Source organism: Cupriavidus sp. 09_S30 (assembly GCF_056930435.1).
This window is the reverse complement of the sequence record NZ_JBXOWI010000002.1, coordinates 2,553,529-2,778,709: the sequence shown is the minus strand read 5'-3', so window position 1 is coordinate 2,778,709 and position 225,181 is coordinate 2,553,529. Positions and strand designations below refer to the sequence as shown.

At 66.9% G+C, this 225,181-nt stretch carries 207 protein-coding genes and 3 pseudogenes (1 of these 210 cut by a window edge); 142 read left to right on the top strand and 68 right to left on the bottom strand.

Going from position 1 to position 225,181, the window contains the following annotated elements; translation table 11 throughout:
- Positions 1-163: 163 nt before the first annotated feature.
- Positions 164-916, top strand: a complete 753-nt coding sequence (locus tag AC1Z3O_RS32625) for an SDR family NAD(P)-dependent oxidoreductase (protein ID WP_483521114.1) — start codon at positions 164-166, stop codon at positions 914-916.
- Positions 917-940: 24 nt separating this feature from the next.
- On the top strand, positions 941-2,131 hold the full coding sequence (locus tag AC1Z3O_RS32620; protein ID WP_483521112.1) for an acyl-CoA dehydrogenase family protein: 1,191 nt from the start codon (positions 941-943) through the stop codon (positions 2,129-2,131).
- Positions 2,132-2,320: 189 nt separating this feature from the next.
- Here the strand turns inward: AC1Z3O_RS32620 and AC1Z3O_RS32615 are convergent, their stop codons facing one another.
- Positions 2,321-2,869, bottom strand: coding sequence for a hypothetical protein (locus AC1Z3O_RS32615; RefSeq protein ID WP_483521110.1), 549 nt, complete (start codon positions 2,867-2,869; stop codon positions 2,321-2,323).
- Between the two features lie 147 nt (positions 2,870-3,016).
- Complete coding sequence (locus tag AC1Z3O_RS32610) at positions 3,017-3,532, bottom strand: MarR family winged helix-turn-helix transcriptional regulator (RefSeq protein ID WP_483521108.1); 516 nt, start codon at positions 3,530-3,532, stop codon at positions 3,017-3,019.
- A 128-nt stretch (positions 3,533-3,660) separates the two neighbouring features.
- On the opposite strand from AC1Z3O_RS32610, the gene badH reads away from it, so the two are divergent.
- From badH to AC1Z3O_RS32570, 8 genes are all read left to right on the top strand, one after another.
- Entirely contained in the window at positions 3,661-4,428 is a 768-nt protein-coding gene (gene badH, locus AC1Z3O_RS32605) for a 2-hydroxycyclohexanecarboxyl-CoA dehydrogenase (protein WP_483522115.1), read from the top strand.
- 24 nt (positions 4,429-4,452) lie between these two features.
- Positions 4,453-5,235, top strand: coding sequence for a 2-ketocyclohexanecarboxyl-CoA hydrolase (gene badI / locus AC1Z3O_RS32600; protein ID WP_483521106.1), 783 nt, complete (start codon positions 4,453-4,455; stop codon positions 5,233-5,235).
- Between the two features lie 95 nt (positions 5,236-5,330).
- Positions 5,331-6,971, top strand: a complete 1,641-nt coding sequence (aliA, locus tag AC1Z3O_RS32595; protein WP_483521104.1) for a cyclohexanecarboxylate-CoA ligase — start codon at positions 5,331-5,333, stop codon at positions 6,969-6,971.
- A gap of 43 nt (positions 6,972-7,014) precedes the next feature.
- Positions 7,015-7,791, top strand: coding sequence for an enoyl-CoA hydratase (locus tag AC1Z3O_RS32590; protein WP_483521102.1), 777 nt, complete (start codon positions 7,015-7,017; stop codon positions 7,789-7,791).
- 34 nt (positions 7,792-7,825) lie between these two features.
- Positions 7,826-8,875, top strand: a complete 1,050-nt coding sequence (locus AC1Z3O_RS32585; protein ID WP_483521100.1) for a zinc-binding dehydrogenase — start codon at positions 7,826-7,828, stop codon at positions 8,873-8,875.
- A gap of 134 nt (positions 8,876-9,009) precedes the next feature.
- Positions 9,010-11,028, top strand: a complete 2,019-nt coding sequence (locus AC1Z3O_RS32580; protein ID WP_483521099.1) for an FAD-dependent oxidoreductase — start codon at positions 9,010-9,012, stop codon at positions 11,026-11,028.
- A gap of 315 nt (positions 11,029-11,343) precedes the next feature.
- Positions 11,344-12,507: a porin gene (locus AC1Z3O_RS32575; protein WP_483521097.1), complete on the top strand. Its 1,164-nt coding sequence runs from the start codon at positions 11,344-11,346 to the stop codon at positions 12,505-12,507.
- 183 nt (positions 12,508-12,690) lie between these two features.
- Entirely contained in the window at positions 12,691-13,185 is a 495-nt protein-coding gene (locus tag AC1Z3O_RS32570; RefSeq protein WP_483521095.1) for a flagellar basal body-associated FliL family protein, read from the top strand.
- A 50-nt stretch (positions 13,186-13,235) separates the two neighbouring features.
- Here the strand turns inward: AC1Z3O_RS32570 and AC1Z3O_RS32565 are convergent, their stop codons facing one another.
- Positions 13,236-15,047: a peptidoglycan D,D-transpeptidase FtsI family protein gene (locus AC1Z3O_RS32565; RefSeq protein WP_483521093.1), complete on the bottom strand. Its 1,812-nt coding sequence runs from the start codon at positions 15,045-15,047 to the stop codon at positions 13,236-13,238.
- Between the two features lie 339 nt (positions 15,048-15,386).
- Between AC1Z3O_RS32565 and pstS the strand changes: the two genes are divergently transcribed.
- Positions 15,387-16,415: a phosphate ABC transporter substrate-binding protein PstS gene (pstS, locus tag AC1Z3O_RS32560; RefSeq protein WP_483521091.1), complete on the top strand. Its 1,029-nt coding sequence runs from the start codon at positions 15,387-15,389 to the stop codon at positions 16,413-16,415.
- A gap of 156 nt (positions 16,416-16,571) precedes the next feature.
- On the opposite strand, the gene AC1Z3O_RS32555 is transcribed toward pstS, so the two are convergent.
- The 3 genes from AC1Z3O_RS32555 to AC1Z3O_RS32545 all read right to left on the bottom strand — a co-directional run bounded on the left by AC1Z3O_RS32555 (position 16,572) and on the right by AC1Z3O_RS32545 (position 17,750).
- Positions 16,572-17,009, bottom strand: coding sequence for a universal stress protein (locus AC1Z3O_RS32555; protein ID WP_483521089.1), 438 nt, complete (start codon positions 17,007-17,009; stop codon positions 16,572-16,574).
- Positions 17,010-17,339: 330 nt separating this feature from the next.
- Complete coding sequence (locus AC1Z3O_RS32550; protein ID WP_483521088.1) at positions 17,340-17,594, bottom strand: hypothetical protein; 255 nt, start codon at positions 17,592-17,594, stop codon at positions 17,340-17,342.
- Positions 17,595-17,597: 3 nt separating this feature from the next.
- Positions 17,598-17,750, bottom strand: coding sequence for a hypothetical protein (locus tag AC1Z3O_RS32545; RefSeq protein WP_483521086.1), 153 nt, complete (start codon positions 17,748-17,750; stop codon positions 17,598-17,600).
- Positions 17,751-17,785: 35 nt separating this feature from the next.
- Between AC1Z3O_RS32545 and AC1Z3O_RS32540 the strand changes: the two genes are divergently transcribed.
- Entirely contained in the window at positions 17,786-18,721 is a 936-nt protein-coding gene (locus tag AC1Z3O_RS32540) for a LysR family transcriptional regulator (RefSeq protein WP_483521084.1), read from the top strand.
- A gap of 84 nt (positions 18,722-18,805) precedes the next feature.
- Here AC1Z3O_RS32540 and AC1Z3O_RS32535 read toward each other — a convergent pair whose 3' ends face one another.
- The gene (locus AC1Z3O_RS32535) at positions 18,806-19,840 is read right to left on the bottom strand and encodes an AraC family transcriptional regulator (RefSeq protein WP_483521082.1); all 1,035 of its coding nucleotides are present in this window, start codon (positions 19,838-19,840) and stop codon (positions 18,806-18,808) included.
- A gap of 140 nt (positions 19,841-19,980) precedes the next feature.
- On the opposite strand from AC1Z3O_RS32535, the gene AC1Z3O_RS32530 reads away from it, so the two are divergent.
- The 15 genes from AC1Z3O_RS32530 to AC1Z3O_RS32460 all read left to right on the top strand — a co-directional run bounded on the left by AC1Z3O_RS32530 (position 19,981) and on the right by AC1Z3O_RS32460 (position 33,561).
- A complete protein-coding gene (locus AC1Z3O_RS32530) occupies positions 19,981-21,540 on the top strand; it encodes a long-chain-fatty-acid--CoA ligase (RefSeq protein WP_483521080.1) in 1,560 nt (519 codons plus the stop codon).
- Between the two features lie 27 nt (positions 21,541-21,567).
- Positions 21,568-22,752, top strand: a complete 1,185-nt coding sequence (locus AC1Z3O_RS32525) for a lipid-transfer protein (protein ID WP_483521078.1) — start codon at positions 21,568-21,570, stop codon at positions 22,750-22,752.
- 2 nt (positions 22,753-22,754) lie between these two features.
- Positions 22,755-23,195, top strand: coding sequence for a MaoC family dehydratase N-terminal domain-containing protein (locus AC1Z3O_RS32520; protein ID WP_483521076.1), 441 nt, complete (start codon positions 22,755-22,757; stop codon positions 23,193-23,195).
- An 18-nt stretch (positions 23,196-23,213) separates the two neighbouring features.
- Positions 23,214-23,633: a MaoC family dehydratase gene (locus AC1Z3O_RS32515; RefSeq protein WP_483521074.1), complete on the top strand. Its 420-nt coding sequence runs from the start codon at positions 23,214-23,216 to the stop codon at positions 23,631-23,633.
- A gap of 57 nt (positions 23,634-23,690) precedes the next feature.
- Positions 23,691-24,521 carry an SDR family NAD(P)-dependent oxidoreductase gene (locus AC1Z3O_RS32510; RefSeq protein ID WP_483521072.1) on the top strand — a complete coding sequence of 277 codons (831 nt, stop codon included), beginning with the start codon at positions 23,691-23,693 and terminating at the stop codon, positions 24,519-24,521.
- Between the two features lie 12 nt (positions 24,522-24,533).
- Positions 24,534-25,685, top strand: coding sequence for an acyl-CoA dehydrogenase family protein (locus tag AC1Z3O_RS32505; protein ID WP_483521070.1), 1,152 nt, complete (start codon positions 24,534-24,536; stop codon positions 25,683-25,685).
- Between the two features lie 119 nt (positions 25,686-25,804).
- Positions 25,805-26,602: an enoyl-CoA hydratase/isomerase family protein gene (locus AC1Z3O_RS32500; protein WP_483521069.1), complete on the top strand. Its 798-nt coding sequence runs from the start codon at positions 25,805-25,807 to the stop codon at positions 26,600-26,602.
- A gap of 275 nt (positions 26,603-26,877) precedes the next feature.
- The gene (locus AC1Z3O_RS32495) at positions 26,878-27,411 is read left to right on the top strand and encodes a transporter suffix domain-containing protein (protein ID WP_483521067.1); all 534 of its coding nucleotides are present in this window, start codon (positions 26,878-26,880) and stop codon (positions 27,409-27,411) included.
- Positions 27,412-27,550: 139 nt separating this feature from the next.
- Positions 27,551-28,360 carry a class I SAM-dependent methyltransferase gene (locus AC1Z3O_RS32490; protein ID WP_483521065.1) on the top strand — a complete coding sequence of 270 codons (810 nt, stop codon included), beginning with the start codon at positions 27,551-27,553 and terminating at the stop codon, positions 28,358-28,360.
- Between the two features lie 458 nt (positions 28,361-28,818).
- Positions 28,819-29,760, top strand: a complete 942-nt coding sequence (locus AC1Z3O_RS32485) for a phosphate acetyltransferase (RefSeq protein WP_483521063.1) — start codon at positions 28,819-28,821, stop codon at positions 29,758-29,760.
- A 4-nt stretch (positions 29,761-29,764) separates the two neighbouring features.
- Complete coding sequence (locus AC1Z3O_RS32480; protein WP_483521061.1) at positions 29,765-30,955, top strand: acetate/propionate family kinase; 1,191 nt, start codon at positions 29,765-29,767, stop codon at positions 30,953-30,955.
- A complete protein-coding gene (locus AC1Z3O_RS32475) occupies positions 30,952-31,599 on the top strand; it encodes a 3-oxoacid CoA-transferase subunit A (RefSeq protein WP_483521059.1) in 648 nt (215 codons plus the stop codon). Before AC1Z3O_RS32480 ends, AC1Z3O_RS32475 begins: the two co-directional genes overlap by 4 nt.
- Positions 31,600-31,635: 36 nt before the next feature.
- Entirely contained in the window at positions 31,636-32,304 is a 669-nt protein-coding gene (locus AC1Z3O_RS32470; protein WP_483521057.1) for a 3-oxoacid CoA-transferase subunit B, read from the top strand.
- Positions 32,301-33,083, top strand: coding sequence for an enoyl-ACP reductase FabI (gene fabI / locus AC1Z3O_RS32465; protein WP_483521055.1), 783 nt, complete (start codon positions 32,301-32,303; stop codon positions 33,081-33,083). Before AC1Z3O_RS32470 ends, fabI begins: the two co-directional genes overlap by 4 nt.
- Positions 33,084-33,303: 220 nt before the next feature.
- Complete coding sequence (locus AC1Z3O_RS32460; RefSeq protein ID WP_483521053.1) at positions 33,304-33,561, top strand: hypothetical protein; 258 nt, start codon at positions 33,304-33,306, stop codon at positions 33,559-33,561.
- 82 nt (positions 33,562-33,643) lie between these two features.
- On the opposite strand, the gene AC1Z3O_RS32455 is transcribed toward AC1Z3O_RS32460, so the two are convergent.
- Positions 33,644-33,934: a hypothetical protein gene (locus tag AC1Z3O_RS32455; RefSeq protein ID WP_483521052.1), complete on the bottom strand. Its 291-nt coding sequence runs from the start codon at positions 33,932-33,934 to the stop codon at positions 33,644-33,646.
- A gap of 180 nt (positions 33,935-34,114) precedes the next feature.
- The gene (locus AC1Z3O_RS32450; protein WP_483521051.1) at positions 34,115-34,885 is read right to left on the bottom strand and encodes a DUF899 domain-containing protein; all 771 of its coding nucleotides are present in this window, start codon (positions 34,883-34,885) and stop codon (positions 34,115-34,117) included.
- A gap of 127 nt (positions 34,886-35,012) precedes the next feature.
- Here AC1Z3O_RS32450 and AC1Z3O_RS32445 point away from each other — a divergent pair, with 127 nt between their 5' ends.
- From AC1Z3O_RS32445 to AC1Z3O_RS32435, 3 genes are all read left to right on the top strand, one after another.
- On the top strand, positions 35,013-36,233 hold the full coding sequence (locus AC1Z3O_RS32445; protein ID WP_483521049.1) for a helix-turn-helix domain-containing protein: 1,221 nt from the start codon (positions 35,013-35,015) through the stop codon (positions 36,231-36,233).
- Positions 36,234-36,267: 34 nt separating this feature from the next.
- Positions 36,268-36,936: a Vgb family protein gene (locus AC1Z3O_RS32440; RefSeq protein WP_483521047.1), complete on the top strand. Its 669-nt coding sequence runs from the start codon at positions 36,268-36,270 to the stop codon at positions 36,934-36,936.
- Between the two features lie 315 nt (positions 36,937-37,251).
- Positions 37,252-38,109, top strand: a complete 858-nt coding sequence (locus AC1Z3O_RS32435) for a methionyl-tRNA formyltransferase (RefSeq protein WP_483521046.1) — start codon at positions 37,252-37,254, stop codon at positions 38,107-38,109.
- Positions 38,110-38,191: 82 nt separating this feature from the next.
- Here the strand turns inward: AC1Z3O_RS32435 and AC1Z3O_RS32430 are convergent, their stop codons facing one another.
- Positions 38,192-38,935, bottom strand: coding sequence for an SDR family oxidoreductase (locus AC1Z3O_RS32430; RefSeq protein ID WP_483521044.1), 744 nt, complete (start codon positions 38,933-38,935; stop codon positions 38,192-38,194).
- A gap of 120 nt (positions 38,936-39,055) precedes the next feature.
- On the opposite strand from AC1Z3O_RS32430, the gene AC1Z3O_RS32425 reads away from it, so the two are divergent.
- The gene (locus AC1Z3O_RS32425; protein WP_483521042.1) at positions 39,056-39,979 is read left to right on the top strand and encodes a LysR family transcriptional regulator; all 924 of its coding nucleotides are present in this window, start codon (positions 39,056-39,058) and stop codon (positions 39,977-39,979) included.
- A 62-nt stretch (positions 39,980-40,041) separates the two neighbouring features.
- Here the strand turns inward: AC1Z3O_RS32425 and AC1Z3O_RS32420 are convergent, their stop codons facing one another.
- From AC1Z3O_RS32420 to AC1Z3O_RS32405, 4 genes are all read right to left on the bottom strand, one after another.
- Complete coding sequence (locus AC1Z3O_RS32420; RefSeq protein ID WP_483521040.1) at positions 40,042-41,094, bottom strand: glucokinase; 1,053 nt, start codon at positions 41,092-41,094, stop codon at positions 40,042-40,044.
- Between the two features lie 5 nt (positions 41,095-41,099).
- Positions 41,100-42,572: a glucose-6-phosphate dehydrogenase gene (gene zwf / locus AC1Z3O_RS32415; protein ID WP_483522114.1), complete on the bottom strand. Its 1,473-nt coding sequence runs from the start codon at positions 42,570-42,572 to the stop codon at positions 41,100-41,102.
- Positions 42,573-42,653: 81 nt separating this feature from the next.
- Positions 42,654-43,811, bottom strand: coding sequence for a porin (locus tag AC1Z3O_RS32410; RefSeq protein WP_483521038.1), 1,158 nt, complete (start codon positions 43,809-43,811; stop codon positions 42,654-42,656).
- A gap of 108 nt (positions 43,812-43,919) precedes the next feature.
- Entirely contained in the window at positions 43,920-45,878 is a 1,959-nt protein-coding gene (locus AC1Z3O_RS32405) for a glycoside hydrolase family 5 protein (protein ID WP_483521036.1), read from the bottom strand.
- 149 nt (positions 45,879-46,027) lie between these two features.
- On the opposite strand from AC1Z3O_RS32405, the gene AC1Z3O_RS32400 reads away from it, so the two are divergent.
- From AC1Z3O_RS32400 to AC1Z3O_RS32365, 8 genes are all read left to right on the top strand, one after another.
- Positions 46,028-46,639 carry a TetR/AcrR family transcriptional regulator gene (locus AC1Z3O_RS32400; RefSeq protein WP_483521034.1) on the top strand — a complete coding sequence of 204 codons (612 nt, stop codon included), beginning with the start codon at positions 46,028-46,030 and terminating at the stop codon, positions 46,637-46,639.
- A gap of 131 nt (positions 46,640-46,770) precedes the next feature.
- Positions 46,771-48,240 carry an MFS transporter gene (locus tag AC1Z3O_RS32395; protein ID WP_483521033.1) on the top strand — a complete coding sequence of 490 codons (1,470 nt, stop codon included), beginning with the start codon at positions 46,771-46,773 and terminating at the stop codon, positions 48,238-48,240.
- 30 nt (positions 48,241-48,270) lie between these two features.
- Positions 48,271-49,806: a sulfatase family protein gene (locus AC1Z3O_RS32390; protein WP_483521032.1), complete on the top strand. Its 1,536-nt coding sequence runs from the start codon at positions 48,271-48,273 to the stop codon at positions 49,804-49,806.
- Between the two features lie 97 nt (positions 49,807-49,903).
- The gene (locus AC1Z3O_RS32385) at positions 49,904-51,094 is read left to right on the top strand and encodes a formylglycine-generating enzyme family protein (RefSeq protein WP_483522112.1); all 1,191 of its coding nucleotides are present in this window, start codon (positions 49,904-49,906) and stop codon (positions 51,092-51,094) included.
- An 86-nt stretch (positions 51,095-51,180) separates the two neighbouring features.
- Positions 51,181-53,007 carry a sulfatase family protein gene (locus tag AC1Z3O_RS32380; RefSeq protein ID WP_483521030.1) on the top strand — a complete coding sequence of 609 codons (1,827 nt, stop codon included), beginning with the start codon at positions 51,181-51,183 and terminating at the stop codon, positions 53,005-53,007.
- A 48-nt stretch (positions 53,008-53,055) separates the two neighbouring features.
- Positions 53,056-54,570, top strand: a complete 1,515-nt coding sequence (locus tag AC1Z3O_RS32375) for a sulfatase family protein (RefSeq protein ID WP_483521028.1) — start codon at positions 53,056-53,058, stop codon at positions 54,568-54,570.
- A gap of 314 nt (positions 54,571-54,884) precedes the next feature.
- Entirely contained in the window at positions 54,885-56,462 is a 1,578-nt protein-coding gene (locus tag AC1Z3O_RS32370) for a sulfatase-like hydrolase/transferase (RefSeq protein ID WP_483521026.1), read from the top strand.
- A gap of 11 nt (positions 56,463-56,473) precedes the next feature.
- Complete coding sequence (locus AC1Z3O_RS32365; RefSeq protein WP_483521024.1) at positions 56,474-57,475, top strand: alpha/beta hydrolase; 1,002 nt, start codon at positions 56,474-56,476, stop codon at positions 57,473-57,475.
- Between the two features lie 110 nt (positions 57,476-57,585).
- On the opposite strand, the gene AC1Z3O_RS32360 is transcribed toward AC1Z3O_RS32365, so the two are convergent.
- Both AC1Z3O_RS32360 and AC1Z3O_RS32355 read right to left on the bottom strand, forming a co-directional pair.
- The gene (locus tag AC1Z3O_RS32360) at positions 57,586-58,416 is read right to left on the bottom strand and encodes an HpcH/HpaI aldolase/citrate lyase family protein (protein WP_483521023.1); all 831 of its coding nucleotides are present in this window, start codon (positions 58,414-58,416) and stop codon (positions 57,586-57,588) included.
- A 10-nt stretch (positions 58,417-58,426) separates the two neighbouring features.
- On the bottom strand, positions 58,427-59,599 hold the full coding sequence (locus tag AC1Z3O_RS32355) for a CaiB/BaiF CoA transferase family protein (protein ID WP_483521022.1): 1,173 nt from the start codon (positions 59,597-59,599) through the stop codon (positions 58,427-58,429).
- A gap of 194 nt (positions 59,600-59,793) precedes the next feature.
- Here AC1Z3O_RS32355 and AC1Z3O_RS32350 point away from each other — a divergent pair, with 194 nt between their 5' ends.
- Together AC1Z3O_RS32350 and AC1Z3O_RS32345 are read left to right on the top strand one after the other, a co-directional pair.
- Complete coding sequence (locus AC1Z3O_RS32350) at positions 59,794-60,795, top strand: LysR substrate-binding domain-containing protein (RefSeq protein WP_483521020.1); 1,002 nt, start codon at positions 59,794-59,796, stop codon at positions 60,793-60,795.
- A gap of 116 nt (positions 60,796-60,911) precedes the next feature.
- A pseudogene (locus tag AC1Z3O_RS32345) lies at positions 60,912-61,885 on the top strand (Bug family tripartite tricarboxylate transporter substrate binding protein).
- On the opposite strand, the gene AC1Z3O_RS32340 reads toward AC1Z3O_RS32345, so the two are convergent.
- A complete protein-coding gene (locus AC1Z3O_RS32340; RefSeq protein WP_483521019.1) occupies positions 61,857-63,206 on the bottom strand; it encodes an MFS transporter in 1,350 nt (449 codons plus the stop codon). The pseudogene AC1Z3O_RS32345 and the gene AC1Z3O_RS32340 overlap by 29 nt on opposite strands.
- A gap of 106 nt (positions 63,207-63,312) precedes the next feature.
- On the opposite strand from AC1Z3O_RS32340, the gene AC1Z3O_RS32335 reads away from it, so the two are divergent.
- From AC1Z3O_RS32335 to AC1Z3O_RS32305, 7 genes are all read left to right on the top strand, one after another.
- Positions 63,313-64,242, top strand: a complete 930-nt coding sequence (locus tag AC1Z3O_RS32335) for a LysR substrate-binding domain-containing protein (RefSeq protein ID WP_483521017.1) — start codon at positions 63,313-63,315, stop codon at positions 64,240-64,242.
- A gap of 83 nt (positions 64,243-64,325) precedes the next feature.
- The gene (locus tag AC1Z3O_RS32330; protein ID WP_483521016.1) at positions 64,326-64,907 is read left to right on the top strand and encodes a TetR/AcrR family transcriptional regulator; all 582 of its coding nucleotides are present in this window, start codon (positions 64,326-64,328) and stop codon (positions 64,905-64,907) included.
- Between the two features lie 68 nt (positions 64,908-64,975).
- Positions 64,976-66,157: an MFS transporter gene (locus AC1Z3O_RS32325; RefSeq protein ID WP_483521014.1), complete on the top strand. Its 1,182-nt coding sequence runs from the start codon at positions 64,976-64,978 to the stop codon at positions 66,155-66,157.
- Between the two features lie 251 nt (positions 66,158-66,408).
- Positions 66,409-67,131: an aspartate/glutamate racemase family protein gene (locus AC1Z3O_RS32320; protein ID WP_483521012.1), complete on the top strand. Its 723-nt coding sequence runs from the start codon at positions 66,409-66,411 to the stop codon at positions 67,129-67,131.
- A 260-nt stretch (positions 67,132-67,391) separates the two neighbouring features.
- Positions 67,392-68,096, top strand: coding sequence for a dienelactone hydrolase family protein (locus AC1Z3O_RS32315; protein WP_483521010.1), 705 nt, complete (start codon positions 67,392-67,394; stop codon positions 68,094-68,096).
- A gap of 136 nt (positions 68,097-68,232) precedes the next feature.
- Positions 68,233-69,084, top strand: a complete 852-nt coding sequence (locus AC1Z3O_RS32310; protein ID WP_483521008.1) for a TauD/TfdA dioxygenase family protein — start codon at positions 68,233-68,235, stop codon at positions 69,082-69,084.
- 161 nt (positions 69,085-69,245) lie between these two features.
- On the top strand, positions 69,246-69,779 hold the full coding sequence (locus AC1Z3O_RS32305) for a cysteine hydrolase family protein (protein WP_483521006.1): 534 nt from the start codon (positions 69,246-69,248) through the stop codon (positions 69,777-69,779).
- 41 nt (positions 69,780-69,820) lie between these two features.
- Here the strand turns inward: AC1Z3O_RS32305 and AC1Z3O_RS32300 are convergent, their stop codons facing one another.
- A complete protein-coding gene (locus AC1Z3O_RS32300; protein WP_483521004.1) occupies positions 69,821-70,834 on the bottom strand; it encodes a tripartite tricarboxylate transporter substrate binding protein in 1,014 nt (337 codons plus the stop codon).
- A 90-nt stretch (positions 70,835-70,924) separates the two neighbouring features.
- Positions 70,925-72,619, bottom strand: coding sequence for a thiamine pyrophosphate-binding protein (locus tag AC1Z3O_RS32295; protein ID WP_483521003.1), 1,695 nt, complete (start codon positions 72,617-72,619; stop codon positions 70,925-70,927).
- Between the two features lie 235 nt (positions 72,620-72,854).
- Between AC1Z3O_RS32295 and AC1Z3O_RS32290 the strand changes: the two genes are divergently transcribed.
- A complete protein-coding gene (locus AC1Z3O_RS32290; RefSeq protein ID WP_483521002.1) occupies positions 72,855-73,544 on the top strand; it encodes a GntR family transcriptional regulator in 690 nt (229 codons plus the stop codon).
- A gap of 19 nt (positions 73,545-73,563) precedes the next feature.
- Here AC1Z3O_RS32290 and AC1Z3O_RS32285 read toward each other — a convergent pair whose 3' ends face one another.
- The 3 genes from AC1Z3O_RS32285 to AC1Z3O_RS32275 all read right to left on the bottom strand — a co-directional run bounded on the left by AC1Z3O_RS32285 (position 73,564) and on the right by AC1Z3O_RS32275 (position 77,989).
- Positions 73,564-74,484, bottom strand: a complete 921-nt coding sequence (locus AC1Z3O_RS32285; RefSeq protein WP_483521000.1) for an ATP adenylyltransferase family protein — start codon at positions 74,482-74,484, stop codon at positions 73,564-73,566.
- 142 nt (positions 74,485-74,626) lie between these two features.
- The gene (locus AC1Z3O_RS32280; protein ID WP_483522110.1) at positions 74,627-76,279 is read right to left on the bottom strand and encodes an amidohydrolase; all 1,653 of its coding nucleotides are present in this window, start codon (positions 76,277-76,279) and stop codon (positions 74,627-74,629) included.
- 180 nt (positions 76,280-76,459) lie between these two features.
- Positions 76,460-77,989, bottom strand: a complete 1,530-nt coding sequence (locus AC1Z3O_RS32275) for an amino acid permease (protein WP_483520998.1) — start codon at positions 77,987-77,989, stop codon at positions 76,460-76,462.
- A gap of 253 nt (positions 77,990-78,242) precedes the next feature.
- On the opposite strand from AC1Z3O_RS32275, the gene AC1Z3O_RS32270 reads away from it, so the two are divergent.
- The 3 genes from AC1Z3O_RS32270 (at position 78,243) to AC1Z3O_RS32260 (ending at position 82,027) form a co-directional block, all read left to right on the top strand.
- Positions 78,243-79,181, top strand: coding sequence for a mechanosensitive ion channel domain-containing protein (locus AC1Z3O_RS32270; protein WP_483520996.1), 939 nt, complete (start codon positions 78,243-78,245; stop codon positions 79,179-79,181).
- Positions 79,182-79,213: 32 nt separating this feature from the next.
- Positions 79,214-80,803 carry a phospholipase D family protein gene (locus tag AC1Z3O_RS32265; protein WP_483520994.1) on the top strand — a complete coding sequence of 530 codons (1,590 nt, stop codon included), beginning with the start codon at positions 79,214-79,216 and terminating at the stop codon, positions 80,801-80,803.
- Between the two features lie 138 nt (positions 80,804-80,941).
- Entirely contained in the window at positions 80,942-82,027 is a 1,086-nt protein-coding gene (locus AC1Z3O_RS32260; protein WP_483520993.1) for a Zn-dependent alcohol dehydrogenase, read from the top strand.
- 455 nt (positions 82,028-82,482) lie between these two features.
- On the opposite strand, the gene AC1Z3O_RS32255 is transcribed toward AC1Z3O_RS32260, so the two are convergent.
- From AC1Z3O_RS32255 to AC1Z3O_RS32245, 3 genes are read right to left on the bottom strand one after another with little or no spacing between them, the layout of a single operon-like run.
- Positions 82,483-83,061, bottom strand: a complete 579-nt coding sequence (locus tag AC1Z3O_RS32255; protein ID WP_483520991.1) for a hypothetical protein — start codon at positions 83,059-83,061, stop codon at positions 82,483-82,485.
- 24 nt (positions 83,062-83,085) lie between these two features.
- On the bottom strand, positions 83,086-84,501 hold the full coding sequence (locus AC1Z3O_RS32250) for a carotenoid oxygenase family protein (RefSeq protein WP_483520989.1): 1,416 nt from the start codon (positions 84,499-84,501) through the stop codon (positions 83,086-83,088).
- A 40-nt stretch (positions 84,502-84,541) separates the two neighbouring features.
- Positions 84,542-85,165: a TetR/AcrR family transcriptional regulator gene (locus tag AC1Z3O_RS32245; protein ID WP_483520987.1), complete on the bottom strand. Its 624-nt coding sequence runs from the start codon at positions 85,163-85,165 to the stop codon at positions 84,542-84,544.
- 211 nt (positions 85,166-85,376) lie between these two features.
- Here AC1Z3O_RS32245 and AC1Z3O_RS32240 point away from each other — a divergent pair, with 211 nt between their 5' ends.
- Positions 85,377-86,360, top strand: coding sequence for a LysR family transcriptional regulator (locus tag AC1Z3O_RS32240; RefSeq protein ID WP_483520985.1), 984 nt, complete (start codon positions 85,377-85,379; stop codon positions 86,358-86,360).
- Between the two features lie 20 nt (positions 86,361-86,380).
- Here the strand turns inward: AC1Z3O_RS32240 and AC1Z3O_RS32235 are convergent, their stop codons facing one another.
- Positions 86,381-86,878, bottom strand: a complete 498-nt coding sequence (locus AC1Z3O_RS32235) for a DUF6630 family protein (protein ID WP_483520983.1) — start codon at positions 86,876-86,878, stop codon at positions 86,381-86,383.
- A gap of 94 nt (positions 86,879-86,972) precedes the next feature.
- Positions 86,973-87,173, bottom strand: a complete 201-nt coding sequence (locus AC1Z3O_RS32230) for a hypothetical protein (RefSeq protein ID WP_483520981.1) — start codon at positions 87,171-87,173, stop codon at positions 86,973-86,975.
- A gap of 509 nt (positions 87,174-87,682) precedes the next feature.
- On the opposite strand from AC1Z3O_RS32230, the gene AC1Z3O_RS32225 reads away from it, so the two are divergent.
- Complete coding sequence (locus tag AC1Z3O_RS32225; RefSeq protein ID WP_483520979.1) at positions 87,683-88,423, top strand: hypothetical protein; 741 nt, start codon at positions 87,683-87,685, stop codon at positions 88,421-88,423.
- 253 nt (positions 88,424-88,676) lie between these two features.
- Here the strand turns inward: AC1Z3O_RS32225 and AC1Z3O_RS32220 are convergent, their stop codons facing one another.
- Positions 88,677-89,321 (bottom strand): HugZ family pyridoxamine 5'-phosphate oxidase, encoded by a 645-nt coding sequence (locus tag AC1Z3O_RS32220; protein ID WP_483520977.1) that lies wholly within the window; start codon positions 89,319-89,321, stop codon positions 88,677-88,679.
- 106 nt (positions 89,322-89,427) lie between these two features.
- Positions 89,428-89,736 carry an acylphosphatase gene (locus AC1Z3O_RS32215; RefSeq protein WP_483520975.1) on the bottom strand — a complete coding sequence of 103 codons (309 nt, stop codon included), beginning with the start codon at positions 89,734-89,736 and terminating at the stop codon, positions 89,428-89,430.
- A gap of 477 nt (positions 89,737-90,213) precedes the next feature.
- Between AC1Z3O_RS32215 and AC1Z3O_RS32210 the strand changes: the two are divergent.
- A pseudogene (locus tag AC1Z3O_RS32210) lies at positions 90,214-91,039 on the top strand (isocitrate lyase/PEP mutase family protein).
- Between the two features lie 104 nt (positions 91,040-91,143).
- Here AC1Z3O_RS32210 and AC1Z3O_RS32205 read toward each other — a convergent pair.
- Positions 91,144-92,052, bottom strand: a complete 909-nt coding sequence (locus AC1Z3O_RS32205) for a S24 family peptidase (RefSeq protein WP_483520973.1) — start codon at positions 92,050-92,052, stop codon at positions 91,144-91,146.
- 179 nt (positions 92,053-92,231) lie between these two features.
- On the opposite strand from AC1Z3O_RS32205, the gene AC1Z3O_RS32200 reads away from it, so the two are divergent.
- Positions 92,232-92,570: a hypothetical protein gene (locus tag AC1Z3O_RS32200; RefSeq protein WP_483520971.1), complete on the top strand. Its 339-nt coding sequence runs from the start codon at positions 92,232-92,234 to the stop codon at positions 92,568-92,570.
- Positions 92,571-92,628: 58 nt separating this feature from the next.
- Here the strand turns inward: AC1Z3O_RS32200 and AC1Z3O_RS32195 are convergent, their stop codons facing one another.
- Positions 92,629-92,949 (bottom strand): 2Fe-2S iron-sulfur cluster-binding protein, encoded by a 321-nt coding sequence (locus AC1Z3O_RS32195; RefSeq protein WP_483520969.1) that lies wholly within the window; start codon positions 92,947-92,949, stop codon positions 92,629-92,631.
- A 3-nt stretch (positions 92,950-92,952) separates the two neighbouring features.
- Positions 92,953-93,561, bottom strand: coding sequence for an IMPACT family protein (locus AC1Z3O_RS32190; RefSeq protein ID WP_483520967.1), 609 nt, complete (start codon positions 93,559-93,561; stop codon positions 92,953-92,955).
- A gap of 315 nt (positions 93,562-93,876) precedes the next feature.
- Between AC1Z3O_RS32190 and AC1Z3O_RS32185 the strand changes: the two genes are divergently transcribed.
- On the top strand, positions 93,877-95,853 hold the full coding sequence (locus AC1Z3O_RS32185) for a PhoX family protein (protein ID WP_483522109.1): 1,977 nt from the start codon (positions 93,877-93,879) through the stop codon (positions 95,851-95,853).
- Positions 95,854-95,928: 75 nt separating this feature from the next.
- Here the strand turns inward: AC1Z3O_RS32185 and AC1Z3O_RS32180 are convergent, their stop codons facing one another.
- The 4 genes from AC1Z3O_RS32180 to AC1Z3O_RS32165 all read right to left on the bottom strand — a co-directional run bounded on the left by AC1Z3O_RS32180 (position 95,929) and on the right by AC1Z3O_RS32165 (position 98,867).
- On the bottom strand, positions 95,929-96,375 hold the full coding sequence (locus AC1Z3O_RS32180; protein WP_483520965.1) for a hypothetical protein: 447 nt from the start codon (positions 96,373-96,375) through the stop codon (positions 95,929-95,931).
- Between the two features lie 250 nt (positions 96,376-96,625).
- Positions 96,626-97,405 (bottom strand): anti-sigma factor family protein, encoded by a 780-nt coding sequence (locus tag AC1Z3O_RS32175; protein ID WP_483520964.1) that lies wholly within the window; start codon positions 97,403-97,405, stop codon positions 96,626-96,628.
- The gene (locus AC1Z3O_RS32170) at positions 97,402-97,962 is read right to left on the bottom strand and encodes an RNA polymerase sigma factor (RefSeq protein ID WP_483520963.1); all 561 of its coding nucleotides are present in this window, start codon (positions 97,960-97,962) and stop codon (positions 97,402-97,404) included. Before AC1Z3O_RS32170 ends, AC1Z3O_RS32175 begins: the two co-directional genes overlap by 4 nt.
- A 311-nt stretch (positions 97,963-98,273) precedes the next feature.
- On the bottom strand, positions 98,274-98,867 hold the full coding sequence (locus AC1Z3O_RS32165; RefSeq protein WP_483520962.1) for a TetR/AcrR family transcriptional regulator: 594 nt from the start codon (positions 98,865-98,867) through the stop codon (positions 98,274-98,276).
- Positions 98,868-99,050: 183 nt separating this feature from the next.
- Here AC1Z3O_RS32165 and AC1Z3O_RS32160 point away from each other — a divergent pair, with 183 nt between their 5' ends.
- The 13 genes from AC1Z3O_RS32160 (at position 99,051) to AC1Z3O_RS32100 (ending at position 111,027) form a co-directional block, all read left to right on the top strand.
- Complete coding sequence (locus AC1Z3O_RS32160; protein WP_483520960.1) at positions 99,051-99,872, top strand: alpha/beta fold hydrolase; 822 nt, start codon at positions 99,051-99,053, stop codon at positions 99,870-99,872.
- Between the two features lie 11 nt (positions 99,873-99,883).
- Entirely contained in the window at positions 99,884-100,180 is a 297-nt protein-coding gene (locus AC1Z3O_RS32155; protein ID WP_483520958.1) for a hypothetical protein, read from the top strand.
- A gap of 48 nt (positions 100,181-100,228) precedes the next feature.
- Positions 100,229-101,068: a DODA-type extradiol aromatic ring-opening family dioxygenase gene (locus tag AC1Z3O_RS32150; protein WP_483520957.1), complete on the top strand. Its 840-nt coding sequence runs from the start codon at positions 100,229-100,231 to the stop codon at positions 101,066-101,068.
- Positions 101,069-101,134: 66 nt separating this feature from the next.
- Positions 101,135-101,479: a non-heme iron oxygenase ferredoxin subunit gene (locus AC1Z3O_RS32145; RefSeq protein ID WP_483520955.1), complete on the top strand. Its 345-nt coding sequence runs from the start codon at positions 101,135-101,137 to the stop codon at positions 101,477-101,479.
- Positions 101,480-101,500: 21 nt separating this feature from the next.
- Complete coding sequence (locus AC1Z3O_RS32140; RefSeq protein ID WP_483520953.1) at positions 101,501-102,925, top strand: aromatic ring-hydroxylating dioxygenase subunit alpha; 1,425 nt, start codon at positions 101,501-101,503, stop codon at positions 102,923-102,925.
- A complete protein-coding gene (locus tag AC1Z3O_RS32135; RefSeq protein WP_483520951.1) occupies positions 102,922-103,482 on the top strand; it encodes a 3-phenylpropionate/cinnamic acid dioxygenase subunit beta in 561 nt (186 codons plus the stop codon). Before AC1Z3O_RS32140 ends, AC1Z3O_RS32135 begins: the two co-directional genes overlap by 4 nt.
- 7 nt (positions 103,483-103,489) lie before the next feature.
- Entirely contained in the window at positions 103,490-104,305 is an 816-nt protein-coding gene (gene hcaB / locus AC1Z3O_RS32130) for a 3-(cis-5,6-dihydroxycyclohexa-1,3-dien-1-yl)propanoate dehydrogenase (protein ID WP_483520949.1), read from the top strand.
- Positions 104,306-104,365: 60 nt separating this feature from the next.
- Positions 104,366-105,400: an NAD(P)H-dependent flavin oxidoreductase gene (locus tag AC1Z3O_RS32125; RefSeq protein WP_483520947.1), complete on the top strand. Its 1,035-nt coding sequence runs from the start codon at positions 104,366-104,368 to the stop codon at positions 105,398-105,400.
- Between the two features lie 78 nt (positions 105,401-105,478).
- Positions 105,479-106,258 (top strand): 2-keto-4-pentenoate hydratase, encoded by a 780-nt coding sequence (locus AC1Z3O_RS32120; protein ID WP_483520945.1) that lies wholly within the window; start codon positions 105,479-105,481, stop codon positions 106,256-106,258.
- A 47-nt stretch (positions 106,259-106,305) separates the two neighbouring features.
- The gene (locus tag AC1Z3O_RS32115; RefSeq protein WP_483520943.1) at positions 106,306-107,481 is read left to right on the top strand and encodes an ABC transporter substrate-binding protein; all 1,176 of its coding nucleotides are present in this window, start codon (positions 106,306-106,308) and stop codon (positions 107,479-107,481) included.
- Positions 107,478-109,346 (top strand): feruloyl-CoA synthase, encoded by a 1,869-nt coding sequence (locus AC1Z3O_RS32110; RefSeq protein ID WP_483520941.1) that lies wholly within the window; start codon positions 107,478-107,480, stop codon positions 109,344-109,346. The genes AC1Z3O_RS32115 and AC1Z3O_RS32110 overlap by 4 nt, the downstream gene beginning before the upstream one ends.
- A 117-nt stretch (positions 109,347-109,463) precedes the next feature.
- Complete coding sequence (locus AC1Z3O_RS32105) at positions 109,464-110,483, top strand: FAD-binding oxidoreductase (protein ID WP_483520939.1); 1,020 nt, start codon at positions 109,464-109,466, stop codon at positions 110,481-110,483.
- Positions 110,484-110,607: 124 nt separating this feature from the next.
- Positions 110,608-111,027, top strand: coding sequence for an FKBP-type peptidyl-prolyl cis-trans isomerase (locus tag AC1Z3O_RS32100; RefSeq protein WP_483520938.1), 420 nt, complete (start codon positions 110,608-110,610; stop codon positions 111,025-111,027).
- Here the strand turns inward: AC1Z3O_RS32100 and AC1Z3O_RS32095 are convergent.
- A complete protein-coding gene (locus tag AC1Z3O_RS32095) occupies positions 111,010-111,969 on the bottom strand; it encodes an AraC family transcriptional regulator (protein WP_483520936.1) in 960 nt (319 codons plus the stop codon). The two genes, AC1Z3O_RS32100 and AC1Z3O_RS32095, sit on opposite strands and share 18 nt — an antisense overlap.
- A 148-nt stretch (positions 111,970-112,117) precedes the next feature.
- Here AC1Z3O_RS32095 and AC1Z3O_RS32090 point away from each other — a divergent pair, with 148 nt between their 5' ends.
- Positions 112,118-113,599 (top strand): SLC13 family permease, encoded by a 1,482-nt coding sequence (locus tag AC1Z3O_RS32090; RefSeq protein WP_483520934.1) that lies wholly within the window; start codon positions 112,118-112,120, stop codon positions 113,597-113,599.
- Between the two features lie 6 nt (positions 113,600-113,605).
- Here AC1Z3O_RS32090 and AC1Z3O_RS32085 read toward each other — a convergent pair whose 3' ends face one another.
- Complete coding sequence (locus tag AC1Z3O_RS32085) at positions 113,606-114,049, bottom strand: MarR family winged helix-turn-helix transcriptional regulator (protein ID WP_483520932.1); 444 nt, start codon at positions 114,047-114,049, stop codon at positions 113,606-113,608.
- Positions 114,050-114,155: 106 nt separating this feature from the next.
- Here AC1Z3O_RS32085 and AC1Z3O_RS32080 point away from each other — a divergent pair, with 106 nt between their 5' ends.
- The 3 genes from AC1Z3O_RS32080 (at position 114,156) to AC1Z3O_RS32070 (ending at position 117,157) form a co-directional block, all read left to right on the top strand.
- On the top strand, positions 114,156-115,697 hold the full coding sequence (locus AC1Z3O_RS32080; RefSeq protein ID WP_483520930.1) for a DHA2 family efflux MFS transporter permease subunit: 1,542 nt from the start codon (positions 114,156-114,158) through the stop codon (positions 115,695-115,697).
- Positions 115,698-116,094: 397 nt separating this feature from the next.
- Entirely contained in the window at positions 116,095-116,364 is a 270-nt protein-coding gene (locus AC1Z3O_RS32075; RefSeq protein WP_483520929.1) for a transcriptional regulator, read from the top strand.
- A 55-nt stretch (positions 116,365-116,419) separates the two neighbouring features.
- Positions 116,420-117,157 (top strand): DUF6683 family protein, encoded by a 738-nt coding sequence (locus AC1Z3O_RS32070; protein WP_483520927.1) that lies wholly within the window; start codon positions 116,420-116,422, stop codon positions 117,155-117,157.
- A gap of 59 nt (positions 117,158-117,216) precedes the next feature.
- On the opposite strand, the gene AC1Z3O_RS32065 is transcribed toward AC1Z3O_RS32070, so the two are convergent.
- From AC1Z3O_RS32065 to AC1Z3O_RS32055, 3 genes are all read right to left on the bottom strand, one after another.
- Entirely contained in the window at positions 117,217-118,299 is a 1,083-nt protein-coding gene (locus tag AC1Z3O_RS32065; protein ID WP_483520925.1) for an SRPBCC domain-containing protein, read from the bottom strand.
- The gene (locus tag AC1Z3O_RS32060) at positions 118,296-118,682 is read right to left on the bottom strand and encodes an ArsR/SmtB family transcription factor (RefSeq protein ID WP_483520923.1); all 387 of its coding nucleotides are present in this window, start codon (positions 118,680-118,682) and stop codon (positions 118,296-118,298) included. The genes AC1Z3O_RS32065 and AC1Z3O_RS32060 overlap by 4 nt, the downstream gene beginning before the upstream one ends.
- Positions 118,683-118,755: 73 nt before the next feature.
- The gene (locus AC1Z3O_RS32055) at positions 118,756-119,079 is read right to left on the bottom strand and encodes a low molecular weight protein tyrosine phosphatase family protein (RefSeq protein WP_483522107.1); all 324 of its coding nucleotides are present in this window, start codon (positions 119,077-119,079) and stop codon (positions 118,756-118,758) included.
- A 286-nt stretch (positions 119,080-119,365) separates the two neighbouring features.
- Between AC1Z3O_RS32055 and AC1Z3O_RS32050 the strand changes: the two genes are divergently transcribed.
- Entirely contained in the window at positions 119,366-119,812 is a 447-nt protein-coding gene (locus AC1Z3O_RS32050) for a GFA family protein (RefSeq protein WP_483520921.1), read from the top strand.
- Between the two features lie 70 nt (positions 119,813-119,882).
- Here the strand turns inward: AC1Z3O_RS32050 and AC1Z3O_RS32045 are convergent, their stop codons facing one another.
- Both AC1Z3O_RS32045 and AC1Z3O_RS32040 read right to left on the bottom strand, forming a co-directional pair.
- On the bottom strand, positions 119,883-120,707 hold the full coding sequence (locus tag AC1Z3O_RS32045; RefSeq protein ID WP_483520919.1) for an IclR family transcriptional regulator: 825 nt from the start codon (positions 120,705-120,707) through the stop codon (positions 119,883-119,885).
- Positions 120,704-121,492, bottom strand: coding sequence for an IclR family transcriptional regulator (locus AC1Z3O_RS32040; protein WP_483520917.1), 789 nt, complete (start codon positions 121,490-121,492; stop codon positions 120,704-120,706). The genes AC1Z3O_RS32045 and AC1Z3O_RS32040 overlap by 4 nt, the downstream gene beginning before the upstream one ends.
- A 318-nt stretch (positions 121,493-121,810) precedes the next feature.
- Here AC1Z3O_RS32040 and AC1Z3O_RS32035 point away from each other — a divergent pair, with 318 nt between their 5' ends.
- The 4 genes from AC1Z3O_RS32035 (at position 121,811) to AC1Z3O_RS32020 (ending at position 126,338) form a co-directional block, all read left to right on the top strand.
- Positions 121,811-122,770, top strand: coding sequence for an MBL fold metallo-hydrolase (locus AC1Z3O_RS32035; protein ID WP_483520915.1), 960 nt, complete (start codon positions 121,811-121,813; stop codon positions 122,768-122,770).
- Positions 122,771-122,823: 53 nt separating this feature from the next.
- Entirely contained in the window at positions 122,824-124,563 is a 1,740-nt protein-coding gene (locus tag AC1Z3O_RS32030) for an FAD-dependent oxidoreductase (protein ID WP_483520913.1), read from the top strand.
- 77 nt (positions 124,564-124,640) lie between these two features.
- Positions 124,641-124,850: a DUF2783 domain-containing protein gene (locus AC1Z3O_RS32025; RefSeq protein WP_483520911.1), complete on the top strand. Its 210-nt coding sequence runs from the start codon at positions 124,641-124,643 to the stop codon at positions 124,848-124,850.
- Between the two features lie 159 nt (positions 124,851-125,009).
- The gene (locus tag AC1Z3O_RS32020) at positions 125,010-126,338 is read left to right on the top strand and encodes an MFS transporter (RefSeq protein WP_483520909.1); all 1,329 of its coding nucleotides are present in this window, start codon (positions 125,010-125,012) and stop codon (positions 126,336-126,338) included.
- 125 nt (positions 126,339-126,463) lie between these two features.
- Here the strand turns inward: AC1Z3O_RS32020 and AC1Z3O_RS32015 are convergent, their stop codons facing one another.
- Positions 126,464-127,324 carry an IclR family transcriptional regulator gene (locus AC1Z3O_RS32015; RefSeq protein WP_483520907.1) on the bottom strand — a complete coding sequence of 287 codons (861 nt, stop codon included), beginning with the start codon at positions 127,322-127,324 and terminating at the stop codon, positions 126,464-126,466.
- A 165-nt stretch (positions 127,325-127,489) separates the two neighbouring features.
- On the opposite strand from AC1Z3O_RS32015, the gene AC1Z3O_RS32010 reads away from it, so the two are divergent.
- The 9 genes from AC1Z3O_RS32010 (at position 127,490) to AC1Z3O_RS31970 (ending at position 140,517) form a co-directional block, all read left to right on the top strand.
- Complete coding sequence (locus tag AC1Z3O_RS32010; RefSeq protein ID WP_483520905.1) at positions 127,490-128,476, top strand: Bug family tripartite tricarboxylate transporter substrate binding protein; 987 nt, start codon at positions 127,490-127,492, stop codon at positions 128,474-128,476.
- Positions 128,477-128,563: 87 nt separating this feature from the next.
- Positions 128,564-130,912 (top strand): cytochrome P450, encoded by a 2,349-nt coding sequence (locus tag AC1Z3O_RS32005; RefSeq protein WP_483520903.1) that lies wholly within the window; start codon positions 128,564-128,566, stop codon positions 130,910-130,912.
- 276 nt (positions 130,913-131,188) lie between these two features.
- The gene (locus AC1Z3O_RS32000; protein ID WP_483520901.1) at positions 131,189-131,401 is read left to right on the top strand and encodes an HP1242/YdcH family protein; all 213 of its coding nucleotides are present in this window, start codon (positions 131,189-131,191) and stop codon (positions 131,399-131,401) included.
- A 292-nt stretch (positions 131,402-131,693) separates the two neighbouring features.
- On the top strand, positions 131,694-132,380 hold the full coding sequence (locus tag AC1Z3O_RS31995) for a DUF2076 domain-containing protein (protein ID WP_483520899.1): 687 nt from the start codon (positions 131,694-131,696) through the stop codon (positions 132,378-132,380).
- A 552-nt stretch (positions 132,381-132,932) separates the two neighbouring features.
- Positions 132,933-133,886 carry a hypothetical protein gene (locus AC1Z3O_RS31990; RefSeq protein ID WP_483520897.1) on the top strand — a complete coding sequence of 318 codons (954 nt, stop codon included), beginning with the start codon at positions 132,933-132,935 and terminating at the stop codon, positions 133,884-133,886.
- 98 nt (positions 133,887-133,984) lie between these two features.
- Complete coding sequence (gene gltS, locus AC1Z3O_RS31985) at positions 133,985-135,172, top strand: sodium/glutamate symporter (protein WP_483520895.1); 1,188 nt, start codon at positions 133,985-133,987, stop codon at positions 135,170-135,172.
- Between the two features lie 2 nt (positions 135,173-135,174).
- Positions 135,175-136,674 carry a TAXI family TRAP transporter solute-binding subunit gene (locus AC1Z3O_RS31980; RefSeq protein ID WP_483520893.1) on the top strand — a complete coding sequence of 500 codons (1,500 nt, stop codon included), beginning with the start codon at positions 135,175-135,177 and terminating at the stop codon, positions 136,672-136,674.
- A 406-nt stretch (positions 136,675-137,080) separates the two neighbouring features.
- Positions 137,081-139,447: an acyl-CoA dehydrogenase family protein gene (locus AC1Z3O_RS31975; protein WP_483520891.1), complete on the top strand. Its 2,367-nt coding sequence runs from the start codon at positions 137,081-137,083 to the stop codon at positions 139,445-139,447.
- Between the two features lie 74 nt (positions 139,448-139,521).
- Positions 139,522-140,517, top strand: coding sequence for a Bug family tripartite tricarboxylate transporter substrate binding protein (locus AC1Z3O_RS31970; protein ID WP_483520889.1), 996 nt, complete (start codon positions 139,522-139,524; stop codon positions 140,515-140,517).
- Between the two features lie 45 nt (positions 140,518-140,562).
- On the opposite strand, the gene AC1Z3O_RS31965 is transcribed toward AC1Z3O_RS31970, so the two are convergent.
- The 6 genes from AC1Z3O_RS31965 to AC1Z3O_RS31940 all read right to left on the bottom strand — a co-directional run bounded on the left by AC1Z3O_RS31965 (position 140,563) and on the right by AC1Z3O_RS31940 (position 148,353).
- On the bottom strand, positions 140,563-140,754 hold the full coding sequence (locus tag AC1Z3O_RS31965) for a DUF2783 domain-containing protein (protein WP_483520887.1): 192 nt from the start codon (positions 140,752-140,754) through the stop codon (positions 140,563-140,565).
- A gap of 22 nt (positions 140,755-140,776) precedes the next feature.
- Positions 140,777-142,468, bottom strand: coding sequence for an FAD-dependent monooxygenase (locus tag AC1Z3O_RS31960; protein WP_483520885.1), 1,692 nt, complete (start codon positions 142,466-142,468; stop codon positions 140,777-140,779).
- A 91-nt stretch (positions 142,469-142,559) separates the two neighbouring features.
- On the bottom strand, positions 142,560-143,933 hold the full coding sequence (locus AC1Z3O_RS31955) for an MFS transporter (RefSeq protein WP_483520883.1): 1,374 nt from the start codon (positions 143,931-143,933) through the stop codon (positions 142,560-142,562).
- Positions 143,934-144,269: 336 nt separating this feature from the next.
- A complete protein-coding gene (gene bcsZ / locus AC1Z3O_RS31950) occupies positions 144,270-145,388 on the bottom strand; it encodes a cellulose synthase complex periplasmic endoglucanase BcsZ (protein WP_483520881.1) in 1,119 nt (372 codons plus the stop codon).
- Between the two features lie 14 nt (positions 145,389-145,402).
- Positions 145,403-146,128: a cellulose biosynthesis protein BcsS gene (gene bcsS / locus AC1Z3O_RS31945; RefSeq protein WP_483520879.1), complete on the bottom strand. Its 726-nt coding sequence runs from the start codon at positions 146,126-146,128 to the stop codon at positions 145,403-145,405.
- Between the two features lie 8 nt (positions 146,129-146,136).
- Positions 146,137-148,353 carry a glycosyltransferase gene (locus AC1Z3O_RS31940; RefSeq protein ID WP_483520877.1) on the bottom strand — a complete coding sequence of 739 codons (2,217 nt, stop codon included), beginning with the start codon at positions 148,351-148,353 and terminating at the stop codon, positions 146,137-146,139.
- A gap of 674 nt (positions 148,354-149,027) precedes the next feature.
- On the opposite strand from AC1Z3O_RS31940, the gene AC1Z3O_RS31935 reads away from it, so the two are divergent.
- The 4 genes from AC1Z3O_RS31935 to AC1Z3O_RS31920 all read left to right on the top strand — a co-directional run bounded on the left by AC1Z3O_RS31935 (position 149,028) and on the right by AC1Z3O_RS31920 (position 152,187).
- Entirely contained in the window at positions 149,028-149,627 is a 600-nt protein-coding gene (locus tag AC1Z3O_RS31935) for a TetR/AcrR family transcriptional regulator (RefSeq protein WP_483520875.1), read from the top strand.
- Positions 149,628-149,700: 73 nt separating this feature from the next.
- Positions 149,701-150,891, top strand: coding sequence for an NAD(P)/FAD-dependent oxidoreductase (locus AC1Z3O_RS31930; protein WP_483520873.1), 1,191 nt, complete (start codon positions 149,701-149,703; stop codon positions 150,889-150,891).
- 43 nt (positions 150,892-150,934) lie between these two features.
- Positions 150,935-151,375 carry a helical membrane plugin domain-containing protein gene (locus tag AC1Z3O_RS31925; RefSeq protein WP_483520872.1) on the top strand — a complete coding sequence of 147 codons (441 nt, stop codon included), beginning with the start codon at positions 150,935-150,937 and terminating at the stop codon, positions 151,373-151,375.
- Positions 151,376-151,797: 422 nt separating this feature from the next.
- Entirely contained in the window at positions 151,798-152,187 is a 390-nt protein-coding gene (locus AC1Z3O_RS31920; RefSeq protein WP_483520870.1) for a copper resistance protein CopQ, read from the top strand.
- Positions 152,188-152,497: 310 nt separating this feature from the next.
- Here AC1Z3O_RS31920 and AC1Z3O_RS31915 read toward each other — a convergent pair whose 3' ends face one another.
- Both AC1Z3O_RS31915 and hcaR read right to left on the bottom strand, forming a co-directional pair.
- Positions 152,498-153,607, bottom strand: coding sequence for a porin (locus tag AC1Z3O_RS31915; RefSeq protein WP_483520868.1), 1,110 nt, complete (start codon positions 153,605-153,607; stop codon positions 152,498-152,500).
- Between the two features lie 552 nt (positions 153,608-154,159).
- On the bottom strand, positions 154,160-155,065 hold the full coding sequence (gene hcaR / locus AC1Z3O_RS31910; protein ID WP_483520866.1) for a DNA-binding transcriptional regulator HcaR: 906 nt from the start codon (positions 155,063-155,065) through the stop codon (positions 154,160-154,162).
- 109 nt (positions 155,066-155,174) lie between these two features.
- Between hcaR and hcaE the strand changes: the two genes are divergently transcribed.
- The 9 genes and pseudogenes from hcaE to AC1Z3O_RS31865 all read left to right on the top strand — a co-directional run bounded on the left by hcaE (position 155,175) and on the right by AC1Z3O_RS31865 (position 162,321).
- Positions 155,175-156,533: a 3-phenylpropionate/cinnamic acid dioxygenase subunit alpha gene (hcaE, locus tag AC1Z3O_RS31905; RefSeq protein WP_483520864.1), complete on the top strand. Its 1,359-nt coding sequence runs from the start codon at positions 155,175-155,177 to the stop codon at positions 156,531-156,533.
- Positions 156,534-156,538: 5 nt separating this feature from the next.
- Positions 156,539-156,754 (top strand): annotated as a pseudogene (locus AC1Z3O_RS31900) (aromatic-ring-hydroxylating dioxygenase subunit beta); the annotation flags it as partial.
- 97 nt (positions 156,755-156,851) lie between these two features.
- Positions 156,852-157,121, top strand: coding sequence for an aromatic-ring-hydroxylating dioxygenase subunit beta (locus AC1Z3O_RS31895; protein WP_483520862.1), 270 nt, complete (start codon positions 156,852-156,854; stop codon positions 157,119-157,121).
- A 2-nt stretch (positions 157,122-157,123) separates the two neighbouring features.
- Positions 157,124-157,444 (top strand): 3-phenylpropionate/cinnamic acid dioxygenase ferredoxin subunit, encoded by a 321-nt coding sequence (gene hcaC, locus AC1Z3O_RS31890; protein ID WP_483520860.1) that lies wholly within the window; start codon positions 157,124-157,126, stop codon positions 157,442-157,444.
- Positions 157,441-158,283: a 3-phenylpropionate-dihydrodiol/cinnamic acid-dihydrodiol dehydrogenase gene (gene hcaB / locus AC1Z3O_RS31885; protein WP_483520858.1), complete on the top strand. Its 843-nt coding sequence runs from the start codon at positions 157,441-157,443 to the stop codon at positions 158,281-158,283. The genes hcaC and hcaB (AC1Z3O_RS31885) overlap by 4 nt, the downstream gene beginning before the upstream one ends.
- 3 nt (positions 158,284-158,286) lie before the next feature.
- Positions 158,287-159,513, top strand: a complete 1,227-nt coding sequence (hcaD, locus tag AC1Z3O_RS31880) for a 3-phenylpropionate/cinnamic acid dioxygenase ferredoxin--NAD(+) reductase subunit (RefSeq protein WP_483520856.1) — start codon at positions 158,287-158,289, stop codon at positions 159,511-159,513.
- Positions 159,514-159,669: 156 nt separating this feature from the next.
- A complete protein-coding gene (locus tag AC1Z3O_RS31875) occupies positions 159,670-160,626 on the top strand; it encodes a 3-carboxyethylcatechol 2,3-dioxygenase (RefSeq protein ID WP_483520854.1) in 957 nt (318 codons plus the stop codon).
- 17 nt (positions 160,627-160,643) lie between these two features.
- On the top strand, positions 160,644-161,432 hold the full coding sequence (mhpD, locus tag AC1Z3O_RS31870) for a 2-keto-4-pentenoate hydratase (RefSeq protein ID WP_483520852.1): 789 nt from the start codon (positions 160,644-160,646) through the stop codon (positions 161,430-161,432).
- 19 nt (positions 161,433-161,451) lie between these two features.
- Entirely contained in the window at positions 161,452-162,321 is an 870-nt protein-coding gene (locus tag AC1Z3O_RS31865; RefSeq protein WP_483520850.1) for an alpha/beta fold hydrolase, read from the top strand.
- Between the two features lie 32 nt (positions 162,322-162,353).
- On the opposite strand, the gene AC1Z3O_RS31860 is transcribed toward AC1Z3O_RS31865, so the two are convergent.
- The gene (locus tag AC1Z3O_RS31860) at positions 162,354-163,814 is read right to left on the bottom strand and encodes a Do family serine endopeptidase (RefSeq protein WP_483520848.1); all 1,461 of its coding nucleotides are present in this window, start codon (positions 163,812-163,814) and stop codon (positions 162,354-162,356) included.
- Between the two features lie 861 nt (positions 163,815-164,675).
- On the opposite strand from AC1Z3O_RS31860, the gene AC1Z3O_RS31855 reads away from it, so the two are divergent.
- From AC1Z3O_RS31855 to AC1Z3O_RS31815, 9 genes are all read left to right on the top strand, one after another.
- Positions 164,676-165,935, top strand: a complete 1,260-nt coding sequence (locus AC1Z3O_RS31855) for an ABC transporter substrate-binding protein (RefSeq protein ID WP_483520846.1) — start codon at positions 164,676-164,678, stop codon at positions 165,933-165,935.
- Positions 165,936-166,058: 123 nt separating this feature from the next.
- A complete protein-coding gene (locus AC1Z3O_RS31850) occupies positions 166,059-166,817 on the top strand; it encodes an ABC transporter ATP-binding protein (protein WP_483520844.1) in 759 nt (252 codons plus the stop codon).
- Positions 166,814-167,545 (top strand): ABC transporter ATP-binding protein, encoded by a 732-nt coding sequence (locus AC1Z3O_RS31845; protein WP_483520842.1) that lies wholly within the window; start codon positions 166,814-166,816, stop codon positions 167,543-167,545. The genes AC1Z3O_RS31850 and AC1Z3O_RS31845 overlap by 4 nt, the downstream gene beginning before the upstream one ends.
- The gene (locus tag AC1Z3O_RS31840) at positions 167,545-168,435 is read left to right on the top strand and encodes a branched-chain amino acid ABC transporter permease (RefSeq protein ID WP_483520840.1); all 891 of its coding nucleotides are present in this window, start codon (positions 167,545-167,547) and stop codon (positions 168,433-168,435) included. The genes AC1Z3O_RS31845 and AC1Z3O_RS31840 overlap by 1 nt, the downstream gene beginning before the upstream one ends.
- On the top strand, positions 168,432-169,403 hold the full coding sequence (locus AC1Z3O_RS31835; protein ID WP_483520838.1) for a branched-chain amino acid ABC transporter permease: 972 nt from the start codon (positions 168,432-168,434) through the stop codon (positions 169,401-169,403). The genes AC1Z3O_RS31840 and AC1Z3O_RS31835 overlap by 4 nt, the downstream gene beginning before the upstream one ends.
- 290 nt (positions 169,404-169,693) lie before the next feature.
- On the top strand, positions 169,694-172,453 hold the full coding sequence (locus AC1Z3O_RS31830) for a UPF0182 family membrane protein (protein WP_483520836.1): 2,760 nt from the start codon (positions 169,694-169,696) through the stop codon (positions 172,451-172,453).
- Between the two features lie 285 nt (positions 172,454-172,738).
- On the top strand, positions 172,739-173,635 hold the full coding sequence (locus tag AC1Z3O_RS31825) for a DUF2242 domain-containing protein (RefSeq protein ID WP_483520834.1): 897 nt from the start codon (positions 172,739-172,741) through the stop codon (positions 173,633-173,635).
- A 180-nt stretch (positions 173,636-173,815) separates the two neighbouring features.
- Positions 173,816-174,181: a hypothetical protein gene (locus AC1Z3O_RS31820; protein WP_483520832.1), complete on the top strand. Its 366-nt coding sequence runs from the start codon at positions 173,816-173,818 to the stop codon at positions 174,179-174,181.
- A 770-nt stretch (positions 174,182-174,951) separates the two neighbouring features.
- Positions 174,952-175,755, top strand: a complete 804-nt coding sequence (locus AC1Z3O_RS31815) for an IclR family transcriptional regulator (RefSeq protein ID WP_483520830.1) — start codon at positions 174,952-174,954, stop codon at positions 175,753-175,755.
- An 89-nt stretch (positions 175,756-175,844) separates the two neighbouring features.
- On the opposite strand, the gene AC1Z3O_RS31810 is transcribed toward AC1Z3O_RS31815, so the two are convergent.
- The 7 genes from AC1Z3O_RS31810 to AC1Z3O_RS31780 all read right to left on the bottom strand — a co-directional run bounded on the left by AC1Z3O_RS31810 (position 175,845) and on the right by AC1Z3O_RS31780 (position 181,608).
- Entirely contained in the window at positions 175,845-176,249 is a 405-nt protein-coding gene (locus AC1Z3O_RS31810; RefSeq protein WP_483520828.1) for a Zn-ribbon domain-containing OB-fold protein, read from the bottom strand.
- Positions 176,246-177,328, bottom strand: coding sequence for a thiolase family protein (locus tag AC1Z3O_RS31805; RefSeq protein ID WP_483520826.1), 1,083 nt, complete (start codon positions 177,326-177,328; stop codon positions 176,246-176,248). Before AC1Z3O_RS31805 ends, AC1Z3O_RS31810 begins: the two co-directional genes overlap by 4 nt.
- Positions 177,329-177,390: 62 nt before the next feature.
- Positions 177,391-177,864 (bottom strand): hotdog family protein, encoded by a 474-nt coding sequence (locus AC1Z3O_RS31800; protein ID WP_483520824.1) that lies wholly within the window; start codon positions 177,862-177,864, stop codon positions 177,391-177,393.
- On the bottom strand, positions 177,857-178,480 hold the full coding sequence (locus AC1Z3O_RS31795; RefSeq protein WP_483520822.1) for an FAS1-like dehydratase domain-containing protein: 624 nt from the start codon (positions 178,478-178,480) through the stop codon (positions 177,857-177,859). Before AC1Z3O_RS31795 ends, AC1Z3O_RS31800 begins: the two co-directional genes overlap by 8 nt.
- Before the next feature lie 45 nt (positions 178,481-178,525).
- Entirely contained in the window at positions 178,526-179,491 is a 966-nt protein-coding gene (locus AC1Z3O_RS31790; RefSeq protein WP_483520820.1) for a Bug family tripartite tricarboxylate transporter substrate binding protein, read from the bottom strand.
- 111 nt (positions 179,492-179,602) lie between these two features.
- Positions 179,603-180,787 (bottom strand): CaiB/BaiF CoA transferase family protein, encoded by a 1,185-nt coding sequence (locus AC1Z3O_RS31785; protein WP_483520818.1) that lies wholly within the window; start codon positions 180,785-180,787, stop codon positions 179,603-179,605.
- Positions 180,788-180,825: 38 nt separating this feature from the next.
- Complete coding sequence (locus AC1Z3O_RS31780; RefSeq protein ID WP_483520816.1) at positions 180,826-181,608, bottom strand: enoyl-CoA hydratase-related protein; 783 nt, start codon at positions 181,606-181,608, stop codon at positions 180,826-180,828.
- A gap of 465 nt (positions 181,609-182,073) precedes the next feature.
- Between AC1Z3O_RS31780 and AC1Z3O_RS31775 the strand changes: the two genes are divergently transcribed.
- From AC1Z3O_RS31775 to AC1Z3O_RS31740, 8 genes are all read left to right on the top strand, one after another.
- Positions 182,074-183,159, top strand: a complete 1,086-nt coding sequence (locus AC1Z3O_RS31775; protein ID WP_483520814.1) for a thiolase family protein — start codon at positions 182,074-182,076, stop codon at positions 183,157-183,159.
- A gap of 12 nt (positions 183,160-183,171) precedes the next feature.
- Positions 183,172-183,585 (top strand): Zn-ribbon domain-containing OB-fold protein, encoded by a 414-nt coding sequence (locus tag AC1Z3O_RS31770; protein ID WP_483520812.1) that lies wholly within the window; start codon positions 183,172-183,174, stop codon positions 183,583-183,585.
- Positions 183,586-183,697: 112 nt separating this feature from the next.
- Complete coding sequence (locus AC1Z3O_RS31765) at positions 183,698-184,486, top strand: crotonase/enoyl-CoA hydratase family protein (protein ID WP_483520810.1); 789 nt, start codon at positions 183,698-183,700, stop codon at positions 184,484-184,486.
- A 50-nt stretch (positions 184,487-184,536) separates the two neighbouring features.
- Entirely contained in the window at positions 184,537-185,220 is a 684-nt protein-coding gene (locus AC1Z3O_RS31760; protein ID WP_483520808.1) for a CoA transferase, read from the top strand.
- A gap of 26 nt (positions 185,221-185,246) precedes the next feature.
- On the top strand, positions 185,247-186,425 hold the full coding sequence (locus AC1Z3O_RS31755; protein ID WP_483520806.1) for a CaiB/BaiF CoA transferase family protein: 1,179 nt from the start codon (positions 185,247-185,249) through the stop codon (positions 186,423-186,425).
- Entirely contained in the window at positions 186,382-186,885 is a 504-nt protein-coding gene (locus AC1Z3O_RS31750) for a Bug family tripartite tricarboxylate transporter substrate binding protein (RefSeq protein WP_483520804.1), read from the top strand. Before AC1Z3O_RS31755 ends, AC1Z3O_RS31750 begins: the two co-directional genes overlap by 44 nt.
- Positions 186,886-186,967: 82 nt before the next feature.
- Positions 186,968-188,149, top strand: a complete 1,182-nt coding sequence (locus AC1Z3O_RS31745) for a thiolase family protein (RefSeq protein ID WP_483520802.1) — start codon at positions 186,968-186,970, stop codon at positions 188,147-188,149.
- Positions 188,150-188,215: 66 nt separating this feature from the next.
- Positions 188,216-188,392 carry a hypothetical protein gene (locus tag AC1Z3O_RS31740; protein WP_483520800.1) on the top strand — a complete coding sequence of 59 codons (177 nt, stop codon included), beginning with the start codon at positions 188,216-188,218 and terminating at the stop codon, positions 188,390-188,392.
- Between the two features lie 137 nt (positions 188,393-188,529).
- On the opposite strand, the gene AC1Z3O_RS31735 is transcribed toward AC1Z3O_RS31740, so the two are convergent.
- Complete coding sequence (locus AC1Z3O_RS31735; RefSeq protein ID WP_483520798.1) at positions 188,530-191,223, bottom strand: winged helix-turn-helix domain-containing protein; 2,694 nt, start codon at positions 191,221-191,223, stop codon at positions 188,530-188,532.
- A gap of 150 nt (positions 191,224-191,373) precedes the next feature.
- Between AC1Z3O_RS31735 and AC1Z3O_RS31730 the strand changes: the two genes are divergently transcribed.
- The 7 genes from AC1Z3O_RS31730 to AC1Z3O_RS31700 all read left to right on the top strand — a co-directional run bounded on the left by AC1Z3O_RS31730 (position 191,374) and on the right by AC1Z3O_RS31700 (position 198,909).
- Positions 191,374-191,499 (top strand): hypothetical protein, encoded by a 126-nt coding sequence (locus AC1Z3O_RS31730; RefSeq protein ID WP_483520796.1) that lies wholly within the window; start codon positions 191,374-191,376, stop codon positions 191,497-191,499.
- Between the two features lie 229 nt (positions 191,500-191,728).
- The gene (locus tag AC1Z3O_RS31725; protein WP_483520794.1) at positions 191,729-192,784 is read left to right on the top strand and encodes a phosphotransferase; all 1,056 of its coding nucleotides are present in this window, start codon (positions 191,729-191,731) and stop codon (positions 192,782-192,784) included.
- A gap of 195 nt (positions 192,785-192,979) precedes the next feature.
- Positions 192,980-194,425 (top strand): AMP-binding protein, encoded by a 1,446-nt coding sequence (locus tag AC1Z3O_RS31720; RefSeq protein ID WP_483520792.1) that lies wholly within the window; start codon positions 192,980-192,982, stop codon positions 194,423-194,425.
- A 212-nt stretch (positions 194,426-194,637) separates the two neighbouring features.
- Positions 194,638-195,444, top strand: a complete 807-nt coding sequence (locus AC1Z3O_RS31715) for an enoyl-CoA hydratase/isomerase family protein (RefSeq protein WP_483522106.1) — start codon at positions 194,638-194,640, stop codon at positions 195,442-195,444.
- Positions 195,445-195,533: 89 nt separating this feature from the next.
- Entirely contained in the window at positions 195,534-196,511 is a 978-nt protein-coding gene (locus AC1Z3O_RS31710; RefSeq protein ID WP_483520790.1) for a Bug family tripartite tricarboxylate transporter substrate binding protein, read from the top strand.
- A gap of 323 nt (positions 196,512-196,834) precedes the next feature.
- Positions 196,835-198,433, top strand: coding sequence for an MFS transporter (locus tag AC1Z3O_RS31705; protein ID WP_483520788.1), 1,599 nt, complete (start codon positions 196,835-196,837; stop codon positions 198,431-198,433).
- A 14-nt stretch (positions 198,434-198,447) separates the two neighbouring features.
- Positions 198,448-198,909 carry a MarR family winged helix-turn-helix transcriptional regulator gene (locus tag AC1Z3O_RS31700; RefSeq protein WP_483520786.1) on the top strand — a complete coding sequence of 154 codons (462 nt, stop codon included), beginning with the start codon at positions 198,448-198,450 and terminating at the stop codon, positions 198,907-198,909.
- 84 nt (positions 198,910-198,993) lie between these two features.
- On the opposite strand, the gene AC1Z3O_RS31695 is transcribed toward AC1Z3O_RS31700, so the two are convergent.
- The 3 genes from AC1Z3O_RS31695 to AC1Z3O_RS31685 all read right to left on the bottom strand — a co-directional run bounded on the left by AC1Z3O_RS31695 (position 198,994) and on the right by AC1Z3O_RS31685 (position 202,357).
- Entirely contained in the window at positions 198,994-200,328 is a 1,335-nt protein-coding gene (locus tag AC1Z3O_RS31695) for a cobyrinic acid a,c-diamide synthase CobB (protein ID WP_483520784.1), read from the bottom strand.
- 250 nt (positions 200,329-200,578) lie between these two features.
- Positions 200,579-201,247 carry a response regulator gene (locus AC1Z3O_RS31690; RefSeq protein ID WP_483520782.1) on the bottom strand — a complete coding sequence of 223 codons (669 nt, stop codon included), beginning with the start codon at positions 201,245-201,247 and terminating at the stop codon, positions 200,579-200,581.
- Between the two features lie 153 nt (positions 201,248-201,400).
- Positions 201,401-202,357: a LysR substrate-binding domain-containing protein gene (locus AC1Z3O_RS31685; RefSeq protein WP_483520780.1), complete on the bottom strand. Its 957-nt coding sequence runs from the start codon at positions 202,355-202,357 to the stop codon at positions 201,401-201,403.
- 712 nt (positions 202,358-203,069) lie between these two features.
- Between AC1Z3O_RS31685 and AC1Z3O_RS31680 the strand changes: the two genes are divergently transcribed.
- The gene (locus tag AC1Z3O_RS31680) at positions 203,070-203,357 is read left to right on the top strand and encodes a transposase (RefSeq protein ID WP_483520778.1); all 288 of its coding nucleotides are present in this window, start codon (positions 203,070-203,072) and stop codon (positions 203,355-203,357) included.
- An 84-nt stretch (positions 203,358-203,441) separates the two neighbouring features.
- Positions 203,442-203,825 (top strand): hypothetical protein, encoded by a 384-nt coding sequence (locus AC1Z3O_RS31675; RefSeq protein ID WP_483520776.1) that lies wholly within the window; start codon positions 203,442-203,444, stop codon positions 203,823-203,825.
- Positions 203,826-203,861: 36 nt separating this feature from the next.
- Here the strand turns inward: AC1Z3O_RS31675 and AC1Z3O_RS31670 are convergent, their stop codons facing one another.
- A complete protein-coding gene (locus AC1Z3O_RS31670) occupies positions 203,862-204,641 on the bottom strand; it encodes a Crp/Fnr family transcriptional regulator (RefSeq protein ID WP_483520774.1) in 780 nt (259 codons plus the stop codon).
- A 248-nt stretch (positions 204,642-204,889) separates the two neighbouring features.
- Between AC1Z3O_RS31670 and AC1Z3O_RS31665 the strand changes: the two genes are divergently transcribed.
- Positions 204,890-205,990 carry an extracellular catalytic domain type 1 short-chain-length polyhydroxyalkanoate depolymerase gene (locus AC1Z3O_RS31665; RefSeq protein ID WP_483520772.1) on the top strand — a complete coding sequence of 367 codons (1,101 nt, stop codon included), beginning with the start codon at positions 204,890-204,892 and terminating at the stop codon, positions 205,988-205,990.
- 29 nt (positions 205,991-206,019) lie between these two features.
- Here AC1Z3O_RS31665 and AC1Z3O_RS31660 read toward each other — a convergent pair whose 3' ends face one another.
- Positions 206,020-207,330 carry an MFS transporter gene (locus AC1Z3O_RS31660; protein ID WP_483520770.1) on the bottom strand — a complete coding sequence of 437 codons (1,311 nt, stop codon included), beginning with the start codon at positions 207,328-207,330 and terminating at the stop codon, positions 206,020-206,022.
- A 302-nt stretch (positions 207,331-207,632) separates the two neighbouring features.
- Here AC1Z3O_RS31660 and AC1Z3O_RS31655 point away from each other — a divergent pair, with 302 nt between their 5' ends.
- Positions 207,633-211,604 (top strand): DUF748 domain-containing protein, encoded by a 3,972-nt coding sequence (locus tag AC1Z3O_RS31655; protein WP_483520768.1) that lies wholly within the window; start codon positions 207,633-207,635, stop codon positions 211,602-211,604.
- Between the two features lie 131 nt (positions 211,605-211,735).
- Positions 211,736-211,921: a rubredoxin gene (locus tag AC1Z3O_RS31650; RefSeq protein ID WP_483520766.1), complete on the top strand. Its 186-nt coding sequence runs from the start codon at positions 211,736-211,738 to the stop codon at positions 211,919-211,921.
- 112 nt (positions 211,922-212,033) lie between these two features.
- On the opposite strand, the gene AC1Z3O_RS31645 is transcribed toward AC1Z3O_RS31650, so the two are convergent.
- Together AC1Z3O_RS31645 and AC1Z3O_RS31640 are read right to left on the bottom strand one after the other, a co-directional pair.
- Entirely contained in the window at positions 212,034-212,195 is a 162-nt protein-coding gene (locus AC1Z3O_RS31645; protein WP_483520764.1) for a hypothetical protein, read from the bottom strand.
- Between the two features lie 65 nt (positions 212,196-212,260).
- Complete coding sequence (locus tag AC1Z3O_RS31640) at positions 212,261-212,443, bottom strand: hypothetical protein (RefSeq protein ID WP_483520762.1); 183 nt, start codon at positions 212,441-212,443, stop codon at positions 212,261-212,263.
- Positions 212,444-212,756: 313 nt separating this feature from the next.
- Between AC1Z3O_RS31640 and AC1Z3O_RS31635 the strand changes: the two genes are divergently transcribed.
- From AC1Z3O_RS31635 to AC1Z3O_RS31580, 12 genes are all read left to right on the top strand, one after another.
- On the top strand, positions 212,757-213,260 hold the full coding sequence (locus tag AC1Z3O_RS31635) for a hypothetical protein (RefSeq protein WP_483520760.1): 504 nt from the start codon (positions 212,757-212,759) through the stop codon (positions 213,258-213,260).
- 257 nt (positions 213,261-213,517) lie between these two features.
- Positions 213,518-214,672: a c-type cytochrome gene (locus tag AC1Z3O_RS31630; protein ID WP_483520759.1), complete on the top strand. Its 1,155-nt coding sequence runs from the start codon at positions 213,518-213,520 to the stop codon at positions 214,670-214,672.
- A 25-nt stretch (positions 214,673-214,697) separates the two neighbouring features.
- The gene (gene ctaD, locus AC1Z3O_RS31625; protein ID WP_483520758.1) at positions 214,698-216,449 is read left to right on the top strand and encodes a cytochrome c oxidase subunit I; all 1,752 of its coding nucleotides are present in this window, start codon (positions 214,698-214,700) and stop codon (positions 216,447-216,449) included.
- Positions 216,446-217,069: a cytochrome c oxidase subunit 3 family protein gene (locus AC1Z3O_RS31620; protein ID WP_483520756.1), complete on the top strand. Its 624-nt coding sequence runs from the start codon at positions 216,446-216,448 to the stop codon at positions 217,067-217,069. The genes ctaD and AC1Z3O_RS31620 overlap by 4 nt, the downstream gene beginning before the upstream one ends.
- A 49-nt stretch (positions 217,070-217,118) precedes the next feature.
- On the top strand, positions 217,119-217,811 hold the full coding sequence (locus AC1Z3O_RS31615) for a heme-copper oxidase subunit III family protein (protein ID WP_483520754.1): 693 nt from the start codon (positions 217,119-217,121) through the stop codon (positions 217,809-217,811).
- A gap of 8 nt (positions 217,812-217,819) precedes the next feature.
- Positions 217,820-218,182, top strand: a complete 363-nt coding sequence (locus AC1Z3O_RS31610) for a cytochrome C oxidase subunit IV family protein (protein ID WP_483520753.1) — start codon at positions 217,820-217,822, stop codon at positions 218,180-218,182.
- Between the two features lie 108 nt (positions 218,183-218,290).
- Complete coding sequence (locus tag AC1Z3O_RS31605) at positions 218,291-219,505, top strand: DUF2252 family protein (protein ID WP_483520751.1); 1,215 nt, start codon at positions 218,291-218,293, stop codon at positions 219,503-219,505.
- Positions 219,506-219,892: 387 nt separating this feature from the next.
- A complete protein-coding gene (locus AC1Z3O_RS31600) occupies positions 219,893-220,954 on the top strand; it encodes a histone deacetylase family protein (RefSeq protein WP_483520749.1) in 1,062 nt (353 codons plus the stop codon).
- A 96-nt stretch (positions 220,955-221,050) separates the two neighbouring features.
- On the top strand, positions 221,051-222,430 hold the full coding sequence (locus tag AC1Z3O_RS31595; RefSeq protein ID WP_483520747.1) for an aspartate aminotransferase family protein: 1,380 nt from the start codon (positions 221,051-221,053) through the stop codon (positions 222,428-222,430).
- A 34-nt stretch (positions 222,431-222,464) separates the two neighbouring features.
- Positions 222,465-224,093 (top strand): ABC transporter substrate-binding protein, encoded by a 1,629-nt coding sequence (locus AC1Z3O_RS31590; RefSeq protein WP_483520745.1) that lies wholly within the window; start codon positions 222,465-222,467, stop codon positions 224,091-224,093.
- A 25-nt stretch (positions 224,094-224,118) separates the two neighbouring features.
- Positions 224,119-225,096 (top strand): ABC transporter permease, encoded by a 978-nt coding sequence (locus AC1Z3O_RS31585; protein ID WP_483520743.1) that lies wholly within the window; start codon positions 224,119-224,121, stop codon positions 225,094-225,096.
- On the top strand, positions 225,093-225,181 hold the start of the coding sequence (locus AC1Z3O_RS31580; protein ID WP_483520741.1) for an ABC transporter permease. 754 nt of this gene lie beyond the right edge of the window; the window shows 89 of its 843 coding nt (coding positions 1-89); the start codon lies at positions 225,093-225,095; the stop codon falls past the right edge of the window. The genes AC1Z3O_RS31585 and AC1Z3O_RS31580 overlap by 4 nt, the downstream gene beginning before the upstream one ends.

Here is a 225,181-nt window from a genome sequence, read left to right as displayed (position 1 = left end):
GGCGTGGCGGCGTCCTCGTGTGCCGGGCGGAGTTCGGCGGGGGTCTCGGGAGTGGGGGAGGGGCGCTTGGGCATCGGGGAATTGTAACTGAGCGTCGATTGGGATGGTTTTATCCTTCAAAATTGTCCTACAATCTAGCGGAACAATTCGTGAGGAGGCATGCATGTCGTCGGTATCGGAGCAACTGAAGGGCAAGCGCGCCCTGGTGACCGGGGCGTCCAGCGGGCTGGGGGCGCATTTCGCGCAATTGCTGGCCGCGCATGGCGCGGAGGTGGTGATTGCGGCACGGCGGGTGGGGGCGCTGGAGGCGCTGGCGGAGAAGATCGGCGCTGTCGGCTCAGTCCAATGTGTGGCGCTGGATGTGACGGATGCGGCTTCGCGCGCCGGCCTGGCCGAGGCCGTGGGGCCGGTCGATATCCTCATCAATAACGCCGGGGTGGCGCGCGAGGGCGCGGCGCTGCGGCATCCGGAGGAGGATTGGGATGCGGTGATGGACACCAACCTCAAGGGCCTGTTCTATGTGGCGCAGGCGCTGGCGCCTGGCATGCGCGAGCGCGGCGGCGGCAGCATCATCAATGTGGCGTCGATCCTGGGGCTGCGGCAGGCGGGTGGGGTGGTTTCCTATGCTGTGTCCAAGGCGGGAGTGATCCAGCTCACCAAGACGCTGGCGCTGGAATGGGCGCGGTACGGGATCCGCGTCAACGCGCTGGCGCCCGGTTATTTCGAAACTGAGATCAACAGCGGTTTCTGGGAGACCGAGGGCGGCAAGGCGCTGATCCAACGCATTCCGCAGCGGCGGCTCGGGCAGCTGGAGGACCTGGATGGTCCGCTGCTGCTGCTCGCTTCCGATGCATCCCGCTATATGACCGGCTCGGTGCTGACCGTGGACGGCGGGCACCTGGTCAATACGCTTTAAACCTCAGCCTGAGAAAGGACAGTCATGTTCACCCCTTGCCCCACTGAACGCAGCCGCGTGATCGCGGACCGTGTCGAGGCCTTCGTGCGCGACGTCGTCACCCCCTACGAGCGCGACCCGCGCCTCGGCGCGCACGGCCCCTCCGAGGAACTGGTGCACGAGTTGCGCGCCAAGGCGCGCGAGGCCGGCGTGATGACGCCGCATATCCTGCCGGACGGCGGCCACCTGAACCAGGTCGAGACCGCCGCCGTGCTCAAGCGCTCGGGCCTGTCGCCGCTGGGCCCGGTGGCCGTCAATACGATGGCGCCGGACGAGGGCAATATGTTCCTGCTGGGCAAGGTGGCCACGCCCGCGCAGAAGCAGCGCTTTCTCGACAAGCTGGTGCGCGGCGAGGCGCGCTCGGCCTTCTTCATGACCGAGCCGGCCGAGGACGGCGGCGCGGGGTCCGATCCGTCGATGCTGCAGACCACGGCCGTGCTCGACGGCGACGAATGGGTGGTCAACGGCCGCAAGATGTTCATCACAGGCGCCGAGGGTGCCTCGGTGGGCATCGTGATGGCGCGCACCGGCAGCCCCGACAAGGTGCAGGCGACCATGTTCCTGGTCGACCTGCCGCATCCCGCCATCCGCATCGAGCGCGTGCTCGACACCATCGACAGCTCGATGCCGGGCGGTCATGCGCTGATCGCCATCGAGAACCTGCGCGTGCCGCAGGACCAGGTGCTCGGCGAGGTCAACGAAGGGCTGCGCTATGCGCAGGTGCGCCTGTCGCCGGCGCGGCTGTCGCACTGCATGCGCTGGTTCGGCTCGACCGCGCGCGCGCATGAGATCGCCACCCAGTACGCCACCACGCGCAAGGCCTTCGGCAAGCTGCTGATCGACCACGAGGGCGTGGGCTTCATGCTGGCCGACAACCTGATCGACCTGCAGCAGGCCGCGCTGATGATCGATTGGTGCGCGGGCGTGCTCGACGGCGGCTCGCTGGGCACCGCCGAAAGCTCGATGGCCAAGGTGGCCGTGTCCGACGCGCTGTTCCGCGTGGCCGACCGCTGCGTGCAGATCATGGGCGGCATGGGCGTCTCGCGCGATTCCATCGTCGAGCAAGTGTTCCGCGAGGTGCGCGCCTTCCGCATCTACGATGGCCCGACCGAGGTGCACAAGTGGTCGCTGGCGAAGAAGATCAAGCGGGAAACGCTGGGCGCGGGGCGTCACTGAGGCGCCTGTTCGCTGACGCGGTGAGGCGAGGCGCAGGGCTTCCGTCGATGCGGGGCCTTGCGCCTTGCCACGCGGCTGCCGACTCGTCGCTCCCCAGCGGATGCGATGGTTAATGCCCCTAACGACGCCTTTATTGGTCGAGCGGCTTGGCATGACCGCACGCGATCATTCCTGCGCAGCACCTGCCTGTCACAGCGGCGCCGGCTCTTTCGGCGCAGGCGGGTTTGCCGCAGCCGGCTTCTTGTCGCCGGTACCACTGTAGGCGAAGTACTTCGCCTTGGCGCCCTTCGCCCAGTAAGCCACCGTGAACTGCTTGCCGTCGCGTGCAGACAGCAACTCGAGACTGCCGTTTGCCGCAGCCCACTCGGCGTAGCCGCTCTGGGCATTGGGTTCCGTCTTGCGCTTGGACTCGTAGCGAGAGTCGAGCTTCTTGGTGACATCGTCCAGCGCCGACCGGTCGAACGTCAGGGTAATGAGCGCAATGGTGTCCTGGGCGTCGCAGTTCACGGTCGCCCGGGTCAGGCCCGGCAGGTTGAAGCGGCCCAGGTTCTTGAGCTCGATCGCATCTCCGCCGGCCCACTGCGTCTTGCCGCTCTTCACCCGGTTCGGGCCAGGGGTCATCTGCCCGCACTTGGTCTTGCCGAGTTCGAGGCCGAGGGGCGCTGCCGCATTGCCTGAGGGCTCGGCGTTTGCGATGGACGCGACAAGCGCGGCGGCGAAGAGGAAAGCCTTCTTCATAGGGGGAGATTCTCCAGACGGTGTCCGGAGGATTTTACGGCGTCTCGGCCCGGCGACTTGAATTGGCGCCGATGGACAAGTGGTTCGCCGGTGAAGGCTGGCCGATCGTCGAGGCAGCCGTCATCGCTCAGTCTCGTTCCATCTCTTTCAGTCCTCGATGACCTCATCGACGCCATCGCTTCCGTCCAGCCGCTTCATGTTCTCCAGCAACTTGAGCAGATAGTGCAGCATGTGCGCGATATCGCCGGTCGAGAAGTCGGCCATCGCGTGCTCGTAGTAGTCGTGGATTTTTGGCCGTGTGCGCTCGAACCACAGGCGGCGGCCGTCTTCTGTCATCCGGATGACGCGCGAGCGGCGGTCGCGGCCATCGGTGGCGATGGAGACATGTCCGTCGCGTTCCATCCGGCTGATGACGCCTGCCAGATTCTGCCGACTGACCATCAGATAGCGTGCCAGGTCCCCCACGCTCATGCCGCTGGCGGCCTGTTCGCGTGACAGTGCGCCCAGCACAGCCCACTGCTGCGTCGTCAATCCTTCCTCCTCCACCGCCTTCGTTCCTGTTTTGTGCAACATATTTGCACATTGATAGAGGCGGAAGAGCGTCCGGTTGGCCAGCTCAGCCCTAACAAATCTGGAATCATGCTCCGGGTTTACGATGGACATTCAGCGAAACTCCCTTCTTGCATTTGCTCAAGTTCGATCTTAGTATACAGCAACCAGTTGTCATATTTTTGCGGGGGGCGAGGAACTCCCCGACTAACGTAACCACTTCAATCTCAAAGGAGAAGCCTGTGCAAAGACTTGCGGGTAAGACAGTCATCGTGACCGGTGGCGGCGGCGGCATTGGCGGGGCTGCCTGCCGGCGTTTTGCGCGCGAAGGCGCGGCTGTCGCGGTGCTGGACCTCAATGCCGAGGCCGCCGGCGCTGTGGCGGAGGCTATCCGTGCAGGTGGTGGCCGCGCGGAGGCGATCCGCTGCGATATCACCGACCGCGCCAGCGTCGATGCGGCGATCGCGCGGACGCAATCCGCCTTCGGGCCGATCGACGTGCTGGTCAACAATGCCGGCTGGGACGTGTTCAAGCCCTTCACCAAGACCGAACCGGCTCACTGGGAACGCCTGATCGCGATCAACCTGGTGGGCGCATTGCATATGCACCACGCGGTCCTGCCCGGGATGGTCGAGCGCAAGTATGGCCGCATCGTCAACATCGCGTCGGATGCGGCCCGGGTCGGCTCCTCCGGTGAAGCCGTCTACGCGGCATGCAAGGGTGGCCTGGTGTCGTTCTCAAAGACGATCGCACGGGAACATGCGCGCCACGGCATCACGGTCAACGTGGTCTGCCCAGGCCCGACCGACACCGCCTTGCTCGATGACTACAAGATCGGCGCCGGCAATCCCGAGAAGCTGCTGGAGGCATTCACCCGGGCGATTCCGCTCGGCCGCATCGGCCAGCCCGATGATCTGCCGGGCGCGATCGCGTTCTTCGCCAGCGACGATGCCGCCTTCATCACCGGGCAGGTGCTCAGCGTGTCCGGCGGTCTCACCATGAACGGCTGAACTTCCCTACAAGAGAGAACAAGTATGCAATACGAAGACCTTCTCTATGAGGTGCGCAACGGCGCGGCCTGGATCACGATCAACCGGCCGGAGAAGCTGAATGCCTTCCGCGGACGGACCTGCGAAGAGCTCATCCATGCCCTGAACCGCGCCGGCTACAACCGCGAGATCAGCGCCATCGTGCTGGCGGGAGCAGGCGACCGGGCTTTCTGCACCGGAGGCGACCAGTCGGCCCACGACGGCCAGTACGACGGCCACGGCACGGTCGGACTGCCGATGGAGCAACTGCATAACACCATCCGCGACGTCCCCAAGCCGGTGATCGCGCGTGTGCAGGGCTACGCCATCGGCGGCGGCAACGTGCTGTGCACGATCTGCGACTTCACCATTGCCTCCGACAAGGCCGTCTTCGGCCAGGTCGGCCCGAAGATGGGGTCGATCGACCCGGGCTATGGCACCGCCTTCCTGGCGCGCGTGGTGGGCGAAAAGAAGGCGCGCGAGATGTGGTACCTGTGCCGGCGCTATCCCGCCGCGGAGGCGCTCGCAATGGGCCTGGTCAACACCGTGGTGCCGCACGAGCAGCTCGATGCCGAAGTCCAGAAGTGGTGCGACGAGATCGGCGAGAAGAGCCCGACCGCGCTGGCGATCGCCAAGCGCTCGTTCAATATGGACACCGCGCACCAGAGCGGCATCGCGGGCATGGGCATGTACGCCCTCAAGCTCTACTACGACACGGAAGAGTCCAAGGAAGGCGTGAAGTCCTTCCTGGAAAAGCGCAAGCCGGATTTCCGCCGCTACGCGAAGTAGCGCTGCGGCGCCGTCGCTCGGCCTGGCCGGCGCGCGACGGCGTGCGGATTTGATGACGCGCCTATAACAGCACCATCACAGGGAGGAGATACATCGTGGAATTCGATACCGTTTTGATTCCGCCGCGGCGTGAAGCCAGCATTGCGCAAGGGGTTTGGCACGACCGCACGATCAACGCAGACCTGGACGCCTGCCGCGCGCAGTGTCCGGACAAGCTCGCCCTCACGGCCGTGCAGGTCGAAAGCGGGGCGGTCAAGCGCTTCACCTATCGGGAGCTGGCCGCGCTCGCCGACCGCGTCGCGGTCGGCCTTGTCCGCCTTGGCATCGGGCGCAACGATGTGGTGTCCTGCCAGTTGCCGAACTGGTGGCAGCTGACGGTGACCTATCTGGCCTGCTCGCGGATCGGCGCGGTGATCAATCCGATGATGCCGATCTTCCGCGAGCGCGAGCTGTCGTTCATGCTCAAGCACGCCGGCAGCAAGGTCGTCATCGTGCCCAAGGTGTTCCGCGGCTTCGATCACGAAGCCATGTTCGCGTCGCTGCGAGCGCAGTTGCCCGACCTGCAGCACGTGGTGGTGGCCGGTGGCGATGGTCCGAACAGCTTCGAAGCGCTGCTGAGCGGACCGGCCTGGGAGCGTGAAGCGGATGCCGCTCAACTCCTGCTGCGCCATCGCCCCGGCCCGGACGACGTGACACAACTGCTCTACACCTCGGGCACCACCGGCGAGCCCAAGGGCGTGATGCACACGGCCAACACGCTGATGGCCAACATCGTCCCCTTCGCCGAGCGCCTGCGCCTGGGCGCCGGCGACGCGGTCCTGATGGCGTCCCCGATGGCTCACCAGACCGGCTTCATGTTCGGGCTGATGATGCCGATCATGCTGCGAGCCAGCGTCGTGCTCCAGGATGTCTGGGACCCGGTCATGGCCGCGAAGCTGATCCGGGAGGAGGGCGTGACCTTCAATATGGCGTCGACGCCGTTCCTCACCGACCTCACCCGGGTGGTGGCGGAAAGCCAGCGCCCGGTGCCGAGCCTGCGCGTCTTCCTGTGTGCGGGGGCGCCCATTCCTGGCGCGCTGGTGGAGCAGGCGCGCAGCACGCTGGGTGCCAAGATCGTCTCCGGCTGGGGGATGACGGAGAACGGCGCCCTGACGATCACCCGGCTGGAGGATGATGACGAGCGTTCCTTCACGACCGACGGATGCCCGCTGCCCGGCGTGGAACTGAAGGTAGTGGACGCCGACGATACCCCGCTGCCGGCCGGCACCACCGGGCGCTTGCTGGCGCGCGCATGCTCGAACTTCGGCGGCTACCTCCATCGGCCGCATCTGAATGCTACCGATGCGCAAGGGTGGTTCGATACCGGCGATCTGGCGCGGATCGATGCGCAAGGCTATGTGCGCATCGATGGCCGCAGCAAGGATGTGATCATCCGCGGTGGGGAGAACATCCCCGTGGTGGAGATCGAGGCGCTGCTGTACCGCCATCCGGCTGTCTCGCAGGTGGCCATCGTTTCCTACCCCGATGAACGCCTGGGGGAGCGGGCGTGCGCCTTTGTCGTGCCCAAACCGGGGCAGGAGTTCGACATGGCGGCGATGGTCGCCTTTCTCAAAGAGCAGAAAGTGGCGATCCAATATATGCCGGAGCGCCTGGAGATCCAGCCGGCCTTGCCGACCACGCCGTCGGGAAAGGTCCAGAAGTTCAAGCTGCGTGACCAGCTTCACGGCCGCGCCTGAAGAGACAACGTCAAGGTAAGCAAGGTAAGCGAGGTATGACCGCATGAACGAGAACCCCATCATCGTTGAAACCATCGGCCGGGTCGGCGTGATCACGCTCAACCGCCCCAAGCAGCTGAATGCGCTGAACGATGCGCTGATGGACGCCCTGGGCCAGGCGTTGCTCGCCTACGACGCAGATGATGGGATCGGCGCGATCGTGCTCGCCGGCGGCGAGAAGGCCTTCGCCGCCGGCGCCGACATCGCAGCGATGGCCGGCTGGGGCTATATGGATGTGTTCAAGACGAACTACATCACGCGCAACTGGGAAACGCTGCGCCAGGTGCGCAAGCCTGTCATTGCAGCGGTGGCCGGCTTCGCACTGGGTGGCGGCTGCGAACTCGCGATGGCGTGCGACATGATCATCGCCGCCGACAACGCCAGGTTCGGCCTGCCAGAACTCAAGCTCGCGGTCATTCCCGGCGCAGGCGGCACGCAGCGGCTGCCCAGGGCGATCTCGAAAGCCAAGGCGATGGACATGTGCATGACATCGCGCACCATGGACGCGCAGGAAGCCGAGCGCAGCGGCCTGGTGTCGCGCGTGGTGAGCGCGGATCGGTTGATGGAGGAAGCCATTGCCGCCGCCGAGACGATCGCCGCACGCTCGCTGCCGTCGATGATGATGGTCAAGGAGGCGATCAACCGGGCCTACGAGTCCTCGCTGTCGGAGGGCATGCTGTTCGAGCGCCGGCAGCTGCACGCCCTCTTCGCCACGGACGACCTGAAGGAGGGCATGGCTGCCTTCCTCGAGCGGCGTGACCCCCAGTTCCGGCATCGATGATGCCGCGGCGGCACGAAACGCTCTGGAGAGGCATATGCAAGCAACGATGAGGGCCGCCTTCATTACCGGCCACGGCGGCAATGAAGTCGTGGCGATCGGCAATCGGCCGAAGCCGATCCGCGCAGATGGCGAGGTCCTGGTGCGCATCCGTGCGGCCACGCTCAATCGCGTCGATCTCTATATGCGCGACACCGGCGCGGGTATCACGCACCGGCTGCCGCAGATCATGGGGCTCGATGCTGCGGGCATCGTCGAGGAGGTGGACGCTTCCGAACGCCTGCTGACGCCGGGCCGGCGGGTCGTGCTGCACCCCGGCATGACCTGCGGCCGCTGCGAATTCTGCCAGCGGGGCGAGGGCGTGCTCTGCACCTCGATCCAGTACCTCGGCGAGCATCGTGACGGCACCTTGGCGGAGTATGTCAGCCTGCCGGCCAGCAATGTCTTTGCGATGCCGGAGGGACTGGACTTTGCCGAAGCGGCGGCCCTGGGCGTGAATCACCTGACGGCCTGGCGCATGCTGTTCACCAAGGCCCGGCTCAAGCCGTGGGAGAGCGTGCTCATCTTCGGTATCGGCGGCGGCGTATCGCTCGCGGCACTGCAGCTTGCCAAGCTGGCGGGCAGCCGCGCCATCGTCACCTCGCGTGACGACGGCAAGCTCGAGCGTGCCCTAGCCATGGGCGCCGACCATGCCATCAACGGCGCGACGCAGGATGTGTCGAAGGCGGTGATGGAGCTGACTGGCGGGCGCGGCGTCGACGTCGTCATCGAGAACGTCGGACAGGCTGTATGGTCGAGCGCGCTCAAGTCGGCGGTGCGGGGCGGCCGCATCGTGACATGCGGGGCGACCACCGGAGACCAGCCACCGGCCGACCTGCGGCGCATCTTCATCCGGCAGCTCCAGATCATGGGTTCGACCTTGGGCGATCTCGACGAATTCGGGCATCTGCTGTCATTTGTGCAGCGGACCGCATTGCGGCCGGTGGTCGATTCCCGCTATCCACTGAGCGAGGTCCATGCCGCGCTCGACCGGCTGGAATCCGGCCGGCAGTTCGGCAAGATCGCGATCGCCATCGACGAGGGCTGAGGGCTCGCCACCCCCGAATTCTCTCGGCAATGCGCCGCTGCCATCAGTGGCGCCTCACGCAATTCGTCTCATCCCGTGGAATCAGGTGCGCGGTGCCGTCATCGGCGCGCTGCGGCCGCATTCTGGAAGTTGCCATGAAGCCGTATTCAAAGCTGCTCGCGCCCCTCGATCTGGGCTTTCTGACGCTGCGCAACCGCATGGTCATGGGTGCCATGCATACCCGGCTCGAGACATGCGACAGGCCGACCGAGCGGATGGTGGCCTTCTACCGCGAGCGGGCGCGGGGTGAGGTGGGACTCATCCTGAGCGGTGGCGTGGCACCGAGTCCCGCGGGTCGCCTGGAGCCCGGTGCACCGCTGCTGGCATCGCGCGAGGATCTCGACGTCCATCGGGCCATCACGACGGCCGTGCACGAAGAGGGCGGGCACGTCGCCCTGCAGATTCTCCATGCCGGCCGGTACGCCAAGCACGCGGATTGCGTCGCGCCTTCTGCACTCAGGGCGCCGATCAATCACTTCGAGCCGCGAGCGCTGACCACGCAGCAAGTGTGGTCCACCATTCAGGAGTTCGCCCGCACTGCGGCGCTGGCAAGGGAGGTAGGCTACGACGGCGTCGAAGTGATGGGGTCGGAGGGCTATCTGATCAACCAGTTCATCTGCACGCGGACCAACCGTCGCGAGGACGAGTTCGGCGGTACATTCGAAAACCGCATGCGCCTGCCGCTTGAGGTGGTCAAGGCGATTCGCAGGGAGGTGGGCGAGCGTTTCCTGCTGATCTACCGCATTTCGGCCGTGGACCTGGTCGAAGGTGGCCTGACCGGGGCCGAGGTCGCCGTGCTGGCCCGTGAGCTGGAACAGGCGGGAGTGCATGTCCTGAACACGGGAATCGGTTGGCATGAGGCGGACGTGCCCACGATTGCGGCGGTCGTGCCTCGCGCCGCATGGAGCTATGCGGTGCAGAACGTCAAGCGCAGCGTGACCATTCCGGTCATCGCCTCCAACCGCATCAATACCGCCGACGTTGCCGAAGAGTTGCTTGCGGATGGCGTTGCCGACCTGGTTTCGATGGCCAGGCCACTGCTTGCCGATCCTGAGTTCGCAAGGAAGGTCCGCGATGGCAGGCCGGAGCGGATCACTCCTTGCATCGCCTGCAATCAGGCCTGCCTCGACCATATATTCACGCTGCGGCCTGTCAGTTGCCTGGTCAATCCGCGGGCGGGACGTGAGATCGACTTTCCGCAGAGTCTGGCCCCGATGCGGAAGGCTGTGGCAGTCGTGGGCGCCGGGCCGGCCGGCTTGAGTTGCGCCATCAACGCTGCGCAACGGGGGCACGCCGTGACCCTGTACGAGGCACAGGCAAAGCCGGGTGGCCAGCTCCAGATGGCGAGCACGGTCCCGGGCAAGGGCGAGTTCGCCGAATTGCTCAGGTACTTCCAAGGCTGCCTGGAGACCGAGGGGATCGAACTGCGATTCGGGCATGAAGCGAAAGCTGCGGAGCTGGCGAGCGGCTACGACGACGTCGTCATCGCGACCGGCGTGCAGCCACGCGTGCCCGCCATTCCGGGCATCGACCATCCCAGCGTGCTGAGCTACGTTGACGTACTGGCGCGCCGCGTCGCCGTCGGCCGCCGGGTTGCCATCATCGGGGCTGGCGGCATCGGCTTCGACATTGCCGCCTTCCTGTCGCATGAGGCGGGAAGCCAGAGCACGACGGCACGCTTCTTCGCTGCCTGGGGGATCGATCCCGCGCTTGCCGCGCCAGGAGGCCTGGAAGGCGCGTCGGCGAGCATCGAGCCGCGGCGCGACATCCATCTGTTCCAGCGCAGCCCCGAGCGGCCCGGCAAGCGCCTCGGGAAGTCCACCGGCTGGATCCTGAAGGCCGAACTGCGCCGCGCCGGCGTCGCCATGGTTTCCGGCGTGGAATATACGCGGATCGACGACGCGGGTGTCCACTATGTCCGCAATGGAGAGGCGCGCGTTCTGCCGGTAGACAACGTCATCGTCTGCGCGGGCCAGGTGGCTGAGCGCTCCCTCTATGACCAGCTCATCGCCTTGGGCAAGCGGCCGCACCTGCTTGGTGGTGCGCAATCCGCGGCGGAACTGGATGCGTTCCGCGCCATTCGGAGCGGGATGGAGCTGGCCATGTCGATTTGACGCGGCGGCAGATCGGCATTCTCGCCGGGCGAGTACGCAAGTGCGCTCGTCCTGTGTGCATGCGGCGATCCGCATGCCGCAATCACCAGCCTCACCCACTCGCCGCAGCAGTGTTGAAGAACTGCACGCGTTAGCGTGCAACGCGCGCACGGACTGGACCGAAGCAATGCCGCCGAACTGCTGGAAGCAAGCTCCAGCGGCCGCGTTTTCTCTCGCCTATGCCCTATTGAAGGCACTCCGGAACGGTAAGTATTGGCCGGGGGAGGCGCACGTTTTCACCATGGTAATAGCAACAAAAAGAGGAGGAGTTGAAGCATGAGGTTCAAGGAGATCGCAGCGGCTGCACTGATGGCTTGCACGAGCGGAGCATGGGCGCAGTCGACTGTGACGCTGTATGGAGTGGCAGATGTGAACATCGAGTTCGCGAACCACGTCGGGGCGGTCCCCTCGGCGGCGAACGCCTTCAATCCGGGTACCGGGAACAATGCCTATCGGATGAATTCCGGAGGGCTTTCCGGCTCTCGCTGGGGTATCCGGGGTGTGGAAGAGCTCGGCAGCGGCCTGAAGTCGCTATTCGTCCTGGAGAGCGGCTTCAATCTCGACACGGGAACGCAGCAGCAAGGGGGCAGACTGTTCGGCCGTCAAGCGTTCGTCGGTTTGCAGAGTTCGCGGTATGGTCAGCTTACATTCGGCCGCCAATACACATCGATGTTCGACAGCCTCGGCAACTTTGTGCCGACGTATTTCGCAATCCAGTATGAACCGACAGTGACGCTCGCTGGCGCGAACTATCGTGAGGACAATACCGCCAAGTACTCTGGGACGTTCGGCCCCGTGACCGCCGTTGCGCACTGGTCGTTCGGCACAGGCCTCGCCTTGCCCCAGGTTGTCCCGAACGGGACCGCAGTAGGCGGCAACGGGGAGGTTCCGGGCCAGTTTCGTCGAGACACTGCCTATGGCGCCGGCCTGAACTACTCGGCCGGAGCACTGGCGGTAGCCGTGGGCTATGACCAGTTGAATCCGACCATCGGGTCGGGCAACGGAACGTTCAAGAAGGCCATGGCAGCAGCAAGCTACAGTGTTGGCAATGCCAAGATCATGGGTGGATACCGTTGGGGCCAGAACAGGGACCAGCATGACACCCTGGTGCTTCGAGACGACTACTACTGGATTGGCGGCATCTATCAGATGACGCCGGCACTCAGTCTGACGCTGGAGTACGCCTATGACAACCTCAAGAGCTTCAATGGCGACAAGAGCCTTGCGAATCCATGGCAGATCAGCGCGATTGTCGGTTATGGCCTGTCCAAGCGGACCGACCTCTACCTGACCGCGGCGTATGCGAAGAACGCTGGACTGGCGCTGGACTCCGCATCGATTGCCTACGCGAACAGCCTGGCCCTAGGCAATAGCTATGCCTTGGGCAGTGGCCAAACGTCGATGCTCGGCGTCGCTGTTGGCATCCGCCACAAGTACTAGGCATCCATTGGAGGGCCGGCCAGTCCGATTGTGTTCGCGCAGGCAGGCCCTGACTTCGTGGATGACGGCGAGGAGGAGGCGCGGGTCGCGCCGACGCGCGCCTCAAGCTCTGCCGCTTTTTGCCGTTACGCAATGACGACGCCCCCGGTAACACTCTTTCCTGTTCATTGCGTAGTCTCAACGATGTCAAAAGCGACCAGAACCTATTCGAAGCCGGAATCGCCGGGTGCCTCGCGTCTCGCAACACGCCTTTCCTTGGTCGTCCTCGCCGTACTCCTGCTGGCCGGTGCAATCGGTGCCGGATACTGGCGGGTGTTCCCGCACAGGACGGCGGCCGCAAGCGGAGAGCCACCGGGCATGGCGCCGGCCTATCTCGCGCTCGACCCGATGGTCGTCAATCTGCGGGACGACGGCCAGGAGTCGCATGTGATGCGCATCGCCATCACGTTGAGGCTGCTTGGCCCGGATGCGAAGAATGAGCTGAGCGCTCGCATGCCGGAGATCCGCAATCACCTGCTGGATACGCTCTCGGACCAGCACGCCAGCAGCATCACCTCGCTCGAGGGCAAGGCGGCGCTCAAGAAGGAACTCGGGGAGAAGATCGAGCTGGCGACCAGGGGGAGCCGCGCGTCCGGGCAGGTCGCGGAGGTGCTCTTCACCGAGTTGGTGGTGCAATAAGCCCTGGACCGTATGGAACCAGGGCCTGCGATGAGGCGTGACGATCCGCCTTAGGTGTGGTTGGCCGTGGGGTTGGCGGGCCTGCTGCCCGGCGGGCTGTCCGGTGGCGTGTCCGAGGTCGGCGCCGCAAGGATCGCCCCGGGCTTGACCGGCAGGTCAGGGCGGACGCCAAGCAGCGGCAGCGCTTGCGACGCGATCTCCGCGAAGGCCGGGCCGGCGGCCTGGCCGCCGAAGTGCTGCGAGGCCTTGGGTTCGTCGATCGATACGGCGATCACCAGCCGCGGCGCGGACAAGGGCGCGATCCCGACGAACGAGGCGCGATACTTCGAGTGGTCGTAGCCGTGCGCACCGGCCTTGTAGGCCGTGCCGGTCTTGCCGCCGATGCTGTAGCCGTCCACCTGGGCGGTGGTGGCGGTGCCGCCCACGCTGACCACGCCGGCTAGCATCTGGCGCATGTCGGCGGCGGTCTTGCTGGCGATGACCCGCACACCCTGGGGCGGCGTGGCCGGGTCCGACTCGATGATGCTCATCGGCACCAGCACGCCGTCGTTGGCGAAGATCGTGTACGCGCGCGCCAGCTGGAACAGCGACGCGGAGATGCCGTAGCCGTAGGCCATCGTCGCCTGCTCGATGGGCCGCCACTTCTTGAACGGCCGCACGCGGCCGGAGACCGCTCCCGGGAACCCCAGCTTGGGCGGCTGGCCCAGGCCGATCTCGGTGAACATGTCCCACATCTCCTCGGCGCGCAGCATCGTCGACACCTTGGTCATGCCGATGTTGCTCGACTTCTGGATCACGCCCGCGGCCGTCAGCACGCCGTTGGCGCTGTCGTCCGTAATGGTGGCACCCTCGAAGTAGAGGCGGCCCGGGCCGGTATCGATCAGCGTGCTGGGCGTGAGGCGATGCAGGTCGAGCGCAAGCGCCATCGTGAACGGCTTGAGAATCGAGCCCGGTTCGAACACGTCGGTGAAGACGCGATTGCGCAGTTGTTCGCCGGTCAGGTGTTCGCGGTCGTTGGGGTTGTAGGTCGGCAGGTTGGCGAGCGCCAGCACCTGGCCGGCCCGGACGTCGATCACCACGGCCATGCCGGCCTTGGCGCCGGTGCGCTCGAGCGCGTTCTTGAGCGCCTGGTAGGCGACGTACTGCACGCGCGTATCGAGCGTCAGCCTGACGTCCGCGCCGAGGCGCGAGGGCGTCGAGTCGTCCAGGTCCTCGATGGTGTGGCCGATGCGGTCCTTGATGACGTGGCGCACACCGGTCTTGCCTTCGAGCAAGGTCTCCTCGCCGAGCTCCATGCCTTCCTGGCCCTTGTCCTCCACGTTGGTGAAGCCGACCACATGGGCGGTGACTTCGCCTTCCGGGTAGAAGCGCTTGTACTCGCTGCTCTCATACACACCGGGGATGCCGAGTGCTTCGATCTGCTTGCCGACTTCCGGCGAGACCTGGCGCTTGATATAGACGAAGCGGCGGGCGCCGATGAGCTTGCCGCGCAGTTCCTTCTCGGGCATGTTCAGCAGCTTGCTGGCCTGCCGCAGATCCGTGTCGGGCAGGTCGGCCGGCACTTCGGCCGGCACGGCCCAGATGGTGCGCATGGGCAGGCTGGTGGCGAGCACTCTTCCCTCGCGGTCCTCGATCTTGCCGCGCACGGCAGGCATGACGATGGCGTGTTCGTAGCGCTTCTCGCCCTGCGCAAGGAAGAAGCTGTTGCCGGGGCCGGCGATCCAGAAGGCGCGGGCGACCAGCCCGAAGAAGGCCAAGGTGATGAAGCCCACGACCAGCTTGGAGCGCCACAATGATGTGCGGGTCTGCAGGACCGGGCTGGCGGAGAACCTGATGTTGTTGTTTTGGCGTTTCCTGTGCATGGCGATCGCAGGGTGGTGAAGCGGCTTCCGCTCGGATTTTCGATGAGATCGTAGGCGCAGGCAAGCTGAACGCCCGGCAATCCTGACGTCCTGTCGCACCGTGAAGACACCATGAAAGCCAGTCGAAAGCAGGCCCCCGTCTCGGTTGGAAGACGCTCGCCATGAGCCTTTGCCTTCATGTGAAGCTTAATCCTCATCATCCCAATGCAAGCACCAATGACGCGAGACGCGAACAGGCGACCTAGAATGGCTCTGTGGCAGCCTCTGAGCCCCTGGCCTGCCTGGCGCCCTCCGGAAACTGCCGGCTCTGCAATACCAATAACAAGCGGAGGTACCACAATGGACCGCACCGATCTGACCAAGGCGGTACGCCACTGTCTGTTGGCTTTCGCCATGCTGTGCCTGTTGCCGGCCGCGCATGGGGACGAGGTCTCGGGCGCCGGCTCGACCTTTGTCTACCCGGTGCTGGCCAAGTGGGCCGCCTCGTACTACACCAAGACGGGCAAGGCGATTGACTATCAGCCGATCGGCTCTGGGAGAGGAATCCAGCAGGTCAAGGCCGGTCAGGTGACATTCGGGGCGACGGATATGCCGCTCAAGCCGGACGAACTACGCAGCGCGGGGTTGGCGCAGTTCCCGCTGGTGGTGGGCGGCGTAGTGCCGGTGCTGAATCTCGACGGCATTCACGCGGGCCAGGTGCACCTGACCGGTGACCTGCTGGCCCGCATCTACCAGGGCACGATCAGCAACTGGAGCGACCCGGCGATCGCCGCGGCGAATCCCGGCCTCGTGCTGCCCGACCGGAAGATCATGGTGGTCCATCGCAGCGACCTGTCCGGCACCACCTTTAACTGGACCAACTATCTCTCTAAGGTAAACGACGACTGGCAGCGCAACGTGGGCGCTGGCGTCTCGGTCAGGTGGCCGGCCGGGGTCGGCGCGAGCGGAAGCGATGGCGTGTCGCTCTATGTTCGCAACGTCAAGGGCGCGATCGGCTATGTCGAGCTGTCGTATGCCTTGCAGCGCAAGTTGTCCTACGCCGCGCTGCAGAACCAGGCGGGCGTCTACGTCGAACCCACGTGGGAAAGCTTCAGCGCGGCGGTGGAGTCGGCGCAGTGGGTGCCGAAGCAGGATTTCTACCAGGTCATCACCAATGCACCCGGGGAGAAGGCGTGGCCGATCACCGGTGTCGTCTTCGTGCTGATGCGCCGGGACGGCAATCCCGCCGCGGGCGCGAAGGATGCACTGGCGTTCTTCCGCTGGGCTCTGCAGGAAGGGCAGGGCGACGCAGACCTGGAGCACTATGTGGCGCTTCCCGCGCCACTGGTCAAGCAGGTGGAGGGGTATTGGGGCGACACGTTCAAGTGAATCGAATCGCGTCGTGTCGAGCCTACTGTGGCATTCGAAACGGGACGTTCGTCGGCATCGGCAAGAGGCTTACGCCGCGCTTGACGCCCAGCCTACGCATAGCCGAGGCCGGCCACCGGCGAGGTCGGCCCGCAGTTCCCCATCCGCCGCTTCCATCTAACGGAACACCAGGACCGGAATCTTGCAGTGCGTGAGGACCTTGTGGGTTTCGCTGCCGATCAGCAGGCCTCGCACGCCAGCCTGCCCGTGCGACGCCATCACGATCAGGTCGCAGTTCCGCTCCTCGACGACCCGGATGATCGTCTCGTAGGGGTGATCGGCTGCGACGCAGATCGTTTCGCATGGCACCGAGGCGCCCTTGGCGGCTTGCTCGATCACGCCCAGGTAATGTGCGGCGTGCTGCTCAGCAAGCTGCGCGTAGCGCTCTCGGGTGTCCTCCAGCATCTCGATCCGGTGGGTGAAGACGCGGTACTCCGGGATGACGTGCAATCCCGTGAGCCTGGCCTCAAACTGCCTGGCAAGTCGCACCGCCATCTGGATCGCACCTTCGGAGAGGGCCGAGCCATCGGTTGGCACCAAGAGATGCTGGAACATTGTCGTCTCCCAAGGCCGGGCGGGCGCCGCAGCGGCGCCCCGTTCGCGTTCAGTACAGTGTCCTATTGACGAATGTAGGCGCACAGCCGGGCCGCGGCTAGCGCTGCGTTGCCGGCATGTCCGCCGGCCGGTCGATTGCCAGCTCCGCGCGCGGCCAGGCCAGGCCGGAGCCAGTGGGAGAGATTTGCGGGTAAGCCTCAGGGGGCGGAGGGGCAGGGCTGCCCTGAAGCAGCAGGCCCTGTCAAGCTTGCGGAAGCGGAAGTTCCAAAGGGCGTGGATTCTTGGGCATGAATGCCGGGTCGATGTCAGGCCGACGGCCTGACCAGACCCTTACAGCGGAGCGCGATCCGCCGAGAATTCATACCTGGCACCGTCGACAAAGGCGTCGTACTTGCCCGCGCGGGCACCGTCGACGAAGCTGTCGAACTTGCCGCTTTTCGCGCCGTCGGTGTAGACGTCGTACTTCGCGGAGCGGGCGCCGTCTGCGTAGGTGTCGAACTTGCCACTTTTTGCCAGGGCCGGCGCGGCCGACAGGGCGGCGGCAATCGCGGTGGCAACGATGAGGGCATACTGGTAGGTCTTCATGGCTCACTCCTTTTCTTCAACGGGATGCCATTTCTTGTGCTTGATCTGCTGCGCTGCGACATCCGATGGCTGGATATTAGGCCTTTCCCTTATTTCAATAAACGCCATCGGCAGAAATGATTGGTTTTGCTTTTGACAATAAAAAGGCCTTGCCATGGAAGAATTCGTGAGCAGGGCCGGGGGACTATGTCATGGACCGCCTGCAATCGATGCGCGTCTTCTCCAAGGTCGTGGAGCTGGGCAGCTTCGCGCGTGCAGCGCAGCAGCTGGAAATGTCCAACGCGGTGGTGACCCGCTACGTAGCGGATCTTGAGAGCCACCTTGGCACCCGCCTGCTCAACCGCACCACGCGCAGCCTGTCGTTGACCGACGCAGGCGAAAGCTATCTGCAGCGCTGCCAGCAGATCCTGGAAGACCTGGACGAAGCGGAAAGCGTGGTCACCGCGCGCAGCCAGTCGTTGTCGGGAACGTTGCGGCTGGTCACCCCGGTGATGTTCGGCCTGCATCTGCTGCCGGACCTGATGGCCCGATTCCAGCGGCTGTACCCCGATGTGGTTTTCGACGTGCTGCTATCCGACCGCAACGTCGATATCGTGGAAGAGGGCCGCGACATGGCCGTGATGCTGTCGGACCTGGGCCTGGGTTCGCACCTGGTGGCGCGGCCGCTGGTCTCGGCCGAGATCGTCCTGTGTGCGTCGCCCGGCTACGTACGCACGCACCCGCCGGTGCGCCACCCGCGCGAACTGAGCCATCACAGCTGCATCGCGATGCGGCCGTCCCCCCAGGAGACCGAGTGGACCCTGTCCGGCCCGGAAGGCGAGATCACCGTTCCGATTCGGGCCAGCCTGCTTTGCAGCAACGCGGAGCTGGCGCACCAGGCGGTCCTGGCCGATATGGGCGTGGCAATGCTGGGCTGGTATGTGGCCCGGCCCCAGATCGAGGCCGGGCGGCTCGTGCATGTCCTGCCGCAGTACCAGCTGCCGCGGCGCGACGTCAGCCTGGTCTATCCGAGCCGGAAATTCCTGCCGACCAAGGTGCGCGCCTTCATCGACTTCCTGCTGGAGGAAGGGCGGATCGGGCAGGCACTCGGCAGCAGGCCAGCGCCGATCGCGACGACGTCGCACTGATATCGCATGGGCGTGGCGCGGCGGGCTGAAAGCAGCGCCGCCTGCGCCACCGGGGAGTTCCACCCCACATGCGCATCCGGCTTGCTACGGCTCAGCCCGCTCCTCGGGGCCCATCCGGCCTCTGCGATAGGCCCCCGGCGCACTGCCGGTCCAGCCCTTGAAGGCGCGCTGGAACGCCGCGCTGTCGGTGAATCCCAGCTCGTGCGCGAGCGCTGCCAGCGAGACCGCGCTGGTGTTGAGGCGGATGATCGCCACGTCCCGCCGCAAGGCGTCCTTGAGCGTCTGGAAGGACGTCCCTTCCATGGCCAGCCGCCGCTGCAGGGTTGGCGTCGACATATGCAAGGCCTTGGCGGTCACGGCAAGGTCCGGCCACGTCGGCTGCGTGCGCTGCAGGTAGCCGCGCACGCGTGAACTCACGACGTCGTTGGCGCTGCGCGGCACAATGATATTGGCCTGCGCATCGGCCAGGAACGCGCGCAGCTCGGTCTCGTCCCGCCGCACCGGGCTTCGCAGCCACGCTGCATCGAACCAGAAGGCGGTCTGCCCCCGTCCGAATTCCAGATGCGCCGGGAAGACCTTGCCGTAGCAGTCGGCATGCGGCGGATTGTCGAAAGCAAAATCGAAGCGCGCGATCGGCAAGCGGCCGCCTGCCAGCCACGCCAGCAGGCGCCAGATCACGCGCACCATCAGCTCATGCAGGAAGACCGGCTGGTCGTTCGATGCGAGATGGAAGCGCAGGCCGACGCCAGCGAGGTCGCCCTCCCGTCGAAATTCCATTTCCACATCGTCCTGCAGCAGCCAGAACGTCTGCGACACGCGCCGGATGGCGGTGTCGAGATCGCGCGCGCCCAGCGCGGAGCGTGCCATCAAGGCGAAGCTGCCCGGCTTGAGCGGCCGCGACAGGAAACCCAGGCATTCATCTTCGCGCCGCTCGATCAACACGCGGAAGAGCGCCACGTACTGGGCGGCGCTCACCCGGGCGCCGGCATGTTCGAGCAGTTCCGCCGGGATCTCCGCCGCGGCCAGGAAACCGTCGACAGGCTCGCCCCGCGCCTGCACGCCAGCGAGCATGCCGCGCACGAGGGCAACTGTCACGGTAACGGGAGCTTTGAGCGTCACTGGCGAGGTCGTCGTGGATTGAGGTCTTCTGCCATCCGATCGATGCAATGTGCAATTGCTGGCTCGGGCCTGCGTTTCTAACATGAGCCACACAAACAAAGCAATCGATCCGCATCGGCGCGGACAGCACGGAGACCAGCATGTACCTTACCCAAGCGTTGCATCGTGCGGTGCAGCAGAAGCCTAATCATATTGCGGCGCGGTTCGGCGAGCGGCAGCAGACCTTCCGTCAGCTTGCCGACCGCGTGGCGCGCCTTGCGGGGGCGCTGCAGAGCCTGGGCATGCAAGTGGGCGATCGCGTTGCGATGCTGGCCCTGAACTCCGACCACTATCTCGAATACCAGATGGCGGTGCCATGGGGTGGCGGCGTCCTGAACCCATGCAATACGCGCTGGTCTGCGGCGGAAATCCTTTACGCGCTGAACGATTCGGGCTCGACCATCCTGCTGGTGGACGAGACCTTCCGCGCGCTTGCCGAGACGATCCGCGGCGATGCGGCCACGCTGCGCGAGGTGATCTACTGCGGGAACGCAGAGGTGCCGGCCGGCATGCACGGCTATGAGGCCTTGCTGGCCAAGGCCGAACCGGTGGCCGATGTGGTGCGCCGTGACGAGGATCTGGCAGGCATCTTCTATACAGGCGGGACGACCGGATTCCCCAAAGGGGTCATGTTGAGCCACGGCAATCTCTGCAGCTCCGGCCTGTCGCTGCGGGCCGAGGGCATTGCGGGCCCCGGCAGTACCTATCTGCATGCCGCGCCGATGTTCCACCTTGCCGACATGGGCCTGGCCATGCCGCACTGGATAGAAGGCAGCACGCATTCCGTGATCCCGGCGTTCTCACCGGAACTGGTGCTCGACACGCTGGAGCGCGATCGGGTGACCCACGTACTGCTGGTGCCGACCATGATCCAGATGCTGGTCGACCACCCCGCCATGCGGCAGCCGCGCGACCTGAGCGCGCTGCAGGCCATCTACTACGGCGCTTCTCCCATCTCCGAGGCGGTGCTGGGACGCGCGATGGCGGCCCTGCCCGGCGTGAGCTTCTTCCAGGCCTACGGGATGACGGAGCTGTCGCCGCTGGCCACCATTCTTCCCCCGCTTTATCACACGCCGGAAGCCCGCCACTTGGGCAAGCTGCGTTCCGCCGGCCGCGCCAGCTTCTGCACAGAGGTGCGGATCGCCGACCCGGAGGGCCATGAAGTGCCGCGCGGCACCGTGGGCGAGGTCATCGTGCGCGGGCCCAACGTGATGCAGGGCTACTGGAACAAGCCAGAACAGACCGCGGAGGCGCTGCGCGACGGCTGGATGCACACCGGCGACGGCGGCTACATGGACGAGGACGGTTTCATCTTCGTGGTCGATCGGATGAAGGACATGATCATCAGCGGCGGCGAGAACGTCTATTCCGCCGAGGTAGAGAACGCCCTCGCCCAGCACAGCGCGGTGGCGGCCTGCGCCGTCATCGGCATTCCAAGCGCCGAGTGGGGCGAGACCGTGCACGCCGTCGTGGTGCGCAAGCCGGATGCGTCCGCGACCGCCGAAGAACTGATCGCCCACTGCAAGACGCTGATCGCAGGCTACAAATGTCCGCGCAGCCTGCATTTCCGCGAGGCCCTGCCATTGTCAGGTGCCGGCAAGATCCTCAAGACGGAGCTGCGCAAGCCCTACTGGGACGGCCAGGCGCGCAAAGTCAGCTAACCCCCCATCCAACCGCAAGGAAGAACCATGACCTCATCCGTGATCGTCGCCGGCGTCGGCATGATCCCCTTCACCAAGCCGGGGGCGAGCGAGCCCTACCCGGTGATGGCCGCCAAGGCCATCCGCGCCGCGCTGGCCAACGCCGGCGTCGCCTACGAAAAGGTCCAGCAGGCCTACGCCGGCTATGTCTACGGCGATTCCACTGCCGGCCAGCGCGGGCTCTACGAGGTGGGCATGACCGGCATCCCGGTGGTCAACGTCAACAACAACTGCTCGACGGGATCGACAGCGCTGTACCTGGCACGCCAGGCGGTCGCCAGCGGTGCGGTCGATTGCGCGCTGGCCTTCGGCTTCGAGCAGATGTCGCCCGGCGCCCTTGGCTCCGTGTTCAATGATCGGCCGAGCCCCTTCGAGCGCTTCGACGCTGTGACCGCCGAATTGATCGACGTCCCTGGCGTGCCCTTCGCGCTGCGCTACTTCGGCGGCGCCGGCCTGGCGCACATGGAGGAGTTCGGCACCAAGCTTGAGACCTTCGCCAAGATCCGTGCCAAGGCCAGCCGGCACGCCGCCAACAATCCGCTGGCGCTGTTCCGCACCGTGGTGACGGAAGAGGAAGTCATGGCCTCGCCGATGATCTGGCCCGGCGTGATGACCCGGCTGATGGCCTGCCCGCCGACCTGCGGCGCGGCGGCGGCGCTGCTGGTCTCGGAAGCGTTCGCGAAGAAGCATGGCCTGGACGCAAGCGTGCGCATCCGTGCCCAGGCCATGACCACCGACACGCCGGCCGCCTTTGAGGCGCGCGATATGCGCGAGGTGGTGGGCTTCAGCATGACGCGCAACGCAGCGCGCCAGGTGTACGAAGCGGCCGGCGTCGGCCCCGAGGACGTCGGCGTGGTGGAGCTGCATGACTGCTTTGCCCACAACGAGCTGATCACCTATGAAGCGCTCGGCCTCTGCCCGGTGGGCGGCGCCGAGAAGTTCGTGGTCGATGGCGACAACACCTACGGCGGCCAGGTCGTGACCAACCCCTCGGGCGGACTGCTTTCCAAGGGCCACCCGCTGGGCGCCACCGGGCTGGCGCAATGCACGGAACTGGTCGAGCAGCTGCGCGGCAATGCCGGCGCGCGCCAGGTCGAAGGCGCACGGCTGGCGCTGCAGCACAACCTGGGCCTGGGCGGCGCCTGCGTCGTCACCCTGTACGAGAGGATCTGACCATGATCGACAAGAAGTGGATCGGCCATGAAGTCGGCAGCTCGGTGCTGCCGATCGAGCGCGGCCGGCTGCGGTTCTTCGCCCAGGCGATCGGCGAGACCGACCCCATCTACACCGAGCTGGCCGCCGCGCATGACGCGGGCTATGCCGACCTGCCGGCGGCGCCTACCTTCCTGTTCGCCGCCGAACTGGACTCGGGGGCCATGTTCGGCCTGCTCGACCTGCTCGGCGTGCCGCATGCCAAGGTGCTGCACGGCGAGCAGAGCTTCGAGTATCTCGGCCCGGTGATCGCAGGCGATACCGTGACGGTCAGTTCCCGCGTCAAGGACGTCTACGACAAGAAGGGCGGCGCACTGGAATTCATCGAGGTCGAGTCCAACGTGATCAACCAGCGTGGCGAGCCTGTGGCCCGGATGCGCTCGCTGACCGTGGTACGCAACTGAAGGAGGCAAGGATTTCCCATGACGACGCCCAGCTTTGACTCGGTACAGGTCGGCGATACCTTGCCGCCCCTGAGCCTGCCGCCGGTAGACCGCCGCATGCTCGCGCTGTTCGCCGGCGCCTCCGGCGACCATCACCCTATCCATATCGACCTCGACTACGCGCGCCGGGCCGGCATGCCGGACGTGTTCGCGCACGGCATGCTGGGCATGGCCTGGCTGGGCCGCCTGCTGACCGGCTGGGCGCCGCAGTCGCAGCTGCGGCGCTTCGATGCGCGCTTCCAGGGCATCACCCACCTCGGCAACGCCATGCAGTGCAGCGGCCGGGTGGTCGAGAAGCTGGAAGTGAACGGCGAGCGCTGCGTGAGAGTCGAGGTGCAGAGCGCCAACCAGTTCGGACAAAGCAAGATCGCAGGCGAAGCGCTGGTCGCGCTGCCCTGATGCGTGGAACGCGTGAAACACGTGAAGCACACCAAGCATAAGCAAGGAGACTATCCCATGACCCGCAAACTCGAAGGCAAGGTCGCCCTCGTCACCGGCTCCGGCCGCGGCATCGGCCGCTCGATCGCACTCAAGCTGGCCAGCGAAGGCGCCCGCCTCGTCATTAATGACCTGGACGAGGCGCCGGCCCAGGAGGTGGTGGAGGCTATCCGCGCCGCAGGCGGCGAGGCCGTAGCCTGCGTCGGCAGCGTCACCGCGCCGGATTTCGCCGAGCGCTTCGTCGGCACGGCGGTGAGCGAATACAAGGGCCTGGACATCATCGTCAACAATGCCGGCTATACCTGGGACAACGTCATCCAGAAAATGACGGACGAGCAGTGGTACGCCATGCTCGACTGCCACCTGACGGCGCCGTTCCGCATCCTGCGTGCCGCACAGCCGGTGATCCGCAGCCTGTCCAAGGCCGAGGCGGAAACCGGCCAGCGCGTGATGCGCAAGGTAGTCAATATCTCGTCGGTGGCGGGTTTGTTCGGCAATGCAGGCCAGGCCAACTATTCCACCGCGAAGGCGGGCATCGAGGGGCTGACCAAGACGCTGGCCAAGGAGTGGGGCCGCATGAACGTCACGGTCAATTGCGTGGCCTACGGCCTCATCAAGACACGCCTGACCGGCAGCGCAGCCGGCGAATCCACCGCCAATATCGAGGGCCGCGAGATCAAGGTCGGCGTGAACCCCGACCTGCTGGCGGCGATGGAGCGCGGCATTCCGCTGGGACGCGGCGGCACGCCCGACGAGGCTGCCGGGGCGGTGTACCTGCTCTGCATTCCGGAGTCCGACTATGTGAGCGGCCAGACGCTGATGTGCAGCGGCGGCCTGACCGGTATCTGAGGAGGCTGAGCGATGCTGCCGCAACTGTACCGCCATCGCTGGATGGATGAGGACATCGAAGCCTTCCGCGAGCAGGTGCGCCGCTACGTGGCCGGCGAACTGGCGCCGCATATGGATGGCTGGCGCCGCCAGGGCTACATCCCGCGTGAGACCTGGCACGCCTTCGGGCAGATGGGCTTCCTGCTGCCCGAGATCGACGAGGCCTATGGCGGCGCCGGCGCGAGCCTGGCCTACCAGCTGGTGGTACAGGACGAGCTGGCCAAGGCCGAGGTGCCCGCCATCACGGCCGTCCACAGCATCGCCACGCACTACATCCTGGACTACGGCACCGCGGAGCAGAAGCAGCGCTGGCTGCCGAAGCTGGTCAGCGGGGAGATGCTGGCCGGCATCGCCATGACCGAGCCCGGCTGCGGTTCGGACCTCCAGGCCATGCGCACCCGCGCGCGGCCGGAAGGCGGCGAGTACGTCGTCGACGGTGCCAAGACCTTCATCACCAATGGCTTCACCGCCAACCTGCTGGTGGTGGCGGTGCGCACGGGCGAAGCGGGCAGCCGTGGGGTGTCGCTGATCGTGCTGGAGACCGAGGGGCTGCCGGGCTTCCGCGTGGGCCGTCGGCTTGAGAAGCTGGGCCAGCATGCCTCCGATACCGCCGAGCTGTCCTTCGACGGGGTGCGCGTTCCCGCCGGCCATCTGCTGGGCGAGGTCGAAGGCCATGGCTTTGCGCAGCTGATGAGCCAGCTTCCCTATGAGCGCATGATGCTGGCCGTGCCGGCAGCGGCCGTGATTGAGCGCGCGGTTGAGTTGACGCTGGAATACACGCAGCAGCGCCAGGTGTTCGGCCAGTCACTGTACGACCTGCAGAACACGCGCTTCAAGCTGGCCGAGTGCGCCACGATCGCCCACGTGGTACGTTCCTTCGTCAATGACTGCGTGCAGCGCCTGCTGGATGGCCAGCTCGACGATAGCGCGGCCTACATGGCCAAGTGGTGGTGCACCGAGCAGCAATGCAAGGTCACAGACGAATGCCTGCAGCTCTTCGGTGGCTACGGCTATATGACCGAATACCCGATCGCGCGCCTGTATGCCGATGCCCGCGTGCAGCGCATCTACGGCGGCGCCAACGAGATCATGAAGGAGCTGATCGCACGGAAGCTGCCATCATGACGTTGCCGTCGGCAGGTCCGAAGGGATCGAAGAAGGCATCGAGGAATGCAAGCCTCCCGTGGAGATGAAGCGGAGCAGGTCTCCATCTACAGTGGATATCAGGAATCATGGAGGATGGGATGCAACAAGCAGATGGCATTGCCTGGAGCGTAGCCGACCAGATCGGCCGCATTGTGCTGAGGCGCCAGGAGGAGGCGAACTCCATATCACGCACGGCAAGCCGGGCGCTGGTGCGCGCCATCGACGAGGTGCTGGAACAGCGGCCGCGCGTGGTGCTGCTTGCAGCGGAAGGCCGCATCTTCTGCGCGGGCGGCGATATCGTCGAGTTCGTGGCCGCCGGCAAGGCGCTGGATGTGCTAGTCGACGATATCCTCGAACCGCTGCATCCGGCCTTGTACCGCCTGGCGACGGCACCGATGCCGGTCGTCGCCGCGGTCAACGGGCCCATGGGCGGCGCCGGCATCGGGCTGGCACTGTGCGCGGACTTCGTGCTGGCGGCGGAATCGGTGAAGCTGCGCACCGGCTACGCGGCCATCGGCCTGTCGCCGGACCTGGGCGCTTCCTATTTCCTGGCCCGGCGAGTCGGGCCGGTGCGGGCCCAGCAGTGGCTGATGCTCAGCGAGACGATCGATGCGCAACGCTGTCTGGCACACGGCGTGGTCGATGCACTGTATCCGGATGCCGAGCTGCCTCAAGCCGCGGAAGCCCTGGTGGCGCGTCTGGCGCAGGCCGCGGTCGGGTCATTGGCCGGCATCAAGACGCTGTGCGGCGGATTGCCAGAGCGCAGCCTGCAGGCGCACCTGGAGCTGGAGCACCGGCTTCTCGCGGAGCGGGCCCGAAGTGCCGATGCAAGGGAAGGCGTGCGCGCATTCGTGGAGCGACGGCCACCGCGTTTCAACGGGACGGATGCGCCGTGATAACGATGGGCGAAGTATGAAGAGCGCTTGCGCTGGCGGCGCTCGGGAGATTATCCGTCGTCCCCGTGCCCCGGCGCTGGCAAACCGCCGCGCGCGGGTGACCACCGCCTGCGGTCTGGCATCCTGAGCACAACGATCGCGCTTCCTCAGCGCAAACCGGCACGAGACCTCACCGATCGCCGCCGATGATGTATGTTGGACAAGGTGTTGAACACGGCCCCCGGGGAAGCTCCCCGGTTGTCTGCGGGCCCGACTCCTTGCCCAGGATGGTGAGCATGGCGATTCCCGATACGCATGCCGAAGTCCTCGCTTCCGGCACTTGGCGCTTCCGCGTCGGCATCGGCGTCTTCGTGCTGGCCTACGGGGCGTGGATTCTGGTTCCGCTCGCGGCGTTTGCGGGCGCATCCACCACCAGCATTGCGACGCTGACGGGCAGCATCGTGGTCGCGAATAAGATCATGCTGCTGGCCTGTATCGCAGTGATGGGCAAGCCGGGATTCCAGCGGCTGAAGGCGCTGCTGTTCCGCCACCTCAGGCAGCTTCCCCTGAGCGACACCGTGGGGCCAACACGTCACGCCATCGGCCTCGTGATGTTCTGCCTGCCCCTGGCCTCGGCCATGCTGGAGCCCTACGTGGATGCGATCTGGCCGGGACTCCGGCCGAAGATGTGGGAAGCACAGTTGCTCGGCGACATGATGCTGGTTGCCAGTTTCTTCGTGCTCGGTGGAGAGTTCTGGAGCAAGGTCCGCGCGCTGTTCATCCGCACGGCGAGAGTGGTGGATGAGGGCGGGTCCGAGTCCCGCGCCTGAGCAGGTCAACACATTTTCCGTTGCGGTCGACTCCACGTAGCCACCTTGGCGCAGCAGATTTGCACTCTCCGCCACCACGAACTACTCTGACGGGGAAATTGCTGACGATCTTCTCTCCGATCGTGTCCACCGCTTTCCCGTGGAGGCCAACATGCCAGACGATCCCTTTGCCGAACTGAAGGCGGCACAGCGCGAAGGCTGGGCGGTGTTCGCGCCGTTGGAGGCGGTGACGACGATGCCGGCGGCTGAATTGATCCGCCATGCGCGTGTGCTTCCGCATCAATCGGTACTCGACGTCGGTTGCGGCACCGGTGTGGTGGCGCTGACCGCGGCGCGCCTCGGCGCCCGGGTATGTGGCTTGGATCTGGCACCTGCGCTGATTGCGCTCGCCAAGAAGCATGCCGAGCTGGCCGGCGTCGAGATCGAATTCCGGGAGGGCGATGTCGAGGCGTTGCCCTATGACAGCGCCAGCTTCGACGTAGTGCTGAGCCAATTCGGCCATATGTTCGCGCCGCGGCCAGACGTGGCAATTTCGGAAATGCTGCGCGTACTGAAGCCAGGCGGCACCATCGCGTTTTCCACTTGGCCACCGGAGCACTTTGTCGGCCAGATGTTTGCGCTGGTTGGCAAATACCAGCCGCCGCCCCCGGGCGCAGCGCCCCCGCCGCAATGGGGCGATCCGAATATCGTCCGCCAGCGCCTGGGCGAGACGGTCACTGACATTGTGTTCGACCGGGGCGTGATGTGCTTCCCGACACTAAGCCCGCAGCACTACCGGAAAGTTTTGGAAGAGACGCTTGGGCCGGTGGTAAAGCTGGTGCAGACCTTGCAGGGCGATGCGTCCCAACTGGCGACTTTCCGCGCCGAGCTGGAGGGTTACATCGGCCGCCACCTGGAAGGCAACACGCTGCGGCAGCACTATCTGATGACACGCGCGGTCAAGCTCTGATTCCGCCCCTGCGGAGGGAAGCGCACCTCGCGCGAAAGCCGGCATCCTGCCCTCAAAAAAATTTCATATCTGGTGTTGAGGCCAGACCGGCTAGAGTTGCCAACGGAGATCGACGCGGATTCCCGTTGGCGGACAGCGGATGTCCCGCGGCGCGTCGCTTGACCTTGGGGGCGGCAGAAGCCGGTTCATGTGCTGAGCACGGCTTTCCACATCGTGCTGCCAGGTCGTTGTCATCGAAGTGACATCGTCGTCCTCTAGACAAAAATAATGAGCGTTCGTGGTACGCCGGTAAACGCGGGTTTGCCGGTTTGCCGAGTGGTCCGCGTCGGCCGTGTCGATGTGGCCGCTACGCATTCATCGCGCGGCAAAACCGCATGCGCGAGCAGCGTGACGGACGCAAGCGGTCCCCGTCGTTGCCAGGACCGGAAACAGAGGGCGTGAGAATCAGGAGGTAGTCCGTGAGTACAAAGCACGAGAAGTATCAGCGCCTGATCGACTACTGCCAGTCGATGCCACCTACACCCACCGCCGTCGTCCATCCTTGCGATCAGAGTTCGCTGGAAGGCGCGGTGGAGGCCGCGCAGATGGGGCTGATCGCCCCCGTGCTGGTCGGACCGCGCGGCCGCATCGAGGAAGCCGCTCGCGCCGGCGGCATCGACATCGGCCCATACCCCATCGTCGACGCGCCATACAGCCATGCCGCCGCTGAGGCCGCTGTGCAATTGGTGCGCGAAGGCAAGGCCGAGGCCCTGATGAAGGGAAGCCTTCACACCGATGAGCTGATGGGGGCGGTGGTCAAGCGGGACAGCGGGATGCGCACAGCGAGACGGGTCAGCCACTGCTTTGTGATGGACGTGCCCGGCCATGAGGATGCGCTGATCATCACCGATGCCGCTGTCAATATCGCCCCCACGCTGGAGGAGAAGGCGGATATCCTGCAGAACGCCATCGATCTCGCGCATGCGCTGCAACTGCAGGAGGTCCGGGTGGCGGTATTGTCGGCGATGGAAACGGTCAATCCGAAGGTGCCGTCCACCGTGGAGGCGGCCGCCCTGTGCAAGATGGTCGATCGCCACCAGATCACCGGCGCGCTGGTCGACGGTCCGCTCGCGCTGGACAATGCCATCGATCCGGAAGCTGCGCGCATCAAGAAGATCGAGTCGCCGGTAGCAGGCCGTGCCAACGTATTGCTGGTGCCGGACCTGGAAGCCGGCAATATGCTCGCCAAGAGCCTGTCCTTCCTGGCCGGCGCTGATGCAGCCGGCATCGTGCTTGGCGCGCGGGTTCCCATCATTCTCACCAGCCGCGCCGACTCGGTGATGACCCGCCTGGCGTCCTGCGCGGTTGCCGCGCTGGTGGCAAAGTTCCGGCGCGAGGCGTCCGCCCGGGCACTGGGGTGATGCGATGGCCGACCTCATCCTTGTGCTGAATGCGGGCTCGTCGAGCCTGAAGTACTGCGCCTATGACGCCAATGGCGACGCGCTGGACCTGCTCCTGCGCGGTAGCATCGAGGGGCTTTACACCGAACCGGCCTTTCACGCGATCGACCCCAAGGGAACGGAAGTCGCTACCAAACAGTGGGACGAAGGCACCGAACTCGGGCACAGCGGGGCAGTCGACTTCCTGGCGGATTTCCTGCGAAGCCATGGCGAAGGGCATCGGCTGGTAGCGGTCGGGCATCGCGTGGTGCACGGCGGCATGCGTTTCGCAGCGCCGGTCGAGGTGAACGATAGCGTGCTCACAGAGCTGGAAGCGCTTTGCCCGCTGGCGCCCCTTCACCAGCCGCACAATCTCAAGCCGATCCGCATCTTGGCCGAACGGCGGCCGGAATTGCCGCAGGTTGCCTGCTTTGACACGGCGTTCCATCGCGCACAGCCGGAGACTGCGCAGGCCTTCGCGCTGCCGGCATCGGTGACCGGGCGCGGCGTGCGGCGCTATGGCTTTCATGGCCTCTCCTACGAGTACATCGCCGGCGTCCTGCCAGGCATCGACGCCAAGGCCGCCGCGGGCCGCACCGTGGTGGCGCACCTTGGCAACGGCAGCAGCATGTGCGCCCTGGTGGGCGGCCGCAGCGTGGCCAGCACCATGGGCTTTACCGCGGTGGACGGCTTGCCGATGGGCACGCGCTGCGGCAGCCTCGATCCGGGCGTGATCCTGTACTTGATGCGCGAACTCGGCATGGATGTCCAGGCCGTCGAGGACCTGGTCTACCGCAAGTCCGGTCTGCTTGGCGTCTCCGGCATCTCGAGCGATATGCGCGTGCTGCTCGCCAGCGACGAGGCGCGCGCGCGCTTTGCCGTGGAACTCTATACCTACCGCATCGCTCGGGAGCTCGGTTCGCTGGCGGCGGCCGCGCAGGGCCTGGACGCGCTGGTCTTCACGGCCGGCATCGGCGAACATGCCTTGCCGATCCGGGAGCAGGTCTGCCGTAACGCCAGATGGCTTGGCGTGGCCCTCGACCCCGCGGCCAACGCGGGCGGCGGACCGCGGATCAGCGACGGCTTGTCGCGGGTCGCGGTATGGGTCATTCCGACCAATGAAGAGCTGATGATCGCCAGGCATACCAAGGCGGTACTCGACGGAGGCGAGAGATGAAGACTGTCGCGATCGAGGATGCGGTCGGCATGATTGCCGATGGTGCCACCGTGATGGTGGGTGGCTTCATGGGGGTTGGCACGCCGGAGCGGATCATGGACGAACTCATCCGCCAGGGCAGGCGCAATCTGACGGTGATCGCCAACGATACGGCGATGCCCGGCAGGGGCATCGGCAAGCTGGTCACGGCCGGGGCGCTGCGCAAGGCGGTCGTCAGCCATATCGGCCTGAACCCGGAAACCCAGAAGAAGATGATCGCCGGGGAGATGGAGGTCGAACTGGTGCCGCAGGGAACGCTGATCGAACGCATCCGTGCTGCCGGCTGCGGCCTGGGCGGCATTCTCACGCCCACCGGGGTCGGCACACTGGTGGAGGCCGGCAAGCGCAAGCTGGAAGTCGACGGCACCGAGTACCTGCTGGAAACGCCGCTGCGTGCCGATTTTGCGCTGGTGGAAGCGTTTCTCTCGGACTACCAGGGCAATCTCGTGTATGCCCTCACGGCACGCAACTTCAACCCGGTCATTGCCATGGCAGCGGCGACGGTGATCGTCGATGCCGTACATATCGTGCCCATCGGCATGATCCCACCGGACCACGTGATCACCCCGTCCGTACTGGTGGACTACGTGATCGCGCACGAATGACGGCACGAATGACGACGACAGGGGGATGTCACGATCATGGACGCACAAACCATTATCGCAAGGCGTGTAGCCCAGGAGTTGCGGGCCGGCATGCTGGTCAACCTGGGCGTTGGCATTCCCACGCTGGTTGCCAACTATGTGCCGCAAGGCATGCCGGTTTTCTTCCAGTCCGAGAACGGCCTGATCGGGACCGGACCCATTCCCGAGCAAGGCATGGCCGAGCCTCATCTGACCGACGCCGCCGGCAAGCCGGTCAGCGCGCTGCCCGGTGCGAGCACCTTCGACAGTGCCATGTCATTCGGGCTGATCCGCGGGCATCACCTCGACATGACCGTGCTGGGCGCGCTGGAGGTGGACGAAGCCGGCCATCTGGCCAATTGGACCATTCCGGGCAAGCTGGTGCCGGGCATGGGCGGGGCAATGGATCTGGTCGCGGGCGCCAAGCGGGTGGTCGTGGCCATGCAGCACAGCGCAAAGGGAAAGTCCAAGCTGGTGCGGCAATGCAGTCTGCCTCTGACTGCCTTGCGGTCGGTTGATCTTGTGGTCACCGAGCTGGCTGTGATCTCGTTCGGCGGTGGCGTTGCCACGCTGCAGGAGAGGGCGCCCGGTGTATCTATCGAAGCCGTGCTGGCGGCGACCGAGGCGCGGCTCTCGGTGCCCGAGCACGTGCCCGAAATGAACCTTGATCAGGGGGAAACGACATGACAGTCCAGATACCACGACCGATCCTGGCAAACATGAAGGCAGTCGTCTGCGGGATCGCGAACGAGCATTCGATCGCCTTTGGCTGCGCCAAGGCCTTTCACGAGCTGGGTGCGGAAGTTGCGATCACCTATGCCAACGAAAAGACCAGGCAGTATGTGGAACCGTTGGCGAAGGACCTCGCAGCGCCGATCTTCCTGCCGCTCGATGTCACCAGCCAGTCCGATCTGGACACGCTGTTCGCGCAGGTCCGGGAAACCTGGGGAAAGCTGGATATCCTCGTGCATTCGGTAGCCTGGGCACCCAAGGAGGATCTGCAGGGCGGGCTGCTGAATTGCTCGGCCGAAGGATTCGCCAAGGCCATGGATATCTCCTGCCATTCCTTCGTGCGCATGGCCCGCCTGGCCGCGCCGCTGATGCGCGACGGCGGCACGATGTTCACCATGAGCTATTACGGCGCCAACAAGGTGGTGCCGAACTATAACGTGATGGGGCCGGTGAAGGCCGCACTCGAAGCGGTGTCACGCTACCTGGCCTATGAACTCGGTCCGCAGGGCATCCGTGTCCATGCCATCTCCCCTGGCCCGCTCAAGACCAGGGCCGCGTCCGGGCTGAAGGATTTCGACCTGATGCTAGCGGACGCGGCGCAGCGCGCCCCGCTTGGCGAACTGGTGGACATCATGGACGTCGGGTTCACCTGCGCATTCCTTGCCACGCCCTATGCCAGGCGGTTGTCGGGCGAGACGTTGTACGTGGACGGCGGCGTGAACATCATGGGGTAGCGCGGCGCTGTTGCCGGATGCGTTGTCCGTTGACGGCACCCTGGATGGAGGCCATGTGCAGCGGCTCGAAATGCGGGTTGACTTCTGGGAAACCCGCTACCAATACTTCGTATTCGTGATGACCATGCGAGCGCGCGGGCCGATTTGGCGGCTTGCGGTTCCACCAGTTTCAGCCGTAAAAGGTTTCAGCCATCGCAACGCTTGAAAATGGGAGAAGATCATGAGGAAGCTGGCATTCTTGATCACGCTGACCGCTGCCGTCATTGCCGCGCCCGGTTGGGCTCAGACTGCTTCCGCGCCGGCGGCGCAGAGCCACAATGATGCGATTGTCAAGATGCGGCAGGAGATCGCCGCCGCGAGGAAGGAATACAAGCAGAAGGTGGCGGAGGCCCAGAAGGTTTTCGACGAGGCGAAGGCCGCAGCCGCCAAGGACCGTGATGCCGCGATCAAGGCCGCGCATGCCGCGGCGGGGGCGTGACGGGCGCGACCCCTGTCGCGTGGGTTTCCCTGCGGGGTGACGGTGGCGGCCGGCTTCACATTGCCGCGCCGTCCGCGGCCAACTACGGCAGTTGCCTGCCGGGTGGTAGCGTGGGCATTGCCCCCCGCGTAGTCGTGGCGCGGACCTTGTGCTGGCCCATGGGCCGGGCGTGTCCCCTGTTCGGTCCTGCTGCATGGTTCCGATTGCCGGGCAGGGCGCGGCCGCCCACGTCGCTGTTCAGTTGGCCGCCGCTGAAGGCGCCGATGTGAACTTCCTCGCCCATCCCACCGACGACGTGCTGAGCCTGGCTGACTCCGGGAGTGGCCACCAGCAGGGCAACTGCCATCAGGGGCAACAAGCGGATCGTGTTCATATTGCTTTCCTGCAGAGGTGTGGCATGCCGATGCATTGGCTGACGTGGTCGTTCTTGGCGCAGCGAGCATAGTCCGGCCCGGCCACCGCAGGTGTAAGCAATTGTTAGGTGGCGCTGATCACGAGGCCGGCGGCCAGAGCAATCAGCGCCAGCCTGGCCTCCATCGCGTCGGGCGCTGGTTCAGCGCTCGCCGTATTCGTCGTGGCGGCTCCACCAGGGGCCCGTCTCGTTGCGCCCTTTAGGGGCGCGGTCGAGCCACTGGTACATGCCCCAGAGAACGTCCAGGCCGCGCGCGAAGGTGGAATAGGTGTGGTAGACCACGCCGTCTTCCTGCACGAAGGCGCTCATGCCTGGCCGTTCGCGCACGTACGTGGCCGCGTCGGTGCCGCAGGTAGCCGCGAATTCGGCGACCGCTGGCGGGGGCGGTGCCTGTGCCGCGTCCATCGGAAAGTTGCCGCGCCGATAGTTGTATTCGGCGCCGCCTGCACGCTGCTCCGTCTCGGTGATGGAGACGTTGAAGTCGAGGTTGAAGTCGCTGTCCGCCGAGGACGCCCAGGGAAACGTCCACCCCATGCGCTGCTTGTATGCCTGCAGCTTGGCCAGCGGTGCGCGCGATACCGCCATCAGCATGGTGTCGTGGTGGGCCAGGTGGATGGCGAAGCCATTGAAGCCGTCGGCGATCGCGGAGCAGGACGGGCACCCCGCGGTGTAGTCGGGCCCGAACATGAAGTGGTAGACAAGAAGCTGCGAGCGCCCCTGGAACAGGTCTGCCAGCGAGGCGCTGCCGGCATCGGTGTCGAACCGGTATGCCTTGTCAACGCGGACCCAGGGCAGCGCCTGGCGGCGCAGCGCCAGTTCGTCGCTGCGCCGCGTCAGTTCCTTCTCGGCCTGCAGCAGTTCCAGCCGCGCTGCCAGCCACGCATCACGTGTGGCGGTGCTATGTGTGGTCATCGTTCGTTCCTCCTTGAGTGCCCTGCGTCGTGAGCGCCGCTCTGGCGACGACGCGATCCCGGCTTCTCCTGAGATAGACTAGCCCCGGGCAGCCAAAGACGGGAGTGACAAGTTTGGCGGGATTCGGATGGACTCTCTGATCACGGCCGCGGCGCGGGCACTCGCCGCGGGTGACCCTCTCGGTGCGCTGAACCGCGTGGCCTTGCGCGACGACGCCCCCGCGCTGGCGCTGCGCGGCATCGCGATGGCGCAGCTCGGCGATTTCGTGCGCGCCAAGGGACTCTTGCGCGGCGCGGCGCGTGCCTTCGGCCCGAAGGAGGCCGTGGCGCGCGCGCGCTGCGTGGTGGCGGAGGCCGAGATCGCGCTGGCCTCACGCGAGCTGGGCTGGTCCGCGAAGGCGCTGGATGCGGCGCGGGCCACGCTAGACGCGCACGGCGACCGGGTGAATGCCGCGCATGCGCGCTATCTCGAAGTCCGGCGCTTGCTGCTGATCGGGCGCCTGGACGAGGCCGAACGCAGGCTCGCCGGGCTCGAGCCCGGGCTCTTTCCACCGGCCTTGCGTGCCGCCCATGAACTGGTCGTGGCGGGCATCGCCATGCGGCGCCTGCAGGCTAGGGTGGCCCGCGCCGCGCTCGCCCAGGCCGGGCTCGCCGCGCGCGATGCCGGCATTCCGGCGCTGACGGCGGAGGTCGAAAGCGTATCCCGCGCCCTCAGCACACCTGCGGCGCGCCTGATCGCGTGCGGAGAGGAGCGGCATCTGCTGCTCGAAGAGGTGGAGTCGGTGCTGGCATCGAAGGCGCTCGTCGTGGACGCCTGCCGTCTTGCCGTGCACGAGGCAGGCGCGATGGTGTCGCTCGCCAGGCGTCCGGTGCTGTTCACGCTCGCGCGTGCGCTGGGCGAAGCGTGGCCCGAAGACGTGCCCAGGGACAAGCTGATTGCGCAGGCTTTCCGGACGCGGCATGCGGACGAATCGCATCGCGCGCGCCTGCGCGTGGAGGTCGGGCGGCTGCGCACGGCGCTTGGGGCGCTGGCCGGCGTGAGCGCGACCAAGCGCGGGTTTGCACTGGCGCCGCGCCACGCCGGCGAGGTTGTGGTGCTGGCGCGGCCTGTCGATGAGGCGCATGGCGCCGTGCTTGCCTGCCTCGCCGACGGCGAGTCGTGGTCGAGCTCGGCACTGGCGCTTGCGCTCGGTGCCAGCCAGCGGACTATGCAGCGGGCGCTGGATGCGCTGGCGGCCGCGGGCAAGGTGCAGCCGCTCGGGCGCGGGCGGGCGCGCCGCTGGATGATGCCGCCCGTGCCGGGATTCGCGACGGCCTTGTTACTCCCCGCGCCGTTGCCAGGTGACTAAGATCGAATCCTCCATCACGTCACCAGGAGCCACCATGAAACGACTCGCAGCCGAAATCCTCCAGGAATATGGCCCGTTCCCGGGCATCGACCACGTGCACGGCCTGACCTATGACGGCAAGCAAGTCTGGTTCGCCGCCGGCGACAGCCTGCAGGCCCTCGATCCGGAAAGCGGACAGCTGCTGCGCGCGATCGATGTCGCCGCGCATGCGGGAACGGCATTCGATGGCCGTCACCTGTTCCAGATCGCCGAGGATCGTATCCAGAAGATCGACCCGCAGAGCGGCCGGGTGCTCGCCACCATCCCGGCGCCCGGCGGTGGCGCTGACTCCGGCCTCGCCTGGGCCGAGGGGACGCTCTGGGTGGGGCAGTACCGGGAGCGGAAGATCCACCAGATCGACCCCGAGACCGGCGCCATTCTTCGCACCATCGAGTCCAGCCGTTTCGTCACCGGGGTCACCTGGATCGATGGGGACCTCTGGCATGGCACCTGGGAAGGCGAGGAGAGCGAGCTGCGGCGCATCGATCCACGCACGGGAGAGGTGCTGGAGCGGCTTGAGCTGCCGCCTGGCGTCGGTGTGTCGGGGCTGGAGTCCGACGGTGGCGACCGGTTCTTCTGCGGAGGCGGAAATAGCGGCAAGGTGAGAGCCGTGCGCCGGCCCCGCCGAGAATCCGCGACCGGCGGCGAGGCCGGGGGCAAGTAGTCGAGTCGTCCGGGGCGCTCGCCGTTTTCCGTCGATGGCCTTGGATCGCCGGCGGAACCGAATCCGCCGGTCCCGCCGATGCCGATGCGGAGGTGCGCAGGCAATGCTTCGCGCCCCGGCCTGGCGTCGGGGCGCCGCGCTTTGTATCGACTATGTACGCCTCTCCCGGGGATCCGCCTGCCACTGTCTGCAGTCCTTATGCGTACCATTACGGCTGCTTAAAAGCGGGGAGAGTTCCCCTCAGTTCCGCGGCATCCGCATGCGGCGCCATGGCTAGGATGCGACGCTGGTTCATGACAGAAAGAGGAGGGCCGGATGCGCTTCGCTTTTGCCGGCTTCGATCTGTGGTGCGGTGTCTTCGACGCCTTCGTCGCCGAAGGGTGGGAGCCGGTCGCGTTGTTTACGATGCCGGTGGACAACCGCCACGACTTTCATCAGGACGTGGTGGCGCGGGCGCAGCGGCATGGGGTTCCCGTGCAGATGTCGCCCATCCGCATGGAAGACCTGCGCGCGCTGGGCGAGCGGCGGTGCGACGTGCTGGTGGTGGCGGGGCATGCCTGGCGCATTCCGGACTGGACGCCGCACCTGCCGCATGCCATCAACTTCCATCCGTCGCCATTGCCGGAAGGGCGCGGCCCCTACCCGCTGTTCCGCGCCATCCTGGAAGACCGGCGCGAGTGGGCGGTGAGCTGCCACCGTCTCGCGCCCGCCTTCGACACCGGCGACATCCTGGCGTCGGAACCCGTCGCATTGGCTCCCGATGAGTGCCACGAAACGCTTCAGCTGAAACTGCAGCTCGCCACATCCCGGCTCGCCGGCCGCGTGGCGCGCGGCTTCCATGCCTTGTGGGGCGCCTGCCGGCCGCAGGCGGGCGGCAGCTATTGGCCCAAGATCACCGACGCCGAACGCACGCTCGATTTCTCCCGCCCGGTGGCGGACATCCTGCGCGTGGCGCGGGCGTGCGGCCAGCATGAATGCATCGCCCCCCTCGGCGGCGCGACGCCGCTGTACGTGCGCCGCGCCGCCGGCTGGGAGGAGCCCCATGGGCATCTGCCCGGCAGCATCGTCCATCACTATCGTCGGCAGCTCGTGGTAGCGGCGCACGATGGCTTTATCGCCTTGCTGGAATGGAGCGCGCTGGCGCCGCCGGCGCGAGCGGGATTGGGCATGTGAAGGTGTGTGCAGAAGCGTCGCAACGCGGCTCTCGCCGCGCTGCCGCTTTCAAGTTCCGGTCGCCTCCCGGCGGGCGCATGGCTCAGGCGTTGAAGCCCCCATCGATCGTCAGGCTGGCCCCAGTGACGAAGCCCGCTTCCGGGCTGGCCACATACGCCACCATGCCCGCGATCTCGTCCGGTTGCGCGTGCCGCTGCAGCGCCATCAGGCCGTGCATCATCGCGGCGAAATCGCCGGTCTCGGGGTTCATGTCGGTGTTGGTCGGGCCGGGCTGCACATTGTTCACGGTGATGCCCCGCGGGCCCAGGTCGCGCGCCATGCCTTGCACCAGGCCCTGCAGCGCGGACTTGCTCATGGCGTAGGCGGCGGCGCCGGGGAAGGGCATGCGCTCGGCGTTGCAACTGCCGATGTTGATGATGCGCCCCCCTTGTCCCATATGGGGCAACACGGCCTTGGCGGCGACAAAGACCGCGCGTACGTTCACTTCCAGCGTCTTGTCGAAGTCTTCCAGCGAGAAGCTCTCGATGGGGCCCATCAGCAGCACGCCGGCGTTGTTGACCAGGATGTCGATCCTGCCGAAGCGCTGCGCCGTGTCGTTGATGGCCTGGGTGAGGGCGGCGGCGTCGCCGGCGTCCGCCTGGATGGCGACGGCGCGGCCGCCCTGGGCTTCGATGCTCTGGGCAAGCTCGCGGGCAACGGCGGCAGAGCCCTTGTAGGTGAAGGCCACGGTGGCACCGTCGCGCGCCAGGCGGCGGACGATGGCCGCGCCGATGCCGCGGGCGCCGCCGGTAACGAAGGCCACTTTGCCGGTGAAGTCGGTTTGCATGATCTGCTCCATTCGTAAGGGGTGTGCAAGCAGTATTGCTGGTCGATTCCCAGTCCGGTAGCTGATAATGCGGACAAGCACTTTCAACCGTTGGTATCAGATCGGCGACGGAGGCTGGCAATGGAGGCGTTGAATCTCCTGGAATCCTTTATTCAGGCGGCCAATGCGGGGAGTTTTTCGGAGGCAGCGCGCCGGCTCGGGCTGACGCCGGCAGCGGTCAGCAAGAACGTGGCGCGCCTGGAGACGCAGCTTGGCCTGCGCCTGTTCCACCGCAGCACGCGCAGCCTGACGCTGACGGACCGCGGCAAGCAGTTCCTGCAAGGCGTGAGCGAGCCCTTCTCGGATCTGCAGGAAGCCTTCGCGCGCGCCGCGCAGCAGGATGGCCAGCCTGCGGGCACCTTGCGCGTCAGCATGGCCCTGGCCTTTGGCCGCGAGTACCTGCTGCCGATGCTGGGCGAGTTCCTGCGGCGCTATCCGGCCATCGTGCCGGACTGGCAGTTCGACAACCGGCCAGCCGATCTCATCGGCGGCGGCTTCGATGCGGCCATCGGCGGTGGAATCGAACTCACGCAGGGCGTGATCGCGCGCGAGCTGGCACGCGTGCATGGCGTGGTGGCGGCATCGCCCGCCTACATGGCGGCGCGCCGCGCGCCCACGCAACCGGCTGACCTGGCGCAGTTCGACGGCATCGCACGGCGCTCCGGCTCCACGGGGCGGCTGCGCGCCTGGGTACTGCACAACCAGGCCGGCCAGCAGGTACAGGCTGAATGCAGGACGCGCCTCATCTTCGACGACCCGGAGGCGATGACGCACGCGGCGGTGCTGGGGTATGGCGTGGCCTTGCTGCCGCTGCCCCATGCCGCGCGCTGGCTGCTGAGCGGCGAGCTGATGCGCTTGCTGCCGGGCTGGTACACGGACTTCGGGCCGCTGTCGATCTACTATCCCAGCCGGAAGCAGTTGCCGCCCAGCACGCAGGTGTTCATTGACTTCATCGTGCAGACCTTCCGGGAGCAGCGGCTGGCGGCGCGCTTTGATGCGCGTTGAGGCGTGCTGAGGCGCGCGGCCTCGGCTGTCTGGCGGGGCCGTGGCGGGCTTAGTTTCGCTGCTCAGTGCTGGTTCATGGCCGCCTTGATTTTCTGGTCAGTGTTGTACTGGCTGCGGACCGTGGTGATCGACGCGGCGCCTGGCTGCAAGTATCGCGCTAGCTCCGCCGACAAGCCCGCCAGCGCCGGCATCGCGGCATGGACCACGTAGACCGGGATATCGGCCAGATAAGCACGCATGCGCCCCTTGTCCTCGAAGCGGCGGCGGAAGGGGGACTGCGCGAACCGCGCGCCAAGGCGGGGCACGATGCCGCCGCCGATATAGATGCCGCCGCGCGCACCGATGGCCAGCGCCAGGTCGGCGGCCGCATTGCCCAGCATCGCGCAGAACATGTTCACTGCCTTGCAGCAGGCTGGGTCCGTGCCTGCGAGCGCCAGCCTCGTGATGGCTGCAGGAAACAGAGGCGCGCCACCCGCGGGCGCGCGGATGGCCTCTTGGATGAGCGCGAGCCCGGGACCGGAGAGCAGGCGTTCCACGGATACGTGCCCGAAGCGGGCGCGGGCGAATTGCCACACCTGCGCTTCGTCGTCATCCTGGGGCGAGAAGCTCATATGGCCGCCTTCGCCGGCGAGCGCCACATGGCCGCCGTCGTACGGAATCAACCCGGCCATGCCCAGCCCAGTGCCAGGACCGATCAGGCCGAGCGGAGCCGTACAGGTGACGGCCCGACCCCCAACCTGCATCAGGTCCGCAGCCGATAGCCGGGGCAGCGCATGCGCGAGGGCGGTGAAGTCGTTCATGACCAGCAGGGTCTCGAAGGAGAAGGTCTGGCGCAATGCCTCGATGGAGAAGGACCACGCGCGGTTGGTCAGCTTTACCTGGTCGCCCAGCACTGGCGTAGCGATGCCGATCGCAGCGTGGCGCACTTGCCGCCCGGCTTCTCCGGCCGCATCCAGATAGGTGCGCAGGGCAGCCTCGATGCTGCCGTGTTCATCGCATTGCAGGACCTCGATGAGGGAGAACTCCCCAGGTGCCAGTTCCAGGGCAAAGCGCGCATTGGTGCCACCGATGTCGGCCAGCAGCCGGGGCGACGGGAAACGCTCGGTCTGTCGCATGAGGGTCAGATCTCTTCGTGCCAGGCCACGCCATCGCGCGAGAGCAGGGCGCTGGACGCAGCCGGCCCCCACGTGCCGGCGGTATAGGGTTTGAGTGCCTGGCCGCCAGCACGCCACGTCTGGAGGATGGGTTCGACCCAGCGCCATGCCTGGGCCTGTTCGTCGCGTCGCACGAACAGGCCCAGGCGGCCGTGGATGACATCGAGCAGCAGGCGCTCGTAGGCACTGGCGCGGCACCCTGGAGCTGTGCCGGCGAGGTCGAGGTCGAGGTAGGTCTCCCGCAGCGAGACGGTGTCGCCAGGCGCCTTGGTGAAGAGATAGAGGCGGATGCTCTCATCAGGCTGCAGGGTGATGACCAGCCGGTTCTGCGCGGACAAGCCGAGCGGGCGTGGGAACAGCTCATGGGGAATGCTGCGGAAGCGGATGACGATCTCGGCCAGGCGCGAGGCCATGCGCTTGCCGGTGCGCAGGTAGAAGGGCACGCCCGCCCAGCGCCAGTTCGCGATCTCGGCCTTGATGGCGACGAAGGTCTCGGTCTGGCTGTCGGGCGCCACGTCTGCTTCCTCGCGATAGCCGGGTACCGGGCGGCCGTCGATGGCGCCTGCCCGGTACTGCCCGCGCACCGTGTTCATGGTCACGCAGTGCGGGCTCATCGGCTTGAGCGCCTTGAGCACTTTCAGCTTTTCATCGCGGATGGCGTCGGCGTCCAGGGTGGCGGGCGGCTCCATGGCGACCATGCACAAGAGCTGCAGCAGATGGCTCTGCAGCATGTCGCGCAGCGCGCCCGTGCGCTCATAGAAGGGGCCGCGCCGCTCAACGCCCAGCTCCTCGGCGAGGGTGATCTGGACGTCGCGGATCCATTCCTTGCGCCAGAGCGGCTCGAACAGGGTGTTGCCGAAGCGGATCGCCATCAGGTTCTGCACCGGCTCCTTGCCCAGGTAGTGGTCGATCCGGTAGATCTGGTCTTCCTGAAAGTGGAGGGCCACGGCGTCATTGATGGCGTCGGAGGATTCGAGATCGTGGCCGAGCGGTTTCTCCAGGACCACGCGCACCTTGTCACCGTTCAGGCCGGCCCGGGCAAGCTGCGCGCAGATCGGCGCGAACAGCTGCGGCGCGGTTGCCAGGTAGCAGACCATGACCTGTGCCGCGTGGGCCGAGACGCGCGCGGCCAGCGCGTCGAAGCCGCCCGCCTCGTCGGCGTCGACGTGGAGGTAGTCGATGCGCTGCAGGAAGCGTTCCCAGCTTGCCTGGAAGCCTTGTCCGCCGGCATCCGCGAAGCCGGCCTGCGCGGTCGGACGGGCGCGCTCCGCAAGCATGGCGAGGACCTGCGCGGGCTCGGCCGGCCTGGTGCCGGTCAGCAGGATGCGGGCCTTGGCGTGCAGCAGGCCGGCGTGATGCGCGTCGAAGAGCGCGGGAATGAGCTTGCGGCACGCGAGGTCTCCCGTGCCGCCGAAGATCACCAGATCGAGTTCAGGCAATGACAAGCTTCACCTTTTCCTAGTGCGGTTCTTATGGATCGTCATGGAGCTGGGCCGCCGCTGGCGGGGCGCGGCCCGGGCTCAGAACTTCTGGCGCATGCCGATGGCAACGCCCAGCATGTTGTTCTTGCCGGCACCAAGGAAGTAGCCGCTGACGAAGCCGTTCTGCGAGGTGTCGAGGTTCAGGCCGGCGTTCTTGGCATACGCGGTGGTCAGGTAGATGTCGGTCATCTTGGACAGGTTGTAGTCTGCGATGAAGAGGACCTGCCAGCGATTCTTGGCGTCGACAGCGGGTAGTCTGTTGAGGCTGACATTGGCGAGCCGCACGTCGTCGTAGTAGTACGCCAGGGTCAGGCCAAGCGCGGGCGTGGCCTGGTAGTTGGCACCGACCCAGTAGAAGTTGTCGTGCCAGAGGGTGGCGCCGGAACCGGTCTTGTCCAGGCCCCAGCGATAGCCGCCGACGAACTTGACCGGGCCGGTGCTGTAGCTGCCGCCGATGCCTGCCCGCCTGAAGTTGCCGATGCCGCCTATGGTGGCCAGCGTCGGGCTGTATTGGTCATAGGCGATGCCGATGCCATAGGTATCGCCCAGGTAGTTCAGCGCGGCGCCATAACCGCTGTCGCGGCGGAACTGGCCCGGCGTTTCGCCGGCGCCGAAGACACCGTTGCCGAACGACCAGTGGGCGATAGCGGTCACCGCGCCGAAGCGCGCGCTGTACTTGGCCATATTGTCCGAGCGGCTGCTGAAGCCGCCGAAGGTGGAGCCGGGCTCATACTGGTTGGTATAGAAGGCCGCGGTGAAGTTGGCGAGGCCGTCGTAGATGGAGGTCGTCTGCCGGCCGAAGGAAATGCGGCCGACGCCCTCGCGAGACAGCCCGACCCAGGCATCGCGGCCGAACAGGCGCCCGCCGAAGGCCTGCTGGCCGTTGTCGATGGTGAAGCCGCTGTCCAGCACGAACAGGCCCTTCAGGCCGCCGCCGAGGTCCTCAGTGCCGCGCATGCCGAAGCGCGAGCCGGACAGCCCGCCGGAGTTCATCCGCACCATGTCGTGCCCGGGGCCGGTGGTAAAGCGGTTGGCCGCGCTGGGCACGGTGCTGGAGAAATTGCTGACGTACTCCACGTTGGCGTCGACCACGCCGTACAGCGTGACGCTCGACTGCGCATGCGCGCCGGCCGCGGCCGTGGCCGCCGCAGCGGCCAGCAAGGCCTTGCAGCCCTTGCGTCGTTGAATCCGCTTCATCGTTCTCTTCCTCCTCCTCTGGTGTTTGGCAGGTCTTCCTGCTCGCTGCTGCTGTCCGGTGCGGAGGCCGGCTTGCCACCTAGTGCGCAGGCCGGCGGCTCCAACCGTCTAAGCCTTGCCCGGCGCCGTCTTGCGGCGGCAGGCGATGCGCACCGTGCCAGCCGCGCTGGCCACGAACCGCGCCACGCCAGGGGCTGCGCCGTCCTCGCAGCGGCGGGCCGGGCCGTCGATGACGATCTCCACGCCGGCGGGGAACTGCGACGGCGGCAGCACGAGTTCGGTGGGTGCCGGCACTGCCTCATCGGCCTCGTATTCCAGGACGAAGGTGCCCGCCTCGCGGGAGAACTGCATGGCACGCAGGCGCCCCTGCACGGCGGCGGCGTAGGGCCGGGCGAAGCCGGCGACGGCGCGGCCGCCGGCGTCCGGGTCGAGCGGGTCGTCGATCTGGTCGAGGGAGAAGATCGAGAGGTCTTCCTGGTTCCACTGGTCGCCGATGCGCAGATCGTTGCGGTTGCCCGCTGTGTAGTTCCATTGCGTGGCGCTCAGCAGCAGCGTATCCAGGGCCTCGTACATCAGTTCGAGCGCCTGCGTGTGCGGCCCGAAGACATCGCGCCGGCCCGCGGCCCATGCCACATAGGCCTGGCCATTGTCCAGGTCGTAGGGGATGCCGAATTCGCCGATCAGCGTGGGTGCGCCACCGGGGAAGTCGCGCGCCGCTGCCTTGAGGCGGGCCAGCTGCCGCACATAGCGTTCACGCAATGCGGCGGGGCCGTCGGCGCGCTCGCCCGTGAGCGGGTCGACGCTGGCGTGCGGATCGAAGGTCTTGGTGAGAAGCAGGGCCAGGTCGTACCAATGGCTCGCATTGACCGATTGCTCGGGCATGCGGGCGGGAAAGCGGCGGCCGCCGATGGTGCCCATCGGGTCCATCTCGGCCATCAGGAGCCAGTCTTCGCGGTGGCGGCGCACGCGCGCTGCCGCCGCAGTGAAGAACGGCGCGAAGACGTCTTCGGAGATGTCCAGTGCGCGGCCGTCGATGGCCTGGAAGGCCTGCTCCGCGAGGGGCACGAGTTCACCGTCCTCGACGCGGTAGATGCCGGCGCGCTCGAACGGACACGCAGCGCCGTCGCGCCAGATGGAGCGGCCAGCGGCATTGAGCAGGCGCGAGGTGGCGGCATCGCGCGGCGCGGCGCCCCGGGGCACCAGCGGCACTTCCGTCGGCTTGCCGCGGGCGATCGCCAGCGCCGCCAGCGGGGAGAGCGCCGGACCAGGCATGGGCGAGCCGTCGCGAGCCGACAGCGCTTGGCCGAGCCAGCCCAGTCCGGGTTCGTTGAGGACGTCGAAGCCGATCACGTGGGGCAGGTCGCGCACGCGCCGCGCGACCTGCTCCACCGCATCTAAGAAGCGGCCTTGCAGGTAGTCCTGGACGTTCTGCCCTTGCACGTGGAAGTCCGGCGTCACCGTGCGGCCGGCCCAGAAGAGCGTCCACATGATGGCATTGGCCGGCAGGCGGTAGTTCAGCGGCCAGCTCATCTGTGGATAGCCGGGCTGGTGCGGGTTCTCGTCGGCGCAGCGGAAGCGGTGCTGCATCACGTGCGCGGCATCGGCGGCGTCGAAGGCGCGGAAGTCCAGGCCGACTGCCTCGAAGGTCCAGCCTGGCGCGCCGTCTCCGCCGCTCATGCGCGACCAGGCGTCCTGGTGGAAGTCGATGAAGACGTAGAAGCCATGTTCCCCCGCCTTGCGGCAGACCTCGGCGAGGTAATCCAGATAGGCCTCGTCATAGCGGCCGGGGCCGGCATGCTCGATCGCCTCCCAGGTAGTGAGCAGGCGCAGGCAGTTGAAGCCCCAGCGGCGCAGGCGCGCCAGGTGCGTGTCCGCCTCGGCCAGGGGGAAGGGCCGGCCGACGAAGGACACCTCACGGTGATCGGCGAAGTCCGTCGGGTACTGCGTGCCGCCGTTCGGGTACGGCACCTTGCTGTCTCCGCCGAGGTTGACGCCTCGCAGCAGCACATGGCGGCCATGCGCGTCGACGAAGCGGTCGGACTGGATGTGTAAGGGGGGCAATGGCATGAGTCTCCTGATCGGCGAGTGTGGAAGCGGCGACACCGCTTTCGATTTATTTACTAACTGACGCGAAGGTTAGTGTATTGGAGTGCGATGCGCACTTGGGGTTTACAATGGGGCACCCACACCTACGGCCATCAGACAGGAGACATCCGGTGAAACCCAAGAGAAGGAGCGAGAGCCGCACGTCCAACGCCGATATGACGGCACAGACGAAGGCCAGGATCCTCGAAGCGGCGACGCAGTGCCTGGCGGAACTGGGCTATGCCGGCACCACGATGTCTGAGATCGCGGAGCGCGTCGGCGTGACGCGTGCGGCGCTCATTTACCACTTCGACAGTAAGCACGCCTTGATGGTGGCGGTGATGAACGCACTCTACGACGAGATGGCGGCGCGCTATGCGGCGACGGCGCCGGCCTTTCTCGCGCCCAGGGAGCGCTTGCTGGCCGTGATGGATACGATGGGCAACCATGCCTCGTCGCTGAACCAGATGGCCCTGATCGAGCTGCTGCTCGCGGCGCGGCGAGATCCCGAATTCCACGAGCTGGTGGCACCCACTGTTGCGCGGCGCGAAGCCAATTTCGACCGGGCGTGGAGGGACGTGATCGAGAGCTTTCCGAACGTGCCGCGCCTGGAGATGCTGCGTGATCTGGCCGTCACCACACTGCGCGGCGTCACCGTCGGCAGGTCCCTTGGCGACGATCCGCGCTTCGACCGCCAGATCGCGGAACTGCGCCGCCTGTTCCTGGAAGCGATCTCGGAGTAGTCCGCAATTCCTCTCTCGCTGCGCGCCGGGTAGTACCAGCCCGGCGGGTTTCCCCTAGTTGTTCGTAAAAGTTACTTACGTGATAGTTAGTATCATAAATCGAACACAACAACGATAAACGGGAGACCTCCATGCCCACCTCGTCCGACTCCACGCTGCCGCAGCAGGTGCCGGCAGCGCCGGCAGCCGCGCCAGGCGCAGCGCCGTCCGCAAGCGGCCGGACCCCGCTCGCCTGGCGCTACCGCCTGGGCTACGGTGTCGGCGACTTCGGCTGCAATCTTTATTGGCAGGCGATCTCGATGTTCCTGTACTTCTACTACACGGACGTGCTGGGCATCGCGCCGGCGCTGGCCGGCCTGTCGATCGCCATGGCCTCGGCGTATGACGCGCTGGCCGATCCGCTCATGGGCTCGATCGTCGATCGTTCACGCTCGCGCGGCGGCCGCTACCGGTCCTACATGCTGTTCGGCGCGGTGCCGCTGGCGCTCAGCTTTGCCGCCATGTTCTACGTGCCGCCAGGCAGCGGGACGGCCTTGCTCGTCTACGCGACGCTGTCCCACATCCTGATGCGCACGTTCTACACCGTGGTCAATCTTCCCTATCTCGCCATGAGCGCGAGCCTGACCTCCGATGCCGGCGAGCGCGCCGCGCTGGCCGGCGTGCGCATGATGTTTGCCGCCGTGGCGGGCATGTCGATCGCGCTGATGCTGCCGAAGGGGGTGGCGGCGCTGACAGGCAGGGTGGCTCAGCCCTATTTCATTGTGGCCATCCTCATCGGACTCGTGGCGACGCTGATGATCTTCCTGTGTGTGCGCCATACGCGCGAGACCCCGCACGACGGGCTGCAGGCGGCCGGCGCTGCCTCGCCGCCGCGCTCGTCCGCCCTCGTCGGCGTACTGCGCGACTTCAGCGGGTTCTGGCGCACGCTGCGCACCAACGGCCCGATGGCGCGCGTGCTGGGCACCATCGTGGTCGCCGCGGTGGCGCTGACGATGTTCAACAAATGCCTGCTGTACTGGTTCAAGTATGGTCTGCAGCGCCCTGACATGGCGCCGCTCGCGCTGATGCTGGGCGTGGTGACGCTGGTGCTGCTGGCGCCGTTCTGGGTCTGGGTGGCGCAGCGCTACGCGAAGCGCACCGCATGGATGGCGGGCAGCGCGATCGCCGCGGCGGGCTATCTCGGCTTCTGGCTCAACGACGACCCGGCCATGGCGATGCAGCTCGGCTGGATCGCGCTGACCGGCGTGGGCACGGCGAGCTTCGCCGTCAACTACTGGGCCATGCTGCCGGATACGGTGGAATTCAGCGAATGGACGTCCGGCCAACGGGACGAGGCCAAGGTCGCCGGCTTCGCAGCCTTCTCGCACAAGGTGGCGCTGGCCGTCAACGCGGTGCTGCTCGGGCAGGTGCTCGACCGGGCGGGCTTCATCGCCAACCAGCCGCTGGGCGTATCGACGCTCGCCAGCATCAAGGCGGCCATGTGCCTGATTCCGCTGGCCGGCGTGCTGTGCTCGGTCGTGCTGCTGTGGAAGTACCCGATCACGCCGGCCTTCCACCGCCGCATGGTGGAGGAAATCGCGCAGCGGCGCCGGCAGCGCTGAAGGATCTGAACATCGCAACCCTGAGAAACCATGCGTCTCCTCTACATCGATATCGATACCCTGCGGCCGGATCACCTCGGCTGCTATGGCTACCCGCGCAAGACCAGTCCCAATATCGACCGGCTGGCCGCGCAGAGCCTGCTGTTCCGCAACGTGCATGCATCCGACACGCCTTGCCTGCCGAGCCGCACCGCGCTGCTGACAGGCCGCTTCGGCATCCACAACGGCGTGGTCAATCACGGGGGCGTTGACGCGGACCCCGTGATCGGCGGGCCCGACCGTAAGTTCTGGTCTAGCCTGCAACTGGAGAGCTTTCCGTTCCAGTTGCAGCAGGCGGGGCTGCGCACGGTCAGCATCAGCTCCTTCGCCCAGCGGCACTCCGCCTTCCAGTGGTACGCGGGCTTCGATGAGGCCTACAACGTCGGCAAGTTCGGCCTGGAGACCGCGGACGAGGTCTTCGCCATCGCCTCGGACTGGCTGGCGCGGCATGGCAAGGAAGACAACTGGTTCCTGCACGTGCATATGTGGGATCCCCACACGCCGTACCGGGCCGCCGCCGAGTACGGCGATCCCTTTGCCGCCGAGCCGCTGCCGGCCTGGCTCACCGAGGCGGTGCGCGCGGGCCACTGGCAGGGCTGCGGCCCGCACAGCGCGCGCGAGTGCACGGGCTTCGCCCCGAATGCCATGGCGCGCGCGCGCTTTCCCCGGCAGCCGCAGGAGATCCCGGACATGGCGGCGGTGCGTGCCATGTTCGATGGCTATGACACCGGCATCCTGGTGGCGGACGACCACGTCGGCAAGCTCATGGCGCAGCTCGGCGAGCTCGGCGTGGACGAGGGCACGGCGGTGATGCTGTCCTCGGATCACGGCGAAACGCTGGGCGAGCTCAACGTCTATGGCGATCACCAGACCGCAGACCAGTTCACCACCCGCGTGCCGATGCTGCTCAGGTGGCCTGGCCTCGGCCCCGGCGAGCGCAGCGCCTTCCACTACCAGATCGACGTGACGGCGACGGTGCTGGAACTGCTCGGCCAGGCCGTGCCGCAAGGCTGGGACGGCACCTCCTTCGCCGCGAGCCTGCGGGCAGGCGAGGACGCAGGCCGCGATCACCTGATCGTCTCCCAAGGCGCATGGACCTGCCAGCGCGGCGTGCGCTTCGGCGACTGGATGCTGATCGGCACCCTGCACGATGGCTACCATCTCTTTGACGATGTGATGCTGTTTGATCTGGCCGCCGATCCGCATGAGCAGAACAACCTGGCCGCTGCGCGCCCCGATGTGGTCGCGCAGGGTATGGCCTTGCTGGAGGGCTGGCTCGCCGAGATGATGCCCGGCGCGGCGCGCGGCCGCGACCCACTCGCCAATGTGGTGGACGAAGGCGGCCCCTTCCATGTGCGCGGAGAATTGCCGACCTACCTGGAGCGCCTGCGCGCGACGGGTCGCGGCGACAAGGCCGACGCGCTCGCGCGCAAGCACGTTCGGGACCTGGCGCGCGCGCCGGTGAACGCGGCGCCTGCGGCGCCTCCCGCCCATGTGCTGCGCGCCATGATGGGCGCGAGGCGCTAGCGCATGACGTGCAGGCATGGTCCGGCAATGGCGACAACCAGGGCAATGACAAAAGCAGAAATAGAAGCAATCGAGCAAGAGGTTCGCTGACGTGAAAATTTCCAGACATGGCTACCGTACCGGGGCGCTTTCGGCGCTTGCGCTTGTGTCTGCCGCCGCGGTCGGCCTGGCGCTCGCCTGGGTCCCGCGCGCGGGCAGCCAGTCCGACCCGCAGGCCGGCGCGAAGCCTGCGCCGGCCATCGTGCTGGGCGACGGCGTTGTCGGCCCGCAAGGCATGGCCTGGATTCCCGGCGGGTCCTTCATGATGGGCAGCGACCACGAACTCGCTCAGCCCAATGAGCGCCCGGCGCACAAGGTGCGCGTGCACGGCTTCTGGATGGCCCGCCATCACGTGACCAATGCCGAGTTCCGCGCCTTCGTGGCGGCGACCGGCTACGTCACCACCGCCGAGAAGAAGCCTGACTGGGAGACGATCAAGGTGCAGGTGCCGCCGGGCACGCCGCGCCCGCCTGACGGCGCGCTGGTGCCGGGTGCCATGGTCTTCGTCGGCACCGATCGGCCGGTGCCATTGCGGGACTACTCGCGCTGGTGGCGTTTCGTACCCGGCGCGGACTGGCGCCATCCGGACGGTCCCGGCAGCTCCATCGACGGCAAGGACGATCATCCCGTAGTGCAGGTGTCATACGAAGATGCTCAGGCCTATGCCAAGTGGGTTGGCAAACGGCTGCCGACCGAAGCGGAATGGGAGTTCGCCGCGCGTGGCGGCCTGGAGCAGGCCACCTATGCCTGGGGCGATCAGTTCGCGCCCGGCGGCAAGCAGATGGCCAATGTCTGGCAAGGGCGGCAGTCGCAGCCCTTCCCGGTGGTGAGCCCCAAGGCTGGCGGCGCGCTCGGCACGAGCCCGGCCGGGACCTTCCCGGCCAACGGCTACGGCCTCTATGACATGACCGGGAATGCCTGGCAATGGGTGGCCGACTGGTATCGCGCCGACCAGTTCCGGCGCGCCGCGGCGAGCGGGCGCGACGACGCCGACCCGCAGGGTCCGGCCGACAGCTGGGATCCCGCCGAGCCCGGCGTGCCCGCACAGGCGCCGAAGCGGGTGATGCGCGGCGGCTCCTTCCTCTGCAACCAGGACTATTGCCTCAGCTATCGGCCGAGCGCCCGGCAAGGCGCGGACCCCTATTCCAGCATGTCGCACCTGGGCTTCCGCCTGGTGATGGACGCGCAGCAGTGGCAGGCGCAGCAGAAGCTGCAGCCAGTGGCCAAGGCGCCGGCCGCAGGCGGTTAGCGTACGGCCTTCGGCAGGCAAGCGGAGTGGCTGGTGGAATGCACTGGATGAGGCAAGAAGGCAAAGAGGGAGCGAGGAGAATGAACGTGAATGCCAGCAGCAAAGTGAGGATGATGGGTACGGCAACGCTGCGGCGGCTGCGCTGGATGCGGCGCACCGCCGCGCTGCTGCTCGCCCTGCCGGCCGGCCTGCTCCATGCGCAAGTGCCGCAGGACAAACCGAACATCCTGTGGATCACCGTCGAGGACATCACGACCTTCGTCGGCGCCTACGGCGACCGCCAGGCCAGGACGCCGAACATCGACCAGCTGGCAAGAGAAGGTGTGCTCTATACCCACGCCTACCAGGCCGCGGGCGTATGCGCGCCGGCACGCGCCGCCATGATCACCGGCATGTACCCGACCTCGGTGGGCGCGCAACACATGCGCACCGGATCGGGGGAGATACAGACGCCTGGCCGCAATGCCCCGACGCGCCCGGACGGCATTCCCGCCACCTACTCCGTCGTGCTGCCAGAGGAAGTGAAGGCCTTCCCGGAATACCTGCGCAAGGCGGGCTACTACACCACCAACAACCAGAAGCAGGACTACCAGTTCGAAGCGCCGGTGACGGTCTGGGACGAGAACGGCCCGGCCGCCTCCTTCCGCAACCGCCCCAGGGGCAAGCCCTTCTTCTCGGTCTTCAACTTCTTCCTGACCCACGAGTCCATGGTGGCCTTGCGCAAGGACCCGCTGCTGGCGGATCCCGCCCAGGTTCCCGTGCCGCCGATGTATCCCGACACCGCCACCGTGCGCGGCGACATCGCCCGCATGTACACCAATATCGAGCTGATGGACCGCCAGGTCGGCGAGCTGATCCGCATGCTCAAGGACGACGGCCTTTATGACAACACCATCATCTTCTTCTTCGCCGACAACGGCGGCAACCTGCCCTGGATGAAGCGCGAGATCCTGGAGCGTGGCACGCGCGTGCCGCTCATCGTGCGCTTTCCTGGCGCCATGCGCGCGGGCAGCCGCAGCGATGAACTGGTGAGCGGGGTCGACCTGGCGCCGACCGTGCTGTCGCTGGCGGGCGTGCCGGTCCCGTCCTATATGCAGGGCCAGGCCTTCCTTGGGGGGCAGCGCGCAGGCGCTCCGCGGCAGTATGTTTTCGCCGCGCGCGACCGCATGGATACGGAGTACGACCGGGTCCGCATGGTGCGCGACGCGCGCTACCGCTATCTGTACAACTACATGCCGGACAAGCCGTACTACCAGAACCTGAAGTTCCGCCTGATGCTGCCGATGATGCGCGAGTTCCTGGAGCTGAAGGCCGCGGGCAAGCTCGAGCCTGCGGCCGCCGCCTGGTTCAAGACCAAGCCGGTGGAAGAGCTCTATGACGCCGAACAGGATCCGTGGGAGCAGCACAACCTGGCCGACGACCCGAAGTACAAGAACAAGCTCGACGAGCTCAGACATGCGTTCCAGGCGTGGACGGCCAAGGTCGGCGACATGGGGGCGATTCCCGAGCGGGAGATGCTGAAGCGGATGTGGCAGGGCGGCAGCGAGCCGCCCGCGACTGCGATGCCCGAAGTGCGCCAAGCCGACAAGGGTGCGGACGGCGTGCAGATCGCCTGCGCTACGCCCGGCGCCTCCATCGGTTACTGGATCGAGCGACCCGCCGCGATGGCGGCCGCGGCTACGCACGTGGTGCAAAGCTGGGACTATGAGCGCCTGGCCGGCGAGTTGTTTGGGAAAGGCTTTGCAAAGCTGGGCGACAAGCGTCCGGTGCCCCCCACATGGAGCGTCTACGACGGCGAAGTCATTGCACTCCGGCGCGGAGAGATACTCCACGTGCACGCAATGCGCATTGGCTATACGCCGGCCCAAATTGACTACGTCGACGGCAGCGCAACGGTGCGGAAGGCTCCATAGCGTGCGCACATCATTACTCGTACAAGATTGCAAATGTGGAGATCCTTCATGAGCCTGCACGAGCCAATGCGTTGTCGCTACCAATCGGGAGCAAGACGCTTCGGCAGCTATGGCGCCTTTGCGCTGCTGATGCTGCTTCTGGCGCTGCTCAACGCCGTTCCTGTACTTGCGCAGACGCGCTCAGAGCCGTCAGCAGCCAGCCAGTCACCTGCAAGGCGCCCCAATGTCCTGGTCATCGTGGCAGATGATCTGGCATGGCCTGATGTGTCCGCCTATGGGCGCAACGCTGTGCATACGCCGAACATTGACAGGATTGCCCGTCGTGGCGCGGCTTTCTCCAACGGCTATGTCGCGGCTTCCGTCTGTGCGGTATCGCGCGCTGCCCTGCTAACGGGGCGCATGCCGCAGCGCATTGGATTCCACTACAACATCGACGAGGGCGATGCCAATCCCGAACAAGGATTGCCGCTAACGGAAACGACCATCGCCGATCGCTTGAAAGGACACGGCTACCGGACGGCTGCAATCGGGAAATGGCATCTCGGCGTTGCGCCGCAGTTCCATCCGACGAGGCGCGGCTTCGACGAGTTCTATGGCTTCCTTGGCGGCGAGGCTCAGTACGCGGATCCTGGCACGCCAGGAATCGTAACAACGCCATCCAAGCGTGATAAGGCGTTCAAGCGAAATCCTGCCGCGGCTATCGTAATGGGCCCCGATGCCACACCGGTGGGCAACCAACACCGCTACCTCACGGAGGACCTGACCGACAGAGCCGTCGACTACATTGATCGCAACGCCAGCGGCAATGCACCCTTCTTTCTCTATCTGGCCTACAACGCACCGCACTGGCCGTTTCAGGTCCCGCAGAGCTACTACGATCGCTTTGCCGAAATCGAGGACCCGATCCGGCGCACCCAGGTTGCCATGATCTCTGCGCTGGACGATGGTGTCGGGCGAGTCCTGGACGCACTTGAGAGAACGGGCACGCGTGACGACACCCTCGTCGTCTTCATCTCCGACAATGGTTGTCCGTTGCAGCTAGGTGCTTGCGACTGCTCCCATCCGCTAGGCGCGGGGAAGTTTACTTACATCGAAGGTGGCATTCGCGTGCCATTCCTGATCTCCTGGCCGCATGGCATGCCGGCAGTGGGGTTGGTCGATACGCCGGTTTCCAGTCTTGACGTGGTCCCTACGATATTGACGGCCGCTGGCATCGACCTGTCGTCGGCGGAGCCATTGGAGGGGTTGAATTTGGTCGCTGCTGCCCAGGGAAGGACATCCGAGCAGCCGCGTGTGCTTATTTGGGGACAGGACCCAGTGTTTGCCGCACGTGAGGGCAAATGGAAGCTATGGCAATCGATAGCGGGCAACCGGGTCGAACTCTACGACCTGGAGGCCGATCCAGCCGAACTGAAGGACATTTCAAAAGACCACGCCGAGATCGCCCAGCATCTCGTCTCAAAGATCACCGCCTGGCGCGCAACATTGCCGCCGCCGTTATGGCGGCGCCGCTTCGCCAAGCAGTTGCCCTCGTGCAAAAAGGAAACCACATGGGTGTACTGACGCAGCACGCCCTCATCTTCTCGCGGCAGTGACTGCCGACTAACGGAAGTCATCCCGCTCAGGCCGGGCGAGATCTTGCATGTCAACGCGCTGCGCATCGGATTCAAGCCGGCCGCGATCGACTATGCCGACGGCAGGGTGGTATCGCAGGCGGCGAAATAAGACGCCAGCCGCAACGAGGCTGGATTCACTTTGAAAAGACAGGAGATAGGGGACAGCAAATGGAAGCGCGTTACAACACAATTCGGCCCGGGATGACAGGACGCACATGCCTGGCACCGCCAAGCCGTTATGCGGAAGCGGCCGGAAAAGGCATGCCGCGCCTGCGCAAGATGCTATTGTCGATTTTGCCTGGCGCCCTGGTGCTGGCCGTGCCGCTGTCCCAGGCGCAGGCGGCGCCAGACAGCAGCCCGCACTCTAGCCCAAGCACCCGCCCCAACATCATCCTGCTGATCGCCGACGACCTCGGCTGGGGCGATCTCGGCAGCTACGGCCATCCGGTGTTCCGCACGCCCAACCTGGACCGGATGGCCGCCGAAGGCCAGCGCTGGACCAACTTCTACGTCAGCTCGCCGGTCTGCTCGCCCAGCCGCGGCGCCATGCTCACCGGCCGGGTTGAGACCCGTTCCGGCCTGTACGGCGCCCTCAACAGCGTGCAGGTGGAAGGCGATCCCTACGGCTTCCCCGACCGCGAGACCACCGTCGCCAGCCTGCTGCACGACGCCGGCTACGCCACTGCCCTGTTCGGCAAATGGCATCTGGGCGACGCCCCGCGCGCCTATCCGACGCGGCACGGCTTCGATACCTGGTGGGGCATGCCGATGTCGAACGACGCGTATTTCGCCGGCATCCCCGGCGGCGTCAGCATCAAGGAACTGCGCCAGCGCTTCGCCAAGGGCGAGTCGCCCAAGGAACTGTTCGCGCTCTACTACCGGCAAGCGGTCGCGGCCTTCCGCGATCCGAAGAACAGCTACTGGAACTCACCGCTGATCGCCAGCGAGCGGGTCGAGGCCAATGGCAAGACCGACTACCGCGACCGGGTGGTCGAGCGGCCGGTCGAGCAGCCCACCTACAACAAGCGGTTGACCGACCAGGTGGTCGACTTCATCGGCCGCAAGCGCGACCAGCCCTACCTGGCCTGGGTGGGCTACGAGAAGCCCCACCTGCCGCATATGCCGGCCCCCGAGTTCGTCGGCAGCAGCAAGGGCGGCCCGGTGGGCGACGCCATCGCGGAGCTCGACCACAGCGTGGGGCGGGTGCTGGAGGCGGTGCGGCGCAGTCCCGACGCCAAGAACACGCTGGTGGTGTTCGTCAGCGACAACGGCCCCTGGATCCTGTACGAGGAGCTGGTGGGTTCGGCCGGCATGCTGCGCGATGGCAAGGCCTCGACCTATGAGGGCGGCTCGCGCGTGCCGGCCCTGTTCTGGTGGCCGGGCACCATCCGCCCTGCGGTGGTGGACGGCATCGGCGCGACCTATGATTTCCTGCCCACCTTCGCAGCGCTGGCGAAGGCGAAGCTGCCCGATGCCGCCATCGACGGCACGGACCTCGAAAAGACGCTGCGCCAGCAGGCACCGAGCCCGCGCCAGGTGCTGCCCTACTACTACCGCGGCCGCCTGCAGGCCTGGCGCGAGGGCGACTGGAAGGTGAACTTCTACGACGTCAGCGGACGCAATCCGGAGGGCGGCTTGCAAGCCAAAATGGCGAAGCCGACGCTGTACAACCTTGGCCGCGATCCGGGCGAGAGATTCGACAAGGCCGCGAGCGAGCCCGAGATCCTGCAGCGGCTGCAGCAGCATGCCGAGGCATTCGAGCGCGGCATCACGACGGCGGCGCCGGAGTTCGACCGCGTGACAGTCGAGCGGCGCCTGCAGAACGCTGGAGGCAAATGATGCTGCGGCAGATGACGCGTTCACGTGTCGCCGGGGGCCGCCTGGCGGCCTCGGCGCCAAGGGGCGCCACGCCCCGGACTCATCCGCGCGGTGCTGCACGCGCGGTCGCTTCCCTGCTGCTGGTGTCGGCGCTGGCCGGCTGCGGGGCAGCGGCGGGCGGCAAAGCGGGGGCGTCGTCGCTGAGCGCGCTTTCCAGCGAGTTGAGCTGCGTGGGCGCGGGCAGCGCGCCGGCTTCCCTGCCCGGTGCGGCCAGCCGCGTCTACAAGACCGCCTCTGGCCGGGATCTGCGCGTGCACGTGCTGCAGCCGGCCGATGCGTCTGCGCATCGGCCCGCCATCCTGTTCTTCTTCGGAGGAGGCTGGCGCCGGGGGCAGGTCACGCAGTTCCAGGCCCAGGCCGCGGCGGCGGCCGAGCGCGGCTATGTCGCGGTGCTGGCCGACTACCGCGTGGCGTGCCGCGACGGCACGGGTGTGCCCGATGCGGTGGAGGACGCGCGGGACGCCTACGCCTGGCTGCGGCATGCCGCTCCCGGCTTGGGCGTCGATCCCGGCCGCATCGTGCTGGCCGGCGGCTCGGCCGGCGGCCAGCTGGCGCTGGTGACCGCGCTGTCGGCCTCCGCCGAGGCACGTCCTGCCGCGCTGGTCTTGTTCAACCCGGCCGTCGACCTGGTGGCCGCCGCGCCCTGGATCGGAATGCGGCCGGATCAGGCCGCCGGCATCTCGCCCAGCGCCATGCGCCTCGACGCGGCACCGCCCATGCAGCTGTTCCACGGGGACGCCGACCGCATCGTGCCGGTCGATACGGTCCGGGCATTCTGCGGCAAGGTCGTTGCCAAGGCCGGCCGCTGCGATCTGAGGGAGTATTCGGGCGAGGGCCACGGCTTCTTCAACAGCCGCACTAAGGACGCGGCAGGCATCGTGCCGTACGACGACACGCTAAGCAGGACCTTCGCCTTCCTGGACGGACTCGGCCTGCAGCCGTCACGGCCCCTCGCGGCGGGACGGCAGGAGTAGCCCGGCACGTCGCTCAATCCGTCCGAGGCCGCCCAAGGCCCCGCCGATTCCGGCTGGCTTGCGGGGCCTTGGGCGGCATCGGCCCGATGGTCCTCTCGCCAGCACGCTCCTCAATCCAACCGCGCCAGGATCCGCTTCGCCCGTTCCAGCACAGGCCGATCCACCATCTTCCCGTCCACCGCCACCGCCGCCCCCTGCGCCTGCCCCGCGGCCTCGACCACGCGCCGCGCCCATGCGGCCTCTTCTTCGCTCGGTGCCAGCCCCGCATGCACGCCGGCCACCTGCGCCGGATGGATCAGCAGCTTGGCACCGAAGCCGAAGGCCCGCGCGCGGGCGGTGTCGGCGGCCAGCGCGGCGGCGTCGCCCAGGGCGGTGCAGACGCCGTCCACCGGCGGGGGCAGGCCGGCGGCGCGCGAGTGGGCGACGATGCGGCTGCGGAAGTAGTCGAGCGGGGCGCCGTCGTCGGCCACGTCGAGGTCCAGCATCAGGTCGATGCTGCCGAACAGCAGCCGGGCCACGCCGGGCAAGGCGGCGAGTTCGCGTAGCTGGACGAAGCCGGCCGCGGTCTCCAGCAGCGGCAGGCAGGCGGTGTGCGGCAGCGCCTGCCGGAAGGCGCGCACGCCGGCGGGCTCAGCCTTGGGCAGCACGACGCCTTCGGCGCCAGCCGCGCGGCACCAGGCCAGGTCGTCGTGGTGCCACGGCGTGTCGGCGCCGTTGACCCGCACCAGCAGCGGCACCGAGGCGGCTGCGGCCTGTTCGCGCAGCGTGGTCCACTGCGTGGCCAGTGCGGGGCGGGCGGTGTCCTTGTGCTCGGGTGCTACGGCATCCTCGAAGTCGACGATGACGGCGTGGGCGCCGCGGGCGATGGCCTTGCCGATGCGCTCGGGGCGGTCGGCCGGGACGAAGAGATAGCTGCGGGGCAGGCGTGGCTGCTGTGTCATGGCATGCTCCTCAGACGGCGCCGGCGGCGTGCAGGGCCCGCACCTGCTCGGGTGTGCAGCCCAGCTCGGCCAGGATGGCGTCGGTGTGCTGGCCCACGGCGGGCACGGGGTCCATGCGAGCATCCTCGGCGCCGGGCGGGAGCAGGGCGGGCACCCCGCCGGCGGGAGTCTGCACTTCGCGCCAGCGCTGGCGCGCGGCGAGCTGGGGGTGGGCCCAGACGTCGGCCATGGTGTTGACGCGCGCGTTGGCGATGCGCGCCGCCTCCAGGCGGGCGATGACCTGCCCGGCATCCAGCGCGGCGAAGACCTCCACGATGCGCGCGCGCAGCGCTGCGCGGTTGGCGCTGCGCAGGCTGTTGTCGGCGTAGTCGGGGTGGGTGGCCAGGGCGGGATCCTCCAGCACGGTGGCACAAAAGGCGGCCCATTCGCGCTCGTTCTGCAGGCCCACCATCACCGTCTTGCCATCGCCGGTGGGGAAGGGGCCGTAGGGGTAGATGGTGGCGTGCGCGGCGCCGGCGCGCGGCGGCGGCGGGGCGCCGTCGTAGGCGTAGTAGAGCGGGAAGCTCATCCATTCCACGGTGGATTCCAGCATGGAGATGTCGATGCGCTTGCCGCACCCGGTCTGGCCGCGCTCGATCAGCGCGGCGAGGATATTGCTGTAGGCGTACATGCCGGCGGCGATGTCGGATACCGAGGCGCCGGCCTTGACGCCTTCCTCCGGCGTGCCGGTGACGGAGACGAAGCCGGATTCGCTCTGCACCAGCAGGTCGTAGGCCTTCTTGTCGCGATAGGGGCCGTCGGCACCGTAGCCGGAGATGTCGCACACGATCAGGCGCGGGAAGCGCTCGTGCAGGGTGGCGTAGTCCAGCCCCAGGCGCGCGGCGGCGCCGGGCGCGAGGTTCTGCACCAGCACGTCGGCGCCGGCCAGCAGCGTCTGCAGCAGCGGGCCGGCGGCCTCGTGCTTGAGGTCCAGCGTCAGGCTTTCCTTGGAGCGGTTGGTCCAGATGAAATGCGAGGACTGGCCGCGCACGCGGGTGTCGTAGGCGCGGGCAAAATCGCCGGCGCCGGGGCGCTCGATCTTGATCACGCGCGCGCCCAGGTCGGCCAGCTGCCGGGTGCAGAAGGGGGCGGCGATGGCCTGTTCGAGGGAGACGACGGTGATGCCTTGCAGGGGACGGGACATGATTCGGGCTGGTGTCGGGGCGAGGTCGGCCGCTGCGGCGATGCCGGCGCAGCCATGCGTGCCGACAATCTAGCGGCTTTTGTCCGTCGCCGGAAATAGCGAATACGCAGGCGGCCATAAGTAGAATAAATACCTCGGGCTGCGGCCGCAGCCCGCAATGCCGGGGCGATCAGGGAAGACAGGAGCAGTCATCGATGGATATCCGTGCCATGCGTTACTTCGTGGCCATCGTGGACCAGGGCAGCCTTACGCGGGCGGCGGAGGTGGTGTGCGTGGCCCAGCCGGCGCTGAGCCAGCAACTGGCCGCGCTGGAGGCGGAATTCGGCGTGGCGCTGCTGCACCGCGGCGCCAAGGGGGCGAAGCCGACCGAGGCGGGCCGCGCCTTGTACCGCCACGCGCGCGCCATCATCAAGCAAGTGGAGACCGCCGGCGCCGAGGTGCGCGCGGCCGGCGCCGACGTCAGCGGCGCGGTGGCGATCGGCCTGCCCACCACGGCGGCGGCGGCCTTTGGCATGCCGCTGATGCGCGCGGTGCGCGCGCGCTATCCGCGCGTGCGGCTGCAGTTGTTCGAGAGCATGAGCGGCTATATCTCCGAGCTGCTGAATAACGGGCGGCTGGACTTCGCCATCCTCTTCCGCGACACCGCCTCGCGCGCGGTGGAGCCCGAGCCGCTGGCGAGCGAATCGCTCTACCTGATCGGCACGCCGCCGGCAGGCGTGCTCGGTCCGGCGCCGCGCGCGCGGCGGGGCGCAGCCGGCGCCACCGGCACGCAGGCCGCAGAGACGGTGGCGCTCAAGCGCCTGGATGGCGTGCCCCTGGTGCTGCCCAGCGGCGCCCAGGGCCTGCGCGACGTGGTGGAGCGCAGCTTCGCGCGCGCGGGCATGCGTCTGGAGGTGGTTGCGGACCTGGATTCGCTGCCCTTCCTGCTGGCCTCGGCGCGCGAGGGGCTGGCCTGCACCATCCTGCCGGCCTCGTCGGTGGAGGATGCGGCGCCCGCCGTGCCGTGCCGGCTGATCGTGCCGGAGCTGCGGCGCACGCTGTCGCTGTGCTGGCCGCGCGCGCTGCCGCGCACGCATGGCGCCGAGGCGGTGGCGGAGATCCTGCGCGAGCTGGTGGCCGCGCGCATTGCGCAGGGCGGTTCGCTGAAGCCGCCACCCGCTGCCGAGGGCACGTCGCCGGCCGGTGCGGCAGGATAAGTAAAACTTATGCGCGTAGTCATCGATTGAATTTCTCCGGCGCCGGGTTCGCGGGTAGAGTCCCTTCCGATGCGGCGGCGGCATGACCGCGCCGCCCGCTTACCCGAGGAGACACAATGCTACGCACCACCCGTGCGCTGACCGGCCTGGCCGCCGGCCTGGCGCTGTTCGCCGCCGTCGGCCCGGCCCGCGCCGACACCTATCCCAGCAAGCCGATCCAGATGGTGGTGCCGCAGGCGCCCGGCGGCACCAACGACATCGTCGCGCGCCTGGTGGCGGCCGACCTGTCGCAGCGCCTCGGCCGGTGGTGGTGGAGAACCGGCCCGGCGCCGGCGGCAATATCGGCACCCAGTACGCCGCGCGCGCCACGCCGGACGGCTATACGTTGCTGATGACCATCAGCAGTACCCAGGCCATCAACCCGTCGCTCTACCGCCAGGTCCCCTTCGACCCCATCAAGGACTTCGAGCCGATCGCGCCGGTGGCGACCGTGCCCAACGTGCTGGTGGTCAATCCCGTCTTCCCGGCCAAGGACCTGGCCGAGCTGATCAGCATGGCCAAGTCCAAGCCGGACTACTACCGCTTCGCCTCCGCAGGCAACGGCACGCTGAACCACCTGCTGGGCGAGATGCTCAACAGCATGGCCGGCATCAAGCTGGAGCACGTGCCCTACAAGGGCGTGGCGCCGGCGCTGAACGACGTGCTGGGCAACCAGGTGCCGATGGCCTTTGCCAGCCTGCCCTCGGTGCTGCCGCACATCAAGGCGGGCAAGGTGCGCGCGCTGGGCGTGAGCTCGGCCAAGCGCTCGCCGTTCGCGCCGGATATCCCGGCCATCGGCGAGACCGTGCCCGGCTATAGCGGCGACCTGTGGGTGGGCCTGTTCGCCGTCAAGGGCACGCCGCGCGAGGTCACGCAGAAGCTCGCGCAGGCTCTGCAGGCGGCGCTGGCCGACAAGGCCCTGCGCGACAAGCTGGCCGCACAGGGTGCCGAGGTGCTGAGCGGCACGCCGCAGCAGTTCGCCGGCATGCTCAAGGCCGACATCGACAAGTGGGCCAAGATCGTCAAGGCCTCGGGCGCGCAGGTCGACTGAGCCCGGCGGCGGCCGGCGCCGCGAACAGCGGCAGGGCCGCCAGCGCCGCCACGCCCGTGGCGGCCCATACCCCCGGCCAGGCGGCTGCCGCCAGCAGTGGCGGAATGGCCAGCGGGGTGAGGAAGAAGCCGACGTAGACCACGGTATTGGCCATGCCCAGCGCTGTGCCAGCGCGTTGCGCGCCGGCCAGCGTGGCCAGCTCGGCATAGGCCACGCCATGCCATGCCGAGACGCAGATGCCGGCCAGCACCAGTACCAGCGCAAGCAGCGGGGCCAGCAGGGGCGCGCCAGCCGGTCCGATGGCCGCGCTGACCAGTGCCAGCAACAGGAAGGCGCCGACGGCCGCCAGGGCGCTGATGCGCAGATAGCCGCGCCGGTTGCCATGCCGGTCGGTGAAGTGGCCACTCCACACGCGCATCACCATCGCGCCCACCTGTACCGCCACCATGGTGGCCGACATGCCGGCCAGGCCCATGCCGGCGAAATCGTGCAGGAACACCGTGGCGAAGGTCAGCACCGCGAACTGCGGCACGCACAGGATGCCGATGCCCCACACCATGCGCCAGACCGCGGCGTCGCGCAGCGGGCCGCGTCCGGCGCGCGCTTGTGCGCCCGCCGCCCCGGCCGCGGGCGCAGCCGAAGTTTCCGGCGGCTCATGCAACCAGGCCCACGTGAGCAGCGCGGCGAGCCCGCAGGCAAGCGCCAGCACGCCATAGACCCAGCCGAAGCCCTTCACCGAAGCCAGCCAGGGCAACGCCAGCGCGCCCAGCCCGCCACCCAGCGGCACAGCCGTCTGGCGCACGCTCATGGCGAAGCCGCGCTCACCTTCGCGGAACCACCGCATCACGGCGCGCCCGCTGGCGCCATTGACGCTGCCGCCCAGCAGGCCGGCCACCGCCAGTCCGAACATCAACCAGGCCAGCGAAGGGGCAGCGCCGGACGATGGCACCAGCCACAGGGCCATCGCCAGCAGCGTGGCGCCGGTGGCGGCCAAGCCGGCCAGCAGGACCGGTCGGTCGCCGAAGCGGTCGGCCGCCAGCCCCCAGGGCAGTTCCGAGATCGCTACGCCAAGGCCGAGGGCGCCCAGCGCCAGGCCGAGCTGGGCATTGTCGAAGCGGTAGCCGGCGCGCAGCCAGACGGCGGTGGTGGGGATGCCGGCAGCCGCGGCGGAGAAGGCGGCATTGGCTGCCACGCCCACGGTCAGCACTTTCCAGCGGTGAGCGGGGCCGAGGGCACGGTGGGGACGCACCGCTGGCGCCCGCGCGGTGCCCGGTACGGGCTCGCCCGGGCTGCCGAGAACGGAGTCGCAGGGGGTTGGCATGACTGTATTTCCTCGATGCGATTGACGAACCAAGTCTGGCAGCTAGAATTCATCCGGAAAATCGGAAAATATCGAATGCATGGTTCGATAGAACAGGATGATTGAGATGTCGCGTATCCACTTCGACCTGGCCGCGTTGCGCAGCCTCGTGAGCGGGATTGAACTGGGCAGCTTCTCCCGCGCCGCCGACCGCGTGGGCCGCTCCACCTCGGCCGTCAGCGCCCAGATCAAGAAGCTCGAAGAGCAGGCCGGCGTGCCCCTGTTCCGCAAAGAGGGCCGCGGCCTGGCGCTGACCGATGCGGGCGAGGTGATGCTTGGCTACGCACGCCGCCTGCTGGAGCTGAACGACGAGGCCGCCGTCGCCGTGCGCGGTACCGAACTGGACGGCGCCGTGCGCCTGGGCCTGCAGGAGGAATTCGGCGAGGCCATGCTGCCCGAGGTGCTGGGGCGCTTCGCCCGCGCCCACCCGCGCGTGCGCGTGGAAGCGGCGGTGGCGCGCAATGCGGAGTTGCTGGAGCGCATCGCCACCGGCCGGCTGGATCTGGCCCTGATCTGGGACGATGCGGGAGCCGGGGGCTACCGGCAGCAGGCGGCGGGCGGCGCCGAGCGCATCGACGAGGCGCAGATGTGCTGGATTGGCGCCAGCATGCCCGCGTGGCAGCCCGATGCGGGCGAGCCCTTGCCGCTGCTGGCCTTCGACCGGCCCTGCCAGTTCCACGCGGCCGCCACCGCCGCGCTGGACCGTGCCCGCATGCCCTGGCGGGTGGTCTTCACCAGTCCCAGCCTGGCGGGGCTGTGGGCGGCCGCCGCGGCCGGCTTGGGGCTTACGGTGCGCACCCGCTACGGCCTGCCGGGCAACGTCGGCGCGCTCGACGCGGCCGCGCTCGGGTTGCCGGCATTGCCCGCGCTGCCGCTGGCACTGGTGCGGGCCGGCAATAGCCTGCCGCCCGCAGCGGAACGGCTGGCTGCCATCGTGCTGGATGCGTTGCGCGCGCAGCGCGCGCTGGTGCAGAGGCAGCCCCCAATCAATATTTGACCGAACGTTAAAATATAAGCTACATTGCAGCCACCTATGAACATCCGCTGGGCCCCCCCAGCCCCTGGCATCCTGGACACCCCATGAGCGGCAGACCCCGAGAGTTCGACGACGACGCGGTGATCGAGGCGGCGATGGACGTGTTCTGGTCCAACGGCTACGAGGCCACCTCGGCGCAGGAACTGGTCGAATGCACCGGCCTGGGCCGCGGCAGCCTGTACAACGCCTTCGGCAGCAAGCTCGGGCTCTATCACGAGGCGCTGACGCGCTATCAGGAATTGGGCATCCAGGCACAGTCGAGCATCCTCAGCGGCCCCGGCACGGTCAAGGAGCGCCTGCGCGCCCTGATGCAATGGGGTATCGAAGGCGACCTCGATCCGCTCAAGCGCCGGGGTTGCATGGCATTGTTCGCCGTGCTGGAGCGCTCGGGCAAGGATCCGGTGGTCGAACAGATCAGCCGGGTCTATGTGACCCGCCTGGAGCAGGTGCTGTGCCATCTGTTCGCCGTGGGCCAGCGCAATGGCGAGGTGGCCGCGGAGCGCCCGGCGCTGTCGATGGCGCGGGCCTTCCTGAGCAGCTACTACGGCTTGCGGCTGCTGGGGCGCTCCATGCCGGAGCGGGCGTTTCTGGAGGATGTCATGGAGGGCACGCTGGCCCGACTGTGAGTCTGCACAACCGTGTTCGGGCCGCATCGGCCTTTTTATTTTGCCAATTTTGGAATGAACGTTAAAATATGAGCCGACCAACGCCCATCCCCTTCGTCGTCTATCTGCTGGGTTTGACGATCTTTGCCCTGACCACGGCGGAGTTCATGGTGGCGGGCATGATGCCGTCGCTGGCTGCCGCGCTGAACGTCTCCGTGGGCGAGATCGGCCATCTGATTTCGCTGTATGCGCTGGGCATGGCGATCGGCGGCCCGGTGCTGACCGCCTTGCTGCTGGCACGGCGCATGCCCGACAAGCCGGCGCTGCTGTGCTTGCTGCTGCTGTACGTGCTTGGGGCCGTGCAGGCGGCGTCGGCTTCCACCTATGGCGTCATGGCGGTGGGGCGTGTCGTCATGGGCGTCGCCAGTGCCGCATGCTTCGGCGTATCCCTGACCATCTGCGCTGGCCTGGTCGCGCCCGAGACCCGTGGCCGCGCCGTATCCCTGGTGCTGGCGGGCCTGATGCTCGCCCCGGTGTTCGGCGTGCCGGCCACGGCCTTGATCGAGCAACACTACGGCTGGCGCACCAGCTTCTGGACCGTAGCCGTGTTGTCCATGCTCTGCACGGCCGTGGTGGCCTGGCGCCTGCCGGCCCCGAAGGATCAGGGCCGCGTCGGCCTCGGGGCCGAGTTCCGCTCCCTGCGCAATGGCGGGCTGTGGGCGGCCTACGCCACCAGCGCGCTCATCATCGGCGCGACCTTCGCGGCCTTCAACTACTTCTCGCCGATCTTCACCGAAGTGACGGGCTTTCCCGCCAGCGCCATTCCCTGGTTGCTGGTGGTCTATGGCCTTGCCAACGTCGTCGGCAACCTCGTCGTCGGGCGCTTGGCCGACCGGCACACGATGGAGGTGCTGGCGGGTGGCCTGGCAATCCTGGCCTTGGCGCAGGGCGTATTCGCGAGCTTCGCGCACAGCGCCGTCGTCAGCGTGATCGCCTTCCTGGGCATCGGCCTTACCGGGGTGGCGCTCAATCCGGCGATGGTGGCCCGTGTCATGCGCACCGCATCGCCCGGGCCCCTGGTCAACACCATGCACGCTTCGCTGATCACTGCCGGCTTGGCGTTCGGTTCATGGGCCGGGGGTGCAACAATCGATGCCGGCTATGGCCTGCGTTCGCCGCTGTGGGTGGGGCTGGCGCTGGCGGTGGCCGGCCTGCTGAGTCTGGCGCCGTTCATGGCGCGTCGTGTGCGGCAAGCGGTGAGGGCGTCGTAGCTCGGCGTATGGCGTGCTTTCCGCGCTGAAAGCCGCAAGTAGCCGTGCAATGTGATGGGTCCGGCTTGAGCATCGCGGGTCTTCCGGAGATACTCCGGCAGGCGGAGCCGCATGGATTGCGCACATGCGGAACGGGGAAAGGACCATGATGGCGCAGACCGCTCTCATCGGGGACGGCCGCCACGCCTGACAAGCCGGGGCACCCTACGCACCACGGCCAGCGCATCACAGACAGGAGGAAACCCACCGCCATGACGCAGCACATCGGAATCGTCGCCTGCTCCGCCGAGGGCGCAGCGCTCTGCTACCGCACCATCTGCGCCGAAGGCGCCCGCTGGCTGGGCTCCCACGGCCATCCCGAGGTCTCCATGCACACGCATTCCCTGGCCGACTATGTGCGCTGCCTCGATGCGGGCGACCGCCACGGCGTGGCAGAACTGATGCTGTCCTCCGCATACAAGCTGGCCCGCGCCGGCGCCGACTTCCTGATCTGCCCCGACAACACCATCCACCAGGCGCTGCCCGAAGTCCTGCCGCGCTCGCCGCTGCCCTGGCTGCATATCGCCGAGGTGGTGGCCGATGAGGCCGTGGCGCGCGGCTACCGCCGCCTGGGCCTGACCGGCACGCGCTGGCTGGTGGACAGCGAGGTCTATCCGGACGCGCTGGCGGCGCGCGGGCTGGACTGCGTGCGGCCCAGCGCGGAAGAGCGCGACGCGATCGCGCGCATCATCATGGACGAACTGGTGCCGGGGCGCATCGAGCCAGCTTCCGTGGCGGTGTTCCAGCGCGTGATCGCGCGCATGCGCGAGCAAGGCTGCGATGCCGTGGTGCTGGGCTGCACCGAGATCCCGCTGATCATCCACGACGGCAATTCGGCGCTGCCTACGCTGGATTCCACCCGGCTGCTGGCGCGTGCGGCGCTGCGGCGCGCGCTCGAGGCCGCGGCCCAGTCGGGCGCGCCCGGCGGCTCCTGAGGCGTCTCGCCATGCCGGCGCATGCCGCCCTGGTACCGGCCTCGGCTGCGCCCTTCAATGCAGCCCACCCCGCATCCTTCACACCGCCCTCGCCGGACCGTGGCATACAATCACCTGCGCACACGGGCGGCCGCATGGCACGCCGCCGCCCGCGCGCTGCCATTCACATCGCATCGGTATCGATACTGGTATCGATACGGCCCCTGCATCCCATTCATCCATTTCGATCCATTTCGCTAACTCGCTAAAGGAGTGTGACCATGCCGCAAGCCACCGGATCCACGATTGCGTTTCGCCGACCAGACGGCAAAGAACTGAATGGCTACCTCGCGACGCCAGACAAGACCGAGGGCGCGCCCGCGGTGGTGGTCATCCAGGAGTGGTGGGGCCTGAATGACCAGATCCGTGGCGTCGCTGACCGCCTGGCCCGCTGCGGCTACTACGCGCTGGTGCCGGACCTGTACCGCGGCAAGTCCACCGTCGAAGCCGAGGAGGCGCACCATCTGATGAGCGCGCTCGATTTCGGCGACGCTGCCTCGCAGGACATCGGCGGCGCCGTCAGCTACCTAAAGACGCTGACCGACCGCGTCGCCGTCACCGGCTTCTGCATGGGCGGCGCGCTGACGCTGCTGGCGCTGGGCCAGCACGCCGACCTCGCGGCCGGCGTGGCCTGGTATGGCCTGCCGCCGCTGGAGTACATCGACGCCGCCAAGATCAAGGTGCCCGTGATGGGCCACTGGGCCACGCAGGATGCCTTCTTCTCCGCTGAATCGGTGGACGCGCTGGAGGCGAAGCTGAAAGAGGCCGACGTCGACTTCACCTTCCACCGCTACCTCGCCCATCACGCCTTCGCCAACGAGACCGCCGTCGGCCCCGGCCGCCTGCCTGCCACGCAGTTCGATCCGGTCTGGTCCGAGATGGCCTGGGACCGGACGCTGACCTTCCTGGCCCGCACCCTCTACTGAAGGCTGGGTCCCGCCGGCAACGGCGGGTGAGCCGCTGCCGCGCAAGGACGGCGGCGCGGCAGGCCGGCCCCGGCCCGTCGGGGCGCGTCGAATCCTGCCCTGGTGCCTCGCGGCCCAGGTGAAACAGGAGACAGAGATGACAATGCAAGTTCTGCCGCAGGACGCCTCCTGCGGCGCGCTGGTCGAGGGCCTGGACCTGAGTCGGGCGCTCGGTGCCGAGCAGGTCGCCGAGATCCGCCGGCACTGGCTGGCGCACCAGGTGCTCGCGTTTCCCGACCAGGACCTGTCGGTCGAGGACATCGAGCGCTTCGCGCTGACGCTCGGCCCCTTCGGCGTCGATCCCTACTTCGAGTCCGTCCCGGGCCACCCACACGTGGCGCAGGTGCGGCGCGACGCCGATGAACGCACACCCATCTTCGCGGAAGCCTGGCACTCGGACTGGAGCTTCCTCGCCCAGCCGCCGGCTGCCACGGTGCTCTACGGCAACGTTATCCCGCCGGTGGGCGGCGACACCCTGTTCTCCGACCAGTACGCGGCCTGGGAGGCTCTGCCCACCGACCTGAAGCAATTGCTGACAGGGCGCCAGGGCATCCATTCGGCGCGGCGCGGCTATGCGCGCGCCGGCGCCTATGGCGAGAAGGACAAGGGCCGCTCGATGGCGATCCGCTATTCCGACAGCGCGCTCGCCACGCAGCTCCATCCCATCGCGCGCCGGCATCCGGAGACGGGGCGCACCGCGCTCTTCGTCAGCATGGGCTACACGATCGGCATCGATGGCGTCGGCGAGCAGGAGGGGGCGGACATTCTGCGCACGGTGTTCGCACACCAGGCCAGGCCCGAGTTCGTGTACCGCCACCGCTGGTCGCAGGGCATGCTGCTGCTGTGGGACAACCGCTGCGTCAACCACGCGGCCACGGGTGGCTATGAAGGGTACAGCCGCTTGCTGCACCGGATCACGGTGGCGGAGCCGAGAGTGGGCGCGGGCTGACGCCGGCTGGTGTGGATCCCGGCCTCCGCTACCTCGGGACGCTTGCTGGGCGGGAAGGGTAGGGAAGCCTTCGTGGACAGGGCAGGCGCCCAGGCCAGGCCTTCCCGTGCGATCATCGGTGTTGCCGCGTTCATCGACCGCTTCCGCCCGCTTCTGACTCCATGACCTCCGCTCTGCTCGTCATCGACGTCCAACACGCTCTGTTCGCACCCGTTCCGCATCCCGCCGATGCGGATGCCGTGATCAGTCGTATCAATGCGCTGAGCGTCCGGGCGCGCGCGCAAGGCGTGCCGGTCGTCTTCATCCAGCATGAGACGGCTGGCGGTGCGCTCACCCACGGCACGCCGGGCTGGCAGCTTGCTGCCGGCCTGGAGGCCGCGCTGGACGATCTGCGCCTGCGCAAGACCACCCCTGACTCCTTCCTGCGCACGCCGCTGCAGGCCTGGCTGGACGAGCGGGGCATCCACCATCTGGTGATCTGCGGCTACGCCACCGAGTTCTGCGTGGACACCACCGTGCGGCGCGCCGCCGCGCTGGGCTATGCGGTGTCGCTCGCGGCCGATGCGCACACCACGCATGACAAGCCGCACGCGGATGCCGGGCGCATTGTGGCCCATCACAATGCGACGCTGCCGGATATCACCAGTTTCGGCGTGTGCATCGTCGCGCCCGCGGCGGTGGACGTCGTGTTCTGAAGGACAGCCCGCACGCAAAGCGGGCAGGCCGCCTTCCTCCCTCACTCCTCCAGCTTCAGCCCGGTCTTCGTCACGAAGCCCTTCCAACGCTCGTACTGCACGCGCGCATAGCGGTCGAGCGCGGGGCCGTCGCTGGCCATGACTTCGAAACCGGCCTGGGTCAGCTTGCGGTGGGTTTCGGGATCGTTCAGCGCGGCCTGGAAATCCTCGCTCAGCTTGCGCAGCAGCGCTGGTGGCGTGGCGGCCGGCGCGAAGATGCCGATCCAGGAGTAGGCCTCGAAGCCGGGAAAGCCCGACTCGGCCACGGTGGGCACGTCGGGCAGCTCGGGCAGGCGCTTGGCGCCGGTGACCGCCAGCGGCTTGATGCGGCCGGCGGCGATCTGGCCCTTGAGCGCGGCGTAGCTGAGCAGCGTCAGGCTGGAGACGTTGCCCAGCACGGCCTGTACCGCCGGACCGCCGCCGGCATAGGGCACGTGCAGGATTTCCACGCCGGCCTGGCGCTTCAGGTCTTCGGCGACGAGATGGTTCATCGAGCCGAGTCCGGTCGAGGCGTAGCTGAACTGGTTCGGCGCTTGGCGGGCGGCGTCGAGGAAGCCGCGCAGGTCCTTGCCGGGCACCGAGGGGTGGGCGCCGATCACCAGCGGGAAGCGCAGCGCCAGCGTGACACCGGCGAAGTCCTTGAAGGTGTCGTAGGGCAGCTTCGGCTTGGCGATGGGGTTGATGGCGTGCGTGTCGAAGCTGACCAGCAGGGTATTGCCGTCCGGCGCCGAACGCGCCACGTACTGGGTGGCGATCTGGCTGGCGGCGCCGGGACGGTTTTCCACCAGCACCGAGCGCCCGAGGATCTCGGCCAGCTTGGGCTGGACGATGCGCGCGGCGATGTCGGTGCTGCCGCCGGGCGGGAAGGTGACGACCAGCTTCAGCGGCGTGCCGGTGTCGGCGCGGGCCGCTGGCGTCGTCGCTGGCAGCAGGCCGGACAGCGCGGCGAGCGTGGCCAGCGCGCCAAGCGCGGCCAGCGACGCTGGCCGGCGCAAGGAAAGACAAGGGAATAGCATCGGGACAGCCCTCCTGGAATCCAAACCATGTCCGGGGCGGGCGCCGGGTACCCGGGGCCTGCCCGCCATTGCGGCGCACCGGCGTTGCGCTCAACCCATCCACTGGCTGACCGGCGCGGCCGCGTCCTGCAGCTCCTGCGTGATCACGTCGACCAGTGCGGGGCCGTCGTGCTCCAGCGCCGCGCGGATCGCAGAGTCGAGCGAGGCCGGGTCCTCCACGCGCCAGGCGCGCACGCCGAAGGCCTCGGCTACGCGGGCGTGGTCGGTGCGGCTGAAGTCTACCGAGAAGTAGCGCTGGTCGTAGCCTGCCTTCTGGCTGGCCTTGATCCAGCCGAACACCGAGTTGGAGAAGACGATCATCTTGAGCGGGATGCGCCGGCGCACCAGCGTCTCCATCTCGCCGCAGGTGAAGCCGAAGCTGCCGTCGCCCATGACCGAGACCACGGTGGCGCCCGGGCGGCCCAGCGCGGCGCCGATGCCGGCGGCCAGCGAGAAGCCCAGCGCGCCGTGGGCGCGGTTGGTGATGAACTGCCGGCCCGCGCGCCGGGCTTCGTGGTAGGCGGAGAAGTAGGGGCAGGGCGTGCCGGGGTCGGCCACGACGATGGCATCGTCGGGCAGCAGCCGGTTGAGCGCATCGACCACGCGCTCGGGCTTGACCGGGGTGTCCAGCGAGGCCGCGAGCGGTGCGAAGCGCGCCCGCTTGGCGGCGCGCGCGGCCGCCACCAGGGCGCGCCCGTCGGCCGTGTCGGCGCGGCGGTGGGGCAGGCGTTCGCGCACGGCGGCATTGAGCAGGCGCAGCGCCAGCAGCGCGTCGCCGACCATGCCTACCTCGGTGCGGTAGTTGGCGGCCACCACCATGGGGTCGATGTCGATATGCAGGATGGGCACGCCGCGCCCCGGGAAGCGCCAGTGCTCGGTAGTGGTGGAGCCGGCGCGGCAGCCGATGAAGAGCACCGCGTCGGCGCCGGCCACCATCTCGCGCGTGGCGAGGATGCCGCCGTTGGCGCCGACCACGCCGGCGTTGAGCGGGTGGGTGTCGGCCAGGCTGCCCTGGCCGCTGACCGTGGTGCAGACCGGGGCGTTGAGCGCCGTGGCCAGCGTTTCCAGTTCGGCGCAGGCGCCCGAGATGACCACGCCGCCGCCGCAGATGACGAGCGGCGCGCGCGCTTCGACCAGGCGCTGCGCGGCGCGCTCCACCTCGGCAGGGTCCGGCGCGTAGCGCATGGCGGGGAAGCGGTCGTGGCCGGGCTGCGCCCACACGTCGGCGGCATCGACCTCGTGCTTCTGCACGTCGTAGGGCAGGCAGAGGTGGGCCGAGCCCGGCTTGCCGGTGGTCATGGCGCGGAAGGCGGCGCGCACCGCGTCGGGGATCTGGTCGGCGCGGTCGATGGTGGTGTTCCACTTGGTCAGCGGCCGGTACAGCGCCTCCTGGTCCAGCTCGGTCAGCGGGTACTTGCCGCGCGAGCCGACCGAGACGTCCGAGGTGATGCCCAGCACCGCCACCGACGATTCGTTGGCTTCGACCAGGCCCGGCAGCAGGTAGGTGGCGCCGCCGCCGCTGGGGCCTTCGCAGACGCCGACCTTGCCGGTGACACGGGCATAGGCGTCGGCCATGTAGCCGGCGCTGCGCTCGTCGCGCGTCAGCACGTGGTCGATGCCGTGGTCCAGCCGTGCCATGGCGTCGTAGAAGGGCAGGCTGGTGTCGCCGCACAGTCCGAACACGTGCTTCACGCCGTTGAGCTGAAGCATGCGCACCATCGCTTCGGCGCCGTTCATCTTGGTCATCCGGTCAGTCTCCAGTCGGGTGGTGGGGCCGTCCGGCACGGTCTCGCCGGTGGGCATGCGAAAAGCATACACTAGAGAATACTTTTAAGTATACTTAAACGTATGCATGGATCCTGGTGCTGCTGCGGCGGGGTGTGGCCGGCGCGGGCATGCCGAATCGGGCGGCCGGATCAGCAGCGGCGGGGCCGCGCGGTATGATCCGTGCCATCCAAAACCTAGGCAGGCAGAAACAAGCATGAAGTCGCCGATTTCCACGGTCAGGCGCAAGCGCGGCTCCGACGTGTTCAACACGCTGCGGGAGATGGCCATCTCCTACGCGCTGAAGCCCGGCGAGCGCCTGAACGAGATCGAGCTGGCCGAGCAGCTCGGCGTCAGCCGCACGCCGGTGCGCGAGGCGCTGACGCGGCTGGCCACCGACGGTTTCCTGGTGGAATCCAGCCGCGGCTATGTGCGCCGCCCGCTGGACATCCAGGAGATGCAGGACCTGTACGAGGCGCGCGTCGCCATCGAGCGCGAATGCCTGCGGCTGGCCTTCGAGCGGGCCAGCGAGGACAGCCTGGAGGCGCTGGCGCAGTACCTGGAAGGAAGCAAGTCGGTGTCGCCCGACACCCCGGTGCAGCAACTGGTGGAACTGGACGAGGGCTTCCATCTGCGCCTTGCCGAGATGGCGGGCAATGCCGAGCTCAAGCGCATGCTGGTCAGCCTGAATGAGCGCATCCGCTTTATCCGCTGGATCGACATGGAGAACGTGGGGCGCGATTCCACCCAGCGCGAGCACGGCGAGATCGTACGCGCACTGCGCGCACGCGACTGGCCGCGCGCGGAAGCCTGCCTGGCCTCACATATTGCGCTGCGCCGCGAGCAGATCGTCGACGCCATCAAGAAGGGGCTGGCGAAGATCTACCTGGACGAGGAAGGCACGTAGGCCCTGGCCGGCCTGGCGTTCAGGCAGCGCCGGCCGCCTGGCGCAGCACGGCCATCGGGCCGAGCGCGGCAACCGTCTCCATCTGTGCTGCGTCGCGCACGAAGAGCGACCCGGCAAAGGCCAGCGCATTGATGGAAATGCCCGCCACATGTTCGGCGGCGCGCGGCACCAGCAGCATGCCGCGGGGAAATACCAGAAGGTTGTAGGGCGCCGACTGGTGCGCCTCGCCGCCCACATCGACCGCCTGGATGCCGACGGCGTCGAGCAGCTGCCGGTAGCGCGCCAGCGCCACGCGGGCCATGCGCGCCGGCGGTAGCGTCGGCGGCGCCGCCAGCGGCGTGTAGGCATGCGGGAAAGGCAGGCCGGGCACGGTCCCGACTGCGCTGTCGGCGCAGGCCGTGGGCATCGCCGGGAGGGCATCCAGCAGGGCGGCGACGGGCAGAGTCCCGCCCAGTCCTGCCAGCGGCACCGTCTGCAGATGCTTGTGGGACTGGCTGGCGCCGGCCGCGCTCCCGCCGTTGTAGAAGCCCAGGCCATCGAACTCGGCCAGGCAGGTGAACAGGGCGGTGAAGTCCGCCAGGTCCAGCAACGCTTCCTGCGCGATGAAGTGCCGGGTGACGATCAGCAGGTGATGGTCGATGACGTTGAACTTGTTCAGCAGCGCGAGGTGCGTCGGGCTGATGTCGGCCACGAAGAGGTCCGGATCGTGGGGCAGGAAGGGGTCGGCGGGCTGGGTGCCGGGCTGGGTGCCGGAGTTGGGCCGCGGCTGGGGTTTGCTGGCCAGGCTGGAGACCTGGCGCACCCGGAAACGGACGCCGCCGTCGTCGAGCACCGACTGGGCAGTCTCGATCGGCAGCAGCGCTCCGCATCGCAGGGCGTGTGCCGTCTGGCGCAGGATGGCCGGCCACAGGGTGCCCGGCGCGAAGGGGCGAGGAATCATCGGACAGCGGTGCGGGACCGGTGGCGGCGCACCGCCACCGGGTTCATGCTGCGACTATCCCACAAGCCGCGGCGCCGGTGAAGCGGGCGCACGCGGGTGCCGCCGGTGCGGCGCAGGAGCCTCGCCAGGCGAGGCCTTGCTGTCAGTCCTTCTGTGCGTAGACGCGCTCGCCGCCCACCCAGGTCTGCAACACCTTGGTCTTCCAGATCTCCGACGGCGCCACCTTGAACAGGTCACGGTCGACCAGGATGAAGTCGGCCCACTTGCCCGCCTCCAGCGAGCCCAGCGTCTTTTCCTGGTGCTCGGCGTAGGCGGCGTCCAGCGTGAAGGCGCGGAAGGCCTGCGCCAGCGTCATCGCCTCTTCCGGATGCCAGCCTTGGATCGGACGGCCTTCGTGGTCGGTGCGGGTGACGGCGGCGTGCAGCCCGTAGAACGGATTGGCCGATTCCACCGGGAAGTCCGAGCCGCCGGCGATCACCGTGCCTTGCTTGAGCAGCGTCTGCCAGGCATAGGCGCCCTTGATGCGTTCCTTGCCGACTCTGTCTTCCGCCATGTTCATGTCGCTGGTGGCGTGCGTGGGCTGCATCGAGGCGATCAGGTCGAGCTGCTTGAAGCGCGGGATGTCCGGCAGCGCGATCACCTGCGCGTGCTCGACACGGTTGCGCAGCTCGCGCCCGCCGACTTCCTTGTAGGCCGCTTCCATGGCGTCCAGCACCTGGTGGTTGGTGGCGTCACCGATGGCGTGCACATTGACCTGGTAGCCCGCCTTGATCGCGCTCTTGACCGCGCTCTGCATCACGGCGTCGCTCATGAAGAGCAGGCCGCTGTGGACGTGGTCGTCCGAGTACGGCGCCATCAGCGCGGCGCCGCGGCTGCCCAGCGCGCCGTCGCCGTAGAGCTTGACCGCGCTCAGGTAGTAGCGGTCGTTGCCGTAGCCCACCAGCGGGCCCTTGGCCGAGAGTGCCTTGAAGTCGTCGCCGACGTCGCGGATCATGCCGTAGATGCGGGTCTTGAGCTTGCCCTGGTCGGCGAACTCGCGATAGATGCGGTCTTCGGCGACGGTCACCCCGGCGTCGCCCACGGCGGTCAGGCCCAGCGCGTTCATGTGCGCGATGGCGGCGGCCAGCGCCGCGCGGCGGTCATCGTCCGAATAGGGCGGGACCACGTCGTTGACCAGCGCCATGGCCTTGTCGACCAGCACGCCGGTGGGGTTGCCGTCGGCGTCACGCTCGATGCGGCCGCCCGCCGGGTCCTTGGTGTCGCGCGTGATGCCGGCGGCCTGCAGCGCCTTGGTGTTGAGCCAGGCGGCGTGGCCGTCGACGCGGATCAGGCGCGCCGGCCGGTCGGAGACGGCGGCATCCAGTTCGGCGGCGGTGGGGAAGCGGCCCAGCTTCCAGTTGACCTGGTTCCAGCCGTAGCCCAGCAGCCACTTGCGCTGCGGGTTCTTCTCCCCGTAGGCGCGGATGATGCCCTGCGCCTCGGCCAGGTCCTTGGTGCCCGACAGCGAGATCTCGGTGGTCTTGAAGCCCAGCCGGAAGACGTGGCCGTGCGCGTCGATCAGGCCGGGCAGCAGGGTCTTGCCGCCGCCGTCGACCCGGCTCGCGTCGGGGTAGCGGGCGCGCAGCGCGGCGGCGTCGCCAGTGGCGAGCACCTTGCCCTGGTCGAACACCAGGCCGGAGAAGGTGGCGAGCTTGCCATCCTGCAGCGTATAGCCCTGCACGGACTCGACCAGGGTCGGGGCGGCGAGGGCGCTGGTGGCGAAGCCACAGGCGAGGCTGGCGGCGACGGCGGCCAGGGTGGCGCGGGTACGGTGCGTCAAAGCGGTTCTCCTTTTGTTGTTGCTTGTTGTTGTTGCTCGTTGTTGCTTGTTATGTGCGTCGGGAAGCGTGTTGCTCCGTCGGCGGTCCTGCCTTCTGCTCGTTTTATCTGTAGGCTGCGGATCGTGCGCGGGACCGCAGCCTGCCCGGCCTCGGGTCTATTCGGCGGCCGCCGCTGCGACTCGTGCCTCCGGCGCGTCGCCGTTACGCGGCGGCAGTGGCGGGAAGTACATCTCGGCGTAGGGCACGATGCGGGTCTTGCGCACCAGGCGGTAGCCCAGCCAGACCAGCAGGAAGATCGGGATGCCGATGTAGGTCGCGGTGACGGCGAGCCAGTCGATGCGGCCTTCGGTGAAGGCCTGGTAATTCTGGCCCAGTGTGATCACCATGCACAGCGCAAAGGCGAAGATCGGGCCATAGGGGAAGAAGGGCGAGCGGTAGGGCAGGCGCGCCAGGTCCAGGCCCCGCTGCATGAAGCCTTTGCGGAAGCGGTAGTGGCTGATGGCGATGCCCAGCCAGGCGATGAAGCCCGTCATGCCCGACAGGTTGAGCAGCCACAGGTAGACCGTCTGGCTCTTGAACAGCGAGGTCAGGAAGCACAGCGCGCCCACGGCGGTGGTGGCCAGCAGCGCCGCCAGCGGCACGCCGTTGCGGGTCAGGCGGGCGAACACACGCGGGGCGCGGCCCTCGGTGGCCAGGTTGTAGAGCATGCGGGTCGAGGCGTACATGCCCGAGTTGCCCGCCGACAGCACCGCGGTCAGGATCACCGCGTTCATCACGCCGGCGGCGAAGGCCAGGCCCGCGTGGCGGAATACCAGCGTGAAGGGGCTCACGCCCACGGTCTGCACATCGTTCTTCAGCAGGCTGGGATCGGTGTACGGGACCAGGATGCCGATGATCAGGATGGCCAGCACGTAGAACAGCAGGATGCGCCAGAACACCTGGCGCACCGCGCGCGGGATGCTCTTGGCCGGATCGGCCGACTCGCCGGCGGCCACGCCGATCAGCTCGGTGCCCTGGAAGGAGAAGCCGGCGATCATGGCCACGCCGATCATGGCGGGCAGGCCGCCGACGAACGGCGCGTCGCCGATGGTCAGGTTGGTCAGCCCCGGCGGCAGGCCGCCGCCGTCGCCGCGCATGATGCCCACGATCATCAGCAGGCCGATGGCGATGAAGGCGATCACGGTCACCACCTTGATCAGCGCGCACCAGTATTCGGCCTCGCCGAAGCCGCGCACGGAGATGGCGTTGAGCAGGAACATCAGGGTGAGGAAGAGCGCGCTCCACAGGATGCCCGGCGTGTCCGGGAACCAGTACTGCATCACGAGCTGCGCCGCGGCCAGTTCCACCGCGATGGTCACGGCCCAGTTGTACCAGTAGTTCCAGCCCAGCGCGAAGCCGAAGCCTTCGTCCACGTAGAGGGCGCCATAAGTGGAGAAGGAGCCGGATACCGGCATGTAGGCGGCGAGTTCGCCGAGGCTGGTCATCAGGAAGTAGACCATCGCGCCGACCAGCACGTAGGCGGCGAGTGCGCCACCCGGCCCGGCCTGGGCGATGGTGGCGCCGGAGGCGACGAACAGCCCGGTGCCGATCGAGCCGCCGATGGCGATCATGGTGAGGTGGCGCGCGCGCAAGGTGCGGCGCAGGGCGGGCACGGGGGCTCCGGTGCTGGGTTGCTGGCTGTGCATGAGGCCTTGTGTTCTGGGCCGGGCCCCCGGCAGAAGCGGGCAGCCCGCGCCGATGGTGCCGGTTGCTGTTCCGACCGGTACATACCGGCCGGTACGTCGGCGGGCATCATAAGAGAAAACGCCGCCAGCGCAAAGCGCGCAGGGTGCCGTGCTGCCACTAGAATCAGCTGTGTGGGCAACAACGACGGCCGGCGCGCGACAGTATGGCGGCCAGCGGCGCCGCGGGCAGCCGGCGGCACCGGCCAAGAACCGAATGAAACTCCCCACCACCGACGAAGGCCTGTGGGCGCACGTGCTGCTGAGCGCGGTCATCGTGCTGGGCGGCGTGCTCGTCGTCAAGCTGGTCAATCGCTTCTTCCGGTCCCGCCAGCAGGCCGATACCCGCGGCAACTACCGCGCCTGGACTGTAGCCAGCCGCAACCTGGTGGCGGCGGTGGTGTTCCTGCTCCTGCTGGGCATCTGGGTGTCCGAGCTGCGCAGCGTGGCGATCTCGCTGGCGGCCTTCGCGGCGGCCGCGATGCTGGCCGGCAAGGAACTGGTGATGTGCCTGCTGGGCGCCTTCATGCGCATGGTGTCGCGCCCCTTCCAGTTGGGGGACCTGGTCGAAATCGGGCCGAATTCCGGCGAGGTGATCGACATGGACGTCCTGACCACCACCCTGGTGGAGGTCGGCGCGTCCCGGCAGTACACCGGCTACACGGTGAAGGTGCCCAATAGCCAGCTGTTGACCACGGCGGTGCGCAACCACTCGCAGACCGGAAAGTACACGCTCGACACGGTCCGCTTTCCGCTTGTGGAAGGCGCCGATCCCGATGCCGTCGAGGCCCGGCTGGTAGCGATCGGACGGCAGGCCTGCGCCGACTTCCTGGAGGAAGCGGGCCGCAGCCTGCGCTACCACGGCGAAATGCGCTTCCTCGACCTTTCCCAGTTCGAGCCGCGCGTGCTGTTTGAACCGGCCGACGCGGGCCGGCTGGATGCCGTCCTGCGTTTCCCGGCACCGGTGGACGGGCGGGTGCGCGTCGCCCAGCAGATCATCCGCGCCTTCCACCGGCCCGAAACCGCGGCCGCAGTCGGGGCGGATGCGGTGCCGACGGTGCCGACGGTGCCGGCGGAGCCGACGGTACCGATTGCGCCCGGCAGCGAACGGGCGCCGGATCCTGCACCCGATCCCGCCTCAAGCCACGCGCCCTGAACATGGTGCGCCGCAACAGGAAAGGAGCCTGCATGAAGGCCGGACTTGCCGTGTTGTGCGCCACCCTGTTCCTCGCGGCCTGCGCCAGCCTGCCCAGCCAAGTGCAGCGCACGCCCTCCCAGGCCATCGCCCAGGCCGATACCGCTGGCACGCCGCTGGGCGAGTCAGTCGCAGCGAAGCTGGCGGAGCACCCCGGGGAGTCGCTGTTCTACCCGATGGCCGCCGGCCCCGATGCACTGGCGGCCCGCCTGGCGCTGGCGCGGGCTGCCACGCGCAGCCTCGACCTGCAGTACTACACCTTCGAGCCCGACGCGACCGGCACCGCGCTGATCGGTGAGCTGCTGGCCGCGGCAGACCGGGGCGTGCGCGTGCGGCTGCTGGTCGACGACCTGCATACCGAAGGCCACGACGCGCTGCTGGCCGCGCTGGACAGCCATCCGCGCATCCAGGTCCGGCTGTTCAATCCCTTTGCCAACCGCGACGCGCGCTGGATGGATTTCCTCTCCGACTTCCATCGCCTGGACCAGCGCATGCACAACAAGGCGATGATTGCCGACAACCAGTTCGCCATCGTCGGCGGGCGCAACGTGGCCGACGCCTATTTCGCCGCCGCGGCGGAGGTGGACTTCAGCGACCTGGACCTGCTGGCCGCCGGCCCCGTTGTGCCCCTGGTTTCCGCCGTGTTCGACGACTACTGGAACAGCGAGTCCGCCTATCCCGCCGCCGCGCTGATCAAGCTGGCCGGGCACGCGCAGGGCGAAGACGAACTGGCCAAGGTGCGCAAGCGCCTGGCCATCGAGGGCCGCAAGGCGCGCACCAGCCCCTATGTGCAGGAGCTGCTCGACTCGGGCCTGGCGGTCGGCATCCGCCGGGGCCACCTGCCGGTGTTCAGCGGGCGCGCCACCGTGATTGCCGACCGGCCTGACAAGGTGCTGCAGCCGGTGCAGGACAGTCCCACGCATGCCATCGCCAAGCTGGCCAAGCTGATGCAGACCGCGCAGCACGACCTCGCGCTGGTATCGCCTTACTTCGTGCCGGACAAGCGCGGCGTGGCGTGGCTGCAGGCCATCGCAGCGCGCGGGGTCAAGATACGCGTCCTGACCAACTCCTTTGGCGCCACCGACGTCAACGCCGTGCACGCGGGCTACGCGCCGCGGCGCAAGGCGCTGCTCGAGGCCGGCATCGAACTGTATGAGCTCAAGCCTTCGGCCTATGCGGAACTGGACGGGCGCGGGCCAAGGCGCATGTTCAGCTCCAGCCGCGCCAGCCTGCACGCCAAGAGCTATATGGTGGACCAGCACCTGCTCTTCGTCGGCTCGCTGAACCTGGATCCGCGCTCGGCACGGCTCAATACCGAGATGGGCATCGTGCTGGACAGCCCGGCGCTGTGCGCGGCCATGGCCCGCGGCCTGGACGCGCGGCTGCTCGACATCGCATACAAGGTCGAGCTGCGCGCACCGGATCCCGGCGCCGATGGCGTGCCGGGCGGCGCGCCTACGCTGACCTGGACCACGCGCGAAGGCGGCCTGCTGGTGACCTACGACAGCGAGCCGGATATGACGCCACTGCAACATCTGGGCCAGGGCCTGCTGCGCTTGCTGCCGGTGGAAGAAGAGCTGTAGCCGCGCTCGGCGCCGCACCTCAGCTCAGCATCCCAACGCTTCACCGAATCCGGTTTCGGCGGTATGGTTGCCGTTCCCGCCCGTGCCACGTGGCCGGCCCTTCCCAACGAGAAGCAACGAGAAGCAACGAGGAGACTCATGAAAGCAGCCGTCCTGCATCAGCCTAAGACCCCGCTCGTGATCGAAGACGTAGCCATCTCCAAGCCCGGCCCCCATGAGGTGCTGGTTCGCACGGCGGCGGTGGGCGTCTGCCACTCCGATCTTCACTTCGTCGATGGCGCCTATCCCACCACGCTGCCCGCGGTGCTGGGCCACGAAGCGGCCGGCGTGGTAGAGCAGGTCGGTGAACTGGTGCGCACCGTCAAGCCCGGCGATCACGTCATCACGTGCCTGTCGGCCTTCTGCGGCCATTGCGAATCCTGCCTGACGGGGCACCTGTCGCTGTGCGTGGCGCCGGACACCAAGCGCGCCGAGGGCGAAGAGCCGCGCCTGCGCGCGCCCAAGGGACCCATGAACCAGTTCCTGAACCTGTCTGCCTTTGCCGAGCAGATGCTGATCCACGAGCACGCGCTGGTGGCGATCCGCCGCGACATGCCGCTGGACCGCGCCGCGCTGATCGGCTGTGCGGTCACCACCGGCTTTGGCGCCGTCGTTCATACCGCTGGGGTGCGGCCGGGCGAGACCGTGGCCGTGATCGGCTGCGGCGGCATCGGCCTGGCCACCATCAATGGCGCGGCCATTGCCGGCGCCAGCCGCATCATCGCCATCGACCGGGTGCCGGGCAAGCTGGAGCTGGCGCGCCAGTTCGGCGCCACGGATGTGATTGACGCCAGCGCCACCGACGCGGTCCAGGCCGTGCAAGCGCTCACCGGGGGCGGCGTGCATTTCGCCTTCGAGGCGATCGGGCTGAAGCAGACCGCGGAGCAGGCCTTCGCCATGCTGCGCCGTGGCGGCACCGCGACCGTGATCGGCATGATCGCGCCGGGCCAGAAGGTGGAGCTCAAGGGCACCGACTTCCTGGCCGAGAAGCGCATCCAGGGCTCGATGATGGGCTCCAACCGCTTCCCCGTGGACATGCCGCGCCTGGTCGACTTCTACATGTCGGGCAAGCTGAAGCTGGACGAACTGATCTCGCAGCGCATGCCGCTGGAGCAGATCAACGACGCCTTCGATGAGTTGCGCCGCGGAGAGCTGGCCCGCTCGGTGATCCTGTTCGAGCAGTGAGCTTGGCGGGGCGATGGGGGGGGCGGCTGGCCTCGGCGTTTGCGAATGATGGGGTGCTGGACGAAACCGGCGGCTTCGTCTTTGTCTTGGCGTGCTGGATAACACCGACGGCTTCGTCTTGCCGTCGGCGTGCCGGACCACACCGGGGGCTTCGTTGTTTGTGGCGCCTTGCTAGACCACCCCTCACCCCGGCCCTCTCCCCTGAGGGGAGAGGGGATCAAGACGCTATGCTTGACGATTGGTGTTGGCGCATCCTGTCGGCTTCGGCTGGCACGAAGGGCTTCGCCCCGCGCTGGTTTGCTCCCCTCTCCCGCTTGCGGGAGAGGGGGAGAGGGCAGGCGCTGGCAGCAGCGATGCGCTGCACATCGCGCTAGCGCGCTGCTTGCAGTCAAGCAGAAGCAGCACCCCAGCATCGCGCTCGCCTAGCCGAACTGCCAGGCCTTGCGCACCCGTGCTCAAGGCCTCGCCTGCCCGCTGCCTTGTGCTTGCGCCATCGCCGCACGCCGTACCGCTTCCGGATAGCGCACGGTGAAGACCACCGCGCCGGCAAAGGCCGCGATGGTGGCAGCCACGTCGACCCACAATGGGATCGCACTCACATATTCGGCGGCAGCGTCGGCAGCCACCATCACCGCCAGCGCCGCGGCCCAGACCAGCGTGATATGGCGGTTGACGGCCAGGAAGCGCGGCGAGTTCCAGTATTCGCGCGGCACCCGCTCGCGTGCGTACTGCAGCGTGAAAGGCTTCCCGATCGCCAGTGACACCACCACGATGGCCAGCAGTCCGCCGTCGACCGCCAGCCGCACGGTTGCCACCGTCCAGGCGGGCGCCAGCAGCAGCGTATAGGCCGCCAGCGCGCCGAACAGCGCCAGGCTGCCTACCTCCAGCACTTTGAGTGCCTCGCCGCGGCGCCACATGCGCAGGCACAGCAGCAGCGATACCAGGAAGGCCGCGCCCAGGCCGGCCAGCGGCGAGGCCATCCGCATGGCGATGAAGAAGGCGATGAATGGCGCGAAGCCGGTCAGCATGCCCATGATGATCTCCTCCGGTCGATGGGTTCAGCCGTGGCTGCGCCAGTTGCCGTGAAAGCCGAAGGGCATGCGGTGCGACAGGTGCGCCAGCGCCACGGGGCCGCGCTCGATCTCGCCGGCGTCGAACACGGCCAGGTCACTGCGGTGCTCGGCGCCGCGGTAGATGGTGGCGAGCAGCCAGCCGTCACCCTCCGCCGCATCGTCGGCGCGCGGCACGAAGACCGGCTCGGAGAGCCCGTCGCCTTCCGGCAGCAGATAGGTCTTGCGCTTGCCGGTGGCATTGTCGAGGTGGGCGAGACCATCGAAGATGCTGCGCGCGGTGCTTTCGTGGCCGCGCCAGGCGAAGTAGCCGTGACGGTACGGCTGCATCGCGAAGCGCTCGTCGAAGCGGGGAAACTCGCCCGGCAGGTCGTCCAGCCAGGTGCGGGTGAAGGTGTCACTGTCGCCTTCGAGATCGAAGGTCCAGCGGCACAGGCGCGCGGAAGTGCCATCCTGGCTAGTGCCGGGACTGAATATGGGCGAGCTGTCGTACTGCATGACGTCGGCGATGATCTTGCTGCCCTCTTCCCAGGCATTCATCACGTGGAACATATAGCAGGCGTCGTTGCGGAACCAGCGCATGCGAGCGCTGCCGCCGGCGCGCGGCATGATGCCGATATGCGATCCCTTTTCCGGTTCCCAGGCATAGGCCGGTTCGCCGCGCAGCGCGCGCTCCATGCTGCCGGACAGCGGCAGGATGGGGAAGAGCGCGTAGTTTCGGGTCACCATGAAGTCGTGCACCATGCTCGGATACGGCGCCGCGAAGTGTTCGAGCTGCGTGAGCCGGCCGCTGCGATCGAGCACGCCGTAGAGCACGGCAGGCGTGAAGGGACCCTCGGCCGAGTAAGCGAAGAAGACCATTTCGCCGGTGACGGGATCGATCTTGGGGTGCGCCGTCATCTTGTCCAGCGCATTACCGCCGAGATCGGCCTGGTAGCGTTGCGCGCCCAGCGTGGTGAGCTCGCGCGGATCGAGCGCGATCGGCGGATGCGCTTCCTCCAGCGCCAGCAGCTTGTCGCCGTGCCACAGCACATTGGTATTGGCCACGCCTTCGCCGTCGACCTCCTGCACCGAGGGGTCGGTGGTGGCCGGGTTCCCCCAGCTGCCGAACAGCGCGCGCCCGGCCGCCTGCTCGCGGCGCAGCTTCTCGGTCTGTACCCAGCGGTTGCGGTAGCGCACGCGGCCGTGCTCGATCTCGAAGGCATGCACCATGCCGTCGCCGATGAACCAGTGATAGAAGTCATCGCGGGGCGCGAACATCGGGTTGGGGCCGATGCGGTACAGCGTGCCGCGCAGCGCGTGCGGCAGTGCGCCGGTGATGGGCAGGTCGGGCGCGTCGCATTCCATCAGGATCGGTGCGAAGTTGCCCGTCAGGTACGGGTTGGACGGGAAGGGCTGGCTCATCGTGGGACTCCTGCGGTGGGGGCTCGGCGAGGCCGTATAGCTATCGAGGCGTGCCGTCGGCAGGCGCCGGTGTGCGCATGCCCTGCACGAGGATCCGCATCATCTCGCCGTGGATAGTGCGGAAATCGGGTTCGTCCGGCAGCTTGCCGGCCAGGCGAAGCACCACCAGGCCGTGCACCGCCGCCCAGACGACGTAGCTGAGCACCTGCGGGTCGCCGTGGATCTGGCCGCGTTCGGCCAGCATCTCCAGGTGGGTGCTCATGGTGCGGCGCGCGCGCACACCGGCGCGCTGCAGGTCCGGATAGCGGTCGTCGTCCGGTTGCGTCAGGTCGAACATCAGCCGGTAGGCGTTGGGCTGCGAGAAGGCGAAGTCCAGATAGGCCCGGCCCGATGCACGCGCGCGCTCGACGGGGTCCTCGATGCCGGTGCCGGCGTTCTCCATGGCCGCGGCGAAGCGGTCGAAGGCCGCGGCCCGTACCGTTGCCAGGATCTCGTCCTTGTCACGGAAGTAGCGGTAAGGGGTCATCGGGCTGCAGCCCAGTTCCTCGGCCAGCTGGCGCATGCTGACGCTGGCCACGCCGCCCTCGGCGAAGCGGCGCTCGGCCACCTCGCACAGGCGTGTCTTGAAGGCGTCGATTTCGGATTGGGAGAGCTGTCTGGCCATGGGGGTCTCGTGGGCACGAGCCGTCGCTCGGCACGTGCGTTATTCGTTGCATAGGTGCTATGATTTACAGTGTATATTTACGATGTAAATTGTCAAGAAAATATCCGCGCCGGGTTTGCTGCAGCATTGTTCCCACTGTGGGACAATCGCCTCCGCCGCGCGCGCCGGCCCGATCTTGCGCCGAGCGCCGGACGAGGTCGGAGGGGCAAGCATGAAGACAATCGATTGGAAAGACTGGGAGATCTTCTGCCGGGTGGTGGAAGGCGGCAGCTTCACGGTAGGGGCGGAGCTGGCGGAGGTGCCCAAGTCATCGGCCAGCGCGGCCATTTCCAGGCTCGAGGCCCAGCTCGGCGTGCGCCTGTTCGAACGCACCACGCGGCGCGTACGCGTGACCGAGCGCGGCCAGCAGCTCTACGAGCGCGTCGCCCCGCACTTCAGCGCGCTGCGCGAGATCAGTGCCGAGGCGGCCTCGGTCAGCGAGCAGGTCAGCGGCACGCTGCGCATCGCCACGCCTTACGAAGTCGGCTCGCAGCACCTGTCGCCCAGCCTGCTGCGGCTGCTGCGCCTGCACCCGGGGCTGCGCATCGAGGTGGACGTTACCTGGGAGCAGCCTGACCTGATCAAGCAGGGCTACGACCTGGCCTTCGTGATGACCCATACCGGGCTCTCCGATTCGTCCTTCGCCAGCAAGCGCGTGGTGCTGGTGGAGCGCTCCTTCTATGCCTCGCCTGAACTGATCCGCACGCGCGGCCTGCCGCGCGTGCCGCAGGACATGGCGGGTTGGCCCACGCTGGGTAATGCCGATGATTCCTACTGGGAGTTCCTGCGCGACGGGGTGGAAACCTTGCGGCTGCCGGTGGTGCCGCGCGTCTCGACCCACAACGCCGAGCTGCGGCTGAAGGCCGCCACCGAGGGCCTGGGCGTGGCGCGGCTGTCGCCCCGCTTCGTCAAGGAAGAGGTCGATCTGGGCCGGCTGGTGCGGGTGCTGCCGGGCTATACATCGTCACCGCTGAAGGTCTATGTGCTGATGCCCGCGCGCAAGCTGATGCCGGCCAGCGTGCGCGCCTTCCTGGATGTGATGGAGGAAACGCTGGGCGCGCCTGGTGCCGTCGGGCAGGATGGCGCGGGCGGCGCAGGCGAGATTCGCCTCGCCGATCCGCACGAAGTGGGAAATGGGCACGACGACGCGCCATAGCCCACTGCGGCCCGCTGCGCTCAGTTGGACCGGTCGGCGCTGTGCACATGCAGGCCCAGGCGCTGGGCCACGTCCAGCATCTCCGGATCGTCCTCGCTGCGCGTGATCCAGCCGGCGTAGGCATCGGCGCCGGTGTCCCAGGTCCACACCGTGTAGCCCGCCACTCGCAGTTGCGCGTGCACCAGTTCCAGCAGTTCGGGCACGCTGTTGCCGTCGAGGAAGGCCGGGTCCTCCGGGTCTTCCACGCCCCAGTCCGGCTCGAAGTCCAGCCGCGCGCACAGGAGGCCGATGCAGCCGATGAAGCCGACCATGTCGTCGGCATCCACATGGAACCCGGATTCCCAGTCGATCACCTCCTTGATCAGCCCGGCCAGCTGCTCGCCTTCGAGCGCCTCCGGATCGTCATCGAGGCGCGACTCGAGTGCCGCCAGTTGTTCCATGCTGACGGACGCGTCGTCGAAGTTGATCAGGGTGAACAGCCGCTCCAGGGCGAACTGGATGTCATCGTCGATTGGCATTGGCTTCGTGCGCGTCATTTGTCGTGGGGCGGAGAACAGTCGGGCCGGCAAGGCGGCCACCGGCCCGCGATGTTATCCGGTTGTGGTCCCGCCGTCAGCCAGCCAGACGAGGGATTTCGCGCTGGCCGCCCGGCGTGATGCGCAAGGCCCGCGAGCCGCGCATCGGCTCCACCCAGCCACGCTCGATCAGCCTGCCGAGCAGGGCCGCGCCGAGCGCGCCGCGCAGGTTGGGCTTGCGCTCGCTCCAGTCCGGCTGGCCAGATGGCTGATGCTGGGTGCGTATTCCATGGTTCACCCATTCTTGAAATGGCGATGCAAGTATAGGCGGGGAGCGGGTGGGGTGTGGCATCAAAAAAAGCCTTGAAAAACAATAAATTCTTCAAGGGAAGATAGGCGCCTTAAATGGAAAACATTGCACTTTTGCAATGCAAGTTCCCGGCGAAACCATGTGATTAATGGCCTGCCGAGAGTCGCATCGGTCGCGCCGCGGGCACTTGCCGCATCATATGCTGTGCCTGCACGATCCGTGCGCAGGTATCACACCTATCGCGCGCCTGCCGCAAGCATTTCAAGGGATTTCATCGTGAGCTGATCCATCCTTGATGCCGTGCAATACAGCCTTAAAAACAATTGCATTGACTTCGCTTCCGCAGTACGTACCTTTACGGAAATAAGCCGACATTCGCTATCAGGTTTTCCGCGAATTCATCAAGCGGCGGACTCTCCAATGGGAGAGCGTACTTTGATGCTCACGTTTGCATTTGCAGTGACCGGGGGCTCCTTTTTTAATCGGAGTGCGCTCCCATGAAAACCTATCGATTTGGCAAGCATCCGCCGAAGCATGACTATCGTACGCTCCGCTTGCGCAGCTATCTGACGGACGCTCTGGCGCCGCCGCCGGCATCGTGCGATGTCCTTGCGCGTGTATGCGAGAGCCTTGGCGTAAAGACTCCGGCCACCCTGTTCCCGATGGACGGAAACGATTCCCTTGGCGACTGCACGATCGCCGCGGTCGCGCACGCAATCACCATGTACTGCGGGATGATTGGAAAAAATCACATCATGCCTGATAAGTCGGTGGTGAAATTGTATATACACCTGACTGGCGGCATTGACTCAGGGCTTAATGAGCTTGATGTATTGAACTACTGGCGCCAGTCTGCGATTTCACAAGAAAAGATTCTTGCCTATGTCGCCATTGAGCCGAAGAATCACGTCCATATTCAACAGGCGATCCAGCTATTCGGTGGCGTCTATCTCGGGTTCCAAGTCCAACAGAATTGTTTGCAGGAATTCCAGAGCCAGCAGCCGTGGACGCCGGGCCCGCTGACGACGGATGGCCATGCCGTCTATGCTGTTGGCTACGACGCCGATGGGGTGACGGTCCTGACGTGGGGCAATACGCAAAAGGGAACCTGGGCATGGTGGGATGAATGCGTCGATGAAGCCTATGCGATTCTTCCCCCGGAGGCGCAGGCGGCCGACTTCGCCCCTGGATTCAACTTTGCTCAGTTGCAAGCGGATCTCGCGGCGGTAGCGAACTGATCCGTTCGTGCGCAGGGGAGGGGATTGGCCGGGCCCACAGGCTCCCCGTTATCGCTTCATTCGACGGGGAGCTTCGGCGCGCAGGCTGCCGCGCTACGAGGATCGGGCGAGCGCATGGCAACTCGCCCATCGCGCCCCTGCACCAACGGCGCCTGACATTCGGCTCGTCAAGCCAGGATTCCGGTGGTGCTTGCCGCAAACCAGGCAGGCAAGGCAACGACCCCGCGCGCGGCGGCGGGTCGAGGCCGGTCAATCAGTCGAGCGCCGGCACGACGCGCAGGACCGCACCAGCCATCGCGTCGGGCTGTGTCGGCGGGCCGGGGAAGCGCCGCCGCGCTCTGCGTCCGTCGATGGCGTAATCGATGCCAAGGCAGTCGATGCCGAGCAGGCGGACCCCGGCCGGCGCGACGCACGCAGCTTCGCGGATCAGGCCGGTTTCATCCTCTACCGGCAATCTCGCCACCGCGTCGAGGTCCGCCGGTTCCAGCCAGCCCATTCTTCCCACGCCTTCGATGACCCTGACGGCCTTTGCGTTCAAGCGGAAGAACATGAAGTCCAGGGCGAGGAGCCGCTCGGCGCTCGGCTCAAAGCGCAGGTAGCGGGCGAGGTGAGCAGGATCCGGTTCGAACCGTTCGGCTTCGCCGACGATCGTCAGGCGGTGCGCCGATGCAATGTCAGCGGCGCCCGGTTGCAGCACGGACAGGCTCACTCTGGCGTCCGCCAGGAGGTTCCGGGTGTGCTCGGCCAGCGCGCTGATATAGAAAACCGGGCGATGCGCTTCGTCCGTGACATACGGCACCACGGTGGCATATGGGTAGCCTGCGAGGCTGGCTGAGTGGGTGGCGAGGGTGCCGTAGGCAGCCTCGTGCAGCAGATGGATCGCGTGTTCGAGAAGCATGCTTCACCTGGTCGGCTGGCCGACCGCTTTGGGTGGCGCCGCGCATGCGCGGCGCCACCGGTCATTGGTCGATGGCAGTTCCCTTGTGGTTCGTCACAGCGGCGCGTCACAGCGTCGGCAAGCGCTCGAAGCTGTTGAAGCGCGCGAACGGCGGCGGTACGTCGTCGACGTCCATGCGATCCACAAGCGCCGCCGGCATGCCCTCACGCAGCCATCGGCACATCCGTTCCAACTGCGCCGGAGCGCCCTGCAGCATCGCCTCCACCGAATCGTCCATGCGGTTGCGCACCCAGCCGGTGACGCCAAGCGCCTGTGCGTGGTGCACGCAGGCCTCACGGTAGCCGACGCCCTGTACGCGGCCGTGTACCCGGACGAGCCGGGTTTCGATTGCTCCGTTGTTTTCGCGAGCCTGCATACCTGCCTCCACCGGGTAGCGTGTGCCAATGGTGCGGCGGGCACATGCGGATTGTAGATGACGCCGGCCAGGATGCCGCCCCGCCTGTCCCGCCGGGCAGGTCCGGCGCACCCGGCGTCCTGCCGCGCGCATTCCATGCTCCAACATAGGCCAAAACGTCAGCCTCGGCGGCACCATACTGTGACCGTCTCCGCCGTCTCCGCCGTCTCCGCCGTCTCCGCCGTCTCCGCCGTCTCCGCCGCATGCGCGCGTGCGACGGCTCCTTGTGCATGTGCCACCAATCCAGCCATGCAGTCAATCCCCTGAGTCATACATGGAAATGCAAAGATCGTTGTGACGAAATAGAATCCCGAAAATCCGTCGATCTCGCTACAGCAATGCGAATCTCGTCGAGATCGATTTCTCGTTGGTCGACACCGAAGTCGTCTAAATGCAGGTAGGAGCCCGCGAGGGCTTCCTTCACCATCGGAACTCGCCATGCCACGCACCATCACGGAAAAACGCGCCGCCTTTCGCGCCTTGCACGCGTCGGGCTGCTTCATGCTACCGAACCCCTGGGACGCCGGCAGCGCCCGCTATCTCGCCAGCCTCGGCTTCGAGGCCATCGCCACCACCAGTCTCGGGATACGCGTGGTCGGCTGGACGCGCCGACAACCATGTGAGTCGAGACGCGATTCTTGCGCATCTGCGCGAGATGGTCGAAGCGACCGATCTGCCCGTCAATGCCGATTTCGAAAACGGCTTTGGTGCCGATCCGGACGCTGTGGCAGCGAGTGTAAAGCTCGCGGTTGCGACCGGCGTGGCCGGCCTGTCCATCGAGGACTCCACCGGCGACGCCGCTACGCCGCTGTTTCCGCTGGAGGTTGCGGTTGCGCGACTGAAAGCGGCTCGTCGTGCGATCGACGAGAGCGGTGGCGATACGCTGCTGATCGGCCGCGCGGAGAACTTCTTTGCCGGCGTCCCCGATTTGAACGACACGCTCGCACGCCTGCGGGCCTACGCCGCTGCCGGCGCGGACTGCCTCTACGCGCCGGGCATTCGCACGCGCGAGGAGATCGAGGCCGTGGTCGCCGCCGTGGCGCCGAAACCGGTGAACGTGCTGATCGGTACGAACTCCTCGTTTACGCTGCAGGACCTCGCCGCGCTCGGGGTGCGGCGCGTGAGCGTGGGCGGCGCGCTTGCGCGTTCCGCGTGGGGCGGCTTCATGCGGGCAGCGCAGGCGCTCTCGCAGGGACGCTTCGACGGTTTCGCCGATGCCGCATCCGGCGCGGAACTCAACGCCTTGTTCCTTGGAGACGCCTGACCTCTTCCCCGTACAGGGCGGGAAGAGGCGCCGGAGGACAGCCGGCGGGCGCATGCGCAGGCGGGCCGCCAGGCGCCCGCCGGGCGCGCGGCTTGCACAAGGCCTCAGTCCGGCCGCCAGGCCGCTGCCTTGACGATGGCCGCGACGAAGGAGAGTTTCTCGATCTGGTCGGCGCGGATCTTCACCGTCTTGTGGCTCTGGTTGACCGACAGGAAGTGCGTATAGCCATCGCGCGTGTAGCCGAGGACCTTGATCATCACCCGCCCATCGCGTGACTTCACCAAGACCTCGTCGCCGCTGGTGACCGCCTGGTTTGGTTCGACCACCACGAACTCGCCGTCCTTGATGCGCGGCTCCATCGAGTCGCCGACACAACGCAGCCCGTAGGCGTCGGGATCCGTGCTCAGGAAGTGCAGGTAGCCGTCGCCGTGCCCGACCGGGTATTCCAGATCGCAGAAGTGTCCGTTGTCGCCCAACTGTGCCATGGCCACGACGGCAATCCGCTTGTAGGCGCTGGGCGGGATCGGGATGGGGTTCCAGTCGTCGCCGTAGGCGACGGCCGGCGAAGGCTGGCCCTTGCCGGTCAGCAGCCACACCGCGTTGATCTGGTAGCGCGCCTGCATGGCAGTCGCTTGCGCCAGCGTGGGCTTGCGCGTCCCGGCCGCCCATTCCGCCACGTCCGACGCAGTCACCCCCAGCGCCGTCGCCACTTCCTGGTTGCCGACGCCAAGGCGGCCAAGGACGAATGCCATTCGCGCCGCCAATCCGTCCGATTGCGCCGGCGGCACGCTCGGATTGGCATCCGAGTCCATCCAGTACTGCGGATAGGCGAAGGTTTCCTCGATCTTCCGGGCCGTGCGGTCACCGATGTCCTTGCTGCCGCTCAGGTAGCGGTTCACCAGTGACGGCGTGGAATAGCCGAGTGCTTCCGCGGCGCGAGACTGGTTGCCGTCGCACTTGTCGGCGATGGCGATCGAGAGCTTCTCGCGGCGGATTTCTTTGATGGACTTCATGCGCGTGATTGAACCCGGTTTGACCTCCAAGGTAAATACACCCTGATGGTAACAGTTCCGCTTGAGAAAGTTACCAAAGTGGTAATAGAATGAGTCGGAACTGTAGCGCTTCCACTACGCGGCCACGGCCAGGGCGGGTCGTGCACGCGGGCGGGGCAAGTGATCGAGGAGGTCGGCAAATGAGGCAGGAACAAGGATCGGGCAAGGAGCAGGGGCCGCAAAGCGCCAAGGGGCTCTGCGTGATCGCAGTGCATCCGGATCGCGGCGGTATCGGCGTTGGTATAGCCACAAGGGCGAGCGATGCCGGACCGCCGCCGGCCAACGCCTGCGCGGCCGGAACGGCAGCACTGGTCGCGCAAGAGGCACCGCTGGCCTCCTTGCTGGCGATCGACGTGGCGAACTGGTCCAGCGGGGAGACGCTCAGCTACGTGCTGCTACTGCACGCCCATTTGCTGTGGACCAGGGGCGTCCGACCATGGCGCAGTTCGCGCCGGGCGCGTGGCCGCCGGCGGGGGTGAGATGGATTTCCCGCGCAAGGTCACGCTGGCACGTGGCAGTGACGCCGCGTGCCGTATCTCAGAACGGCGTCGCTAGCTCAAACACTACATCCCCCCGCGGCAGCGCCACGCAAGGCAGGATCATCCCGTCTTCCTTCTCGTCCAGGCTGAGTCCGGGCCAGGCCACCCGGTAGTCGACTGCTCCTTCGCGCAGCCGGCACAGGCAGGTCCGGCAGGTGCCGTTGCGGCAGGAACTGGGCAAGCGCACACCGGCGCGCAGCGCGGATTCGAGCAGGGTTTGCCCCGGGGCGACGCGAAAGGCGGTGCCGGCGGGTGCCAGCGTGGCGGTGATGGCTTGCGGCATGGTGTCGGCGGCAGGCTGGGAGGCGAGGTCGGGCATGGCCTAGGCCGGGTCGTCGTCGGGAAAGCGCGCACGGCCATGGGTGGCGTCGCGCAGCGCGGCACGCGCGCTGTCGCGCAGGGCGGCAGGCAGGTGGATGGTGAGCGTGGCGCTGACGCCGTAGGCGCTGTCGGCGAGCGAGCAGCCGGCCTGTTCGGGTTGTTCCAGCCAGCGGCGCACGCGGGGCTCGTCGGCGTATTCCACTTCCACCGCGAGCGTGGCGTAGGCGATGCGCTCCACGCGCTCGGCTAGTTTCAGCGCGGCGGCGATCGCGTCGGTGTAAGCGCGCACCAGGCCGCCGGCGCCCAGCTTGATGCCGCCGTAGTAGCGCACCACCGCGGCCAGCACGCCATCGAGGTCGTGGTGCCGCAGCACTTCCAGGATCGGCCGCCCGGCGGTGCCGGAGGGCTCGCCGTCGTCGGACATGCCGGACTGCCCCCCGGCCAGCAGGGCCCAGCAGACGTGCGTGGCGGTGGGGTGCCGCGCACGCAGGCGCTGCAGCTCGGCCATGGCGGCGTCGCGGTCGGCCACGGGGATGGCCAGGGCGAGGAAGCGGCTCTTGCGGATGTCGAGTTCGGCTTCGACCGGGGCGGCGAGGGTGTAGGTCGGCAAGGCTGGAAGGTCTGCGGCGCGGAGGCGTAGTTGGCTGGAGTTGACTGGAATTGGCGGTGCCGCGCGGGGGCGGCGGCACGGAGGAAGTTTACCCTAGTCGCCATCCCGGGCCGGCCACGGTGGTACAGCCCGGCCCGGGGAGAGCCTTTCTGGCAGTGCAATGTGTCAGGCGTACGGGCGTCAACATCTTGTAACAATGCGGACGTAGCATGCGGACCCGGGCGTGGGCTGATCCGCGCCGCAGGCCGGATGCCCGGTTCGCGGCGGGTTCGCCGCGTCGCCATCCGCATGCCACATCTCTATTCCGACCCGACCATGCTCGACAAACCTGACGCTTCCCGCCGCAAGGCCCTGAAGATCCTGGCAAGCGCGCCGATGCTGCCGCTGGGCGCAGCCACCACAGCCCTGCTCGGCGCGGCTGGTGCCGCCGAGGCCGTGACGCCGGCGCGCGCGGGCTTCACGGGCGCCACCTTCGAAGGCATGGTAGCGCCGACGCTGGCAGATGCTGCGGCCATGGCTACCACCACGGTGGGCTCGGGCATGACGGTGTCGTTCAGCGATGGCAGCAGCCGCAGCTACAAGCTGGCCTACCATCCCTTCTTCACCACCGGCGACAAGGTGCCGGACGGCAAGGGCGGCACGGTGGTCGCCGGCGGCTACTACGATATCCGCAACCAGCCGATCGTCGACGACTCGGTGGCAGGCAAGCCGCGCCAGTTTTACTCGGACAGCCCGGACGGCACCTCGCTGCTCAAGCTGGAGAAGGTGGACAAGGCGGCCGTGCCTGGCGTGAAGGGCAATGCGGTGTTCGCAGTGGTGCAGTTCGAGTACACCACGCGCGATCAGAAGGGCGACAATATGTACGGCATGCTGCCGTCGCCGATCGCCGTGCTGACGCTGGACCAGGACCCGAAGACCGGCAGCCTGCGCCTGGTCAAGTACCACAATGTGGACACGTCCGGCGTGAACGGCCTGTGGATCACCTGTGGCGCCAGCCTGTCGCCGTGGAACACGCACCTGTCGAGCGAGGAGTACGAGCCCGACGCGACCAAGGCGGCAACCGATCCGCAGTTGCGCGGCTTCAGCAAGCATCTCTTTGGCGATGCCGGCAAGGCCAATCCCTACCACTACGGCCACCTGCCCGAAGTCACCGTCCACCCGGACGGCACCGGCAGCATCCGCAAGCATTACAACGTGGGCCGCATCTCGCACGAGCTGGTGCAGGTGATGCCTGACGAGCGCACCGTGCTGATGGGCGACGACGCGACCAACGGCGGCCTGTTCCTCTTCATCGCCGATCGGGCGCGCGACCTCTCCAGCGGCACGCTGTACGTGGCCAAGTGGCACCAGACCTCGGGCACCGGCCCGGGCGCGGCCACGCTGAGCTGGATCCGGCTGGGCAAGGCCGACAGCGCGCAGATCCGCGCCCTGGTGGACGGCGGCATCAAGCCGGCCGACATCATGGATGTCAAGACGGCCGATCCGCAGGACAGCGGCTATACCCGCATCAAGTACGGCGGCAAGGACAACTGGATCAAGCTGGTGCCGGGCCAGGAAAAGGCGGCGGCCTTCCTCGAGACGCACCGCTACGCGGCGCTCGTGGGCGGCAGCATGGGCTTTACCAAGATGGAAGGCACCACCGTCAATATCCGCGACAAGAAGGCCTATTCGGCCATGTCCCGCATCGAGAGCAGCATGCTCAAGGGCAATGCGGCCAACGGCGGCGATATCCAGGTGGAGGGGCCGTATTCCGGCGCGGTGTACGAGCTCAACCTGAAGGGCGGGCAGAAGGACCAGTCCGGCGCGGCGATGGAAAGCGAGTGGGTGCCGGTGGACATGGCGGCGGTGCCCGCCCTGGTCAGCGAGGACCTGGGCGGCGGCGCCAAGAAGCAGCAGGACGCGCTGGGCAACTTCGCCAACCCGGACAAGATCGCCACGCCCGACAACCTGAAGTTCTCGGAGAAGCTGCGTACGCTGTTCATCGGCGAGGACAGCAATACCCACGTGAACAACTTCCTGTGGGCCTACAACGTCGACACCAAGCAACTCAGCCGCCTGCTGTCGTGCCCGGCGGGCGCGGAGTCCACCGGCCTGCACGCGGTGGACGAGATCAACGGCTGGACCTACATCATGAGCAACTTCCAGCACGCCGGTGACTGGGAAGCGCCGCTGCACGACAAGGTACAGGCGACGCTGGATCCGCTGATCCGTGCGAACTACAAGGATCGTTCCGGCGCAGCGGTGGGCTACCTGACGGCCGACGTGTCCGCGATCCGGCTGGCCAAGGCCTGAGGCCGGCGGCGCGGCGCCGAGCGAACCCTGGAGGCGCCGGCCTCCGGGGTTTTTTTCATGGTAGACGCCTGCGCTTCAGCGGTGGCCACCGCCGCCCTGGAAGCCGCCACCGTTGCCATGGAAGCCCCCCATGCCACCGTGGAACCCGTTCATGCCGCCGTGAAAGCCGCCGTGGAACCCCGCGCCGGGCCGGTGCATGAAGGCGTGGGATACGTGGTGGACATGGTGGAAGCGGTCGATGAAGATCACCGTACCGAAGCCGAACGGTGCCCAGTACCAGGGATCGCCCCCGTAGTAATACGAGTCGTCGTATGGGATGCCCCCGGCGCCATAGATATCGACCATCTGCCAGGTCCCATCAGGTTGCAGGCAGGCCAGGCCGCTCAACTGCTCCAGCCTGCCGTTCACGTCGTACTGTCCGGTCATCTCCTGGCAGGGGCCGTTCATGTTCTGGCCACAGGCCGGCGCGACAAAGCCCAGGCTGGCGAGCGCCAGCGCTGTGGCTGCTAAACGCGTACTCATGATTGCCACCCTGAGCGCGAATTCCCGACGTCACGGTCCGGCCCGGACAGGCGCCGCTGGCGCGGAAGATCCCAGGATCTGCGCGCCGCGGTCTGCGCGCCGGCGCTGGGCCGCCTCACGCGGCACATCGGTTTGCCCGCAGGGCGGCCGCGATCCGCAGCCGTCCTGCTTTTACTCTTAGCTTAGTAAACGGGTCAGGGCAGGCGCTTATTCCGCGTCGAGCGCGCGTGTGCCGGTTGCCTGACGCTGTTCAGCGCCAGTCTTGCGGATGGCCGCCGAGGCTGCTGCAGACATCGACGGCGATCTCGCGCAGGCGCGGCTCGCTGCGCTGGCCGGACAGGGCGTAACCGGCACCGTTCATGGCCCAGTAGAAGGTGCGGCGGTCGTCCTGGCCGAGCACACGGAATGCCGCCTGCTGCGGCGAGGCGGCGGTGATGTACAGCGTCAGCCGCACGCCTGCCGGATTCTGGTACATCAACTGCGCGGCCGGGCCATTGGCGCCGGGCAGCAGCCGGCCGCCGACCAGCTTGTAGCCATATTCGTCGAGCGCGGGCACCGTCAGGGTGCGCGACAGGCGGCGGGACAGCCATGCCACCAGATGGGCTTGCTCCGTGGCCGGCACCTCGACCGGGTGCCGCTGTTCCGGCGCGAACACTGCGTAGGCCTGATCGGCGTGGCGCGCGAATGCCCACGGGTCGGCTCCCGCGGCGCCGAAATCGGGCAGCCGTGCGGCCCCGATGCCCAGTGCCACGCCGACCGCCAGCCAGCCCAAGGCCAGCGCCGTGCGCCGCCAGGAGCTGGGCCGGGCCCGCACGATCAGGTAGCGCTCGTCATCGCGCAGCGGAAACAGCGCCCGCAGCGCCGAACTCTGCCGCTGGTAGTCGCTGACTCTCGCGGCCGCTTGCTGGTCATGCGCAAGCGCCGCCCAGGCCGCTTCGTGTTCCGGGGGCGGCAACTCGCCATCGACCAGGGCCGAAAGCCGTTCGAGACCGGGGTCGGGTGGTGGGGCGGCGTCGCGATCGTCGCTCATGGCGTGTTCCTCGTGGCATCCATCGGCGCGGGCGGGCGGCCGCTGTCGTCGCGCTCACCGCCGTGGTTGTGCTTGCGGGCATCGTCGCCGCGCAGCAGCACGCGCAAGTGCTCGCGCGCGCGTGACAGCCTGGACATCACTGTGCCTACCGGCACCTGCAGGATGGCCGCGGCCTCGCGATAGCTGAGCTGCTCCAGCGCTACCAGCAAGAGCACCTCGCGCTGCTCGGGCGGCAGGCGGTAGAGCGCGCGCTGCATGTCGCGCAGCATGAGGCCATCGACCTGCTGGTCCGGCGTCTCCAGGCGCAGCCAGAGCGGATCGGCATCGTCGACGGCGATCTCGCGCCGCTTGCGCAATTGGTCGATATACAGATGGCGCAGCACGGTCAGCAACCAGGCGCGTGGATTGTCATGGGCGCGCAGCGACGCCGCCCGGCCGAGCGCCCGCTCGGCGGTATCCTGTACGAGGTCGTCGGCCCAGGCAGGATCGCCCGTCAACGCGCGCGCATAGCGCCGCAGTTGCGGCAGCCAGGCAGCGATGTCGTTGTCGGCGCGCACCGGTAGCAGCGGACAGGGCAGTCTCAGTCGCTGCCTGCCACGCCCCGCGCGGGTCGCAGGATCGCGTTCGGATACGCTTCTGCCATATCGGTCTCCTTGCCTCGTGCGCCGGGAACGTCCTTCCGGTGCCTGTGCGTGCCCTCGGCGCCCAAGGATGCCCGGGCCTGGGCCTCGCGCGGTCTCTGCGCTTTCAAATGACCCCACGCCGTAAAGACGTAAACGCGCCGCCGCGGCGGATTATTCCCGCCGTGGGGCGCCTCTCTTCAGGCTAGGCGATGGATCGGGTTTGCGGAGGCGGTGTTGACGCAGCGTCAGACCTGGGCCAGCAGCAGGCGCTCCATCAGGGCCTTGCGCTCATCTTTTTGCGCGGCCGTCCCCTGGTTGGACAGCAAGGATTCCGACAATTCGTAGCTGTATAGCGCGAAGGCCCGCGCGCGTGCCTCGCCGATGCCGAAGCCCAGCGCGCTGAAGCACTGGGCGACGTAGGACAGCCGCTTGGCGTCCACTTCGTCCACGATCTGCCGCACGCGCTCGTCGCGGCGCGCCCAGGCGCGGATGGCAAGTTCGGTCGACGCCGCCTCCTGCGCCGCGGCGCCGCGGAAGGGCAGCGACAGCAGGTCGCGGATCAGCTCGCGCGGCGGCAGGCCGCGCCGCTCGAAGCGATCGATGATCTGTTCGGTGGCCTCGTCGCGCCAGGCCATCAGCATGCGGTGCAGCAGGTCGTCGCGGTCCTTGAAGTGCCAGTAGAAGCTGCCGCGCGTGACGGACATCTCCTTGGCCAGCACCTCGACCCGCACGGCGTCGACGCTGCGGCTCACCAGCAGGTTGCGGGCGGCCCGGATCCAGTCTTCCGGCGTCAGCTGGTTGCGCGGCTGCGGGGATGGCTCGGCGGTACTTCTCGGCATGTGGACTCCAGGACTGCGGGCAAGGACTGCCTCGCATTCTACCGCTGCCGATCCATACGGTTATGTATTGTATTGTCGTCGCCGCAATGCGCGTTAACACCTAGGAATTACGTCAGATTTCGCCTTGACCACGCGCGACCTCGTTCATACCATACACATACGTATGTGTATGGAGAAACCGTGATGGGCAAGTTTGAGGGCGTGGGCAAGACGCTGCTGGCCGCCGAGCACCAGACCAACTACTTCGAGGTGGGCCAGGGCAAGCCCTTGTTCCTGCTGCACGGCTCCGGTCCGGGCGTGTCGGGCTGGACCAACTGGAAGGGCGTGATGAACGAGCTGGCGCAGTCGTTCCGCGTGGTGGTGCCGGACATCGCCGGCTTCGGTTTCACCGAGTTCAAGGACGGCACCAAGTACGACATCAAGCTGTGGGTGCGCCACCTGGTCGGCATCCTGGACGCGCTGGGCATCGAGAAGGCCTCCTTCGTCGGCAATTCCTTCGGCGGCGCGCTGTCGCTGGGCCTGGCCGTGTTCGACCCGAAGCGGGTCGACAAGCTGGTGCTGCTGGGCACGCCCGCCGGCGAGTTCGAGCAGACGCCCGGCCTGCGCTCGGCCTGGGAGTACGAGCCGTCGCCGGAGAACATGGAACGCACCATGCGCTTGTTCCCCTTCGACCAGTCGATCATCACGCCCGAGATGGTGCAGTCGCGCTATGAGGCGAGCGCCCGCCCGGGCGCGCAGGACGCGCTGCGCAAGCTGATTCCGCAGCCCAACGCGGAAGGGCCGACCATCGTCAAGGGCTTCCCCGAGCATGTCGTCGCCAAGGTCGAAGCGCCCACGCTGGTGCTGCACGGCCGCGAGGACCGCGTGGTGCCGCCCGCCTGCGGCCAGCTGCTGGCACGCGCCATCCCCAACGCCGACCTGCACCTGTTCGGCCGCTGCGGCCACTGGGTGCAGACCGAGCGGCGCGACACCTTCCTCAAGCTGGTCGCCGATTTCTGCGCCTGAGGACGCACGCCATGAGCCGCAACGTACTCGAGCGCGTGCTGCATCAGCTCACCGTGGACCGTGCCGCCAAGCAGCGTTTCCGCGAGGACGCCGCGGGTTACCTGCAGCGCTTCGCGCTGAGCGAGGCGGAGCGCGCCATGCTGACCGGCTTCGACGTGCTGGGCCTGCAGCAGGCCGGCGTCAACCCGATGCTGACCATGGGCTTCTGGCAAGAGCTGTCGCCCGAGCGCGACATGCGCGCCTATATGCGCAAGCTGCGCCCGGTGGGCGCCAGCGAGGCGCTCCACAGCGCGGCGCTCAAGCAATAGGCAATAGGCGCGAGCAGCAGGCAATCCGGACGAAGAGAGAGGAAGAAGATGGGACAGATCGTTGGCGGCTTCCTGGTGCCGCATGATCCCGTGATGTTCGTCGCGCCGCAGGCGCCGGCGGCCGACGTACAGGAACGCATGTGGGGCGCCTTCCGCCAGTGCGCCCAGCGGCTCGCGGCGCTGGAGCCGACCAGCGTGGTGATCGTCGGCGCCGACCACTACATGCTGTTCGGCACCAGCTGCCTGCCGAGCTACCTGATCGGCACCGGCGACGTCGACGGACCGCTCGATGCCATGCCCGGCCTCAAGCGCGGCGTGATCCCCAACAGCGAGGCGCTCGCCACCCACATCGCCGCCGACGGCCACGCACGCGGCTTCGACTGGGCCGTGGCGCGCGCGCTGACGGTGGACCACGCCATCGCCATCCCCAATCAACTGATGGTGCAGCCCCTGCGCGAGGCCGGCCACGCGGTCGGCACCATCCCGGTCTATCTCGCCGCAGGCGTGGACCCGTACATCCGCATGGGCCGCGCCATCGAAGTGGGCCGGCAGATCCGCGAGGCGGTCGCTTCCTTCGATGCCGGCGAGCGCGTGGCGGTGATCGGCAGCGGCGGCATCAGCCACTGGGTCGGCACCGCGGAGATGGGCAGAGTCAACGAGGCCTTCGACCGCCAGATCCTCGACTACGCCGTGCGCGGCGACCTGGCCGCGCTGGCCGCGCTGCGCGACGAGGACATCCTCGCCAACGGCGGCAACGGCGGCATGGAGATCCGCAACTGGGCCTGCGCCATGGGCGCGCTGGAAGGCGGGCGCGGCGAGGTGATCGCCTACGAGGCGGTGCCGGAGTGGGTGACCGGCCTGGGCTTCGTCCAACTGCATCTGCAGTGAAGCAGGCGCCAAGGTAATCGCGAACGCAAACGGATAGCAGAACGGATAGCAGAACGGATAGCAGAGATGAGCAAGAAGATTTTCCTGATCCAGCGCGATGCGCTGCAGCCCGGCGAAGTGCGCAAGGTGGAAACGCAGGACTGCCCGCTGGCGGTCTACAACGTCGACGGCGCCTTCTACGCCACCAGCGACGTGTGCACGCACGCGACCGCCTCGCTCTCCGAGGGCGAGATCGTCGACGGCGACCTGATCGCCTGCCCGCTGCACGACGGGCAGTTCCACATCCCCACGGGGCAGGCCATGGGCTTTCCCTGCACGGTCGACCTGCGCACCTACAAGGTGATCGAAGAGGGCGACGCCATCTACGCCGACCTGGACGCGGAATCCGAGGCTGCCGCGTCCGCCATCTGAAGGCAATCCGAGAGACACGCCATGACCGCATCGACCAACGCACCCGCACACGACTGCACCGGCAATTGCGAGCGCCTGCGCAAGGATCCCGTCAGCGAGCCGCTGGCGGGCCTGGAGCGCCTGATCGACCTGGACGCCGGCCGCCTGTCGCGCCGCGTCTACTGGGATCAGCGCATCTACGAGCAGGAGCTGGAAAAGATCTTCGCGCGCAGCTGGCTCTTCCTCGCGCATGAATCGCAGATTCCCAAGGCGGGCGACTACGTCACCACCTATATGGCGGAAGACAACGTCATCGTCGTGCGCCAGAAGGACGGCTCGATCAAGGCCTTCCTCAACACCTGCCCGCACCGCGGCAACAAGATCAACTTCACCGACGCCGGCAACGCGCGCGGCTTCATCTGCAACTACCACGGCTGGAGTTTCGGCATCGACGGCGCGCTGCGCGGCATGGCGGGTCAGGAGCTGTTCGAGGCCAGCGGCATGGACCGGGCCGAGCATGGCCTGCATCCAGTGGCGCAGGTGGCCAGCTACAAGGGCCTGGTGTTCGGCAATATGGACCCGGACGCGCCCCCGCTGGAAACTTTCCTGGGCGACTTCCGCTACTACCTCGACGTGATGCTGGACATGGACGGCGAGGGCACCGAGTTCGTCGGCGGCTGCGTCAAGTCGGTGATCCAGTGCAACTGGAAGGTGCCGGTGGAGAACTTTATCGGCGACATCTACCACGCGCTGTGGACGCACGATTCCGCCGCCCGCGCCATGCTGGGCGGGCCGGTGGCCGAGGTCTACAAGAATCCGGACTCCTACCACGTCAACGTCAACGGCCATGGCTGGGAATTCAACCTCGACGTGGTCGGCAATGCCGCCACGCTCGGCGACAAGGAAATCCGCAAGTACCTGTACGGCATCCAGCCCAAGGTGGCCGAGCGCCTGGGCGAGTTCCGCTCGAAGATGATCGGCTCGATCTCCTCGGTCAGCGTGTTCCCCAACCTGTCCTTCCTGCCGGGGCAGAACACCTTCCGCGTGTGGCACCCGCGCGGCCCCGGCAAGATCGAGCTGCACACCTGGACCATCGTCAACAAGAGTGCGCCGCAGGAGATCAAGGACCGCTGGCTCAAGGGCACCATGATGACGTTCTCGCCCTCGGGTGTGTTCGAGATGGACGACGGCGAGAACTTCGAGTTCTCCACGCGCACCAACGCCGGCTTCGTCACGCGCCAGCAGGACCTCTACATGGGCCTGGGCCGCGGCACGCGGCTGGACGACACCGAGCTGCCGGGCAACGTCTACCGCAACCAGGTCAACGAGGCCAACCACCGCGCCTTCTATCAGCGCTGGCTGGACCTGATGCAGGCGAAGCACTGGGGCGACGTGCCCGAGCGCGACAAGGCGACGCTGCCGGACAGCGCCTTCCTCTACAGCAAGCAGGCGAAGGAGGCCGCATGAGCGCGCTGCCCTGGGAAGCCGGTATCGAGACCGCGCAGGCCGCGGATCTGGCCACCACCCACCGCATCACCCAATTCCTTTTCCGCGAGGCGCGCCTGCTCGACGCCGAGCGCTGGGACGACTGGCTGGCCCTGATGAGCGAGGACATCCACTACTGGATGCCCGCCATCGAGAATCGCCGCCGTGCCGACAAGCTGGGCGCCTATGCGCCGGGGCGCGGGGCCTACTTCGACGACAAGCACCTGGACCTGTCGCGCCGCGTGGCGCGCTTCAAGCAGCCTTCGGCCTGGGCCGAGGACCCGCCCACGCGCCATGTGCATGTGATCAGCAATGTGGAGGCGCTGCACGGCCCGGAAGCGGGCGAGTTCGTCGTCCATTCGGTCTTCGTCAACTACCGCAGCCGCGGCGAGGCCGAGAACGACCTGCTGCTGGGCCGGCGCGAAGACCTGCTGCGCGTGCATGGCGACCCGGAGGACGGCGACTATCGCATCGCGCGGCGCAAGGTCGTCATCACCCAGTCGCTGTTCATGTCCAAGAACCTCAATACTTTCCTCTGACGCTGACATGGGCTGGCTAGACAAGGATGTGGCGCTGGTGACCGGCGCCGGCTCGGGCATCGGCCTGGCGGTGGTGCGGCGCTTCCTCGCCGAGGGCGCCGCAGGCGTGGGCGCGCTGGTGCGCAACGCTGCGGCGGCTGATGCGCTGCGTGCGGAGTTCGGCGAGCGCGTGGCGGTGACGGTGGGCGACGTGCGCTCGCCGCAGGCCAATGACGAGGCCGTGGCCGCCACCGTGCGCGCCTTCGGCAAGCTCGACACCCTGGTAGGCAATGCCGGTGTGTGGGACTACTTCGCGCCACTGCGCAAGTTCGCCGACGGCGAGCAGCTCGCACAGACCTACCGCGAGGTGTTCGACGTCAACGTGCTGGGCTACCTGCTGGCCGCCTATGCTGCGGCCCCGGCGCTGCGCGAGAGCCGCGGCAGCATGATCTTCACGCTGTCCAACGCGGCCTTCTATGCCGGCGGCGGCGGTGCGGCCTACGTCGCCTCCAAGCATGCGGGCGTCGGCCTGATCCGCCAGCTCGCCTACGAGCTGGCGCCCGAGGTGAGAGTCAACGGCGTCGCCCCGGGCGGCACGGTGACGCCGCTCAAGGGGCCCGAATCGCTCGGCAAGCAGAACGCCAGGCTGTCGGAGATCCCGGGCTTCTCGGAAGCGGTGGCGAACGCTGTGCCACTGGGCTTTATCGCCCAGCCGGAAGACCACACCGGCCACTACGTGCTGCTGGCTTCGCGCACCAACTCGCCCGCCACCACCGCCGCCATCCTGCAGAGCGACGGCGGCTGGGAGGTGCGCGGCAGGCCGGGACGCAAGCCGCAGCCCTGAGCCGGGCCACGCCCCCCGCCGCCCGGCGAACAGAAGACCCACAACCACACCAAGAAAACCATGATCGCCCCCGAATCCCCGCCCAACAGCGGCGCCGCAGCGCACGCCGCGCTGCGCGCCGCCTTTGCCGGCGCGCGCCTGCCGGTGATGGCCGCGCCCATGTTCCTGGTCTCCAGCCCCGAGCTGGTCTGCGCCAGCCGCGACGCCGGCATCGTCGGCACCTATGCCGCGCCCAACGCGCGCGACATCGCCGCGCTCGAGGCGGCGCTGGCGCAGATCGCTGCCCATGCCGCACAAGGCGACGGCCCGCCGTGGGCCCTGAACATGATCGTGCACAGCAGCTACGACCGCTTCGATGCGGAAATGGCGCTGGTCGAGCGTTACCGCCCCGGCATCGTCACCACCGCGCTGGGCAGCCCGCGCCGGGTCCTGGAGCGCGTGCACGGCTACGGCGGCCTGGTGATTGCCGACGTGATCACGCCGGCGCTGGCGCGCAAGGCGATCGATGCAGGCGTGGACGGCCTGGTGCTGGTGACGAGCGGCGCCGGCGGCCACACCGGCCAGTACCACCCCTTCGCCTTCCTGGAAGCGGTGCGCCGTTTCTGGGACGGCCCCATCGGGCTCGCCGGCGCCATCTCCACCGGCGCGCAGATCCGCGCGGCGCAGCTGCTCGGCGCTGACTTTGTGGTGATGGGCACGCGCCTGATCGCCACGCCGGAGAGCATGGCCGCGCCGGCCTACCGCGACCTGCTGGTGGCCAGCGAGATGGAGGACCTGGTGTTGTCCGCCGCCGTCTCCGGCGTGCCGGCCAACTGGCTCAAGTCCACGCTGGACGCCGCCGGCTTCACCGACGAGCAGCTCGGCCAGGCGCGCAAGATCGATTTTTCTGGCGACATCGCCGCCGCGCCCAAGGCCTGGAAGCACGTCTGGTCGGCCGGGCACGGCGTGGGCGCGGTGCGCGCGGTGGCGCCGGTGGCCCAGGTCGTCGAGGAGCTGGCGGCCGGCTACGGCGCCTGCCTGCAGGACGAAGCGCGCGGACTGCAGGCCCTGCTGGCCCGCCACGCCCCGGCCGCCCTCCAGCTGGCCGCCGCCTGAGCTCTCAGCGGCGCCCCCCGGCGGCGATGCGACGTCCGCGCGCCGAGCCAAAGAACAGAACCGAGAGGAAGACAACGCATGACAGCCACCCCCATCCAGCAAGCGGCCGACGCCCTCTACGAGGCCCGCCGCACCCGCACGCCGATCGCGCGCGTCTCCGAAACCTTCGGCATTGCCGGCCTGGAGGCCGCCTACGCGGTCGCCGCGGCCAACACCCGGCGCGCGCTGGGCGAGGGCCGCGTGCTCAGCGGCAAGAAGATCGGCCTGACCTCGCGCGCGGTGCAGCAGCAGCTCGGCGTCGACCAGCCCGACTTCGGCATGCTGTTTGCCGACATGGAGTACGTGAGTGGCGCCGACGTGCCGGTCAGCGCGCTGATCCAGCCCAAGGCCGAAGGCGAGGTGGCCTTCGTGATCGGGCGCGACCTCGACGAGGCGCCGACCTGGGGCCGCTTCCTGCGCGCGGTCGAGTACGCGCTGCCTGCCATCGAGATCGTCGACAGCGCGATCCAGGACTGGCGCATCACGCTGGTCGACACGGTCGCCGACAACGCGTCGTGCGGGCTCTACGTGCTGGGCGCCGACCCGCGGCGCATCACCGACCTGACGCTGCCGGATTGCGCGATGCGCTTCGCGCGCAACGGCGAGACGGCCTCGGAAGGCAGCGGCGCAGCCTGCCTTGGCCATCCGCTACATGCCGCCTGGTGGCTGGCGCGGACCCTGCTCGCCATGGGCGAGCCGCTGCGCGCGGGCGATGTGGTGCTGTCCGGCGCGCTCGGACCGATGTTTCCGGTTGCGCGGGGCGACATGTTGATGCTGGAGGTGGATGGCCTGGGCAAGGTGCAGAGCCGGGCCGATTGATCGATGGATGCAAGCGCCCGCGCGAGAACGGGCCACAGGAGACTGCAATGCACAATAGCAACAGGAAGAACCGCACGCTGGGAAAATGGGCCGCGCTGGCCGCAACCGTGGCCGTGATGGTGTGGGCCGCGCCGCTGCGCGCGCAGGCGCCGCAGGTGACGATCGGTGTCACCGTGTCCGCCACCGGGCCGGGCGCCTCGCTGGGCATCCCCGAAAAGCAGGCCATCGGCATGCTGCCCAAGACGCTCGGCGGCAAGCCGGTGCGCTACGTGGTGCTGGACGATGCCACCGATCCCTCCGCCGCCTCGCGCAATGCGCGCAAGCTGGTCGAAGAGGAAAAGGCGGACGCCATCATCGGTTCGTCCACCACGCCGGCCTGCCTGGCCGTGGCGGCGGTGGCGGCGGAGGGCCGCACGCCCTCGATCGGACTGTGCCCCTTCGTGCCCAAGCCCGAGTGGATGCAGTGGGCCTTCTCGCTGCCGCAGTCGGTGGCGGTGATGTCGGCGGCGCTGTTCGACGACATGCGCGCGCGCCAGGTCAAGACGCTGGGCTTTATCGGCTACAGCGATTCCTATGGCGAATCCTGGCTCAAGGACGTGCAGCAGCGCGCCCAGGCCGCCGGCATCCGGCTGGTGGCGACCGAACGCTATGCGCGCACCGACCAGGCCGTCACCGGCCAGACCGTCAAGCTGCTGGCGGCCCGGCCCGATGCGGTGATCGTCGCCGGCAGCGGCACGCCGGCAGCCCTGCCCATGAGCGCGCTGCGCGAGCGCGGCTTCAAGGGGCCGGTCTACCAGACGCACGGCGTGGCCAACAACGATTTCCTGCGCGTGGGCGGCAAGGCCGCCGACGGTGTGCTGCTGCCCGCCGGCGCGCTGCTGGTAGCCGAGCAGCTGCCGGCCACGCATCCGAGCAAGGCGGTGGCCGGCGATTTCGTCAAGCGCTACGAGGCGCGCTACGGCGCGGGCTCGCGTGACCTGTTCGCCGGCTATGCCTACGATGCCTATCTGGTGCTGGAGCGCGCAGTGGCGACCGCGGCCAAGGCCGCGCAGCCCGGCACGGCGGAATTCCGCCAGGCGCTGCGCGATGCCATCGAAGCCACCGCCGATCTGCCCGGCTCGCACGGCGTGATCAATATCAGCAAGACAGACCACTCCGCCTATGACACGCGCGGCCGCGTGCTGGTCAAGGTGCAGGATGGCGGCTGGAGGCTGCAGCCATGAGCGCGCTGCCCGTCTTTCCTTCTGCCCCGGCGGCGCCGGCCTTGCCCGTGGCGCTGGCCACGCCGCGCATCCTGCGCGAAGACCGTGCCGACGGCAGCTTCGTGCTGCGCTCGGCCGAAGCGCTGCAGCCCTATGCGCGCTGCATCGGCGACTGGCTGGAGCATTGGGCGCGCGCGGCGCCTGCGCGACCCTTCCTGGCCGAGCGCGCGGCCGGTGGCGCCGGCTGGCGCGAGGTCGGCTACGCCGAGGCCTTGGCGGCGGTGCGCGCACTGGCGCAGTCCTTGCTCGACCTGGACGTGGCGCCCGACGAGCCCGTGGTGGCGCTGTCGGACAACAGCGTGAACCTGGCGCTGCTGTCGCTGGCCGCCATGCATGTGGGACGCAGAGTCGCCGTGGTGTCCTCGGCCTACACGCGCCTGACGCGCGACCACGCCAAGCTGCATGCGATCCTCGACCGGCTCGAACCGGGACTGATCTATGCCGAGGACGGCGAGCTGTACGGCCCCGCCATCGCTGCCTGGCGCCCGGCCTGCCCGGTGGCCTTCACCAGCGGCGCGGCGGCCAGCGGCATCGCCTGCGCGCTGGGCTTCGACGACCTGCTGGCCGCGCGCCCGGGTCCCGAGGTGGCGGCCGCTTTTGCCGCGGTGGACGGCGATACCGTCGCGCGCTTGCTGCTGACCTCCGGCTCCACCGGTGCGCCCAAGCTGGTGCCGAACACGCACGGCATGCTGTGCGCCAACCAGCAGATGATTGCCCAGTGCTGGCCCTTCGTCGACCACGCGCATCCCGTGGTGCTCGACTGGCTGCCGTGGAGCCACACCTTCGGCGCCAACCACAACTTCAACCTGGTGCTGCGCAACGGCGGCACCCTGTACATCGATGGCGGGCGCCCCGCGCCCGGCGCTATCGAACAGACTGTGGCGAGCATCCGTGAGGTGCGTCCCACGCTGTTCTTCAACGTGCCGCGCGGCTATGACGTGCTGCTGCCCTACCTGGAGGCGGACCCGGCGCTGGCCGAGGCGCTGTTCGGGCGGCTGGACATGCTGTTCTTCGCCGCCGCGGCCCTGCCGCAGCCGATCGCGGAGCGCCTGCGCGCGGTGGCGCGGCGGGCGCGCCAGGCACCGCTGTTCTTCACCACCGCGTGGGGCTCGACCGAAACCTCGCCGGTCATCACCAGCGCGCACTTCGCCACCACCGAAACGCGCAATATCGGCGTACCGGTGCCCGGCCTGGAGCTGAAGTTCGCACCCTGCCAGGAAAAGTATGAGCTGCGCGTGCGCGGTACCTCCGTCTTCCCGGGCTACCTGGGCGACGCGCAGAAGACGCGCGAGGCCTTCGACGAGGAGGGTTTCTACCGCATGGGAGACGCCGGCCTGCTGGCCGATCCGCACGATCCCAGCGGTGGTGTCATCTTCGACGGACGCGTGTCGGAGGACTTCAAGCTGACCACCGGCACCTGGGTGTCGGTCGGCAACCTGCGCGTGCACGCCGTGTCGGCCTTGTCGCCGTACGCGATGGATGTGGTGGTGGCCGGCCACGACCGCGACGAGGTCGGTCTGATGATCTTCCCCGCCGCCCCGCTGCGCCAGCTCGCCGGCGACGCACAGGGCGCGCTGTGCGGCAAGTCGCTGGGCAGCCATCCGGCGGTGCGCGAGGCGCTGGGCAAGGTGCTGGCCGATCTGTGCCAGGGCGCGGGATCGGCGCAGCGCCCCGTACGCGCCGTGCTGCTGTCGGCGCCGCCCTCGATCGAGGAGGGGGAGATCACTGACAAGGGCTATGTCAACCAGCGTGCGGTGCTGACGCGCCGCGCCGACGATGTCGCCCGGCTGTATTCGGACTGTGTTTCGGTGATCCGACCGCTGTGACTTGCTGTAACCCCCGGGCTCCCGCCTGTCCGGCGCGGCGGGGACCGGCGCATTGACCGTATCAAGCTGCCCGATGGGCGCTCCGCCAAGGCGGGCGCAGGGCGGGAAGGAGTGTTCGTGAAGTACAGGATCCGGATCGAGCCCGCGGGCGTGGACATCGACTGCGATGCCGGGCAGAGCCTGCTGGACGCCGCGCTGGCGCAGGGCTATTTCCCGCACCATAGCTGCCGGCGCGGCGAGTGCGGTTCGTGCCGCGTACAGCTGTTGTCCGGCGAGGTGGGCTATGCGCAAGGCCGGCGGCCGGATGGCCTGGACGGGCTGGCGCCGGACGAGTGCCTGAGCTGCCAGGCCGTGCCCCGCTCGGACGTGGTGATCCGCGCGCCGGAGGTGCTCGCCGAGCCCGGCCGGCGCGTGGTGCAGGCCAGCGCGCGCGTGCTGGAGATCACCCATGCCTGCCACGACGTCGCCGTGGTGCGGCTGCAGCTGCCGGCGTCGGCAGGTTTCCACTTCAAGGCGGGGCAATACGCCGACGTGATCCTGCGCGACGGCAGCCGCCGCAGCTATTCGATGGCAAATTCGCCGAACGCGGACGGCATCATCGAGTGGCACGTGCGCGCCATGCCAGGAGGTCGCTTCTCGCCGCATGTCTACGAGCGGCTCAAGCCGCGCGACCTGTTGCGCGTGGAAGGCCCGTTCGGCGCGTTCGGGCTCAGCGGCAATGACAGGCCGGTGGTGCTGCTGGCCTCGGGCACCGGCTTCGCGCCGCTTGCGGCCATGCTGCGCAGCCAGTCCGACATGCTGCGCCGGCGGGGTGCGGTGCTGTACTGGGGCGGACGCCGCCTGGAAGACCTCTATGCGCGCGAGGAAGCCGAGCAGTGGGCGCAGCGCAACGCCGGTTGCCGCTTCGTGCCGGTGCTGTCCGATCCCGCCCCGGGCTGGCACGGGCGCACGGGTTTCGTCCATGAAGCGGTGGTGGCCGACATTCCCGACCTGTCCGGCCACGAGGTCTATGCCTGTGGCAATCCGCTGATGGTCGATGCCGCGCGCACGGTCTATTGCCAGGATCACGGGCTGGCGACGCAGGACTTCCACAGCGATGCCTTCGTGACCCGCTGCGAGCCGCGCGAGGCGGCCTGAGCTGCAGTGCCGGGCGGATGGCGGGGGGCGGGGCGGCGGAAGGCGCGCGGTGCGGTCGAGTACACTGCCAGCTGGCCGGCGCGCAGTGCGCCGGTCTCCGTTCCATCTATAACGCCGAATGCTCATGAAACGTCTTTCGCTGCTGTTGTGCGCCTCTTCCCTGGCCTTCGCCGCCCACGCCGCCTCGCCGGCCGCGCCGGCTGCGCCGGCGGAGACCCTGCCCTCGGGCGTGACCATCCAGCACCTGGTCAAGGGCACCGGTCCTTCCCCGAAGGCCACTGACTCGGTCAAGGTGCACTACCGCGGCACGCTGCCCGACGGCACCGAGTTCGACAGCTCCTACAAGCGCGGCCAGCCGATCTCCTTCCCGCTGAACCGCGTGATTCCGTGCTGGACCGAAGGCGTGCAGAAGATGCAGGTGGGCGGCAAGGCCAAGCTGGTCTGCCCGCCGGCCACCGCCTACGGCGCGCGCGGCGTGCCGGGCACGATCCCGCCCAACGCCACGCTGAACTTCGAGGTCGAGCTGCTAGGTATCGGCGGCTGACACGTCTGAGCTGTCCGCGGTGTCCGGGGTGTCTGCCTCGGCAGCATCCGGCCATGGCGCGCCTGCCTGCCGGCGCGCCATGAAGTCGCGCGGCGCCTGGCCCAGCGCGCGCCGGAACATCGTCGAGAACGCGCCGGCATTGGCATAGCCGGTCTCGGCTGCCACGTGCGCGAGGGGCCTGCCGCGGCTCATCAGGTCGATGGCGTGCGCCAGCCGCAGCTGCTGGCGCCAGGCACCGAAGCTGGTGCGCAGTTCCTCCTGGAACAGACGCGCCAGCGTGCGCTCGCTCGCGCCCGTGCGCGTGGCCCACTGCGCCAGGCTCAGGGCGGAGCCAGGATCCTCCATCATGGCATCGCACAGCGCCTTGAGGCGGCGGTCGGCCGGCAGGGCCAGGCCGAGCGACAGCGTGGGCGCGGCAGCAAGCTCCTCCAGCAGCAGGCTGGCCGCAAGACCGCTGCGGCGCGGTCCCAGGCGCTCTGCCTGCGCCAGCGACCGCATCAATTCCCGCAGCAGTGGCGACACTTCCAGCACCGCGCAGGCGCTGGCCGACAGCGCGCAGGCATGCGGCGCGATATAGCAGGCGTAGAAATCCACGTCGCCCAGGACCGTGACCTCGTGTTCCACGCTGGGCGGAATCCACACCGCCCGCATCGGCGGCACCACCCAGGCGCAGCGGGCGGCCTGCACGCGCAGGCTGCCGTGCAGCGGGAAGGAAACCTGCGCCCAGGGGTGGCGGTGCCGCTGGATCACCGCGTTGGGCGGCGGCTCACGCAGGTAGGCGACCACCGGCAGTGCGGCGTTCGGGTGCTGGCGCGTGGTCGGTTCGTAGTCCGGCCGCGGCCTGCGCGAGGCCGGTGCTAGGCCGGCGGCTGCGGCGGCCGTGGCGGTCGCCTTATGGCGCCGCCGCGCGCCAGGCGGGGAGGGGGCGGATGCGGATGGCATGAATTCGTAAGAATTTGCCTGGGAAGTGTAACCCAGCCATCGCGCCGGGCTCTAGGATCACTCTCATCAGCAAGGCACCCGCCGCCGGGAGGCCGCCGCCGGCCGGGCTGCGGACAGGGCGGACGGGGCCGCACAGGAGATCCGCCCCATGGCTGCCATCATCGACACCCCCACCGCGCGGCCGACTGCCGCGCCGCCGCAACCCACCCGCAGCGCCGACGCGCCCGTGCCGCATGCGCCGGCCGCAGGCAATCCGGCCGACTCGCTGCGCGCCGCCGCCGCGATCGCCGCCTGCGTGGCCATCGCCTGGGGCGGCGGCACCCTTGCCGGTGCCGCCGCGCCACTCATCTGGGCGGCCGCGCTGGTGATGTCCACCGTCTGCTGCTGGGCGCTGGGCGCGCTGCCGGAACCGACCGCGACGCTGCTGTTCTTCCTGAGCGCCGTCTTGTTCCATATCGCCCCGCCCTCGGCGGTGTTCTCCGGCTTCGCCTCGCCGGCCTGGTGGCTGATGTTCGGCGGTGCCGTCACCGGGGTGGCACTGCGCGGCACCGGCCTGGCGCAGCGCCTGGCGGACGCCGTGTTCGGGCGCCACCTGGCCAGCTACCGCCAGCTCATCGCCACCATCGCGGTGAGCGCGGTCGGACTGGCCTTCCTGATGCCGTCCACCACCGGCCGCGTGCTGCTGCTGATGCCGATCGTGCTGGCCGTGGCCGACCGGCTTGGCTTCGCGCCAGGCTCCAACGGCCGCATCGGCATGGTGCTCACCGTCGCCGCGGCCAGCTATATGCCGCCGACCGCCATCCTGCCCGCCAACATCCCCAACAGCGTGCTGCTGGGCGCGGCCAGCTCGCTGTACGGCATCAACCTGAGCTATGGCGCCTACCTGCTGCTGCATTTCCCCGTGCTGGGCGTGCTCAAGACGGTGGTGCTGGTGTGGCTGGTGTGCCGGCTGTTCCCGCAGCCGGGTTCCCTGCTGGCGCAGGCGGGCGGCGCGCGCACGCCGATGGGCCGTGCCGAAAAGAAGCTGGCCCTGGTGCTGGCGCTGGCCGTGGCCGGCTTCGCCACCGATGCGCTGCACGGCATCTCGCCGGCATGGATCTCGCTGGCGGCCTGCATCATCTGCCTGCTGCCGGGCGTGGGGCTGGTGTCCTCGCGCGCGCTGGCCGAGCAGGTGCACCTGCCGCCGCTGCTGTATGTGGCGGGCTTCCTCGGCCTGGGCGCCGTGGTCGAATCGACCGGCCTGGGCAGCGCGGTAAGCGCGGCGCTGCTGCGCTGGCTGCCGCTGGCGCCGGGGCACGACGGCGCCAATGCCGCTGCCATCGGCGCGGTGGGGGCGGGCCTGGGGCTGATGACCACGCTGCCGGGGCTGCCGGCGGTGATGACGCCGCTGGCGCGCGAGCTGGCCGGCGCCACCGGGTTGCCGCTGGAGACGGTGCTGATGCTGCAGGTGCCGGTCTTCTCGACGGTGTTCCTGCCCTACCAGTCGCCGCCGATCATGATCGCCATGCAGCTCGGCGGCGTCGGCCTGCGGCACGGCACGCGGCTGTGCCTGGCGTTGGCGGCCATCACCGTGCTGGTGCTGCTGCCGCTCGACTATGGCTGGTGGCGCCTGCTGGGTTACCTGCGCTGAGCCGGGTCAGCGCTCGACGATGCCGCTCAGGTTGGCGCGCACGCGCTGCAGCAGGCCGAGCAGCTGCTCGCGCTCGTCGCGGCTGAAGCCGGCCAATGCCTCGGCGGTCACCTCGTCGCCGATGCGCCGGGCGCTGTCGAGCGAGCGCTCTGCCTTGGCCGTCATGCGCACCACACGCTCGCGGCGGTCGTCCGGATTGGCATGGCGCTCGATCCAGCCGCCTTCCTCCATGCGGTCCAGCAGGCGGCCCGCGGAGATCGGCGCCACTTCGAGCAGGTCGGCCAGGCGTGCCTGGATGATTTCGCCATGATGCGCCAGGTAGGCCAGCACGCGGCACTGGGCGCGCGTCAGGTCGAGCGAAGCGCGGGCCAGGTCGTCGAAGCGCCTGCCGGACAGGCGCCCGACATCGGCGACCAGGAAGCCAAAGCGCCTTTCGAGTTTCGTTTCCATCGCGTGATTATAAGAAAGCCCGCCGGCGCCCCCGGCTGAGACGGCTTGCCAGGTACCGGCTTCCGCTTATAATAAGCATGCTTATTATTCTCCTGCCGGACTCCCCATGTCTTCCGTGGCATTGGCGACACACCCTGAGGCGCCGCTCAACCGTCGCATGATCACGATCTCGATCATGCTTGCAACGCTGATCCAGACGCTCGACAGCACCATCGCCAACGTCGCGCTGCCGCATATGCAGGGCTCGCTGTCGGCTTCGCAGGATGAGATCACCTGGGTGCTGACCTCCTATATCGTGGCCGCGGCCATCGCCACGCCGCTGACGGGCTGGCTGTCGGACCAGCTCGGCGTCAAGCGCCTGCTCGGCATCGCCATCAGCGGCTTCACCGTGGCATCGGCCTTGTGCGGCCTGTCGGAAACGCTGACCCAGATCGTCGCCTCGCGGCTGCTGCAGGGCATCTTCGGCGCCTCGCTGGTGCCGCTGTCGCAATCGATCCTGCTGGATATCAATCCGCGCGAGAAGCAGGGCCAGGCCATGGCGGTGTGGGGCATGGGCGTGATGGTCGGCCCCATCCTCGGGCCGACGCTGGGCGGATGGCTGACCGACAGCTACAACTGGCGCTGGGTGTTCTTCATCAATGTGCCGATCGGCGCAATCGCGCTGTTCGGCGTGCTGACCTACCTGCCCCGGCGCGAACCCACGCGCAGCATGCGCTTCGACGCCTTCGGCTTCGCCACGCTGAGCCTGGCCATCGGGGCCTTCCAGGCCATGCTCGACCGCGGCGAGCAGCTTGACTGGTTCGGCTCGCTGGAGATCCGCATCGAGGCGCTGTTGGCTGCGGTCAGCTTCGCCTACTTCATCGTCCATACGGCCACCGCCGGCCCGCGCTCCTTCTTCCGCTATGAATTGCTGAAGGACCGCAATTTCACCACGGGCGCCTGCTTCATCTTCGTCATCGGGGCCGTGATGTACGCAACGCGCGCGCTGCTGCCGCCGATGCTGCAGAACCTGATGGGCTATCCGGTCGCTACCACCGGGCTGGTCACTGCACCCAGCGGCGCCGGCACCATGATCGCCATGCTGCTGGCGGGACGCATGCTGCGCTGGGTCGACGCGCGCATCCTGCTGCTGTCCGGCTTCGCCATTTCTTCGTTTGCGCTGTGGCAGATGATGCAGTACACCATCGTGCTGTCGCAAGCCGACATCGTCTGGCCCGGCATCATCCAGGGCTTCGGCCTCGGGCTGGTGTTCGTGCCGCTGAGCGCGCTGACGTTCTCGACGCTGCCCCCCGCGCTGCGCGCCGACGGTACCGCCACTTACAGCCTGATGCGCAATATCGGCAGCAGTATCGGCATTTCGCTGATCCAGACCATGCTGACGCGCAACACCCAGGTGGCGCATGCCGACCTGGCCGCGCAAGTCAGCGTGTTCAATCCGGCCGCGCAGCAGGCACTGGCGGGCGCGAGTGCACGTGACATGATGTCGCTCAACCAGCTGGTGAACCAGCAGGCCGCAATGATCGCCTACCTCGACGACTTCAAGGTGATGCTGGTGGCGACCCTGCTGGTGGCGCCGCTGATCCTGCTGATCCGGCCCACGCGCCACGAGGCGCAGGACGAGTCGGTCGCGCACGCGGCGATGGATTGAAGGGACCCGGCGCGGTCAATGGCTGCTGCCGCACTTCGCGCCGCTGTGCCAGCCGTGGGTCGTCTGCATCGGCGCGATGTCGCGTGCACAAGGTGGCGTTTCCGCATCTCGCGCCCGGCATATGGTCTCGAGTGCCTGGCTTTTCGCCATATGCAACGGCATGGGCGATCCAGCGTTTTGCCGCCTAGTACCTTGTGCATTGCCGTAGCTATGGCAACGACGAGCGCAACGACGAGCAACGACGCCTGGCGCACAGACAGGCGCTTTCTTTTCAAGGAATTTGCGGGACAAGGTACTAGTATGGATGGACCGGCGCATGCGGTGCTGCGCGCCGGCATTCCTTGATCCTGTCAGATCCATTGCCGGCGCCTGCGCGCGCGGCGCGCAGGAGGCGAGCATGGAATTGATCGAGCCTGAGGAGCGCCTGGCGTTCGAAGCCTTGCTGCTGCAACATGGCCTGCCGGCATCCGACTTCGTTCTCGAAAACACCGACACGACCGATCCCAAGGGGGATGAAAACGAGGGGCAGCGCGGCGTTGCCATGGTAACGCGCGTGTCCACGCATACCAGTCGCGAGTATCCGATCGGGTTCGAGCCGGCGTGGCTCGAGCGCTTCCGTCACGACGTCGAGGCCGGGGTCTTCGGCGGCTCGTCGCAAAGTCGCTGAAGTCCGCCGGCCGCCCGCCGCAGACAGGCGGCCGGCGCGGCCCATGGAGAGCGCGATGAAGACTCTCAAGACTGCGATGTTGGTCGGGGCCTGGCTTGGCGCAGCAGCGTGTGCGCTCGCCCATCCGGCCGACGTTGGCGGCGTCGCCGGCAGGGAAACCTACCTCGGCGTGCAGGTCGGCGGCATTCGCGCGGCAGCGGGCGCCGTGGCCGGCAGCGCGAGGCCGGCCCGCGCCGGTGCGGAAGCCGCTCCCGCAGCCTCGCTCGCCCAATTGCGCTACCGGCCTGACGCGGGCGTGCACGACCGTGTGGTCGCGCAGGTGGTCCGCTTCTTCACGCAGGGCGACGCCTCCAAGCAGCAGCAGATCGCGCGGACCCTGGACAAGGCTGACCCGCTCGGCCAGTTCGACACCCTGCTGCGCCAGCAAGGCTACGACAGCCGCAATCTCGCCGATGTCTTCACCGCCTACCTGGTGCTGTCCTGGGAGGTCGTCAACGCCGCCGATGCCATGCAGGCGCCCGAAGGGGTGCAGGCGGTGCGCGAGGCCGTGCAGCAGGCCTTCGCCGGCAATGTGCGCATGCGCACATTGCCCGATGCGGAAAAGCAGATGGTGGCAGAGACGCTGGCCTACCTGACCATGGTGGCGGTAGCCGAGCAGCGTGATCTCGCGCAGGCCGGCAGTCCTGGCGCACTGACCGAGCTGCGCGATGGCGTGCGCAAGACCGCCCACAATCTCGCCGGCATCGACCTCGGCAATATGATGCTGGGCGACGACGGCTTCAGCCCGCGCTGACGGCGCCGGCGATACGCGGCGCCGTCAGGCCGCCGGCGCGGACAGGGCGGCCACGCTTGCTAGTCCAGGCGCGGCTGGGTGGCGGTGAAGCTGGGCCGCTCGCGCATCGCCGCCTGCGCACGCCGTATTGCCGGGTACTTTTCCAGCAGGGCCGCGCCTTCGGGGAACATGCCGAGGTAGGCGAGGATAGGTGCGAGGAAAAGGTCCGCCATCGCCACTGTGCCGCCGCCCAGGTAGAGACGGTTGCCGTAGCCCTGCTCCAGCGCGGCCAGGTGCTTGTCGATGTCCGGCTGCGCGGCCTCGATCACGGCGCGGTCGGGCTGTCCGTCCGCGCCCTTCGGGAAGACGTACTGCAGCACGTAGCGGCGCACCATGGCGTCATAGGCATGGCAGGCGATCACGCTGACCCATTGTTCGTCGCGGGCGCGCGCCGTGATGCCGCCCTGTGCCAGCAGGCTGGTGCCCTCGAAGGCCTCCTCGATATAGCCCAGGATCGCACGCGTCTCATACAGCGCGATGGGGCCGTCGCAGAAGACGGGAATGCGGCCGAACGGGTTGTACGCGAGCACCTCCGGCGAGTGCGGCGGCACCGGCTGCAGCGTGTAGGCCACGCCCTTTTCGGCGAGCGCCATGCGCACCGTGCGGCAGAAGCTGCTGCGCGGGTCGCCGATCACCGTGACGGTGCCCGCGCTGCCGGCTGGGTCGAGCAGGTCGCTGAGGCGGTTGAACACCGAGTTCCAGCCGGACTGGTGGCTGTCGCGCTCGGCCGCTTCCGGGAAGCCGCTGTGCCGCATATGCAGCCGGGTGCCGCCTTCCGCGTTGGTCAGCGTGACTTCGATCAGGGTCTTGAGGTCCGACGGCAGCGGACCGTTCTCCCAGGTCCAGGTGTAGGCCAGGAAGTCGGCCCGGTTGACCGACTGGTACTCGCCGCCGACGGCGTAGCGCGAGCCGTCGCGCGCGCCCATCACGATGCGGTAGCGTCCGCCCACGCGTGCGTCGGCGCTGGCCTCCAGCACGCGCATGCCGCGCGGGCAATGCCAGGCTGCCAGTGCGGCCTGGTCGGTGAAGGCATCGAAGACTTTCTCGCGCGGGGCGCGGATGAAGCGCTCCATTTGCAATTCAAAGGTGGCAGCTTGGGTCATGGCTTGTTTCCTCGTGTCTTGCTTCCGTTAGCGCGGCCGCGTTTGGCGGGGCCCGCCGCGCGGGTACCTTCGACGAACTCGACGAGCCGGTCGAGATTGCCTTCCCAGTGGCGGCGATAGGTTTCCAGCCAATCGTGGGCATCGCGTAGAGCCCCGGCACGCAGGTGGCAGATGCGCCAGCGCGCGCTGACTTCCCGCTCGATCAGGCCGGCGTCGGCAAGCACGCGCAAGTGCTTCGATACGGCCGGCGCCGACATGGCAAAAGGCCGCGCCAGTTCCGTCACCGGCGCCTCGCCTTCGGCCAGGCGGGCCAGGATGGCGCGGCGGGTCGGGTCGGCCAGGGCGGCGAAGATGGTCGAAAGGGTGTCGTCGGGGGAGGGCATGTTTCTCATTTAACTTGTTGGTTAAATGAAAGTCAAGGATGGATTGCGGCACATGCGCGCTTCAGCGGCGCATTCAGCGGCGCAGGTAGGCGCCCGCCTTGCGCTCCAGCAGCGCCACGAGTTCGGGCTGCATGAAGGCGTAGCAATCGGGGATGTCGAGGCAGACCACGCGCTTGCCGAGCAGCAGCGGGCCGAAGCGCTGCGCCAGCAGCGTGCTGTGCGCACGCTCCATGACGAAGACGATGTCGGCCCAGGCGAGCTGTTCGCCGGACAGCGGCACGACGGCGCTTGGCTCCAGTCCGGCCGAGTCGGTCTCGACGCCGGGCCACGAGGCGAAGACCGTCTCGGCGGTAGGGCTGCGCAGCCGGTTCTGGCTGCAGAGGAAGAGGGCGTGCACGGTGGAGGTGAAGGCGCTTGCGAGGCGTTCTTGGGCAGCGAAGAACGCCAGCAGATATGGCGCGGCCACGTCCTGAGTATAGTTCCACCCGCGCTCCGGGCACGGCCGGAATCCGTGCCTTTGCCGCAGGACGTGTCATTGCCCGCTGCCGCGGCGGCGGAACCTCATGCGTCGGCCAGCGTCTCAAGCAGGGCCTTCGCGGGTTTGCTCCGCCGCGGCGGCCCGCACCTTCTGCACACGTGCATCCGTGCACTCATGCTTCTGAATCCGACGAGGAGGATTTGCAGTGCCCAGTCCTGATTCCATCACCTGCCTGTGCGGCGCCACCGAATTGCGCCTGCGCGCGCAGCCCGCCGCGCGCGCGAACTGTCATTGCGCATCCTGCCGCGACTTCTACGCGACCGCCATGCTGTCAGCAACGGCCTGGCATGCCGACGATGTGAGCCTGGCGCGCGGAACCCTGTCGCACTTCGCCCATCCGAGCAAGCGCCTGTCGCGCGCGTTCTGCGCGGCCTGCGGCGAAACGCTCTATGGCACCAACCGGCTCGGCATGCGCGTGATTCCCAATGCGGTGATGGCGCGTGCGGCGGGCGGCAGCCTGCCGGCGGCGCTGCAGCCGGCTATGCACCTGTTCTACCGCGAGCGCGTGATCGATATCGACGACGCCTTGCCGAAGTACCTCGATGGCTGGGACGGTCCGCTGTACGAGGCGGAAGGGGCGGCGTCCCGCTAGAGCGCAGGAAGGAGGAAGGCGCCGGCCCGTCCGTCGGGGCCGGCCGGCGCATCGCGCGCTGCGTGGTGCCTCAGCCTGCCTCGGCAGGCGCGCCGAATCGCCACGACAGGCGCTGCGCCGCTTGCCCCAGCAGCGCTGCCGTCGGGCTGCCGGTGCCGCTGTCGAAGCTGCCCGTGCTGCCCATCACGGCGATCACCAGCGCCAGGCTGCCGGTGTGGTCGAACACGGGCGCGGCCAGCGTGTCGATGCCGGGCACCGGGCGCCCCTGTGCATTGTCGATGCGCTGCGCGCGGATGGTGGCCAGCCGCTGCGCATAGTCGTCCGGCGGTGTGCCGCCGGCCATGCGCAGCGCGTCCTGCAGCAGGCTCTCGGCCAGCACGTCGGCCGGCAGCCAGGCCGCGCAGACCCGGCCGATCGCGGTGTTGACGAGCGACATCACGGTCCCCACGCGCAGGCTGACGTGCTGCGGGCGGGCGGCTTCCTCCAGCCGTACCACGGTCGGGCCCAGCGGCCCGAGCACGGCCATCGCCACGCTGAGGCCGGTGGCGCCCGCCAGTTCGATCACCTCGGGTTCGGCTTCGCGCGCGGGGGACAGGCGCTGCAGCGCGATCAGGCCCAGCTCCAGGCTGAGCGGCCCGGCCAGGAAGTCGCCGTCGGCATCGCGCGCGAGCAGGCCGATCTTCTGCAGGCTGACCAGGTGCGGGAAGGCCTTGGCCGGCGCCATGCCGGCTGCGCGCGCCAGGTCGGACAAGGGCAGCGGCCGCCCGGCCGCGACCAGCGCGGCCAGCAGCTGGCCGGTATTGTCCAGTGACTGGATGCCGCGCTGCGGCTTGGCGCCTTCGGCCGTGTTCTCGTCGGCCGAATTGTCGGTGGCCGGGGGGCTGGCCTTCGTCATGCCGCTTCCTCCGTCGGGATCTGCGCGCCGATGTCCGCCGCGGTGGCCAGCAGCGCATGCGCGACAGGACCTTGCCAGGCGACCTCGATGGCGCCGGTCGAGCCGATCGCCGTCAGCAGCAGGCGCAGTTGACCGGAGGGATCGCGCACCGGCACGGCCAGGCTGCTGACGCCGGGGCTGGGCGCATCGACGGCGCGCTCGATGCCGCGCGACCGGATCTCGGCCAGCGCCGCGCCGAAGCCGGCATTGGGCACGCCGCCGATCTGCTGGGCCCACGCCGACTGCCAGCGCGCTTCGGGCAGGAAGGCGCAGAAGGCGCGCCCGGTGGCGGTGGCGGGCAGCGACATCAGCGTGCCCACGTGCAGGTTGATGTGCAGCGGCGTGCCGGCATGCGCATAGCGCACGATGGTCGGGCCGCGCGGCGATACGCTGCAGATCGCCACGCTGAAGTGGATCGCTGCGGCCAGCGCATCCACGCGCGGCACCGCCGCACGGTAGGCAGGGTCATGGTCCAGCCGCAGCATGCCGAGCTGGAGCGCGAGGGGGCCCGGCTCGTAGCGCCCGGACAGATGGTCGCGCTTGATCAGGCCCAGTCGCGTCAGGCTGACCAGGTAGGCGTGCGCCTGGGCTGGTGTCACCTGGGCCTGCGCCGCCAGTTCGGCCAGCGCCAGCGGCCGGCGTGCGTCGGCCAGCGCGCGCAGGAAGCGTCCGCCCACCTCCACGCTCTGTATGCCGCGCTGCGCCTTGTCTGCGCCGGCGGCCGTCCGCTCCTCTGCTGTCGCCATGCTCTCCCCGTTCGAAAGCCCAGATAGTAATCGATGGTCCCGCCGGCACCGTCGGCAGGGACCGAAGCGATCCGCAGGCCTGGGGTTTTCCCTTGGTTTTGGCGTCCCGGTGGCGTCTCGGCCGCCGCATCTGTCATTTTAGTCATAGGCAACATAATTTGTTATTGACTAAAATAAGCTGCTTTCCTAAGATGCCTCTACCCCGATACCGGTGCAGTCACAGAGTCAATACGGGGCGAGACAGTCCCCCCGTGTGACCGGCCGCAAGGCCAAGGCAAACACGCTGTCCGCCTCGATTCAACCTAGAGAGAGGCAAGCATGGCAAAAGCATTCGCATCCCAGGCCGACCTGGAAGCCAAGAAGGTCACCTTCACCCAGCTCTCCGAGAACGCCTACGCGTACACCGCCGAAGGCGATCCCAATTCCGGCGTGATCATCGGCGACGACGGCGTGATCATCGTCGACACCACGGCCACGCCCGCGATGGCGCAGGACCTGATCGCCAAGATCCGCTCGGTCACCGACAAGCCCATCAAGTACGTCGTGCTGTCGCACTACCACGCGGTGCGCGTGCTGGGCGCCTCGGCCTACTTTGAAGAAGGCGCGGAGCAGGTCATCGCCAGCCGCGGCACCTACGAAATGATCGTGGAGCGCGGCGAAGCCGACATGAAGTCGGAGATCGAGCGCTTCCCGCGCCTGTTCGCCGGCGTCGAGACCGTGCCGGGCCTGACCTGGCCGACCCTCGTGTTCGACAAGGAAATCACGCTCTTCCTGGGCAAGCTGGAAGTGCGCATCGCCCACCTGGGCTCGGGCCACACCAAGGGCGACACCGTGGTCTGGCTGCCCTCGCAGAAGGTGCTGTTCTCCGGCGACCTGGTCGAGTACGACGCCGCCTGCTACTGCGGCGACGCGCAGCTGGCCGAGTGGCCCGCCACGCTGGACGCGCTGGCCGCGCTCAATGCCGAGAAGCTGGTGCCCGGCCGCGGCCCCGCGCTGACCACGCCCGAGGAAGTGAGCAAGGGCATCGCCTACACCAAGGACTTCGTCACCACGCTGTTCCAGGCCGGCAAGGAAGCCGTGGCCGAGCGCCTGGACCTGAAGGCCGCGATGGCGCACACCCGCAAGTCGATGGACCCGAAGTTCGCCCAGGTCTTCATCTACGAGCACTGCCTGCCCTTCGACGTGTCGCGCGCCTATGACGAGGCCAGCGGCATCCAGCATCCGCGCATCTGGACGGCCGAGCGCGACAAGGAGATGTGGTCCGCGCTGCAGAGCTGAGGCAGCCGCAGCAGCCAGGAATTGCCGAGAAGAGAGTGGACGGAGACACCAGCATGAGCATCGACTACCAGCGCCTGACGTTCGAGTACCAGCCCTGCCAGGAGCAGCGTGAGCAGGGCGCGGAAGGCACCATCCATCCCGTCGTCGTGGTCGGCGCCGGCCCGATCGGGCTGGCCACCGCCATCGACCTGGCACGCCAGGGCGTGCCGGTCGTGCTGGTTGACGATGATTGCACGCTGTCCAGCGGTTCGCGTGCGATCTGCTTTGCCAAGCGCACGCTGGACATCTTCGACCGCCTGGGCTGCGGCGAGCGCATGGTCGAGAAGGGCGTGCGCTGGAACCTGGGCAAGGTCTTCCTGCGCGATGAACAGGTCTATGCCTTCGACCTGCTGCCGGAGGAGGGCCATCACCGGCCCGCCTTCATCAACCTGCAGCAGTACTACCTGGAGGGTTACCTGCTCGAGCGCGCGAGCGAGCTGCCCAATGTGGAGGTGCGCTGGAAGAACAAGGTGGTGGGCATCGAGCAGCGCCAGTCCGGCACGCCCGCGGCCCATGTGGTGCTGACGATCGAAACGCCGGACGGCAGCTACACGCTGGCCGCGCGCTACGTGGTGGCGGCCGACGGCTCGCGCAGCCCGGTGCGCAACCTGATGGGGCTCGACAGCAAGGGCCGCACCTTCAAGGACCGCTTCCTGATCGCCGACGTGAAGATGGAGGTGGACTTCCCCAGCGAGCGCTGGTTCTGGTTCGACCCACCGTTCCATCCGAACCAGTCGGTGCTGCTGCACCGGCAGCCGGACAACGTCTGGCGCATCGACTTCCAGCTCGGCTGGGACGCCGACCCGGTGCTGGAGAAGACCCCGGAGAGAGTCATCCCGCGCGTGCAGGCGCTGCTGGGGCCGGACGCGAAATTCGAGCTGGAGTGGGTCAGCGTCTATACCTTTTCCTGCCTGCGCATGGACAGCTTCCGCCACGGCAATGTGCTGTTCGCCGGTGACTCCGCGCACGGCGTGTCGCCCTTCGGCGCGCGCGGTGCCAACAGTGGCGTGCAGGACGCGGAGAACCTGGCCTGGAAGCTGGCCTATGTGCTCGACGGCCGCGCGCCGGACAACCTGCTGGATACCTATGCCAGCGAGCGCGAGTATGCCGCGGACGAGAATATCCTCAACTCGACCCGGGCCACGGACTTCATCACGCCCAAGAGCCCCGTCAGCCGGCTCTTCCGTGACGCTGTGCTGTCGCTGGCCAAGCACCACGCCTTCGCGCGGCAGCTGGTCAACAGCGGTCGCCTGTCGGTGCCCGCCGTGCTGCGCGGATCGCCGCTGAACACGGCCGATGCCGACACTTTCGCCGGCGAGATGGCGCCGGGCGCCGTCTGCGCCGATGCGCCGGTGAGCGGCCCGCAGGGCGACGCCTGGCTGCTGGGCAGCCTGGGCGATGCCTTCACGCTGCTGGTGTTCGGCACGCCCGAGCGGCTGGATGCCGGCACGGTGCGCGCGCTGCAGTCGCTGCCGCTCAAGCCAGTCTTCGTCACCGCCGGCGCCGACGCGGCACAGGCCCAGGCGCAGGCCGCGTGGCCGGGCGCCACGGTGCTGGGCGACGCCCAGGGCCTGGCGGCCCGCCGCTACGACGCACAGCCGGGCACGCTCTACCTGATCCGGCCCGACCAGCATGTCTGCGCGCGCTGGCGCCGTGTCGACGCGGCGGCGGTCTCGGCCGCGCTGCGGCGCGCGACCGGGCTGGCACCGGCGGATGCCGGCGCGGCCGGCCAGCCCGCGCTGGCGACCGCATAAGGGCAGGGCTGCCGCGCCAGCCGCGGCAGCCCGTGCCGGAACCGAGGCAATCCGCAGCAACCGAGCGAGACATGACGATGGCAGTCAATACCCAACCCAACCTGAGCCGGCCCGACGACTTCTACGAAGCCCTGATCGACATGCACCGCGACCTGGACGAGGCACAGAGCCAGGCCGCCAATGCGCAGTTGATCCTGCTGCTGGCCAACCACATCGGCGCTCACGACACGCTGCTCGCGGCCATGCGCCTGGCGCGCGAGGGCGCGCTGGCGCAGCGCGCCGCCTGACAGCGCGCCGGTCGCAACTGCGACGACGGCGACCGACGACCACGGCGGCCGCGCAAGCGGCGCGCCGGCCGGGGCAACACGCCCCGGCGTCCCCGCCCAGACGCTCAAGACGTAGGCGGAACGGCCCTGCACGGGCCTGCCCCCAACCGGAGACTTTCCATGCTGCATTCCCATGCCGCTGGGGCCGTTGCGCCCCAGGCTAACGCCGTGCCCGACGAAGACGCGCTCTACCGCAAGGTGTGGCTGCGCATCATCCCCTTTCTCTTCGTCTGCTACGTGGTGTCCTTCCTGGACCGCATCAATATCGGCTTCGCCCAGCTGCAGATGAAGCAGGACCTCGGCTTCAGCGACGCCATGTACGGCCTGGGCGCTGCGGTCTTCTACGTCGGCTACGTGCTGTGCGAAGTGCCCAGCAATATGCTGCTGGCGCGCTTCGGCGCGCGCCGCACCTTCACCCGCATCATGCTGCTGTGGGGCCTGGCCTCGGTCTGCATGATGCTGGTCTCGAAGCCGACGCACTTCTACGTGCTGCGCTTTCTGCTGGGCGTGTTCGAGGCCGGCTTCTTCCCCGGCATCGTGCTCTACCTGACCTACTGGTTCCCGGCGCGGCGGCGCGCCGCGGTGATGGCCATCTTCTTCGCCGGCGTGGCCGTGGCGGGCGTGCTCGGCGGCCTGGTATCCGGCTGGATCATGCGCGATTTCGCCGGCGTGCTCGGCCTCTACGGCTGGCAGTGGATGTTCGCCATCGAAGGCGCGCCGGCGGTGCTGCTCGGCCTGGTGGCGGCGGTCTACCTGGTCGACGGGCCGCAGCAGGCGAGCTGGTTGTCGGAGCCGGAGAAGCGCTTCCTGCTTGCGCAGCACGAGGACAGCGGCCAGGCCGCGCACGCGCACTCCACGCGCGCGCTGCGGCAAGCGCTGGCCAATCCGCGCGTGCACCTGTTCGCCTTCATCTACTTCGCGCTGACCTGCGGCTCGCTGACCCTGAGCTTCTGGATGCCGCTGATGATCCGCGATTTCGGCATCCGAGACGTGGTCTCGGTCAGCCTGTACTCGGTCGTGCCCAACGCGATCGGCGCGGTCGGCCTGTTCCTGATCGCCCGCCATTCGGACCGGCGCGCCGAGCGGCATCGCCACTTCCTCTTCTGCACCGTGGGCGGGGCACTGGCGCTCGCCGCGCTGACGCTGCACCTGCCGAGCTTCGGCGCCATGCTCGCGCTGCTGTCGCTGGCCTGCGTGCTGATCTTCGCCGCCCTGCCGATCTTCTGGGCGCTGCCGCCCAGCCACCTGCCCGCGGGCACGGCGGCGACCGGTATCGCCTTCATCAGCAGCATCGGCATCACCAGCGGCATCGTCAGCCCCTGGGTGATCGGCCAGATCAAGACGGCGACCGGCAGCATGGACAACGCGCTCTACCTGCTGGCCGCGCTGCTGGTCGCCAGCGGCTTGGCGATGTGGCTGGGCGTGCCGCGCGCGCCTGAGCGCGGCTGAAGTCCGCCGGGACCGGGCGCCGGTCCTCGGTGGGCCAGCCTGCTGGACAATGCGCCCGGATCTCAAAACGTGAGCGAGGCGGCCGCTCACGTCCTTTCATCCCGATCGCGCGGCTATTCGTGCGCCTATTCGTCCTCTGCGCTGCCTCGGTCGGCGTACCCCAGCTCGCGGCTGACCGCCAGCGCCTCTTCCCGCAGCGCGGCGGCGATCGGCCCGTCCAGCGCCGGATCGAAGCCACCGGTCGCCCCCAACGCCGTCATCACCGCGCACAGGTGGCCGTTGTAATCGAACACCGGCGCGGCGATGGCGCTGATGCCTTTCAGGTTGGTGTCCTTCACCGCCGCGCAGCCTGCCGCGCGCACGGCTTGCCGTAGCTGGCCGATCGGGTCGCGCGGATCGAGCAGGGCCAGCTGTTCGGTTGTTGCCTGCGCCAGTTCGTCGGCTGCCAGCGCGCGCACGCGCGCTTCATCGATCATGCCCAGGAAGACGCGGCCGGTGGCGGACCACAGCATCGACAAGACCGAGCCCACTCTCACATTTACCGTCACCGGCAGCCCCGGCTCCTCGAAGCGCACGATGGTCGGGCCCTTGTTGCCCATTACCGCGATGAAGCAGGTGACCTCCAGCCGCTCGCGCAAGCGGATCAGCGAGGCTTCGGCCAGCCGGATCGGGTCGGCCTGGCGCATGGCGGCCAGGCCGATCTGCAGGGCTTCCAGCCCTAGCCGGTAAAGCTGGCTGCCGGCCTGCTGCACCACCAGTCCTTCCTCGACCAGGCTGACCAGGTAGCGGTGCACCTTGGCCGGGCTCTCGTCGACCTGCGCGGCCAGCGCGGTCAGGCTGGCCTGTCCGCCCAGGCGCGCCAGCGCCTTGAGCACGGCCATGCCGGTGGCGGCGGATTGCACGCGCTGGCGGCGCTCGCGCGGGCGGGCGGTGTCGCCGTCACCCGTGCCAGCTGTCTTTGCCACACGGCTTGTGGATGGGCTCATCGTTTCCTTCACTGCGGTCGAAAGCGTCCGGGCGTCCAGATGCGCCCAGGTAAACCCCGAAGTCTACCCGCTATATCAAGTTACGCAATGCGTATATTATTTACGCAAAACGAGTTTCCGCGCCATCGTCGAGCGCGGACCGATACCAGGAAGCGAGGAGACACCATGAACAAGACCCGGGGCTGCATCGTCGGCCTGCTGACGTTTTCCCTGCTGGGCGCGGCCGCTGTGCGTGCCGACACGCGCGCCGACGGCTATCCGGCCAAGCCCATCCGCTGGGTGGTGCCCTACGCTGCGGGCGGCGGTTCGGACTTCCTGGCGCGCACCATCGGCCAGGGGCTGTCGACGCGCGTCGGCAAGCCGGTGCTGGTGGACAACAAGCCGGGCGGCAATACCGCGATCGGCGCGGCGGAGACGGCGCACTCGCCCGCCGATGGCTATACCGTGCTGTCGGCCGACAATGGCACCCTGGTCTTCAATCCGGCTCTCTACAAGACGCTGAGCTACAACCCGGGCAAGGACTTCGCGCCGGTCACCCTGATGGGCCGCTTCCCGATGATCCTGGTGGTGGGGCCCGCTTCGCAGGCCAAGACCGTGCAGGACTTCATCGCCCAGGCCAAGGCGAACCCAGCCGGCGTCAACTACGGCTCGGCAGGCGCGGGTAGCCCCCATCACCTGGCCATGGAACTGCTGAAGGTGGAAGCGGGGCTGAACATGACGCATGCGCCGTATCGCGGCGCGGCGCCGGCGCTGTCCGACGTGGCCGCCGGCCAGATTCCCGCCATGATGGTCGACTACGCTGCAGGCGCGGCCTTCATCAAGGCCGGCAAGGTGCGCCCGCTGGCCGTGGCCAACGCCGTGCGCCTGCCGCAGCTTCCCGACGTGCCGACCTTCGCCGAGGTGGGCTACCGTCACGTGGAGGCTGCCGCGCTGGTCGGCATGGTGGTGCCGGCGGGTACGCCGCCCGAGGTGGTCAACGTGCTGAACCGGCAGGTGGTCGCGGCCATCAAGGAGCCGGCCATCAACAAGCGCCTGGTCGACTTCGGCGTCGAGCCGGTGGGTAACAGCCCGGCCGAGTATGCGGATCTGCTGCGCACGGAGACGGCGCGCTGGCACAAGCTGATCCGCGACCTGAAGATCACGCTCGACTGATCCGCCGCAGCGGCCCGGTCGCCCAGGCCGCCCAACTTGCCCAGGCCGCCCGAGAGGCGGCCCGTTCCATTCCGCAGGAGCCATGCCATGTCCGACGCCGCCACGCCATCGCCCGGGCGCTGCCCGTTCCACAAGCCGTCGCCGGCCGCGCAGCACGCCTCGGGCGGCTGCCCGGTCAGTCCTATGGCCGCCGCCTTCGACCCCTTTTCCGACGGCTACCAGCAAGACCCGCCGGAATACGTGCGCTGGGCGCGGGAGCAGGAGCCGGTGTTCTACAGCCCGCTGCTCGGTTATTGGGTGGTGACGCGCTTCGAGGACATCAAGGCGGTCTTCCGCGACAACCTGACCTTCAGCCCGGCCATCGCGCTGGAGAAGATCACGCCGACCGGCCCCGAGGCCAATGCCGTGCTGGCCTCGTACGGCTACGCGATGAACCGTACCCTGGTCAACGAGGACGAGCCTGCCCACATGCCGCGCCGGCGCGCCCTGATGGCGCCGTTCACCCCTGAGGAACTGAAGCACCACGAGCCCATGGTGCGCCGGCTGGCGCGCGAGTATGTGGACCGCTTCATCGACGACGGCCGTGCGGACCTGGTCGACCAGATGCTGTGGGAGGTGCCCTTGACCGTGGCCCTGCACTTCCTCGGCGTGCCCGAGGAAGACATGGACACGCTGCGGCGCTATTCGATCGCCCACACGGTCAATACCTGGGGCCGGCCGCGGCCGGAGGAACAGGTGGCGGTGGCGCACGCCGTCGGCAACTTCTGGCAGCTGGCCGGCAAGATCCTGGACAAGATGCGCCAGGATCCGGACGCGCCGGGCTGGATGCAGTACGGCATCCGCAAGCAGAAGGAGATGCCCGAGGTGGTGACCGACTCCTACCTGCACTCGATGATGATGGCGGGCATCGTGGCCGCGCACGAGACCACGGCCAATGCCACCGCCAATGCGGTCAAGCTGCTGCTGCAGCATCCCGATGCCTGGCGCGAGATCTGCGAAAACCCCGGACTGATTCCCAATGCCGTGGAGGAGTGCCTGCGCCACAACGGCTCGGTGGCGGCATGGCGCCGCCTGGTCACGCGCGACGCCACGGTAGGCGGCGTGCCGCTGCCGGCAGGCGCCAAGCTGCTGATCGTCACCTCCTCGGCCAATCACGACCAGGGCCATTTCGATGATGCGGACCTGTTCGATATCCGCCGCGACAACGCCAGCGACCACCTCACCTTCGGCTACGGCTCGCACCAGTGCATGGGCAAGAACCTGGCGCGCATGGAGATGCAGATCTTCCTGGAAGAGCTGACGCGGCGCCTGCCGCATATGCGCCTGGCCGAGCAGCGCTTCACCTATGTGCCCAACACGTCCTTCCGCGGCCCCGAGCACCTTTGGGTGGAATGGGACCCGAGCCGCAATCCCGAGCGCGCCAGCCCGTCGCTGCTGGCCGAGCAGTCGCCGGTGCGCATCGGCGAGCCGAGCCGCCACGCCATCAGCCGGCCCGTGGTGGTGGACAGCGTGACACCAGCCGCCCAAGGCGTGCTCCGCCTGCGCCTGCGCGCCGCCGATGGCCGGCCGCTGCCACGCTGGTCGCCCGGCGCGCACATCGACGTCGATTGCGGCGACACCGGCCTGTCGCGCCAGTATTCGCTGTGCGGCGACCCGGCCGAGGCGGACCTGCTGGAGATTGCTGTGCTCAAGGAGCCGGACGGCCGTGGCGGTTCGCGCTGGATCCACGAGCAGCTCAAGGCGGGGGACCGGCTGACCATGCGCGGGCCGCGCAACCATTTCCGTCTCGACGAGGGCTGCCGGCGGGCCATCTTCATCGCAGGGGGCATCGGCATCACCCCGATCAGCGCGATGGCGCGCCGCGCGCGCGAACTGGGCATCGACTACCAGTTGCACTACAGCGGCCGCTCGCGCTCGGCAATGGCATTGCTCGACGAACTGGCGGCCCTGCACGGCGAGCGCCTGCGGGTCTACGCGGGCGATGAAGGCGCGCGCAATGACTTTGCCGCCCTGCTGGCGGGCGCGGACGCCGAAACGCAGGTCTACGCCTGCGGACCGGTACGCATGCTGGATGCGCTACAGGCCGGCTGCGCCTCGCTGCCCGAGGACGCGCTCAGGATCGAGCATTTCCACGGCAGCGGGAGTACGCTGGATCCCGCCCGCGAGCGGCCGTTCACGGTGGAGCTGAAGGACTCGGGCCTGGTGGTGGAGGTGCCTGCGGACCAGACCCTGCTGGCCACCTTGCGGCGGGCCAATATCGATGTCCAGAGCGATTGCGAGGAAGGGCTGTGCGGCTCCTGCGAAGTGCGCGTCCTGTCGGGCAAGGTCGATCACCGAGACGTGGTGCTGACGCGCGCGGAGCGCGAGGCCAATGGCCGCATGATGGCATGCTGCTCGCGCGCCTGCCCGGGCGAGCGCATCGTGCTGGAACTGTAAGGCGTGCCCTGGATCGGCTGCCTGCGGCGTGCTGGCGAGAGAGGGCCGTAGGCAATGCCGGCAGCCGGGAGCACTGCGGCGCACTCGAAGGCGTGGTGGCCGCCGTGACCGCTTTCTGACGGCGGCATCGGTGATAGGATGGGGCGCTGGCGCGGGGCTGCGTGCGGATGGTTGGCGCAAGCAGCCGCGCCGGGCGTGCAGTGATTGTGGTCGCGGGCCTGTGGATTCTCGCCGCAACGACCACAATGCTTTCATCCACAGAACCAGGAGTCAGCAATGTTCCCTGAGTACCGTGAAGAAGTGGTCCGCCTTCGTGCCGAGGATGGCCACTTCGCCAAGATGTTTGACCGCCATAGCGAGCTGGACCAGCAGATCAGGAACATGGAGGAGGGGAGGACTCCGACCGACGGCGTCTCGATCGAGTGCCTGAAGAAGGAAAAGCTGCTGCTCAAGGACAAGCTCTACGCGATAGTGACGCGTAAGCCCTGAGCCAAGAATCCCGATATCGGACCCGGCGGTGCCGTGCGCCGCCGGATCTTCGTAGCGGCGTCCTCCCGGGGTGCCGCTCAGTCAAGCCAAGGAAAAGGGAAGGGCCGCGGCGCGCAGAGAAGTGCCGCGGCCGCCACGACGAGGCGGTCCCGCGCGGCCTGCCTGACGTGGGGAGGTGGAAGATCCGCCTCTCCGGGCGCCCGAAGGCACCCCCTCTCGGGGCTCTTAAGCTTCACTTAAGTCTTCCTCCATAGACTGGGGCCGTATCGATCCACTCCGACGGGAGAACCATATGACCCCCCAAGACATGCAGGCACTGGAATCCTTCCTGACCCAACTGGTGCAGGCCAGCGCCGGCGCGAAGGATCCGCAGGCGGAGGCCCGGATCGCCGAAGCCGTGGCCCGGCAACCCGACGCCGCCTACTTGCTGGTGCAGCGGGCCATGCTGCTGGACCACGCGCTGGCGTCGGCAAAGACACAGATTGCCTCCTTGCAGAGCCAGGTGCAGGCGCTGCAGGCCGGCGCTTCCAACAGTTTCCTCGATCCGCAGAATGCCTGGGGCAACAGCGCCGGCCGCGCCGCACCGGTGCAACCCATGCCGCCCGCACAGCCGGCGCCCGCTCCGCAGCCGCCCCAAGCCGTACCGGCGCAAGCGTCCCGGCCGGGTTTCCTCAGTGGCGGCCTGGGCAGTACGCTGGGCAGCATCGCCACCACCGCCGCGGGTGTGGCGGGCGGCGCGTTCCTGTTCCAGGGTATCGAGAATCTCTTCCATCGCAACAGCGGCGGCGGCTTCCTGGGCCAACCCGCGATGGGGTCGCTGCCGACCGAGACGACCGTCGTCAATAACTACTACGACGACGGCGGCCGCGCGGGGTTTGATGCGCGCGATGGCGGCAGTGGCAGCTTCCTGTCCGATGGTGGGCTGTCCGACGGACTGGGCGATGACGATTTCATGAACGACGATTCGTCCATTATCTAGCTAGCGCGAGCGCGGCGGGCGGCCTGGCCCGTTCGCCGCGTTGTTGCGGAGGCGTCGCCTTGGCGTTGCCCCGCTGGCCGGACTGCCGCGGGATTCCCACTGAATCCCCACTGAATCCCCGGCGAATTCCCCCCGAATGCCCGCGAAATTCTCTCAATCAGGCAGAGCCAGGTCATGCCGGGATCGCGCGCTGGCTGGCTCCACTGAGCGGCATCCCCTTCCCCCGCCCCATCGCTGGGCGCAAGCGCCGTATCCAATCGCTTCAGGTCGGTCGAACAGAAAATTCAATTCCGCATCGCTGGCCGATCTGCCATCATCTAGCGCGACAGGCGTGACGCAGCGGCGCGGTGAAGGCACCGCGTTTTAGGGCAGCACAGGCGGCGCGCCGGCATCAAGGGGAAGACCGTGAACGCCGAACTTGCCCGCATCCTGTCCGCCCAGCCGATCCGGGTTCTCACGACGACCGACGCCGCGCTCGTCAGAGGCTAGAAGCCCATGCCGCTTCAGCCACGGGCTTCCAGCGTGACCAGGGTGTCCAGGGCGGCTTGCTCGATGGCCGCCGCCCTTGCGTGGTGCGGTGCCACGGCACTGGTGCCGGCTACCGCCCGCGCGCAGGTGCTGCCGCCCGACTTCCAGCTGTCCAACTACAACGTGCAGAAGCAGGCGAATGCCGTGCTGTCGCTGATGGCCTTCGCCGTGGTGCCGGACCTGACCTCCAGCTCGCTTTCCATCAAGAACGCCGCCACCAGCAACCCCGGCATCGTCATGTCCCAGTTGGGCGGCGGCTTTACCATCAGCAAGACCTATCCTCTTTACCTGGAAGGCTCGATCGCCTACAGCCGCTACGATCCGACCTTCGTTGCCACCAATGGCACCGAGTCGCGCGAGATCCCGACGCGCTGGAACACCTTCGCCGGCACCATCGGCGTCGGCTGGGATTTCCCGCTGACCGCCGACCGGGAGCTGGTGTTCCGCCCGATCTTCAATGCATCGCTGGGCAATGTGTCCAGCGACCTGTCGATCGGCAAGTTCCTGGTCGAGCGGGTGACCGACAAGCAGATCAATTTCCTCAATAGCGGCACGCTCAATGCCTACGGCCTGGGCGGCTCCGTGATGCTGGACTGGGAGCACTACCGCCCCAGTCACGAGATCGACGTGGAATTGCGGTATACGAACATCTACCTGCGCAGCTTCGGCGGTTCCTCATCCGCGGTGACCGGCTCGGCGAGCGCGCAGACTGCGAACCTGTATGCGCGCTGGCGCGCGCCCACCGGTCTGATTGCGATGGATCGCCCCGTGCGCTACGTGCTGGAACTGTCTTACTCGCATTACCTCGGCAGCCAGGCCGGGGTGCTCGGCTTCAACTACCTGACTTCGCTCGGGCTCGGCCTGGAGCTGGACACCAGCGCGCATGAGATCTTCGTCACGCGCGTGCGCACGGTGGTGCGCTACGTCTTCGGCAACAACGTCTCGGGCGTGTCGCTGGGGATTGCGGCCAGCTTCTGAGTGCAGCGCTCGAGGGGCTAATGCCTACAGATAGATAAAGTACAGATAATTAAAGCAGGCTCTTCCAGACAGAAGCAGGGAATAACGGGAGGCTTTCCATGACACTCGATCCGGTCGGAAGCCTGCTCGCGGCCCTGGCCACGCTGCTGGTCGGCGCGCTGGTGAACCGGCGCGTCGGGATTCTCTCGCGCTACAACATTCCCGACCCCATCACCGGCGGACTGCTGTTCGCGGTGATTGCCTCCATCCTGCTGGCGGCCACCGGCTTCCAGCTGTCGATGGAGCAGAGCATCAAGCCAACCCTGCTGCTGATGTTCTTCGGCGGGGTAGGCCTGACGGCGGACCTGCGCATGCTGCGGCGCGGTGGCAAGGCCTTGGTGATCTTCCTCGTGATTCTGTTTCCCTACATCCTGGTACAGAACGCGGTGGGCGTTTCGATGGCGCGCGTGCTGGACCTGCACCCGATCTTCGGTCTCGTGGGCGGGTCCATCACGCTGGTGGGCGGTCACGGTACCGGTGCGGCCTATGCCGAGCGCTTCGCCGAGATCAACAACCTGCAGTCCGTGATGGACCTGAGCATGACGGTGGCGACCATCGGCCTGATCGTGGGCGGCATCATCGCGGGGCCGGTCGCCCAGTACCTCATCAACCGATATCGGCTGCGCTCGGCGGCGGACGATGCCGCCGTGGCGGACCGGCGTGAGGCCGCCGCACCTATCTCCACTGTGGCGACCATCGGCGCGCTGGCAGGCATCCTGGCGGCGGTCGTAGTCAGCCGCTGGCTGGCGGGGCGCCTGACTGGCGGCGCCATCACCATTCCATCGTTCCTCTGGTGCATGATGGCCGGTATCGCGCTGCGCAACCTGCTGCCCTTTGCCGGCGTGCGCTGGGACGACCGCGCGGCCGACCTGATCTCCAGCACCTGCCTGTCGCTGTTCCTCGTGATGACGATGATGGCGCTCAATGTCGTCGAGGTGGCACGCTCCGCCGGCCCCTTCCTGCTGATCATCGCGATGCAGGTTGTCTTCATCGTGCTGTACGTCGTGTTCGTGTGCTTCCGCTTCATGGGGAAGGACTATGAGGCCGCCGTCACGTCGGCCGCCTTCATCGGCTTCAATATGGGATCGACGGCCACGGCCATGGCCAATATGGCCGCGATCACCGCCAAGCACGGTCCGGCACCGAGCAGCTACCTGATCGCGCCGCTGGCGGGCGCGTTCTTCGTCGACCTGATGAACGCCGCCGTGCTGACCCTGATGCTGGCCTTGCCGTTCATAGGGGGCTGATCATGCGAGTGCTCCTTGCCTTATGGCTTGCGCTGGTCTTGGCCGGCTGCGGCGGCGGTCCGAGCGCCGACGCCGTCCGTGCGGGCGTGAGCCAACGCCTCGCCCTGGCGTTGCCGCCGAGCACCGTCGAGCTGGCGGACTTCACGCGGCGCGGCTCGCAGCCCGACACCAAGGGCCCGCCGGGCGAGACCCGGCGCATCGTCTACTACGATGCCGAACTGAAGCTCATGCGGGACTTCGACTTCGGCGCCTGGGACGCGCCTGGCGTGGCCGGCCTGGTCTCCGCGCTGGGCGCCGGACCGAAGGGCATCACGGGCATCCGCTCGGGCGGCAACAAGGCGGGCGACGTCATCCACGCCCACGGCACCGCCCTCTACCGCAATGAAGGCGGACAATGGCAAGCTGTGGCCGCCGGCGGCTACACGCCTCCGGAAGCCCCGGCCTATACCACCGGCGCGGCGCGGGGCGCCACCGCCATCCTCGATGCAATGCGCAAGGTCATCGATGCTGCCCAGCAGAGCGCGTCGCCTGCCGAGCAGGCGGTGATCCAGCAGGAGCTGCAAGGGGCCTACGCCAGCATCCAGGCGCGCCTGGCGCGCGCCGAGGCGGGATATGGCATCGCAGCCGGCGAGGAGCATGGCCAGTACCTGCGTCTGGCGCAGGCCATGGCAGGCGGCGCCAAGGTCCGTGCGGTACCGCTGGTGACACATGGCGGCGAGGAGAACCTGCGCCTGCTGCGCGAGGGCAGGGTGTCGCTGGCCATGGCACAGGGGGACGCCGCGCTCGATGCCTACGAAGGCGCGGGCCCCTTCGCCGCCGACGGTCCCTATACCGCATTGCGGGCAATCGGCAGCCTGTATCCCGAAGCCGTGCACGTGCTCGTCGGCGCCAACGCGCCGATCCATGCCATGTCCGATCTGCGTGGCAAGCGCGTCGCCATCGGCACGCCGGGCTCGGCATCGCGCATCACGGCGCTGCGCGTGCTCAAGGCGCATGGCCTGGAGCAGGCCGATTTCGAGCCGCAGGCGCTGGATATCGGCGATGCGCTGGTTGCCCTGCGCCAGAACGAGGTGGATGCCGTAGTGCAGGTCATCGGCGTGCCGGCCGACAGCGTGCGCGACGTGCTGGCGGATGCGCCGGTCCGGCTGCTGCCGCTCAGCCCCAAAGGCATCGCCGCCCTTGTCGGCATGCGGCGCGGCTACTTTCCCTACACCATCGTCCGGGGCGCGTATGCCGGCCAGCAAGAGGACGTGCCGTCGGTCGCCACCGCAGCGGTGCTGCTGACGGCGGGGGACCTGACCGATATCGAGGTCGGGCAGATTACGCGCATGGTCTATGGCCGGGGCGAGGACCTTGCCGCGCGGGGCAGTGCACAGGGGGCGCAGATATCGGCAGCGAATGCGCGGCTCGGCTTGCCGGTGCCGCAGCATCTGGCGGCGGCGAAGGCGCTGGATGCCATGTCAGCGGAGAAGGGCGCGCCGCAGGGCCGATCTTCACAATGAGCTGCGGCTGGATCGGTGCCCGCTGCCGGCCACCAGGTTGAGATATAGCAAGATCCTATATCGCCCATCGCAAAGCTATCTTGGACAGTGATGGCCACCAGGGCGATAGTGGCCCCACTGCCGCGCAATGTACGCGGATTCCAGTAAAGACATTGCGCGGAGACACGATGAGATTGAAGCGCCGTACCTTCCAGTGCGGGGCGAATGTCGCCCTGCCCATGGAAATCCACGGCGTTGCCTGGCCGCGGCCGCGGAGACATCCGGCAACGCGCTGCCCCCCGACGTAGCAAGAGAGGACCGCTGCAATCGCGCAATCAGCGAGCGCCTTCTCGGCGCACCGGACACTGTGCCGCGGCACGCCGATATCCCATTACCCAAGATGACGCACCCACAGAAGGAATTGGCCATGCCAGATTCTGCAGAGGCCGGCGCGCTCGGCGCCTCGCTCCAGGCATTTCGCAAGGAAGTCCGCGACTTCCTGCAGGAGGCGGTGCCACCGGATATCCGTGCTGCCACGCGCGCGCATTGCCTCGTTACCCGCGAGCAGGCGGCCAGATGGCAAGGCATCCTGCACGCACGAGGATGGGCCGCGCCCGGCTGGCCGCGCCAGCATGGCGGTACCGGTTGGTCCCTGGTGCAGCAGGCGATCTTCCGCGAGGAACTGGCGGCCAGCGACGCCCCGTATGCGGAGAACCTCGGCATCGACACGATCGGTCCCACGCTGATCCGCCACGGCACCCCCGAGCAGTGCCAGCGTTTCCTGCCGGGCATGCTCTCCTTCGACGATTTCTGGGCGCAAGGCTACTCCGAGCCCGACGCAGGCTCCGACCTGGCATCGCTGCGTACGTCGGCGCGCCGCGACGGCGACGCGTGGGTCGTCAATGGCACGAAGATCTGGCAGAGCCTCGGGCATTGGGCCAACTGGGCGCTGGTGCTGGTGCGCACGGATGCCGCTGCAGAACGCAAGCAGGACGGCATTTCCGTGTTGCTGATCGATCTGCGCTCGCCCGGCGTGACGGTACGTCCCATTCGCTATATCAATGGCTCGCAATTCCATGTGCAGATGTTCTTTGACGACGTACGCGTCCCGGCCGGGAACCTGGTCGGCGCGGAGAGCGGGGGCTGGGCCATTGCCAAGGGCCTGCTGGTCATCGAGCGCCTGTTCGTGGCACGGGTGGCCGAATGCAAGGCGGAGCTCGCTCGTGTGGCAGGGTTGGTTGCGCAAGGGCGCAGCGACGGCGATCCCGAGCGGGACATGGAGCGCGCCTTGCTCAAGCGCCGCCACGCCGCCCTGGACATTCGCATGAGCGCCCTCGAAGCGGCGTGGTGGCCCGCCGTGAGGCAGGCCGCGCAGGGCGGCAGTCCTGAGCTGGAAGCGTCCCTGCTCAAGCTTGACGGCATCCAGCTGCTGCAGGATCTGCACCTGTTCAGAATGGATGCGGTCGGCACGGCTTCCCTGCCATTCGATCCCGGCGCGGTTGAGGGCAGGCCGGGCGACGGGCAGGCGGGACATGCAGGCAACCACGCCTTGCATATGTGGCGCTACCGCGGCAGTTCGCTGGCGGGCGGTTCCTCCGAAATCCAGTATCAGATCATCGCCAAGGCGATCTTTTCCGGACGAACGGAGATCGACTCACCGCATACCGGCCACCTTGGCGAGCAGCAGGCCATGATGGTCGATAGCGTGCGCCGCTGGCTGGACAAGCATTACCGCTTCGAGCGCCGGCAAAGGATCATCGCTGCCTCAGACGGCTTCGACGAAGCCGCGTGGAGCGGGCTGGCCGAGCTTGGCTTGACCGGCCTGGCCATTCCGGAGGCGGCCGGCGGCCTGGGCAACACCATGGGAGACCTGTTGCCGATCATCGAGGCGCTGGGCGAGGCGCTGGTGCTTGAGCCCTTGCCATGGAGCGCGGTGCTTTGCACGCAGGCGCTGCTCGCCATGCCACAGGGCGCAACCCGCGACGCGTTGCTGGCCGACCTGGCCAGCGGACAGACCCGCTGCGCACTGGCGTGCGGCCAGGAAGCCATCGATGGCCGGATGCCGACCCCCGGGATTGCCGCGCTGCGCAGCGGCGAAGGCTGGCAGCTGAACGGTGTCAGTGCGATGGTGATGGGCGGCGCCCACGTGCATCGTTTGATCGTGGCCGCATCGGTCGAAGGCGGCGGCATCGGTCTCTTCGACGTACCGGCGAAGGTCCCCGGCGTTGCCCTGCGCGGCTATCAACTCCATGACGGGCGCGGCGCGGCCGACCTGCGCGTGGATGGCGTCGCATTGGGGCCAGACGCATTGCTCGTTGGGCCGGAGCACGCCTTGGCGTGCCTGCAACAGGCCTCGGCCTTGGCCACCGTGGCCTTGTGCGCGGAAAGCGTCGGTGCCATGCGGCAGGCGCTGCGCTTGACGGTCGAGTACCTGCGCACGCGCAAACAGTTCGGGCGCACGCTGGCCGAGCAGCAAGTGCTCCAGCACCGCGTCGTCGATCACTACCGCGCCTGGAACAACGCGCGCTATCTGGTGCAGCAGGCGATGGCTGAGTGGGATACCGGGCCAGCGGCGGAACGCGCTCGCCGTGTGAGCGCGGCCAAGTATATGACCGGCACCGCTGCTCGCAGCATCGCACTGGACGTCCTGCAATTGCATGGCGCCATCGGCTTGCAGGACGAGACGCCCATCAGTCATTACAGCAAGCGGCTTATCGGCAACGACCTGCTATTGGGCGATGCCGCCAGGCATCTCGGGCGCTTTGCTGCCAGCGCGGACGCGGTCCGGAGGTAGCCCGGACGTGATGCGGACGTGATCCGGATGTAGTCCGCCGAGGCTTTCGACAAAAACAGAAGAGGAGGAGACAGATGCCATCATTCCACGCAGTAACGCGCCTCGCGCTTTCGCTTGCCTGCACGCTGGCCGCAACGACGCATTCCGCCTCTGCGGGCGCGCAGGCGGATACGGCGTGGCCCAGGCGGCCGGTCACGATCGTCGTGCCGGGCGCGGCGGGTGGCACCATCGATATCCCTATCCGGCTGCTTGCCAAGAAGCTCAGCACGCGCCTTGGCCAGTCCTTCATCGTCGACAACCGTCCCGGCAGCGGCGGCATCATCGGAACGCAGGCGGCGCTGCGTGCGCCTGCTGATGGCTACACGCTGCTGGCTGGCAATGTCGGCCCGCAAGCGATCAACTACAGTGCCTACAAGCATCTCAGCTATGCGCCGTCGGATCTGACCCCGATCACCGACATCATTGCTTTTCCCAATGTCCTGGTCGTCAACGCGCAATCGCCCATCAAGAGTGTGGCCGACCTGACGGCGCAGCTCAGGCAACAAGCCGGAAAGCTCTCCTTCGGCTCGGCTGGAATCGGCCAGACAAGCCATCTGGCAGGCGAACTCTTCAAGATCCGCACCGATACCGATGCCATTCACGTGCCGTACAAGGGCTCCACGCCCGCCACCACGGCACTGCTGGCGGGGGAAACGACATTCCAGTTCGATAACCTGACGCAAGCCCTGCCGCATATCCGCTCCGGAAAGCTGCGCGCGCTTGCCGTGACATCCGCGCAGCGCGTGCCCAGCCTCCCGGACGTGCCTACCATGGCGCAGGCCGGCTTCGACAATTTCCTGTCGACTGCCTGGGTCGGCATCTTCGTCGCGGCGAAGACGCCGGCGGCCATCGTTTCCCAGATCGAGCAACAACTTGCGGCCGTCATGAGCGATCCGGACCTGCTCGCGCAGATCCAGCAATTGGGGGGCATTCCAGGCGGCCAGCCACCGGAGAAGTTCGCGGCATTCGTGGCCGGCGAGCGCAAGCGGTGGGGGGAGGTCATCAGCACCGCGCATCTGACGCTGGAATGAGGCATGCGCTTGCGCCAGACAGGTGCCTTCTCCGCTGTGGTGGCGTCACAGATCCTTCAATGCTGACTGCACATGCTGCTCGAAGCGCTCGGGGTCTCCCAGTGCGTTGGCGTTGATGAGCGCCAGCTTCACCAGGAATAGCTGGGCCTTGTCGGTGCCAGCCTGATCGATGGCACTGGCAAGCGCGTCGTAAACGGTCTCCAGGCCGGCAATGGTGAGGGTCTTTTCGGAAGTCATGGGGCGGTGTCCTGAGAACTCGTCACTGGGGTAGGGCGGTGCGCAAGGCAGCGCGCAGTCGGGTTGCATCCAGCGTCAGCCAGCGGGCGCACACGTGCTGGTCGGGGCGCAGCAGGTAGGCGGCGCCGCTGGCCTGTACGCCATAGCGCTGGCGGAAGTGGCCGGTGGCGTCCACAAAGGTGAGGTCCGCCCCGGCCACGGGCTGGGATGCGCCGACGGCGATGACCTGCAGTGGCACGCCGCGGGCTCGGGCTCCACGGATCACCTCCTGAAGCGGCTCCGGCAAGGCAGTGGCTTCGGTGAAGTACAGCAGATCGAAGCCGCCACCCAGATGATCGAGCAGGAAGTCGTCGGCCGCTAGGCGGATGTTGCGGGGCGGTGCGCCGTGCGCAGGGCCCTCCGCAAAAAGCGCATTGTCGTCGCCCGCGCTGTTGAGCGCCGAATCGGAATACTCATGCGGCCGCGAGGTGCGCCAGTGATAGAGCGGCCGGACGAAGGCCTCACTGAGCGACAGCGACAGCACGGCGTCGCGCAGCAGGCGGAAGCCTTGGGTGGGCGGCGTCATGAAGCGCGTGCTCTTGCCCGCCTCGTCGATGATCTCGCGGGCCGCGCCGACGCGCTCGGCGCTATGGTTGGCCAGCAGCTTGCTGCCTGCGAGCCCCTTGATGACGAAGGCAAGATGCCAGCCTAGCGATTGCGCGTCCTGGAAGGCGGTATTGGCGCCGCGCACACCGAAGATCGGCAGCAGGTGGGCGGCGTCGCCGGTGAAGATCACGCGCCCCTGCACATACTCGGGCAGGGTCAGGGTGCGCGCAGAGTAGACGGAGCACCAGTCCATCTCCCAGCGTGCGCCGGCGTGGCCGATCATCGCCAACTGGGCGTCGATGCGTGCCTTGAGCGATTCGGGCCGCAGCGCGTCCTCGGGCGTTTCACCCGGCGGCAGCTGGTAGTCGACCCGCCAGATCCCGTGCGGCTCGCGGTGCATCAGAATCGTGTTGCCCGGATTCCAGTCGGGGTCGAAGAAGGCCAGCCGCTCGGTCGGCAGCGGCAGGTCGATCTTGATGTCGGCGATCACGAACAGCCCCTCGTACGAGGCCCCCTCCATCTGCAGGCCCAGCGCGGCGCGGATGCTGGAGCGGCCGCCGTCTGCTGCGACCAGCCAATCGGTCTCCAGTGTGTAGGGGCCTTGCGGGGTGTCGATCTCGACGCGGGCGAATTCGCCCCGCTGCTCGACCCCGACCACCTTGTTTCCCCAGCGCAGTTCGATCAGCGGATTGGCCGCGCAGGCGTCCAGCAGGTACTCCTCCAGGTACTGCTGCTGGATATTGAGCATGGGGAAGAAGCGGTCATCCGGGTCATGCGGTGCCTCCATGCGGAAGACATGCTGGCCCCGGTAGTACGAGTTACCGAAGCGCCAGGGCAGGCCGTTCTCCATCATGCGTCCGGCCACGCCGACCTGCTGCAGGATCTCCATCGAACGGCGCGTGAATACGATGGCACGGCTGCCCTGGGAAACCTGGAGTTCCGGCGTGACGATCACGCTGGGCACGCCATGGCGGGCCAGTTCGAGCGCGGTGACCAGGCCGGCCGGGCCGGAGCCTGCGATCACGACGCGTTTGCGTTCGTCCTGCGGATGGGAGGAGGGCAGCCAGGGCGCGAACACCTGGTACTCGTAGTAGATCGAAGGACGGGCTTCAGTTGTAGGCTGATGCATGGGGCTTGGCTTCTATTCAGGAAATCGGGGTGAGTTTGGCCGGATCGGGTGCCTCGGCTTCGGCGTGCGAGCGGGACGACGGCGCCTGCCTTCAGGCGGCCGCCTTTGGCGCGCGCGGAATCGGCAGAACAAGGAAGACCGCGCAGCCCACCACCAGCAGCGCTGCCGCGTAGAGCAGGCCGGTGGTGAAGCTCTGCGTCATATCCTTGAGCCAGCCCACTACCAACGGGTTGAGGGCAGACCCGATGTTGCCGGTGGCGTTGATCACGGCAATGCCCAGGGCACGCGCGGCGAAGCTCAAGGCATGGTCCGGTGTGGTCCAGAAGATTGACATGGCGGTGTACGCGCCGGTCGAGGCCAGGCACACGCCCAGCAATTGCACGCCAGGTTGCGACGACCAGGCGGTGAGCAGCCAGCCCGCCGCCGCGCACAGCATCGGCAGCACGGTGTGCCAGCGGCGTTCCTGGGCGCGATCCGAGCGCCGGCCCCACCAGATCATGCCGATGATGGTGCACACCTGGGGGATGGCGGCAAGCAGGCCGATGGTGGTGTTGCTGGCGCCGCCGGCGAAGCTCTTGACGATCAGGGGCGTCCACACGGCCACCATGGCCAGGCTGTTGACCAGGCAGAAGTAGGCCAGCGAGAACTTCAGCACGGTGGCCGAGGTCAATTCCTTCCACAGGCTGCGGTGGGTGCGGTGGGCCTTGCCCGAATCCTTTGGCTGCGGATCGGTCCGATGCTCGGCGGCCAGCAGTCGGGCGAGCGCATGCTTCTCGTCGGGCGTGAGCCAGCGCGCCTGCGCCGGCGAGTCGCTCAGATAGAAGTACACGATCACGCCGAGCACGGCGGCAGGCAGCCCTTCTAGCAGGAACAGCCACTGCCAGCCCCTGAGCCCGCCCAATCCATCCAGGCCCAGGATCACACCGGAGATCGCTGAGCCGAAGGCAGCCGTGACCGGCATCGCGATCATGAACAGCGCATTGGCGCGTGCCCGGTAGGCCGCCGGAAACCAGAGCGTCAGGTACAGCAGCATGCCCGGCAGGAAGCCCGCCTCCGTGATCCCGACCAGCACGCGCAGCCAGTACAGCGTGCCGGCATCGGTCGCGAACAGGGTTGCGGTGGAAGCGAGCCCCCACGCGATCATGATGGCGGCAATCCAGCGCCGGGCGCCGACCCGCGCCAACACAATATTGCTGGGCACACCGCAGGCAATGTAGGCCAGGTAGAACAGGGTGGTGGCCAGGCCGAACTGGGTACTGGAGAGACCCAGGTCCTTCATCATGGTGAGGGCGGCGAAGCCGATATTGATGCGATCGAGAAACGATACGACGAACAGCAGGAACAGGAACCACAGCAGATGACGCGATACCTTGGCGATGATCTGCCGGCTCTCGGGGCTGCCGTGGCTGGTGTGCGCAGGCGACGCATCATCTGCGGTCTGGGGGATTCTGGCGAGTGAACTCATGGGGGGGCTTCTCCTGCGGCACGGTACGCCGGCAGATGACTGGACAAGGAACGCGCTGGCCTCCCAGGGCGTGCAGCCTTTGGCGCTGACCGCCGTGATGCCCTCATCCGGGCGGATCGCAGCGGCCATTTATAGTTGTGTGCGCAACTAGTATGTGACAGGCAGGGGATCGGCGAAATCGGGGTTTTTACTAGTTTAGTGCGCAACTATCTGGCGCGATCCGCAGGTGAGGGATGCGCCATGCGGCGCGCCTCCGCTCTAGCTGTTTGTGCGCGCCACGTATCGCGCAGGACGGTCGCGCGGCTCGATCATGGGTCGCACGGAGGGCGGGGGCGTCTACCGCAGGATTCCGTCGACGCTGAATTCATACCGCCGTTGAGCCCAGCCGGTGGCAAAAAGGATCAGATTGCGGTCGTAGTAAGTGAGTGATGGCCACCGCCGGGCCACATCACTTTCCATCTGCGCCAGCAGCCTGGCGGCGAGCTGGGCCTGGCCAGCGGAGACCAGGAGCGGATAGATCGCCGCGGAGAATCCTGGCGGCCCTTGCCCGAACACTTCGCCCGTTTCCACGTTCACATAATGTGGTACCTGGCCACTGGCCGAATATGCCTTCGACATACCGGAAAGCGACGACAGAATCTGTCCGCAAGAGGGATCCTCGCGGCTCAGCATGCCGGCCCAGAGATAGGTCCGGATCGCATCATAGCTGCCCGTGGGGCCCTTGCTTGATTCAACCGAGAAGCCTGCGCCGTCCTGGAAGCGGTACCAGTCCGGCACGAAGCCGGCCGGCGCGCTGCGGATCAGGAGCTTGACCTGGTTGGCGGCGATGGACTGCCACGGCCCCCCGGGCTGGTGGCCGGCAAAACGCCGCAACAACTGGACCGGCGCGTAGCTCGGGTTCAGCAGGTAGCTGCGGTCATCCAGCCGGAACCCGCTTCTTCCCGGAATCAGCAGGAAGCTCCCGTCCGCCAGCGTTGCCACTTCACTGGAGTGGATCGCGTCAAGCATCTGTGTGCCGAGCGCGCGGTAAGCCGGACGCTCCCACAGGCGCGCGGCTTCCAGCAAGGCATAGCCGATCCAGAGATCGGCATCGCTGGCGGAATTGCCGTCGACGATGCCCCAGCTGCTGTCCTGCCGCTGTCCCCACAGCCATGCAGGCGGCTGCGTGCGGTCAGCCCACAGGTGGTCCAGGGTCCAGCCCAGTATCCTGTCAAAGCGGGACCGGTCGTTCGCGACGAGCGAGAAGAACAGTGCGTATGCCTGGCCCTCGGATGTGGTGCGGGCTTCGCGGGCATGCTCCATGACCCGTCCGTCCGCACTCAGGGTTTCGCGTGCATAGCGTTCCCACAATGTCCATGGCGCTTCGGCGGCGGCCCAGGTGAAGGGCATGCGGCATGCGGTGCCGGCACAGAACAGCATGCTTCTTTCGAGCCAGCGCCGGCGGGATTGGTCCATGCGCGGGACCTCCCCTAGAAGGCCTTGCTCAGCTCAAAGCCGCCATAGAACGACCGCGCTTGCCCGCTGGTCTTCTTGACGCCTGAGTAGAAGCCCAGCGCAAGCGTCTCGGTGATCTTGATGTCAGTCAGAACGATTCCCCCTTGAACCGCCCGGTAGTCCGGATCGCCGTGCCCGATCGCCTCCACCCCCGCCGAGACACGTCCGGCGAAGCGGCGCAGCAGCCGGCCTCGCGCCCAGAAAGACGCGGGGCCGATCGTGTACGTGCCGATACCGTTGAACGTCCAGTCCGGGGCAAAGTGCCAATCCCCCTGAAGCGCCAGCACCAGCCCCAGCTTGTGCTCCGCGGCACGCACATTGGCCCCGGCTGGGGTCACGTCGTTATTGCGATAGTGCAGGCCGGCGGACGCCTCGATCCAGCCGATCTCGGAGGCTGATTTTATCCCCATGGCCGCCTCGGCCGCCTGCCCCCTGACCACGACATCGGTGCCGCCGGTGGTGTAGCCGTACTGATAGTCGCTCAGCACCAGCCTCTGCGTAAGATAGGAGACCGGGAGAAAAGCGGTGGCCAGTCCGAGATACTCGTACCGTTCCCCGCGCTCCGCAAAGGAGGCGCCCGCAAACAGCAGCGGTGGCGCCTTTGCCTGCTCCGCACCGATCGCCGGCATGCTGCTTGCCGCCAGCGCCATGATGGCGAGCCGCCAGAGGGGTCCGACACGAGCGGGGGCATGGCTGTGCATGGGCAATCCTAGGGTGCTTGCGATGGCGCCGCTGACTCGACGTGGTAAAGATGGATCGCGCCTGTCGGCGTTTCCAGCCTCCCGGCCGGACTCAGGCTGACACGCTGCTCGGCTCGACGCCCGGCGATTCGCTGCCGCAAGACCGTTTCCTTGTGCATATCGAATGCGGTCCCGCTTGCGATCATCGAGAGTGCATGGCCGCTGTGCCCTTTCTCGTAGGCGACCGCGATCGGTACGGCGCCTCCGTTCAACGGCTGCGCGACCAGGCCGGGCTCCCAGATGTGCTCGCTGGCGGGCAGCCTGATATCGCGGCGCAGCGCGCTGGCCAGCCGCGTCAGCGGCGGTGGCTGCGTTTCCCTGAGCCTCCCCATTTCGAACTGGAGGCTGCTGCCGAACAGGAAGGTATCCAGCGTTCGTCGCGCCTCCGGGGAAGCCCACCGCAGATGCAGTTCGATCAGTGATTCATCCTGTCCCGCCCCCTCGCACCGGGGGGTGAAAGTAGCGCTGGCATTGCAGCGGACGATGGCGTTGGGGAGATGCACTTCAACCTCCACGCTGGTCTCATGCGGCAGCGCCGGCACGATTTCGCCGCGGTACAGTGCGCTGCTCGCCGACAGGTCGACCGTGAGGCCGAAGAACGACTGATTCTGCATGGTGAGCGTGAGCGGAATGCGCAATGGAAAGCGATATTCAGCGCCGGGCTTCCTCGCCACGAGAATGCTGAAGCGGGCAAGCAGGATGGCGGTGCAGACCGTCATGGTGGCAAAGCCGATCGAGATCACGCCGGGCGCGGTAGGAAGCTGGCCTTGCACGATCCGCACCACGCCGATCGGAATGCTGGCGAAGTTCAGGGCACCGATTGCCAGGGTCGGCGCAAGCCAGAGCCACGTCCTGCCGTGCCTCGAGCTGTCCTTGCTGGTCACGGAAAATGCCACCTGTCTGCGGAACAGCCCCGTGATGGTCAGCATGAAGGCAAAGAAGCGCGCCATGCTGTATTGCTCGTTGAGGGCGAACGAGACATAGCCTCTGCCCAGTTCGAGAAAGGTCAGCAGGGAAGCCAGATAGTAAGCGCCGAACAGTGCGAAGGTCTTCCAGCTGAAATCGACGATCGGCAGCGCGCACAGGATCAGGACGATGGGCGGCGTCATGAAGAACACCAGCTTCTGCCATCCTTCGAAGTAGATGAGCATGGAAGCCAGGTAATTCAGCCGCTGCGCAAACGTCAGTCCGGGCACGAAGGCTACGCCTTCCCGTCTCAGCACCTGCATCGCGCCGGTGCCCCAACGTATCCGTTGGCTGAGATACGTCTCGAGATTATGCGGGGCCAGCCCGAACGCGAGCGATTCGGCATGGTAGACCGAGCGGAACCCCTTCTTGTGAAGCTTGATGGACGTGTGGATATCCTCGGTCACGGTGTCGGCGGCGAATCCTCCGATTGCATCGAGGGAGGATCTGCGCAGCAACACGCAACTGCCGCAAAGGAAGCATGCGTTCCACCAATCCTTGCCGCGCTGGATGATCCTGTAGAAGACCGATTGCTCGCCCCAGACTGTGGTTCCGGCAACACGATGGCTGAAGGAATCAATGTTGTAGAAGTCCTGCGGCGTCTGCACGAAGGCAACCTTGGGGTCACGGAAATAGCCGAGCGTCTTCGACAGGAAGTCCTTCCTGGGAGCATGGTCTGTATCGAAGATGGCAATGAACTCGCCCTGGCTGAACTGCAGCGCGTGATTGAGATTGCCGGCCTTGCCGTGCGTGTTGACTGCGCGTGCCAGGTATTCGCAATCGAGTTCGGCCGCCAGCCTGCGCATTTCATCGCGGTTGCCGTCATCCAGAAGCCACGTCACATGCGGGTATTGAATGTTCTTGGCGGCAAGCAGTGTCCTGCGCACAAGATCGGCCGACTCGTTGTAGGTGGGAATGAAGACGTCGACCGCGACGCCCTGCAAGGGCGGCGGCGCTTCGCGAACGCTCAGGCGAAACGTCATCAACACATAAAGCAGGCCATTGGCGAAGCCGAAGAGCTCGGCGCCATAGAGGACCAGCGAGAAGACTGTTTCGTCCCAGTTGAGGGTATTGATCCGCCAAGCGAAGTACAGGACTCCGCTGACGATGTAGATGGCGACAAGCGTGCGCAGCAGGGGCGTCGCCCCTTCAGCGCCACAGTCCTGCCGGAAATGTGGGGCATCCTTTGCCCTCGGTGTCTCTGGCCCCGCGTCCGTCACACGTCCTTCCTCCAGAAGCTCCCCGGGTCAAGCGGTTGCGCAAGCGACGATGACGGCGCGCTGGTTCTGTACGTTTGTTCTCAAGAAGTAGTTCAGCGAATCCGGGAGCGTCAAGGAGAAAGTCGGAGACGGCCATGACATGTGCGCGGCGGGTCCTGCTGAGGAGATATGCAGGGCTGGCTTGGGCACCGGGAATCTCATCGGCCGTCACTTGGGAACGCGCACGGATTCAACAGGCAGAGGATAAAGAGTTGCGTGTCGATGCTGGGGCGTCCAATGTGGGCTACAGCACGTAGGCAGAGACATGACTCGGCGTTCTGCCGGCAAAGCATCCGGTAGGAGTTGCCGAGCGCGGGCAACGACAAGAGGTTGGCGTGAGTCCCGAGCTGGCGAAGGTGCTGAAGCGCTCGCGCCGTCCGCTGGAGGGCATGCTGACCTGCTTGCGCTGGCATGTGACCAATCCGGTGAGCCTGCATCATCTCGAAGACAGGATGGCCGAGCGCATCGCGGTTTCTTTGCACGCGAGATGCGCACCCGATGCCTCGAGGCCGATGCCTCTCCCTCCAGCGTCCCGCGGACGGAGGCCAACCCGTCACCCGGGGAAAACCCGGGAGCGGCTAGCGCACCCCTCCAAAGAAAAGTAGAATGAAGCTTCATTTCATTTTTCTTCGCCCATGCAACACGAGGCTTGGACCTTCTTCCCGCACTCCGGATCGCGCCATGTGCAGACCCTGCGCGTGGCGCTGCGGCTGTTCGTCGAGCGTGGCTTCTTCAACACCGCGATCCAGGACCTGTGTGCGGACGCCGGTGTATCGATCGGTTTCTTCTACAACCACTTCGCTGACAAGGAAGGCATCGCCCGCGAGCTGTATCGGCATCTGCTGGCGCGCATGAACATGCTGCTCGACGACATCGAAGAGTGCCACGCGACGAGCCGGGAGCGCTGCGAGGCTGTGCTGCACATGTTGTTCGGACTGGCGGAAGCCGAGCCCGAGGCGATGAGCTTCGTCGTCAATGCCCGCCACCGCGAATTTCTCCCCGAAGAGCAGGCCATCTGCTCGGCCTCGGCCTTCGTGCGCATGCGCGGCTTCGTCTTTGCAGGCATGGCCGACGGCGAGTTCCGCCAGATGGACCCGATGGTGGCGGCAAGCCTGATGTACGGCAGCGCCATCCGCATGATCTGCCTGCGCCTGGACGGCCTGATCGATTCGCCCCTGGAAAAGTCCTTTGATGAGCTTTGGGCCGGCGTGTGGCGCTCGCTGGCGCCCGAGTGACGTTTTTCCCCCGCACAGGCGCCCCCGCATGCGCCGATCGTTGTTTCACAAGAAGGAAAAAGGAGAAGCACTGATGGCGCATCGCATTTTGATCATCGGAGGCGGCATTGGCGGAACCATGACCGCCAACCACCTGGTCACCAAGCTGTATCCGGAGATACTGGCCGGCAAGGTCCAGATCACCATGCTGTCGAACTCGCCCTGGCACTACTACAAGCCGGCGTTCATGTACGTGGCGTTCAATTCGTTCTTCCGCGACGAGCTGCGGCGCAAGCAACGCAGCCTGCTGCGGCCCGAGATCGACTTCCAGGTCGAGGAGGTAGAGACTTTCGACTTTCCGGGCCAGGCCGTACGCTGCAAGAGCGGAAAGCGCTTCGGCTATGACCACCTCGTGATCTCCACCGGATGCGTGCCTTCCCCCGAGCGCATCGAGGGGCTGGCCGAGGCGGGCGATCATTTCTATCAGCACGCCCCCGCGCGCCAGCTGGCCGACAAGCTCGCGCGCATCGAGAAGGGGCGCGTCTTCGTCACCGTCACCTTTCCCAAGACGCCAAACGTTCCGCACCAATGCGGCATCGCCCCCATCGAGACCACGCTGATGCTTGACGACCTGCTCCGCAAGCGCGGCGTGCGGGACAAGGTGGAAATCGTCTACACCTATCCCACGGTGTCGCAGCTGCTGCGCAACTGCCTCTTTCTGCAGAAGGACACCTGCGAGATCCTGCCGGCGGTGTTCGAGCAACGCGGCATCAAGTTCCAGCGCGGCTTCACGCTGGCGCGTGTCGACCCCGATGCCAAGGTGGCCTATTCCGAAGAGGGCCGCTCGGAGAACTTCGACATCCTCATGGCCACGCCGCCGATCCGCGCCGTGCCCGCCGTGCGCAATAGTGGCATCTCGCAAGCGCAGGATGGCGAAGGCTGGCTGCCGACCGACCACGAGACCATGCAGGTCCTTGGCATGAGTCATGTCTATGTGCTCGGCGACACCGTGGACCTGCCGGTGAGCAAGGCCGGCGGCTCCTGCCACAGCCAGTCGCCGGTGGTCGTCAACAACATCGCCTCGCAGATCCGCTTCGGCCGCACCTGCGATGCCTATGAAGGACGCGTAGTGGCCATTGCGCAGATGGGGCTCGAAGACGGCATGCCCCTCTGGTACGACTACAAGGAGGACGTCAAGCCCACGCCGCCGAACAAGATCGGCGGCATGATGCGCAAAGGCTTCAACCGGGGCGTGTACTGGGCAGTGGCCCGCTCGCTCATCTGAGCCTCATCGCTTGGACAGCGTGGACAAGCACAAGGAGAATCGAATGAATATCGCTTCCGACATGGCCGCGGCCGAACAGGCCACGCAGTCTGCGGCCGCGGGCCTGCTGCACGACGATGCGGCGCTGCAAGGACTGGCCGAACTGATGGCCAAGCTGGAGCCGCTGCTGGCCGGACGCCGCCTCAACCGCGTGGTCGACCTGTTGTCCGTCGTGGCCGACGTGGTGGACATGAGCGACGCCTACATGGTGGAGAAGGTGGCCAGGGCCTTCGAGGATGGCATGGGCGCCGCCTGGGCGGCCGGCAATGCCGCGCGCGTGGCCAGCGCGAAGATGGAGAAAATGGAGGAGACGCCAACGCTCATCGGCATGCTGCGCATGATGCGGGAGCCCGAGGTGCGGCGCGGCATGACATTCATGCTGGCCATGGCCGGCGCGCTGGGGCGCCAGCACGCGTACGATCCGATCGACTACACGGCAGACTGAGCGGCGGACTGAGGCCCCGGAACTCCCTGAGCCCCGGGGCCGGGCGTCCGGCAGGTCCGGGAGCGCCTGACGGGGCGGGTGCGGCGCCATCGCGCTTGGCTTAGCAGCAAGCCGAGCGCCCAGCGCCGCATGCCGCCGCACGCTCCTTCGATCGACCGGAATGCCGGATTCAGCAAGCCTACCGGATGCTTGCTGCGACAGAACCCACGAGCGTGCTGTGCACCGCGAAGTGTGCACCAGCAAGAGGCATGGCATCGCCCGGCAAGGCCGCCTGCCATGGCCTTGAAAAAAGCGACTTGAAATCATGCTTTTAATTCGCTTTTCGAATCACATGATGAGGCATAAGCTGACGACATCGGATACGGCATCGCGACCCAACGTGGATCAGATGAGGCGGTATCCCATCATCGAAAGGACTCATCATGAATACCCAGCGCTTTGTTTCAGTGGCCGTCGCCGCGGCCCTCGCCGCCGCGTTCGCCGCTGGTAGCGCTCAGGCTTCGGGCCCGAAGGACAGCCCGGCTTCCGCTGACCGCTACGGCTATGTGTTCCGCAGCGTCGACGCCCAACGAGATGCCTTCACCGATGGCGCCCGCATCGAGCAGCGCAATCCTTTCACCGACGGCGCCAAGGTGGTAGTGCGCGGTTCGCTGGTCGCGGGTATGGACCGCACTGGCGTCTCGGCTCCCCCGGCGCACGCCGGCACGCGCGACCCCTACACGGATGGTGCGCGCGCCGGCACGCGTGACCCGTACACGGACGGCGCGCGCAGCGGCAAGGTTGACGTCTTCACCGAGGGCGCGCTCGCGTGATCGGGTCGACCGGCCAGGCGCCGCACGTTGTCGTCTACAAGCAAGTCACCTGAGCCAGACGCCGCCGATTTCACAGTTCTTCATCGTGCCTCCTTAAGGCGCTTCATGCCCGCACGTCATGCGTCGTGCGGGCATTTTTTTCGAGGCCGGGATCAACCCTGGCGGGGCCGCCGGTTGCCGGCAGGGTGGAGTGCGCAAGGGCTGCCGACCAGGTAGATATGCCGCACCAGGACCAGGCCGACTGCCCGGCCCCGGACCGTCCAGGTCCGGGATTGCAGCCTGCACGAGAAGCTGCCTGTGCGCCGACGGCTCAGAAGCGCGTGCGCAGCCCCACGCCTGCCCCCGTCCGGCTGCGCGTGCCTCCGAAGGTGCCCGTGGGGCTGTTGGGATCCGTGATCGCGCCGCCGGAGAGCCTGCTGTAGTCGACCTCGAGATAGACATCCGTGCGCTTGGACAGGCTGTAGGTGGCCACGCCATAGACGGTTTGCATCAGCCCCGATACTCCCGGCTGCACTCCTGTTACGTTGTCCCGCATATAAGCCGCGGTGAGCTTGAGCGCGCCGGTGGCCTGGTAGGAGACACCGACGGTTCCGTACTTGTCGCGCCGCTCGGCCGTCTGCGTCCCCTTGCCCAGGGCAGTGTTGGCATTGCCGCCGATGCTGGTATTGGCCAGCGGTGCGCCGGTGCCGCTGGCGCCGATGGCGAAGCCAGCCTGGCGCCAGGAGTCGAGGTAATAGCCATGCAGCGTGAAGCGGCCGACCGCATAGCGCGCGCCGGCGACCCACAAGCGCATCGCATTGCCATTGGCATCCTTCGACTGCTGGGCGACGGCACCCGTGTGGAGCGAGGCAACGTCATAAGTGAGTGCCAGTTGCGTGGTGGTGCCGTTGGCCATGTGGCCCACACTCTCGCCGATGGAATACTGCGCCTCGATGCCGAGGCCGCCCCATTTCTTGCTGTAGTCGATGGTGTTGTCGTACCGCAGGCCCGTCAACGCCGTCTGCCAGCTCAGCTCCGAATAGTTGCCGATGCTGATGGGGTCGACACTGGTGACGAACAGATAGGACGCGCCCATCTGCCGGCCGAGCTTGATCGTCCCCAAGCTATCGTTGGCCAGCCCCAGCCATGCCTGGCGCCCGAACAACTGTCCCTGCTGTCCTGAACGCCCGGTGTTCGGGCTGAAGCCGCTTTCAAGCGTGAACAGGGCCTTGCTCCCCGCACCCAGGTCTTCCACGCCGCGCAGCCCCCAGCGGGCGTTGTTGAAAGCGCCATCCTGCAGGCCGATCAGTGTCTGCGGGCCATTGCTGGTGCCTTGGTGGTTGGTATAGCGGAGGCTCGTGTCGATGACGCCATACAGGGTGACGCCCGACTGGGCCAGTGCGCCGCAGGAAAGCAAAGACAGGCCTGCCAGCGGAATCATGCCGGTTCTCAAAATCCTCTTCCTTCGTGTGGAAAAATAAAATCTTCTGCGCTGAGTGCGGGGTGGGGAGGCAAGTCTCAGGGCATGCTTTCATATCCGCTCCCGTCATGGCTCTTGCGCGGCCAGTGGTCGGGAATGGAGCGGATGATCGCGCTATCGTTTTCTTATTCGAGGCGCCGGGGACGCCAAGGGAATCAACGGTCTTCAGCCGGTGCGGGCCTCCTGGCGATGGAGGCATCCGGGCTTGTCGCGCCGTTTTCTGGAGCGCTAGTGTAAGGAATTCATGATTTTTATGTCATGAGAAAAACGATTTGGATTTATTCCGTTTTTTCCTTGTCGTTTGACGTTCCCCGCGAGAATCCGCTTTATTTGAAACCGGAGAATTTCGGCGCGATGTTCTGAGCGGGGATGCAGGGAGAAGAGCGCCGGGAGCGGCAAGCAGCGTTGGCGGCCATGCAGAAGAGGGATGCAGGCGACCTGATGGACCTGGGGCGGACAGCCGGGAAAGGCCAACCGCCCAAGCTGGCCCATCCTTGGATCTTCAAGCTGGCTTCAATCGTTTCTTTCGATGCGGGAATCTGCGAAGTGTTCGCGCACGATTGCCAGGAGCCCCGCAAGTTCAGCCGGATGCGGCTCATCGCGCGACACCATCAGCAGATCGACATGAGGCGCCTCGCCGGCAAGAGGGCGGGCACAAATCGAGCTGTTGGTCAGCGAGGCCGCGTACTCGGGCAATAGCGCATAGCCCAGACCCATGCCGACCAGGTTCAGGTTGAGCAGGATATTGGTGGCGACCTGAACGACGTTTTGCTCGATCTTGTGTCGCGTGAAATATTCCTCCACCGCCGTATACACCTGGCCCGAGTAATTGGGATGGGTACTGATGAACGGCACGCCGCTCAGCTCGTGCGGCGCAATCTGATCCAGTCGCGCCAGTGGATGGTTGACCGGCAGCAAGGCGATCAGCGGTTCGACGAGAACCACTTCCTTGACCAAGGCCGGCGAGCGTACCGGATTGCGCATGAAGGCGACGTCGACGTCGCCGTGCAGCAGCGCCTGTTCGAGCTCTTCCGTCGGCAGGCTGCGCAGCTTGACGCTGGTCTCGGGAAACATCAGCCGCCAGCGAGGCAGGATTTCCGGGAAGACCCCGATCTCGGCCGCGGGCACGAACCCGATCGTGATCGTTGTCGCCGCATCGCGTGCGGCCTGGCGGGCCCGGGAGATGGCGCGATCGGACTGGACGATGATCAGCCGAGCCTCGGCCAGAAAGACTTTCCCGGCCTCTGTCAGCTCCACCTTGCGGCTTGTCCGCTCCAGCAATGGTGTGCCGATTTCGTCCTCCAGGTTGCGGATCTGCTGGCTCAGCGAGGGCTGTGCGGTGTGCAGCCGCTGCGCCGCACGGGTGAAGTTCAGCTCTTCGGCAACTGCGACAAAGTAGCGCAGATGTCTGAGTTCCATAGGTTCTACGTCTAGGTCTAAACAAACAAAGTATTTCACATCGCGCGCGCTGGCAACGATTATTTGCGCAAATTCCCCATCGGGACTCACCCCCAAAACAGGAGACACCATGTCCGCAGACATCGATTTCGATGCCTTGGTGGACGCGCGCACCGGCCGCGTCGCCTCGTCCATCTATACCGATCCCGCCCTCTACGAACTGGAGCTCGAGCGCATCTTCGGGCGCTGCTGGCTGTTCCTCGCCCATACCAGCCAGATTCCGAAGGCAGGTGATTTCTTCAACACGTATATGGGTGAGGACCCCGTGATCGTGGTCCGCCAGAAGGACGGCTCGATCAAGGCTTTCCTGAACCAATGCCGCCACCGCTCGATGCGTGTGAGCTTTGCCGATTGCGGCAATACGCGTGCATTCACCTGCCCGTACCACGGCTGGTCCTATGGTGTCGACGGCTCGCTCGTCGACGTGCCGCTCGAGAACCGCGCCTATCCGCAAGGGCTGTGCAAGCACCAGCTCGGCCTGCAGGAAGTCGCGCGTGTCGCCGAGTACAAAGGCCTGGTCTTCGGTAACTGGGATGCGAGCGCGCCCGACCTCGAAACCTATATGGGCGATATCGCCTGGTACCTCGACGGCGTGCTCGACCGCCGCGAAGGCGGCACCGAGGTGATCGGCGGCGTGCAGAAGTGGGTGATCGACTGCAACTGGAAGTTCCCCGCCGAACAGTTCGCGAGCGACCAGTACCACGCCCTGTTCTCGCACGCCTCGGCCGTGCAGGTGCTCGGGGCAAAGGAGGGCGACGCAGGCAAGGCGCTCGGCGCGGGCCAGACGGCACGTCCCGTGTGGGAGACCGCCAAGGACGCGCTGCAGTATGGCCAGGCGGGCCATGGCAGCGGTTTCTTCTTCACCGAGCAGCCCGATGCGAACGTGTGGGTGGATGGCGAAGTCTCGCAGTACTTCCGCGAAACCTATGACGAAGCGAAGCAGCGACTGGGTGAAGTGCGCGCGTTGCGCCTGGCGGGCCACAACACCATGTTCCCCACGCTGTCCTGGCTCAACGGTACCGCGACGCTGCGTGTGTGGCACCCCCGCGGCCCCAACCAGGTCGAGGTGTGGGCATTCTGCATTGCCGACCGCGACGCCTCGCCGGAAGTGAAGGCCGCATTCGAGCGCAGCGCGACGCGCGCCTTCGGCGCCGCTGGCTTCCTCGAGCAGGACGACTCGGAAAACTGGGTGGAAATCCAGAAGGTGCTGCGCGGCAAGCGCGCGCGCCAGACCAAGCTCATCGTCGAGATGGGGCTCGGCAACGAGCGCGTGCGCGATGACGGCATTCCCGGCATCACCAACTACATCTTCTCCGAGACGGCGGCGCGCGGCCTGTACCGGCGCTGGGCGGACCTCCTCGCGTCTGAAACGTGGGACGAGGTCAATGAGCGTACGCAGCGCTACGAGCGCGAGCTGCTGGGGGAGTGAACGAGATGCCGACGAATACCGCAATCCAGGAAGTCGCGCAGGCAGCCCCGCAGGAAGCACAGCACGCAGCCGCACCGGTCTCGGTTGAACTGCATCATGAGATATCGCAGTTCCTGTATCACGAGGCGGAACTGCTCGACGATTGGCAGTTCCGCCCTTGGCTGGAACTGCTCTCGCAGGACATCGCTTACACGATGCGCACGACGGTGAATGCGCAGACGCGGGACCGTCGGCGCAGCGTGCAGCCGCCGACGACCTGGATCTTCAATGATTCGTGGGGGCAGTCTCGAGCGCCGTGTCGCCCGCCTCGAGACGGGCATGGCGTGGGCCGAGGAGCCGCCCTCGCGCACGCGCCACCTGGTGACGAACGTTCGCGCGAAGCCGGCCGAAGCCGCCGGCGAGTACGACGTCCGCGTGAACTACCTGCTGCATCGCGCGCAGAAGGAACGGGACCTGACGATCTACGTCGGCACGCGCTTCGACCGCTTGCGCCGCGCCGACGTCGGCGCGGGCTGGCAGATCTGCCGCCGCGACATCGTGCTCGACGAAGTCGTCATGTCTTCCCACAACCTTAGCGTGTTCTTCTGATCATGACCCGACTCTTTGTGTGCCAGGACGATAAGCTGTCCGACGGCGAAGCGATCAAGGTGGATGGCCCGAGCGGGGCGATCGCCGTATTCAAGGTGAATGGCGAGCTCTTTTCGCTGTCGGACCGTTGCAGTCACGGTAACGCGTCGATGTCCGAAGGCTACGTCGAGGACGACGCCACCGTCGAGTGCCCGCTCCACGCGGCGCGCTTCTGCCTGAAGACCGGTGCCGCGCTGTGCCAGCCGGCGACCGATCCGCTCAAGACCTTCCCCGTGCAGCTGGTGGATGGCGCCATCTACGTCGACGTGCCGGAGGCCGCATGATGACGGTCGCGGCAACGGCACAGCGCGCGGGCTGGCTGCAGGGCGAAGTCGCGCTGATCACGGGCGGCGGTTCCGGCCTCGGGCTCGCAATCGTCGAGCGATTCCTGGCCGAAGGCGCGAACGTCGGCGTGCTCGAGCGCTCGCCGGAGAAGGTCGCGGCGCTGCGCGAGCGCTTCGGCGATGACGTCGTCGCCATCGAAGGCGATGTACGTTCGTATGCGGACAACGAACGCGCGGTTGCGCAAACCGTCTCGCGCTTCGGCAAGCTCGACACGTTCGTCGGCAACGCGGCAGTCTGGGATCACGCGGCGAGCCTGATGGACTTGTCCGGGGAGCAGCTCGACCGCGGCTTCGACGAACTGTTTGCGGTCAACGTGAAGGGCTATCTGCTCGGCGCGAAGGCTGCCGCGCCGGCGCTTGTCGCCAGCGAAGGCAGCATCATCTTCACCCTGTCGAACTCCTCGTTCTATCCCGGTGGTGGCGGCCCGCTGTACACCGCGAGCAAGCACGCGGCCACCGGACTGATCCGGGAGCTGGCCTATGAACTCGCGCCGAAGGTGCGCGTGAACGGGGTTGGCCCGTGCGGGATGGCGAGCGACCTGCGCGGTCCGGCATCGCTCGGGCAGGAGGACAAGCGCATCATGGATTCGCGCTCGCCCGAGGCGATCGCCGGCATCCTGCCACTGCAGTTCTTCCCCCAGGCGGCCGATTTCACCGGCCCCTTCGTGCTGCTCGCATCGCGCGCGAACAACCGCACGCTGAGCGGCGTGATGATCAATGCCGACGCGGGCCTGGGCATCCGCGGCATCCGGCACGTGGCCGGCGGGCTGCACCTGTAAGCCATGACGACCGCTACCTTTGTGATCGTCGGCGCCGGCCAGGCCGGCGCCACCGCCGCTGCCGAGTTGCGCCGCAATGGCTTCGACGGCCGCATCGTGCTGATTGGCGACGAGCCGTACGCGCCCTACGAGCGGCCGCCGCTGTCGAAGGACGTGCTGCTGCGTCCCGCCGAAACGCGTTGCGCGATTCATCCGGACGACTTCTACGCGCAGCAGCGTATCGAGCTGAAGCTCGGCGTGAAGGCCACCGCGCTCGATACCGACGCGCATACGCTGACGCTCGACGATGGCGAAACGCTCGCCTGGGACAAGCTGCTGCTCGCCACCGGTGCGCGCGTGCGCCGTCTTCCGCTGCTCGATGCGCTCGGCGATAACGTCTACACCCTGCGCACGCTCGACGATGCGCGCGCGCTGCAGGCCGTGTTGAAGGCGGGCAGCCGCGTCGCGGTGGTCGGCGCCGGCGTGATCGGCCTGGAACTCGCCTCGAGCGCGGTCGACCTCGGCGCGCAGGTCACGGTAATCGAGCAGGCGCCGCAGGCGATGATGCGTTGTTCGCCGCCGGTGCTGAACGAGCATCTGTGCGCCGTGCAGCGCGCGCGTGGCGTGGCGATCCATCTTGGTGCCTCCGTCGATGGCGCCGTCCGTGCGAACGGCGGCATCATGCTGACGCTCGGTGACGGCACGCGCATCGAGGCGGATATCGTCGTCTACGGCATCGGCGTCGTGCCGGACACCGGGCTTGCCCATGGCGCCGGCCTCGCCGTCGACAACGGCATCGTGACGGACGCGCGCTGCGCGACCTCACACCCCGATGTCTACGCCGCCGGCGATGTCGCCAGCCAATGGCAGGATCCGGCCGGCGGGCATCTGCGTCGTGAGACCTGGGAGAACGCGAACCTTCAGGCGGCCACGGCCGCGCGCGCCATGCTCGGGATCGAGCCGGATGCGCCGACCGTCCCGTGGTTCTGGACCGACCAATGCGGCTTGAACGTCCAGTTCGCCGGCGACGTGACGGCGCCGGAATGGATCGTTCGTGGCCGCCTCGATTCGCCGCCGGCCGTGCTGTTCGGACTCGATCGCGACGGCACGCTGATCGCCGGCATCACGATCAATCAGGGCCGCGACATGCGCAGCCTGAAAGACCTGATCGCAGGCCAGGCACGGCTGGCGCGCGAGGAGCTCGCGGACCCGGCGTTCAATCTGAGAAACGCAGCGAAGGCGCTTGCATAACGCATGGCGTAGGTCGGTCGCATGTGCCGGTGCGCACAGGATTGCGGCCGTCCAGTCAATGCCGTACTGACAAGCAGAAGGGCAGGCACGCCGCCCGCCTTCGTCCGACCCCGGAAACAGAATGTGTCGCCCGTCGAGGGCGGCCGGAGCATCAATATGCCGATTCTTCTCGAGTGTCTGTCCCATACGCCATTGCAGGGATACTTCGATCCTGCGCCGCCAGTCCTCGATGAGGTGGCGCGCTTCAGCGAAGCGGCGCGCGAGCGCGTACGGGCCTACGATCCCGAACTGGTCGTGGTGTTCGCGCCCGACCACTACAATGGTTTCTTCTACGACATGATGCCGCCGTTCTGCATCGGTGCGCAGGCAAGCAGCATCGGCGACTACAAGAGCCTCGCCGGGCCCTTGCCCGTGCCGCGCGACCTTGCCGTCGAACTGGCGGCCCACGTGCTGGCCTCGGATGTCGACGTCGCGCTGTCGCACCGGATGCAGATCGATCACGGCTGCGCCCAGGCGCTCGAGGTGCTGACCGGCGGGCTCGATCGCTATCCGGTGATTCCCGTCTTCATCAACTCGGTCGCACCGCCGATGGCGAGCCTGCGCCGCGCCCGCCTGCTTGGGGACGCGATCGGCCGCTTCCTGCAGCGCACCGGCAAGCGCGTGCTGGTGGCGGGTTCGGGCGGCATCTCGCACGAGCCGCCCGTGCCGCAGATCGCCGGCGCGGTGCCGGAGGTCAGCGAGCGCCTGATCGCGGGCCGCAATCCGACGCCGGAGGCGCGCGCGCAGCGGGAGCAGCGCACCATCGCCGCCGCCCGCGCCTTCACGGCTGGCGAGAGCACCTTGCACCCCCTGAATCCGGAGTGGGACCGCGCCTTCCTGGAGCGGCTCGCAAATGAGCTGACCGCGGTCGACGGCATGACGGATGACGCCATCACGCGCGACGGCGGCAGGTCCGCACACGAGATCCGTACGTGGGTGGCAGCGTTCGGCACGCTGGCTGCCTATGGCGCCTACCAGGCGTCGATCGATTACTACCGCCCGATTCCTGAATGGATCGCGGGCTTCGCCATGATGCATGCCGAGCCGGCCGCCGCGCGTCCGCTCGCAGCCTAACCGAAAGAGGAACCAAGATGCCTGAGCAGAATACCGTGCGCGCACTGGCGGCACGCCTGCGCGAAGCCGAAACGACCCGCCAGACGATCGCGCCCGTGCGCGGTGAGATCGCGCTGGACGACATCGCCACGGCATACGCGGTGCAACAGTCGAACGTGGACTCTCGCGTCGCGGCGGGCGAGCGCATCGTCGGCCGCAAGATCGGCCTGACCTCGCTGGCCGTGCAGAAGCAGCTCGGCGTCGACCAGCCGGACTTCGGCACGCTCTTCGCCGGCATGGCGGTCGGCGACAGCGAGCCGATGTCGCTCGCAGGGCTGATCCAGCCGAAGGTGGAGGCCGAAATCGCGCTCGTGCTCGAACGCGACCTTCGGCACGAAAAGCACACCTTCGTCGATATCCTGCGTGCCAGTGCGTATGCGCTGGCCGCGATCGAGGTCGTGGACAGCCGCATCCAGAACTGGGACATCCGCTTTGTCGACACGGTGGCCGATAACGCATCGAGTGCGCGCTTCGTGCTGGGCAGCCGCCCCGTCCCGCTTACCGATATCGATCTGAGCGCCTGCGCGATGACGCTCTCGCGCGACGGCGAGGTGCTGTCGCGTGGCGACGGTGCCGCGTGCCTCGGCAATCCACTGAATGCCGCGGTGTGGCTGGCGGACCGGATGGCTCAGCTCGGCACGCCGTTGTGCGCGGGCGACGTGGTGCTGACCGGCGCGCTCGGCCCGATGGTCGCGGTGACCCGGCCGGGCACCTTTGCCGCACAGATCGAGGGACTCGGCGCCGTGCGCGCGACCTTCACCGAATAAGTGAGAAGAGAGAACTGCAATGAATGCCATGACACAAGCCATTTCAGAAGCATCGACGAGCCGCTTCGTGACCGTCCAGGACGGCGAAACGGCATATCGCATCCACTACAACGACGCCGGAACGGGGCCGGAGACCGTGGTGATGCTGCACGGATCGGGCCCCGGTGCCAGCGGCTGGGCAAACTTCAACCGCAACGTCGAGCCGATGGTGGAAGCGGGGTACCGCGTGCTGCTCGTCGATTGCCCGGGCTGGAGCAAGAGCGACCCGGTGGTCAACACGGGATCGCGCTCGGAGCTGAACGGCCGGGTGCTGAAGGGCGTGCTGGACGCCCTTGGCATCGAACGAGCGCACATCCTCGGCAACTCGATGGGCGGGCATAGCGCGGTGGCGTTCGCCCTGGCCAACCCGCAGCGCGTGGGTAAACTGGTGCTGATGGGCGGCGGCACGGGTGGGCCCAGCCAGTTCGTGCCGATGCCTACCGAAGGCATCAAGCTGCTCAATGGCCTGTACCGCGAGCCGACCATCGAGAACCTGAAGCGCATGATGAATGTGTTCGTCTACGACCCGAGCTCGCTCACCGACGAACTGATGCAGGCACGGCTGGACAATATGCTGGCCAGGCGTGATCACCTGGAGAATTTCGTCAAGAGCCTCGCAGCCAACCCGAAGCAGTTCACCGACTACGGCCCGCGCCTCGGCGAGATCGCGGCGCCTACCTTGGTGATCTGGGGCCGTGAAGACCGCTTCGTGCCGATGGACGTCGGCTTGCGCCTGATCGCGGGCATGCAGAATGCACAGATGCACATCTTCAACCGCTGCGGCCACTGGGCCCAGTGGGAGCATGCTGACGCGTTCAACCGCATGGTGATTGATTTCCTGCGTCATTGACGGGGGGATGAGGCTCCCGCTTGGGGGCCTTATCACCCGATCTCGACGGGAACGAAGATGCGCGTGCCGTTTCGCTGGATCAGCAGTGCCACCTGTTTGCCCGCCTTGCTCAACAAGGCCCGCAATTGCTCACGTGAGTCGATCGGGGTCGCATCCAAAGAGAGGATGATGTCGCCGCGCTCGATACCGGACTGTGCCGCAACGCCTTGGGCTTGTTCCACCAGGATTCCACCGGTGACGCCCGCGGCTCGCTTCTCCGCGCCGGTAAGGGGCCGCACTGTCAGTCCGAGCCGGTTATCGGCGCTTCCCATATCCTGCGTGAAGGTGCCTTGATTCGGCGCTGCGGCGACAGTCACATTCATCGTGAGCGGCTTGTGCTCGCGAAGGAGCGTGAGCGTGATGGGCGTCCCAGGCTTGGTCTCGGCTATGGTAGCCGCCAGGTCGGCCGAATCATCGATCGCCTTGTTTCCCACCCGGGTCACGATGTCCCCAGCCTTCAGGCCGCCTTGCGCAGCAGGCGATCCCGGAACGACCGAGTCGACCAGCGCACCTTGCGGCCGATCAAGTCCGAAGGACCGTGCGAGCCCTTGGTCGACGTCTTGTATTGCGATGCCGAGCCTGCCTCGGACGACGCGCCCATGCGCGAGCAACTGGGTCTCCACCTGTTTCGCCAGATTGATCGGGATGGAAAAAGACAGGCCTTGATAACCGCCCGTCTGCGTGTAGATCTGGGCATTGATGCCGATCACCTGGCCGTCGCGGTTGAACAGTGGACCGCCGGAATTGCCGGGGTTGACTGCGACGTCTGTCTGGATGAACGGCACGTAGCTCTCGCCGGGAAGGGCTCGCGAGACAGCGCTGACGATGCCGGCGGTGGCCGTATTCTCGAACCCGTAAGGAGAGCCGATTGCCAATACCGGTTCTCCTGCCCGCACGCGTGACGAATCGCCTAGCTGCACGGTAGGCAAGCCGGTCGCAGGGATTCGAATCAGCGCCACGTCAGAGCCTTGATCCACACCGAGCACCTTTGCGCGGAATTCGCGTCGATCTATCAGCTTCACCCTGACCGTACTAGCGCCATCGACCACGTGGGCGTTTGTCAGGATGAGTCCATCCGGGCTGATGATGAACCCTGAGCCTGCACCGCGTATGACGCGCGGCGTGTTGGCATGTGGCCATTGGAAGTCCGGGGCGAAGCGCTTGAAAAAGTCAAAGAAGGGGTCATTGGGGTCGATGTCCCCAGGAACCGGCTGTGCCTCGCCCGATTCGCGTGTGATGACGGTGATGTTCACCACGGCCGGCCCGTACTTGGAGACGATGGCCGGGAAATCCATCGGCTGTACGGCGGCAGCAGCCAGAGGTGGCGACGTCCCCGCAACCTGGGGTTGGATGGGGTTCGAAGCTTGTTGATTCTCCAGATAGGCAAAGCCGACGGTCGCTGCGGTGACGGTAGCCGTTCCGACAAGCGCCTTGGCCAAGGTTAGGCGGATCATCTCGCATCTCCTATCGCTTTGTTCGCGCTGGAACCGGCCTCCTCGATCCCATAGCACCAGCCTAGGGGGGAATCCTTAAAACAGCGTGAATGGCCGGAGTTCTTGGGGGCGAGATACGCGCGGATGGCACATTGGCATCATGTGCGGCTACTGGCTTTGGCCTGTATGTCACTATGTGATATATCGTCGCACCGGGCGGGGGCAATCTTGAGAAGGGTGGGGCATGACAACGTTGAGCGGGGCATGCCCTGTTCAGATGTTGCGGCTCGGCCAGTATGGCTTGGATGAGCTACGCTGCCACCAACGCCCGCGTGGATCCGAAGAGTGCACTTGATTCGCAAGTTTTCCGGTGGCATGCATCCAAGTACAAGATTCCTCGAACCAGATCCGATGCATTGCAGCGTTGTCGACGTATCGGAATCTGTACTTCGTCCATAGCCTGCGGCGCAGCTCACAAGCGGTTCCCGTGACAATGGCCACTGTTGCAATGTCTCGGCTGCCATTGCAATCACGGCTGGGCGATCGGCGTGATAGGCGTTGCTCACCACGCTTACCTTCTTCGGGTATGTAAGTGGTTAATAGAACTAATTCGCTGCAGACGGCGTCAAACTTTTTGCAAGGGAGCTATCGCAGCGAACGGGTGTGTGCGGCGCAGCAAGCGCCGGAGTGGACCTGAAGGGAATCGACATCATCCCTGCAGCAGCAGGCACCGTACGTGTCCTTTGCCCGCCGCGAGCTTTGCCTATCAGTTCGCGGCAGCCTGATTTCAAGAATCGCCGGGGGAGCGGTGCCGGAAGGACCGCGCGATGCGCGCGAAAGGCTCGTGAATCTTCCTTCCTCTGTTGCAATGGAGGTCTCCCCATGCCCACGAAGAAACTTGTCTTTGCTGCCGCCATTACTGTCACCATCGGCTCCAGCTCAGCCTATGCGGCTTGCGAAACCACGATAGGCAGCGTGATGTCCTTGACCGGCTCGCTGGGCGTGTTAGGCCAACAGATCGCCAAGGGCGCGCAACTGGCAGTTGCAGACCTCAATGCCGCAGGCGGCATCAACGGTTGCATGGCCCAGCTTTCATTGCTCGACGACCAGACCAGTGCCTCCGTTGGTGTCGACGCGGCAAAAAAGCTGGTTGAGGTCCAACATGTACCCGCTATCGTTGGTGCGCTTTCGAGCGGGGTCAGCGCCGCCATCCTCACATCTGTTGCCGCGCCGAGCCGTGTCGTCCTGATCTCTCCTGCCTCGACGTCTCCAACCTTCACGCAATTGGCTAAAGATGGAAAGACCGGCGGCTTCTGGTTCCGCACGGCGCCGTCCGACGCCTTGCAGGGTGTGGCGATCGCCAAGGTGGCCTTGGACGCGGGATTCAAGAAGGTGGCAGTGCTCTACTTGAACAACGCCTATGGTCAGGGCTTGAGCATGGAGTTCACACACGCGTTCACGAAGCTGGGTGGCTTGGTTACGCAGAATGTCACGTACAACCCAAGTCAACCATCCTATCGATCCGAGGTCGACAAGGCGATGAAGCCGGCTCCCGATGCGCTCTTGCTCATTGGCTATCCAGGCGATGGCACGACAATCGCGCGTGAATGGATTTCTTCCGGGGGACCACAGAAGTTCTTGCTTCCAGATGGACTCGAGTCCCAGGACTTTGTGAACGACGTTGGGGCGAAATATTTGACGAACGTGCACGGTACCGCTCCGGGATCCGTGACAACGCTCTCACTGGAGACTTTCCAGCGGGAGTATAAGAGCAAGTTCGGCGATCCGCCCAAGCAGGCATATATTCCCAATGCCTACGATGGCACGGTGATCATCGGACTCGCCATGCAGCGCGCCAAGAGCACCGACGCTGCCGCAATTCGTGACAGCATACGCAAGGTCACGGACCCGAAGGGCGAGAAGATCTATGCCGGCGCTGACCAGTTAAAGAAGGCGACCAGTTTGCTGGCACAAGGAAAGCCAATCCAGTATGTTGGCGCTTCCGGTCCATTGCAGTTCGATGCATACGGCGACATCGACGCGCCCATGGTGGTCTGGTCTGTCGATCAGGACGGAAAGGTGAAGCCGACCGGGATGATAACGGTGGAACAGATCGCACAATTGCGCCGGCAGCTGAAGTAGCACGGCGCGTGCCTGCCAGGTGGCTGCTTGGCCGATTGCGTACGCGAGTCGCACGACCCGGGCCAGCGGCAGGCGCATTGTGCGATCACGTGGACGATAACGCGTCCTGGATGGCTGCTACCTATGCTCCAAGTCAGTCACCTGGTCAAGGAATTTGGAGGATTGCGTGCCGTCAGTGACGTTTCCTTCAGCCTCAAGGCCAACACGATCACGGGGCTCATCGGCCCCAACGGGGCCGGCAAGACGACGCTGTTCAACACAATCGCGGGGCTCTATCGCCCGACCTCCGGTGACATCCAATTCCTGGGCCAGCGTATAGCTGGCGCACCACCGTATCGCATCTTCCGCGATGGCCTGGTGCGGACATTCCAGATTCCTCGACCTTTCGCTGCGATGACAGTCCTGGAAAACTGCATGATGGTCCCGTACCGACAGGCAGGGGAGATCTTCTGGAACAACTGGTTCAAGCGCTCCACGGTGCGCGCCGAAGAAAGCGTCTGCCGCGAGCGCGCCATGCAAGTGCTGCGATTTCTCGGGCTGGGTGCCATGATGGGAGAAAGCGCGGCGAATCTGTCCGGGGGCCAGCAGAAGCTGCTCGAACTGGCTCGTGCACTCATGGCGAAGCCTAAGTTGATCCTCTTGGACGAACCGGGGGCAGGCGTGAACCCGAGCCTGCTTGTCACGATCATGGCCAAGCTGCAAGAACTCCAAGCGCAAGGCATCACGTTCCTGGTCATTGAACACAATATGGACCTCATCATGACCCTGTGCGATCCGGTCCTGGTGATGGCTCAAGGCAAGCTGATCCTGGAGGGGCCACCAGTCATGGTCCGACGCGATCCGCGCGTACTCGAGGCCTATCTCGGCGGGGTGCCGGAATGAAGGAATTGGCCCTGCAAGTGTCCGGGCTGGTCGCCGGCTACACCGCGGAGATCGATATTCTGCGTGGGGTGTCGCTCGAGGTCGGCAAAGGCGAGATCGTGACGGTTCTCGGGCCCAACGGCGCAGGAAAATCGACGCTGATCAAGGCCATCGCAGGGCTGGTCGGGGCGCGCTCGGGGAGCATTCGGCTCTTTGGAGAAGAAACGCTGGGTGTTCCGCCTCACCAGATTGTCGCGCGGGGCCTGGGGTACGTTCCGCAGATCAACAATGTATTCACGCGCCTCAGTGTTGAAGAGAATCTTGAAATGGGTGCCTACATACTCCGGCGAGGTGAGGTTGCACGTAACCGGGAGCAGATGTTCGGCCTCTTTCCTCGGCTTCGCGAGCGACGCAGGCAGTTGGCCGGCACCCTCTCCGGCGGCGAGCGGCAAATGCTGGCTGTTGCGCGTGCCCTGATGTCCAATCCAACGGTTCTGATGCTTGACGAGCCGTCGGCGGGGCTGTCGCCCAAGATGGTGGGTGTCGTCCTGGGGAAGATCCGTGAGGTGCGTGAGATCGGTGTGACGATTCTTATCGTCGAGCAGAACGCCAAATCCGCACTCTTGATCTCCGACAGGGGCTATGTTCTCGCGCAAGGCCGAGAGCAAGTGAGCGGTGACGCCCGGCAATTGCTGGGGAATCCTGACGTCGGGGAGCTTTATCTCGGTGTGCAGCGAGGGCTATCGTGATGTGGCAGTACATTGCCGATGGCATTGTCTTCGGAGCGACCTTGTCGCTCGGGGCGATAGGTTTGACCTTGACCTACAACATCCTTCGCTTTGCCAATTTCGCCCATGGTGAGTTCCTGACCTTCGGGGCCTACTTCGCACTCGTTTTCGTCAGCTTCTACACTGGCAGCGCAGCACTGGGCTCGCTGACGTTCGGCTGGCGTTTTCTGGTGGCGCTGATGGTAGCTGCTGTGATGACCGCTGCGTTGGCGCTTCTGCTCGATTGGGTCCTGTACCGCTTATTGCGCAGGAAGGGAGTTGCCGTGGCGCTCGTGATTGCGTCGTTCGGCGCGTCCCTCATGTTGCGCAACCTGGCAGTCTTCATTTGGGGCGCGCAGCCAGAGTACTACTCTCGCAGCATTGCCATCGCGCGCGAAGTCCTGCCGGGGGTGCGGCTCACTGCCGACGAGATCTTCGTTGTGGCGCTGACCTGTCTATTGATGCTGGGATTGCACCTCTTCCTGAAAATGACCCGGCTCGGCAAGGCGATGCGAGCCGTATCGGACAATCCATCCCTCGCGAGTGTCGCGGGCATCAATACGCAAGGCGTCGTACGCTGGACGTGGATAGTCGGCGGGGCGCTGGCTGCCGTCGCCGGAGTACTTTACGGCTTGACGGTGCAAATTTCGCCGGAAATGGGCTTCAATCTGATTCTGCCGATGTTTGCCGCAGCCATTCTGGGAGGAGTGGGGAGCATCTACGGCGCCGTGCTTGGCGGACTCATCATCGGTCTGGCTGAGTCAGTCTCGGTTCCCTTCATTGGAGCAGCCTACAAGCCGGCCGTCGGCTTTCTACTGATGTTCCTGATCTTGCTGCTCTATCCCAAGGGGCTGCTCGGAGAGCGGTCATGAGCGGCATCGTCTCCTACCTCGTTTTCTTCCTCGTCCAGGCCATGATCTACTCTGTGGCATGCCTTGGCTTGAATCTGCAATGGGGCTACACAGGTCTCTTCAATATTGGCGTGTCGGGCTTTTTCCTGGTCGGCTCCTATGTCTTTGCCATTCTTTGCGGGCCGCCTTACTTCAGCCATCTTGGCGGTTTTGGTTTGCCCTTCGTGGTGGGTCTGGTAGGCGCTGCCGGTGCCGCCGGGCTTGTCGCATTCATTGTCGGCATTCCTACATTGCGTCTGCGGGAGGACTACCTTGCCATTGTCACCATTGGGATAAGCGCGACATTGCAGTTGATCGCGCTCAATGCGTCTCCGTTGACTGGTGGCAGCCAAGGTGTAACCAGTATTCCACGGCCATTGGAAGGCCTGGTTCCCTCGATTTTCGGGCGCGATCTGCTGATGCTCGCGCTGATGGTGGCAATTGTTGCCACGATCTATCTTGCGTTCGAGGCGATGGTTCGCTCGCCTTGGGGGCGTGTGCTGAAGGCAATTCGTGAAGACGAGGTGGCGGCGGCGTCGCTAGGGAAGAACCCCTTCGCGTATCGCTTACAGGCGTTCGTCATCGGCTGCGCCGTCATGGGACTCAGTGGCGCACTCTACGCAAGTTTTATTGGATTCATCAGCCCTACAGACTTTCTGCCTGTCCTCACCTTTCAGATCTGGACCATGCTGATCGTAGGCGGCAGCGCAAACAACAAGGGGGCGATCCTAGGCTCGGTACTGATGTGGGCTATTTGGACCGGGACCGGCAGTGCAGCCCAGATGATGCTGCCGCTCGAACTTCAGGTGAAAGGGGGCGCAGCACAGATCATCTTGATCGGCCTCGCATTAATGGTGACGCTGGTGCTCCGGCCACGCGGCTTGCTAGGAGAGGAAGCCGTTGTCTCGCAGGGTGCGTACATTGGAAAAGTGCAAGAACGCCAGCCGTAGCCCGGCGTCCAATCGACTTCATTCGCCGATGGCGCTTTTCGAAAGTCGCTGAGCGTGGATCCGCGCCCACGCGCATTCCAGGTGTCTCAATGGCCACCCCGCCGCGGTCCGGTTGTTTGCCGCCGTTTTGGCGCGCGCTCTGTCAAGTTCGGGCTTCACAGGTGTTGCGCGTCCTCTCCCCGGATCTCCGGTCTAGAATTGCTGATGGGATGTAAGCACGCGCCTGTCCGACCGGCTATGCATGATGGATCAGCATTGGCTGGCCACGGAGTAGCAGCCGAGGAGGGGCGATGCGGTCGGCAGGGAGATCCGGCATGCGCATTAGACGCTATGCAATCGCCGCTGGAGTCGTCGTCGTCGGCCTGATCATCTTCGGGCGCTTCGCAGACATTGTGGTCGAATGGCTGTGGTTTTCGTCGATCGGCTACGCCAGCGTTTTCCGGGTCATCCTTGCGGCTCAGGTGCTCGTCTTCGTTGGCGTGTTTGCTATCTCGGCGGGCGCGATTTGGGTGGCGGGGTTGCTGGCGCATCATTTTGCGAGCAGCCCTCGCCTCTTAGATTCGGACACCTTTCCTTCCCGAAGAGCGCGTTTCATTGGCGAGCCGGGCGACGCCGTAGCGGGCATTTCCTGGCGCGCCAGCATTGCCGGCGTCGCTGTCGTTCTCGGGCTGATCATCGCCGGCGGCGAAATCTCGCGATGGGACATGGTGCTTCGCTTCCTGCATCAAGTACCCTTCGGCGAACGGGATCCGATCTTCGGCAAGGACATCGGCTTCTATCTCTTCTCCTTGCCCGTCTACATTGCGCTCAAGAACTGGCTGTATTTGCTGCTGTTCTGCTGCGCCGCCATTTCGGGCGTGATCTATGGGGTGCGCGGCGACATCGCGCTCACGCCGCCGTCCCCGCGGCTCTCTCCCGCCGCTGCGACCCATGGCACAGTACTCCTCGGCCTGCTATTCGTGCTGAAGGCCTGGTCCTATTGGCTCGATCGCTATCTGCTGCTCTATGGCGACAACGGTGTCGTGATTGGCGCCAGCTATACCGACATCCACGTCAAGTTGCCGGTCCTGTGGCTGCTCATGTGCCTTGCCATTGCCGCGGCTGTTGTATCTTGGGCCAATGTGCGCCTGCGCGACTATCGAGTCCCTGCCGCCGCGGCCTTGCTTGTGTTTGGCAGCGCATTCTTTCTTGCCCTGATCTACCCGGTGCTGTTCCAGCGCTTCTATGTCAAGCCGAGCGAGCTGGAGTTGGAAGCACCCTATATCGCGCACAACATCGCGCTGACCCGGCGGGCCTACGGCCTCGAGCAAATCGCGGTAAAACCGTTCCCGGCCGAGCAGGGGCTGAATCTCCCCGCGATCCAGGCCAATCGCGCGACGATCGACAATGTCCGCCTCTGGGACGTCGAGCCGCTGCTGGATACCTATGCGCAGCTGCAGGAAATCAGGACCTACTACAAATTCCTCTCCCTGAACATCGACCGCTACCACCTCGAAAGCGGCTACCGACAGGTGATGCTGTCCGCCCGTGAGCTGGAGCCAGCGATGCTTCCGGCGAATGCCAAGACCTGGGTGAACCTGCACCTGCTGTTCACCCACGGCAGCGGCATCGTGATGTCGCCGGTCAACGAGAAATCAACGGAGGGCCTGCCTTCCATCTATCTGGGGGATATTCCGCCGGTCGCCAGTGGCGGCCCGATCATCCAGGAACCGCGCATCTATTTCGGCGAAGGCCGTCAGGACTATGTCGTCGTGAAGGGCACGGTGCCGGAATTCGACTACCCGAAGGGAAAAGACAATACCTACACGGTCTACAAGGGGCGCGACGGCATTGCCATCGGCGGCATGGCGCAGCGCACGCTCTTTGCCTGGCAGCTCGACGATCCAAACATACTGCTTACCGGATACGTCACGGACGAAAGCCGGATCCTGATCCACCGCAACATCCAGGAAAGAGTGCGGACAATCGCTCCGTTCCTGAGCCTGGACCAGGATCCTTATATCGTCGCGAGCGGCGGGCGACTTTATTGGATGCAGGATGCCTATACCATCAGCCGCTGGTTCCCCTACGCCCAAGCAGGCTTCGGCGCCGAGTCGAACTACATCCGCAATGCGGTCAAGGTGGTGATCGATGCGTATGACGGCACCGTCGACTTCTATGTCAGTGATCCAGCCGACCCGATCGTGCGAACGTACGAGCGCATATTCCCGGCCTTGTTCAAGCCTCTGTCAGCCATGCCGCCGGATCTGCTGCAGCATATCCGCTATCCCGAGGACCTGTTCCGGATCCAGGCAAAGCTCTACGCCGCCTACCATATGGACGCGCCCGAAGTCTTCTACAACCGCGAGGATCTTTGGCAGTTCCCGCGGGCGTTGGCCGGCATCGACGGCGGGAACGTCCCGGGTGCACCCATGTCTCTCATGGCGCCTTACTACATGATCATGCGGCTCCCCGGCGAACCTCACGCCGAGTTCATCCTCATGCTGCCAATGGTGCCCAGCCAGCGCGACAATATGATCGCCTGGCTGGCGGCACGTTGTGACCCGCCTGACTACGGCAAGCTGATCGTCTACGCTTTCCCCAAGGACAAACTGGTCTTCGGTCCCTTCCAGATCGAGGCGCGCATCCAGCAGAATACCGAGATCTCGCAACAGATCTCGCTGTGGAACCAGATGGGCTCCCGCGTCATCCGCGGCCACCTTCTTGTGGTGCCAATCGAGAACTCGATCCTGTATCTGTCACCGCTCTACCTGCGCGCGGCGTCCGGCCAGTTGCCCGAATTGAAGCGGGTAATCGCTGCCTATGGTGATCGTGTGGTGATGGAAAACACCCTGGGCGAAGCCATCGCGGCGCTTTTCAAGGAGACCGGCCCCTTGGCATCACCTGCCCGTGGTTCGGCAGACGCGCGCGCCCGAGACGCCCTCGCGCACTATGACCGCGCGATCGAGCGCCTGAAGGCAGGAGACTGGAGCGGCTTCGGCGCGGAACTCGATGCACTCAGGCCCCTGCTCGAAAATCTTGGCGCCGGCCGCCCCGAGGATCAAAGGTGAACCATGTAACTACCTCGTCATGGCTGCACGAGCCGCGTAGAGTCGGAGACGGATCCGCTCTGCCAATTCGCTCAGGTGGCGACCACCATGCGGAAGTCCTCGCGCGCTCGGAACCCCTGATCAGCAGACGAATCTATAATGACGCCCCGGCCATGCGAGATTGCGTCGCAACAAGCCACCGGTGCAAATGAACATTACACCGCACATGCGGCGGCCTCGTCCCGACCGCGCCTCCCGACCGCACCTCGCGGCGCGTCACACGGCCGAGCCCTTTTTACTGAAGCCATGTTCCACCGATTCCGCCAGTTGTCCGTTTTGTGCGCGATTGCCGTCACCTTGTCGGCATGCAGCAGTTTAAGTCCGGGGCCGGCGCCGACCCCGCTTTATCAGGAGGAGCAGTTCGACGCGGCGGCGAGCCCATACGCGCGCACCTTCCACTCGAATTCCGACGCGACTTGCGAAGCCGCGCGCCGGGCGCTGCTGAGCCAGGGTTATGTGTCGAGTTCGGAGCATCCACAGACGATCGATGGCAGCAAGAGTTTCCAGCCGAGCAATGACACGCACGTCGTGATCGCCTTTCACGTCGTCTGCGCGGATGCGAACGCAGAGGGCACCTCGAGCACCGCCTATGTGAACGCGGTACAGGACCGCTACGCGCTGAAGAAAAGCAGCACCTCGGCCAGCGTCGGGCTGAGCGTGCTCGGCTCGGTGTCGTTGCCGATCGGCTCGAGCAGTGACTCGATGGTCAAGATCGCGAGCGAGACGATTCCGGCCGGCGTCTTCTACGAGCGCTTCTTCAATCTGGTCGACCATTTCTTGAAGGTCGATCCGGTGCAGCGCGACCGCGCGACAGTGAAGGCCGCGAAGAAGGAGCACGTTGCGCCGCTTCCTGAGCCCGCGCCGACGCATCCGGGCGAGCCGATGAAGATGACGACGCCCGCCGTGCCGACGCCGCCCGCGCCGCCCGTTGCGGTACAGCCGCCTGCTGCAGCACCTGCACCGGCTCCAGCGACCCCGACGCCTGCGCCGACCTCGAAGGCGCCAGATGGATCAACGGCCACTGCAGCGCCCGCCGCGAAGCCCGACGCCGCGGCGCCGGCGGCCGCGTCCTCACCGGCCGCGCCAGCAGCGCCGGCTGCACCGTCCGCTCCACCTGCCACGGGCACGAGCGGCACGAACTGAGCGCATGCCGCCAAGACTTCTTCGAACTGGATCTGGCCAGCCTCTCGTGTGACGATCGGCTGAGCATTGTCGTGCGACCCAACACAAGGGGTAATCCGCTCGACGGATGGCCAATTGGTCGATATGCCTCAGGCATCTCATGCGGCTACCTTCTCTGCACAACAACTCAGGGAGGTACCCATGAATCGGTCAATTCTGGCGATCGGGCTTTGCCTGCTGGCAGCCCAAGGCTGCGCAACGAAGAACTATGGACGGCTCGGGGCCGTGACGGATTTCGAGCGGCAGACCATGACGTGCCGTGAAATCCAGATCGAGCAGGCCAAGGTGGGCGGTTTCAACCAAGCAGTTGAAAAGGAAAGTGAATTCAGCGGGCGCTCAGTTCTCTCGTTCCTGGGCGACTTCGGCATTGGCAATGTCATCGAGAAGAATGCTGCCTTGGAGAGTGCCGATAACCGGGCTCATCAGCTTCGGATGCTGGCCTTTGAGCGCCACTGCCTAGACAAGACTGCGGCGGCGCCTAGTCGCCAGGATACGGCGAGCCGGTAGGCGACTGCTGCCGAACTCGGTCGCCAACCACTGGGCTGGCAGCGCATATCAGGTCAGCTGCATCGGCGGGGAGGCGCGGGGGAAATTGATCTGCGCGCATCATGATGCGCGCAGATCACGTGTCACCTATGTCTCCGAACACCCGTTACCTATGTCCCCGCGGTCCATACGCCCGGCTGCGGGAGGGGACTGGCATGGCGACGTGGGATGATGATCCGCGGGGAGTGTCGCCACGTTGCATGTGAAGTGACAACGATATGACAAGCCAGACGGAGCCAGACGCTGGAATCGGTCATCGCCTTGTGATCCCCGACAGACTTCATTTCTAGCGATCCCCCCCTGATTGCTGAAAATAAAGTCTGTCGAGAGGCGGTCATGAAGGTGCTTGATTTCTAATGGTTATTTTTTGCGTAAAAAATCGACCAATGTCTGTCGAGCGGCGCAAAGTGGATTGTAAATGCTTGCTTGATGTAGCCGATGTCTGTCGAGCCCAGATTTCACAAGGCAAGCCGCAGGTCGCACTCAGGTCGATTTGAACGCAACCACAATCCACCAGATCGCGAAGCAATCCATGCTTCTTCGGCACCTCAAGCCCCGGCGTAGCCGGTGGCGATAGCGATAGCACCTCCACCTGGGCGAAGTGACATCTCCTCTATAATCACGGCGTTATCCGTGGCGGAACGCCGTTGTTTTCTTGAGCCGTTGGCCTGCCGTGGCAGGCAGTTGCGCCACGGCGGCAGATCCGTCTGACATTCACCAGGAGTCGAGCGATGAAAGAGTGTGCTGAAGAGTCGGGGCTTGTTGCCGTCGATGCAAATCGTCCGCGGCTGGACTCGTCCGTCGTCAAGGCGCTCGCTGTGCTCGAGATCCTGAGCAAGGCGGACGCGCCCGTCGGCGTCTCGGCGGTGGCCCGGCAACTCGATCTAGACAAGAGCAATGTGCACCGCTTGTTCGCTACCCTGGTGGAACTGGGCTACGTGCAGAAAGAAGCCGACACCGGGCGCTATTTCCCGACCCTCAAACTGTGGGAATGCGGCTCGGCGATCGGTGCCCGCCATCCCCTGAGGCGTGCTGCCCAGCCCTTTCTGCGCTTGTTGAAGCGGCAGACCTCCGAGACCGCCTTTCTGTCCATATTGCGTGGCGTCGAGGTGATGTACCTGGATCGGATCGATGCCGACTATCCCCTGGTGGCGCCGATGCAGGTCGGCTCCCGGGCGCCGGCCTGGCGCACGGCGTCGGGCAAGGCCTTGCTGGCTTTCCAGCCAGACCCGGAGAAGATCCTGGACGGGATCATCGCCACCGAGCCGTCCGCCGCGGCGCTCGACCGGCCGGCGCTGCTCGAAGAGCTCGCGCTCATCCGGCGCCGCGGCTACTCGGTATCGGTCAATGCCTGGATACCGGGAATCAGTGCCGTTGCCGTACCCATTCTGGACCTGCGCAATGTGCCCAATGCCGCGGTCGGCGTCGGCGGCGTGTCCGAGCGGTTCGGCCCGGAGCATCTCGAGGGGGTCGTCCGCTCGGTGCAGACCGTGGCGGTCGGCATTGCCGAGGCGCTTGGAGTCCAGCCGGCGTAGCCCTGCACCGGGCGCCGCGCGAGCCACGGCGCCGGCGGCCCGCATTGCCGTCCATGCGCATGGGCTTGCCCGCGTAGCCGCATCGCCGGCTACCGGACCAGCACGGCCTGAGGCAGCATCCTGTCCCCGCGCGACTCGAAGACGATGCGGACCTTCGCGCCGATCGACACGTCCGCTTCCGCTGCATGGAGGATATTCGTCATGATGCGGATGCCCTCGTCCAGGTCGATCAGGGCGAGCAGATAGGGTGCGTCGGCATCGAATGCCTCGCTGGGCGCCCGGTAGACGGTGCTGTACGTATGCACGGTGCCGAATCCCGACGCGATCTTCCAGGAATGATCCCGGGCGTGGCAATGGCGGCAGAGCGCGCGCGCGTAGAACTGAGGCTCGTGGCAGGCATTGCAGACCTGATAGCGGAATTCGCCGGCGGCGCAGCCGTCCCAGAAGGGTTGCGTATCGGGCGTTGGAATCGGAATGGTCTTGTCCATGGTCATGCTCTCGCCAGAATGAGGGAACAATGGGCCGAAAGCACGCCGCCGTCGCCATGCACCATGGCGATCTTTGCGTCTCTCACCTGCCGGGCCTGGGCTTGGCCGCGCAGTTGCGACACCGCTTCGACGACGTGGAACATGCCGCCTGCCGCGCCAGAATGGCCATATGACAGCAGGCCGCCGTGCGTGTTGCAGGCGAGCCTGCCATGGACCCCGAGCTCACCGGCCAGCGCGGCCGGGCCGGCCTCGCCACGCTCGAAGAAGCCCATGGATTCCAACTCCACCAACAGCGTGATGGTGAAGGAATCGTAGATCTCGGCGACATCGACGTCCGCTGGCCGGATACCGGCACGGCCGAACGCGGTCCGGCTCGACTGCTTGCAGCCGAAGTCAGTCAGTGACGGAGCTGAGACCACATGCTCGTGGGTGTGTCCTTGCCCGCTGCCGATCAGGTGGATCGGGATGGCTGCCGTGTCGGCGGCCGCGTCGGGCGCGCTGACGATCACGGCTGCCGCGCCGTCAGACACCGGGCAGCAGTCGAACAGTCGCAGCGGGGAGGAAACCAGCCGGGCCGCCATCGCCTGCTCCAGGGTCAGCGGCTGGCGCATGTGGGCCAACGGGTTAAGGGTCGCATAGGCGCGTTGCGTGGTTGCCACCGATGCCATGTGTTCTGGCAGCAAGCCGTACTCGTGCATGTAGCGGCGGGCAACCAGGGCATAGAACGCCGGCACGGAGGGTCCGTAAGGCTGCTCGAATTGCTGGCTTCCGCCAGCCGCAAGCATGCTTTGCGCCGCGCGCCCCATGCCAGAAAGCCGGTTATCGCCGGTCACCACAAGTACGTGCCGGCAGTGGCCCTGACTGACTAGTGCAGCGGCTGTCATCACCATGATGCAGGCAGTGGCCCCGCCGACCGATAACGAGGCGGCGTAGGCGGGCTGAACGCCAAGGTATTCGGCCACCAGCGACGACAGCAACATGTGCGGTTCGGTGGTGGAGTACGCGCACAGGAGGCCATCGATATCGCTCAGCTTCAGCCCGGCGTCGGCAACGGCGCCAAGGGCGGCGTCCATATGCAGAGACATGCAGGAGCTTTCCGGGAGCCGACCCACGGCGGTGCTGTAGGCGCCAGTCAACGCTGGATGCTTCATTCTGTCATCCCCTTGCTTTCCTGCGACGCATTCCGCGTGGGCAGCGTCACCACGACGGGGCCCGGCGCGACCGAGATGCCGCGCTCGTTCTCGCAGCGCATCTCCAGTTCGACGAAGTGCTTGCCGCCTTCCCTCCATTTGCGCCGTACCAGGCCTTTGGTAAGCACGGTATCGCCGGCGACGTTGAAGCTGGACATGCGAAACGGCCCCAGGCGGACGATCGTGCCGGCGTTGCCGATATAGGCGCGCACGCTGCGTTCCCACATGCCTTGCAGGAAGACGTTGTTGGCGTACGCCTCCTGGGCGCCGCTGGCACGGGCAATGTCCGAGTTGTGGTGGATCGCGTTGAAGTCGCGATTCGCGCCCGCCGCCACGACGAGTCGATGCAGGGTAAGGGGGAAAGCCACGTCGTCGAGCGCCTCGCCTTCGCGGACGTCTTCCCAGTACCGCTGGGCGTTGTCCCTATGCATGAGATCCCCCCTTGCCGGCAGGCATTGCATCCGCCTCGTCGGCGGATCGATCCGCAGGGTCATAGCAGTACCGGCTGTAGCACACCCGAGCAATCAGCTCGCCGGACTGGTTGCGGACTTCGCTTTGCCAGGTCAGGAATGCGCCCCTGCCCACCCTCGTTTGCTTCGGCCGGCATGCCAGCAGCTTGGCGCCGGAGATTGCGAGCCGGTCTCCGGTCACGATCGGCGCGACGTACTCGACCTCGATGTCAGTTGCGAAGGCGCGCAGGGTCTTGGGCTGGGGAATGTGGCTGCCCTGCCATGGCATGCGCATGCCGGTGTCGGGCTGCACATCCCTTCCTGCGGCGCGCCAGACTTGCATCCCGGCTTCCCACAGCGGAGGGATGATCCAGGTCAGCAGCGAGCTGCAGGGGGCAATGATGTCCCGATATCCGTGAGCTTGCGCGATGTTCTTGTCGTAGTGCAGCGCGCAGTCGAACTCCAGTGGCTCGAGGAAGCGCCGGATGGCACCGGCCTCGACCGCGTCTGCGCCGCTGCGCTGGTAGTCGTGGCCGAAATCGGTGCCGACGGCATCGATCATCGGCTGCCACGCCCGCATCCAGGCGTCATCGTTCATCTCGTGCCTCCATTTGTCTGCCGTTGCCGGCCTGCGGGACAGGTGTCATTGCGGGTCTATGCCGGCTTCGCGGATCTTCTCCGTCCAGACCGCGAGTTGCGACTTGACGAAGTTCGCCATTTCCGCTGGCGGCAGGAAAGATGGCTCGCCAGACCCGAGCTTCGTCAACTGATTGCGGATGCTCTCGCGGCTCAGTGATTTTTGGACAGCGGCACTCAGTGTTTCGACTGCCGCACCCGGTGTGCCGGCCGGCGCGAAGATGCCGGACCAGGCGATGGTCTCGAAGCCGGGGAGCCCGCTCTCGGCGACCGTGGGAACATCCGGCATGGCGGTCGATCGCTGCAGCGACGTCACGGCGATTGCCCTGACGCGCCCGGTCGCGAGGAAGGATCGCGCGGCCGCCAGGTCTACGAAGGTGAAGCCGATGGACCCGCCGACCAGATCGGTCATGACCTGTGTGGCCCCGTTGTATGGCACAGCGGTGACGGCAAGTCCGGCGCGCTTGACCAGCGAGGAGCCGGCCACGTGGGACGTGCTGCTGCTGTGGCCGTAGGAGGCCCGCGACGGGTTCGTCTTCAGCCAGGCCAGCAATTGGTCCAGCGTCCGCACCGGCGCGCTGGCATTGACCAGAAGGACCAGCGGCGCCTTAGTTACCAGGGCGACCGGCGAGAAGTCCTTGATCGGGTCAAAGGGCAGTTTCTTGAACAGCGCGGGTCCTGCCGAATGCGTGGTGCCCGTGGTAAAGAGCAATGTGTAGCCATCGGGGGCGGCTCTCGCCACCCGCGTGGCTCCGATCGTTGCGCTTGCGCCTGGAAGGTTTTCGACCAGGACTGAAACACCGAGGGTGGAGCGCATGTCCTCAGCTAGCATGCGGGCAACGATGTCGGCGCCGCCTCCGGCCGCGAACGGCACGATCATGCGGATGACACGCTCCGGGTAGGCAGCCAGTGTGCTTCCCGCTGCCACGAGGGCAAGGGTCACGCCTAGCGTGAGGCTTTTGAGATATCGCATGGGTTCTCCTGCGGTTTGCGCGAGGCGAAGCGCGCTGGCGTGGGCCGGCCGGCGAAGGCGGGCGCTGCCCACGGTGTCTACTGTTGATCCAAAGCGCACTACAGGACGGCACTAGATGGCGCCGGCCTCCCGGGCTCGCGCGATGGCGCTGGCCGACATCCGCAACCGTTCCCGCAGGATGTCCTCGGTATGCTGGCCAAGCCCCGGGCTCGGCGACGGCTCGCGCACGCCGGCGCCGTGGAAGCGCAAGGGGGAGCTCGGCACCACGATGGGACCCAGGGCGGGATCGTCCAGCCATTGCAGCATGCCCCGTTCATGCATGTGCGGATCCCGCATGACTTCATCCAGGTCCCGTACCGGTGCGGCGGGGATGCGATGAGCTTCGGTCAGCGCGATGATCTCGGCCTTCTTGTGGCGACGGGTCCAGTCCTCGACGATGCCATCGACCTCCGCCATGCGCTGGCTCCGTTGCGCCGCGCCGGCATAGCGCGGATCTTGCAGGAGGTCGGGGCGCTGCATCGCCTGCGCCAATCGTGCCCAGTGCGTTTCCTTGACGCAGGCGATCGCGACCCAGCCGTCACTGGCTTCGAATACCGAGTAGGGACACAGCGTCATGCCGCCATGGCGGTTGCCGGTGCCGCGCGGCGCTTTCCCCGAGTCGTAAAGCATGGCCAGGCTGGAAGCCAACGTGGGGTAGATGGTCTCCTGCATGGCAACCTCCACCAGTCGTCCCTGCCCGGTGCGGGCGCGTTCTACCAGCGCGGTTACCGCGGCCCCATAGAGATGCACCCCCGCCAGGAAGTCCGCGAACGCCGGTCCCGACTTGAGGGGCGGGCCGTCAGGAAAGCCGGTGATGCTCATGGCTCCGGACACGGCTTGTACGCTGATGTCCATGGCAAGACGGTCGCGATCCGGTCCGCTCAGGCCGAAGCCGGTGCCGGAGGCATAGACGAGCCGGCGATTGATCGTCTTCAGCGTCTGCCAGCCGACGCCGAGCTTGTCCATGACACCCGGGGCGTAGTTCTCGATCAGCACGTCGGCATCGCGAACCAGGTCCTTCAGCATGTCGCAGCCGGCTTTTGATTTGAGATTGAGCGTCATGCTGCGCTTGTTCGTATTCAACATGGCGAACGGCAGCAGGGCACCTTTGGAGACCGCGGCGCGCGAGCGCACAGGATCCCCGGTCGGGGGCTCGATCTTGATGACCTCCGCACCGGCTTTCGCCATCAGGAAGGTTGCATAGGGGCCAAGGTAGGCCTGGCTCAGATCGAGGACGGTGATGCCGGCCAGCGGCATGCCGGCAGCTTCGGTGGGAGGCATGATGATGACCTTGACTAACGGTTTTGCCAGTTGGGCTTGCGCTTCTCTGCAAAGGCGCGCGGCCCTTCGATGAAGTCCTGGCTCTCCATCAATGCCATGACTGCGGGGTACTGGGTCCGGTATGCCGTCTCGATGTCGGGCGCGGACAGGCCGCGCAGCGCGGCGTTCTTGGTCGCGCGGATGGAGATCGGCGCGCATTCCAGAATCTGCCGGGCCCACCGCCGCGCGGCCGTCATGGCTTGCCCTGCCGGCGCGACCTCGTTGACGAACCCCAGGGCCAGGCCCTCTTCGGCGCTGACGCGCCGGCCGGTCAGCAGGATGCCCATGGCGGTCTGCATCGGCAGGCTGCGAACCAGCCTGTGCATGCCGCCGCCAAGCGCGGCCAGCCCTACGCGCGGCTCGGATAGCGCGAAGACAGCGTGTTCCGCCGCAACGACGATGTCGCAGGCCAGGGCCAACTCGAAGCCACCACCCATCGCAATGCCGTTGACGGCGGCGATCACCGGCTTGTCCAGGTCGAAGCGCGCAGTCAGGCCGGCGAAACCGGAGGGGATGTACTCGCGCTTGACGCCCGCGGCCGTTGCCTTGAGGTCATTGCCGGCACTGAAGGCGCGGTCCCCGGCGCCCGTCACGATCGCTACCCACAAATCCGGATCCCTGGCGTAGGCATCCCAGACGGAGGCCAGTTCCTTGTTCGCGGGGGAGTAGAGCGCATTCATCACTTCCGGACGGTCGATGGTCACCTCGAGCACCCTCCCGTCGCGGCGCAGGCGACAGAATTTCAGATTTTCTTGCAACGACGTTCTCCTATGAACAACGACGTTGTTATGATTGGAGATGGGTGCCGGGGTGTCAAGGCGAAATCCCGCTAGGGGAAACCCCAGGCGCGGGCTCGTGTGCGGACATCGATGCGAGGCGGTCGCTCATGCCACGTCATCCATCACGACGTCGAAGCGTGACGACGGCGCCCGCCGGCCGGTCGCGGCACCCGGCATCGAATCGTCAGTTTTGACGACGGACAGTCGAGGGGGGCGTCACTAGACTGCTTCCAGTCGTGAGGGCAGGGGATCGCACGTTGACACCGGCAGCGTGCGGAACATCCACACGCGCTTGCCGTAGCGCCGCGCCATCGGTTGCCGCGCCGTGCTGAGCAGAAGCGCACATCAAGGATAGGAACGAAAGCGATGTCTCTAAGAAATGTTGCGGCGATCACAGGGTATGCCGAGTTCAAGTCCCGGAAGACTGCGGACGGGCTCACACCCATGGCATTGACCGCGGAAATCGCGCGCAGGACGGCGCTGGACGCGGGTGTGTCACCCGGCGAGATCGACGGCCTGCTCGTCACCACGCCGGTGGCTGCCTACAGCATGTTCTGGCCGTCCGCCGTGGCCGAGCACCTGGGCCTGAGGCTGAAGTACTTCGATACGGTGGAGCTGGGCGGCGCATCGGCGGCCGGCATGGTGTGGCGCGCGGCCGCGGCGATCCAGGCAGGGCTGTGCGATCGCGTGCTGTGCCTCACGGTGGAAGTACCCAGCGCAGACCGCAACAACGGCCGCAAGGGCTTGCTGCGCTCGGAAGCCGTTACCGAATTCGAGATCCCGTTTGGCGCCTCGCCGCCAAATGCCGGCTACGCGATGGTGGCGCGGCGGCACATGCATGAATTCGGCACGAAGCCGGAGCAGCTGGCAAAGATCGCCGTGGATCAGCGCACCAGCGCCTTGTCGAACCCGCTTGCACTGTTCAATCAGCACGCGCTCACGATCGATGAGGTGCTGAACTCGAAGATGATCTTCGACCCGCTGCACCTGCTGGAGATCGTCTCGCCTTGCGTGGGCGGCTCCGCCGTACTGGTCACGCGGGAGTCCCTGGCGAACCGGGGGCCCAATCCGCCGGTCAGGCTGCTGGGTGCCGGCGAGGCGGGTTCTCATCTATCGATCACGCATCGCCAGGACATCACGACATCGTGGTCGAAGCAGTCCGCCGAAGCGGCTTTCGCCATGGCCGGCGTCGCGCCTGCGCGCGTCGATATTGCCCAGCTCTATGACTGCTACACCATCGCCGTGCTGATGGCGATCGAGGATCTCGGCTTCTGCCCCAAGGGACACGGCGGGCCGTTCGTGGCCGAGCGTGACCTCACATTCGCCGGTGATTTCCCGTGCAATACCAACGGCGGGCAGCTGTCCTTCGGCCAGGCAGGCGCCGCGGGCGGCATGACCCATGTGGTGGAGGGCGTGCGGCAATTGATGGGGCGCGCCGAGGCCCGGCAGGTCAAAGGCGCAACGGTCGGCGTTGTCCACGGCAATGGTGGCGTCATGTCGGACGAAGTCACGCTCGTCCTCGCAAACTGAAAAGGAAGATCCATGGCAGCCAATGAATATCGCAAGCCGCTACCGATCCCGCAACCGCATACCGCCGCGTTTTGGCAGGCGGCCAGGCAGAGCGAACTGAAGATCCAGAAATGCCGGCATTGCGGCCACCTCCAGCACTACCCGCGCGCCACCTGCACGGCGTGCTGGGGTGCCGAAATGGATTGGCACACTTGCACCGGCAGGGGGATCGTCTATTCCTACACCATCGCCTATCGGTCGACCACGCCGGAGTTCGTGAACGACGATCCGTACATCGTCGCCATTGTCGAACTCGAGGAGGGCGTGCGCATGACCACGAATATCGTGGACTGCCCCTTGGACGCGATCGGGGTCGACATGCCGGTCCAGGTGGTGTTCGACCATGTTACCGAGGACATCGCATTGCCGAAATTCAGGCCGGCCTAGCGCGCCTTGGCGCGCCTCGGTGTGCCTGGCGACTCCAGGCATCCCTTGGCGGACATAAGTTCCAACGTCGCCCAGCTCGGTTGAGGGACGACTCATCGTTCACGGAGGAATCATGGATCCCACTGAAAAGCGCAGCTATTTCCGCACGGAAGTCATGGACGACCATGTGCTGGTCATCACCATCGACAGGCCCGAAGCGCGCAATGCATTCAACCTTGCCATGGCGCTCCAGCTGGAGGCGGTCATGGACCGCTTCGACGAAGACGACGCTTTGTGGGTGGCTGTGCTGCGCGGGGAAGGCTCGACCTTCTGCGCAGGCCATGACCTGAAGGCCGCGGCCATCGGCGAGATTGCTCGCACTCCGAAGCGCGGTGGCTTCGGCATGATGACGCGCCCGCCGATGAAGCCCGTGATCGCGGCAATCGAGGGCCACGCCTATGCGGGCGGCCTGGAGCTGGCGCTGTCCTGCGACATGATCGTCGCCTCGGAAGAGACCCGCTTTGCCTTGACCGAGGTGAAGCGCGGGCTGGTTGCCACCGGCGGGGGATGCTTCCGACTGCATCAACGGATTCCGTATCACCTGGCCATGGAGATGATCCTGACCGGCGAGCCACGCAGTGCGGCCGAAATGCACCAGCACGGCCTGCTGGCGAAGGTCACGGCGCCGGGCAAGACGTTCGAAGCGGCCCTCGCGCTGGCGCGCAAGGTGACCGTCAATGCCCCGATCGCTGTCCGCGCCTCCAAGGAAATCGTGTCGCGCTCGCAGGCGGAAGGCTGGAGCGAGGAGGAGAGCTGGTCCAAGCAGCGGGAACCGGCGGGCCGCAACGCGGCGTCCGAAGACAAGCGGGAAGGCCTGGCTGCGTTTGCCGAGAAGCGCAGCCCGGTGTGGAAAAACCGCTAGCCGCGCACCATCGATCATCGATGAGAGCTGACCCAATCAAGGTGAATGGCATGTGGCACGGCGTCGACCCATCCGGCAATTCCACGCACTGCAGGCCGCTTGCCGGCATCCGCGTCCTTGAGCTCGCCCGGGAAGCCACGGTGTCGTCCTGTGCCTGGAACCTGGCGCAGCTGGGTGCCGAAGTCCTGCATCTCATGCCGCCGACGCCCGCGCATGCGGCTTCCGCTGGGGCGGGCGATGGCGCTGGCGGCGAAGGTCGCCGCGGCGGGGTCGACCCGCGTGGAACGCCGGCAGGACAAGCGCACTCGCTGGCGATCGATTTTGCCGGGCCGGCAGGGCGTGAACTCATTCTGCAGCTCGCCAAGGAGTGCGACGTGTTTCTCGGCAACCTCGACGCCGTGCAGATGACGCGTTGCGGCCTGGGCTACGACGCGGTGTCCAAAGCCAACCGCCGCATCATTTTTCTGCTGCAGACGGAGTGCGGGCAGGAGGAAGGCTCCGCGCATGCAGGGCCGACGCAACGTGGGCTCCTGGGCGCGATCGCCGTGCTCGGCGCCCTGCGCCAGCGCGAGGTGCACGGCGGCCTCGGGCAAGCGATCGACCTCGCGTTCCCGGACTCCGGCTCTGCCGCCCGATTGCCGCTGCCCGAACAGGGGGCGCGCCACATCCTTTCCGACTGGCTCAGCCTGTCGAAAGAGCAGCTCACATGCCTGGTGAATGACGGCGTGATTTGATCGCCTTGCCTAAGGAGCATTTGACTATGAAGAAAGAGAACGGCCCCATGCTGGAGGGGATTCGCGTCGTCGACATGTCGACCGTGATCTTCGGCCCCTATTGCACGCAGATCCTGGCGGACATGGGTGCGGACGTCATCAAGATCGAGCCGGCCGAAGGGGACTCGATGCGCCATACCGGCCGCTTCGTCGAGACGCCGGGCATGAGCGGCACGCATATGACGATCAACCGCGGGAAGCGCTCCGTCACGTGGGACCTGCGCAGCGAATCCGGCCGGGAGGCGATGCACCGGCTGCTGGAGTCGAGCGACGTCTTCCTCCACAACGTGCGTGCCGACGGCATTGGCCGGCTCGGCCTCGACTACGACGCGGTCCGCAAGATCCGGCCCGACATCATCTACGTTCACTGCGTCGGCTTCGGCATGTCGGGGCCTTATGCATCGATGCCCGCCTACGACGACGTCATCCAGGCCGCCTCCGGCATGGCTTCGCTGTTGCCCAGGGTAGATGGGGACCCTAATCCCCGCTATTTCCCCATGATCGTCGCGGACAAGGTGTCTGGCCTGCACGCCGCCTACGCCACGCTTGCCGCGCTGGTGCACAAGCTTCGAACCGGCGAGGGCCAGCATGTGGAGGTGCCGATGATGGAAGCCCTCACCAGTTTCACGCTGCTGGAGCACCTGGGAGAGCGCGCGTTCGTACCGCCGATCGGCAAGATGCTGTCTCCCAGGGTCATGAATCCGAAGCGCAAGCCCGCGCGAACGAAGGATGGCTACATCGGGATCACACCCTATTCCGATGAGCGCTGGGTCGCCTTGTTCCACGCCGTCGGCAGGAGTGCCGTGCTGGAGGACCCGCGGCTCAACTCGAAGGCGCTGCGGACCCAGCACCTCGACGTCATGTATTCACTGCTTGCGGAGGTGACGCCCGAGCGGACCACGGCCGAGTGGCTGACCTTTCTCAAGCAGGCCGGCATTCCGGCCATGCGTGTCAATGATGTGGAAGACCTGTTTGACGATCCGCACCTGAAGGCAGTCGGCTTCTTCCAGGATCGGGAGCACCCCAGCGAAGGCAGATACGTCGAGGTGCAGCCACCCGTCAGGTTTTCCGCCAGGCCGGAGCCGAGAATCGGGCCTGCGCCTCGTCTCGGGCAGCACAGCGATGACCTGCTGGCCGAGCTCGGCATGGCCGGGCGCGAGGCTTAGGCCGCCCGACTCTTGCGCTACCTGCTCCGCGGGATCTTCACGTGGCTACGGAAATGGATGGAGACAAGAAAATGGGAAAGCATCGCCTGGCGCATTGGCCGACTATTCCATCTTCCGACCCTATATCCAATCCGGAAAGCTACGCATCCTTGCGGTGACAGGCGACAAGCGGCTCTCCATGGAGCCTTCGGTGCCCACCATGCAGGAAAGCGGCTATCGAGATTTCGTCTTTGCAACGTGGATGGCGGCCTATGCTCCAGCCAAGACGCCGCCGGACATCGTCAGGAAGCTCAGCGACGATCTGCTCGCCATCTATGCGCTCCCGGAGTCCGCCCATTTCTCCAGGCAGACGGATGGGGAGATCTTCCTTGCCGGACCGGCAGAGCTGCATCGCTTTCAGCTGGCAGAGATCGAGCAGGCGAACAAGATCGTCAAGGCAGCGGGTATTCCTAAGCAGTAGGAAGACATCGGATGTGCGTGATGGCCGGCAGCTGGAAGACGACGGAATCATTTGAAACAGACCAGGACTGACAAAGGAAATCATGAGAACGGAAGCTGTCATTGTGGACGCAGTTCGCACGCCTATGGCCCGAGGGAAGGCCGGCGGCGCGTTTGCCAACCTCCATCCCGTGGAGATGCTGGCGCAGGTGCTTCAGGGACTGGTGCGCCGGAACGATCTTGACCCGGCGCTGGTCGACGATGTGCTGATCGGCTGCGTCAGCCAGGTTGCGGAGCAATCGGCCTTGCCCGGCCGGAACGCGTGGCTGGCTGCCGGCTTTCCGGAGCATGTGCCGGCGGCGATGATCGACCGCCGCTGCGGATCGAGTCAGCAGGCGGTGCATTTCGCCGCGCAGGGGATCATGGCCGGCGCCTATGACATCGTGATCGCCGGCGGTGTCGAGTCGATGAGCCGAGTGCCGATGGGAAGCTCGCGCGGCGGCGCGGATGGGGACGGGCCATCCGTCCGGGCCCGCTACGCACCGGGCCTGGTGGGCCAGGGCATCTCCGCGGAACTGGTAGCACGGAAATGGGGGCTCAGCCGGCAGGAACTGGACGAGTACTCGGCGGCCTCGCATCGGCGTGCCGCCAGCGTGCGGGACAGCGGCGGGTTCGCCGCCGAGATCCTGCCGATCCGGACCGACGCGAGCATTGTCACGGAGGACCAGACCATCCGGGCGGAAACGACGGTCGCAGGCCTTGCCCAGCTCAAGCCCTCCTTCCGCACCGACGGCTATGTCGAGCGGTTTCCGGAGATTGACTGGAGCATCACGCCGGGCAATTCGTCGCAGATCACCGATGGTGCTTCCGCGCTGCTGATCATGAGCGAGGAAATGGCGGGAAGACTGCATCTCAAGCCGAGGGCCCGCTTCGTCTCGTTCGACGTGCGCGGCGACGATCCGCTGCTGATGCTGACGGCGCCGATCACGGCCACGCGGCGCGCACTCATGAAGGCGGGACTCTCCGCCGGAGACATCCATCACTATGAGGTCAACGAGGCCTTCGCGCCAGTGCCGCTCGCCTGGCAACGCGAGTTCCATGTCGACCCGGACCGCCTCAATCCATGCGGCGGGGCGATTGCACTCGGCCATCCCCTCGGCGCATCGGGTGCCCGTCTGATGACCACCATGCTGCACGCGTTGGAGCGTGGCGGTGGCCGCTACGGGCTGCAGACCATGTGCGAGGCCGGCGGCATGGCCAATGCCACCATTATCGAGCGACTGTGACCGCGCATCATGCGCGCGTCCTGCGCGAGTCAGGAGAGCGAGCGCCAGCAAGATCCAGGGAAGTCGATGTTGGCCAGGCCGCCCGACGACGCCTGCGCGGCGCTGGCGGGTAGTGTGCCGCATCCGCGTCGACTGGGTGATGCTGCGGAACTTGCCGCACTGGCGATGCGCATCATCGAAAACCCGCTGCTCAACGGGGAAACCATCCGCCTCGATGGCGGACTTCGCATGCCGCCACGCTGAGCGTCACGCGTGCGGCAGGCGCCGCGGATATCGGGTCGGTGGATCGGCGGGTCGGCACTCAGGTACGTGATCCAGGTGTCGGGCGCCGGAGTGGTGTCAGCGCGGTCGCCATCCAGATGGCGCCCCAACTGCTGCGTTCAGCCGATCCATCCCAGCAGGCGCGCCTTGGCCACTGCCTGGGTCCGGCTATGCGTGCCGAGCTTCTGGCTGATATTGCGGACGTGGGTGCGTACCGTGCTGTCGGAGACAAACAGCTTCTCGCTCATGGCCTTGTTGGAAAAGCCCTCGGCGAGCAAGCGCAGCACCTTGAGCTCGGCAGCCGACAGCGGTGGCGCCGACTCGCCGCTGTCGCCGGGCCTCTGTGCCCCAGGGTCATCCAGGAACGGGCCGAATCCCTGCAGCATGCGCTGCAGGAAATCGGCAAAGATGGGGTCGCGCTGAGCCGGCGCTTCGGCCTGGCTCGATCGCTCCAAGCGCAAGACGATATTGCGCGCAGGCCTGCCTTCATCCAGCACCAGACGCATGATGCCCTCGTGGCACGCCGCCTTGAGGAGGTCCCGCATCTGCGCGTTCGCCGCGGCCATATCGCCCATGCGGTCCAGTGCCAGGCTCCTCAGTACGCAGAGCTTCATGGCGCGCCGCAGCCGGCGCTGGGATGTCGCCATGGCGATGGCACGCTCAATGCCCGGCAGCGCCTCGCCGGCCTGGTCCGCGGCGATCTGCCAACGCTGCAGGCCCAGTTCGAGATAGTCCGCATCATTGGCGGGCAGGCGCAGGTCCTGACAACGCTTCCAGATGGCGGGGGAATCGGCGCGCCCGAGCTCCGCCCGGGCCGCCATCAGATCGCCTTGCATGACCAGCAGGCGCGCGCGCTCGAGCTTTGCGCTGGCCACGGCACGGGCCGCATGCCGGTGATGGCCCAGGTACTCCAGCTCGCCGAGAAGTTGGAAGGCCTGGGGGATATTGCCGTTGGCGACCGCGATGCGCGCCAGGGTGACGTGTCCCGTCACCATATGGTCGGGCAGGCCTAGTTCCTTGGTGATCGGCACATAGACGTCGAGCAGGCGCGCAGCCTGTTCCAGGTCATTGGCTTCGTATAGGGCATGGGCGTAGAAGACGCCGGCCCATGCGTTGCCGGTCGTGTAACAGTAGGAGGGCGCGCCCGTCGCGGCCACCGCCATGCGAAAGCGGGCAGTCGCCTGCCGCAGCCGGTTTTCCTGCATGTCGATCATGCCTTCGACGGACTCCGTGTACATCAGGCCGAATGGGTTCGGGCTGTCGGATTGCGTGATCCTGGCCTCATCGAGGAGCTTGCGGGCTTGCTCGTGTTCGCCCTGGATGGCAAAGACCACGGCCATCGCATTGGCCAGGATGCCGTCGGCAAACGCATTGCCGCTCGGAAACGACGCTAGCGCCGTTACGCCCACCTCATAGGCAGCCTCATGGTGATCCACGCTAGCCAGCAGCAGCGGGCGCAGGGCGCGGATGTGGGTGACGACGTCGGCATTCGTCGCCGCCTTCAGTTCCGGTTGCTCCAGCAGCCGGTTCGCATCGTGTGCGCCCCGGGTGAAATAGACGGCAAGGATCTGGACCACCCGGAGAACGGGGTAGCCGGCCAGCAGCGCCGGCGGTATCGCCACGAACCAGCGACTGAGAAGCCGCCAGCGGCCGCTGGATAGAAAGCCGTCGGCATGGTTGGCAAGGAGAGCCAGCGCCCGCCCGTAGTCCTTCGCCTCGATGGCATAGTCGATCGCGGGCACAGGCCGGCCCTGCTCTTCGTGCCAGCGCGAAGCCGCCATCGCGAGCTGGGGAGCCTCCTCCGGCATCTGGTGCGCCAGCTGGTTGCGCAGGAAGCTGGCGAACAGGCTGTGATAGCGATACGTCGGCTCCGCACCGGCGATCGAGGTAAGGAACAGGTTGGATCTTTCCAGCCGCTCCAGCATAAGCGTACTGTCGGTGCGCCGCAGGATGGCATCGCACAGCGAGGGGGAAAGGTGCTTCAGGACGCTGGTTCGCAGCAGGAAATTCCGGGTCGCGGCTGACTGCCGGTTCAAGACATCCTCGCTCAGGTACTCGGCTATCTCCTTGTTCGACGCCGAGAAGCGCGTGATGAAATCGCTGTGCCTGACATGGCGTTCCAGGGCGACGGCGGCAAGCGATATCGCGGCGGCCCAGCCTTCCGTCGTCTGATGCAGTTGACGCACTTCGTCGTGCGGTATCAACAGGTGGCGCTTCTGATTGAAGAAGTCCACGGTCTCCTCGAGCGACAGCCTCAGCCATGCAGCATCGATCTCCACCAGTTCACCTCGCACGCGGAGCCTGGCCAGCCCGAGATCCGGAGTGGTTCTCGTCCCGATCACACCCAGCCCGCGGCGCGGCAACTGGCTCAGGACTTCCCTGAGCAAGCCCAGCACGGCCGGTTCGTGAAGATGCTCCAGCTCGTCCAGAAATAGCGCGAATGGCGCCGGGCTCCTGCCCAGTTCCTGGATCATCTCCAGCAAGGTCATGGATGACCGTGGCTCCCGCTTTTCGCCATCGTCCCGATCATGCTGTCTAGACACGAGCCGGGAGATGGCCAGCGCAAGATTGTCAAGAAATCGCGACGTATCGTTGTCCGCCGCGTCGCAGGTCAGCCAGGCCGTGGCAACGCCTTCGCCTTCGAGCCGGGAACGAATCTGGGTCATGGCCGTCGTCTTGCCGAAGCCGGCAGGCGCGCTGATCAGAACCAGCTTGGCAGAGTGCGCGTCGCAGGCCGCGTCGCAGATGGCCTGACGCTGGACCTGGCTTGGCAAAGCATTGGGGGGGCTCAGCTTTATTGCAACCGGCGGCAAAGATCCTTGCCGCGCTCTACTGCCGATCATCTCATTGTCTCCTCAGCGATGCACAGCGCATGCTCGCAGGTGGCCGTCCACTCCGTGGAGGATGGGTCATTGCCCGGGCCTTCTTGCGATTATCAAATATCTTGCTTGCGCAGCACAACCATGTTCGCAGCGATGCGTGCCGACGCAACCCTGCGCGCGCTGTGTCGGCCGGTGACGGAACGCATGAAGCGGACGCAGACGGCTCCGATCGTCAATTTTGCCGATGTGCCGGCGCAAACGCCTTAGCCATACTGGCCGCACGTCACCGATGTGCCGACCGCAGGCGGCGCGCCGAAGCCACGCGATATCCACGCGGGCCCGGCCGCCATCGGTCACACGCGGCTACGCGGACTCACTCGAGAACAGCTATGAACCTGAACGACGCCCCGTCGCAACCACCATCTGCGGTCGATCCGCTTGCAGCCCGGTCAAGGCGGTATCTCCGCCCGGTGGCTTCGCCGTGGGAGATCCGCCAATGAGCCCGGACCCTCTGACCGTGGATGGTCTTCCGTCCCATCGCCTCCCGGTCGAGGCTCTGGTCGCGTACCTGCGCGGACGCCTCGATGGCATCGACGAAACCCTGGCCGTGTCGCAGTTCCAGGGCGGGCAGTCGAATCCCACCTTCCTGTTGAAGGCCAACGGGCACAACTATGTGCTGCGCAAGAAGCCGCCCGGCAAGCTGCTTCCCTCCGCGCATCAGATCGAGCGCGAATACCGCGTGCTGGCGGCACTGGCCGATACCGGCGTGCCCATTCCGCGAGCGAGACTCCTGTGCGGGGACGCGGACGTGATCGGTACGCCGTTCTACGTGATGGAGCATCTTCCCGGCAGGATCCTCAGCCGGGTGGACCTCGCCGGGGTACCGGCGGCAAGTCGCAAGCCTGTCTACCAGGCGATGGTGGACGCGCTGGCGAGCCTGCACCAGGTCGACTGGCGTGCGGCGGGCCTCGGCGACTTCGGTCGTCCGGAGGGCTATGTGGAACGCCAGGTCGCGCGTTGGAGCGCGCAGTACCTGGCGAGCCAGACCGATGAGATACCGGCGATGCACGCGCTGATGGCATGGCTGGCCGCGCAACGTCCGGTGCTGAGCCGCGATGCGATCGCGCACGGGGACTTCCGCCTGGGCAACCTAGTGTTTCACGCCGAACGCGCGGAGGTGGTCGGCATCCTCGACTGGGAACTGGCGACGATCGGCCATCCGCTCGCGGACCTTGCCTATTGCTGCATGCCGTATGTGCTGCCGGCAGACGTCTTTGCCAACGGTCTCCAAGGCCTGGATCTGGAAGCCGCGGGTCTTCCCGGCCTGGACAGCATGGTGTCGGCCTACGTCAGGAAAGCGGGGGATGCGGACCTCGAGCATTGGCCGTTCTTCATCGCATTCTCGCTGTTCCGCTCGGCCGCCATCGCGCAGGGTGTCTACCACCGCGCATTGCAGGGGAATGCGGTTGGCGCCGACGCATCGGAGTTCGGTCGACGGGCACGCCAGTTCGCCGAGGTCGGGTGGCAGGTGGCCCAACGGCGCTCGGTCTGAGCCGGCCATGCCGGAGGATCGGTCAGCCCTGGGCAATCGACGTCGGCACAAGACTATTAAAACGAGGAGACAACAAGATGGAACAGTCGATTCAGATGGCCCCGACCATCGGCACGCTGCTGCTGCGCTCGGTCTGGCAGTACGGCGAGCGGACTGCCTTCAGTTGGGAGGGCGGCTCTGTTGAGCTATCGTGCCATGGGCGACCTGCTGGGGCGCATGCAGGCCGTCTATGCGAGCGCGGGCTTGACCCGCAACCATCGTGTCTGCCTGCTGACCGGCAATTCGGCCTTCGGCTGGTGCGCCGGCATGGCGGCACTGTGCAGCGGCATGATCAGCACACCGCTTCATCCCCTCGGCTCCCTGGAAGACCATCTGCTGCAGATCCAGGATTTCGACGCGGACGTGCTTGTGGTGGATGCCTCGACGCACCGGGTGCGTGGCGAGGAGATTCTCGGGGCGGCACCCGGCTTGCGCGCGGTGTTCAGTCTTGGACAGTCGGATTTCGGCAGCGATCTGCTGGCACAGGCGGAGAAGGCCGGAAGCTGCTCGCCACTCGATCTCACGCATCGAGAAGACGTTCCCTATGTCCACTATACCGGCGGATCCACCGGTCGGGCCAAGGGGGTGGTACGGGACCACGCTGCATTCAGCGCGATGCTGTTGAACGGATTGGCGGATTTTGAAATCCCGGCCGTCCCGCGTTATCTGGCCGTGGCGCCGATTACCCATGTGGCGGGTACCAAGATCATGCCGACGCTGGTGCGCGGTGGAACCGTCCATCTGCAGAACGGCTTCGCGCCCGACCGCGTGCTGGATGTGATCCGCCGCGAGCGCATCAATATGGCGCTGATGGTTCCCACCATGATCTACAGCCTGCTGGATCATCCCTCGCTGGACAAGGCGGACCTGTCATCGCTGGAGTTGCTGCTCTATGGCGCGTCGCCCATGTCCGCAGCACGCCTTCTCGAGGGCCAGGAGCGCATCGGCCCGGTCTTCGCCCAGCTATATGGCCAGACCGAAGCGTATCCCCTGGCCTACCTTCGCCGGGGTGACCACGATCCGGCCAATCCCGAGCGTCTTGCCTCCTGCGGCCGCCCGACGCTCGGCACCCTGCTGAAGGTACTGGATGACCAGGACCAGGAAGTTCCAATGGGTGAAGCCGGGGAGATCTGCGTGCGCGGCGTACATGTCATGCGCGAGTACCTCAACCTGCCGGAGCTGTCCGACAGTGCGCTGAAGAATGGCTGGTTGCACACCGGCGATATTGGGCGATTCGATGATCGCGGCTATCTCTACATCGTTGACCGCAAGAAGGACATGGTCATCTCGGGTGGATTCAATGTCTACCCGCGAGACGTCGAGGACATCATCAGCACGCATCCGGCAGTGTCGATGGTGGCCGTCATCGGGGTTCCCGATCCGAAGTGGGGCGAGGCGGTTGCGGCCCTGGTGGTACGCCGCCCTGGCGAGCAGGTCGGGGCAGAGGAACTGACGCAACTGGTGAAGTCGCGCAAGGGGGCAATCTATGCGCCGAAGCAGGTCGAATTCGTCGAAAGGTTGCCGCTGACCAGCGTCGGAAAGATAGACAAGAAAGCGCTTCGCAAGCGCTTCTGGGACGGGCAGGGTCGACAGGTATCGTGAGTCGCACCCTGCTGACCCATGCCCGATGCCCGCCGCGCCTCGGCGTGGGTGGCGGTACCGGCGGCAGAGGACAGTTGAAGTCCGCGCGATCGCCAACGGCACCCTCATCGAACGACGGTAGGCGAAACAAGCTGGTCGCACTCGGAATGCCATTGACACGGCAGGGCGGCGTTCGTCCTGCCGCCCGACAACAGTTCATCAGGAAAGACATCATGACGGATACCCAGGAAGTCCCGGTTCTCTATGCGGTGAGGGACGGCGTCGCCGAAATCACCGCTAACCGGCCAAGATACCGCAATGCGCTGGATGCTGAAGCGCGCGCATTGCAGGCCGAGTTTCTCGATCGTGCCAGCCGGGACGACGACGTGCGGGCCATCCTGCTCAGTGGCAACGGCGGCCATTTCTGCGCCGGGGGCGATATCCGCGGCATGGAGGGGGCCAGGGAACTGTCGGCCGAGGCTGGACGCAAGCGCATGCGTCCCGTGGTGGAAAAGGCGGAGCGCCTCTATCACTGCGACAAGCCGGTGGTGGCGGCAGTGGACGGTTGTGCCTATGGAGGCGGCTTCGGCACCGCATTGCTGGCGGACATCATCATTGCCACGCCGGCCGCGCGATTCTGCATGTCGTTCATGAAGATCGGACTGATGCCGGACTGCGCTTCCCTCTATACGCTGCCTCGCATTGTTGGCCTGCAACGTGCCAAGGAGCTGATCCTGACGGGCCGTGAACTCGACGCCACCACCGCCAGGGAATACGGCATCGTCATGGAGATCGTGGCAGCGCCGGACCTGATGACCCGTGCGCGGGCGATGGCGCTCGCAATGACGACCGCCTCGGCCGCCGCCGTAGCGATGGCAAAGGCCGCGCTGAACCAGTCGCAGTCGTCGAGCCTGCATCTGATGCTCGAACTGGAGGCTGCCGCGCAAGGCATCGCCTTTTCGTCCGACTACCACCGCGAGGCCGTGAGCCGGTTCCTGGAAAAGCGCGAGCCGCGCTTTCAATGGCCGAAGGCCGGATAGGCCGCGGCCGGACCGGCGGCGACAAGGCGCTGCCGGCATGTTCCCATGCAAGCGACATCTTCGATTCCCCTACTTCGAGGTGATTTCCCATGACCGCAAGATCGCTACTCGTTGTCGCAATTTTCTTCCTCCAAACTGTTTGCTCCCTGTGTCATGCCCAAGCCTATCCGTCGCGGCCCATCACCTTCGTGGTGCCCGCGCCTCCCGGTGGCGCCCTGGATACCATCGCCCGCACCCTGGCACAGGAGATGGCCACGCAGATGGGCCAGCCGGTCATCGTCGACAACAAGCCAGGGGGCGGCGGAATCCTGGCCGTGCAGACGGTAATCCGTGCGGCGCCCGATGGCTACACCTTGCTGCTGGCGCACTCCGGCCCCATCCTCAGCACCCCCTATCTGTTCTCGAAAGTGCCCTATGATGTGCGGCGCGACCTGGCCTTCATCTCACAGGTCGCCATGGGCCAGTTCGTACTGGCAGTCAATCAGCGCGTGCCGGCCACAGACATGAAGTCCTTCCTTGCCTGGGCGGCACAGAACCAGGACAAGGTGTCCTTTGGCTCGTACGGCGTCGGCAGCTTCGCGCACCTTGCGGGCGCCTACCTGAACCAGTCGAGGGGCCTTGCCATGGTTCACGTTGCCTACAAGGGGGAAGGGCCGATGGATCAGGATCTGGGCGCGGGGCAGATCTCCTTGGCGATCAGCACGCTGACCTCGATGGCGCCATACATCCAGAGTGGCAAGGTGCGCCCGCTTGCTGTGTTCGGCGAACATCGGGCCAAGAGCTTGCCGAATGTGCCGACCATGGCCGAAGCCGGCCTGGCAGACCCGGAACTCAAGTCAACCGCCTGGGCCGGGTTGCTGGCACGTGCCGGTACGCCGCCGGCCATCCTCGCCAGGCTGGAGAAAGAGGCGGGCACCGCAACCAGATCGAAGCCGATGGCAGCGCGCCTGAGCGTGTCCAACAGCGAGCCGATCGGCAACACCGGCGCCGAGTTCAGGCGGGATTTCGAGGCGGTCGAGCCGACCGTCAGGCGCCTGATCGGGATCTCGGGCGCCAAGGCGGATTGAGTCAGGGCGCCTTGCGCCGCGAGCCGGCGGGTCTGGCGATCAGCGGTGCCGGACGGTTCACTCCGGATCGCCGGACCTGGGTATGCCATCTGGGGGATCGATGCAGTGCGCCGGCGCGGATCGACGCAGGAGCCCCGCCTGTTCGAGCAGGGGGGGCAGAACCCCGTAGATCATCACTGCGTCGGACTCCACACTCGAATCCACCGCTCCAAGCCGGATCACGCCTCCCCGACAGACTTCATTTCTAGCGATCACCCTAAGCCAGCGAACGCGCTCGCCTTGTCCTATAATACTTGACTACACAATCATTGATGGCGCAATAAATGATGATTAAGCCGCACGAGGCGCACACCGCCGGCCAGGTGCTGCCTTTTCGGGAATCGCTGATGGCGATGTTCGGCATCGCCTTCGTGGTGATGCTGGTGGCGCTGGACCAGACGGTGGTGGGTACGGCCTTGCCGACCGTGGTGGCCGAGCTGCAGGGGTTCGAGTACTACGCCTGGGTGGCCACCGCCTACCTGCTGGCCTCGGTCATCACGGTGCCGATCTTCGGCCGGCTGGGTGATTACTATGGGCGCAAGCCCTTCGTGCTGGCGTCCATCATCGTGTTCACGGGCGCCTCGGCGCTGTGCGGGATGGCGACGAGCATGCCGTTCCTGGTGCTGGCCCGCGGCCTGCAGGGCATCGGAGGCGGCATGCTGGTGGGCACCGCCTTTGCCTGCATTCCGGACCTGTTCCCCGATTCCCATGTGCGGCTGCGCTGGCAGGTGATGATGAGCGCGGCGTTCGGCATTGCCAACGCGGTGGGGCCGTCGCTGGGCGGTGTGTTGACCGAATGGTACGGCTGGCGCGCTGTGTTCTATGTGAACCTGCCGGTCGGCCTGCTCGGCCTGGTCTTCGCCTGGCGCTATCTGCCGCATCTGCGCCAGCAGGCGCACCAGGGACCGATTCGCGTCGACTGGCTGGGCGCCGCACTGATCGGCCTGGGGCTGGGCAGCCTGCAGCTCAGCGTGGAGCTGCTGCCGCGTCATGGCTTCGGCCTGGGCACCGGGGGGCTGATATTGCTGGCGGTGCTGGCGCTGGTCGGCCTGTGGCACTGGGAGCGGCGCTCGGCCAATCCCATCCTGCCGCTCGACATGTTCCGCAATCCCGGCCTGGCGCCCTTGTTCCTGCTGGCGGTGCTGGTGGGCTTCGCGATGTTCTCGCTGCTGCTGTACGCGCCGCTGCTGTTCCAGGGCGGTTTCGGTTACTCGCCCAAGGAGGCGGGTCTGCTGGTGACGCCGCTGGTGGTCTGCATCACGGTGGGCAGCATCCTGAACGGCCGCATCATTACGCGCGTGCGGAATCCGAACGCCATGCTTTACGCGGGCTTCGCCATGCTGGCGCTGGCCTGCCTGGGCCTGTCCCAGGCGAGCCGAGACATGTCGCGCCACGTGCTGCTGACACTGATGCTGGTGGGCGGCTTCGGACTGGGCTTCATCATGCCCAACCTGACAGTGTTCGCGCAGCAGACCGCCGGGCGCGCGCAGCTCGGTATCGCCACGGCAATGCTGCAGTCGCTGCGCATGGTGGGCGGCATGGCCGGTACCGCCATCATCGGCACCCTGGTCGACCGGCACTACGCCAGTGGCGTGCGTGCGGCGCTGGAGGGTGGCGGCGCGACCGACTGGCTGTCGCGCTTCGGCGATCCGCAGATCCTGATCGACAAGACGGCACAGTCCGGCCTGCTCGCGCAATTGCACGCGGCCGGCCTCAATGGCGCGCTGCTGCTGGAACAGGCGCGCCTGTCCCTGGTCGGTGCCATCCACCTCGGCCTGGCGCTGGCCGCCGTGGTGGCGGTGGTGGGCGTCTGGCTGGCGCGGCGCGTGCCGCCGATCAAGCTCGAGCGCGCCGTCAAGCAGCCGGCGATGGCTGCGGAATAGCCGGAGGACTTGGAGTGGAATTGGAGCGACAAAGCCTGGCGGTGCTGCAGCAGTTCGGGCGAACCTATCGGGCGTATGCCGCAGCGTTCGAGCAGTGCGTCGGGCAGCCGATGCCGCGCTGGCGCATTCTCTACGCGCTGCACAACCACGCCGAGCCGATCGCGCAGAAGCCGCTGGCTGACCGCGTCGGCATGGATCCGGGTGCCATCACGCGCCAGCTCAAGGCCTTGCAGGAGCTGGGCTGGGTGGAGCGCAACACCTGCGAGCGCGACAACCGCGTGACCAATGTCACGCTGTCGGCACTCGGGCGCGAGGTGGTGGAGCAGACGCTGCCGCGCCGCTCGGCCTTCCTGCAGGACGTGCTGGTCAACGTGACGGCGGATACCCTGCGCCATCTGTCGGAGGGCCTGGAGCAACTCGAGTCCGGCATTGCCGAGGCGGTGGCGCGCGTGCGCGAAGCCGAGGACGTGGCTTGAAGCGCTGACTCGCAGGACGGATTCCCGGTGCTGGCTTGAAGCCGTGGCCCGGCCGCGGCCCGCCGTGGCCGGGCATCCCCCCGTCTAGCGCGGCGGCGTGACGGCCGCGCCGAACAGCGCCGCCGCAGCGCTCGGGTTGGACGGGAAATACAGATGGACGTAGGAGGCCGTGAGGCTGCCGCTGCGGTAGACAGCCTCGCCGCGCGCGCCGTCGCGCGGCGAAGTGGCGTGCGTGGCGGGGGCGAGCGGGCTGTCCGCCTGCGAGTAATGGAAGGTGTGGCCACGCAGCGTGCCCTCGGGCAGTGCGACTGCCTGCGGGCCGATGGCGCTCAGCCGCTGCTGCATGCGCACGGTGCCCGGCAGCAGCGCGGCCATAGCATGCGCGGCGCCCTCCTTGTCTACCAGGGTATCGAACAGCGCCATCATGCCGCCGCACTCGGCCAGCATGGGGAGGCCTGCCCGATGCGCCTGCCTCAGCCCGTCGAGCATGCCGGTGTTGGCGGCCAACCGCGCGGCGTGCAGTTCCGGATAGCCGCCCGGCAACCAGACCGCATCGCAGTCGGGCAGCCGGGTGTCGGCCAGCGGCGAGAAGAAGGCCAGTTGCGCGCCCATGGCGGCCAGCAGCTCCAGGTTGGCCGGATAGAGGAAGCGGAAGGCGGCGTCGCGGGCGACCGCCACGGTCCTGCCGGCAAGCATCTGCGGCAGCGCGGGCGCGGGCACGTCGGCGAAGGGCACCGGCGGCGGCAGTTGTGCGATCGGCTGGGTGGCGAGCAGGTCGGCGAGCGCGTCGAGGCGCTCACCGAGGTCGGGCAGTTCGTCGGCCGGCAGCAGGCCCAGGTGCCGCTCCGGCAGCGCCACGCGAGAGTCGCGCGGCAGTGTGCCGGCCCAGCCGATGGAAGCGGGCAGGCTGGACTGCAGCATCTGCGCATGGCGCGCCGTGGCGACGCCGTTGGCCAGCACCTGCATGCCCGGCAGCGGGCCGCCATAGCTGGCCAGGCCGAGCGCGATGGCGCCGAAGGTCTGCGCCATCGCTCCCGCCTGGATCACGCTCAGCACCGGCAGTCCGAAGCGGCGCGCGATGTCGGCGCTGCTGGGTTCGCCGTCGTGCAGTCCCATCACGCCTTCGACCAGCACCAGGTCGGCCTCGCGCGCGGCCTCGGCCAGTCGTGCTGCGGCGTCATCCGCGCCAGTCATCCACAGGTCAAGCGAATGCACGGGGGCGCCGCTGGCGAAGGCCAGCAGCGTGGGATCGAGGAAGTCCGGGCCCGACTTGAAGACCCGGACCCTGCGCCCCTGGCGCCGGTGCAGGTGGGCCAGCGCCGCGGTCACCGTGGTCTTGCCCTGGCCCGACGCCGGTGCGGCGACGAGCAGCGCGGGGACGTGCAAGGTGGCGGGATCGGTGGGGCGCGGCTGGGTCATGGCATATGGCGGAGCGTGCGGGAATTTCCGCGAAGGGCGGCAGCGTTGCCGCCCGCGCCGGATTATAGCCAGCGGGCGCCGTCCGGGCCTAGTCCGCTGGATCATTGAAATGGGAGGTGAAGGACATGCCATGCGGGAATCAGCGCTAGGCGCAAAGCGCAGCAATAGCACGGCTATTGCGAGCATTTGCAACGACGCGATGAACCCGCATGGCATGGCAGGCACCGACCGATTTCAGTGATTCAGTGGACTACGTGGATCGAGGGGCGCCGGTTGGCACCAGGCCATGATGCATCGCGTATTCGAACAGCTCGCGGTCATTGCTGGCGCCGAGCTTGCGCATCGCGGCGATCTTCTGGCGGCTGATGGTCTTGATGCTGCGATGGCTGGCGCGCGCGATCTCGGTGACCGAGCAGCCGCTCAGGTAGCGGCGAAGCACGTCGAGCTCACGGGTACTGAGGTTGTGCAGGCCAGCCGGCCCCTCCACGTCGGAGAAGTCGGCGCCAGCGAGGATGCGCAGCACCGAGTGTCCCACGTAGTTCAGGCCGCGCAGCGCCTGGGCGATGGCGCTCGCCACTTCGTCGAGGGGCGCGTCCTTGAGCACCAGCCCCTGCACGCGCGCGGAGAGGATGGTGCGCAGGATGGCAGGATTGGTCAGCATCGTCAGTACGATGACCTGTGCCGCCGGCACGCGCCGGCGCAGGGCATGGAGCAGGCGGACGCCGTCGTCGGCGGGAGAGTCCGGCATGTGGTAGTCGGTCAGCACGATGTCGGGGCGCAAGGCCTCGGCCGCGCGCAGCAGCTCGTCGGCGTTGGCGGCCTCGCCGCAGATCTCCCAGCCCGGGCGACCGCCCAGCAGGTTTCGCAGTCCGACGAGGACGATCGGGTGATCGTCGGCGATCAAAATCCTCACGACCATGTCGAGGTGTCTCCATTCTGGCGGGCTGCTGCCTAGCGCACGCTAGGCGAGCATAGCCGCCGTCGCGGCGGCCAGGACGAAGACATTTCGCAAAGTGTGCGGCGCTTGCCGCGCCACGCGGGCGAGCGGAGTCGCTGCCCGGCGGCGCTGGGCTCAGGCGGCGGCGCAGTCCTGCCGCTCGCGTGCCAGGCGTCGTCGCTCGATGGCGTTGACCGGATCGCGCAGGATGGCGCTGCCGATTTCCATCATTTCGTGCAGCGCCGTGGCGCCGCGCGCATGCGCGGGCATCCAGAAGTGCAGGGCCGCCCATTCCGGGAAGCTGTTGGGGGTAGGCAGCAGCCGCGTCGTCTGGTCGCGCGCGACCAGCGGCACATTGAAATCCAGCACGGGGCAGATGCCCCCGGTCGCGCGCAGCAGTGCGATCTGCGTGTGCCACGACGGCACCACGGTCTCGCGGTGCCCCGGATCATTGGCATGCCGGCTCAGGAAGGTGCGCAGCGGGCTGCCGGGCTCGTTGTCCTCCTGCAGCAGGATCCAGTCGCCTTCGGGCTGCGGCGTGGCGTTGCTGCCGGGCCTGGCGGCGCTCACCAGGCGGCGTGGCGTGGCAAGGATGCTGTGCTGGGCAACACCTTCGGGCGCGTACTGGCTGTCGATCACGAAGGCGCAATCGATCTCGCCCTCCTCCAGATTGCGCGACAGCGCGGCATCGGCGCGCACGGGGCGCGTGACGAAGTGGTTGTGCGGGAACTGCTCGCACAATGCCGTCAGGATCTCTGTGATGACGGGATCGCCGATCGAGGGCGAGAAGCCGATGCTCACGCGCGTTCCGTGCGCGACGGATCCGGCCTCGTGCCCGTTGTCGCGCACCAGGTGCGCCCACTTGGCCAGCATCTGGCGCGCAGTCTGCTCCAGGCGCAGCGCGTACGGCGTCGGTTCGAGCAAGCCTTTGCGCTTGACGAAGAGCGGGTCGCCGGTGATTTCCCGCAGCCGTGCCAGGCTATAGGCAATGGTGGGCACGCGGCCGCGCGTGCAGGCTGCCACCGCATTCAGGTCGCGGTACTCCATCAGTAGGACAAAGATCTGTAGCAGCTTGGTACTGACGTGTCGCATGCTGACTTCTCCCGTTCTGTTTGCCGCCCCAGAGGGGCAGCATCCTGCTAGGAGCCGGTATCCGGTCCGTCATCCGGGCTTGCCTGGCACGCTGCGCATGGCATCCATACCTTGTCGTCGCCCGAATCAAGTCGGACGGGCAAGCGATGCCGGTCAGCGCTCTCCGGCCTGTCGGCAGTGTCTGTCTTCCCATGTTCCTACTGACCTGGTGCTGCGCCGGCAATCGGGGCCACGCCGCCGGACTGGACATCGCCGGTGCGAGATTGCCGGGTCACCCCTCTTGTGCGAAACAACGCTAGGTACGGATGGGGGTGATCAATGTTTTGTTATTACTACGGAAGCTTAATACAGCGATAAGTCCGATACTAGGTGTTCACTAAATTTCAAATTGGTATGCTAGTTTGACCAAGAACAATGGCCCTTTTGTTCGCACATGGTTACATGTGGTAAATTCGGCGCGCCATCCGGCACATTTGACCCCGCCGGTCCTGGTGCGGTGTGTGGCGCTTGCCTTGTAGCGGGAGCGCCATCGGCAACGCACGCTTGCGATGCCTTGGCGACATATCGCGAAGGGGACCAAACCGCTTAATACGTGCTGCGAATACACTGAATTGCTTTCCCCCGGCGCCCTCGGCTAACTTCGTGTTCATGGCAGGCTGCCGAAGCCTCGGCGGCATGTTGCACGCAACGTCACCGAGACCGGGGGGATCCAGTGAACAGACGCTTTAGCGAGGAGCAGATCCGCTCCTACCTGGCGGAAGCCGCCAGCGGCGTGCCGGTGCGCGAGTTGTGTGCGCGGTACGGATTCAGTGATGCATCCTTCTATGGCTGGCGCGCGCGCTATGGTCAGGGGGCGCAGGGAAGTACGGCGGAGGCGCGCAAGCTGCGCGAACTGCAGGAGGAAAATGCGCGGCTCAAGAGCATGCTTGCCGATGCCCTGCTCAAGCTGGAGATGCTGCGCAACCGGACTGGCCGCGAGGGCTTGAGCAAAGAGCGCTGATGCCCTTCGCATGCGACGGCGGGGCGCGGCGCACGATCGAATTGAATTCGCGCGGCACGGCCGCGCAGGAAAGCTTGAGGAAAGATGAAGGTAACCCGGTATTGCGCCCTGTTGTGCCTGGCGACGCTGATGAGCGCTTCGGCGCTGGCGGAAGAGCCCACTCCCCAGCCGATGGTGGCACCGCCGCCGCCGCGCCTGATCGATGAGGGAACCGGCATGACTACCGTGCCCGGCCTCCCGGCATCGAATCCTGAGGATGCCGATGGCACGCTGTCGCCGGCCCAGCGCAAGCACTGCCAGGATCTCCTTGGCCAGCTCAATGGCTTGCCCTCGGGACCACAATGGTCCGTCGGCCGGTCGTCAGTGACCACCGCGGATGGGCGCACCTATCCCACGGTGGAGCGCCAGGCCGACCGCAAACGCCTGGAGGAAGCCTATCGCCAGGAGTGCACCCAGCGGCGGCGCTGAAGTCCGCCGTCAGCGGGCTCGTCCCTGCTCAAGACCTCAGGCCGCGCGCCGGCTTGCGTGCGTGGAGTCGCCCCGATCGGCCTCCTGCGGTACCGGCAGGTGCCCGGCATCGGCATAGACGGCGGCCAGCCCCGGCTGGTCGACGATGTGCAGCAGCTTGTGCCGCACGGTGATCAGGCCGGCTGAGGCAAAGCGCGACAGCAGGCGCGAGACCGTTTCCAGCGTCAGTCCCAGGTAGCTGGCGATGTCATTGCGCGACATCGCCAGCGTCAGCGCGTCATCGGTCCCGCCGCGGCGCTCGTGTTCCCGCGCCAGGTCGAGCAGCAGCATGGCCAGGCGTTGCGCCGCCTTCATCGAGCCGATGGCCACCAGCAGCGTGCGTTCGTGTTCAGTGTTCCTGCGCAGGGTGTCCAGCACCAGGGTGCGGAACCCGCTCGCGTGCATCTGCGCGCGCAGCATTTCTACGGGCACCACGCAGCAGCTCACGTCCTGCAGGGCGATGGCGCTGGTGGTATGCACGTTGCCGTCGTGCGCCTCCAGGCCGAGCACATCGCCGGGCAGGGTAAAGCTGGTGATCTGGCGCCACCCCAGCGGCGACTCGAACATGCTCTTGACGCAGCCATTGCGCAAGGGATAGACCGCGAGCGCGGGCCGCCCCTGCAGGTAGAGCATCTGTCCCGCGCGCAGTTGCACCCGCGTCGGTATCACGTCGCGCGGCAGTTGCTCATCGGAGGGGGCGATATCTTCCGCCCTCCTGCAAACCTGGTGGAAAGGGCAGAGGGTGCAGGCAGGGGCGTCATCGTGCGGCCTGGCCATATCGAATTCCGGTTGCCGATGGTGCACGCAGTATAAGGGCGTCCGGTCGGCGTGCGGCTTGTCGGCGTGATGCATTCTTTTATGGGGCGAATTGAAGATTTTCGGGGCAGGCGCACCGGAGGTAGACAAGTCATAACTTGCTTCGTGCTTCTTGGTGCACTTACGGAGGCTTCCCTGGCGCTGTGCTATGCTGCATCGCAGCAACCCCAATCGAGAGCGATGTCCGCTCTCGACGAGCAGGAGTCCCCATGGCCAATAGCCTGTCAGACGACTGGCGTGTTCAGCTGCGGCGGTTCAGTCGGATACAACACCAGACCGCACGGCAGTTGCGGGCCTGGCTGAATCGCCTTGATGCGCTGAATCCGGCCACGCCACCCCGGCCCGCCGCGCCGAGCCGTCGTCCCCTTCATCCGGAATCGCCCCGCGATGCCGTTTCCGAGCCGCCACAGGGCAAGTGGTACAGCCAGCAATTGCGGCTGCCGCCAAAGCCGGGCGAGCTGCTGCCCCACCTGAGCTACCGTCTCTATGTACCGTCATGGGCACATCCACAAGAGGCCTTGCCCTTGGTGGTGATGCTGCATGGCTGCCGCCAGACCCCCGAGGACCTGGCGGCGGGCACGCGCATGAATGCCCTGGCCGAACAGGAGGGGTTTCTCGTTGCCTATCCGCAACAGCCCTTGCGCCGGCAACTGCAGCGTTGCTGGCAATGGTTCGACCTGACTGCCGAGCAGGGCGGGCGCGAGGTGCAGGCGGTGGCCGCGCTGATCGACGCGCTCGCGCTGGAGCCGGGGGTGCGCTCCGACCAGATCTACCTGGCCGGCATCTCGGCCGGCGCCGCCATGGCCGCGGTGGTTGCTTTGCGCCACCCGGACAAGGTCGCGGCGGTGGGCCTGCATTCGGGGGTGGTGGTCGGGGCGGCGGATTCGCCGCGTGCCGGGCTGAAGGTCATGCGCGCCGGCTCCATCTCGGATCCGGTCGTGCTGCTGGATGCCGCAGGCGTGACGCCGGGCGGTCCGGCGATGCCGGCGATGGTGATACACGGCCTGGCCGACGACGCGGTCTCGCCGCTCAATGGCCGCCTGCTGGCGCACCAGTTCCTTTCCTACAACCGACTGGGGCACACGCTGCCCTCACTGGCGGAGACGGGGCTCGACGAAATGGCCCCGGGGGAATTCACCGACGTGCGTTTCGGCCGCTGGCACCGCGATCTTGTCGTGCTGCATGAGGTGGCAGGGCTGGGGCATGCCTGGAGCGGCGGCGACGGGCGCTATCCCTACCATGCCGCCGTCGGCCCCGATGCCAGCACCCTGATGTGGGACTTCTTCCGCACGCACCGCCGCTGGCGCTAGGCGGTGCGTGCGCAGGCCGGGCGCGGCCTTCAACCGCGCGCGCGCTGCTTGACGAACAGGGCGGTGAGCATGCCCACCACGCACAGCGCCACCACATAGTGTGCAGGCGCCAGCGGGTCTTCCTTGAGCATCAGCGTCACGATCATCGGTGTCAGGCCCCCGAAGATCGCGTACGACAGGTTGTATGAGAACGACAGGCCCGAGAAGCGCACCTGTGCCGGGAAAGCGTTGACCAGCACATAGGGCACTGCGCCGATGGTGCCGACGAAGAAGCCGGCGAGTGCGTACAGCGGCAGCAGCAGGTCCGGCCGATCATGGATGACCGTGTAGAACGCGTAGGCGCTGGCCGCCAGCAGCGCGCCGCCGATGAACAGCGTGCGGCGTGCGCCGATGCGGTCGGCGGCCAGGCCAGCTACGACGCAGCCGACGGTCAGGCACAGCGTGGCCACACTGTTGGCCACGAGTGCCGTGCGCGCGTCGAAGCCATAGATCTTCTGCAGGAAGGTCGGGGTCATCAGGATCACGACGACGATGCCGGCCGACAGCATCCACGTCAGCAGCATCGACACCACCACCGCGCCGCGGTGGTCGCGCGCCACCGCCTTGAGCGGCATCTCGGCCGCCAGCGCCTTGCGCTGCTGCAGTTCGGCGAAGACCGGCGTCTCGTGCAGCCAGCGGCGCAGGTACATGGAGCCGATGCCGAACACGCCACCCAGCAGGAAGGGCACGCGCCAGCCCCACTCGGCCAGTTCGCTGGCATCGAAGATGGTGTTGATGCCGGTCGCCACCAGCGAACCCAGCAGGATGCCGGCGGTCAGGCCTGCCGTCAGCGTGCCGCAGGCGTAGCCCACATGGCGCGCCGGCACGTGCTCGGAGACGAAGACCCAGGCCCCCGGCACTTCGCCGCCCACGGCCGCGCCCTGCATCACGCGCAGCACCAGCAGCAGCAGCGGGGCGAGCATGCCGATGGCATGGTAGGTGGGCAACAGGCCCATCAGCAGCGTCGGCACCGACATCAGCAGGATGGACAGCGTGAACATCTTCTTGCGGCCCAGCAGGTCACCGAAGTGGGCCATGATGATGCCGCCGAGCGGGCGCGCCAGGTAGCCGGCGGCGAAAATGCCGAAGGTCTGCAACTGGCGCAGCCATTCGGGCACCGAGGGCGGGAAGAACAACTGCCCGATCACGGTGGCGAAGAAGACGAAGATGATGAAGTCGTAGAACTCGAGCGCGCCGCCCAGTGCGGCGAGCGCGAGCGTCTTGTAATCCTGGCCGGTCAGCGGACGCGCGCGCGCGCCGCTGCGCGCGTCGGCCGTGCCGACGGTGCTGCTGGTAGACATGTGGAAACTCGCATGGAATGGATCGCATGCGAAGCGCGCAACACGGATGACGTGGCGGAGATGGCCGGAGGATACAGCGCGGGAGAAGCAGGCTCTGAGTGGCGGGTAAGCCGCAAGCTTGCGACGAGTCGCTTCGCAAAGGGCGAAAGATTACCAGATCGGGTTTGGCCTTGTCCTATATAAAAGACTGCAACTGCCCTTGCAATGCCTGAATGCCTTGCGATAATGTTGGAAAAAAGTGAAATCCGGGGCACAAAGCTGCGCAATCTGCAGCTAAGTGGGGTCAATTCCTCTGAGGTAACATGAGCTCAAAGTTCTCCATTCAGGCCGCCGTTGCTACGCCGCGACGGCGCCTGGCTGTCCGCGTGGCCGGCGGTATTGTGGCGGCGCTGGCCATTTTCGGACTGGCGGGATATTTCGGTGGACCGCCTCTGCTGAAGTGGCAGATCGAAAAACAGGCGAGCGCCGCACTCGGGCGCAAGGTCACGCTGGGCGGGGCGCAGGTGCGCCCCTTCTCATTAGGGGTCACGCTGCAGGACCTGGCCATCTTCGAGCCGGATGGCAAGCGGCCCATGGTGACCCTGGGCTCGGCGGAGGCCAAGGCCTCGCTCGCCTCGCTGTGGCACCTGGCGCCGGTGGTCGACGCGCTGCACGTGGATGCGCTTGCCGTGCACGTAACGCGTGCGCCGGACGGCACCATGAGCTTCGACGACATCGTGCGGCGCTTTGCCGCCAAGCCCAAGCCGGAGAACGCCAAGCCCGCGCATTTCTCGGTCAACAACATCGCGCTGACCGATTCCAGCCTGGTGTTCGACGACCAGCAGCTCAAGCAGGTCCAGCGGGTGGACAAGCTCACACTGACGCTGCCCTTCCTGTCGAACCTGCCGCATGACGTGGAGATCCTCACGCGGCCGACGCTGAGCGCGCTGATCAATGGCACGCCGCTTGCGCTCGACGGGACCATGCTGCCGTTCGCGGTTTCGCGCGAGACGCACCTGAACCTGAACCTGGACGGTCTGGACCTCGTGCGCTTGATGCCGTTCGCGCCCGCGCTCAAGGATGCCGAGGTCAAGAGCGCTCTGCTCGATACGCGGCTGACGCTGGGCTTTCGCCAGCAGCAGGACAAGCAGGACATCTTCCTGGGCGGGACCGCCGCGCTGCGGGACGCCGATATCCGCAAGCGGGACGGCGCGCCGCTGCTGAAGGCCGACCGCCTGGCTGTGGACCTCGACCGCATCGAGCTGCTGGCCCGGCGCGTGCACGTGCGCAGTGTCAGCCTGGAAGGACTGGGCGTGCAGGTGGCGCGCCGCGCCGACGGCACCGTCGACCTGGCCAGCGCCTTCCTGCCGCGCGATGCCGCCGCCGCCAAGCCGGCGGCCGTGGGCGAATCCGGCAAGGGCGCGTCGGCCGGCAAGGCTGGCCTTGCGGCCCGTGCCGCCGCGTCTGCCCCCGCCGCGGCAACTGCATCCGCGCCCGCGGCCAATGCGCACGGCAAGCCCGCGCCGGCGGCCGACGCGGCCTGGAGCTACGCGGTGGACCGCATTACGGTGAAGGACGCGCGCCTGGGCCTGCGCGATGAAGCGGCGCCTTCGGGCCCCGGCACGCTGGCCCTCGGCCCGCTCGACGCGCAGGTTGACGGCCTGGCCAGCAGCGGCGCCAAGCCCGCGCGCATCGAGGCCAAGCTCGCCATCGCCGATGGGCAGACGCTGCAGAACACGGGTGAAGTCTCGGTGCCGGCCGGCACGCTGACGGGCACGCTGCAGGCCAGCGGCATCAAGCCGCAAGGCTTCGCAGCATGGTGGCCGCAGGCGCTGAAGAGCCAGTTCGGCGATACCGCCGTCAATGCCGAGCTGCACTACAGCGTGGCCTGGGGCGGTCCTGCCCTGCAGTTCACGCTGGACAAGTCGCGCGCGGAACTCGCGCCGCTGTATGTGGCCACGACGGGGCCGGCCTTTGTGCCGCCCGCTACGGCCACGGCGACTTCGGCCAGCGACGGCACGCCCGCGGCCAGGGGCGAGCGGCGCGGCCGCTCGCGCGCGGCAAGCGCCGCCGGCCTGCCGCTGGTACGCGCTGAGAAAGTGGCGCTCGAAGGGATCGGCTTCGACCTGGCCAAGCAGACGCTGACGGCCGACGCGCTGGTGCTGTCCAAGCCCGAGATCGCCGCGACGCGCGACCATAGCGGCGAGCTGATCGATGTGGCGCGCATCTGGGCCGCCCAGTCTGCCGGCAAGAGCGCATCGGCCGCACGCCGCGGCGCCGCGCCGGCGGCAGCGAACGCGGGCGGCAACAACTGGAAGGTCACGCTCGGCAAGGTGTCGCTCGACAGCGGCGCCGCGCTACTCACGGACTATGCACCGTCCGACGCCAACCAGGGCCGCCCGGTCATTCACCAGTACCGCAATATCGCGCTCAACACGGGTGCCATCAACTGGCCGCTGACGCCCGCCGCGGTGCCGTTCAAGCTGCGCGCCGAGGTCGGCAGGCGCGGCACCGTCGCGCTGGACGGCAGCATGCTGCCGGCCACGCCGGCCGCGCAGATCGACATCGATATGCGCGATGTCGACATGGCGCCGCTGCAGCCCTATCTGGGCAGCCAGTTCAACGCCGCGCTGCGCGCCGGCGGCCTGACAGTCAAGGGCCGGGCCAACGTCTCGGCGCCGGCCGGCAAGCCGGTCGCCGTGCGCTTCGCCGGCAATGCGCTGGCCAGCAACGTGCGCTCCGTCGACCGCCTGACCGGTGACGACTTCCTGCGCTGGCGCTCGCTGGCCGTGTCGGGCATCGATTTCTCGATGGACGCAGCCAAGGGGCCGATGCAGGTCGGGGTAGGCAAGGTGGCCCTGTCCGACTTCTATGCTCGCGTGATCCTCAATGCGAACGGCCGCCTCAACCTGCAGGACGTGATGGCCGGCGGCGCGGCCAAGGGCGAGGCTGCGCCCGGCACCAGCCTGACGCAGGCCAACCCGGCCGCTGCGTCTGCGGTGGCGGCAACTCCAGCGGCCGCCTCGGAGGCGCAGGCCAAGGCTGCGCCGCCAGAGGCCGGGCCCAAGCCGCAGATCCGCATCGGTGGCATAACGGTGGAGAAGGGCAACATCAACTTCTCCGACTTCTTCGTCAAGCCCAACTACACGGCCAACCTGACCGACATGAAGGGCTCGGTGTCCAAGGTCTCCACCGGCGACCCGACGCCGGCCGACATAGTGCTGGACGGCCGCGTCGATGGCGATGCGCCCGTCAACGTCAGCGGCAAGATCAACCCGCTCGGCACCCAGCTCTACCTGGACATCGCCGCCAAGGCGAGCGGCATTGAGCTGACGCGCCTGACGCCTTACGCGGCCAAGTACGCGGGCTACCCCATTACGAAGGGCAAGCTGAGCGTCGATGTGTCGTACAAGGTTGACAACAACAAGCTCGATGCAAAGAACCACCTCTACCTGGACCAGCTGACCTTCGGCGACAAGGTCGACAGTCCCGAAGCCACCAAGCTACCGGTGCTGCTGGCCGTGTCGCTGCTCAAGGACCGCAATGGTGTGATCGATGTCAACCTGCCGGTGTCGGGTTCGCTGTCCGATCCCGAGTTCAGCATCGGCGGCGTGATCGTCCGCGTGATCGTCAACCTGCTGACCAAGGCCATCACCTCGCCGTTCTCCCTGCTGGCCTCGGCCTTTGGCGGTGCCGGCGAAGAGCTGGGCTACGTCGAGTTTCCCGCGGGCACCGCCACGCTGACGCCGGCCGCCAAGCAGAAGCTGGATACGCTGGGCAAGGCGCTCAACGACCGGCCGGCGCTGAATCTGGAAATCAGCGGGCGCATCGACCCGGACAGCGACGCGGCAGGTGCCCGCCGCGCCTGGCTGGATGAGCGCGTGGCCGAGGCGAAGGTGCGCGAGCAGCGCAAGAGCGCCCAGGCCGGAGCGCCCGTCGAGGAAAGCGAAGAGGGCGAGCAGGGTGCCAAGGTCATGGTGTCGCCGCAGGAGTACCCGAAGTATCTGGAGGCGGTCTATAAGCGGGCGTCGTTCAAGAAGCCGACCAACTTCATCGGCTTCAACAAGTCGCTGCCGACCGCCGAGATGGAACGGCTGCTGCTGGAGAACGCGCCGGTGACCGAGGCCGGCCTGCGGCAGCTGGCCGAGCAGCGCGCGCTGGTGGTCAAGCAGACGCTGGAGCGCGATGCCAAGGTGCCCGAGAACCGGCTGTTCATGACCTCGCCCAAGCTCGATGCTGAGGGGATCAAGGACAAGGGCACGCCGAACCGGGTCGACTTCGCCATCCGCCATTAGGCGTGACAGTGATCGGGCCAGGTGCCGGCCGGGATGCGTCCCGGCCGGCACCTGGCCCTCGGCGTGGGCGCTGGCGCGCCAAAACCGCGTATCATCTCGCCCGAATCGGTAAACATGGACAGGAGCGAGCATTGCAGCAAGACGCCGTTATCTACAAGACGTGGGTTTGCGTGATCTGTGGTTGGGTGTACGACGAAGAACTGGGCTTGCCGGAAGACGGCATCGCGCCCGGCACGCGCTGGGAAGACATCCCTGAAGACTGGCGCTGCCCGGAGTGTGATGTGGGCAAGTCCGATTTCGCGATGATCGAGATCTGATTCGCGACTTCCGGTCACGGGTGCGTCATATGCCGCCGCCAGCCTTGCCGCGGCGCGCACGTGCCGGGGCGTCCACGTTCAGACGCCCGCAATCCATCGCTCGCGTGCCGCATCAGTGGTGCAGCGGCGGTTGCCGGCACAAGCCAGCGCGGGCGCGGCGCTCCGCGCAGCGCCGGTAGCGCATCCGGTAGGGGTGGCTGCAGCGCCATAGTGCCGCCACCACCGTCAATACGAGCAGCGCCGCCATGCAAGCGGCGATCAGGCCAATCGACATGCGGCCTCCCTCACAACGGGCGCAGACACGCGAAGCGGCCCTTGCGGGCCGCCTCGTTCACTGGGTCAAATCAGCAGCGGCAGGGCTTCGAGCACCAGCACCGCCACGGCAGCGCCGAGGATGGCGCCGGCCGCCCGGCAACTGATGCGCAGGTACTTCGCGGTTACAGGAATCGCGCCCATTCCGATGACGCCGACCATGGCCATCGGGATCAGAAAGACAAGATCGTACAAACGCAGATGCGTCATGGCAGTCTCCTCTCTCGTTCTCTCCTGTTTCCAGTATAGATAGTGTGCCGTGTTCGGATGCGCCAACCCCATCGGGGTTGTCCCGCAGTGCCGGATTGGCTCCGCCGAGGCGAGCGCAGGCGCGCCAAGGTCCTCGCAGGTATCGCATGCGAGCCTTGCGGGCGCGGCCGGTCCGCGGCAGCCGCGCACCATGTGGCGCCTCGTGCGGGTTCCGCCGCTGTGCTGGCCCGGGCTGGCCAAATTGCGCTTGCGCGTGTCCTATGCTGAGCAGATACGCGGGATGCATCGCGTGACAGCAGAGGCGGAGGTGGCTATGGAACTTCACATGCATTCGCACCATTACGTGCGACGGATGCCGGACTGGCCGGCGGCGGCCGTGGCCGGGCTGTGCGCCGGCGCGCTGCTGATGGTGGTGGAACTGTTCTGGTCGTCGATGGTGGTCGGTGTCAATCCATGGGGTACCACGCGGATGATCGCCGCTATCGTGCTGGGGCCGGACGTCCTGCAGACATCGCTGTTCAGCGTGGTCACGGCAGCCACAGCCCTGGTCATCCACTTTGCCCTCGGCGCGGTCCTGGGCATGATCCTGGCGGCCATCATCGCGCCTTTCCAGCTCGACTCCAGCGTCGGCATGGCGCTGCTGGCCGGCGCGGTGTTCGGTGCCGTCGTCTATGTGATCAACTTCCACGTCATGACGCGTTTCTTCACCTGGTTCGTCGATGCGCGCGGCTGGCACACCGGGGTGGGCCACCTGATGTTCGGCATGGCCGCGGCGCTCTGCTACTGGTGGTTCGAGCGCGGGGAGCGGGCGGCGTAGTAGGCACCATCGGACGGGCGGCGCCGCGATGATGGCGGGCGCCGCCAGCATCACAGGGATGGCGGATGCCGCTGGCACGCGGCATCCGCCGTTTTCATCGCTCCACGGATTTCCGCCGGCATGCTGCCGCTGTTGCGGCGCCGCAGGCGCCACGTTGCGCGCCCGGCGTGACTTGCCGTGCCTTGGGCGCATGCACTAGTCTGTATTCAATGCGGCACGGCGGCCTGGTCCGCGCGGCAGGTGAGCAGGAGTCGGATATGGCGCTCGCCATTGCGCTGGTGGTCGTGGTCCTGGCCACGGTGCTCTTTCACTTCCTCAGCCCCTGGTGGGCAACGCCGCTTGCGTCCAATTGGCAGCAGATGGACGACACGCTGACGATCACGCTTGTCGTCAGCGGCGCCTTCTTCATCGTCATCAATCTTTTCGTCGGCTACGTGATCTGGCGCTATCGCCACCGCGACGGGCATCGCGCTGCCTATGAACCGGAAAACCCCAAGCTCGAGCGCTGGCTGATTGCCGGCACCTCGGTGGGCATCATCGCCCTGCTGGCGCCAGGCCTGATCGTCTACGCCAAGTACGTGAACGCGCCGCGCGACGCCATGGAAGTCGAGGTGGTCGGCCAGCAATGGCAGTGGAGCTTCCGCTTTCCCGGCAAGGGCGGCGAACTCGGGCGCGCCGATGCGCGCTTCGTCACGGCCGGCAATCCGCTCGGCGTCGATCCCGGCGATCCGCGCGGGCAAGGCAACCTGATCGTCAACGGGCCGGAACTGCACCTGCCGCTGAACCGCCCGGTCAAGCTGCTGCTGCGCTCCAAGGACGTGCTGCATGATTTCTATGTGCCGCCGTTTCGCGCCCGCATGAATCTGGTGCCAGGCATGGTGACATCGTTCTGGTTCACGCCGACGCGCGCCGGACGCTTCGACATCCTGTGCGCGCAGCTATGCGGCATCGGCCACTACAACATGCGCGGCCAGGTGGTGGTCGAAGAACCCGCGGCATTCGAGGCCTGGCTGGCCCGCCAGAGCACCTTCGCCGCCACGCAGGCACCGGCGGCGCCGGTGGCGGCGCAGGCCAGCGGCGCAGATATGCTGGTCGCGCAGGGCAAGGCGCTGGCGCTCAGCAAGGGTTGCGTGGGATGCCACAGCATCGACGGCAGTGTCGGCGTGGGGCCGAGCTGGAAGGGTTTGTACGGCAGCGTGCAGACCTTTTCGGATGGCAGCAGCGCGCGTGTCGACGATGCCTTCCTGCGCGAGGAGATCCTGACGCCGCAGGCGCGGATAGTGAAGGGATTCGGCCCGGTGATGCCGACCATCCCGTTGAGCGAGGACGAGCTCAAGGCGCTGATGGCCTACATCCGCGCCAATGGCAGCACCGCTGCGGCGCCGGCGCAAGCGGGCGCCCCGGCCCGGTGACGGCGCCGTCAAGAAGGAGGACGACATGGCTTACGCGCACGATGCGGGCGGACACGGCAGCTTCTGGACGCGCTATGTCTGGAGCCAGGACCATAAGGTCATTGCGGTCCAATACACACTCACGGCGATCACCGTGGGCGTGGTCGGCGTAGTGCTGTCCAACCTCATGCGCTTGCAGCTCGGCTTTCCCGGCCACTTCCAGTTCATCGATGCCAACCGCTACTACCAGTTCGTCACCATGCACGGCATGATCATGGTGATCTACCTGCTGACCGCGCTCTTCCTCGGCGGTTTCGGCAACTATCTGATCCCGCTGATGGTCGGCGCGCGCGACATGGTCTTTCCCTTCCTCAACATGTTGAGCTACTGGGTCTACCTGGTGTCGGTGCTGGTGCTGCTGGCGAGCTTCTTCGCGCCGGGCGGGCCCACCGGCGCGGGCTGGACGCTGTACCCACCGCAGGCCATCCTGCCCGGTACGCCAGGTCATGACTGGGGCATCATCCTGATGCTGGTGTCGCTGCTGATCTTTATCGCGGCAGCCACCATGGGCGGCCTGAATTACGTGACCACGGTGCTGCAGGCGCGCACCGAGGGCATGACCATGATGCGCATGCCGCTGGCCGTGTGGGGTATCTTCACCGCCACCATCCTGGCGCTGATCGCATTCCCGGCGCTATTCGTTTCCGCCGTCATGATGCTGCTCGACAAGACCCTGGGCTCCAGCTTCTTCATGCCGGCCATCGTCTCGCTGGGGCAGCAGCTGCCGTACAAGGACGGCAGCCCGCTGCTGTTCCAGCACCTGTTCTGGTTCTTCGGCCACCCTGAGGTGTACATCGTGGCGCTGCCGGCCTTCGGCATCGTCTCGGATCTGATCAGCGTGCACGCGCGCAAGAGCATTTTCGGCTACCGCACCATGGTGTGGGCCATCCTGGCGATAGGCGTCCTGTCGGTGACGGTCTGGGCCCACCACATGTTCGTCAGTGGCATGAACCCGTACTTCGCCTTCTTCTTCGCCACCACCACGCTGGTCATCGCCGTGCCCACGGCGATCAAGGTCTATAACTGGGTGATCACGCTCTGGCGCGGCGACATCCACCTGAGCGTGCCGATGCTGTTCGCCATCGGCTTCATCAGCACCTTCGTCATCGGCGGCCTGACCGGTCTCTTCCTCGGCAACGTCAGCGTGGATATCCCCCTGTCCAACACCTACTTTGTGGTGGCCCATTTCCACATGGTGATGGGCGTGTCCCCGATCCTGGTGGTATTTGGCGGTCTCTACCACTGGTACCCCAAGGTCACGGGGCGGATGCTGAACGATACGCTCGGGCGGCTGCACTTCTGGATCACCTTCGCCGGCACCTACGCCATCTTCTTCCCGATGCACTACCTGGGCATCCTCGGCATGCCGCGGCGCTACTACGCCTATGAAAACTACAGCTTCATCCCGCAGTCGGCGCATTCGCTGAACACCGCGATTTCCGTCGCTGCCTTCGCGGTGGCGGCGGCGCAGCTGATCTTCCTCTTCAACCTCGCCTGGAGCCTGCGCCACGGCAAGCCGGCCGGCGCCAACCCGTGGCGCGCCGCATCGCTGGAATGGCAGACGCCGCAGACGCCGCCGGTGCACGGCAACTGGGGCGAACAGCTGCCCCAGGTCTATCGCTGGGCCTATGCCTACAGCGTGCCGGGTGCGCAAGAGGACTTCATTGCGCAGAATGCACCGCCCGAGGCGGGCGGCCTCGAGCCGCAGGCGCAGGAAAGCCGAGGGGCGCTGGCATGAACCAGACAGGCTTCTTGCGACTGGAGCGCGGCGAATCCCGCGCGCGCGGGTGGCCGGGCACGGCCGCGCCGGCGGCCATCGGGCTCGGGGTGTTCATGGGCGTGGCCGGCGTGCTGTTCCTGCTGTTTCTTGCCGCCTACGCCATGCGCATGAATGCGCCCGACTGGGGCGCGGTCCGGCTGCCGTGGCAGGTCTGGCAGTCTACGGCGCTGCTAGCGGGAGGCAGCCTCGCCATGGGAATCGCGGTGCGTGCAGCGCGGGCCGGGCAGCCGCTGCGCGCGTGGTCGGCATGGTGGATCGGCGGTCTCGCCGCGGCTGCGTTCATCGCTTCTCAGCTGTGGGGCTGGCAGGTGCTGCAGGCCCGGCAGGTGGGCGCGGCGGGCAATCCTGCCGGCAGCTTCTTCTACCTGCTGACCGCCATGCACGGCCTGCACGTGCTGGGGGGGCTGGCTGCCTGGGTCCTGGTGACCGTGCGCGGCACGCGTGGCGCGGGCGCGGCCTTGCGGCTGGCTCTGTGCGCGCGCTACTGGCACTTCCTGCTGGCAGTCTGGGTGGTGCTGCTGGTGGCCCTGCGCTGGCTGACGCCTGAGGTGGTGCGCTTCGTCTGCGGTGGCGCCTAGGCCAGGCCGCCAGGGGAAGACGATCGAAACGAGGGAAGGGGAAGGCGCCATGTCCATGCAAGCGAGTACACCCGCCCAGGCAACGTACATTCCGAGCGGATGGCGCGGACTGGTCGCCGACTGGCGCTCGGACCAGCACGCATTCAAGGTGTCCTGGGGCAAGGCCATGATGTGGATCTTCCTGGTCTCGGACACCTTCATCTTCGGCTGCTTCCTGACGGGCTACATGACCGTGCGGATGGCTACCACGGTTGCCTGGCCCAACACGGGCCATGCCTTCGCGCTGCATATCGGCGGGGCCGAGCAGCCACTGCTGCTGATCGCCATCATGACGTTCACGCTGATCACCAGCAGCGGCACCATGGCGATGGCGGTGAACTTCGCCTACCGGCGCGAGCGCAGGCCTTGCGCGGCGCTGATGCTGGCCACCGCGCTGTTCGGCCTGGCTTTCCTGTGCATGCAGGCCTTCGAGTGGACCAACCTGATCTTCAAGGAAGGCGTGCGTCCCTGGGGCAATGAGATGGGGGCTGCGCAGTTCGGCGCCAGCTTCTTCATGATCACCGGCTTCCACGGCCTGCATGTGACCTGCGGCGTCATCTACCTGCTGACCATCGCCAGCCGCGTGCTGCGCGGCCGCTACGAGCGCAGCGGCAATTACCAGATCGTCGAGATCGCCGGCCTGTACTGGCACTTCGTCGACCTGGTCTGGGTGTTCATCTTCGCACTGTTCTATCTCTGGTGAGGCGCACCATGGCGCAGACTTCCACACCGCCGTCCGTTCCGCCGTCCGTTCCGCAGCCGGCGCACCACGAGGGGCAGCAGCATTCCATCGCGATCTACCTCAAGGTCTGGGCGCTGCTGTTCGTTCTTTCCACGATGTCATACCTGGTGGACGTCTTCCACTTCACCGGCCTGCTGCGCTGGACGCTGATCGTCCTGTTCATGGTGCTCAAGGCCGGCCTGATCGTCGCCGTCTTCATGCACATGGCCTGGGAGCGGCTGGCACTGGTCTGCGCCATCCTGCTGCCGCCGATGGCACTGCTGCTGCTGGTTGGGCTGATGGCGACCGAGGCAGATTACACTTTCATCGTGCGCGGCCTGTTCCTCCATTGATCGGTTTCCTGCGGGGCGGTCGGCGCGCGCGGCCGGCAGCGCCACTGCCGGGACGGCGCCGCGCCGACTGGCGGCAAGCGCGCCATCCGCCAAGGAGCCCTATCCGCCATGCATCCCGCCACCGAGGCCATCCTCGCCTTCAACCATGGCCGCGATCCCGAGCGCTTTACCCGCAAGCTCGATGCGATGGCCCGCGAGCCCTTTTCCTTCTTTCGCGGCACCAACCACCTTTACGCGGCCTCGGTCCAGCGCGAGCCAGCGTTGCTGGAGGCGCCGCACACCTACGTCTGCGGCGATCTTCACCTGGAGAACTTCGGCAGCTTCAAGGGAGACAACGGCCTGGTCTATTTCGACCTGAACGACTTCGACGACGCCTTGCTGGCGCCATTGACGGTCGATGTGGTGCGCATGCTCTCCAGCCTGATGATGGCCGCTTCACAGCTCGGCCTGTCCGCAGAGGATGCGCGCCGTGCGAGCGAGAAGATGCTGACGAGCTATGCCGCGGTGCTGGCCCAGGGCAAGCCGCGCTGGCTGGAGCGGGCCACCGCCGAGGGCATGGTGGCGGAGCTGCTGAGCAGGGCCAAGCGCAGGCGGCGCGGCCAGCTCCTGGCGCAGCGTACCGAGATCCGCAAGGAACGCCGCCGCCTGCGCGTCGACGGGCGCCATGCGCTGCCCGCCGACAAGGCGCAGCGCAAGCGTGCGGCCACCATCCTGCATGCGTATTCGCAACTGCCGCACGGCCATAGGCTGGTGGCCGACGACGCCGCCCGCCGTATTGCCGGTACGGGCAGCCTGGGCCTGGAGCGCTACGTGGTGCTGGCCCACGAGGAAGGCATGGCGCCGGTGGCGCAGCGGCTGATCGACGTCAAGCTCGCGGCCCCGAGCGCCTGGCGCGGCATGCGCATCCGCCAGCAGCCGCGCTGGCAGAGCGACGCGGCGCGCGTGGTGCAGGTGCAGCAGGTCATGCAGGCGGCGTCGCCCGCGCTGCTGGCGGCAGTGCAGATGGACGGCGTGTCCTACGTCGTCAAGAGCCTGCAGCCCACGGCAGACCGTGTCGACCTGGGGCGCCCGAACAGCGTCGAGGACCTGCGGCTGGTGCTCGAAACCATGGCGCATGCGGCCGCCTGGGCGCACTTGCGCAGTTGCCGCCACCAGGCGGCCGACTCCATCGAGCAGTTGCAGGAGTTCGCTGCCGGCAGCCACTGGCGCGCACCGGTGCTCAGGCTCGCGCGCCATGCTTGTGAGGTGTCGCTGTCGCAATGGCGGGACTTCGCCGACGACTACCGCCGGGCGCGCCGGAGCAGCGCCGGCGCGCGCCGCTGACGCCGGCGGCCGGCGCCGCGCGGAGCAGCATAAGCATGGGCGCAATGCTTCGTTCCCTTGCGCCGCGCGGCCGCCTATCCTGAGGCCTTCCCCGAGGTCCTTTGTCACCCCTCATCTCTTCACGTTAATTCCCGCCTGCGCCGCGCGGATGCGCGCGGCCCGCGCCTGCGCGCCCGCCGCCTCGCGTTGCCGGTGCGCTGCGGCGCGCGATGACGCTCCGCATCCTGCCCTGGCACAGCATGCGGCGCCACCGCTCTGCGCTGGACCGGCACGGTGTATTGCGAGTAGTTCCACAAAATAGAACTGTTGTTTCCGGAATTGGAACGTTCCTATACTCCATCGCAAGTTGCGCCGAGGTCGCCAGGTCGACACAGGAGAACCGATACCGTGAAGCTGATCTACGCCGAATCCCATCGCCTGCATGCACCGGAAGAGATCGTCGTGCGCGGCACGATTGCGCGGAACCTGGAGGTGCCGGCGCGGCTGGATGCGCTGGCCGGCGCGCTTGCCGATCCCCTGCGCGCCGACGGTCACGTCCTGGCGGCCCCGCGTGACTGGGGCATGGAATGGATTGCCGCGGTGCACGATGCCGGCTACCTGGACTTCCTGGCGGACGCCTACACGCGTTGGCAGGCTGTGCCCAACGCCAGTCGTGTGATCCACGCGCATGCCTTCGCTCACCATGCCGCGCGGCGCAAGCCGGCCAGCATCCAGGGCCAGGTCGGCTACTACCTGTCGGGCGGCTCCTGCCCGATCGACGCCGGCACCTGGCAGGCCGCGATGGGCTCCGCGCACTGTGCGCTGGAGGCTGCCGACCTGCTGCTGCAAGGCGAGCGCGAGGCCTATGCGCTGTGCCGCCCGCCCGGCCACCATGCCTACGCCGACTTCGCCGGCGGCTTCTGCTACCTGAACAACTCGGCGATCGCCGCCAACTACCTTGCCCGCAAGCTGGGTCGCGTGGCGATCATCGACATTGACGCCCACCACGGCAACGGCACGCAATCGATCTTCTATCGCCGCGGCGATGTGCATTTCGTCTCCGTGCATGGGGATCCGGACGTGTTCTTCCCTTTCTACGCCGGCTATGCGGACGAGCGCGGCGAAGGCGAGGGGGCGGGCCACAACCTGAACCTGCCGCTGGCGGCCGGCACCGAAGATGCCGGCTTTCTGCAAGCGGTCGGCGCCGGTATGCGCTCGGTGCTCGACTACGCGCCGTCGGCGCTGCTGGTCTCGCTCGGCTTCGATGCCTACAAGGGCGATCCCTCCTCGGGGCTGGCGGTGAGCACCGAGGGATTCCGCGCCGCCGGCGCGCAGATCGGATGCTATGCGGGGCCGGTGGTGCTGGTGCAGGAGGGCGGTTACGTCGTCGAACGGCTTGCCGACAATCTCCGTGCGTTCCTGGACGGCTTCCAGCGCAGCCGCCAGGTGGCTGGCGCGGCTGCCGCCTGAGGCATCGCCCCACATCGCTGCATGTCGCTACATGTCGCTGCACTTTGCGCTGGCAAGGCGAGCGCACCAACAGACAATCCAGACAGGAGACAGCCGATGGAACTCCAGAATCCGAGCCACCAGCAGGACGTGGCCCACGTCGTTCACCCCTACACCAACCTGGATGCGCACCGCAACCGCGGCCCTACCGTGATCACGCGCGGCGAAGGCTGCTATGTCTATGACGATGCCGGGCGCCGCTATCTCGAGGGGATGGCGGGGTTGTGGTGCGCCGCGCTGGGCTTCTCCGAGCAGCGGCTGGTGGATGCCGCCACGCGCCAACTGCAGACGCTGCCCTACTACCACTTGTTCAACCACCGTTCGCATCCGCCGGGCATCGCGCTGGCGCAGCGGCTGGCGTCGATCGCGCCGGCGGGACTGAACCACGTGCTGTTCGCCAACTCCGGATCGGAGGCGAACGATGCTGCGGTCAAGCTGGTCTGGTACTACAACAATGCCCTGGGCCGTCCCAACAAGAAAAAGATCATCTCGCGCTGGTATGGCTACCACGGCGTGACCGTCGCCGCGGGCAGCCTGACCGGCCTGCCGCCCGTGCATGCCGATTTCGACCTGCCGATCGCGCGCGTGCTGCACACCGACTGCCCGAGCCACTATCACTTCGGCCAGCCCGGCGAGACAGCGGCCGACTTCGGCGCCCGGCTGGCCGACAAGCTGGAACAGCTGATCCTGGCCGAGGGCCCCGACACCGTGGCCGCCTTCATCGCCGAGCCGGTCAATGGCTCGGGCGGCGTCATCGTGCCGCCGCCGGGATACTTCGAGCGCGTGCAGGCCATCCTGAAGAAGTACGACATCCTCTTCATCGTCGACGAGGTCATCTGCGGCTTCGGCCGCACCGGAAATATGTTCGGCAGCGAGACCTATGGCCTCAAGCCCGACATGATGACCGTGGCCAAGGGCCTGTCTGCCGCCTACCAGCCGATCTCCGGCCTGCTGCTGACCGATGCCATCCAGGCCGCGCTGGAGGCGGAAAGCCGCAAGCAGGGCGCCTTTGCCCACGGCGTGACCTACGCCGCCCACCCCGTCTGCGCGGCGGTCGCGCTGGAGACCCTGCAGCTGTATGAAGAGCGCCGCGTGGTCGAGCACGTGCGTGAAGTGTCGCCTTACTTCCTCGGCCGGCTGCAGGCACTGGCCAGCCATCCGCTGGTGGGAGAGGCGCGCGGGGTCGGCCTGCTGGGCGCGGTGGAGCTGGTCAGCGACAAGGCTGGCAAGAAGCCGTTCCCCGCCGCCAGCGGCTTTGGCGCCTGGATCCAGAACCGGGCCATGGAGCACGGCGTGATCGTGCGCGCGATCCGCGACTGCATTGCGCTGTGCCCGCCACTGATCATCAGCACCGCGCAGATCGACGAGCTCGTCGACGGCCTCGCGCGCGCACTCGACGACGGGCTGGCCCACGCGCGCAGCCAGGGCCTGCTCTGACGCCGCCTCACAGATGCGATCCACCGGAGCCCGCATGCAACGCCACCGCCGAGTCCTTCTTCAGCTAGCCGGCGCGAGCGCCGTCTGCCTGTCCGCCATCGGTCTTGCCCTGCCGGCGCACGCACAGACCGCGGCGCCGGCCGCCGCCAGCGCGCCGCGCGCCGGCGGCACGCTGAACCTGATCGTGCAGCCCGAGCCGCCTTCGATCAACCTCGGGGTGGCCAAGCTCGGGCCATCCTCCTTCGTCGGCAGCAAGATCTACGAGGGGCTGGTGACGCTGTCGCCCACGCTGCAGCCGGTGCCGAGACTGGCCGAGTCGTGGACCATCTCGCCGGATGGGCGCACCTACACCTTTAAGCTGCGCCAGGGCGTGAAGTGGCACGACGGCAAGCCCTTCACCGCCGACGACGTGCTGTTCAGCTTCAAGCAGTACCTGCCCGCGGTGTTTCCGCGCACGCGCATGGTGATGGAGCAGGCGGAGTCCATCACCGCGCCGGATCCGTACACGGTGGTGTTCCGGCTCAAGCAGCCGTTCCCGGCCTTCATGCTGATCTTCGAGGCCACCGGCGGCACCATCATGCCCAGCCATCTGTACCAGGGCGTGAGCGATTACCGGAACGCGCCGGCCAACAACAACGTGGTCGGGACGGGGCCGTTCCGCCTAAAGGAGTGGCGCAAGGGCGCGTTCATCCACCTGGTGAAGAATCCCGACTACTGGGACAAGGGCAAGCCGTATCTCGACAATCTCTTCTTCCACGTGGTGCCCGACGCCAACGGCCGCGCCATTGCCTTCGAGAGCGGCAAGGTGGATGTGCTGCGCGCCGGCGACGTCGAGAACTTCGAGATCCAGCGCCTCGCCGCGCTGCCCGGCGTGGCCGCTACCGACAAGGGCTGGGAGTTCCTCGACCCGATCGGCTACCTGCACTTGAACCTGCGCAAGAAGCCGATGGACGACAAGCGTTTCCGCAAGGCGGTGGCCTATGCGCTGGACCGCGACTTCATCATCAAGACGCTGTTCGCGGGCTACGGCAAGCCCGTCAACGGCCCCTTCACCAGCCGGCAGGCTTTCCGCGACGCGGCCGTCGAGACCCGCTATGGCTTCGATCCCAAGAAGGCCACCGCGCTGCTCGACGAGATGGGCCTGAAGCCCGGCGCCGGCGGCGTGCGCGCCGAGCTGCGCCTGCTGCCACTGCCCTACGGCGAGACCTGGCAGCGCCTGGCCGAGTACACGCGGGAGCGTCTTGCCGCGGTGGGCATCAAGACCACCATCGTCGCCACCGACGTGCCCGGTTGGTTCCAGCGGCTGTCGTCCGGTGATTTCGACCTGGCCTTCAACTTCGTCTACCTGCTGGGCGACCCGGCCATCGGCGTCAACCAGACCTATCTGTCGACCAACCAGCTCGGCCGTGGCACCGCTGCCAATGTGGGCGGCTACGTCAATCCGGAGGTGGACAAGCTGCTGCTGCAGGCAGCCTACAGCCCGGACCGGGCCACGCGCACGCGCGACTACGACGCCGTGCAGAAGACGCTGTCCGACGACGTGCCCATCGTGTGGACCCACGAGATGGTGATGCCGACGCTGTTCCGCACGCGGGTGCACCAGCTCGTCACCAGCGGGCTGGGCACCAACGAGAATTTCGCCGACGTGTGGATCGGCCGCTAGCCGCCGGCCGGGCAGGAGCTTAGCCATGGAGCGTATCCGATTCCTCGCCGGCCGCCTGGCCAAGGCGGCGCTGGTCGTCTGCGCGGTGATCGCCATCAACTTCCTGCTGATCCGCGCCGCACCCGGCGATCCGGCCACCATCCTGGCCGGCGAGGCCGGCGCCGTGGATGCCGGCTTCGTCGAGCGTGTGCGCCACGAGTACGGCCTGGATCGCCCCCTGCCGGTACAGCTGGCGCGCTACGCCCGGCAGCTCGCATCCTTCGATTTCGGGGAGTCCTACCGCGAGATGCGGCCGGTGCGCGAGATCATTCTGGAGCGCCTGCCCGCCACGCTGCTGCTGACCTTGTCGGCGTTCGTGTTCGCCATCCTGGCCGGCGTCGCGCTCGGCATGGCGGCGGCCCGGCGCGCGGGCACCTGGGTCGACGCCTTGATCACGGTGGCGTCGCTGGTGTGCTTCGCCATGCCGCTGTTCTGGATCGGCCTGCTCGGCATCGTGCTGTTCTCGGTCAAGCTGGGCTGGCTGCCCGCCTACGGCATGAGCACGGTCGGGGCGGACTATGCGGGCTGGCGCGCGGCACTTGATGTCGCGCAGCATATGCTGCTGCCGGCGGCCACGCTCGGCCTGTTCTACGTGGCGGTCTACACGCGCGTGACACGCGCCGCCGCCATCGAGATGATGGACCAGGATTTCGTCAAGACCGCCCGGGCCAAGGGCGTGCCCGAGCGGCAGGTATGGCGCCACCACGTGCTGCGCAACGCCATCCTGCCGGTGATTACCTTCGCCTCGCTGCAGGCGGGCCACCTGATCGGCGGCTCAGTGCTGATCGAGACGGTCTTCGCCTGGCCCGGCATCGGCCGGCTGGCGTTCGACGCGCTGTTCCAGCGCGACTACAACCTGATGCTGGCGATCTTCTTCGTCAGCTCGGTGATCGTGGTGCTGATCAACCTGGTGGCGGACCTGCTGTACGGCATCGCCGATCCCCGCATCGAGGTGCGCACATGAGAGCCTTCGCGAGGCGCTTCGCCAGCCAGCCGGCGGGCATGGCCGGCCTGCTGATGCTGGTCGCGGTGGTGCTGCTGGCGCTAGG

Bases quoted from the DNA above. Each gene is read 5' to 3' on its own strand.
- AC1Z3O_RS31800 (WP_483520824.1), bottom strand. From the start codon at position 177,864: ATGCATAGGGACAACGCCCAGCGGTACTGGGAAGACGTCCGCGAAGGC.
- mhpD (WP_483520852.1), top strand. From the start codon at position 160,644: ATGCCTGAGCAGAATACCGTGCGCGCACTGGCGGCACGCCTGCGCGAA.
- AC1Z3O_RS32095 (WP_483520936.1), bottom strand. From the start codon at position 111,969: ATGCCATCCGCATCCGCCCCCTCCCCGCCTGGCGCGCGGCGGCGCCAT.
- AC1Z3O_RS32585 (WP_483521100.1), top strand. From the start codon at position 7,826: ATGCAAGCAACGATGAGGGCCGCCTTCATTACCGGCCACGGCGGCAAT.
- AC1Z3O_RS32475 (WP_483521059.1), top strand. From the start codon at position 30,952: ATGAAGACTGTCGCGATCGAGGATGCGGTCGGCATGATTGCCGATGGT.
- AC1Z3O_RS31820 (WP_483520832.1), top strand. From the start codon at position 173,816: ATGAATCGGTCAATTCTGGCGATCGGGCTTTGCCTGCTGGCAGCCCAA.
- AC1Z3O_RS32080 (WP_483520930.1), top strand. From the start codon at position 114,156: ATGTCTTCCGTGGCATTGGCGACACACCCTGAGGCGCCGCTCAACCGT.
- AC1Z3O_RS32555 (WP_483521089.1), bottom strand. From the start codon at position 17,009: ATGTTCCAGCATCTCTTGGTGCCAACCGATGGCTCGGCCCTCTCCGAA.
- AC1Z3O_RS31695 (WP_483520784.1), bottom strand. From the start codon at position 200,328: ATGACCCAGCCGCGCCCCACCGATCCCGCCACCTTGCACGTCCCCGCG.
- AC1Z3O_RS31635 (WP_483520760.1), top strand. From the start codon at position 212,757: ATGGAACTTCACATGCATTCGCACCATTACGTGCGACGGATGCCGGAC.
- AC1Z3O_RS32265 (WP_483520994.1), top strand. From the start codon at position 79,214: ATGAAGGCCGGACTTGCCGTGTTGTGCGCCACCCTGTTCCTCGCGGCC.
- AC1Z3O_RS32030 (WP_483520913.1), top strand. From the start codon at position 122,824: ATGAGCATCGACTACCAGCGCCTGACGTTCGAGTACCAGCCCTGCCAG.
- AC1Z3O_RS32285 (WP_483521000.1), bottom strand. From the start codon at position 74,484: ATGATTCCTCGCCCCTTCGCGCCGGGCACCCTGTGGCCGGCCATCCTG.
- AC1Z3O_RS31975 (WP_483520891.1), top strand. From the start codon at position 137,081: ATGCCAGATTCTGCAGAGGCCGGCGCGCTCGGCGCCTCGCTCCAGGCA.
- AC1Z3O_RS31750 (WP_483520804.1), top strand. From the start codon at position 186,382: ATGACCTGCTGGCCGAGCTCGGCATGGCCGGGCGCGAGGCTTAGGCCG.
- AC1Z3O_RS32015 (WP_483520907.1), bottom strand. From the start codon at position 127,324: ATGAGCCCATCCACAAGCCGTGTGGCAAAGACAGCTGGCACGGGTGAC.
- AC1Z3O_RS32035 (WP_483520915.1), top strand. From the start codon at position 121,811: ATGGCAAAAGCATTCGCATCCCAGGCCGACCTGGAAGCCAAGAAGGTC.
- AC1Z3O_RS31990 (WP_483520897.1), top strand. From the start codon at position 132,933: ATGGCCGCCGCCCTTGCGTGGTGCGGTGCCACGGCACTGGTGCCGGCT.
- AC1Z3O_RS32135 (WP_483520951.1), top strand. From the start codon at position 102,922: ATGAGCGCGCTGCCCTGGGAAGCCGGTATCGAGACCGCGCAGGCCGCG.
- AC1Z3O_RS31850 (WP_483520844.1), top strand. From the start codon at position 166,059: ATGCTCCAAGTCAGTCACCTGGTCAAGGAATTTGGAGGATTGCGTGCC.
- AC1Z3O_RS32195 (WP_483520969.1), bottom strand. From the start codon at position 92,949: ATGCCCGACCTCGCCTCCCAGCCTGCCGCCGACACCATGCCGCAAGCC.
- AC1Z3O_RS31590 (WP_483520745.1), top strand. From the start codon at position 222,465: ATGCAACGCCACCGCCGAGTCCTTCTTCAGCTAGCCGGCGCGAGCGCC.
- AC1Z3O_RS32510 (WP_483521072.1), top strand. From the start codon at position 23,691: ATGACCCGCAAACTCGAAGGCAAGGTCGCCCTCGTCACCGGCTCCGGC.
- AC1Z3O_RS32495 (WP_483521067.1), top strand. From the start codon at position 26,878: ATGGCGATTCCCGATACGCATGCCGAAGTCCTCGCTTCCGGCACTTGG.
- AC1Z3O_RS31755 (WP_483520806.1), top strand. From the start codon at position 185,247: ATGAAGAAAGAGAACGGCCCCATGCTGGAGGGGATTCGCGTCGTCGAC.
- AC1Z3O_RS32205 (WP_483520973.1), bottom strand. From the start codon at position 92,052: ATGAAGTCCATCAAAGAAATCCGCCGCGAGAAGCTCTCGATCGCCATC.
- AC1Z3O_RS32260 (WP_483520993.1), top strand. From the start codon at position 80,942: ATGAAAGCAGCCGTCCTGCATCAGCCTAAGACCCCGCTCGTGATCGAA.
- AC1Z3O_RS31860 (WP_483520848.1), bottom strand. From the start codon at position 163,814: ATGATCCGCCTAACCTTGGCCAAGGCGCTTGTCGGAACGGCTACCGTC.
- bcsS (WP_483520879.1), bottom strand. From the start codon at position 146,128: ATGCACAGCCATGCCCCCGCTCGTGTCGGACCCCTCTGGCGGCTCGCC.
- AC1Z3O_RS32310 (WP_483521008.1), top strand. From the start codon at position 68,233: ATGACAATGCAAGTTCTGCCGCAGGACGCCTCCTGCGGCGCGCTGGTC.
- AC1Z3O_RS32025 (WP_483520911.1), top strand. From the start codon at position 124,641: ATGGCAGTCAATACCCAACCCAACCTGAGCCGGCCCGACGACTTCTAC.
- AC1Z3O_RS31785 (WP_483520818.1), bottom strand. From the start codon at position 180,787: ATGCCGCTGGCCGGCATCACCGTCCTCGATCTGAGCCAGGCCTACCTT.
- AC1Z3O_RS31690 (WP_483520782.1), bottom strand. From the start codon at position 201,247: ATGGTCGTGAGGATTTTGATCGCCGACGATCACCCGATCGTCCTCGTC.
- AC1Z3O_RS32395 (WP_483521033.1), top strand. From the start codon at position 46,771: ATGCCCACCTCGTCCGACTCCACGCTGCCGCAGCAGGTGCCGGCAGCG.
- AC1Z3O_RS32480 (WP_483521061.1), top strand. From the start codon at position 29,765: ATGGCCGACCTCATCCTTGTGCTGAATGCGGGCTCGTCGAGCCTGAAG.
- AC1Z3O_RS32355 (WP_483521022.1), bottom strand. From the start codon at position 59,599: ATGTCCCGTCCCCTGCAAGGCATCACCGTCGTCTCCCTCGAACAGGCC.
- AC1Z3O_RS31595 (WP_483520747.1), top strand. From the start codon at position 221,051: ATGGAACTCCAGAATCCGAGCCACCAGCAGGACGTGGCCCACGTCGTT.
- AC1Z3O_RS32615 (WP_483521110.1), bottom strand. From the start codon at position 2,869: ATGAAGAAGGCTTTCCTCTTCGCCGCCGCGCTTGTCGCGTCCATCGCA.
- AC1Z3O_RS32340 (WP_483521019.1), bottom strand. From the start codon at position 63,206: ATGCCAACCCCCTGCGACTCCGTTCTCGGCAGCCCGGGCGAGCCCGTA.
- AC1Z3O_RS32185 (WP_483522109.1), top strand. From the start codon at position 93,877: ATGCTCGACAAACCTGACGCTTCCCGCCGCAAGGCCCTGAAGATCCTG.
- AC1Z3O_RS32005 (WP_483520903.1), top strand. From the start codon at position 128,564: ATGTCCGACGCCGCCACGCCATCGCCCGGGCGCTGCCCGTTCCACAAG.
- AC1Z3O_RS32065 (WP_483520925.1), bottom strand. From the start codon at position 118,299: ATGACCCAAGCTGCCACCTTTGAATTGCAAATGGAGCGCTTCATCCGC.
- AC1Z3O_RS31660 (WP_483520770.1), bottom strand. From the start codon at position 207,330: ATGTCTACCAGCAGCACCGTCGGCACGGCCGACGCGCGCAGCGGCGCG.
- hcaB (WP_483520949.1), top strand. From the start codon at position 103,490: ATGGGCTGGCTAGACAAGGATGTGGCGCTGGTGACCGGCGCCGGCTCG.
- AC1Z3O_RS31915 (WP_483520868.1), bottom strand. From the start codon at position 153,607: ATGATTCCGCTGGCAGGCCTGTCTTTGCTTTCCTGCGGCGCACTGGCC.
- fabI (WP_483521055.1), top strand. From the start codon at position 32,301: ATGACAGTCCAGATACCACGACCGATCCTGGCAAACATGAAGGCAGTC.
- AC1Z3O_RS32325 (WP_483521014.1), top strand. From the start codon at position 64,976: ATGAGCCGACCAACGCCCATCCCCTTCGTCGTCTATCTGCTGGGTTTG.
- AC1Z3O_RS31640 (WP_483520762.1), bottom strand. From the start codon at position 212,443: ATGACGCATCTGCGTTTGTACGATCTTGTCTTTCTGATCCCGATGGCC.
- AC1Z3O_RS32295 (WP_483521003.1), bottom strand. From the start codon at position 72,619: ATGACCAAGATGAACGGCGCCGAAGCGATGGTGCGCATGCTTCAGCTC.
- AC1Z3O_RS31875 (WP_483520854.1), top strand. From the start codon at position 159,670: ATGCCGATTCTTCTCGAGTGTCTGTCCCATACGCCATTGCAGGGATAC.
- AC1Z3O_RS31930 (WP_483520873.1), top strand. From the start codon at position 149,701: ATGGCGCATCGCATTTTGATCATCGGAGGCGGCATTGGCGGAACCATG.
- AC1Z3O_RS32145 (WP_483520955.1), top strand. From the start codon at position 101,135: ATGAGCAAGAAGATTTTCCTGATCCAGCGCGATGCGCTGCAGCCCGGC.
- AC1Z3O_RS32570 (WP_483521095.1), top strand. From the start codon at position 12,691: ATGTCAAAAGCGACCAGAACCTATTCGAAGCCGGAATCGCCGGGTGCC.
- AC1Z3O_RS32125 (WP_483520947.1), top strand. From the start codon at position 104,366: ATGATCGCCCCCGAATCCCCGCCCAACAGCGGCGCCGCAGCGCACGCC.
- AC1Z3O_RS32225 (WP_483520979.1), top strand. From the start codon at position 87,683: ATGAAAACCTATCGATTTGGCAAGCATCCGCCGAAGCATGACTATCGT.
- AC1Z3O_RS32215 (WP_483520975.1), bottom strand. From the start codon at position 89,736: ATGCAGGCTCGCGAAAACAACGGAGCAATCGAAACCCGGCTCGTCCGG.
- AC1Z3O_RS31805 (WP_483520826.1), bottom strand. From the start codon at position 177,328: ATGTCTCTGCATATGGACGCCGCCCTTGGCGCCGTTGCCGACGCCGGG.
- AC1Z3O_RS31775 (WP_483520814.1), top strand. From the start codon at position 182,074: ATGGCATTGACCGCGGAAATCGCGCGCAGGACGGCGCTGGACGCGGGT.
- AC1Z3O_RS32540 (WP_483521084.1), top strand. From the start codon at position 17,786: ATGGACCGCCTGCAATCGATGCGCGTCTTCTCCAAGGTCGTGGAGCTG.
- AC1Z3O_RS31665 (WP_483520772.1), top strand. From the start codon at position 204,890: ATGGCCAATAGCCTGTCAGACGACTGGCGTGTTCAGCTGCGGCGGTTC.
- AC1Z3O_RS31845 (WP_483520842.1), top strand. From the start codon at position 166,814: ATGAAGGAATTGGCCCTGCAAGTGTCCGGGCTGGTCGCCGGCTACACC.
- AC1Z3O_RS32435 (WP_483521046.1), top strand. From the start codon at position 37,252: ATGCGCTTCGCTTTTGCCGGCTTCGATCTGTGGTGCGGTGTCTTCGAC.
- AC1Z3O_RS31935 (WP_483520875.1), top strand. From the start codon at position 149,028: ATGCAACACGAGGCTTGGACCTTCTTCCCGCACTCCGGATCGCGCCAT.
- AC1Z3O_RS32085 (WP_483520932.1), bottom strand. From the start codon at position 114,049: ATGGAAACGAAACTCGAAAGGCGCTTTGGCTTCCTGGTCGCCGATGTC.
- AC1Z3O_RS32335 (WP_483521017.1), top strand. From the start codon at position 63,313: ATGTCGCGTATCCACTTCGACCTGGCCGCGTTGCGCAGCCTCGTGAGC.
- AC1Z3O_RS31645 (WP_483520764.1), bottom strand. From the start codon at position 212,195: ATGTCGATTGGCCTGATCGCCGCTTGCATGGCGGCGCTGCTCGTATTG.
- AC1Z3O_RS31705 (WP_483520788.1), top strand. From the start codon at position 196,835: ATGATGATTAAGCCGCACGAGGCGCACACCGCCGGCCAGGTGCTGCCT.
- AC1Z3O_RS31655 (WP_483520768.1), top strand. From the start codon at position 207,633: ATGAGCTCAAAGTTCTCCATTCAGGCCGCCGTTGCTACGCCGCGACGG.
- AC1Z3O_RS31790 (WP_483520820.1), bottom strand. From the start codon at position 179,491: ATGCGATATCTCAAAAGCCTCACGCTAGGCGTGACCCTTGCCCTCGTG.
- AC1Z3O_RS32240 (WP_483520985.1), top strand. From the start codon at position 85,377: ATGAAGACAATCGATTGGAAAGACTGGGAGATCTTCTGCCGGGTGGTG.
- AC1Z3O_RS32165 (WP_483520962.1), bottom strand. From the start codon at position 98,867: ATGCCGAGAAGTACCGCCGAGCCATCCCCGCAGCCGCGCAACCAGCTG.
- AC1Z3O_RS31960 (WP_483520885.1), bottom strand. From the start codon at position 142,468: ATGCATCAGCCTACAACTGAAGCCCGTCCTTCGATCTACTACGAGTAC.
- AC1Z3O_RS32200 (WP_483520971.1), top strand. From the start codon at position 92,232: ATGAGGCAGGAACAAGGATCGGGCAAGGAGCAGGGGCCGCAAAGCGCC.
- AC1Z3O_RS32060 (WP_483520923.1), bottom strand. From the start codon at position 118,682: ATGCCCTCCCCCGACGACACCCTTTCGACCATCTTCGCCGCCCTGGCC.
- AC1Z3O_RS32470 (WP_483521057.1), top strand. From the start codon at position 31,636: ATGGACGCACAAACCATTATCGCAAGGCGTGTAGCCCAGGAGTTGCGG.
- AC1Z3O_RS32450 (WP_483521051.1), bottom strand. From the start codon at position 34,885: ATGACCACACATAGCACCGCCACACGTGATGCGTGGCTGGCAGCGCGG.
- AC1Z3O_RS32410 (WP_483521038.1), bottom strand. From the start codon at position 43,811: ATGAAGCGGATTCAACGACGCAAGGGCTGCAAGGCCTTGCTGGCCGCT.
- AC1Z3O_RS32620 (WP_483521112.1), top strand. From the start codon at position 941: ATGTTCACCCCTTGCCCCACTGAACGCAGCCGCGTGATCGCGGACCGT.
- AC1Z3O_RS31865 (WP_483520850.1), top strand. From the start codon at position 161,452: ATGAATGCCATGACACAAGCCATTTCAGAAGCATCGACGAGCCGCTTC.
- AC1Z3O_RS31725 (WP_483520794.1), top strand. From the start codon at position 191,729: ATGAGCCCGGACCCTCTGACCGTGGATGGTCTTCCGTCCCATCGCCTC.
- AC1Z3O_RS31840 (WP_483520840.1), top strand. From the start codon at position 167,545: ATGTGGCAGTACATTGCCGATGGCATTGTCTTCGGAGCGACCTTGTCG.
- AC1Z3O_RS32505 (WP_483521070.1), top strand. From the start codon at position 24,534: ATGCTGCCGCAACTGTACCGCCATCGCTGGATGGATGAGGACATCGAA.
- AC1Z3O_RS31795 (WP_483520822.1), bottom strand. From the start codon at position 178,480: ATGAACGATGACGCCTGGATGCGGGCGTGGCAGCCGATGATCGATGCC.
- AC1Z3O_RS31740 (WP_483520800.1), top strand. From the start codon at position 188,216: ATGTTGGCCAGGCCGCCCGACGACGCCTGCGCGGCGCTGGCGGGTAGT.
- AC1Z3O_RS32235 (WP_483520983.1), bottom strand. From the start codon at position 86,878: ATGCCAATCGACGATGACATCCAGTTCGCCCTGGAGCGGCTGTTCACC.
- AC1Z3O_RS32320 (WP_483521012.1), top strand. From the start codon at position 66,409: ATGACGCAGCACATCGGAATCGTCGCCTGCTCCGCCGAGGGCGCAGCG.
- AC1Z3O_RS32000 (WP_483520901.1), top strand. From the start codon at position 131,189: ATGTTCCCTGAGTACCGTGAAGAAGTGGTCCGCCTTCGTGCCGAGGAT.
- AC1Z3O_RS32520 (WP_483521076.1), top strand. From the start codon at position 22,755: ATGATCGACAAGAAGTGGATCGGCCATGAAGTCGGCAGCTCGGTGCTG.
- ctaD (WP_483520758.1), top strand. From the start codon at position 214,698: ATGGCTTACGCGCACGATGCGGGCGGACACGGCAGCTTCTGGACGCGC.
- hcaC (WP_483520860.1), top strand. From the start codon at position 157,124: ATGACCCGACTCTTTGTGTGCCAGGACGATAAGCTGTCCGACGGCGAA.
- AC1Z3O_RS32425 (WP_483521042.1), top strand. From the start codon at position 39,056: ATGGAGGCGTTGAATCTCCTGGAATCCTTTATTCAGGCGGCCAATGCG.
- AC1Z3O_RS31730 (WP_483520796.1), top strand. From the start codon at position 191,374: ATGTTCGCAGCGATGCGTGCCGACGCAACCCTGCGCGCGCTGTGTCGG.
- AC1Z3O_RS32500 (WP_483521069.1), top strand. From the start codon at position 25,805: ATGCAACAAGCAGATGGCATTGCCTGGAGCGTAGCCGACCAGATCGGC.
- AC1Z3O_RS32370 (WP_483521026.1), top strand. From the start codon at position 54,885: ATGCCGCGCCTGCGCAAGATGCTATTGTCGATTTTGCCTGGCGCCCTG.
- AC1Z3O_RS32180 (WP_483520965.1), bottom strand. From the start codon at position 96,375: ATGAGTACGCGTTTAGCAGCCACAGCGCTGGCGCTCGCCAGCCTGGGC.
- AC1Z3O_RS32515 (WP_483521074.1), top strand. From the start codon at position 23,214: ATGACGACGCCCAGCTTTGACTCGGTACAGGTCGGCGATACCTTGCCG.
- AC1Z3O_RS31720 (WP_483520792.1), top strand. From the start codon at position 192,980: ATGGGCGACCTGCTGGGGCGCATGCAGGCCGTCTATGCGAGCGCGGGC.
- AC1Z3O_RS31715 (WP_483522106.1), top strand. From the start codon at position 194,638: ATGACGGATACCCAGGAAGTCCCGGTTCTCTATGCGGTGAGGGACGGC.
- AC1Z3O_RS31760 (WP_483520808.1), top strand. From the start codon at position 184,537: ATGTGGCACGGCGTCGACCCATCCGGCAATTCCACGCACTGCAGGCCG.
- AC1Z3O_RS32150 (WP_483520957.1), top strand. From the start codon at position 100,229: ATGGGACAGATCGTTGGCGGCTTCCTGGTGCCGCATGATCCCGTGATG.
- AC1Z3O_RS31610 (WP_483520753.1), top strand. From the start codon at position 217,820: ATGGCGCAGACTTCCACACCGCCGTCCGTTCCGCCGTCCGTTCCGCAG.
- AC1Z3O_RS32440 (WP_483521047.1), top strand. From the start codon at position 36,268: ATGAAACGACTCGCAGCCGAAATCCTCCAGGAATATGGCCCGTTCCCG.
- AC1Z3O_RS32460 (WP_483521053.1), top strand. From the start codon at position 33,304: ATGAGGAAGCTGGCATTCTTGATCACGCTGACCGCTGCCGTCATTGCC.
- AC1Z3O_RS32420 (WP_483521040.1), bottom strand. From the start codon at position 41,094: ATGCGACAGACCGAGCGTTTCCCGTCGCCCCGGCTGCTGGCCGACATC.
- AC1Z3O_RS32100 (WP_483520938.1), top strand. From the start codon at position 110,608: ATGAAACGTCTTTCGCTGCTGTTGTGCGCCTCTTCCCTGGCCTTCGCC.
- AC1Z3O_RS32525 (WP_483521078.1), top strand. From the start codon at position 21,568: ATGACCTCATCCGTGATCGTCGCCGGCGTCGGCATGATCCCCTTCACC.
- AC1Z3O_RS32075 (WP_483520929.1), top strand. From the start codon at position 116,095: ATGGAATTGATCGAGCCTGAGGAGCGCCTGGCGTTCGAAGCCTTGCTG.
- hcaB (WP_483520858.1), top strand. From the start codon at position 157,441: ATGATGACGGTCGCGGCAACGGCACAGCGCGCGGGCTGGCTGCAGGGC.
- AC1Z3O_RS32220 (WP_483520977.1), bottom strand. From the start codon at position 89,321: ATGCTTCTCGAACACGCGATCCATCTGCTGCACGAGGCTGCCTACGGC.
- AC1Z3O_RS32175 (WP_483520964.1), bottom strand. From the start codon at position 97,405: ATGAGCGACGATCGCGACGCCGCCCCACCACCCGACCCCGGTCTCGAA.
- AC1Z3O_RS32115 (WP_483520943.1), top strand. From the start codon at position 106,306: ATGCACAATAGCAACAGGAAGAACCGCACGCTGGGAAAATGGGCCGCG.
- AC1Z3O_RS32315 (WP_483521010.1), top strand. From the start codon at position 67,392: ATGCCGCAAGCCACCGGATCCACGATTGCGTTTCGCCGACCAGACGGC.
- hcaE (WP_483520864.1), top strand. From the start codon at position 155,175: ATGTCCGCAGACATCGATTTCGATGCCTTGGTGGACGCGCGCACCGGC.
- badI (WP_483521106.1), top strand. From the start codon at position 4,453: ATGCAATACGAAGACCTTCTCTATGAGGTGCGCAACGGCGCGGCCTGG.
- AC1Z3O_RS32250 (WP_483520989.1), bottom strand. From the start codon at position 84,501: ATGAGCCAGCCCTTCCCGTCCAACCCGTACCTGACGGGCAACTTCGCA.
- AC1Z3O_RS32375 (WP_483521028.1), top strand. From the start codon at position 53,056: ATGAGCCTGCACGAGCCAATGCGTTGTCGCTACCAATCGGGAGCAAGA.
- AC1Z3O_RS31675 (WP_483520776.1), top strand. From the start codon at position 203,442: ATGAAGGTAACCCGGTATTGCGCCCTGTTGTGCCTGGCGACGCTGATG.
- hcaD (WP_483520856.1), top strand. From the start codon at position 158,287: ATGACGACCGCTACCTTTGTGATCGTCGGCGCCGGCCAGGCCGGCGCC.
- AC1Z3O_RS32090 (WP_483520934.1), top strand. From the start codon at position 112,118: ATGGCTGCCATCATCGACACCCCCACCGCGCGGCCGACTGCCGCGCCG.
- AC1Z3O_RS32350 (WP_483521020.1), top strand. From the start codon at position 59,794: ATGGATATCCGTGCCATGCGTTACTTCGTGGCCATCGTGGACCAGGGC.
- AC1Z3O_RS32445 (WP_483521049.1), top strand. From the start codon at position 35,013: ATGGACTCTCTGATCACGGCCGCGGCGCGGGCACTCGCCGCGGGTGAC.
- AC1Z3O_RS31925 (WP_483520872.1), top strand. From the start codon at position 150,935: ATGAATATCGCTTCCGACATGGCCGCGGCCGAACAGGCCACGCAGTCT.
- AC1Z3O_RS31615 (WP_483520754.1), top strand. From the start codon at position 217,119: ATGTCCATGCAAGCGAGTACACCCGCCCAGGCAACGTACATTCCGAGC.
- AC1Z3O_RS32160 (WP_483520960.1), top strand. From the start codon at position 99,051: ATGGGCAAGTTTGAGGGCGTGGGCAAGACGCTGCTGGCCGCCGAGCAC.
- AC1Z3O_RS31825 (WP_483520834.1), top strand. From the start codon at position 172,739: ATGTTCCACCGATTCCGCCAGTTGTCCGTTTTGTGCGCGATTGCCGTC.
- AC1Z3O_RS31620 (WP_483520756.1), top strand. From the start codon at position 216,446: ATGAACCAGACAGGCTTCTTGCGACTGGAGCGCGGCGAATCCCGCGCG.
- AC1Z3O_RS32405 (WP_483521036.1), bottom strand. From the start codon at position 45,878: ATGCCATTGCCCCCCTTACACATCCAGTCCGACCGCTTCGTCGACGCG.
- AC1Z3O_RS32045 (WP_483520919.1), bottom strand. From the start codon at position 120,707: ATGACGAAGGCCAGCCCCCCGGCCACCGACAATTCGGCCGACGAGAAC.
- AC1Z3O_RS31895 (WP_483520862.1), top strand. From the start codon at position 156,852: ATGGCGTGGGCCGAGGAGCCGCCCTCGCGCACGCGCCACCTGGTGACG.
- pstS (WP_483521091.1), top strand. From the start codon at position 15,387: ATGGACCGCACCGATCTGACCAAGGCGGTACGCCACTGTCTGTTGGCT.
- AC1Z3O_RS32255 (WP_483520991.1), bottom strand. From the start codon at position 83,061: ATGGGCATGCTGACCGGCTTCGCGCCATTCATCGCCTTCTTCATCGCC.
- AC1Z3O_RS32590 (WP_483521102.1), top strand. From the start codon at position 7,015: ATGAACGAGAACCCCATCATCGTTGAAACCATCGGCCGGGTCGGCGTG.
- AC1Z3O_RS31710 (WP_483520790.1), top strand. From the start codon at position 195,534: ATGACCGCAAGATCGCTACTCGTTGTCGCAATTTTCTTCCTCCAAACT.
- AC1Z3O_RS32455 (WP_483521052.1), bottom strand. From the start codon at position 33,934: ATGAACACGATCCGCTTGTTGCCCCTGATGGCAGTTGCCCTGCTGGTG.
- AC1Z3O_RS32040 (WP_483520917.1), bottom strand. From the start codon at position 121,492: ATGGCGACAGCAGAGGAGCGGACGGCCGCCGGCGCAGACAAGGCGCAG.
- AC1Z3O_RS31835 (WP_483520838.1), top strand. From the start codon at position 168,432: ATGAGCGGCATCGTCTCCTACCTCGTTTTCTTCCTCGTCCAGGCCATG.
- AC1Z3O_RS32110 (WP_483520941.1), top strand. From the start codon at position 107,478: ATGAGCGCGCTGCCCGTCTTTCCTTCTGCCCCGGCGGCGCCGGCCTTG.
- AC1Z3O_RS32330 (WP_483521016.1), top strand. From the start codon at position 64,326: ATGAGCGGCAGACCCCGAGAGTTCGACGACGACGCGGTGATCGAGGCG.
- AC1Z3O_RS32390 (WP_483521032.1), top strand. From the start codon at position 48,271: ATGCGTCTCCTCTACATCGATATCGATACCCTGCGGCCGGATCACCTC.
- AC1Z3O_RS32140 (WP_483520953.1), top strand. From the start codon at position 101,501: ATGACCGCATCGACCAACGCACCCGCACACGACTGCACCGGCAATTGC.
- AC1Z3O_RS31630 (WP_483520759.1), top strand. From the start codon at position 213,518: ATGGCGCTCGCCATTGCGCTGGTGGTCGTGGTCCTGGCCACGGTGCTC.
- AC1Z3O_RS31815 (WP_483520830.1), top strand. From the start codon at position 174,952: ATGAAAGAGTGTGCTGAAGAGTCGGGGCTTGTTGCCGTCGATGCAAAT.
- AC1Z3O_RS31810 (WP_483520828.1), bottom strand. From the start codon at position 176,249: ATGACCATGGACAAGACCATTCCGATTCCAACGCCCGATACGCAACCC.
- AC1Z3O_RS31965 (WP_483520887.1), bottom strand. From the start codon at position 140,754: ATGACTTCCGAAAAGACCCTCACCATTGCCGGCCTGGAGACCGTTTAC.
- AC1Z3O_RS32550 (WP_483521088.1), bottom strand. From the start codon at position 17,594: ATGAAGACCTACCAGTATGCCCTCATCGTTGCCACCGCGATTGCCGCC.
- AC1Z3O_RS31685 (WP_483520780.1), bottom strand. From the start codon at position 202,357: ATGCGACACGTCAGTACCAAGCTGCTACAGATCTTTGTCCTACTGATG.
- AC1Z3O_RS31745 (WP_483520802.1), top strand. From the start codon at position 186,968: ATGAGAACGGAAGCTGTCATTGTGGACGCAGTTCGCACGCCTATGGCC.
- AC1Z3O_RS32365 (WP_483521024.1), top strand. From the start codon at position 56,474: ATGACGCGTTCACGTGTCGCCGGGGGCCGCCTGGCGGCCTCGGCGCCA.
- AC1Z3O_RS31980 (WP_483520893.1), top strand. From the start codon at position 135,175: ATGCGAGTGCTCCTTGCCTTATGGCTTGCGCTGGTCTTGGCCGGCTGC.
- bcsZ (WP_483520881.1), bottom strand. From the start codon at position 145,388: ATGGACCAATCCCGCCGGCGCTGGCTCGAAAGAAGCATGCTGTTCTGT.
- AC1Z3O_RS32305 (WP_483521006.1), top strand. From the start codon at position 69,246: ATGACCTCCGCTCTGCTCGTCATCGACGTCCAACACGCTCTGTTCGCA.
- AC1Z3O_RS32580 (WP_483521099.1), top strand. From the start codon at position 9,010: ATGAAGCCGTATTCAAAGCTGCTCGCGCCCCTCGATCTGGGCTTTCTG.
- AC1Z3O_RS31830 (WP_483520836.1), top strand. From the start codon at position 169,694: ATGCGGTCGGCAGGGAGATCCGGCATGCGCATTAGACGCTATGCAATC.
- AC1Z3O_RS31605 (WP_483520751.1), top strand. From the start codon at position 218,291: ATGCATCCCGCCACCGAGGCCATCCTCGCCTTCAACCATGGCCGCGAT.
- AC1Z3O_RS32625 (WP_483521114.1), top strand. From the start codon at position 164: ATGTCGTCGGTATCGGAGCAACTGAAGGGCAAGCGCGCCCTGGTGACC.
- AC1Z3O_RS32575 (WP_483521097.1), top strand. From the start codon at position 11,344: ATGAGGTTCAAGGAGATCGCAGCGGCTGCACTGATGGCTTGCACGAGC.
- AC1Z3O_RS31670 (WP_483520774.1), bottom strand. From the start codon at position 204,641: ATGGCCAGGCCGCACGATGACGCCCCTGCCTGCACCCTCTGCCCTTTC.
- AC1Z3O_RS31970 (WP_483520889.1), top strand. From the start codon at position 139,522: ATGCCATCATTCCACGCAGTAACGCGCCTCGCGCTTTCGCTTGCCTGC.
- gltS (WP_483520895.1), top strand. From the start codon at position 133,985: ATGACACTCGATCCGGTCGGAAGCCTGCTCGCGGCCCTGGCCACGCTG.
- AC1Z3O_RS31770 (WP_483520812.1), top strand. From the start codon at position 183,172: ATGGCAGCCAATGAATATCGCAAGCCGCTACCGATCCCGCAACCGCAT.
- AC1Z3O_RS32360 (WP_483521023.1), bottom strand. From the start codon at position 58,416: ATGACACAGCAGCCACGCCTGCCCCGCAGCTATCTCTTCGTCCCGGCC.
- AC1Z3O_RS32290 (WP_483521002.1), top strand. From the start codon at position 72,855: ATGAAGTCGCCGATTTCCACGGTCAGGCGCAAGCGCGGCTCCGACGTG.
- AC1Z3O_RS32610 (WP_483521108.1), bottom strand. From the start codon at position 3,532: ATGTCCATCGTAAACCCGGAGCATGATTCCAGATTTGTTAGGGCTGAG.
- AC1Z3O_RS32530 (WP_483521080.1), top strand. From the start codon at position 19,981: ATGTACCTTACCCAAGCGTTGCATCGTGCGGTGCAGCAGAAGCCTAAT.
- AC1Z3O_RS31955 (WP_483520883.1), bottom strand. From the start codon at position 143,933: ATGAGTTCACTCGCCAGAATCCCCCAGACCGCAGATGATGCGTCGCCT.
- AC1Z3O_RS32120 (WP_483520945.1), top strand. From the start codon at position 105,479: ATGACAGCCACCCCCATCCAGCAAGCGGCCGACGCCCTCTACGAGGCC.
- AC1Z3O_RS31855 (WP_483520846.1), top strand. From the start codon at position 164,676: ATGCCCACGAAGAAACTTGTCTTTGCTGCCGCCATTACTGTCACCATC.
- AC1Z3O_RS31920 (WP_483520870.1), top strand. From the start codon at position 151,798: ATGAATACCCAGCGCTTTGTTTCAGTGGCCGTCGCCGCGGCCCTCGCC.
- AC1Z3O_RS32070 (WP_483520927.1), top strand. From the start codon at position 116,420: ATGAAGACTCTCAAGACTGCGATGTTGGTCGGGGCCTGGCTTGGCGCA.
- AC1Z3O_RS32245 (WP_483520987.1), bottom strand. From the start codon at position 85,165: ATGGCCAGACAGCTCTCCCAATCCGAAATCGACGCCTTCAAGACACGC.
- AC1Z3O_RS32545 (WP_483521086.1), bottom strand. From the start codon at position 17,750: ATGGCAAGGCCTTTTTATTGTCAAAAGCAAAACCAATCATTTCTGCCG.
- AC1Z3O_RS32565 (WP_483521093.1), bottom strand. From the start codon at position 15,047: ATGCACAGGAAACGCCAAAACAACAACATCAGGTTCTCCGCCAGCCCG.
- AC1Z3O_RS31765 (WP_483520810.1), top strand. From the start codon at position 183,698: ATGGATCCCACTGAAAAGCGCAGCTATTTCCGCACGGAAGTCATGGAC.
- AC1Z3O_RS31995 (WP_483520899.1), top strand. From the start codon at position 131,694: ATGACCCCCCAAGACATGCAGGCACTGGAATCCTTCCTGACCCAACTG.
- AC1Z3O_RS31585 (WP_483520743.1), top strand. From the start codon at position 224,119: ATGGAGCGTATCCGATTCCTCGCCGGCCGCCTGGCCAAGGCGGCGCTG.
- hcaR (WP_483520866.1), bottom strand. From the start codon at position 155,065: ATGGAACTCAGACATCTGCGCTACTTTGTCGCAGTTGCCGAAGAGCTG.
- AC1Z3O_RS32300 (WP_483521004.1), bottom strand. From the start codon at position 70,834: ATGCTATTCCCTTGTCTTTCCTTGCGCCGGCCAGCGTCGCTGGCCGCG.
- AC1Z3O_RS32010 (WP_483520905.1), top strand. From the start codon at position 127,490: ATGAACAAGACCCGGGGCTGCATCGTCGGCCTGCTGACGTTTTCCCTG.
- AC1Z3O_RS32020 (WP_483520909.1), top strand. From the start codon at position 125,010: ATGCTGCATTCCCATGCCGCTGGGGCCGTTGCGCCCCAGGCTAACGCC.
- AC1Z3O_RS32430 (WP_483521044.1), bottom strand. From the start codon at position 38,935: ATGCAAACCGACTTCACCGGCAAAGTGGCCTTCGTTACCGGCGGCGCC.
- AC1Z3O_RS32270 (WP_483520996.1), top strand. From the start codon at position 78,243: ATGAAACTCCCCACCACCGACGAAGGCCTGTGGGCGCACGTGCTGCTG.
- AC1Z3O_RS32275 (WP_483520998.1), bottom strand. From the start codon at position 77,989: ATGCACAGCCAGCAACCCAGCACCGGAGCCCCCGTGCCCGCCCTGCGC.
- AC1Z3O_RS32155 (WP_483520958.1), top strand. From the start codon at position 99,884: ATGAGCCGCAACGTACTCGAGCGCGTGCTGCATCAGCTCACCGTGGAC.